Consider the following 230,686-nt stretch of genomic DNA (forward strand, 5'->3'; position numbering starts at 1 on the left):
ACATCGAGATGTTTTATAACCCCAAACGCCGGCACAGCAGCGCTATGCAGCTATCGCCAGTGGAGTTTGAAAAGCGCTATTTCCAAAGCTTGGAGAGTGTCTAGGAAAGCCGGGGCGATTCAGATCAGAGCGCCTGAAGGCGCTCTGCGATCCGGTTGCTGCTGACCAGCTCCAAGAACTCGTCGCCCAGCCGGCGACTTTCCTGCATTGCCTTGCGCCAGTACTGTTCGCGGCCGACATCGTCGCCCAAGAATCGCTTGAAGTCACTGCGGTCCGGCAGTTTGCCGTGCGGCAGCTGGGCGAGATACTCGCGGGAGGGCGCCAGCAAGAGCACGTCTTGCAGGCGGGTGGCGTCACCTCGCCGCCAGGGCATGCCTTTATCGAACCAGCCCGGAATGACCTTATCGGTGAAGTGCGGGTACAGCACCACATCCTCGCCGCTATAGGGCAGGTCGAGGTGATAGTCGAGCAAGCCGCCGTCCCGGTAGGTGCCGGGTCCGGCCCCCGGAATATCACGCACGCCTTCCATGACCATCGGGATAGACCCTGATGCCAGCAGGGCATGCCGCAAATTGCCGGTATCCAGCGGCAGGTAACGTGAGGGGAAATCACTCAGCTGAGCTAACGGTGGCGCGCGGCGAGTGTCATGCAGAATCACCCGCTCAAAATGTTTGGCCAGGCGCGGCCGGCCAAAGAGGTTGCTCGCGATCACCGAGGACAAACCGAGGCCGAGCTTGTCGCGCCGGTCGTGCGCGAGCAGGCCGTGGCTTTTGACCACCACCACGTTCAGGCGGTAGTCCGGGTTGTTCAGAATCCGTGCGTCTTGGCCGTCCAGTAGCGCGTCGAGCATGTGGCGACAGCTGCGCGAGATTTCCGCAATGGTTGCGCGCTTGGCAAAGCGCTGCTGCGTATACAGCTCGCCCAAGCGGCGAATGCCCGCCGTTGCGTCGGGCAGACAGGCGCTGGCGAACCGCCAGGAGCCGATCGACGAGCCGATCAATGAGCGCTCGCGAGGCGCGCTTGGTAGCCATTCGCCGAAGAGCGCCAGATCCAAACCCTGAATGCCCAAAGCTTTCGGACCGCCCGCGGCGCCCGGCAGAGTGCCGACATCCGCAGCCGCGAGACCTCGCTCGCGAATGCGCTGCAGGGTCCTGGCACCCGCCTTGAGGGTGAGGGCGGGAAATTTGATATGAATGGCGCTCATGCCGTTCTCCATCAGTCGATGGCGGCGATTATAGAGACACCGGCGCGCAGACCAAACCTACCGGCAGTCTCAGCGCGATTCAGGTTGAGTTAAGTCGCGCGGGTTACTGTGGTCCGCGTAGACAGCACGCACGAGTCGACCTCCCATGAAAACCCTGAGCATCCTCTTGGTCACTGCGGCCATCATCGCCACCACGACCGCCCACGCGCGCGATTTGGGGCCCGACGAAGCCCTGCGCTTGCGCGATGCGGGTACCATTCAGTCGTTCGAGAAACTCAACGCTGCGGCCATCGCCAAGCATCCGGGCGCGACGGTCAGTGAAACCGAGCTTGAAGAGGAATATGGACGTTATATCTATCAGCTGGAGCTGCGTGACCCGCAGGGCGTGCGTTGGGATCTGGAACTCGATGCCGCCAGCGGTCAGATCCTCAAGGATCACCAGGACGACTGATGAAATTCATCGCCCGCTATAGCGGTATCTGCGCGCTTGTGGCTCTCGTGCTGTTCCTCAGCATGGGCGTGCAAGCGCGCGATCTCGACCAGGACGAGGCGCTCCGGTTGCGCGAGTCGGGTGTCATCCAGCCGCTGGACAATGTCATGGCGCAGGCCCTGTCACGCTATCCCGGTGCGCGTTTGCTGGAAGTCGAGCTGGAAGAGGAAGACGACATCTATGTTTATGAGGTGGAGTTGCTCATCACGGGTGGGGTAGTGCGGGAGTTGGAAGTGGATGCCAGTGACGGACGGATTCTGAAGGACGAGGAAGATTAGATGCGACTGCTGCTGGTAGAGGACCATGTGCCGCTGGCCGACGAGCTGCTGGCCGGCCTGACCCGCCAAGGCTATGCGGTGGACTGGTTGGCGGACGGCCGAGATGCGGCGCACCAAGGTGCGATTGAACCCTATGACCTGATCATCCTCGACCTGGGCTTGCCGGGAAAACCCGGATTGGAAGTGCTCAGCGAGTGGCGCAGCGGCGGCTTGGCGACGCCCGTGTTGATCCTCACCGCGCGTGGCTCCTGGGCCGAGCGCATCGAGGGATTGAAGGCTGGGGCCGACGACTACCTGACCAAACCCTTTCATCCCGAAGAGCTGCAGCTGCGCATCCAGGCGCTGCTGCGGCGTGCGCACGGTGTCGCCAATCAGCCACAGCTGGAGGCGGCGGGCCTGCAACTCGACGAGAGCCGTCAGAGCGTGGCGCTGGACGGCGCGGAGATCACGTTGACCGCGGCGGAGTTCCGCTTGCTGCGCTACTTCATGCTGCACGCCGGGCAAATACTCTCCAAGTCGCACCTGGCGGAACACCTGTACGACGGCGAGACCGAGCGCGACTCCAATGTCATCGAGGTGCACGTCAATCATCTGCGCCGCAAACTCGGGCGCGACGTGATCGAAACGCGGCGGGGGCAGGGTTATCGCTTTGCCGGGGCCGCGCAGTGAGATCGATCCAGCGGCGCTTGAGCCTGGGTCTGTTCGGTGTGTTACTGGTGGTCGGGCTTGGCTTGGCGCAGACCAGCGTCTGGCTGGTGGATCTCGGCCTGCGCCGCTACCTGGAAAACACCCTGCGCGATGATGCGGAAACTCTGTTGGCCGCCATGGTCCGCGGCCCGCAGGGTATCCAGCTGGACGAGCGGCGGGTGACCGCCGGCTATCAGCGACCGTTCTCCGGTCAGTATTTTCGCGTGGATTTCGCTGACGAGCCGTGGCGCTCGCGCTCGCTGTGGGACCGCACGCTGGAGCGTCCTGACTCCGTCGGGCTGCAAGCAGGGCTTGGCGCCGGACCGAATCAGCAGCAACTGCTGGTGTATCGCGCCGATTACAAACGTTATGGCCAGCCACTGTCGATTACCGTGGCGCTCGACTACAGCCCGGTGCTGGAAGGGCTGCGGCGCTTCCAGTGGATTGCCGCGGCACTCGGCGGTGCGGCATTGCTGTTGATCCTGTTGCTGCAGCGCTGGATCGTCCGGCGCGCCCTGCAGCCGCTGGAGGAGACGCGGCAGCAGATTGCGCAACTCCAGCAGGGGCAGCGCAGCGACCTGGACAGTGCCGTGCCGGCAGAGCTCGAGCCGCTGGTCCGGCAGATCAACCACCTGCTGCTGCAGACCGAAGACACCCTCAAGCGCTCACGCAACGCCCTGGGCAACCTGGGCCATGCGCTGAAAACCCCGCTGGCGGTGTTGCTGAGTCTGGCCAACCGTGAAGAGCTGCGGGCCCACCCCGAATTGCAGGACAGCCTGTTGCAGCAATTGCAGTTGATCGAGCAGCGCCTGGCGCGCGAGCTCGGTCGTGCCAAGCTGGCCGGCGAGGTGCTGCCGGGCGCGCACTTCGATTGCGCAGAAGAGTTGCCGGCACTGTTCGAGACCCTGGCCATGATTCACCGTCGAGGGCTCGATCTGGACTGGCAGGCAGCGCCCGGGCTGCGTTTGCCCAAGGATCGCGAGGACGTCCTAGAGTTGCTGGGCAACCTGCTGGACAACGCCTGCAAATGGGCGAGTCAGCGCGTGCGCCTGACTATCGAGGCGACTGGCGAGGGCTTCCGTCTATTGGTCGATGATGACGGTGCGGGGATTGAGCAGGAGCGCCGCGAGGGCGTGCTCGGACGCGGTGTACGGCTGGACGAGCAGGTCGCTGGCCATGGCCTCGGGCTCGGCATCGTGCGTGATATCGTCGACAGCTGGGAGGGCTGTCTGCAGCTGCAGGACAGCCCCCTGGGCGGTTTGCGCGTGAACATCGAGCTGCCGCAACGGCCAGCGCGTCAGCTCGGCAAGCCGTGACGCTTACATGCCGTTGGCGAACGCCGGGTTGGCCATGTCGATCGACTCGCGGACCGGCTTCAGTGCCTGTCCGTACTTGACCAGGATCTCCAGGTCATAGTCGATGCGCGCGCGCAGGCGGCTGTCGTCTTCGCTGCTCGCCTCGGCGTCGTTGAGCACCTTTTCCGCATGACGGACGATCAGGTGCTCAGGGATGTAGCACAGCCGGCAGTTCTTGTAGCCCGAGGCGCGCAGCTCACTGATCGGATAGGCGCCACCGACCCCGGAGGACACGCCGACCAGCAGGGCCGGCTTGTGCGCCAGCTCGGCCTTGCTCGCATAGATGAAGAAGTTCTTCACTGCCGGGCTGGCCATACCGTGCCATTCCGGCGCGATGATGATCACCGCGTCGGCGGCCTGCAGCACTTCGGCGTACTGGCTCCACGGGCCGCTGTGTTCGGCTGGCCAGAGGGGCAGGGGATTCTGGCCGAGGTCGATGACCTGACTCAGTTCGTCGCGGGTGTGGCCGAGCTCGATCAGGCGCTGACGCAGGAAACGGGCGATCTTCCCCGACTGGCTGGCGGCGCGGCTGGAGCCGGCGACGATGGCGAAATTCAACATGCTTGAGGTTCCTTCACAAAGAGGTGCGCAGGCTAACCGTGCGCGGAAGCGTCGACAAAGGTTGAAGCGTCAGGCCGGTGGTCGAATGACGCCAGCACTGTTGAGAGGGAGTCGGCGACGCCGGCTCCGGCGAACCGGGCGGCAGCCGCCCGGTTGCAGGATGGCGACTATACGCGGAACTGGTCCATCAGGCCTTGCTGGTGGTTGGCCAGGTTGTTCAGCGACTGGCTGACGCGCGCCGATTCATCGGCCTGACCGGCCAGCGATTCGGTGACGTCACGGATGGTCGCCACGTTGCGATTGATCTCTTCCGCCACCGCGCTCTGTTCTTCCGCGGCACTGGCGATCTGCAGGTTCATGTCGGAAATCACGGTGACCGCGTCGCCGATGCGCCGCAACGCGGCGACCGCCTGTTCGACCTGGGTCACGCCGCTCTGCGCCTGCTCGTGGCTGTTGTGCATGGCGCTGACCACGTCACGAGTGCCGCCTTGCAGGCCTTCGATGACCTGGCGGATTTCCTCCACCGAGTCCTGGGTGCGCTTGGCCAGGTTGCGCACTTCATCGGCGACCACCGCGAAGCCGCGACCGGCCTCACCGGCGCGCGCAGCCTCGATCGCTGCGTTGAGCGCCAGCAGGTTGGTCTGCTCGGCAATGCCGCGAATCACCTCGAGCACCGAGCCGATCTGCTCGCTGCTGCTCGCCAGGCCTTCGACCTGCGCCATGGCGGTGGTCATGTCGCGGGCCAGGCTGTCGATGGCCGCGGTGGTCTTGTCGATGACGCTGAGGCCCTCGCGAGTGGCCTGGTCGGCGCCCTTGGCGGCCTGCGCGGCTTGCGCAGCGCTGCGCGCCACGTCGTGGGCGGTGGCGCTCATCTCGTTGGAGGCGGTGGCGACCTGGTCGACTTCACGGAACTGCTGCTGCATCCCGGCGCTGGTCTGGTTGGCGATGACTGCAGACTGATCGGCGGTGCCGCGCGCATCCTGCACCGAGCGTTTTACGTCGGCGATGATCGGCTGCAGCTTGTCGAGGAAGCGGTTGAACCAGCCGGCTAACTCACCAAGCTCGTCCTGTTTGTTGTAGTCGAGGCGCCGGGTCAGATCGCCTTCGCCGCTAGCGATGTTCTTCAGCATGCTGGCCACGCCGAGAATCGGTCGGGTCACGCCGCGGGCGGTCAGCCACATCAGCAGCAGACCGGCGAGCACCGCGGCGAGGCCGACGGCGAGCGCCACCAGGCTGTCGCTGAGGCGCCGGCTATCCAGTTGCGACTCGAGCTGCTGGGCCGGGCCGAGCAGCTGTTGGCGCGGCACTTCGAGCAGCACGCTCCACGGCTTGGCATCGGGAATCGGTTGCAGCGGCTCGAGCACACGCAGCAGGGCGTCGTGGTGCAGCACCTTGGCCTGGCCCTGGGCGGCGAGCTGCAGCAGCTCCGCACTCTGTTCGCCAAAGGCGTTGCTGGTGGATTTGCCGAGCAGCTTGGCATCGCGGCTGTTGCCGGCCAGCAGGCCCTTGGCGCTGAGGATGCTGACGTGCCCCTCGCCGCCATAGAGTTCCTGGTTCGCCTGCACGCTGAGCTGCTGCAGGCTGGCGAGGCTGATGTCGACGCCCATGACGCCGATGACCTTGCCGTTCAATTCGAGCGGGAAGGCGATGCTGGTCATCAGGGTCGGCGTGTCGTTGACGTTGTCGATGTAGGGGTCGATCAGGCAGGGTTTGCCGGTGTCGCGCGGGCAGGTGTACCAGCTGTTGTAGGGCAGGCCGTTGGTGACGGGGCTGGTATCGCCGAGCAGTTCCTCGCTCATCGATTCCGACTTGAGCTGGCCGGGGGTGGTTTGCGCCCAGTACAGCGAGAAGCGCCCCTTGTCGTTGCTGCCGATGGCCTCCTGATCGACGAACAGCTCATCCTTGCCGTCCAGCGCGTTGGGTTCGAACACCACGTACAGACCGAGCAGCGACGGGTTGGCGTCCAGTGCGGTGCGCACCTGGCTGGTCAGGTCTTCGCGCAGGTCGTAGGCATCCAGGAAGCGTTTCTCCGCCTGTTCGCGGAGGAACAGGATCTGCCGCGAGAAGCCCTTGCCGTACTGGTAGGCGTCCATGAAGTAGCGCTGGATGCGCAGCGACTGGGTTTCCCCGCGCGCCTGCATGCGCGATACCGCCGCTTCTTCGAGCATCTGCGAACTGGCGCTTTTCACCAGCGCGGCGCTGCGTTGCGACTGGTACAGCGAGGCCCCCACCAGCAGGGTCACGATGGCCAGCAGGCAAAGGCCGGCCAGCAGGCTGATCTTCCATTGAATGGATAGCCGGTTGGAAAACATGCGGAACACCTTCCTGTAATCGGACTACAAGCCTTATCGGCACCAGGTGGCTATTTCTTGACCCGGGCCGGCAGGCCACTCGAGCTGATCGAAATCAGCGGACGAAATACAGCAAGAAGCGTGCTTGACTGGCTGATGGGACCTGCCGGCGACGCCTTCTAACAGGCCGATGTCGCTTGGTTGAACGTGCGCCGCATGGCCTTTGACCTAGTGCGGGGTGTCGGGCACAGTCCGCCATTTTTTCGCCGGACCGACGGCAGGGAGCGAAGGGAATGAACGCTGTGGTGATGGCGGTTGGCATCATGTTGGTGCTTAGCCTGTGCCGCGTGCACGTGGTGATTGCACTGATTGTGGGCGCGCTGGCCGGCGGCCTGCTGGGCGGGCTCGGCATTGAGGGAACACTCAAGGCGTTCAATGCAGGCCTCGGGGGTGGCGCGACGGTGGCGTTGTCCTACGCGATGCTCGGGGCCTTTGCCGTGGCGATCGCCAAGTCCGGCCTGGCCCACGCGGTGGCGGGCAAGGTGCTGGCGCTGGTGGGGCGACAGGACAGCCGGGGCGCCGGGACGATCAAGGCGCTGCTGGTCAGCCTGATCCTGGTGGTGGCGCTGTCCTCGCAGAACCTGCTGCCGATTCATATCGCGTTTATCCCGCTGCTGATTCCACCGCTGCTCTATGTGTTCGCCCGCTTGCAGATCGATCGGCGCCTGATCGCCTGCGTCATCACCTTCGGGCTGATCACCCCCTACATGTTTCTGCCGATCGGCTTCGGCAACATCTTCCTCAACGAGATTCTGCTGGCCAACGTGGCGCGCAGCGGCGTTGATGTGGCCGGTATCAACGTGACCCGCGCCATGGCCATACCTGCACTGGGCATGCTTTGCGGTCTGCTGATTGCCGTGTTCGTCAGCTACCGGGGTAGGCGCACATACGACTTGCAGCGCATCGAGCAGGTCGAGCAGGTCGCGGTCAGCTACAACCCGCGGACGCTGGGCGTGGCGTTGGCGGCGGTGGTGGTGGCGTTCGTCGTGCAGCTGCTGCTCGATTCGATGATCGTCGGTGCGCTGGCGGGCTTCGTGCTGTTCTCGCTGTCTGGCGTGGTGCGCTGGAAGGAGTCCGACGAGCTGTTCACCGAAGGCATGAAGATGATGGCGATGATTGGCTTCATCATGATCGCCGCCGCCGGCTTCGCCGAGGTAATGAAGGCCACCGGGCAGGTGGCCACACTGGTCGATGCCGCCGCGGCGTGGATCGGCAACAACAAGGCGGTCGGCGCGTTGCTGATGTTGCTGGTCGGCCTGCTGGTGACCATGGGCATCGGTTCGTCGTTCTCCACGGTGCCGATCATCGCAGCGATCTTCGTCCCGCTGTGCGTACAACTGGGCTTCAGCCCGCTGGCGATCGTCAGCATCGTCGGTACGGCCGGCGCCCTCGGCGATGCCGGTTCGCCGGCCTCGGACTCGACGCTCGGGCCCACCGCTGGCCTCAATGTCGACGGCCAGCACAATCACATCTGGGACACCGTGGTACCGACCTTCCTGCACTACAACTTGCCGCTGCTGGCGTTCGGCTGGGTGGCCGCGATGGTCCTGTAACGCCGCTGAATGGCTGGGCACGCAACAGATTGTCGCGTCCATGCAACAACCAATCTGTTGCTAAATGCTGCCTACGCAGGGAAACTGCAATGACATCCCTGCCTAGGCAGCTATTAGCAGCGTATGAACCACTACAACCCCGACAGTTTTCCGTTCCCCGAGTCCATCGGCCATTTCCTTGGCAAGGCCGCAGTCCTCAAGGACCGGGTTCTCGACACACAGCTGGCCGCCCTGGAGATCAGTGCCGCGCAGTTTCGCGTGCTGGTCTACATCGGCCTTGAACGCGCCAACACGCCGGCCGACCTGTGCCGCGAGCTGGCCGTCGATAGTGGCTCGATGACGCGCATGCTGGATCGACTGGAGCGCAAGGGCTTGCTGCTGCGTGCCCCGTGCGCGGATGACCGGCGCTGTGTGCGCCTGGCGCTGAGCGAGGCCGGTCAGTCGATCTATCAGCAGAGCCCGCAGCTCGGTGCGGCCGCCATGAACGAACTGGCCCGGGGGCTCGATGCGCAAGAGCTGCAGAGCCTTATCTCGCTACTCAGAAAATTGCTGCTGGCGCATGAAGTGCCGGCGGCTGCGGCGGAGCATTGCTGATGTTCAGTTCCAATCGTGTGGCTTCGGCAGTGCGGGCGTCCGCGCTGCTCGGTTCGCTGCTGTTGCTCGGCGCCTGTGTCAGCTCCAAAGGTCTGGAAACCCAGGGTAAGGCGCTGGATGCGGCGGCGCTGCAGGCCGGCCAGAGCCTCGGCGGCGTGCCGCTGTCGGCGGCCGCCTGGCCGCAGCAGGACTGGTGGCGTGCGCTGAATGACGCGCAACTCAACGGGCTGATCGATGAAGCCTTGCGCGGCTCGCCGGACCTGCAGATCAGCGATGCGCGCGCGCGCCAGGCCGGTGCGTTTGCCATGGCCCAGAACGCGGCGCGCATGCCGAAGGTCAGCGGCACCGCCAGCTACTCCGGTCTGCGCATTCCTGAGAGCGTCGCCCCGGAGCCGTTGGGCGGCACTTATGCGGCAATCAGCTACCTGTCGCTGGGCTTCAGCTACGACTTCGACCTGTGGGGCGGCCAGCGTGCGGCGTGGGAGGCGGCCCTCGGACAGGCCCGCGCCGCGCAAGTCGACCAGCAGGCCGCGCGCCTGACATTGTCCGCCGACGTCACCCGCACCTACAGCGACCTCGAACACGCCTATGTGGTGCGTGATCTGGCGCGCGACGAGCTGGCGCGCGCCGAGCATCTGGTGCGCCTCAGCCAGCAGCGCATGGATGCCGGGCTGGATAGCAAGGTGCAGCTGCAGCAGAGCCAGACCCTGCAGGCCAGCGCCCGCCAGCAACTGGCGGCGACGGAGCAGCAGATCGAGGCGCAACGCATTGCCCTGGGCGTGCTGCTCGGTCAGGGTCCGGACCGCGGCCTGCGTATCGAGCGTCCGCAAGCCTTGCCGGTTGCCCCGCTGGCATTGCCGTCGAATCTGCCGGCGGAACTGCTCGGCCGGCGGCCGGATGTGATTGCCGCGCGCTGGCGGGTCGAAGCGGCGAGCAAGAGCATCGACGCGGCGAAGACCGAGTTCTATCCGAACCTCAACCTCGGCGCCATGATCGGCCTGGCCGCTCTGGGCGGCGCCGACATGCTCAAGGCTTCCAGCCGCTTCTATCAGGTGGCTCCGGCGCTGTCCCTGCCGATCTTCGATGGCGGACGCCTGCGCGCCAACCTCGAAGAACACGACGCCGACTACGACCTGGCCGTGGCGCAGTACAACAAGACCCTGGTCCGCGCGCTTGGCGATGTCAGCGAGAACCTCAGCGTGCTGCGTTCGCTGCGCGAACAGATCGACGCGCAGCAGCAGGCCCGCGACATCGCCCAGACCAACTACCAGCTGGCCCTGCGGCGTTACGGGGAAGGGGTGGGCAATTACCTCGACGTGCTGACGGTGGAGCAGCAGCTGCTGCTCAACGAGCGTCAGCTGGCCAACCTCAATGCCGAACAGTTCGATGCCTCCGTGCGCCTGGTGCAGGCGCTGGGTGGCGGCTACCAACCTGATCAATCTCCGCTCGCCCAGTTGGCGCAGCCGAACGACGAATAATCGAGAGCCTTGCCATGACTACCGAAGCGAATTCTCTTCCGCAAAACCCCCAGCGCAAACGCATGTTGCTGCTGTTATTGCTGGTGGTGGTTGTCGCCGGTGCCGCCACCTTCGGCTGGGAGCTGCTGGTCGGCCGCTGGTTCGAGGCCACCGAAGACGCCTATATCGGCGGCAACGTGGTGCAGATCACCCCGCAGGTCACCGGCACCGTGGTCAGCATCGGCGCCGATGATGGCGACCTGGTCAAGGCCGGTCAGGTGCTGGTCAAGTTCGATTCCAGCGACGCCGACGTCGGCGTGCAGCAGGCCGAAGCCAACCTGGCGCGCACCGTGCGCCAGGTACGCGGGCTGTTCAGCAACGTCGACGGCTACAAGGCCGAGGTGGCGACCAAGAAGGTCGCGCTGGACAAGGCCAAGGCGGACTACGCGCGGCGCCGCAACCTGGCCAAGGACGGGGCGATTTCCCAGGAAGAACTGGCCCACGCACTCGACGCCCTGAACAGTGCGCAGAGCGCGCTAACCACAGCCGAGCAGCAGCTCAACACCAACCGCGCGCTGATCGACGACACTGTGATCAGCTCGCACCCGGACGTGCAGGCCGCCGCCGCCAAGCTGCGCCAGGCCTACCTGGATGACGCGCGTACCACCATCGTCGCGCCGGTCACCGGCTACGTGGCCAAGCGCACCGTGCAGCTCGGCCAGCGCGTGCAGCCGGGGGCGCCGCTGATGGCGGTGATTCCGCTCGACCAGGTGTGGATCGATGCCAACTTCAAGGAAACTCAGCTGAACAAGATGCGCATCGGCCAGCCGGTGGAGATCGAGTCCGACCTGTACGGTAGCAGCGTGAAGTTCAGCGGCAGCATCGACAGCCTCGGCGTCGGCACCGGCAGCGCCTTCTCGCTGTTGCCTGCGCAGAACGCCAGCGGCAACTGGATCAAGATCGTCCAGCGGGTGCCGGTGCGCATTCGCCTCAACCCGCGCGAGCTGGATGAGCATCCGCTGCGCATCGGCCTGTCGATGAAGGTCAAGGTCGACCTGCATGACCAGAGCGGCCCGGTGCTCGCCCAGCAGCCGCCGAAGACGCCGCTGTTCTCCACGGACGTCTACCAGGAGCAGCTCGCCGCCGCGGACGCGCTGATCGAGCAGCTGATTCATGCCAACGGTCCCGAGCGTAGCAAGCACAACACTGCGCAGCGCTGACGGAGCCGTTCATGAGCCATTCCGACAAGGCCAGCTTCACGCCGCCGAACCTGGTCCTGGCGACCATCGGGCTGTCGCTGGCCACCTTCATGCAAGTGCTCGACACCACCATCGCCAACGTCTCGCTGCCGACCATCGCCGGCAACCTCGGCGCGAGCGCGGAGCAGGGCACCTGGGTGATCACCTCGTTCGCGGTGAGCAATGCCATCGCGCTGCCGCTGACGGGCTGGATGGGCCGGCGCTTCGGCGAGGTGCGCCTGTTCATCGGCGCCACGCTGCTCTTCATGCTGGCGTCGTTTCTCTGCGGCATCGCCCAGTCGATGAACAGCCTGGTGGCGTTCCGCGCCCTGCAGGGCTTCGTCGCCGGGCCGCTGTACCCGATCACCCAGGCGCTGCTGCTGTCGATCTATCCGCCGTCGAGACGGGGCATGGCCTTGTCATTACTGGCGATGGTCACGGTGGTTGCGCCAATTGCCGGTCCGCTGCTCGGCGGCTGGATTACCGACAGCTACAGCTGGCCGTGGATCTTCTTCATCAACCTGCCGATCGGCCTGTTCGCAGCCTTCGTGGTTTACCAGCAGCTCGGCAAGCGCCCGGAGACGCTGAAGAAGGAACCGATGGATTATGTCGGCCTGGTCAGCATGATCATCGGTGTCGGCGCGCTGCAGATCGTCCTCGACAAGGGCAACGACCTGGACTGGTTCGAATCGAACTTCATCATCGGCGGCACGGTGATTGCGGTGATCGCCCTGGCGTTCTTCATCATCTGGGAGTTCACCGAGCGGCATCCGGTGGTCAACCTGCGGCTGTTCCGCTACCGCAACTACAGCGCCGGCACGCTGGCACTGGTCGGCGGCTATGCGGCGTTCATGGGCATCAGCCTGCTGCTGCCGCAGTGGCTGCAGACGCAGATGGGCTATACCGCGACCTGGGCGGGCATGGCCGCTGCGCCGATCGGCATCGTGCCGGTGCTGCTGGCGCCGTTCATGGGCCGCTACGCGCACAAGTTCGACCTGCGCGTGCTATCGACCCTGGCCTTCGCCGCGATGGGCGCCAGTTGCTTCATGCGCGCCAGCTTCACCACCGATGTGGACTTCATCCATGTCGCGCTGGTGCAGCTGTTCATGGGTATCGGTGTAGCGATGTTCTTCATGCCGATCCTCAGCATCCTGCTGTCGCAGCTACCGCAGGATCAGATCGCCGACGGCTCGGGCCTTGCCACCTTCCTGCGCACGGTGGCCGGCAGCTTCGCGGCTTCGCTGTCGACCTGGCTGTGGTTCCGTCGCGCCGACGAGCATCATGCGCGTCTGACCGAGCACATCAGCGTGTATGACCCGAGCACCCGCGAGGTGCTTGAGCAGATGGGCGGGATGAGCCAGCAGAACGCCGCAAGCCTGGATCACATGATCAATGGCCAGGCGTTCATGCTGTCGACCATCGACTATTTCACCCTGGCCGGTTGGGTGTGCCTGGGCCTGATCGTGCTGATCTGGCTGGCCAAGCCACCGTTCGGTGCGCAATCGGCAGACGCTTCCGGCGGGCACTGAGTCGTCGAACGAGCGGCAGTAAAAAACCCGGCCTAGGCCGGGTTTTTTATGTCCGCCGGAGTTACCCGGCGACGGCCAGACCGGCCTGTTGCACCAGCTCCAGCAGCGGTTGCGGGTACACGCCGAGGAAGAATGCCAGCAGGGCAACGAACAGCAGCATGATGCCGCCGGCGCGCTGGGCCCAATGCAGCGGGGCATCGTGGCGGCGCAGGTTAGGTTCGACCAGGAACAGCGAGATCATCACCCGCAGGTAGTAGAAGACCCCGATGGCGCTACCGACCACCAGCGCGGCGAGCAGCCACCATTGCTGCGACTCGACGCCGACCGCAATCACGTAGAACTTGCCGATGAAGCCAGCGGTCAGCGGGATACCGGCCAGCGACAGCATCATCACGGTGAGCACGGCAGTCAGGTACGGACGGCGCCAGAACAGGCCACGGTACTCGTACAGCGCATCGGCGTCGCGGCCGCTGTACGGCGTGGACATCAGGGTGATCACACCGAACGCGCCGAGGCTGGTCAGCACGTAGGTCGCCAGGTACACACCGATGGCTTCCACGGCCAGGCCCTTGCTGGCGATGACGGCGATCAGCAGGTAGCCGAAGTGGGCGATCGACGAGTAACCAAGCAGGCGCTTGAGGTTGCTCTGCACCAGCGCCAGCAGGTTGCCGACCAGGATCGAGGCGACCGCGATGGCCGACAGCACCAGGTTCAGCAGCCCTTCGTTGGCCACCGGGGAGAGCTGGAACAGGCGCAGCAGCACGGCGAACACTGCCACCTTGCTGGCCGTGGCGAGGAACGCGGCGACTGGCGCCGGGGCACCTTCGTAGACGTCCGGCGTCCACAGGTGGAACGGCACCAGCGACAGCTTGAACGCCAGGCCGACCAGCATCATGCCGAGACCGAGTTGCGCGACCAGGCTGGGCATGCCGGTGGCGGCCAGCTTGGCGCCGATGCCGCTGAAGCTCAGGCTGCCGGCGTCGGCGTAGAGCAGGGCCATGCCGAACAGCAGGAACGCCGAACCCGCGGCGGACAGCACCATGTACTTGATGCCGGCTTCCAGCGAGCGCTTGTTGAAGAACGCGTAGGCGACCATGCCGTAGACCGGCACCGAGAGCAGCTCGAGGCCGATGAACAGGCCGGCCAGGTGCTGCGCGCTGACCAGCACGATGCCGCCGGCAGCCGCCAGCAGGATCAGCAGGTACAGCTCTTCACGGTTGCCCGGATAGCCCTTGTCGGCCTGGCGTTCGCCCAGGTAGGCGTGTGCCAGGGTGACGCAGGCGAGGGTCGCGACCAGAATCAGCGCGATGTAGAAGTTGGCGAAGTTGTCGATCAGCAGCAGCGAGGTGACCGCCAGCGGCTGCACCTTGAGGGCCGGGAGGATAGCCAACAGGGCCAGGTTGAGGCCGCCCACCGACAGTACGAAGGTCATCGAGTGGTGGCGTTTCCAGGCGATGCCGAGCATCACCACGACGATGGTCGCGCAGGTGACCAGCAGTGGCAGAAGCGCGATGAGGTGTTGAGTCGTGAATTCCATAGCGCTGCTTACCGAGCCGAGGCGAGTTGAGTGAAGGCGGTGCTGATCCAGCTCTGTACGCCATGCATGCTGGCGGCCGAGGTATCAAGCACCGGCTGCGGGTAGACACCGAGCAGAATCAGCAGGACCGCCAGGCCGAGGATCATGCCCATCTCGCGCGCCTGCAGGCCGAGCAGCGGACCTTCGCTTTTGGCTGGGCCGAAGTACGCGCGGTGGATCATGATCAGGGCATAGACCGAGCCGAACACCAGGCCGGTGGAGGCGAGCACGGTGATCAGCGGCGAGCCCGGGAAGTTGCCAACCAGGATCAGGAACTCACCGACGAAGTTGCCGGTGCCCGGCAGGCCGAGCGCGGCGGCGGCGAAGAACAGGCTGAGCGCCGGCAGATACGGCATGCGTCCCCAGATACCGCCCATTTCGCGCATGTCACGGGTGTGTACGCGCTCGTAGAGCTGGCCGCACAGGATGAACAGCGCGGCGGCGGAAAGACCGTGTGCCATCATCTGCACCACTGCGCCTTGCAGGGCTATCTGACTGCCGGAGTAGATGGCAATCAGCACGAAGCCCATGTGCGAGACGCTGGAGTAGGCCACCAGGCGCTTGATGTCAGTCTGCGCGAAGGACAGCAGGGCGCCGTACACGATAGCGAACACGCCGAGCCACTGGGCGATCGGCGCGAACTCGGCCGAGGCATTGGGGAACAGCGGCAGGGCGAAGCGCATCAGGCCATAGGCGGCGGTCTTCAGCAGGATGCCAGCGAGGTCGACGGAACCGGCGGTCGGCGCCTGGGCGTGGGCGTCCGGCAGCCAGGAGTGCACCGGAACCACTGGGAACTTCACCGCGAAGGCGGCGAAGAAGCCGAGCATCAGCAGGTACTCGGTGCCGGGGGCCATTTCTGTCTTCAGCAGGTCGGCGTAGTTGAAGCTGAGCACGCCGGTCTGGCTGTAGTTGACGAACACCAGGGCGAGGATCGCCACCAGCATGATCAGGCCGCTGGCCTGGGTGTAGATGAAGAACTTGGTGGCCGCGTTGATGCGGGTGTTGTTCTTGCTACCGCTGTGACCCCAGAGCGCGATGAGGAAGTACATCGGCACCAGCATCATTTCCCAGAAGAAGAAGAACAGGAACAGGTCGATGGCGAGGAATACTCCCACCACACCGCCGAGAATCCACAGCAGGTTGAGGTGGAAGAAGCCGACGCGGTTCTGGATCTCGTTCCATGAGCAGAGCACAGACAGTACGCCGAGCAGACCGGTGAGGCTGATCATCAGTACCGACAGGCCGTCGAGCGCGAGGTGGATGGTGATACCGAAACGCTCGATCCACTGCACCTTGAACTCGGCCGCCCACTGCGGCGCGGCGCCAGGAGCGGGAGCCAGGCTGAAGTCGCCGCTCGCCCACAGCCACAGGCCGAGGCCGAACAGCAGCGCCATGCTGAGCAATGCGATCCAGCGCGGCAGGGTGTTGCCGAAGCGTTCCCCTTGCCAGCAGAGCAGGCCGCCGATGAAGGGAATCAGGATTAGCCAAGGCAGAATCATGACGGGCTGTGTTCCTTAATTCAGAATCAGAAGAGTGGCGAGCAGCAGCACGGAACCGCCGACGATGGAGGCCGCGTACCAGCGCAGGTTGCCGGTCTCGGTGCGGCTCATCGCCTGGTTGCCGCCACGCGCCAGGCGCGGCAGGACGCCAATGGTCTTGTCGATTGGGTCGCGACCGAGCAGGCGGCAGACCAGCAGATAGGGTTTGACGAACAGCACGTCATACAGCCAGTCGAAGCCCCAGGCGGCGAACCACCAGGCCGACAGGAAGCGACCGGGCGCGCTGTTGGCGATCGCGCTGACCAGGCTGCGCTTGCCGAGGAACAGCAGGGCGGCGAGCAGGATGCCGGCGATGGCGATGGCGCCCGAGGCGATTTCCAGGCTGTGCTGGGCTTCGCCACCGGCATGGCCGACGCTCTGCGGCAGCACGCCGTGCAGCGGCGGGGTGATCAGCGCGCCCACGAAGGTCGACAGCACGATCAGCACCGACAGCGGCAGCCAGTGGCTGATGCCGTGGCCGGCGTGCGCTTCGGTCTTCGCTTCGCCGTGGAAGGCGATGAAGATCAGGCGGAAGGTGTACAGCGAGGTCATGAAGGCACCGACCAGACCGGCGTACAGCAGCGCCTGGTGGCCACTGGCGAAGGCTTCCCAGAGGATCTCGTCCTTCGAGTAGAAGCCCGCGGTGACCAGCGGCAGGGCGGCCAGCGCGGCGCCACCGACGATGAAGCTGGCGTAGGCCAGCGGCAGCTTCTTCCACAGCCCGCCCATCTTGAAGATGTTCTGCTCGTGGTGGCAGGCGACGATCACCGCACCGGAGGCGAGGAACAGCAGGGCCTTGAAGAAGGCGTGGGTCATCAGATGGAAGATCGCGCCTTCCCAGGCGCCGACGCCCAGAGCGAGGAACATGTAGCCGATCTGGCTCATGGTCGAGTAGGCGAGGATGCGCTTGATGTCGGTCTGTACCAATGCGGCGAAGCCGGCCAGCACCAGGGTCACACCACCGACGATGCCGACCAGTTCGAGCACGTCCGGCGCCAGCAGGAACAGACCGTGGGTACGGGCGATCAGGTAGACACCGGCGGTCACCATGGTCGCCGCGTGAATCAGCGCCGAGACCGGGGTCGGACCGGCCATCGCATCGGCCAGCCAGGTCTGCAGTGGCAGCTGGGCGGATTTACCAACCGCACCGCCGAGCAGCATCAGCGCGGCCAGCTCGATCCAGAAGTCGCCGGTGGCGAACTTCTGCGGGGCGAGGACCAGCAATTCGCTGATGTTCAGCGTGCCGAGCTGGGCGAACAGGATGAACAGGCCGATGGCCATGAACACGTCGCCGATGCGGGTAACGATGAAGGCCTTCAGCGCCGCGTTGCCGTTCGGCACGTGCTTGAAGTAGAAGCCGATCAGCAGGTAGGAGCAGAGGCCCACGCCTTCCCAGCCGAAATAGAGGAACAGCAGGTTATCGCCGAGTACTAGGAACAGCATGCTGGCGATGAACAGGTTGGTGTAGGCGAAGAAGCGCGAGTAACCCTCTTCACCACGCATGTACCAGGAGGCGAACAGGTGGATCAGGAAGCCGACGCCGGTAACCACACCGAGCATGGTCAGCGACAGGCCGTCCAGATGCAGGGTGAAGCTTGGGCGGAAGCCTTCCACGCTCATCCACTGCCAGAGCACCTGGGTGAACACGCCACCTTCCGGCGGGCTGACGTGGAATTGCCAGCCGATCCAGGCGGCGACCAGGGCGGACAGGCCGACCGAGCCTACGCCGATCACGGCAGCGGTGTTTTCCGAGAAGCGGCCGCGGGAGAAGGCCAGGATCAGCCAGCCGAGCAGCGGGAACAGGCAAGTGAGGTATAGAAGATTCATCCGCGCATCTCGCTGGCAGCGTCGACATCGAGGGTGTGGAAGCGGCGATACAGCTGCAGCAGGATCGCCAGGCCGATACTGGCCTCGGCGGCTGCGAGGGTGATCACCAGAATGAACATCACCTGGCCGTCGGCCTGGGCCCAGCGGCTACCGGCGACCACGAAGGCCAGTGCGGCGGCGTTCATCATGATTTCCAGGCTCATCAGCACGAACAGAATGTTGCGCCGCACCATCAGGCCGACCAGGCCGAGGCAGAACAGCACGCCGGCGACAGCCAGGCCGTGCTCGAGGGGGATCGAGTTCATCATTGTTCCTTGGCCTCGTGGCGTCCGAGGTGGAAGGCGGCGACCAGGGCTGCCAGCAGCAGCATGGAGGCGAGCTCAACGACCAGCAGGTAAGGGCCGAACAGGCTGATGCCGACGGCCTTGGCATCCACGGTCTGCAAGCCGAGGGCGCCGCCGCTCGGTTGCGCGAACAGCACATAGAGCAGCTCGCCGAGCAGCACCAGGGCGAGCAGGCCGGGACCGGTCCACACGCCGGGCTTCAGCCACTTGCGTTCCTGCTCGACGATGGCCGGGCCGAGGTTGAGCATCATCACCACGAAGACGAACAGCACCATAATGGCGCCGGCGTAGACGATGATTTCCAGGGCACCGGCGAACGGTGCGCCAAGGCTGAAGAAGCACATGGCCACCGACAGCAGGGAAATGATGAGGTAAAGCAGGGCATGAACCGGGTTGCTGTTGGTGATCACCCGCAGCGTGGACACCACGGCGACGCCGGCAGCGAAATAGAAAGCGAATTCCATCTTTCGTCCTTAGGGCAGCAGGCTCTTCACGTTGATCGGCTCGGCTTCGTTCTGCGCGGCGCCTTTCGGCTTGCCGGCAATGGCCATACCGGCAACGCGGTAGAAGTTGTAGTCCGGATTCTTACCGGGGCCGGAAATCAGCAGGTCTTCCTTCTCGTAGACCAGGTCCTGACGCTTGAACTCGGCCATCTCGAAATCCGGGGTGAGCTGGATCGCGGTGGTCGGGCAGGCCTCTTCGCAGAGACCGCAGAAGATGCAGCGCGAGAAGTTGATGCGGAAGAATTCCGGGTACCAGCGACCGTCGTCGGTCTCGGCTTTCTGCAGCGAGATGCAGCCGACCGGGCAGGCCACGGCGCACAGGTTGCACGCCACGCAGCGCTCTTCGCCGTCGGGATCGCGGGTCAACACGATGCGGCCGCGATAGCGCGGCGGCAGGTAAACCGGCTCTTCCGGGTACTGCAGGGTGTCGCGCTTGCGGAAGGCGTGACCGAAGATCATCACCACGCTGCGCAGTTGGGTCCAGGTGCCGTGCAGCACGTCCCAGATGTACTTGAACATTGTGTCTTACTCCTTACTGGGCCGCGGCCAGCACGACTGCGCCGGTCACCAGCAGGTTGATCAGGGTCAGCGGCAAGCAGAACTTCCAGCTGAAGCTCATCACCTGGTCATAGCGCGGGCGCGGAATGGACGCGCGCAGCAGGATGAACAGCATGATGAAGAAGGCGGTTTTCAGGGCGAACCAGATGAACGGGATCTGCGGCAGGATGCCGAACGGGCCGTGCCAGCCACCGAAGAACAGGGTCACCAGCAGTGCCGAGATGAACACGATGCCGATGTATTCGCCGACGAAGAACATGCCCCATTTCATCCCGGCATACTCGATGTGGTAACCGTCGGCGAGTTCCTGCTCCGCTTCCGGCTGGTCGAACGGGTGACGGTGGGTCACCGCGATGCCGGCGATGAAGAAGGTACAGAAGCCGAAGAACTGCGGAATGATGAACCACAGGTGCTGAGCCTGGTAATCCACGATGTCGCGCATGTTGAACGAGCCGACCTGAATCACGATGCCCATCAGCGCCAGGCCCATGAACACTTCATAGGACACGGTCTGTGCCGAGGCGCGCAGGCTGCCGAGCAACGCGTACTTGTTGGCGCTGGACCAGCCAGCGAACAGCACGGCGTACACCGAAAGGCCGGCCATGGCGAAGAAGAACAGCAGGCCGATGTTGAGGTCCGCGACGCCCCAGGTCGGAGTGATCGGGATGATCACGAAGGCGATCAGCAGGGCGCTCATCGCCACTACCGGGGCCAGGGTGAAGATCGGCTTGTCAGCGAACGGTGGGGTCCAGTCTTCCTTGAAGAACATCTTGATCATGTCGGCGCCGAGCTGGAAGGCGCCGAAAGGACCGACCCGGTTCGGACCGTGACGGTCCTGCCAGAGGCCCAGCAGGCGACGTTCGACCCAGCTCAGCAGCGCGCCGCAGACCACCACGGCGAGCAGGATGACGATGGCCTTGAGGACCGCGATGATCACGTCGACGAGTTCGGGAGTCAGCCAGCTCATTGCGCGACCTCCTGCAGACCACTGGCCGCTTGGCCGGCAGCCCGTGGCGGAATGCCGTCGAGGCCGACGGGCAGGGCGACCAGACCGGCTGCCAGCTCGTCGTCGATACGCACCGGCAGACGCAGGGTCTGGCCGGCCACGCGGAGACTGATGAAGGTGCCGTCGTTGACCGCCAGGCGCGCCGCTTCGGCTTTACCCAGCGCGGCGTAAGCCTGCGGAATGCGTTCCTGAACCGGCGCAGCGCGCGAGCTGTTCTCGTCGCTGCCGAACAGGTGATGGACCGGCACGACCTGCCAGGTGCCTTGGGCCGGGTTGAACGGCGCAGGGATGGCGCTGAACCAGGACAGGCGATCGCCTTGGGCCTCAATCAGACGCACACCCGGATCGCCGGCGCGCAGGTGGCCGCCGACTTCGTCCTGGAACTTGTTCCAGGCTTGCGGCGAGTTCCAGCCCGGCGACCAGGCGAACGGAATCTGCTGACGGTCTTCCTTGCTGCCCGAATAGCCTTCCATGGAGAAGGCGAAGGCGGAGTCTTGATCCTGCGGCTGGCGCGGCTCGTGCACGCTGATGTTGGCGCGCATGGCGGTGCGACCGCTGTAGCGCAGCGGTTCGCGGGCCAGCTTGAGGCCCTTGATACGGAACGACGCGGAAGGCGCGGCGTTGCGGATACCGGCCAGTTTGGCGTTGCCGGCGGCGCAGGCTTCGGTGACTTGGTCCAGTTGGGTCCAGTCCACGGTCTTGCCTTGCAGGGTGCTGTGCAGGGCGTGCAGCCAGCGCCAGCCCTCGCGCACCAGGATGCTGGAGTCGTAGTAGGACGGCTCGTAGACCTGGAAGAAACGCTGGGCACGACCTTCCTGGCTGACCAGGGTGCCGTCGCCTTCGGCGAAGCTGGCGGCCGGCAGGACCAGATGGGCGCGTTCGACGGTGGCGGTCTGCTGGTGGTCGGCGACGATCACCACCTGGGCGGCGGCCAGCGCGGCGTCGACCTTGGCGGCGTCGGCGCGGCGGTACAGATCGTTCTCCAGTACCACCACGGCATCGGCTTGGCCGGCGGTCAGGGCATCCAGCGCGGCATCAACGGAGTCGCCGCCGAACAGGGCCAGGCCAAGGCTGTTGGCCTCCGGCACGACCAGGCTCAGCGAGCCGTTCTTCTCGCGGGTCTTCAGCGCCTTGGCGATGTTCGCCGCAGCTTCGATCAGTGCCGGGTTACCCAGCGAGGTGCCGGAAATCACCAGCGGGCGCTTGGCAGCGAGCAGCGCATCGGCGATGCGCTGGGCCAGTTCGCCGGCTTCGGCGTCCAGGCCGGCAACCGCCGGGGCGCTCGGATCGATGGCGTGGGCCACGGCGAAGCCGAGGCGAGCCAGATCATCCGGCGCGGCGTGGGCGCACTCGGCCGCGACGTCGTCGAGCTTGGTGGCGCTCAGGCTGGCGATGAACAGCGGGTTCAGTTCGTGCTGGGCGATGGTCTTCACCGCGGCATCGAGCCACGGCTGGATCTTCATCGCGGCGGCCATGTCCTCACCCTTGCCCTTGACCGACTGGCGCAGCGCCAGGGCGATGCGGGCGGCGGTCTGGGTCAGGTCTTCGCCGAGGACGAACACCGCGTCGTGGTCTTCGATCTCGCGCATCGACGGGATCGGCAGCGGGCTGTCCTGCAGCACCTGCAGCACCAGGCGCAGGTTGTCCAGCTCGCCGGCGGCGATGCCGGAGTAGAAGTTGCCTTCGCCGACCAGCTCACGCAGGGCGTAGTTGCCTTCCAGGCTGGCGCGCGGCGAACCGATACCGATCACGTGCTTGCCTTTCAGCAGCTCGGCGGCCTTGTCCAGGGCGCCGTCCAGGCTCAGCTTCTGCGCGCCGAATCGCGGCTGACGCGGACGGTCTTCGCGGTTGACGTAGCCGTAGCCGAAACGGCCACGGTCGCAGAGGAAGTAGTGGTTCACCGAACCGTTGTAGCGGTTCTCGATGCGGCGGATCTCGCCGTAGCGCTCGCCGGGGCTGATGTTGCAACCGCTCGAGCAGCCGTGGCAGATGCTCGGGGCAAACTGCATGTCCCACTTGCGGTTGTAGCGCTCGGAGTGGGTTTTGTCGGTGAACACACCAGTCGGGCAGACCTCGGTGAGGTTGCCGGAGAACTCGCTTTCCAGCACGCCGTCTTCGATACGACCGAAGTAGACGTTGTCGTGTGCGCCGTAGACGCCGAGGTCGGTGCCACCGGCGTAGTCCTTGTAGAAACGCACGCAGCGGTAGCAGGCGATGCAGCGGTTCATCTCGTGGGAGATGAACGGGCCGAGGTCCTGGTTCTGGTGGGTGCGCTTGGTGAAGCGATAACGGCGCTCGTTGTGGCCGGTCATCACCGTCATGTCTTGCAGGTGGCAGTGACCGCCTTCCTCGCACACCGGGCAGTCGTGCGGGTGGTTGGTCATCAGCCATTCGACGACGCTGGCGCGGAACTGCTTCGCCTCTTCGTCGTCGATGGAGATCCAGGTGTTGTCGGTGGCGGGCGTCATGCAGGACATGACGAGGCGACCGCGTTTGTCGTTCTCATCGGTGTACTGCTTGACCGCGCACTGGCGACAGGCGCCGACGCTACCGAGCGCCGGGTGCCAGCAGAAGTACGGGATGTCGAGGCCGAGGGAGAGACAGGCCTGTAACAGGTTGTCCGCACCGTCGACTTCAAGCGCTTTGCCGTCTACGTGGATAGTGGCCATGGTTCAGTCTTCATCTACCCGCCGAAACGGGTTTGGCTAATGGAATTCTTGTCTTGCTCGCCGCCCGCTGCGCGGTGGGGAAGGGGAATGGCCACAGCCAACATCCTTCCTCACCCGCCGACGGGTGCGCAGCTAATCGCTACACGCCAACCGCTTGCGGCTTGGCCTCGAACGGATTCGTCGTCTGGGCCACGCCCGCTTCGAACTCCGGTCGGAAGTACTTGATCGCGCTGCCCAACGGTTCCACGGCACCGGGTGCGTGCGCGCAGAAGGTCTTGCCGGGGCCGAGGAAGTTGACCAGCTGCAGCAGGGTGTCGATGTCTTCCTTGGTGCCCTGGCCGCGCTCCAGCGCGCGGAGCATCTTCACGCTCCACGGCAGGCCGTCACGGCACGGGGTGCAGAAGCCGCAGGATTCGCGGGCGAAGAACTCTTCCATGTTGCGCAGCAGCGAGACCATGTTGACGCTCTCGTCGACCGCCATGGCCAGGCCGGTGCCCATACGGGTGCCGACCTTGGCGATGCCAGCGGCGAACATCGGCGCATCGAGGTGCTCGGGCAGCAGGAAGCCGGTACCGGCGCCGCCGGGCTGCCAGCATTTCAGCTTGAAGCCATCGCGCATGCCGCCGGCGTAGTCCTCGAACAGTTCGCGCGCCGGAAGGCCGAACGGCAGCTCCCAGACACCGGGGTTCTTCACCTTGCCGGAGAAGCCCATGAGCTTGGTGCCCATGTCTTCGCTGCCCGGACGGGCCAGGGTCTTGTACCAGTCGACGCCGTTGCCGACGATCGCTGGCACGTTGCACAGGGTCTCGACGTTGTTGACGCAGGTCGGCTTGCCCCACACGCCGACAGCGGCGGGGAAGGGCGGCTTGGAACGCGGGTTGGCGCGGCGGCCTTCCAGCGAGTTGATCAGTGCGGTCTCTTCGCCGCAGATGTAGCGACCGGCACCGGTGTGGACGAACAGCTCGAAGTCGAAGCCGCTGCCGAGGATGTTCTTGCCGAGCAGGCCAGCGGCCTTGGCTTCTTCGACGGCGCGGTTGAGGTTACGCGCCGCGTCGACGTATTCGCCGCGCAGGAAGATGTAGCCACGGTAGGCCTTGAGCGCGCGCGCACTGATCAGCATGCCTTCGATCAGCAGGTGCGGCAGCTGCTCCATGAGCATGCGGTCTTTCCAGGTGTTCGGCTCCATCTCGTCCGCGTTGCACAGCAGGTAGCGGATATTGAGGGATTCGTCCTTGGGCATCAGACCCCACTTCACCCCGGTGGGGAAGCCAGCACCGCCGCGGCCCTTGAGGCCGGAGTCTTTGACGGTCTGCACGATGTCGTCGGCGGCCATGTCGGCCAGTGCCTTGCGCGCTGCGCTGTAGCCGTCTTTCGCCTGGTATTCGTCGAGCCAGACAGTTTCGCCGTCGTCGCGCAGACGCCAGGTCAGCGGATGGGTTTCCGGGCTGCGGGCGATCAGGTTGGCCGGACCGAAGGAGGTCAGCTTTTTCATTGATAGGCCTCCAGCAGTTTGGCCACACCGTCGGCTTGCACGTCACCGAAGGTGTCGTCGTCGATCATCAGCGCCGGCGCCTTGTCGCAATTGCCCAGGCAGCACACCGGCAGCAAGGTGAAACGGTCATCGGTGGTGGTCTGGCCGAGGCCGATGCCGAGCTGCTGCTGGATGGCGCTGACCACCGACTCATGACCACCGATGTAACAGACCATGCTGTCGCAGACGCGAATGATGTGGCGGCCAACCGGCTGACGGAAAATTTGACTATAGAAGGTGGCCACACCTTCGACATCACTGGCCGGGATGCCGAGGATTTCGCCGATCGCCGGAATGGCGCCGTCCGGCACCCAGCCACGGTGTTTCTGCACGATCTTCAGCGCTTCGATGGACGCCGCGCGCGGGTCCTCGTAGTGGTGCATTTCGTGCTCGATCGCCGAACGCTCGCTGTCGCTGAGAAGGAAACGGTCGGTCTGGATAAGATTTGCCTGGCTCATGCTTAGCGGTCCACGTCGGCCATAACGAAGTCGATGCTGCCCAGGTACGCGATCAGGTCGGCCACCATGCTGCCGCGGATCACCGAGGGGATCTGCTGCAGGTGCGGGTAGCTGGGCGTACGGATGCGGGTGCGGTAGCTCATGGTGCCGCCATCGCTCGTCAGGTAGTAACTGTTGATCCCCTTGGTCGCCTCGATCATCTGGAAGGCTTCGTTGGCCGGCATGACCGGGCCCCAGGAAACCTGCAGGAAGTGGGTGATCAGGGTTTCGATGTGTTGCAGCGTGCGCTCTTTCGGCGGCGGCGTAGTCAGCGGGTGGTCCGCCTTGTACGGGCCTTCCGGCATGTTCTTCAGGCACTGCTCGATGATGCGGATGCTCTGGCGCATTTCTTCGACGCGCACGATGCAGCGGTCGTAGGCATCGCCGTTATGCGCCAGCGGCACTTCGAACTCGAAGTTCTCGTAACCGGAGTAGGGGCGCGCCTTGCGCAGGTCGAAATCGAGACCGGTGGAACGCAGGCCGGCGCCGGTGACACCCCATTCCAGCGCTTCCTTGGTGTTGTACTGCGCCACGCCGATGGTCCGGCCCTTGAGAATGCTGTTCTTCAGGGCGGCCTTCTCGTACTCGTCGAGGCGCTTGGGCAGCCAATCGACGAAGTCCTTGACCAGCTTGTCCCAGCCGCGCGGCAGGTCGTGGGCGACGCCGCCGATGCGGTACCAGGCCGGGTGCAGACGGAAGCCGGTGATCGCCTCGATCACCGTGTACGCGCGCTGGCGGTCGGTGAAGGTGAAGAACACCGGAGTCATCGCCCCGACGTCCTGGATGTAGGTGCCGAGGAACAGCAGGTGGCTGGTGATCCGGAAGAACTCGGCGAGCATTACGCGGATGAAATCGACTCGGTCCGGCACCTTGATCCCGGCCAGTTTCTCGACCGCCAGCACGTAGGGCAGGTTGTTCATCACCCCACCGAGGTAGTCGATGCGGTCGGTATAGGGAATGAAGCTGTGCCAGGACTGACGCTCGGCCATCTTCTCGGCGCCACGGTGGTGGTAACCGATGTCCGGTACGCAGTCGACGATCTCTTCACCGTCGAGCTGCAGGATGATGCGGAACGCGCCGTGGGCGGACGGGTGGTTCGGGCCGAGGTTGAGGAACATGTAGTCCTCGTTCTCGCCATGGCGTTTCATGCCCCAGGCTTCCGGGTTGAAGCGCGCGGCTTCTTCTTCCAGTTCCTGCTTGGCCAGGGTCAGGCTGAACGGGTCGAACTCGGTGGCACGCGCCGGATAGTCCTTTCGCAGCGGGTGACCTTCCCAGGTCGGCGGCATCATGATGCGCGTCAGGTGAGGGTGGCCGGCAAAGGTGATGCCGTACATGTCCCAGACTTCGCGCTCGTACCAGTTGGCGTTGGGCCAGATACCGGTCACGGTCGGCAGGTTGAGATCGCCTTCGGACAACGCGACCTTGATCATCACGTCGCTGTTTCGCTCGATCGACAGCAGGTGATAGAACACGCTGAAATCGGCGCCCGGCAGCCCGCGGCGTTGCGTACGCAGGCGCTCGTCGACGCCGTGCAGGTCATAGAGCATCACGTAGGGTTTGGGCAGCTGACGCAGGAAAGTCAGCACTTCCACCAGCTTCTCGCGCGCGACCCAGAGCACCGGCATGCCGGTGCGCGTGGATTGCACCGTGAAGGTCTCGGCGCCAAAGCGGGAATTCAGTTCAACGACGACGTCTTGGTCGTCTGCCTTGTAAGGCGGGATGTACAGAGCGCTGTCTGCAGTCATGGTCTCGGTCGCTTTCAGTCAACAACGTAAAGGGTGAGGGGGCTTTTCCGCGGAAAGGCCGGGATCACACTTCGTCGGGGCTGCGCAGGTTGGTTACCTGGATACGCTGTTCACGGCGTTCTTCCCGCTGTGACGGCATGTCGGCACGGTAGATACCTTGATCGCCAACAACCCAGGAAAGCGGGCGCCGCTCCTTGCCGATCGAGTCTTGCAGCAGCATCAGTGCTTGCAGGAATGCTTCGGGGCGCGGGGGGCAACCAGGCACGTAAACGTCCACAGGAAGGAACTTGTCCACTCCCTGAACGACCGAGTAAATGTCGTACATTCCGCCCGAGTTGGCGCACGAACCCATGGAAATGACCCACTTGGGCTCGAGCATTTGCTCGTAGAGGCGCTGGATGATCGGAGCCATCTTGATGAAGCAGGTACCGGCGATCACCATGAAGTCGGCCTGGCGCGGTGATGCACGGATAACTTCGGCGCCGAAACGGGCGATGTCGTGGGGAGCGGTGAACGCGGTGGTCATCTCCACGTAGCAGCAGGACAGGCCGAAGTTGTACGGCCACAGCGAGTTCTTGCGTCCCCAGTTGACCGCGTTGGTCAGGACGTCCTGAAGCTTGCCCATGTAGATGTTGCGGTGGACTTGACCCTCGAGCGGATCTTCTACGGTCTCCCGCTCGCCGATCGGATACTGCTCGTTAGGCGCATCCGGGTCGATCCTGGTGAGTTTGTATTGCATCGCCAAAGCCTCATTGTTTTAGCTTCGCCTGCCGCTTGCGACGACCTTCGGGAGCCCAATCGAGCGCCCCGATGCGCCAAAGGTAGACAAGACCTGCCAACAGAATTGCTATGAAAATGGTAGCTTCGATGAAGCCGGCCCATCCGCTTTCGCGAACAGATACCGACCAGGCGAAGAGAAAGAGGGCTTCAACGTCGAAGATCACGAAGAGCATCGCGACCAAATAGAATTTTGCCGAGAGGCGCAGGCGGGCGGTGCCGACCGGGAGCATCCCGGACTCGAAGGGGTCGTTCTTGCTGCGTCCCCAGGCTTTGCTTCCGAGGAGGCTGGATACGCCGAGCATAAAGGCGCAGAGGCCGATGACACCCAGGAGGAAAATGGCAAGGCCCCAGTTGTGGGACATGGTGGCGACAGCTTCAGCGGGCATGCCGTGGCTCCTTAGACAGAGGCGGCGGAAACAAATTAGTTGATGTCGCGGGTCTAATGATTAGCCAGCGATCTAATTCGCTAATTCTATGCGGGTCTGCGTCGCCAAGTAAATTTTTCCTTATAAAAAATTAACTTAGCGGTCGAATTGGATGCGCGAAGGCAGGCAGGGCGCGCGTTGCAGCGGACCTATTCTTTGGTCGCATGGTTTGGCGGCAATTAGCGATTTTATTTAAATGAGAGGTATTAGCATTTGCTGGTCGTGATGTTTTCTAGCACTCAACAGCTAATAACAATCCGCTTAATCCAATTGAAAAGACTATCTCCAATCGATATTTGCCGCGAATCTCCCTGAACTAGCGTACTAACAGTGTCTTCGGGCGCCGTCGCTCTGTTTCCCGGTCGTACTCAGGCGCCATGTGGGGGGCGGAGTGCCTTGACCGTAGGTCAGCCGCTTCGACCTCGTCCAGAACAAGAAGATGAGGAACGCAGCAATGCCCAAGCGCTTACTACGTTTTCCCCACGCGCTCGCCTGCGCGATACTGCCCATGGTGAGTTCCGTCGCCCATGCGGAATTGGGCGACTACAGCTTCTGGCAATCGACAATCAACCTGGTTGCCCCGCCGCGAGCCGACAACAAGGTCACGTCGTCCCAGCGTCTGGGGATTTATCCGCTCCTTGCCAATCCCGCCGGTTTCGACAGCGGCTTCAAGCCGGCCAGGTACTATGCGTGGCAAACGGTGAAGCTGGCGCCGCAGACCGGCGCCGTATGCGGCAACGGTTCGCCTTACAAGTTCTTCGTCAATCGCGTGCCGAATACCAGCAACACCATCATCTATCTGGAGGGCGGTGGTGCCTGCTGGGACAGTGCGAGCTGTAGCGGCCAGGCAGGCATCCGCGGTGCGCGCAATGCCGATGGCATTCCCGATGACTACATGTCACTGCTGAATCCTGGTGCCAGCCTGGTCAGTCCGCTGGTGGTGCGCCTGCACCCCTGGACGCGGGTGAAAACCCAGAACTGGAACATGGTCTATGTACCGTACTGCACGGGTGACATCTACTCGGGCGACAAGGTTGCCATCTACTCGGCGGCCGACCCGCAGCAAGCGCCGCTGGTCTGGCAGCACAACGGCTTGCGCAACATGCGTGCGGTGGTCAGTTGGCTGAAGGACAACCTGCAGCGCCCGGCGCAACTGCTGACCACCGGCTGCAGCGCCGGTGGTGCCGGTAGCCTGACCAACTATGCGTCGATACGGCCAGACATGGCGCCGACCCGAGGCTTCCTTTTCGATGACTCCGGCCCGGTCTTTTCGGCACCCGCAGGAAGCAATCCGTTGCAGTATCCGTCGTTGCCGCTGCAGACCTTCATCCGCAGCGCCTGGGGGCTGGACGCTGCAAATGGCCCGCTGGCGTATATGCAGAGCCGACTTCCCGGTTTCAATCGCGCGGACCTCGGTTCCCTGTATCCCGCGCTATCTAGTACCTGGAGTGCGGACCGCATGGGGCAGGCGCACTTCTGGAAGGATCTGAATTACTCGTCCTACTCCTATGAGCGCTTCTATGCGGACATCATCAACGCACCGGATCAAGCTACCAAGGAGGCGTTGATTCATGCGCGGTGGGATGTGGACTCTGGGCGTCTGCGTGCCAGCTTGGCTGGGCTGAACAATTTCGGCGGCTACTTCCCGCAGTTTCGTGCGGTCAACGAGAGCCATTGCACGAGCATCATCGAGTTCGCCAATGCGGATATTCAGGAGCAGGGGCTAGAGCTCGATCATTTTGTCAGCAGCATCCTCGATGGTAGCGGCAAGGTGCTGGATGCTTCCGAGTCCAGCGATGCGGCGGATCGGCAGAAGCCCTTCAACCTGCTCTACTACGTGCTCGACCAGCTGCTGTAGCGCTGGCGGCTACTGATAGGCCCGCTCGCGGGCCTCCTGAAGTTGCTGGCGCAGGTACTCATCGCGCGGCAGGCCGCCCGGGACGCTGTCCATTGCCATGACCTCGTCGACGATGCGCTTCTCTTCGAGCTTGTACTGGGAGAATTGCGCGTCTTGCTGTTCGATCGTGCGCTGTTCACGCGCAGCGCTGAGTGCCTTGTAGCGGGCTACTAGCACCGAGGCGCGAGCTTTCTGCTCTTGTTCATCGCCGCTGGTCGCGCGAATCAGGGCGACTTGCAGCAACAAGGCTTCGCTGAGGGCGAGTTCACCACGCTGCTCATAATCATCGATTTGCTGGGCCAGTGCCTGTGCTTCGCTGTTGCGCTGCGCAGGCGAGAGATCGGCGGTGCGGGAAAAGAAGTTGCGATAAGTGTTATGAAAGGCCAGTCGGCGCTCTTCCTCCTTCACGGCCGGTGTGTCCAGCAAATGCTGAAGATCTGCGGTATGCGTGGGGGTGGGCGGTGGTGGCGATGTGGCGAGGTCGCGGGCAGGGGCGGGCGCCGCGTCGGTGCGGCCCTGCGGTGTGTGGGAGAGGCTGAGCAGCGTCAGTCCAGCGGCGCTGATGCCCAGTGTCACACCTAGAAGCCAAGTGTTTGCGCGTGGCATATCCGCTCCCCAGGTACTAGATGGTGGGATTCCAGTGTAGACAGCGGGGGAGTCAGAAATGACAAACCCCGGCAAATGCCGGGGTTTGTCGGGTAACACCGCGATCCGGGCAGGGCCTAGATCGGGAGCCGGTTCCTATTAGTGGAACTGGTTCATGGTGTTGTCTTTACCGCCAGCTTTCAGGGCAGCATCACCAGCGAAGTACTCTTTGTGAGCGTCACCGATGTCGGAGCCGGACATGTTCTGGTGCTTAACGCAGGCGATACCTTGACGGATCTCCTGACGCTGAACGCCTTTCACGTAAGCCAGCATGCCTTGGTCTGCGAAGTAACCTTTGGCCAGGTTGTCGGTCGACAGCGCAGCGGTGTGGTAGGTCGGCAGAGTGATCAGGTGGTGGAAGATGCCAGCCTGAGCCGAACCGTCGCGCTGGAAGGTACGGATCTTCTCGTCGGCAACCTGGGCCAGTTCGGTTTCGTCGTACTCGACGCTCATCAGCTTGGCGCGGTCGTAGGCGGAAACGTCTTTGCCTTCGGCAGCGAAAGCGTCGAACACTTGCTGGCGGAAGTTCAGGGTCCAGTTGAAGGACGGGCTGTTGTTGTAAACCAGCTTGGCGTTCGGGATGACCTTGCGGATCTCGTCAACCATGCCTTTGATCTGGCCAACGTGCGGCTTCTCGGTTTCGATCCACAGCATATCAGCGCCGTTCTGCAGCGAGGTAATGCTGTCCAGTACGCAACGAGCTTCGCCGGTGCCAGCGCGGAACTGGAACAGGTTGGAAGCCAGGCGCTTCGGACGCAGCAGCTTGCCGCCACGGTTGATCACGACGTCGCCGTTGCCCAGGTCGGCAGCGGAAACTTCTTCGCAATCCAGGAACGAGTTGTACTGGTCGCCCAGGTCGCCCGGCTCGTTGGTAACGGCGATCTGCTTGGTCAGGCCGGCACCCAGGGAGTCGGTACGAGCAACGATCACGCCGTTGTCGATGCCCAGCTCGAGGAACGCGTAGCGAACGGCGTTGATCTTGGCCAGGAAGTCAACGTGCGGAACGGTAACTTTACCGTCTTGGTGGCCGCACTGCTTCTCGTCGGAAACCTGGTTTTCGATCTGGATGCAGCAAGCACCCGCTTCGATCATTTTCTTGGCCAACAGGTAGGTGGCTTCGGCGTTACCGAAACCAGCGTCGATGTCGGCGATGATCGGGACTACGTGAGTTTCGTGGTTGTCGATCTGAGCCTGGATGTCGGCGGCTTTGGCGTTGTCGCCAGCAGCGCGAGCGGCGTCCAGAGCAGTGAACAGTTGGTCCAGTTCGCGGGCGTCAGCTTGACGCAGGAAGGTGTACAGCTCTTCGATCAGGCCGGAAACCGAGGTTTTCTCGTGCATGGACTGGTCCGGCAGCGGACCGAAGTCCGAACGCAGAGCAGCAACCATCCAGCCGGACAGGTAGAGGTAGCGCTTGTTGGTGGTCTTCAGGTGTTTCTTGATCGAGATCAGCTTCTGCTGACCGATGAAGCCATGCCAGCAACCCAGCGATTGGGTGTAGACGGAAGAGTCAGCATCGTACTCGGCCATGTCTTTGCGCATGATGTCGGCGGTGTACTGGGCGATTTCCAGACCGGTTTTGAAGCGGTTCTGGGCGCGCATACGGGCCACGTATTCCGGGTTGATAGCGCTCCAGCTGTTGCCAGCTGCTTCTTTCAGCGCGGCAACGGCCTTGATGTCGTTTTGATATGCGGACATGGTCAATCCTTCAAAGTATGTGGTTGAGCACCGACTTTCCCAATCAACCCGTGCGGCAGACGGATCGTTGCGAGCTTGGAGCGGAATGATGGAATGGCGACCTAGACGAGTGGTGCCGAACGGCGGGGGAGGATACGAACAGTTGGATGACCCATCTTTCACATCGAACTGCTTCACCGGTGGGCTCGTGGATGCCGCTGGGTGATTCAGGCGCTGGAGCTGGTCGATCTGGCTGATACGTTGAACACGCTTCCCCGTCCCTCAGGACAACTTCGTGCCAGTCGCAATCTCATCAAGCTGCCTTTTGGGCTGCGCAACACGGACCGGCTCGGTGGTGGCCTGGCTCGATCCGGAGGCTCTTTCCAGAGCCCCTGATTAGCGGGAGCGGGGCAATCATGCCTTTTCAAACGGATGTTCGTCAAACGTTTTGTAGTGATTTTTTATCACTACTACAAAATTTCTTAGAGGCGACCGTTTGGTCACTTGCGGCGGCATCAGTCGAGCGCGTCGACCTTCAGGCGAATGGTCGTATCGTCGCTGCCGCGGGTTGAGTACTGCTGCAGGAAACCGCCCTGGCTGGACTGATTGCTCTGGCTCGCGCCGCCGATCGTCAACCACTCGCCGAGGCGGCCGCTGACACGGGTGCTGGTGCCCTGCACGTCGACCGCGCCGGACTGGGAACGGCTGAGTCGGTCATTGTTGGTGTCGATGGTGACCTGTACGTTCTCGCCGCTCACCCGGGCCGTCACGTAGAAGCCGCGAGTGACGTCACGATACTGGGTGTCGTTGTAGACGCCGCCGTACGGGCCGACGCTGGTGGTGGTCAACGGCACGCTCTGGCCCACCTGAATCAAGGCAGGGTAGCCCTCGGTGGCTTGGACCTGCTGGGTGCCACCATCGCGGCTGGAGGTGCTGCGGCGAATCACGCGCACCTGGTCGCGGCCGTTGACTTCGCCGCGCCCGGAATGGATTTCGATATTGCCGGCACTGGCGCTGCCGTCGACCCGGTAGCCCTGTTCATTCATGTGGTTGGAATCGCTGGTATCCACACTGATGAGCAGGCGTCGCGGCTGGGTATCGAGCTGCTGGAGCAGCTCGCGCAGTTCCTGAATTTTCTCCGGCGACGCGTTGACGACGAGCTGGTTGCCATAGGCGCTGACGCGGCCGTCGTAGCCCAGCATGGACTGAGCGACCGGCAGGATGTCGTCGGCGGTTCGGTAGTTGAGTTGAATGACTTCCGTGGCGGCCAGCAGGGATTGGCTCAGCAGCAAGAGCGCTGCGGTGATCAAAGCGCGAAGGGTCATAGCAGGAAGCTCCGCAGATCAGGGTCGGTGATGCTGGTATCCCAGGCCTGATCGAACTGCGCCTGGCGCAGCCGTACCCGGCCTGGGTCGTTGTAGAGCGCGTAGCCGACGGGTTGTTCAGGGCTTGGCCGCAGCAGCAGGCCGCGATCGTCGGCGAGGAGGAACGCTGCGTCCTCGATGGGGTAGTCGGGATGCAGCTTGCGAATGTGCAGGTTGCTCGGCAGGCGGCGCGAGAGAGTGATCAGCCTGTGTCCCTCGCGCACGGCGCGACTGACGTCGCGAACGAGGATGCGCAGGCGATTTTTCGGGCTGGCCAGCAGGAAGTGCGTGGCGGCGTCCTGAATGCTGCTGTGGTGGTAGAGCCAGCTTTCCAGATCCTGGCTGTACAGGCACAGACTACGCTGCGCCTGCCCGAATAGCGCCAGGGCATGCGCGCGCGCGGCTTCCGGCTGGTGGAAGTGTTCCACGGACAGATGGGCGCCCAACTGGAAGGGCGCCGGCTCAAGTTGTTCAGTGGTGGGCGGCTGAGTGGCTGGGTTGTGTACGGCGAACCGCCCCGGTGATTGAAACTCGATCGCCGGCAGCTCCACTGGCTCGGCAACTTGTTCAATGGGGGCGGTATCGTCGCTCATCGTTGCCTCAGCTGCTGACTCGCACCATATCGACATGGGGAATGCCGGCGTCGAGAAACTCGTCGCTGACAATGGAAAAGCCTAGTCGCTCATAGAACGGCGCGGCTTGCACCTGGGCGCTGAGCATCTGGCGGGTGAGGCCGAGCTTCTCGGCTTCCTGGATAACTGCGGTCATCAACGCTTCACCGACTTTCAGGCCGCGCCAGTCCTTGATGACCGACACCCGGCCGATGCTGCCGTCACGCAGCAGGCGTGCTGTGCCGATCGCGTAACCATTGTCCAGGGCCAGGAAATGAATGGCTTCGGCGTCTTCGCCGTCCCATTCCAGCTCGGGCGGTACCGCTTGTTCGGCGACGAAAACGGTATCGCGGATGCGGCGCAGGTCGGCGTTGTCCTTTTGCCAATCGGCGACGCGCACGTGCAGATCATTCATCAGCAAACTCCAAACTACCTTGCTTGATCAGCTCGACGAGCAGCTTACGCCCCTCATCGTCGGTCAGCCATTGGCCGATGTTGTCGAGATGCAACGCGTCGGCCGAGCAGATCAGCTTGAGCAGCTCGCGCAGATTGCCCGGGAGCAGACGGCTCTGCCCGCTGGCGAACAGCAGCAGGTTGTCGTCCACTTCGGACCAGGCCAGGCGCGCGCTGGGGTTGCGCACTAGCACCGCGCCGTCTTTCAGGCCGGCGAGCAGGTCGGTTTCGGCAACTTCGCTGCCGGCAACCAATTCGGGATAGCGCGGCTCGGTCATGAACTGGCCGAACCAGGTCAGCAGTAGGCGTTCGTCGCCCATGTGCTCGTTGAGCAGGGCTTTCAGGCGATCGAGGGCGTCGTGCTGGATCTGGCTCGGATCGTTGCTCGGCTCGAGACCGGCATCACTGTAGCGCTCCTCGTCAGGCAGGAACTGACTGAGGAAGTCGGTGAAGTGGGTCAGGACCTCGGCGGCGCTCGGCGCGCGGAAGCCTACCGAGTAGGTCATGCAGGCGTCCTCAGCGATGCCGAAATGGGCGAGGCGCGGCGGCAGATAGAGCATGTCGCCGGGCTCCAGAACCCATTCGTCGCCCTGCTGGAAGTCGGCGAGGATGCGCAGGTCGGCATGTTCGAGCAACTGGCTGTCGGAGTCGCACATCTGGCCGATCTTCCAGCGACGCCGCCCCTCGGCTTGCAGTAGGAATACGTCGTAGTTGTCGAAATGCGGGCCGACGCCGCCGCCCGGAACCGCGAAGCTGATCATCACGTCGTCGATACGCCAGTTCGGCAGGAAGCGGAAGTGCTGTAGCAGTTCGGCAACCTCGGGCACGAATTGGTCGACCGCTTGCACCAGCAAGGTCCAATCGCGTTCCGGCAGCTTCTGGAAATCATCCTCGCCGAAGGGGCCGCGGCGCAGCTCCCAGGGCCGCTCGCCGTGCTCGATCACCAGGCGCGATTCGACTTCCTCCTCCAGGGCCAGGCCTGCCAGCTCGTCGGCGGAAATCGGGCTTTCAAATTCCGGCATTGCCTGGCGAATCAGCAGGGGCTTCTTCTGCCAGTAGTCGCGGAGAAATTCACGTGCACTGAGGCCGCCCAGGAGTTGAAGAGGAATATCTGGATTCATGGGTAACCCCTTGAAATAAAAAAGCCCGGCACAGCCGGGCGTGCAAAATAGGGTGGGTTCAGATGCGCTTGGCTTGAGCGACAGCGTTACCGATATAGCTGGCTGGAGTCAGTTGCTTGAGCTCAGCCTTGGCTTCCGCTGGCAGATCCAGGCCTTCGATGAACGCTTGCAGACCCTCGGGGCTGATGCCTTTGCCGCGAGTCAGCTCCTTGAGCTTCTCGTAGGGGTTTTCGATGCCGTAACGGCGCATGACCGTCTGTACTGGCTCGGCGAGGACTTCCCAGCAGGCGTCCAGATCTTCAGCAATACGTTGAGCATTCAGCTCCAACTTGCTGATTCCTTTGAGGCTTGCCTCGTAGGCGATCACGCTATGAGCGAAACCGACGCCCAGGTTGCGCAGCACGGTGGAGTCGGTCAGGTCACGCTGCCAGCGGGAGATCGGCAGCTTGCTGGCCAGGTGCTGGAACAGTGCGTTGGCGATGCCCAGGTTGCCTTCCGAGTTTTCGAAATCGATCGGGTTGACCTTGTGCGGCATGGTCGACGAGCCGATTTCGCCGGCGATGGTCTTCTGCTTGAAGTAGCCGAGGGAAATGTAGCCCCAAACGTCGCGATCGAAGTCGATCAGGATGGTATTGAAGCGGGCGATGGCATCGAACAGCTCGGCGATATAGTCGTGCGGCTCGATCTGCGTGGTGTAGGGGTTCCAGCTCAGGCCCAGATCGCCTTCGATGAACTCACGGGCGTTGGCTTCCCAGTCGACCTGCGGGTAGGCAGACAAGTGGGCGTTGTAGTTGCCCACTGCGCCGTTGATCTTGCCCAGCATCTCGATGCTGGCGACTTGCTTGATCTGCCGCTCCAGGCGGTAGACCACGTTGGCCAGTTCCTTGCCGAGGGTGGTCGGCGAGGCAGGCTGACCGTGGGTGCGCGACAGCATCGGCACGTCGGCGAATTGCACGGCCAGTTGGCGGATGGCGTCGGCAGTCTGGCGCATCAGCGGCAGCAGCACTTCGTCGCGACCGGCGCGCAGCATCAGTGCATGGGAGAGGTTGTTGATGTCTTCGCTGGTGCAGGCGAAGTGAATGAACTCGCTGACCTTGGCCAGTTCGGGCAGTCCGGCGACTTGCTCCTTGAGCAGGTATTCCACGGCCTTGACGTCGTGGTTGGTGGTCCGCTCGATGTCCTTGACGCGCTGTGCATGCTCGACCTGGAAGTCGTCCACCAGGCGATTGAGCAGGGCGTTGGCCTCTGCCGACAGCGGCGCCACTTCCGGAACGCCCGCGTGGGCAGCCAAGCGTTGCAGCCAGCGCACTTCAACCATGACGCGGAAACGGATCAGGCCGTATTCGCTGAAGATGGGGCGCAGGGCGCTGGTTTTACCGGCATAGCGGCCGTCAACAGGGGAAACCGCGGTGAGCGAGGAGAGCTGCATAAGGGCGTTCTCGGACAGTCGGCTGACAGAAAAATGGGGCGCGTATCATACATGAAAAATGCGCTCACGCCCGGTTTGGCCGATCAGCGCGCGGGAGCGCTGTGGCGGGGCGGGATCAGCTGCGCATCATCGGGTACAGCTCGCGCAAGAGTTTTTTGCGGCTGAAGACCATCTGCCAGCGGTGGCCGCCGAGCTGGCGCCACAGGCGCGCCGAGCGGATTCCGGCAAGCAGCAGGGCGCGAATTTTCGCGGCGTTGCTGGGTTGTTGCAGGTTGCGCATGTCGCCATGCACCTGGATGCGCTGGCGGAAGGTGCTCAGGGTGTCCTGATAGAGCCCGGCGCAGGACGCGATGACGTTGTCGTGGGTCAGGCCAAAATGCTGGACCTGCTGCTGGATCTGGTCGAGGCGATTGCCGATCACTTGCAGCATGTCGTCACGCTTGGCCAGTTGTCGCTCCAGGCCGATCATCGCCAGCGCATAGCGCAGCGGCTCGCGCTGCAGGCTGGACGGTTCGCGCTCCAATGCCCCGATCAGTGCGCGATAACCGTCGCGCAGGTTGAGGTCGTCGCCGCCGTACACCTCGAGCGTGCTCTGCGGATCGCGAATTAGCAGGCTACCCAGCATGCAGCCGAGTGGCGCTTCGCTGGATTGACCGGTGCGCGCGATCTTGTCCACCAGCGCGGCGGCCTCGAACACCGCGCCAAGCGCCACGAGCTGTTCTTGCATTGGCGTCATGCCGACGCCTCCGTATCAAACCACTGCTCGGCGACCTCGATCACGCCACCGCCCAGGCAGATGTCGCCGTCGTAGAACACCACCGACTGACCCGGTGTCACCGCGCGTTGCGGCTTGTCGAACAGTGCCCGGTAGCCGTTGGCAGTGCGCTCCAGCGTGCAGGCTTGGTCGCCTTGGCGATAGCGCACTTTAGCGGTCAGTCGCCGCGGTTGGTTCAGGTCGATCGGATTGACCCAGTAGATCTCCGAAGCAAGTAGGGCCCGGGAGAACAGCCAGGGGTGCTCATTACCCTGGCCGACAATCAGGACGTTGCGCTCCAGGTCCTTGCGCAGCACGTACCACGGCTCATCACCGGCTTCCTTGAGGCCGCCGATGCCGAGTCCCTGGCGCTGCCCGATGGTGTGGTACATCAGGCCGTGATGGCGGCCGATCACCACGCCTTCGGTGGTCTCGATGTTGCCCGGCTGGGCGGGCAAGTACTGCTTGAGGAAATCGCTGAAGCGGCGCTCACCGATGAAGCAGATGCCGGTCGAGTCCTTCTTCTTGGCGGTCGCCAGCTGATACTGCTCGGCAATTGCGCGAACTTCCGGCTTCTCCAGTTCGCCGACTGGGAATAGCGTCTTGGCGATCTGGTCACCACCGACGGCGTGCAGGAAATAGCTTTGGTCCTTGTTCGGGTCCAGTCCCTTGAGTAGCTCGGTGCGCCCGTCGGTGTCGCGGCGGCGCACGTAGTGGCCGGTGGCGATCAGGTCGGCGCCGAGCGTCAGGGCGTAGTCGAGGAACGCCTTAAACTTGATCTCGCGGTTGCACAGGATGTCCGGATTCGGCGTGCGGCCTGCCTTGTACTCGGCGAGGAAGTGCTCGAACACGTTGTCCCAGTACTCGGCTGCGAAGTTGGCCGTGTGCAGCTTGATACCGATCCGATCGCATACCGCTTGCGCGTCCGCCAGGTCATCCATGGCCGTGCAGTACTCGGTGCCGTCGTCCTCTTCCCAGTTCTTCATGAACAGGCCTTCGACCTGGTAGCCCTGCTGGATCAGCAGGAGCGCGGACACAGACGAATCGACACCGCCGGACATGCCGACGATTACGCGTTTGGGGGCGGCGGAAGAGTGGACATCGGACATGGCGGGGCGGACTTCATGCAAGCAAAGGACGAAATTCTATCAGGTAGCCTCGGAGGCGGCGAATCAGCTCGGCGCCCGGATCAGGCTGAGTGGGAAGCGCTCGCCAGCCAGGTAATCGTCGATGCAGCGCAGCACCAGCTCGCTGCGCCAGCGCTCGGGCTGGGCGGCCAGCTCCTCGCGCGTCAGCCAGCGCGGGCCGATGATGCCGTCATCCAGCGGCAGCTCTTGCTGATGGCGGAGTGGCTTGCCGGCAAAACAAACTCGCTGGTAGGTCACGCCGTTGCTCGGTGCGGTATATAGGTAAATGCCCGTCACCGCGGTCAGCTCGATATGCCAGCCGGTTTCTTCAAGCGTTTCGCGCAGCGCAGCCTGCGTCAGACTTTCGTCGGCTTCCAAATGGCCGGCCGGCTGATTAAATACGGCGCGGCCATCGGCCAGTTCTTCGACCAGCAGGAAGCGGCCTTCATCTTCAACCACGGTGGCGACGGTGACGTGCGGGGTAAATCGCATCTTGCAATGTTCTCCAAAGTGCCTTTGAGCGGGACGCCGCGGGCGGTCGGCGCAATGCGGAAATGAGCTGCTAGGATAATGGCTGCCCTTGAAGATGGCGGTCTTGTAGCGGCCTTGTAGTCGTACTACATGGTTTTTCAGGTTGATAGGGCTGGAGTGCGCCAAAAGCGCCAGTTCATTGTGCGGTCCAGCGGAAAAATGCGTGACATCCTGTAGAAAAACTACAAGAATATGTCGCCTTTCCGAGACCCAAAGATCTATCTGTCACGCTATACGCGTGGCGGGACGTCAGACCACGAGAGCAACGGAGTCCAGCATGGGATACCAAAAGATCCAGGTGCCAGCAACCGGTGACAAAATCACCGTCAATGCCGATATGTCCCTGAACGTACCGAACAACCCGATCATCCCGTTCATCGAGGGTGACGGCATCGGCGCTGATATCAGCCCGGTAATGATCAAAGTCGTCGATGCGGCCGTGCAAAAGGCCTACGGCGGCGAGCGCAAAATCGCCTGGATGGAAGTCTACGCCGGTGAGAAAGCCACCAAGGTGTACGACCAGGACACCTGGCTGCCGAAGGAGACCCTGGAGGCTGTGCGCGATTACGTTGTTTCCATCAAAGGCCCGCTGACCACTCCGGTCGGTGGCGGCATCCGCTCCCTGAACGTGGCGCTGCGCCAAGAGCTGGATCTGTACGTCTGCCTGCGCCCGGTGCGTTGGTTCGAAGGCGTGCCGAGCCCGGTCAAGAAGCCCGGCGACGTTGACATGACTATCTTCCGTGAAAACTCCGAAGATATTTATGCCGGTATCGAGTGGAAGGCCGGTTCGCCTGAAGCGAACAAGGTCATCAAGTTCCTGAAAGAAGAGATGGGTGTCACCAAGATCCGTTTCGATCAGGACTGCGGTATCGGTGTGAAGCCGGTTTCCAAAGAAGGCACCAAGCGCCTGGTGCGCAAGGCTCTGCAGTACGTGGTTGATAACAACCGCGACTCGCTGACCATCGTGCACAAAGGCAACATCATGAAGTTCACCGAGGGTGCCTTCAAGGATTGGGGCTACGAAGTCGCACGCGACGAGTTCGGCGCAGAACTGCTGGATGGCGGCCCTTGGATGCAATTCAAGAACCCGAACACCGGCAAGAACGTTGTAATCAAAGACGCCATCGCCGACGCCATGCTGCAGCAGATCCTGCTGCGTCCGGCCGAGTATGACGTGATCGCGACCCTGAACCTGAACGGTGACTACCTGTCGGACGCCCTGGCGGCAGAAGTGGGTGGTATCGGTATCGCTCCGGGCGCCAACCTGTCCGACAACGTGGCAATGTTCGAAGCTACTCACGGCACCGCGCCGAAGTACGCTGGCCAGGACAAGGTTAACCCGGGTTCGGTCATCCTCTCGGCCGAGATGATGCTGCGCCACATGGGCTGGATCGAGGCTGCTGACTTGATCATCAAAGGCACCAACGGTGCTATCGCTGCGAAGACTGTGACCTACGACTTCGAGCGTTTGATGGATGGTGCGAAGCTGCTGTCGTGCTCCGAGTTCGGCGATGCCATGATCGCCCACATGTAAGCGATCAGCGGTAATAAAAAAGGCCGGTCAAATGACCGGCCTTTTTTTGCCCAGGTTTTTATTTCAGACTTCGATGGCAGAGCTCTGCTTCTGCGGGGCAACGGTTAGGGCGTCAGTTGTTACAGGGGCTGTGCTGATGTTCACCGCGTGCAATCCTTTGGGGCCTTGGACGATATCGAAGCTTACCGGCTGGCCAGCTTTAAGCGTCTTGTAGCCTTCCATCTGAATGGCCGAGTAATGGGCGAACAGGTCCTCATCTCGGCCATCTGCCAGGATAAATCCATAGCCCTTGGCGTTGTTGAACCACTTGACCTTACCGCTAAGCATGCTGATATCCCTCTGCAAAGGACTCCATCGCTGGAGTATCATCCACTACGATTCCGCGCAGAATGATCGCCTTGGATGAGACGCGGAACTCCTGGTACCCAATGTGGGTATCTCTGTTTGTAACACCCTTTTGCTGATAGTCAAGGCTAGACGACGACCGCCTGCGAAGTAGGTCAAAATCCGTCTGGCTCCATGCATACCCACTCAATGACCTTTCCAGTCCTTATGCGTTCAAACAGCCAGACTCGACTAACATTCAATCAGGATCATCCCGCGCCGCATGAGGGTGATTCTTCCGATTTGGCTGTGCAGGAGGCCAAGCCGAAGCTGCAGGTACCGCCAATGTACAAGGTGGTGCTGCTGAACGATGACTACACCCCTATGGATTTTGTGGTTGAAGTGCTCGAAGTGTTTTTCAGCATGAACAGGGAGTTGGCAACCAAAATCATGTTGGCTGTTCATACGCAAGGGCGTGCTGTCTGTGGTGTCTTTACTCGCGATGTCGCTGAAACGAAGGCGATGCAGGTCAATCAGTACGCGAAAGAGAGCCAGCATCCGCTACTTTGTGAGATAGAAAAGGACGGTTGATTCCGGCCGTTTTGGGTAAGAGGTGAAGCCATGTTAAACCGCGAGCTCGAAGTCACACTCAATCTGGCCTTCAAAGAGGCGCGCACCAAGCGTCATGAGTTCATGACGGTCGAGCACCTGCTTCTGGCGCTCTTGGATAATGATGCGGCGGCCAGTGTATTGCGGGCATGTGGCGCCAATCTGGATAAGCTGCGGCATGACCTGCAGGAGTTCATCGACTCCACCACTCCCCTGATTCCGCAGCACGACGAAGATCGGGAAACCCAGCCGACACTGGGCTTCCAGCGCGTATTGCAGCGCGCAGTGTTCCATGTGCAGAGCTCTGGCAAGCGCGAGGTCACGGGCGCCAACGTCTTGGTTGCCATCTTCAGTGAGCAGGAAAGCCAGGCTGTGTTCTTGCTCAAGCAACAGAACATCGCCCGTATCGATGTCGTTAATTTCATTGCGCATGGCATTTCCAAGGTCCCGGGCCACAACGATCATCCCGAGCACGATCAGGACATGCAGGATGAGGATGGCGGTGAAGCGCCGGCGTCCGGCAATCCTCTCGACGCCTATGCCAGCAATCTGAATGACCTGGCGCGCCAGGGGCGCATTGATCCCTTGGTCGGTCGCGAGCATGAAGTCGAGCGCGTTGCGCAGATTCTGGCGCGGCGCCGCAAGAACAACCCGCTGCTGGTAGGCGAGGCAGGAGTGGGCAAGACCGCGATCGCGGAAGGGCTCGCCAAGCGCATCGTTGACGGACAGATTCCCGACTTGCTGGCTGAAAGCGTGGTGTATTCACTGGATCTGGGCGCGCTGCTGGCTGGCACCAAGTACCGTGGCGACTTCGAGAAGCGCTTCAAGGCGCTGCTCAACGAGTTGCGCAAGCGTCCGCATGCGGTGCTGTTTATCGATGAGATTCACACCATCATCGGGGCTGGTGCTGCCTCGGGCGGGGTTATGGATGCTTCCAACCTGCTCAAGCCCATGCTGTCGTCTGGTGAAATCCGCTGCATCGGGTCTACGACTTTCCAGGAATTCCGCGGCATCTTCGAGAAGGACCGGGCGCTCGCGCGGCGCTTCCAGAAGGTGGATGTCACCGAGCCCTCCGTCGAGGATACCATCGGCATCCTCCGTGGCCTGAAGGCGCGCTTTGAGCAGCACCACAGCATCGAGTACAGCGATGAGGCGTTGCGTGCGGCAGCCGAGTTGGCTGCGCGCTACATCAACGATCGGCATATGCCGGACAAGGCCATCGATGTCATCGATGAGGCGGGCGCCTACCAGCGTCTACAGCCGCTGGAAACGCGAGCTAAGCGAATCGATGTGATCCAGGTGGAAGATATCGTGGCGAAGATCGCCCGGATTCCGCCGAAGAATGTCACCAGTTCTGACAAGGAGCTGCTGCGCAATCTTGAGCGCGACCTCAAACTGACGGTCTTCGGTCAGGACGCAGCTATCGACTCACTGTCCACCGCCATCAAGCTTTCGCGAGCGGGGCTCAAGTCGCCGGACAAGCCGGTGGGCTCATTCCTGTTTGCCGGGCCGACCGGGGTCGGGAAAACAGAGGCGGCGCGGCAGTTGGCCAAGGCCATGGGTATCGAGTTGGTTCGCTTCGATATGTCCGAGTACATGGAGCGACATACGGTCTCGCGCCTGATCGGGGCGCCGCCGGGTTATGTCGGGTTTGATCAGGGTGGATTGCTTACCGAGGCGATTACCAAGACGCCGCATTGCGTGCTCTTGCTCGATGAAATCGAGAAGGCGCATCCTGAAGTCTTCAACCTGCTCCTGCAGGTGATGGATCACGGCACGCTTACCGATAACAACGGGCGCAAGGCGGACTTCCGCAATGTGATCCTGATCATGACCACCAACGCCGGCGCCGAGACCGCAGCGCGAGCTTCGATCGGCTTTACCTATCAGGATCACTCCAGCGACGCGATGGAAGTGATCAAGAAGAGCTTCACGCCGGAGTTCCGCAATCGTCTGGATACCATCATCCAGTTCGGCCGCTTGAGTCATGAAGTCATCAAGAGCATCGTCGACAAGTTCCTCACCGAACTGCAGGCGCAGCTCGAGGATAAGCATGTCACTCTGGAGGTCAGTGATGCCGCACGAGGCTGGCTGGCTAGCTCCGGATACGACGTGCAGATGGGCGCCAGGCCGATGGCGCGCTTGATTCAAGAGAAGATCAAGCGTCCGTTGGCAGAGCAAATCCTCTTTGGCGAGCTGGCGGAGCACGGCGGAGTGGTACACATCGACCTGAAGGACGATGGTGAGCTGAGCTTCGAGTACGAGATCGCTGCCGAATTGGCCTAACAGCCCGCGACAGCTGTAACGAAAACGCCCGGCATTAGCCGGGCGTTTTCGTTGGGACTGGGTTTAGCGAGCGCGATAGGTGATGCGCCCCTTGCTCAGGTCGTACGGCGTCAGTTCAACGCGTACTTTGTCGCCAGTCAGAATTCGGATGTAGTTCTTGCGCATTTTTCCGGAGATATGCGCGGTTACGACGTGCCCGTTTTCCAACTCCACACGAAACATGGTGTTGGGCAGGGTGTCGACGACAGTGCCTTCCATTTCGAAGCTGTCTTCTTTCGACATGCAGTAGTGCCCTCGGTATTCAGTGAGTGGCCTGGAGCTAACTGCCAGGCAAAATCGGCGTGCATTGTGCCCGAAACAGGCTTGGCCGCCAAGGGGCTCAGGTCAGCGGGACCCAGCGTTGATTGACAAAGAGCTCAATCGGGCGGTACTGGGTTTTGTAGTTCATCTTCCGGCAGTTCTTGATCCAATAGCCAAGATAGACCGCTTGCAGGCCCATGCGCGCGGTTTCGGCGATCTGCCAGAGGATCGCATAACGCCCCAGGCTGCGACGTTCTTCGGAGGGGTCATAAAAGGTGTAAACCGCCGACATTCCGTTGGAAAGCACGTCGGTGACGGCGATTGCCAGCAGGCGGCCGCTCTCGCGGAACTCGTAAAAGCGGGAGAACGTCAGGTCGCGGACCAGGAAAGTGGAGAACTGATCACGGCTCGGAGGATACATGTCGCCGTCGGCGTGGCGCTGTTCGATGTAGCGCACATAGAGGGCGTAGTACTCCTCGGTAAAGGTTGGCCGAACGGCGCGCACGTCAAGGTCGGCGTTGCGCTTGAGGATGCGACGCTGCTGGCGATTGGGGATGAAGCTCGCGGCGGGAATGCGCGCGGGAATGCAGGCGGTGCAGCGCTGGCAGTGCGGGCGGTACAGGTGATCGCCACTGCGACGAAAGCCCATCTCCGAGAGTTCGGCGTACAGCTCCACGTCCATCGGCTGGCTGGGGTCGAGGAACAGCGTCGTAGCTTGCTCCTCGGCCAAATAGCTGCACGGATGAGGCTGGGTGGCATAGAACTTCAAGCGGGCCAGCTCGGTCATGGTCGTGTCTCAAAATTGACCTTGCGATAAGTGTAAGCCACGCTGCGGGGCTCGCCTAGGCAGGCCAGGTTGCCGTCGACGGCTGATCGAGATGGCGGGCCAGGTACGTCACGAAGTCATCGCGCGGAATCGCTCGAGCGCCCAGGCTGTGCAGGTGTTGTGTCGGCATTTGGCAGTCGATCATCACGAATCCCCAGTCGCGCAGCTGTTTAACCAAGGTGACAAAACCGACTTTGGAGGCATTGTCCGTTCGGCTGAACATCGATTCGCCGAAGAACAATCTACCGATCGCCAGGCCATACAGGCCGCCGACCAGTTCACCAGCACGCCACACTTCGACCGAGTGAGCGATTCCCTTCGAGTGCAGCGCCGCGTATGCAGCCTGCATCGGCTCGGTAATCCAGGTGCCGTCCGTATAGCTCCTCGGGCCCGCGCAGGCATGAATCACTGCGGCAAAATCCTGATCGAAAGTGACCTCGAACAGGCCCTGGCGCAGCACTTTGCGCAAGCTGCGTGAGACGTGCAACTCGTCCGGGAACAACACCGTGCGCGGGTCGGGTGACCACCAGAGCAGTGGCTGACCGTCCTGGTACCAGGGGAAGCAGCCGTGGCGATACGCCTGGACCAGCCGTTCGGGGCTTAGGTCGCCGCCAGCAGCCAGAAGCCCATTAGGCTCGCGCAGCGCCTTGCTCACTGGAGGGAAGTCCAGTGAGTTGCGCTTGAGCCAGGTCAGCATCGGCGATCCGGATGGAGGGGAGGGTAGAGGCGGGCACTCGATGCCCGCTCATGCCTCACAGGTCGTCGAGGTACTTTTCGGCGTCCAGGGCTGCCATGCAGCCCGCGCCGGCGGATGTGATCGCTTGGCGATAGACGTGGTCGGCGACGTCGCCGGCCGCAAAAACGCCCTCAACCGCCGTGGCGGTGGCGTTGCCCTCGCTGCCGCCTTTGATCAGTAGGTAGCCTTCACGCATTTCCAGCTGCCCTTTGAACAGGTCGGTGTTCGGTTTGTGCCCGATGGCGATGAACACGCCGGCCAGAGCTAGTTCCTGCGTTTCGCCACTCTGTGCATGCTTCAGGCGCACGCCGGTGACGCCGCTCGCGTCGCCCAGCACTTCGTCTAGGGTCTGGTTCCAGTGCAGGCGGATGTTGCCATTCTCGGCTTTCTCGAACAGCTTGTCCTGCAGGATTTTCTCCGAGCGCAGCTTGTCGCGGCGGTGGATCAGGTGGACTTCCTTGGCGATGTTCGACAGGTACAGCGCCTCTTCCACGGCGGTGTTGCCGCCGCCAATCACGCATACCACTTGATTGCGGTAGAAGAAGCCGTCACAGGTCGCGCAGGCCGAGACGCCCTTGCCGGCAAAGCTCTCTTCGGACGGCAGGCCGAGGTATTGAGCGGAGGCGCCGGTGGCGATGATCAGCGCGTCGCAGGTGTAGGTGCCGCTATCGCCTTTGAGCGTGAACGGTTTGGATTGCAACTCGGCGGTATGGATGTGGTCGTAGATGATCTCGGTGTCGAAGCGTTCGGCGTGCTTCTGCATGCGCTCCATCAGCGCTGGGCCGGTCAGGCCCTCGACGTCGCCGGGCCAGTTGTCGACTTCGGTGGTGGTGGTCAGCTGACCGCCGGGCTGGATTCCGGTGATGACCACAGGCTTGAGATTGGCGCGCGCGGCATAGACGGCGGCGCTGTAGCCTGCCGGGCCGGAGCCCAGGATGATCAGGCGCGAATGCTTGACTTCACTCATAAAAACACCTCATAAGCCTTTGTCACAAAAGAGTTTGCATGCTCAAATTGAGTCGCGTGTACGCTGCTGGCGACTATGCTACACCGAAGCACCCATGGAGCGAGAGCTTCCGGATTCGGCATGGCATGTCGTAGCCAGGGCCGTACAATAGGCCGCGTTTCAGGCACTTCGTCGACCGTTGGGTGCGCAGAGCGCGCAGGGTAAAAAGCGTTTTGAAGAAATCGAACACAAACGTTCAAGCTCCGGTCTGGCGACAGCAGTTGCCGTACCGACTCAAGGAAGGGGCGCTGATCGCCCTGGGCGCGCTGTGCCTCTATCTGTGGATGGCGCTGCTGACCTATGACCAGAGCGATCCGGGCTGGAGCCATACCAGCAATGTCGAACAGGTGCAGAACTCTGCTGGTCGGGCGGGGGCCTGGTTCGCCGATATCCTGTTCATGGCCTTGGGCTATTTCGCCTACCTCTTTCCGTTGCTGCTTGCCGTCAAAACCTGGCAGGTCTTCCGCGCCCGCCATCAGCCCTGGCAGTGGAGCGGCTGGCTGTTCTCCTGGCGTCTGATCGGCCTGGTGTTCCTGGTCCTTTCGGGCGCGGCCCTGGCTTACATCCACTTCCATTCCGGTACCAGCCTGCCGGCGTCGGCGGGTGGTGCGCTCGGTGAAAGCCTGGGCCAGCTGGCGGTAGCGGCGCTGAACGTGCAGGGCAGCACCTTGCTGTTCATCGCACTGTTCCTGTTTGGTCTGACGGTGTTCACCGATTTGTCGTGGTTCCAGGTCATGGACCTGACCGGCAAGATCACTCTGGACCTGTTCGAGCTGGTGCAGAGCCTGATCAACCGCTGGTGGAGTGCCCGGGTTGAGCGTAAGCAGCTGGTTGCTCAGCTTCGTGAAGTCGATGATCGGGTCAACGAGGTCGCAGCTCCGGTCGTTCCGGATCGCCGCGAGCAGGCCAAGGTCAAGGAGCGCCTGATCGAGCGCGAAGAGTCGCTCACCAAGCATATGAGCGAGCGCGAGAAGCGCCCGACGGTGCAGATCACTCCGCCGGAGGCACCGAAGGCCGCCGAGCCGAGCAAGCGCGTTTTGAAGGAAAAACAGGCGCCGCTGTTTGTCGACAGCGCAGTCGAAGGTACCTTGCCACCTATTTCCATCCTCGACCCCGCTGAGAAGAAGCAGAAGAGCTTCTCGCCCGAGTCGCTGGAAGCCATGTCGCGCCTGTTGGAGATCAAGCTCAAGGAGTTCGGCGTCGAGGTGATTGTCGAATCCGTGCATCCAGGCCCGGTAATCACCCGTTTCGAGATCCAACCGGCTGCTGGCGTGAAAGTCAGCCGCATTTCCAACCTGGCCAAGGACCTCGCCCGTTCGCTGGCAGTGATCAGCGTGCGTGTGGTTGAGGTAATCCCGGGCAAGACAACCGTCGGTATCGAGATTCCCAACGAAGACCGCCAGATCGTGCGTTTCTCCGAGGTGCTCGAGTCGAGCCAGTACGATGATGCTAAGTCGCCAGTCACCCTGGCGCTGGGCCATGACATCGGCGGTCGACCGGTGATTGCCGACCTGGCGAAGATGCCGCACCTGCTGGTTGCCGGTACCACGGGCTCCGGTAAGTCGGTCGGGGTCAACGCAATGATTCTGTCGGTCCTGTTCAAATCCACGCCAGAAGAGGCGCGGATGATCATGATCGACCCGAAAATGCTCGAACTCTCGATCTACGAGGGCATTCCGCACTTGTTGTGTCCGGTTGTCACCGACATGAAAGAGGCGGCCAATGCGCTGCGCTGGAGCGTCGCCGAGATGGAGCGGCGCTACAAGCTGATGGCAGCGATGGGCGTGCGTAACCTGGCCGGCTTCAACCGCAAGGTGAAAGACGCCGAGGAGGCGGGCACACCGCTGAGTGACCCGCTGTATCGCCGCGAAAGCATGGAAGATGAGGCGCCGCTGCTGAAGACCCTGCCGACCATCGTGGTGGTGGTCGACGAATTTGCCGACATGATGATGATCGTCGGCAAGAAGGTCGAAGAGCTGATCGCGCGTATCGCGCAGAAGGCGCGTGCCGCCGGCATTCACCTGATCCTCGCGACCCAGCGGCCGTCGGTGGACGTGATCACCGGCCTGATCAAGGCCAACATCCCGACCCGTATGGCCTTCCAGGTGTCGAGCAAGATCGATTCGCGCACCATTCTCGATCAGGGCGGCGCCGAGCAGTTGCTCGGCCACGGCGACATGCTGTACCTGCCTCCGGGTACCGGCCTACCGATTCGTGTCCACGGCGCCTTCGTCTCCGACGATGAAGTGCACCGCGTGGTCGAGGCGTGGAAGCTGCGTGGCGCTCCGGACTACATCGAAGACATCCTCGCCGGTGCCGAAGAGGGTGGCGCCGGTGGTGGCTTCGATGGCGGCTCGGGCGAGGGCAGCGAGGGCAGCGAGGACGACCCGCTGTATGACGAGGCGGTGCGCTTTGTCACCGAATCGCGGCGTGCCTCGATCTCCGCAGTGCAGCGCAAGCTGAAGATCGGCTACAACCGCGCGGCACGCATGATCGAAGCCATGGAAATGGCCGGGGTGGTCACCTCGATGAACACCAACGGTTCGCGCGAAGTGATCGCGCCGTCGCCGGTACGCGACTAGCTCACTGCATTGCCCGCACAGTGCCTGGCGGCGCGGTGCGGGCAATGCGCGGCGACTCCCGGTAAACTTCTCCCCTTCATGCCCGCGGGTGCCGACTTGGCCTCCGCTCTGCAGACCTACCGAGTAAGAGGATTTTCATGCGTCTGATCCGTCTGTTGTTGATCGCCGCACTGGGCATTGCCGCGCTGCCGGCCATGGCCGACGACAAGGCGTCCGTGCAGCGCCTGACTCAAATGCTGGACCAGGCGCAAACCATCACCGGGCGCTTTTCCCAGCTGACCCTGGACGGTTCCGGCACGCAGCTGCAGGAAACCTCCGGCGACATGATCCTCAAGCGCCCCGGGCTGTTCCGCTGGAGCACCGACGCGCCGATGGAGCAGCTGCTGGTGTCCAATGGCAGCAAGGTCTGGCTGTATGACCCAGACCTGCAGCAGGTGACTATCCAGACCCTCGATCAACGCCTGACCCACACTCCGGCGCTGCTGCTGTCCGGCGATGTGTCGAAGATCAGCTCGAACTTCGAGATCAGCCACAAAGAGGCGGGTGACGTGGTCGACTTCACCCTCAAGCCGAAGGCCAAGGACACCTTGTTCGACAGCCTGCGCCTGTCGTTCCGCAAGGGCGTGATCAACGACATGCAGTTGATCGACAGCGTTGGCCAACGCACCAACATCCTGTTCTTCGGCGTGAAAATGAATCAGTCGGTAGACGCCGGGCAGTTCGACTTCAAGATCCCCGAAGGCGCCGACGTCATCCAAGAGTAACGAGGCCCATGGACCTGTTCCGCTCCGAACCCCTTGCTCAGCCCCTGGCGGCACGCCTGCGTGCCACCAGCCTGGATGAGTACGTCGGCCAGGAGCATGTGCTGGCGGCGGGCAAGCCGTTGCGTGAGGCCCTGGAGCAGGGCGCGCTGCACTCGATGATCTTCTGGGGACCGCCCGGGGTGGGCAAGACCACCCTGGCCAAGCTGCTCGCCAAAGTGTCCTCGGCGCATTTCGAAACCATTTCCGCGGTGCTGTCGGGCGTCAAGGAAATCCGCCAGGCCGTGGACATGGCCAAGCAGCAGGCCGCGCAGTATGGCCGCCGCACCATCCTGTTCGTCGATGAAGTGCACCGCTTCAACAAGTCGCAACAGGACGCCTTCCTGCCTTACGTCGAGGACGGCACGCTGATCTTTATCGGTGCCACCACCGAGAACCCCTCGTTCGAGCTGAATAATGCGCTGCTGTCGCGGGCACGCGTCTATGTGCTGAAGAGCCTGGACGCGGCGGCCATGCGCAAGCTGGTGCGCCGCGCGCTGGAGGAGGACAAGGGGCTGGGGCGGCGGCAGTTGAGCCTGCCTGAAGAGAGCTTCCAGATACTCTGCGCCGCCGCCGATGGCGACGGTCGCCGCCTGCTCAACCTGCTGGAAAATGCCGCCGACCTGGTCGAGGACGGCCAGGTGATCGACAGCGAGCTGCTGCAGAACCTGCTCAGCGACAGCCGCCGGCGCTTCGACAAGGGCGGCGAAGCGTTCTACGACCAGATTTCTGCGCTGCACAAATCGGTACGCGGTTCCAATCCCGATGCGGCGCTGTACTGGTATGCGCGCATGCTCGATGGCGGTTGCGATCCGCTGTACTTGGCTCGCCGCGTCGTGCGTATGGCCAGTGAAGACATCGGCAACGCCGACCCACGGGCGCTGACACTCTGCCTGAATGCCTGGGATGTGCAGGAGCGCCTGGGCAGCCCTGAGGGCGAGTTGGCGGTGGCCCAGGCCATCGTCTATCTGGCCTGCGCGCCGAAGAGCAATGCGGTGTATATGGGCTTCAAGGCGGCCATGCGCGATGCCGCCGAACACGGCTCGCTGGAAGTGCCGTTGCACCTGCGCAACGCACCGACCAAGCTGATGAAGGAACTGGGCTACGGGGACGAGTACCGCTACGCCCACGACGAGCCGGATGCCTACGCGGCGGGGGAAGACTACTTCCCCGAGCAGCTGGAACCGCGCCGCTACTACGCGCCGGTGCCGCGCGGCTTGGAGCTGAAGATTCGCGAGAAGCTCGAGCGCCTCGCCGGGCAGGATCGGCAGAGCCTGCGCAAACGCCGCCCCTGATTAGACGTTGGCGCTCAGCGCGCCAGCCACTGCCAGCTAAACAGGCCCGCCAAGGTCATAAGCAGCGAGCCGCTGACATGCAGTGCGATCGCCCCGGCCGCAATGGCAATGCGGCCCTGCTGGAGCAGCGAGACGATCTCCGCGGAAAAGGTCGAGAAGGTGGTCAGGCCGCCGCAGAATCCCGTGATGATCAGCAATCGCCACTCCGGCGACAGGTTCGGCGCGCTGGCGAAATAGGCGATCGCCAGGCCGATGATGTAGCCGCCGATGAGGTTGGCCGCCAGCGTCCCCGGTGGTACTGCCGGCATCAGGTTGTTCAGCTTCAGGCCGAGGAACCAGCGCAGCAGCGCACCGGTTGCGGAGCCGACGGAGATGGCGACAATGGCTTTGAGCACGGGCACGTCCGTTTGCGAAGATCGAATGTTCGGGCTAGGAAAAAGGCTTATGCCGATAAATGCAAGGGTGACTTGGATTTCATCGCAAAAGGACTCGGCTTGGCGGCGCTAAGACCGTAAACTTCGCAGCTCTGCAGCCGGCGCGATCCGCCGCAACTCCGATCTTCTGGGACCATCACCATGCTCGACTCCAAACTCGTTCGCACTCAGCTTGAAGACGTGGCCGCACGCCTGGCCACGCGCGGCTTTCAACTGGATGTCGCGCGCTTCGAGACCCTCGAGGCGCAGCGCAAGGCGGTACAGACCCGTACCGAACAGCTGCAGGCAGAACGCAACGCGCGCTCCAAATCCATCGGTCAGGCCAAGGCCCGCGGCGAAGACATCGCCCCGCTGATGGCCGACGTCGAGCGCATGGGCAGCGAGCTGAGTGAAGGCAAGCAGGAGCTGGACAGCATTCAGGCGGAGCTTGATGCGCTGCTGCTGGGCCTGCCTAACCTGCCAGACGAATCGGTACCGGTCGGCGCGGATGAGGACGCCAACGTCGAAGTGCGTCGCTGGGGGACGCCGACGGCGTTCGACTTCGAGATCAAGGATCACGTGGCGCTGGGCGAACAGCACGGCTGGCTCGACTTCGAGACCGCGGCCAAGCTGTCGGGCGCGCGCTTCGCCCTGTTACGCGGACCAATTGCGCGCCTGCACCGCGCCCTGGCGCAGTTCATGATCAACCTGCACGTGGCCGAACATGGCTACGAAGAGGCGTACACGCCCTACCTGGTGCAGGCGCCGGCGCTGCTCGGCACCGGCCAGCTGCCGAAGTTTGAGGGCGACCTGTTCAAGATCAGCCGCGAAGGCGAGGCGGATTTCTACCTGATCCCGACCGCCGAGGTATCGCTGACCAATATCGTCTCTGGCGAGATTCTCGACTCCAAGCAGCTACCGCTGAAACTTGTCGCTCACACCCCGTGCTTCCGCAGCGAAGCCGGTGCCTCCGGGCGCGATACCCGCGGCATGATCCGCCAGCATCAGTTCGACAAGGTCGAGATGGTGCAGATCGTCGAGCCGTCGAAGTCCGCCGAGGCGCTGGAAAGCCTCACCGGCAACGCCGAGCGTGTGCTGCAGTTGCTCGAGCTGCCGTATCGAGTGCTGGCGCTATGTACCGGTGACATGGGTTTCGGTGCCACCAAGACCTATGATCTGGAAGTCTGGGTGCCGAGTCAGGACAAGTACCGTGAAATCTCCTCCTGCTCGAACTGCGGCGATTTCCAGGCGCGGCGCATGCAAGCGCGCTGGCGCAATCCGGAAACCGGCAAACCGGAGCTGGTGCACACCCTGAACGGTTCGGGGCTGGCAGTCGGTCGCACCCTGGTTGCGGTGCTGGAGAACTACCAGCAAGCCGACGGCAGCATTCGTGTGCCGGAAGTGCTCAAGCCCTACATGGGCGACATAGAAGTGATCGGCTAAGCGACCCGGTCGGCACACTTGGCGGGGCGGCACGGGCCGCCCCGTTTCATTTTCTTCGCGAGAACGTCCTATGGATTTCCTCCCTCTGTTCCACAACCTCAAGGGTCGCTCGGTATTGGTGGTGGGCGGTGGTGAGGTCGGGCTGCGCAAGGCGCGCCTACTGGCTGACGCTGGCGCCTACTTGCGCGTGGTCGCTCCGGAGGTGCTCCCCGAGCTGCAGCAACTGGTCGCCGCGCAGCACGGTGAAACGCACCGGCGCGGCTACTTCGCCGCCGACCTCTCCGGCGTGGTGCTGGTGATCGCCGCGACGGACGACGAGGTGTTGAACGCGCAGATTTCCGCCGAGGCCCAGGCGCTGGGGATTCCGGTCAACGTGGTGGACGCGCCGAAGCTGTGCAGCGTGATCTTTCCGGCGATCGTCGACCGTTCGCCGTTGATCGTCGCCGTGACCAGCGGTGGTGATGCGCCGGTCCTGGCGCGGTTGATCCGAGCCAAGATCGAGACCTGGATTCCCGCCACCTATGGCCAGTTGGCCGGCTTGGCCAAGCGCTTTCGGGCCCGGGTGAAGGCGCTGTTTCCTGACGTGCAGCAGCGTCGCGTGTTCTGGGAAGACGTGTTTCAGGGGCAGGTTGCCGAAAGCGTGTTCGCCGGCAAGCTGGGCGAGGGCGAGCGCCTACTCGAAGCCAAGCTGGCCGGCGCCGCTCCGCGGTCGCTGGGCGAGGTATATCTGGTCGGGGCCGGGCCGGGTGATCCGGATCTGCTCACTTTCCGCGCCCTGCGCCTAATGCAGCAGGCCGACGTGGTGCTCTACGACCGCCTGGTGGCCCCGGCGATCATTGAACTGTGCCGTCGCGACGCCGAGCGCATCTACGTTGGCAAGCAGCGCGCCGAGCACGCCTTGCCGCAGGAGCAGATCAACAGCCGCTTGGTCGAGCTGGCCAAGCAGGGCAAGCGCGTGCTGCGCTTGAAAGGCGGGGATCCGTTCATCTTCGGGCGCGGCGGCGAAGAGATCGAAGAGCTGGCGGCTCACGGCATTCCCTTCCAGGTCGTGCCAGGTATCACCGCGGCCAGCGGTTGCGCGGCCTACGCCGGTATCCCATTGACCCACCGCGACCACGCGCAATCGGTGCGCTTCGTCACCGGCCATCTGAAGGACGGCAGCTGCGATCTGCCGTGGGCCGATCTGGTCGCGCCTGGGCAGACGTTGGTGTTCTACATGGGCCTGGTCGGCTTGCCGGTGATCTGTGCGGAGCTGATCCGCCACGGCCGCGCGGCGAACACGCCGGCGGCGCTGGTGCAGCAGGGCACCACGCGCAATCAGCGGGTGTTCACCGGCACTCTCAGCGACCTGCCGAGCCTGGTCGCCGAGCATGAAGTGCATGCGCCGACGCTGGTGATTGTCGGCGAGGTGGTGCAGTTGCGCGACAAGCTGGCGTGGTTCGAAGGCGCTCAGTAAGCCTTTAGCCGTTGCGCGCGATGCCGCGTCCCGGCAAGCGGGCGCGATCGTGCGACGCATCGAAGTCCAACTGCGGTCCGAGCGGCACCACGCCGGTCGGGTTGATGGTGCGATGGCTGGCGTAGTAGTGATGCTTGATGTGCTCGAAGTCCACGGTCTGCGCCACGTCCGGCCATTGATACAGCTCGCGCAGCCAGTTCGACAGATTGGGGTAGTCGGCGATGCGCTGGCGGTTGCACTTGAAGTGGCCGTGGTACACCGCGTCGAAGCGAATCAGCGTGGTGAACAGCCGCCAGTCGGCCTCGGTGAGTAGCTCGCCTGTGAGATAGCGCCGCTCGCCTAGGCGAGCTTCCAGCCACTCGAGCTCATCGAACAGGGTGATGAACGCCTCTTCATAGGCTTCCTGCGTGGTGGCAAAGCCCGCCCGGTACACGCCGTTGTTGATTGCCGGGTAAATGCGCGCGTTGAGCGCGTCGATCTCTTCGCGTAGTTCGCGCGGGTAGAGGTCCAGGCGATTGCCGGTCAGCCCGTCGAACGCGCTGTTGAACATGCGGATGATTTCCGCCGACTCGTTGCTGACGATGCACCGCCGCTGTTTGTCCCAGAGCAGCGGCACGGTGACGCGTCCGCTGTAATGCGGGTCGTCGAGGGTGTAGCGCTGGTGCAGGTAGGTCAGCGCGTCGAGGCCGTCGCCGCTGGAGCCATGGTCGACGTCGAAGGTCCAGCCCTGTTCACCCATCAGCCAGCTGACCACGGAGACGTCGATCAGCCCCTCGAGGCCTTTGAGCTGTCGGAAGATCAGCGTGCGGTGCGCCCAGGGGCAGGCAAGCGACACGAACAGGTGATGGCGGCCGGCTTCGGCCGGAAAGCCAGCTTCGCCACTAGGGCCAGCGCTGCCGTCGGCGGTGATCCAGTTGCGCCGCTGCGCGTCCTCGCGGCGGAAGCGTCCATCGCGCTTGGTGTCGTACCACTGGTCACGCCATTGTCCGTCGATCAGCAGGCCCATGGAGGTGCCCTCGCGTTCGTGTAAGTGACTTGAGTCTAAGTCAGCTTGCTCGAACTAATCGCGAAAAAAGCGGCGCATTTCAATCGATTAAATCGATCTGTCGCGCGCGCTCCAGTACTCAGCGGCCCGCGCGAACGCCTCTTCCTGAGAGACCCCCAAGCCACGCAGCGCCAGGGCCATGGTCGCCTGAACGGCCAGCAGACCGTAGGCGTCATCCACATCGCCACGCCAGACGACTTGCAGTTGGGCGGGGTCCAGTTGTTCGGGTTTGACATGCCGCAGCGGCGACAGCGGCGCCCATTCCTCGTCCCAGCTGACACCAGCGGTGGCCCCGAACAGATGGCTGCGCGCGTCCGGGTTGATCTCGATCTCGCCGCCTTCGCCCTTGATCACCAGCGCGGTATCGCCGAGCAGGCGACTGGCCTCGCGGTGCTGCTCCTGGTAACCGGGGTGGAAGATGCTCTGCAGACCGCAGCGCGCCTGCAGCGGGTTGAGGATGCGTGCCAGCGAGTGGATCGGCGAGCGTAGGCCGAGGGTGTTGCGCAGGTCGATCATGCGTTGCAGGCGCGGCATCCAGTCGACCAGCGGGTGGAAGGCCAGGTGCTGCTGGTCGAGGGCGTGCGCTACCGCGGCCCAGTCGCGGCACAGCGGAATGTTCAGTGCCTCGAGCAGCTGCTCGCTGTACAGGCGCCCGGCGGTATGGGCGCCGCCGCCGTGCAGGTAGATGCGCAGTCCCTGGCCGGCCAGGCACTTGGCGGCCAGCAGGTACCAGGGCAGGTGCCGCTTCTTGCCGGCGTAGGTGGGCCAATCGAGGTCGACCGCAATCGCCGGGGCATCCAGGCGCTCACGCACGGCCTCGGTGAAGCCGGCCAGCTCCTCGGCGTTCTCCTCCTTGTGGCGCAGCAGCATCAGGAAGGCGCCAAGCTGGGTCTCTTCGACGCTGCCGTCGAGCAACATGCCCATCGCTGCGCGGGCCTCGTCGCGCGTCAGGTCGCGCGCGCCGCGCTTGCCCTTGCCAAGAATGCGGACGAACTGGGCGAAGGGGTGTTCCTCTGGCGTGACCAAGGTGAGCGGCGCGGCGGTCATAGGCAATTCGTCGGTTTCGGTAGGCCCGCCAGCTTGGCGGCCAGTTTGGCTGGAGTGCCCTTGAACAGGCCGTTGAGGTGCAGGCTATTGCCTTTCTCGGGGCCGAGCTTGAGGGCGATGTATTTGATCAGCGGCCGGGTTGCCGGCGAGAGCTGGAACTCGGCATAGAAGCCGCGCAGCAGCTCGAGAATCTCCCAGTGCGCGGCAGTCAGCACGATCTCCTCCTGCTCGGCAAGCGCACTCGCCACCTCAGGAGCCCAGTCCTGCAGGTCGACCAGGTAGCCGTCCTTGTCCAGCGCAATGCGGCGCCCCGCGACAGTCAGTGCACTCATAGCCAACTGTTGACCTTGTCGTAACGGGTGCAGAGCTCGACGAAGGCGGGATAGTCGAGCGCCTCGAGACGGGGTGGAGCAGACAAGCCACGGGCCTGCAGATCCTCGTCGAGGGCGTACAGCTTCACTCTCTCGGAGATCAGCGTCAGCGCCTGTAGCTGCACGGTGCCGGGTTGCACGGCATAGGCGGCGTCCCCGGTGAGGAGTAGACCGTCGTGCGCGCCCAGCAGGTGCAGGCAGCTGGTCAACCGGCTGTCGCTGAATGGCGAATGGGAAAGGATGTGCAGGGTAGCCATCAGAGGGTAATCACCTGGTCGTAACGATCGATCAGTGCGGTCAGCGCAACGTCATCCAGCACCTGGACCGCCAGGCTCAAGGCCGACGCATTCAGGCCTCGCTCGCCAAGGCTGCGCGCGGCGGCGAAGAGCGACTCCACGCCGAACAGCGGCAGCGCCTGCAGATTGGCGCTGAGGTCCTTCTGCTGTAGCTGGCCGGGCTGCTGGGCAGGGGCCAGCTGAAAGACGCCATCATCGAGGAACAGCATGCCGATCGGCAGGTCATAGGCGCCGCCGGCCAGCGCGATGTCCAGCGCTTCGCGTGCCGCCGGGCCGGCCCAGGGTGCCTGGCGGCTGATGATCAACAGCGACTTGGCCATCTCAGTTGCCTCCGAAGCAGATCAGGCGATCGGCCAGTTGCGCGGCTTCGTGAAGCTGGCCGAGACCGGACAATTCCCACGGCCGCTCGAGGTTGGCGGCATTGCGTTCGTAGCGGCGCGCCTCTTCATCATTCAGCACGCCACGGCGCAGGGCCGCGGCAATGCATACGACCCCGTCGAGCTGGCGGCCGCTGACGAAGCTCCGCCACTCGGCGGCGGCATCCAGCTCATCCTGGGGCGCGACAATGCTCGCCGACGCGCTGTGCACACCGTCCTGATAGAAGAACAAACGCACGATCTCGTGACCTCCGTCCACCACCGCCTGGGCGAAGCGCAAGGCGCGTCGGGAGGAGGGGGCATGGGGCGGGGAGAACAGGGCAATGGCGAATTTCATGATGTTCCCAGGCGCAGCGAATCTGCCGGAATGATACCGAAGATGCGCGGCGCAGGCATGAAAAAGCCCGCCGGAGCGGGCTTTGTCGGTGGGGCATGGATCAGTCGTCGCTGCCCATGATGCCGAACAGCTGCAGCAGGCTGACGAACAGGTTATAGATCGACACGTACAGGCTGATCGTCGCCATGATGTAGTTGCGCTCGCCGCCGTGGATGATCGCGCTGGTCTGGAACAGGATGCAGGCCGACGAGAACAGCACGAAGCCGGCGCTGATCGCCAGTTGCAGGCCGCTGATCTGGAAGAACAGGCTGACCAGCACTGCACCGAGCAGGACGAAGAAGCCGGCGGTGATGAAGCCGCTGAGGAAGCTCATGTCCTTGCGGGTAGTCAGCACATAGGCGGACAGGCCGCAGAAGACCAGAGCGGTCATGGCGAAGGCAGCGGTCACCACTTCGGCGCCACCGCTCATACCGAGGTAGCGGTTGAGGATCGGGCCGAGGGTGAAGCCCATGAAGCCGGTCAGAGCGAAGGTGCTGACTAGACCCCACGCCGAGTTACGCAGCTTGGTGGTAAGGAAGAACAGGCCGTAGAAGCCGATCAGCAGCACGAAGACGTTCATGTGGCGAACGTTCATCTGCTGGGCGACGTAAGCCATTACCCCGCTGAAGGCCAAGGTGAGGGCGAGGAGGCCGTAGGTATTGCGCAGAACGCGGCTGACCTCGCCCTGCGCGGCTTGCGTCTGGTTGAGGACGTAATCTTGTTCGTGCATGGCATGCTCTCCTGGGCGTGAAGTCCAAATCCGTAGTTGCCTGGCATCATAGCAAAGCCCCGCGCCAGGCCAACGGCGAGAGTTTGACAGTGTGTTTCCTTTCGGTAAGATGGCGGCCCCGCGTTACCTGCGGAAGTGTGGCCGAGTGGTTTAAGGCAGCGGTCTTGAAAACCGCCGGGTGTAACAGCCCCCAGAGTTCGAATCTCTGCGCTTCCGCCATTTCTCTCCTCGCATATCCCCTTCCTTGTTTGGTTTCTGGCGCTTGTCTTTTGACTACTGTGCGCCAAACTAGGTCCAGCCTGCAGATTTTGATAAGGTTGCCGACACACAAGAATTACCGCTGCAGGGAGCGGCCCCTGACGTGCATGAGGTGTCGTTTGATTAAGGTCTTAGTGGTCGATGACCACGATCTGGTGCGTACCGGCATTACGCGTATGCTGGCCGATATCGACGGGCTACAAGTGGTAGGGCAGGCCGACTCCGGCGAGGCATCGCTGCTGAAGGCGCGTGAGCTCAAACCCGACGTGGTGCTGATGGACATCAAGATGCCCGGCATCGGTGGCCTGGAAGCAACCCGCAAACTCCTGCGCAGTCATCCTGACCTGAAGGTCATCGCAGTCACCGCCTGCGAAGACGACCCGTTTCCGACGCGCCTGCTGCAGGCCGGTGCCGCCGGCTATCTGACCAAGGGCGCGGCCCTCGAAGAGATGGTGCAAGCCATCCGTCTGGTGTTCGCCGGACAGCGCTTCATCAGCCCGCAGATCGCTCAGCAGCTTGCGCTGAAGCCGTTCCAGCCGCAGCAGAACGGTTCGCCGTTCGATCTGCTGTCGGAGCGCGAAATCCAGATTGCGCTGATGATCGCCGACTGCCAGAAGGTGCAGAGCATCTCTGACAAGCTGTGCCTGTCGCCGAAAACGGTGAACACCTACCGTTACCGCATCTTCGAAAAACTGGCGATCACCAGCGACGTGGAGCTGGCGCTGTTGGCCGTGCGCCACGGCATGGTCGACGCCACGAGCTGAGATGAGCGCACCTTTCGACGCCTCGGCCTTCCTCAATACCTGTACCGGCCGCCCCGGCGTTTACCGGATGTTCGATGAGGGCGGCAAGCTCCTCTATGTCGGTAAAGCCAAGAACCTCAAGAAGCGCTTGGCGAGCTACTTCCGCAAGACCGGCTTGGCGCCGAAGACGGCGGCGCTGGTCGGCAAGATCGTCCAGGTCGAAACCACCATCACCGCCAACGAAACCGAGGCGCTGCTGCTTGAGCAGACGCTGATCAAGGAATGGCGGCCGCCGTATAACATCCTGCTGCGCGACGATAAGTCGTATCCCTACGTCTTCCTCTCTGATGGCGACTTTCCGCGCCTCGGCATCCATCGTGGGGCGAAAAAGCAGAAGGGCCGCTACTTCGGTCCTTATCCAAGCGCCGGTGCGATCCGCGAGAGTCTGGCCCTGCTGCAGAAGGCCTTTCAGGTCCGCCAGTGCGAGGACAGCTACTTCAAGAACCGTACCCGGCCCTGCCTTCAGTACCAGATCAAGCGCTGCAAGGGGCCCTGTGTCGATTTGATCGAGCCGGGCGAGTACGCCGAAGACGTGCGCCATTCGGTGATGTTCCTCGAGGGGCGCAGCAATGCGCTGAGCGAAGAACTGTCGAGTTCGATGGAGCAGGCCGCAGCGGTGCTGGATTTTGAGCGCGCTGCCGAGTTGCGCGATCAGATCGGCGTACTGCGTCGGGTGCAGGATCAGCAGAGCATGGAAGGTGGCACCGGCGACGTTGATGTCGTGGCCGCCACGGTCAACCCCGGTGGCGCCTGCGTACACCTGATCAGCGTGCGCGGTGGCCGCGTGCTGGGGAGCAAGAATTTCTTCCCTCAGGTGGCGATCGAGGAGGGCGTCGACGAAGTGATGTCTGCCTTCCTGGCGCAGTACTACCTGGGCAGCCAGGAGCGCGAGCTGCCCAGCGAGCTGATCGTCAACGTGGTGCATGACGACTTCGCGGCGCTGATCGAGGCCATTCACGCACTGCGTGACGTCGAGCTGAGCATCAGCCACCGCGTTCGCGGCACGCGCGCGCGCTGGCAACAACTAGCGGTAACCAATGCCGAGCAGGCGCTGAGTGCGCGCCTGGCTAACCGGCAGCACCTGGCCGCACGTTTCGACGCCCTTGCCGAAGCCTTGGATCTGGATGAGTCGCCGCAGCGCCTGGAGTGCTTCGATATCAGCCACTCCAGCGGCGAGGCGACGGTGGCCTCGTGCGTGGTGTTCGGCCCTGAGGGGCCGCTGAAGTCCGACTATCGCCGCTACAACATCGAAGGGGTGACGGCGGGCGATGACTATGCCGCCATGCGCCAGGCGCTGACGCGTCGCTTCAGCAAGGTCAAGGATGGCGAGGGTAAGTTGCCGGATATCCTGCTGGTCGACGGCGGCAAGGGCCAGCTGGCGATGGCGCAGGAAGTGCTGCAGGAACTGGCGGTGCCCGAACTGATTCTGCTCGGCGTAGCCAAGGGCGTGACGCGCAAACCCGGCCTGGAAACTCTCTACCTGAATGATGCGGCCCATGAGTTCACTCTGCCGGGCACATCGCCGGCGCTGCACCTGATTCAGCAGATCCGTGACGAGTCGCACCGCTTCGCGATCACCGGTCACCGCGCCCGCCGCGGCAAGGCGCGTCGCACTTCGAGCCTGGAGGAGGTGGCCGGTGTCGGGCCGAAACGGCGTCGTGAACTGCTCAACCATTTTGGTGGCCTGCAGGAACTCAACCGCGCCAGTGTCGAAGAAATCGCCAAGGCGCCCGGCATCAGCAAAAAGCTCGCCGAGTCGATTTATGCCGCCTTGCACAGCGAGTAGAATGCCCGCTCACCTCGCAGCCCAGATGTGCCGATGAATATCCCCAATCTGATTACCGTTCTGCGCGTTCTCCTGATACCGATCTTTATTCTGCTGTTCTACCTCCCGTTTACCTGGAGCCATCTCGCGGCCAGCGGCGTCTTTGCGCTCGCGGCGGCGACCGATTGGCTGGATGGTTACCTGGCCCGGCGCCTGGAGCAAAGCACGCCCTTCGGCGCGTTCCTTGATCCAGTGGCGGACAAGCTGATGGTGGCTGTCGCGCTGGTACTGCTGGTGGAGGAGCACGCGAACATCTGGCTGACCCTGCCCGCAGCGATCATCATCGGTCGCGAGATCGTGATTTCCGCGCTGCGTGAATGGATGGCTGAGCTGGGCGCGCGCGCGCATGTCGCGGTATCCAGCTTGGGCAAGTGGAAGACGGCCGCGCAGATGTCGGCGCTGGTCATTCTGCTGGCCAATCCGGCGCTGCTGAATTTCTGGGTGATTGTCGGCTTCACGCTACTGATCATCGCTGCAGCACTGACCCTGTGGTCGATGTTCAATTACCTGCTTGCTGCCTGGCCGCATCTCCGGACCACCACCGAGAAGAAATAAAACTTTTTTGAATCAAAGGGTTGACGGGGCGTTCCGATCCTATAGAATGGCGCCCGTCACCAAGACAAGCGGGAATAGCTCAGTTGGTAGAGCACGACCTTGCCAAGGTCGGGGTCGCGAGTTCGAGTCTCGTTTCCCGCTCCAGTTAGTTGACGAAGACGCCGCCTAAAGCGGCGTCTTCGTTTGAGGCCGGGTGGCAGAGTGGTCATGCAGCGGATTGCAAATCCGTGTACGCCGGTTCGATTCCGACCTCGGCCTCCACTATAAAAAAGCCCCGTAGATATTTGATCTACGGGGCTTTTTTGTTTGTTTCGAGCGGTGTTCAGGCACGCCTGAACGCTTGCGTCGAGGGGAAGGGGCTGTATATAGTCCTGCCCTCGTTCAGGGAGGCAACCTCCCGTCGACGCGATTGATCGCGCTACCGCCCGAATGGCGAAATCGGTAGACGCAGGAGACTTAAAATCTCTCGTCCGCAAGGGCATGCCGGTTCGAGTCCGGCTTCGGGCACCATTAAAATCAAATACCTGCGGCACATTGCTAAGGTATTTTCGATAAAAGCAGCACCCTGCGTATCCCTTCTTCTCCTGCTGCAGATTGCTCTGAACGTGGCCAAGAGCCAGCTGAGTCTGCTGCACACAGGAACTATCCTTTCCGAGTTTCCTCTAACCACGCAGCCTGCCAGTTGGCGGGCATTGTAAGGCGACTGCCGCCTGATTAGACTGCGCGGCACTTACGCACCCTCCTTATTGCAAGGACCCCCATGATCAAGAAATGCCTGTTTCCCGCAGCTGGTTACGGAACCCGTTTTCTGCCTGCTACCAAAGCGATGCCGAAGGAAATGCTGCCAGTGGTCAACAAGCCACTGATCCAGTACGGCGTCGAAGAAGCGCTGGATGCCGGTTTGAATGAAATCTCCATCGTGACCGGCCGCGGCAAGCGCGCGCTGGAGGACCATTTCGACATCAGCTACGAGCTGGAACATCAGATCAAGGGCACCGACAAGGAGAAGTACCTGGTTGGTATCCGTCGCCTGATCGACGAATGCAGCTTCTCCTACACCCGCCAGGTGGAAATGAAGGGTCTCGGCCACGCGATCCTCAGCGGCCGTCCGCTGATCGGCGATGAGCCGTTCGCCGTGGTGCTGGCGGACGACCTGTGCCTGAACCTCGAAGGCGATGGCGTGCTGACCCAGATGGTCAAGCTGTACAACCAGTTCCGCTGCTCGATCGTGGCGATCCAGGAAGTGCCGCCGGAAGAGACGTCCAAGTACGGCGTGATCTCCGGCGAGATGATCCGTGACGACATCTTCCGCGTGAACACCATGGTCGAGAAACCCAAGCCTGAAGATGCGCCGTCCAACCTGGCAATCATCGGCCGCTACATCCTGACCCCGGATATCTTCGACCTGATCGAGAAAACCGAGCCGGGCAAAGGCGGCGAGATCCAGATCACCGACGCCCTGATGAAGCAGGCGCAGGACGGTTGCGTGCTGGCGTACAAGTTCAAGGGTAAGCGTTTCGACTGCGGCGGCGCCGAGGGTTACATCGACGCCACCAACTTCTGCTTCGAGAACTACTACAAGACCGGCAAGGCCTACTAAGGCGTTCGCGGTTTCGACAAAAGCCACCTTCGGGTGGCTTTTGTGCTTTCAGGGGATAGGCATCGCCTCGGAGCCCGGCCCGAGTGGCTGGCCGTAGCTGAACTCGACGTAGTTGCCGGCGGGATCGCGCACCCCGCAGTAATAGCCGACCGGATACGGCTCGTCGCGCGGCGCCCAGATCAGGCAGCCCTCCTGACGGGCCAGCTCGGCAATCGCGTCCACCTGCTCGCGGTTTTCCAGGGCGAAGCCGAAGTGGCTGTAGTCATCGGCAGCGAGCTGGCGATCGGCACCGCCGGGCATGATCACGAAGATGAACTGGTGTTCCTTACCCGGCTCGGCCATCCAGACTATCCGCGAGCCTTTGCCGGCGCGCTCGTGGATCACGCGCATGCCACAGAAACGGCTGTAGAAGCTCACGCAGGGCTCAAGGTCAGGGACGTGCAAGGCGAGGTGGGTGAGGGTTGGGCGCATCGGCGTTCTCCTTCTCCTGTGCTTGCAGTTTAGGCGGCGCCACCAGCGGGGTATGCTTGGCAGCACTTGAGGAGAGAGCAGATGACCTACGACTTCGACCTATTCGTGATTGGCGCGGGCTCCGGCGGTGTACGTGCGGCGCGCTTCGCCGCCGGCTTTGGTGCCCGCGTGGGTGTGGCCGAGAGCCGCTACCTGGGCGGTACCTGCGTCAACGTCGGTTGCGTGCCGAAGAAGATGCTGGTCTACGGCGCACACTTTGCCGATGACTTCGAACAGGCCAAGGGCTACGGCTGGTCGTTCGGCGAGGCGGGTTTCGACTGGCCGACGCTGATCGCCAACAAGAACCGCGAAATCCTTCGCCTCAACGGCATCTACCGCAACCTGCTGGTCAACTCCGGCGTCACCGTGCTGGAAAGCCACGCCAAGCTGCTCGATGCGCAGCACGTGGAAGTCGATGGTCAACGCTTCAGCGCCAAGCACATCCTCATCGCCACCGGCGGCTGGCCGCAGATTCCCGATATTCCTGGGCGCGAGCACGCGATCAGTTCCAACGAGGCGTTCTACCTCAAGGCGCTGCCCAAGCGCGTACTGGTTGTTGGCGGTGGCTACATCGCCGTTGAGTTCGCCTCGATCTTCCACGGTATGGGCGCGCAGACCACGCTGCTCTATCGCCGTGAACTGTTCCTGCGTGGCTTCGATGGCGCGGTCCGTCGGCACCTGAAGGAAGAACTAGAACGCAAGGGCATGGACCTGCAGTTCAATGCCGACATCGCGCGTATCGACAAGCAGGCGGACGGCAGTCTGGCGGCGACCCTCAAGGATGGCCGCGTGCTGACTGCCGATTGTGTGTTCTACGCCACCGGGCGGCGGCCGATGCTGGATAACCTGGGCCTGGATAACACCGGTGTGAAGCTCGACGAGCGCGGCTTCATCCAGGTCGACGAACGCTACCAGACCAGCGAGCCGTCGATCTTCGCCATTGGCGACGTAATCGGCCGCGTACAACTGACCCCGGTGGCGCTGGCCGAAGGCATGGCCGTCGCGCGCCAGCTGTTCAAGCCGGAGGAATACCGCCCGGTCGATTATGACCACATCCCGACGGCGGTATTTAGCCTGCCGAACATCGGCACCGTGGGCTTGAGCGAGGAGGATGCGCGCGCCAGGGGGCACAAGGTGAAGCTCTTCGAGAGCCGCTTCCGCGCCCTCAAGCTGACCCTCACTGAGGATCAGGAGCGCACGCTGATGAAGCTGGTGGTGGATGCCGACAGCGACCGCGTGCTGGGCTGCCACATGGTCGGTCCGGAGGCCGGGGAAATCGTCCAGGGCCTGGCCGTCGCGCTGAAGGCTGGGGCAACCAAACAGGTGTTCGACGAAACCCTGGGCGTCCACCCGACTGCCGCGGAGGAGTTTGTTACCATGCGCGCCCCCGTAACCGGCTGAAGGGCATCATGGAGCAACTTTTCTACCTGTCGGATGTGTTTGGTGTTGCCGTTTTCGCGATCACCGGTGCGTTGATGGCGGGGCGCAAGTCGATGGATCTGTTCGGCGTGCTGGTCATCGCCATTACCACCGCGCTGGGTGGCGGTACGCTGCGTGACGTGATCCTCGACAACCATCCGGTCAGCTGGATTCGCAACGACACCTACATCCTGGTCGCCGTGCTCGCGGCGATCGGCACCGTGCTGTGGGTGCGCCTGACCCGGCCGATCCATGAGAACGGCCTGCTGATCGCCGACGCCTTCGGCCTCGCGGTGTTCACCGTGATCGGCACCGAGGTGGCGCTGCAACACGGCACGCCAGTCAGCACCGCGGTGATCATGGGGGTCATGACCGGTGTCGCCGGCGGGGTGATGCGCGACGTGTTGTGCAACGAGATTCCGATGATCTTCCAGAAGGAAATCTATGCCACCGCCTGCATCGCCGGCTCGCTGGCATTCATCGGCCTGCTGCACCTTGGTGTCACGCACTGGCTGGCGACCGGCCTGGCGATGCTGGTGGTGTTGCTCACCCGGCTCGCGGCGATTCGCTGGCACCTCTCGTTACCGAGATTCCATCTGCTCGACCGGGTTTGAACTAAACGAAAACGGCCACCCAAGGGTGGCCGTTTTCGTTCCTGGCTATGGCCTTTAGGCGGCCTCTACCGCGGGCATCTGCCACTGGCCGGTCTTGGCTGCCTCGCTCGGCCCGTACAGGCGCAAGGCGAGGAAGAACGGACCCTTGGCCGGTGTCGGCAACCAGTTGCTCTGATCTGCCGGCGCCTCGCGCTGAAGGAGCAAGGTGAGGCCGCCGTCCGCATCGCGCTTGAGGGCGTCGCGGCTGCTCAGACAGTAGCGATTGATCGGGTTGTCCACCAGCTGCCGGTCGGGCAGGTCATACAGGGTCAGCGACCAGAACTGGCTGGCCGGCGGCAGTTGATCGGCACGGAAGTGCAAGCGGTACTGGCGGCCAGCCACCAGCGGTTCGCCGCGCTGGTCCAGCCTGCTGCCGGTGTAGACGGCCTCGTCGATGCTGTTGCCGTAGATGCCCAGCGCGGCGCCCATGGCGCGCTTCAGGTAGTCATTGGCCAGCGCCTGGCGGTCGCCGAACATGCTGATCGGCCGTGGCAGTTTCTCTGACGCGGCCTTGAGCTCGGCCTGCGCCTGCTGGATACCGGCGATCAGCGCCTGGCGTTGCTGCGGGTTGAGGGCGGCGACGTCGAACGGCTGGCCGGGGACGATACCAATGCGGCTGAAGCGGTCGCGCAGCGCGCGTTCCGATTCGACCACCGGGCACAGCGTGAGCAGCTGGTTGAGGTGGGTGATGAAACCGGCACCCAGACCGTTCTGGATCTCCCAGGGCAGCCAGTTCACCGCAGCGGCCGGAGCCGGAGCAGCGCTGCCGGTGTAGTCGTGCAGCGCGCGCAGGCGGTACTGCTGCTGGAGGGCGCGCACCGCTGGCAGATCGTCCGCATGGTTGAGCCCGGTGCGGCCGAGGATCATCGCGATCTCGGTTTCACTGCGCAGCACCTGCTTGATGCCGGCCGGGGCCTGACCTTGCCAGCCAGGTCCGGCGATCAGGTAGTCGCCGGCTTCGCGACCGGTGCTCAGCACGCCGACATAGGCGAAGTTCTGCGTGTACATATCGACCAGTTGGTGCACGTAGTAACGCTGCGCATCTACGGCCGGCACGCTGAGCACCCAGGGCTCGGCGCGCAAGTCGAGCCAGGCCCAGGAGTAGGGGGTGTCGTTGTTCGGTGTGACGATGTCGCGATTCTTCGGGGTGAACAGGTCGCTGTAGTGACGGAACCGCCCGAAGCCGCCGACATACTCGCTGGCGCTGGGATTCAGCGCCTGCTTTTGCATGGTCTGGTAGTGCATCAGCATCGGATAGGCGTAGATCCAGGCCTCGCGGGTGATCGCCTGGAACTCGGCCGGGTCCTGGCTGAGCGGCTGCGCGGCGGCGAGCAACCAGGCCGGACAGGCCAACCCGGCCCCGAGGGCGGTAATCCCACCGAGGAAGTGGCGGCGACTGAAGGGGACAGTCCGCATCGCTTACTCCTTGACCGGCTGGATGGCCGGAGGCGCGTAGCTGCCGGTGCGCGCGGCTTCCGTGGGCAGGTACAGGCGCAGGATCACATCGAAATGCCCGGCCGGTGCCGGCAGCCAGTTGCCCTGCTGTTCGGGGGCAGGTGCATCGTGTTGCAGGTACAGGGTCAGGCCGCCATCGGCGTCATGCCGCAGGTCCTTGCTGCGATCGCCCAGCGAGTAACGGTTGATCGGGTTGGCGACCAGCAACTGGCTGTTGGCGTCGTACATGGTCAGCGACCAGAACGCGCCGGCCGGCGGCAGCTGATCGGCCGGAAAATGCAGGCGATAGCGTTTGGCACCGGTCAGCAGTTGCCCTTCGGCGTCCTTGAGGGCGATCGGGTAGAACGCCTCGTCGGCGTCGTTGACGTAGATGTAGCGCCAGGCCGCCGCCGCGCGGGTCAGGTCGTCCTCACCAAAATGGCCGGCGGTCAGTGGCGAGTTGGCCCAGCCATTGCGCTCGCTGGAGATGCTGAGAGATGCCGCCTTGACCTTGTTGCGCCCGGCCTCGGCGCCTTCGCCGATGGCCTGGGCGAGTGCGCCGGCCGGAGCGAATGTCAGCCCCGGGCCAACGCCGATCTCGGCGAAGCGCTGGAGCTTGGCCTGTTCCGCTGGGTTCCAGCGGTGCAGCGGGGCGAGTGCATTGAAGGTGCTGAACAGGTCGGTGGCAGTGCCTTCTTTGGTCGGCCGATAGGTTGGCACGACCAGTTTCGTTAGCGCAGCGGGTGCCGGGCTGCCCTGCACCTTGGACAGTGGGCTCAGCCGGTATTGCTTGAGCAGTTCGGCGGCGCCGTGATCGTCGGCGCCGCGCACTTCGGTACGGCCAATCAGAAACACCAGCTGGCTCGGCGAACGGATCAGCCCGCTGAATCCCTCCGGCAGGCTGCCTTGCCAGTCCGGACCGGCAACCAGATAGCGACCAGCACCACTGCCAGTGGCGCGCGTGCCGATGTAGTCGAGGTTGTCGGTGCGCAGGTCGATCAACTGGAAGCTGTAGTAGCGCTTCTCAACCGCCGGAACCTCAAGCACCTGTGGCTCGGCGCGCAGGTCGAGTACCGCGCGCGAGTAGAAGGTGTCGTTGTTCGGCGACACCACATTGCGGTCGTCGGGGCCAAGCAGCCGCGGTTCACTGTAGAGCACGTTGAGCGGCAACTTGGCGGTGACCGCAGTGAGCACTTTGTCGTGCTCGGCGGTGGCGTAGGCGAACACATAGGCCTCCTCGGCGAGCTGGCGCGCCTGCTCGGGGGAGGGCGCGGCTACCGCAACCGCGGTGGGCAAGGCAAAACTGAGCGACAGGCCGGCCAACGCCGTACGCAACCGCGAGGTGCGCGAATTCAATGAGGTCATTGCGGACTCCATGCAGGGTGGGAGGAGGACAACCCGGCGCGAGCGCCAGGCGGGAGGTGCTTAGGCGCCGCGCTGGCGGAACTGCCTGGGCGTCATGCCGTAGTGCGAACGAAAGGCACGTATGAAGTTGCTGGAAGAACTGTAGCCGGCACGCTGGGCGATGCTTTCGAGCGGCTGATCGGTATTGCGCAACCAATGGCGTGCCTGATGCAGTCGCTCGGCTGCCGGGGTGTCGTGACTCGTCGCCTGCGGCGGCTGCCAGGTACGCCGCAGCTCCTGGTGCAGCAGCTCATTGGCGCCGGGATGCGGCCAGCTCAGCACTTCGCGGGGCAACAGCACTGCGAGGTGTTCACCTCGGCTGCAGGGAATCCCCAGGCTTTCCAGCTGCGCGCCGCAGCTTTGCTCAGCGGTGATCTGCGCTGCGGCAAACAACTCGGCGGGACGGCGGCCGGCGCGGCGCGCCATGTTGTGGACCAGCGCCAGCGCACCCGAGTCGAGTCCGAACGGGTGCGGGGTCAGGGAGCTGTGCACAGTGAATCGATAGAACACGCCTTCGGCGTGCAGAGTCGGTTGCGCGTGGCCAATCCAGCGCGGCAGGAATTCCACCAGGCAGTGCAGGCTGGCACCCACCGTTGCAGCGGAATCGAGCAGCACATTCAGGCCTTGCAGGCAGGTGGTGGACAGTTGCACGCGCATCTCACAACCGAATTGGGCGTCGGCGCCGCTGACCAGGCACTCGTCGAACAGCTGCAGCGCCAGGCGGGCCGGCACCTGCTGACTCGGGTCACGCAGCGTCTGCGGCGACAGACCGACGCGCGCACACAGGTCATCGATCGGCAGTGCCTGGCGCGCGGCATGACTGAGGATGGTGCTGGGCCAGGCGGTGGTGACTAACGGCTCGTGCTGCATGCCGTGCCTCGATTGTTGTTCTGAAGGTCCGGCGTTTACTTAACCAGCTCGCACTGGTATTTATCAATTGCATTTAATACATATACGGCATGCGTGAGGTGCATATTGGATTTGCGTCAGCTCCGCCATTTTGCCGCCCTTGCGGAGAACGGCAGCTTCGTCGCCGCCGCTGACGTGGTGGGCCTCAGTCAACCGGCGTTCAGCCGCAGCATCCAGGCGCTGGAACATTCTCTGGACTGCCAGCTGGTGGATCGCAGCAGCCGCGAACTGCGCCTGACCGCGCAGGGGTTGCTGGTGCTGGAACACGCCCAGCGCCTGCTGCTCGGGGCGCACAAGCTGCGCAACGAGCTGGTGCAGTTCAATGGCTTGAGCGCCGGCGAGCTGCGCTTCGGCTGTGGACCGACGCCGGCGCAGGCGCTGATTCCCGAGGCGCTGGCCGATTTCGTGCGCGCGTATCCGGGTATCCAGATCGATTGGGAGATCAACCATTGGGATGCCCTGTCCAAGCGCTTGCTGGAGGAGCAGCTGGAATTCTTCGTCGCTGACGCCCGCGACTTCCTCGGTGATCCGCTGTATCAGGTCCAGGTGCTGAGCCCGAGCATCGGCTGCTTCTTCTGCAACTCCGGGCACCCGCTGCTTGCGCGTGCTTCGCTGACCCTGAGCGATGTCATGCAGTTTCCGCTGGTCGCGCCGCGACTCTCACCGTCGAGCCGCAGGGCCATGGCCCGGGTTTCCGGGCGTGGTGATTTTCGTGCCACGGTCGAGTGCGGTCAGTTCGATGCCATCCTGCGCATCGTCGAACGTTCACAGGCGATTGGCGTGGCCACCCGCCAGGCCTTGCAGGCACCGAACGAGCGCGGCGCGTTGGTGGAGCTGCGCCTCGATGATCTGCCCGAGTTGCGCTTCAGCTACGGGATCATCCGGCGTGCCGGCAAGCTGGTATCACCGGCAGCGCAGGCGATGATCGCGGCAATCGTCGAAGCCGATCAGCGCCAAGGCGCGTCAGCTTCAGGCGCGTCGCAGTAGTTCGCTGCTGGTGCTAGGCGCCAGCAGCTCGACGATCCGCGCGACCTGCTGCTCGCGGCCGCGCATGCGCCGATAACGGCCATCCACATAGACACAGAAACTCAGCGCGATCGGCTGTGGCAGCGGCAGGGCTGCCTGCTTGAGGCCGAGGACCTCGGCGATGCGACTCGGCAGGGTCATGCCCACCGCCCGCTGGTCGGCGATCAGCCGTGCCGCCAGGCTGCTTTGCACGGTGGCGGCGATGTTGCGCTTGCGGCCGCGCAGACCGAGTTCGAGGTCCACCGGGCTCAACCCGTCCCGGCGACTGGAGACCTGCAGCTGCGGGGTGCTCAGGTAGTCTTCGAGGGTGGTGGGCGCAGCGCTCAGGCCATGGCCGTAAGCGAACACATAGTGATCGTCGAACAGCGCAAGCTTGCGCAGACCATCGAGCTGCGAGAGTGGCTGATCGATATCGATGAGCACGTCGAGCTTGCCGGAGAGCAACTCGCTATACGCATCGCGACGGCGCGGCTGGTAGAAGCGCACCTGCCAGGCGTCGTCGTCCGGCTGCAGGGCCGCGAGCAGCAGCGGCTGCAGGCAGTCCAGGCAGCTGACACGCAGCGGAGTGGCGCCGTCGAGTTGCTCCTGGGAAAGCTGGCCGAGCCCCTCGCGCAGGCTGCTCAAAGCCTGGCGCACGTGCTCGGACAGGCGGTGGGCGGTCACGGTCGGTGTCACGCCCTGTTGGGTCTTGATGAACAGGGGATCGTTGCACAGCGTGCGCAGGCGGCGCAGGGCATTGCTCATCGCCGGTTGCGACAGGCCCATGACTTCCGCGGCGCGGGTGATGCTGCACTGGGTGTAGATGGCGTCGAAGGCCAGCAGGACGTTCAGGTCGATATCGCGCAAATCGAGCATCGGGGGTCTCGGCGTCATTCAAAGGAGACGTCGAGGCTACTGTTGCGCTGTGCCAGGCCACGCAGCTTCAGCAGACAAAAAGCATTCACGCCATGGATAACCGAACGCGGCGCCTTACCCAGCGCGCCGCGTCGTCGTCACTGCGCTTGCCGCAGCGCCGGATCGTCCGGGTTCAGCTGTTCCAACTCGGCCTGCAGGACCTGCACCTTCTGGATCTGTCCGGTCTCACGCCAGTACTCGATCAGGGTCAGGCGCGCCTGCCGATCATTGGGCTGGCGCTCGAGCATCTGCTCCAGCTGCTTGATCGCCGCCGGGGCATCGCCGCTGTCGTGCAGTGCAATGGCGTAGACGAAGCCGTACTGGGCGTTGGCCGGTTCCAGGCGCGCCGCTTCGGCGAGCTCCTTGATTCCGGCCGGGCGCTCGCCGCGGCGGATCAGCGCCAGGCCGTTGGCGTGGTGCAGCAGCGCCGATTGCGGGTGCTGCTGCATCGCGCTGTCGAGCAGGGCGCGCGCCTCGTTGGTGCGGTAGTTGCTGTCGAGCAACTGCATCAGGCTGACCTGCGCCGGCAGGAAGTCCGGGTCGCGCTTCAGCGCATCGCGCAGCGCCGGCTCGACCAGCGCCGAGCGGCCCTGGGCCTGGTAGAGCATGGCCAGGTTGAGGTTGGCTTCAGCGCGGTCGACCAGGCTCAGCTGCACTTGCTCGTACTCGGCGATTGCCTTGTTCCAGGCCGGCAGGTAGCGCCCGAGGGTCTGCTCCGGTACGCCCAGCAGGCTTTGCGCGACGTCGATGCGCACCGCGCGTACCGGGTCGTTGAGCAGCCGGCCAATCAGGCCGCTGCGCTGCTCGGCGGGCATCAGCGCGCTGACGGCTTGGGCCGCGGCCAGGCGAACCTGCGGGTCGTTGCTGTCCAGATCGCGGTTGGCGACGCGCAGGGCACGCTGGCTGGGGAAGTCCGGCAGTTCGGCGAGCAGCGTGGCGCGGCGGATCGCCGGCAGGTCCTTCTGTTCGAGCATGGCGTACAGCGCGCGCGAGGCGCCTGGCTTGCCATTGCGGATCAGCCACAGGCTTTCGTCGTAGCGTGGCTCGGTCTGCGTAGGAGTGCCGTACCACAGGCCGAACTGCTCGGCGACCTTGCTGGCGGCGGTGTCCTTGTGACAGGTCAGACACGCATCCGGGGTGCCGAGCTTCTGCGCGCGCGCGGGATTGGGAATGCTGAAGCCATGGTCATGGCGGAAGTCGTTGACCATGTAGAACTTGCCCGGCATGTGGCAATCCACGCACTGCGAGCCAGGTTGGCCGGGCTGGTGCTTGTGGTGCTCCGGCGAATCGTAGTTCTTCGCTTGCAGACCGGCGCCGTCGATGCCCGGCAGCGCGGTCTTGCCCGCGGGGTTGTGGCACTGCAGGCACACCGTGTTGCCCGGCGCCCTCAGCTGGGTGCTATGCGGGTTGTGGCAGTTACTGCAGCGCACTCCCTTGGCGAACATCTTGCTCTGGGTGAACGAGCCGTACTCGAACACCTCTTCCTTGATCTTGCCATCCAGTTCGTACAGCGCGGCGGTCAGCGGGCTGGGTAGGTAGTCGTCCATGAAGCGCTTGTGGGCGCTGAAGCCATCACCGAGCGGCGCACGACGGGCGTGGCAGCGGCCGCAGGTTTCCACCTGGGTGGTGGCGTCGGCCTTGCTCAGCGAGCTGGCGAAACCGCGCTTGTCATCGCCGTCCGGTTTGGCCGCCCAGGTCAGGTGCTGCGAAGCCGGGCCGTGACAGGACTGGCAGCCGACTCCCAGCGCCTGCCAGTGGCTGGCGTAGGTGCCGGTCTTGGCGTCGAAATTGCGCTTGAAGCCGGTGGTATGGCACTCGACGCACATGAAGTTGGCGTTCTGCTGCGGCTTGCTCCAGTGCAGTTCGTCCTTGAAGTCGACGCCCTGGCCCGGATACAGGTGGAACCAGCGGTGCTTCTCGACGTCCCAGGCCACTCCGAGGGCCTGCAGGCGGCCGCCGGACAGCTCGATCAGGTATTGCTGCAGCGGCGCGATGCCGAAGGTGTAGGCCACCCGAAAATCGGCCGTCTGGCCATCGGGCCCCGGGGTGTTGACCCAGAAACTGCCGTCCTTCTGGAAGAACCGCGTGGTTTCGTGGCCCTCGGTGAAGCTGCGGTTGTTGAAGTCGCCCAGCACCGTGTCGCTGCGCGCTTCTTCCATCGCCAGTTGGTGGTGCGAGCCCTGCCAGTCCTTGACCTGCTCGCTGTGGCAGCCCTGGCACTGCGCTTCGTCGACCAGCGTGGCGCTATTGGCGGCTGGCTCCGGAGCGGGTGGCGTCGCTGCCGGTGCCGGTGCCGCGACGGGCGCTGGCGTCGGCGGCGCAACGCTGGTGGTCGTAGGCGCGCTGCGGTCTAGCAGGAACCAGATCACCACGGTCGCCACCAGTAGCAGTCCGGCGAGGAGGGGATAGAGGAAGCTGAAAGACCGCTTGGCAGGCTGATCGACGGCGGGAAGGGCTTTGTTTTTCTTTTTAGGCATGGTCTACAACAGGTCTTTACGGTTAGGCGCAGCTTCGGGGACGCGGGGAGGGCTGTCAAACAGCCCGTTGCCCGGGCTTATGGGGTGCCGCCGATGAACCAGCGGTAATAGGGGTTGCCGCCGTCCTCGGCGAGGACCTGGCGGACCGCGCTACTCCAGGCCGCGCGCTGCTTGGTGTAGGCGAACAGGCCGACGGCGTAGAAGCGCATCAGGCGGGCCTGCTGATCGGCCAGCGCAGCGCGGAAGCTGTCGTCGGCGTTGACCAGCGGCGGCGGGCTGCGCAGCGCGAGCAGTTTCGGCAGGACGCGGGCGAACTCGTTGGGTCGCACCCAAGGCGCGTACTCGATGCCTGGCTGGTCATCGGTGACCGCTTGAGCGTCGCCGGCGTAACGCTCCAGGCCGGCGCGATCGGTCACCCAGGTGGCGAGCAGTGCGGCGGGCGAGATGATGCCCACCGGGCGCAGCGCCGCGCTCACCTCGGCTTGTTCGAAGCGCTGGCGAATGCGCGTGACGTCCAGCTCGAGCGGCTCGAAGGAGCCGATCAGCAACATCTCATGCAGTTCGGTGGTCCACAGCGAAGCGTGCGGGAACACGTCGAGGAAGCTGCGCACCAGCGCGCGGGTGTCGGCGTCGTTCTGGGTTGGCAGCGGCAGCCACTGGGCGACCTGGCCGCCGGCGTTCAGGCGCTGCGCGGTGAGCTGGTAGAAGTCGCGCGAGTACAGGTTGACCACGCCGGCGGCGGAGGGTGGTGGCGGCTCCAGGGTGATCAGGTCATAGCGCTGCGGATTGCGCAGCAGCTCGCGACGTCCGTCGCGCAGACGCACTTCCAGGCGTGGATCGCTGCCGGCGGCGAAGTTGCCCTGGAACTGCGGCGCGGCGCGCACCACTGCCGGCAGCAGTTCGGCCACGACGCGCTGGTCGAGCCCCGGATAGCGCAGCAGCGCGCCGGCGGTGATGCCGGTGCCGAAGCCGATCACCAGCGCCGAGCGCGGCTCTTCGCGCTGGATCAGCAGCGGCAGCAGGGCCTGCAGACGCATGTAGCGCAGCGACGGCATGGCGTCGCCGGAGTTCGACACACCCTGGATGTACAAGCGCTTGAAGTGCGTGTTGCCGCGCTGGGTATCGACCACCGCTACCGTGGCGCCGCGACCTTCCTCGTAGAAACTCAGCTGGCCGTTGCGCGCGGCCGGGAGCAGCTGGGCCAGGCGATCGCTGGGAGTGAACACCGCTGCCAGCACGGTCACCAGACCCAGGGCGATGGCGCCCTGGCGTGCCTCTTGGCTCACCTGCTGGCCGCGCAGCACCGCGCACAGGGCAATCGCCGCGGCGGCCAGGGCCAGCGCGGCCAGGCTGTGAACCAGGCCGAGCCAGGGCACCAGAAGGAATCCGGTCAGCAGGGTACCGACGATGCCGCCCAGAGTATTCAGCGCCACCACGCTGCCGACATCGCGGCCGACCCGCCCGGCGTCCACCGCCAGGCGCAGCATCACCGGAAAGGCAGCACCGAGCAGCACGGTGGGAATGAACACCACGCTCAGCGCGGCCACGGCGAAGCGTGCGCACATGCCGGCCAGGTCGTTGCCGGTGAGGCCGAGCACCAATGCCTCGGCCTGGGTCTGCGCGATGATCAGCCAGCGGCCGAGCAGGGTGATTTCCAGCAAGGCCACCAGCCCCGCGCCGGCGATCAGCAGGGCGAACACGCCCCAGGGATCACGGATGCGGTCGGCGCGCCGCGCGTACAGGGCGCTGCCCAGCACCAGTCCGGTCAGGTAGGTGGCCAGCACCACGGAGAAGGCAAAGGCGCGGGTGCTCATGAACTGCACGATGGACTGCGACCAGATCACTTCGTAACCGAGCGCGATGCCGCCGGCCAGCGCATACAGGGTGATCGCCAGGCGGGCCTGGGCGCTGCGCGGTGGAGTTGCCTCGGCGACCGGACGCGGCTCGGCGCGCCGATCGACAGCGAAGGCAGCGAGGGCGGCGAGCATATTGAGCGCTGCTGCCACATAGGCGCTGCCCTGGATGCCCAGCGCGGGAATCAGCAGGAAGCTGGTCAGCAGCGCGCCGATGATGGCCCCAGCCGTATTCGCGGCGTACAAGCGGCCGCCGGCGGCGCCGAGTTGGCCGGCCAGTGGGGTGAGGGCGCGGATCAGTACCGGCAGGGTGCCGCCCATCAGGAACGCGGGAATTCCCACCAGGGCGAATGGCAGCACCCAGGCGAGCAGCCCGGAGCTGAGTTCCAGGCGGGCGAACGGGCCGGCGGCGTGCGCCAGGCCGAGGGTTGCACCGATGCCCAGAACTGCGACGGCCAGTTCCAGAAAGGAATACAGCCGCACCGGGCGGCTCAAGCGATCGGCCCAACGGCCGAACAGGAACCCGCCGAGGGCGAGTCCGGCGAAGAAGGCGCTGATTCCGGTGGTGATGGCGTAGACCTCGACGCCAACAACCAGGGACAGCTGCTTGATCCAGAGGATCTGGTAGATCAGGGCGGCAATGCCCGAGGTGAACAACAGCAGCGCAGGGATCGCCACACCAACAAGGGGCTGTGTCGACTGCACAGCAGGGCGCGAGTCGCGGATGGTGCGACGGGTCGGGGAAGTGGCGAGCGTCATGCGAAGGGGCCTTGTATGGACACTGGGTACCCTTCCGGGCAGCACGGCCAGTGCTGCCCGGAAGGTACTTCACGCCATCACGCCAGAAGCGTGGCGACTACACCAGTACTTATTGTTTCTGGGTTTTCATTTTTTCCGCGATTTTCTCGTCCACCGCCTTGCGAATCTGGTCGATGCTGAAGCTGGCGGGACGTTGACTCGGCGGGTACTCGACGAAGGTCTGGAGGAATGCCGCTGCCTTTTGAGTTCCTTCAAATAGCAGGTAGTCATTCTTGGTTAGCCAGTCGTAGTACTGGTCTGACACTACGTCGGCACGCTCGTAAGGGTCCATGCGCAGGTTGAACAGCTTCGGCACCCGCAGGCAGACGAAGGGTTCGCTCCATACTTGCAGGCCGCCGGGGGCACGTTGCTCGCAGAACACGATCTTCCAATTGTCGAAGCGCATCGAGACGAGATCACCGTCATCGCTGAAGTAGAAAAACTCATTGCGCGCGCTCTTGTCGCTCTTGCCTGTCAGGTAGTCCAGTTGGTTGTAACCGTCGAGGTGCACCTTGAAGCTCTTGCCACCGACATCGGAGCCCTTGAGCAGGCGATCCTTGATGTCGGTGTCGCCGGCAGCGGCTAGCAGGGTGGGGAACCAGTCGAGACCGGAGAACATCTGGTTGGACACGGTGTCCGGCTTGACCTTACCCGGCCAACGGATGATCGCCGGAACCCGGAAGGCACCTTCCCAGTTGGAGTTCTTCTCGTTGCGGAACGGCGTGGTTGCAGCATCCGGCCAGGACCATTGGTTTGGCCCGTTGTCGGTGCTGTAGATCAGGATGGTGTTGTCGGCGATCTTCAGGTCGTCAAGGGCTTTCAGCAGTTTGCCGACGTCGCCGTCATGCTCGATCATACCATCGGCATAATCGTTGCCCGGCATCCCGCTTTGGCCTTGCATTGATTGGCGCACATGGGTGAAGGCGTGCATGCGGGTGGTGTTCATCCACACGAAGAACGGTTTGTCCGCCTTTACCTGTTTCTCCATGAAGTTGATGGCGGCCTGAGTGGTCTCGTCGTCGATGGTCTCCATGCGCTTGCTGTTCAGCGCGCCGGTATCTTCGACTTTGCCGTCGGCAAAGCTGTGGATTACGCCGCGGGGCGTAGCAGCCTTTAGGAAGGCTTGGTTGTCTTTCGGCCAGTAGGGACGTTCCGGTTCTTCTTCGGCGTTCAGGTGGTAGAGGTTGCCGAAGAACTCGTCGAAACCGTGGTTGGTTGGCAGGTATTCGTCCCGATCACCAAGGTGATTTTTGCCGAATTGCCCGGTGGCGTAGCCGTGTGCCTTGAGCGCTTGGGCAATAGTGACGTCGCGGGCTTGCAGGCCCACCGGGACGCCGGGCATGCCGACCTTGGACAGGCCGGTGCGCAGTGGCGACTGGCCGGTAATGAAGGTCGAACGACCCGCGGTACAGCTGTTCTCCGCGTAGTAGTCGGTGAACATCATGCCTTCCTTGGCGATGCGGTCGATGTTCGGCGTGTGGTAGCCGAGCACCCCGAAGGAATAGGCGCTGATATTGGTCTGGCCGATGTCATCGCCGAATATCACCAGGATATTCGGCTTGTCTGCCGCGCCGGCCCCGACTGCGCTGAACACGGCCGCCGCCGTGAGCGCCAGCCTGGGTAGCCATTTCGTTGTACGGGTCATCGTTCGATCTCCATTTCACATTCCAAGGTCGCTATCCGCGACGTGGTCGAACCAGAGGCGTCACTGACACCCCCAGCATTCTTTGTAAACGGACCTCACTGCATATTTGTGGCAGAGGCGAACGGGAATACCTGCGCCCACTCCGTTGCCATATCTACTACCGTCCAACCCTTGGCGTTGGCTTCGTCCAGCGCCTTGTCCAGCTTGCCGATCTTGGAGTCACGGTCGTACGCCCACTCGCGCTTGGCGTCGGTGTGATGGACCAAGCCCATGAACCGCTTGCCGCTGCCGGCGGCGGTCCATTGCAGCATTTGCAGATCGCCATCGGAGTTGCCGAAGGCGAAGATTGGTCGGCGGCCAATGATCGCGTCGATGCTCTCCGGTTTGCCCGGGCCGTCGTCGTTGTGAGCCAACTTGGGCATGCGCAGGATCGACAGCTTGCCGTCCTGATTCTGGAACTGGCTGACAAAAGTGGTGCCAATCACCTGCTCGGGCGGAATGCCGTAGACCTCTTCGGCGAAGGCGCGCATGAACGCCACTTCGCCGCCGGAGACGATGTAAGTCTTGAAGCCGTTGGCGCGCAGGTAGGCGAGCAGCTCCAGCATCGGTTGGTAGACCATTTCGGTGAACGGCTTCTGGCTCTTCGGGTGCACGGCCTTGGCCAGCCAGGCTTCGGCATTGGCGGTAAAGGCCTCGGTGCTGATGCCGGTGTGGGTGGCTCCGACGATCTTCATCAGGCCGTCCATGCCCGCGGCGGCGAGCGCCTCATGGTCACCCTCGAGAACGGCCTTGAACGGCTGCTGCTCTTTCCATTCCGGATGCTGCGGCGCCAGCCGGTGGACCTCGGCGTAGGAGAACAGCACCTGGAAGTACATGGGCTGTTCGCTCCACAAGGTGCCGTCGTTGTCGAACACCGCAATGCGCTCGGCCGGTGGCACGTAATCCTTGGTGCCCTCGGTGGTCACCGCGCTGACGAAACTCTCGATAGCCTTCTTCGACGGGCCGTCCTTCCAGTTCGGCAGCGGCTCGGCGGCCGCGGCCAGGAGCGGCACGGCCAACAGCAGCGAGAAGATCCAGCGCCAAGCAGATGGGGAGGGCGACAAAAGCTTCATTGGGCGTCCTTATCGAGCGGGTTGATCCATACCTTGCCGGGGATTCAATGGCGCTAGCCCGTGCCGGGGCAGGGACGGCGACTGCTGTTGGCGAACTGCTTCCTTGAGCTCGGGGAGCGCATGCTGCAGGTCATTCAGCGCAGTGGGTGAGCGATCATTGAAGCCGTATTGAGTTCTGAGGAAGACTAGCAGCCGATTGCCGAGCGACAAGGGCAGTTTCGCCACCAAGCCCTCTAGCGTCTGGCTTCCTAGGCTGCGCCGGGTCCACAGGTAGAACGCGCCGAGCTGCGCAGGCTGATCGTTGAGTTGGGTGGCAATTTGCCGCCAGGCGTACTCGGCTGATTGCAGGTACGCCTGCTGCCGTTCGGCGCGACGTCGCTGCAACGCCTGCCGGGCGCGCCGCCACCAGGGGGCGCCCCAGTACCAGGCGAGTCCGCCGATCAGCACGAGCGCCGCCAGCAGCAGCCAATGCTGCGCGATGCGCACCCGCGCGTGCTGGCCGAGCTTCTGCAAGTCCTCGGCTATCGAGAAGGGTGCCTGGTACGCGGTGTTGGCCACCGCGTCGAACTCCACAGCGGGCACGCTGCTGGTGCGCTGGCGATTACTGGCGGTATCCCACCAGTGCAGCTCGATGGCGGGCAGTTCGTGATGGCCGGCCTGGTCGATCACATAGCTGACTTCGTCCACACGCCGGCCGCCGGTGATGCCGCCGCGGCCGTCGCTGAGCGGCAGCACCTGCGGAGTTTTCACATAGCGCTTGAGGCCATCGACCTCGGCGAACGCCGGCGCCGGGATCAGCATGGCCTGGGCACCGTCGGCGTCGATAGTCAGGCGGCGCACCAGGTTGTCGCCGACGCGCAAGGCATCCTGCGAACGGACAAGCTGCTGGGTGAACTTGAGGTTCTGCGCGACCAGCAACTGCTGCCCCGGCGCCACGCCCTCGGGCAAGCGGGCCAGCAGGCTCAACGGCGCACTGCGGACGGTCACCGGGCCGCTGCCCTGGCCGGGATTGACCTGGATGGTCAGCGCCGGAATCTGGAACTCCTGGGCCTGGTTCGGGGTGATCAGGTAGCTGAAGCGCAGGCCAAACAGCGTTTCGCCATCGCGCTGCACGGTCAGGTGCGTGGCCTCGCTGCTCGGTGGCATGACCAGCGCGCCGGGCAGGTTCAAGATCGGCAGCTGCGGTTCGGCGGTGAACCAGGTGTCGACCAGCAGATCGACTTCGAGGCGCACCGTGCTGCCCACCATCGCCGTACCGGTGGGATTCAGCCGGCCCTCCACCAGCACTTTCGGCTCGGCCAAGGCCAGCAGCGGCAGCACGCCGAGCAGGATCAGCAGCAACCGTTTCATGGCGTAGCTCCACTATTGTTCTGCTGCTGCGCGGCCTGCAGGCGGAACTTCTGCTTGAGGAATTGCGCCGGCGAAGTGTTCAGGTTGCGCAGCCACAGCTCATCCGAAGTGGGCTTGACGCCTTCCATCTTCACCGACTTGCCTTTGCCGCTCGGCTTATCGAACTCGACCTTGTCGGATTTGATGTCCGGCGCGACTTCCTGCTGCTCCTCGTAGTCCTTCTGCAACGCGGTGACCAGCGCCAGGTTGGCGGTGGCCTCGGGGAACTGCGGCTGCAGCTTGAGTGCCTGTTGGTAGGCGGCAATCGCGGCGGGGAACTTGAAGAGCTTGGCGTAGCTGTTGCCCAGGTAGAAGTACGCCGGGGCGCTGTCGAGGCGCGCGAAGTCGGCCAGCGCGGCGTCGTAGTCGGCGGCGTTGTAGGCCGCCAGCGCTTTCCAGTAGGGATCGTGGAAGTGCGTCGCGGCCTGCGCATAGTGGCCGTGCTCGAAGGCCCAGCGGCCTTGCTGATCCGGAGTGAAGAAGGCGTCGGTCAGGGCGCCAGCGTGCGCGGGGGCGCTGGGCAGGGCGAGTCCGCAGGCGAGCAACAGTCCAGCCAGCCAGTTGACGCTCCAGCCACGCCGTACGCACAACAGCGCCAACACCAGCAACGGCCAGCACAGCCAGTAGCCGGCATCCTTCCAGTGCATCTGCTGATCGTCGCCACTGGCGGCCTGCAGATGCTGCGCGGCGTGCAGCTCGATCCAGTCCAGATCGTCGTCGTTGAGCGTCAGGCTGCCGAGCGGCGCGTCGGCGGCGTCGGCGAGCTGCTTGAGGCCCTTGGCGTCGAAGCTGCCGAGCAGCGGCCGGCCATTGGTATCCACGCGCAGTTGCCCCTTGGCGTCACGCAGGATGCCGCCGTCCTGGCTGCCCACTGCGAGCACGAGTAGCTGCAGCTCCGAAGGTTCGAGCGCCTTGCCGATGGCTTCCAGCTGGCTGACGTCGGCACCGTCGGTGACCAGCACCAGGGTACCGGCCGACTGCTCGGCGGCCAGCAATCGCTTGGCCTCTTCGATGACGGCGAGAACGTTCTTGCCCGGACTGGCCAGCAGATCGGTGGACAGCGCCTGCAGGAAGCTGTCGAGCAGCTGCGGGTCTTCGGTGGCCGGCAGCACCAGGTGCGCGGTGCCGGCATAGGCGATCAAGCCGGTGCGTGCGCCCGGGCGGCGCTGAATCAGGTCATGCAACTTGTGCTTGGCGGCTTCCAGTCGCGACGGCGGCACGTCGTTGGCGTCCATTGACGGCGACAGGTCGAGCGCGAGGATCAGCGGCGCGCGGTTCTCCAGAAAGTCCGGGCGGTCCTGTTCCCAGGTCGGTCCGGCAGCGGCCAGGCCGCCGAGGATCAGCAGCGCGCCCAGCAGGTGGATCGGCCGCAGGTGGTGGGCGTCGGTGGGAGTGACCACCAGATGCTTGAGCAACTGCGGGGCGATGTTGCTGCTCAGCCGCGCCGGATCGCGGCTGCGATTCCACAGGATCGGCACCACGATGCCGGGCACCAGCAGCAACAGCCAGAACGGGCGCAGGAAGTGGAAGGCATTGAGGTCGATGTCCATTCAGCCCTCCTGCGCCGTGCGCGTGGTGCCGGCCGTGGCCCACTTGCCGCTCAGCGCGGCCAGCACCTGATACAAGGTGAGCAGCAGCAGCGCGGCGCCCAAGGGCCACCAGAACAGGTCACGTTTGGGTTGGTGGCTGAGCTTCTTCACCTGATGCGGGGTAATGCGGTCGAGCGTGGCGTAGACCTGATCGAGCGCGCTGCGGTCGTCCGCGCGGAAGAACTGCCCACCGGTGGTCTGCGCGATGCCCTGGAGCACTTGCAAGTCGACCTTGGCGTCGCCGGTAGCCTCGGGATCACCAATGCCGATGGTGTGCACCACGATGCCTTTGGAGGCGGCGATCTGTGCAGCATGGTCGGGCGGAATGGCGCTGCCGGTGTCGTTGCCGTCGGTGAGCAGGATCAGCACCTTGTCCTGTTCCTTGGCGCTGTCGAGCAGCTTGATGGTCAGGCCGATGGCGTCACCGATCGCGGTGTTGGGGCCGGCCATGCCGATGCCCACCTCGTCGAGCAACACGCGCAGGCTGGCGTGATCAAGGGTCAAGGGCGCCTGCGGGAAGGCCCCGGTGCCGAAGACGATCAGGCCGATACGGTCATCCTTGCGCTTGGCGATGAAGTCCTGCACGACCTCTTTGACCGCGGTCAGGCGATCGACGCGCTGCCCGTCGGCATTGGTGTAGTCGGTTGTCTCCATGGACTGCGAGATGTCGATGGCCAGCATCAGGTCGCGCACCGGCTGCTGGTGCTCAATGGGTTTCTCCACCAGCACCGGCCGCGCGCAGGCAACCACCAGCAGGGTCCAGACCAACAGATTGAGTGCCAGCTGCCGGGCATTCCCGCGGGCGCCGGCCACTGCGGGCGTCTGGCCGACGGCACGGCTCATGGCGGTGAAGAACGGCACGCGCACCGCGCTGCGGGCCTCGCGGTACGGCGCCAGGTAGCGATAGGCGAGCCAGGCGAGCGGGAGCAACAGCAGCGCCCAGGGGTAATCAAACTGCCACATGATGGGTCTCGATCCAGTGCCGGCTGCTGGCCAGCAGGCCTTGTAGTTCATCGGCTGGGAGTGCCTTTACGCGCTCGACGGGGGCATAGGCCAGCGTCGCCAGCTGGCGGCCGAAACCTTCCGGCAGTGGTGCCGAACTGGTTTTCGTCAGGAACGCCTGCCAGTCGGCGCCACCGAGGGTGGCCACCTGCGGGCGTTGCGGCATCGACAGGGCGACGCGCTTGAGCAGTTCCGGCAGCTCGCGCAGCGCCGGCAGGCGGGTATGTTCGTCGGCCAGCGCGGCTTCCAGCGCATCCAGACGGGCGAGGGCATCGCGGCGGTAACGGTCGCGGCGCCACTGCCAGTAGCGCCAGCCGGCCCAGGCGGCGAGCGCCAGCAGGACAACCAGCAGCAGGACCAGCCAGCCCCAGGTTTGCGGGAAGTAGCTGACCACCGGTGGCGGTACCGGCAGCTCCTTGAGCTGGTCGAGGTTCGGCAACTTGGCGTCGCTCATCGGCCGGCTCCTGTCAGGCGGCCCAGTTCGCGGCGCAACTGCTCAAGCGGGTCTTCCCCGGTGTTGATCATCATCACCGGCACCTGGCTGCGGCGGAGCAGGGCAGCCACCTCCTTGAGTCGACCGGTGAGGAAATCGCCCAGCGGCTGGTGCACCTGGCGGCGCTCCACCTCCAGCTCCACCTGCAACTCGCCCTGGGTGACCATCACCCGGCCGCGGGCCGGCAGATTGAGGGCGAGGGGGTCGTAGACCTGCATGGCGATCACGTCGTTGTGTGCCGACAGCTCGCGCAGCAGTTGCAAGGTGCGTGGGCCAGCGCCGGCGAAATCGCTGATCAGACAGATCAGGTGATCGTGGCCGGCCATGGCCAGGCAGGTTTGCAGCACGCGGTCGAGTTGCGGCTCGTTCTCCGCGTCGGGGAGGCTCGCCGACAGCGCCTGATTCTGTCGGGTGACGGCGGCGCACAGCGCTTCGACCCGGCTGCGGCTGCGAATCGGACTGATGCGTTCGATGCGGCTGTCGTTGAACACCAGGCCGCCGACCCGGTCACCGGCATGGAACGCCATCCAGGCGGAGAGGGCGGCCAGCTCGGCGGCGGTGGAGGATTTGAAGCTGCGCTGCGAGCCGAAGAACATACTCATGCGTTGGTCGACCAGGATCAGCGCCGGGCGGTCGCGCTCCTCGGTGTAGCTGCGCACGAAGGGCTTGCCATAGCGCATCGAGGCGCGCCAATCGAGGTGGCGCAGGTCGTCGCCTGGGTTGTAGTGGCGCAGCTCGTCGAAGTTCAGGCCGCGCCCACGCAGCCGCGAGGCATGGTTGCCGGAGAGAATGCTCGACAGTGGCTGGCGCCCCTGGAAGCTCAGCCCGCGCACGCGATGCTCCAGCTGCATCAGCTGAGTCAGCGAGACGTAGACGAAGCCATCCGGGGCCGGTGATTGCTGCTGCATGAAGTGCTCCTTGCTGCGGGCACTCAGGCCGGAATCGCCACCTTGTCGAGCAGACGGTCGAGTACCTGGTCGGCGCTGACGCCATCGGCCACCGCGTCGTAGGACAGCATCAGGCGGTGACGCAGCACCGGATGGACCACTGCGCGCACGTCGTCGGGCGATACAAAGTCGTTACCGGCCAGCCAGGCATGCGCCCGCGACACGCGATCCAGGCTGATGCCACCGCGTGGGCTGGCGCCGACATGGATCCAGCGGCCGAGATCGGCGTCGTAGTCCGCCGGTTGACGGGTGGCGTTGATCAGGTCGATCAGGTAGCGGTCGATGCTCTCGGACACATGCACGGCGCTGACCTCCTGGCGCGCGGCGAAGATCGCGTCCTGGGCCAGGCGCGCGGTCTCCGCCGCCTTGGCGCCGTGGGCGGCCTTTTCCTCTTCGCGCAGCAGACGCAACACCTGGGTTTCATCGGCAGGTTTGGGGTAGCTCAGCAGCACCTTCATCAGGAAACGGTCCATCTGCGCTTCCGGCAGCGGGTAGGTGCCTTCCTGCTCGATGGGGTTCTGCGTGGCCAACACAATGAACAGCTCGGTCATCGGGTGGCTGGTGCCGGCGACGGTGATCTGCCGCTCCTCCATGGCCTCAAGCAGCGCCGCCTGCACCTTGGCTGGCGCGCGGTTGATCTCGTCGGCGAGGATCACGTTGCCGAACAACGGGCCGGGCTGGAACTTGATCTGATTGTGGCCGTCGACCTGCTGGAGGATCTCGGCGCCGGTGATGTCCGAAGGCAGCAGGTCGGGCGTGAACTGGATACGGCTCATCTGCGCGTCGAGGTGACTGGCCAGGGCCTTGACCGTGCGCGTTTTGGCCAGGCCGGGCAGGCTTTCCAGCAGCAGATGACCATTGGCGAGCAGCCCCAATAGCACTTGGCGAATGACGTCGTCCTGCCCGAGCACCGATTGGCTGATGCTGGACTGCAAAGCAAGAATGGTATCGCGGGCACTCATGGCGGTTCCTTGTTCCAAACACAGGGCAACGGGTTAGAGGATAGTGGAAGAAGTCGACTTGGTTGCGGGTGATCACTGGGGAGAATATCGATCGCGGAGCAGGCCGATGGGTTTGCTCCGGGCATTGCGGGACATTGGGTTTACTGGCCGAGCGGGATCGCCAGGGTCAACCAGGCGTTCCAGCCCTCCGCGCGGTTCTTCGCGTCGAACTCGTAGTAGCCCTTGACGTTGGTGTACCAGAGCTCCCTGCCGACCGGGAAGAAATGCCCGATCTGCGGGCCGACCGCGCGCACGCGCGATTTGAAATCGCCAAGCACAGCGCCATCGCCCTCGTCGCCGGTGACCTGCTCATAGAAGTAGCCGACCAGGCCCAGATGGGTCTGATCGGTGACGAAGTGCGAGGCGCTCCAGTCGAGGTGGGCGTCGATGCCGTTCTGGTAGTCGGTGTCGGAGTTTTCCCAGTTATAGGTCAACCCGGCAACCGCCGAGAACTCGTTCTTCTTGTCGAAATAGGTGTAGCCGCCGCCGGCATCCATCGCGGCGTGACCGAGCCCGACGTTGGCCAGCCGGTCCGGGTCATAAGCACCAATCGGCAGGTTGCCCATGAGGTAAGCCATAAAGTTGTGCACGCCGTGATTCCACTTCAGGGTGCCCATCCCGTAGAGATCGCTGGCGCCTTTCAGGCTGTCACTGACGTTGGCGGAAACGGTGCGCCCGCGTGGGCCGGTGAGGGTGGCGTCGGCTTCCACTTCGTAGCGAGCAACCGCAGCGAGCACACCCACCGCGGCCTGTGCGCCCAGCACCGGCTGCTCGAAGGTATAGGTCGGTCCGGCGAACAGCAGGTCGGCCTTGGCATCCACGCCTGCAGACACTCGTCCACGCCCGCCGAGTGGCAATGGCTCGTCCGCGCCCATGTCGGCGCTGGCGTGGTAATAAATGAGGGGCAGGCTCCACCCCGGTGCAGTGGGTACGGCTGCCAATGCGCCGAACTGTCCGGGCAGCCAGAAGCTCACGCCGCCTTCGTCGGCCATTGCTGAGCACAGTGGAACGGCGGCCAACCAGGCCAGATGCATCGCTATGCGTTTCATAGATTCTCCCTTGCGCCGAGGAAGTGCTTTTACTCGATTTCGCAACTGCCTGCATTGGCAGAACGGCCGCTCAGCGAGACGTCTAGCCGTCTGCGTGATGGATCGCCATCGAGGCGTGTGGGACTGAAGGCTAAGCATAGGTCGACGCTGGTTGGGCGGGACCATGAAGGCTCCGCGGTCCTACACGAGCTGCTTGTTCGGTTATTGCAAATTGCACGAACAAATCTCCACCAGTCATGCAGCTTGCCCGAAGCGCAGCGGCGAAATTGCAAGTAAGTCATTGATTTGCAAATGAATAACAAATCTGTCCTAACTGGCACGACAGCTGCTCTGTATTAGCGTTTCCATGCCATCAAGGAGCGAGCACCATGCCACTCAACATCCAGGAAATCATTGCGGCTTTTCCCGAGTTCGACACCACCTGCGAGAAGCGACCGGATGGCTCGCACCTGCTGGTGCTGCGCAAGGACGGTGCGCAAATCAAGCGCGTGCTGCCGTCGCTGTTGATGAGTGCGCCGCTGCGTACCGAATGGGTGGTCAGCGCGATCCGTCGCGACATTCAGCAGGACGCGGGCGTAACGCCGCTGGTGGCCGGATTGCAAAGTCAGTCGCATGGTGCGCTGCCTAGCTACGCGCATTGGTAGGGGTGCCGTATCGCCGGCCCCGTCCACAGAGGAGGGGGCTGAGCGAGAGCTGCAAGGTTTCGCCCTCGAGGTTTCCGGCTCCGTCAAACAAAAGCGCCGGCGGGCTGTCTATCGACTATTCCCTCTATCGAGTTCGCTGACATGAGTGCTCATCGCTTTCCGTATGGCAGCGGGCTCATGAGCGAACAGATTCGCCGCCATGACTGGGCCAGCACACCGCTCGGCCCGCTGGACAGCTGGCCGGCGGCGCTGCGTACCGCCACGCAATTGGTGATCGCCTCGAAGTTCCCCATGTGCCTGGCGTGGGGGCCGCAGTTGGTGACGATCTATAACGACGCCTTCGCGCCGATCCTAGGCAGCAAGCAACACGTTCTCGGACGGTCATTCAATAGCGTCTGGAGCGAGGTGTGGGAGCAAATCGGACCAATCGCGGAAGAGGCGCTGAAGGGCCAGGCGACGTTCATTGAAGACTTGCCATTGCTGATCAATCGCAACGGTCATGTGGAGGAGACGACCTTCACCTTCTGCTACAGCCCGGTGCGCGACGAGGCCGGCCAGGTCGTCGGCATGCTCGACACCGTGGTTGAGACCACCGACAAGCACCGCGTCGAGCGGGAGCTGCGTGATCTGGCCAACTCGCTGGAGCGCCAGGTCGCCGAGCGCACCGCGGATCGCAATCGGCTGTGGCAACTGTCCACCGACATCATGCTGGTCACGCGTCTGGATCACCACATCGTGGCGGCCAACCCGGCCTGGCACGAGGTGCTGGGCTGGTGGCCGTCCGAACTCGGTGAGTTGGATCTGCGCAACCTGATCCATCCCGACGACTTGCCCGCGGTGCTGGAGTCCAGCGTGTCGCTCGAACGTGGCGATCCGCGGCAGGACATCGACTGCCGGATTCGTCACAAGGACGGCAGCTATCGCTGGATCAGCTGGGCGGCGGTGCCCGCCGAAGGCTTCATCTATTCGGTGGGCCGCGATTTCACTGTGGAGAGAGAGCGTTCCGAAGCGTTGCGGCAAGCCGAAGAACTGCTGCGCCACAGCCAGAAAATGGAAGCGGTCGGCCAGCTCACCGGTGGATTGGCGCACGACTTCAACAACCTGCTGAGTGGCATTAGTGGCAGTCTGGAGCTGCTGCGCCTGCGCATCGCCCAAGGGCGTTTCGACGAGCTGGAGCGCTACATCGGCGCGGCGTACGGCGCCGCCTCGCGCGCAGCGATGCTGACCCATCGACTGCTGGCCTTTTCCCGCCGGCAAACCCTGGCGCCCAAACCCACCAACGTTAACCGCCTGATCGAGGGCATGGTCGAGCTAATCCGCCGCACCATGGGGCCGATGATCCAGATCGACATCGACGCTGAACCAGCGTTGTGGACCGCGTTGGTTGACCCCAACCAGCTCGAAAGTGCGCTGCTCAATCTGTGCATCAACGCGCGCGACGCGATGCCCGACGGCGGGCGCTTCACCATCAAGACCAGCAACGACTGGTTTGATGAGCACCTGGCCAGCGAGCGCGGCATGGAGCCCGGCCCGTATCTCACCCTGTGCATCATCGATACCGGCTCGGGGATGTCGCTGGAAACCATTGCCCGCGCCTTCGACCCGTTCTTCACCACCAAGCCGGCCGGGCAGGGTACCGGCCTGGGCCTCTCCATGGTGTACGGCTTTGCCCGCCAATCCGGCGGCCAGGTGCATATCGCGTCCGAGCCGGGTGAGGGCACCACGGTGTGCATTTATCTGCCTCGGCATCTCGGTGAGGAAGAGGCAACGCGCGGCAGCCCTGACCAGGGCAAGGCGCCGAATGCCGAAAACGGCGAGACCATCCTGGTGATCGACGACGAGGAAACCTTGCGCTTGCTGATGGCCGAGGTGCTCGGTGAGCTGGGGTACCGGGTCATGGAAGCGGCGGACGGCGTCGCAGGCTTGGCGATACTGCAGTCGGCAGCCAAGATCGACCTGCTGATCACTGACGTCGGCTTGCCCGGCGGACTCAATGGCCGCCAGGTAGCCGATGCCGCGCGCCAGCAACGCCCAGGCCTGCGCGTGCTTTTCGTGACTGGCTATGCGGAGAGCGTGGTGTTTGGCAACGAACGCCAGGTGGAAGGCATGGAAGTACTCACCAAACCGTTCACCATCGAGGTCCTCGCGGAGCGCGTGCGCCGTCTGCTCAAATCGACGGCAGACTGAAGCTACTTCTTTATTGGTAGGCGAGCGGGGCGGCAGACAGCTGGCCGGCCCCGCCGCTTCGCCAATCAGCCGCGCTGCAGGGGCGGGGTGCGCGGAGGAACCACGCGTTTGCTGCCGGTCGACTCATACGCCGCAGCCAGGCGCAGCAGGGCCGAGTCGTCATAGGCACGGCCGGCGAACGTCAGTCCCACCGGCATGCCGATGTCTGCCATCAGACCCATCGGTACGGTCACCGTGGGCACACCCAGGTGGCGGATCGCGAGATTGCCGTTGGCGACCCACACGCCGTTGCTCCAGGCGATGTCCGCAGACTGCGGATTGACGTCGGCGTCAGCGGGACCGACGTCGGCCACCGTCGGGAAAAGCACCGCGTCGAGGCCCAGTCGATCCATCCACTCTTCGAGGTCGATGCGCCGCGTCTGCTCCAGGCCGCGCAGCCCGTCGGGCAGCGTGGTGATCTGGTCCCATGGAGTAATGCCGCGCTCGGCCATGCGCACGTACTCATCCATGCCAGCGGCCAGATCGCCTTCGCGATTGGGCAGGGTGCCTGGGTCGTGCGGGAAGATCTTCGGCCCGTCGACATCGACCAGACGGTGCAGCTTGGGATCACCGTTGGCCTGCAGGAAATCGTCGAAGGCCCAGGCCGACAAGTCCCACAGTTCGTGATGCAGGAACTCCTTCGACACCAGGCCGCGGGTGAACACCGTGGGCGCACCCGGGCGATCACCCTCGCAGTTCGAGACCAGCGGGAAATCCACCTCGAGCACTTCGGCGCCGGCGGCTTCCAGTGCCTGGCGAGCCGCTTCCCACAGCTTGATCACCGAGGGGCGGGTGTTGATGCGTTGTCCGGTCGGGCCACCTATTCCCGGCAGCTCGCTGGTGCCCGCTTCCGGGTCGGCATTGATGAACATGCGTGGAACGCCGAAACGCTTGCCGGCCAGCGCATTACTTTGCGCGGCAAGCTGCAGATAGGAGGAGGGGCGTACCGCCGCGACACTGGGGATCGGCACCCAAGGCTGCAGCCGCCACAGATCGCCGCGCTTGTCAGGGTCTTCCGCGACCACCACGTCGAGTACTTCGAGGAGATCGGACATGGTTCTGGCATAAGGCACGACCACGTCCATGGTCGGCGTCAGCGGCCAGTTGCCGCGCACCGAAATCACCCCACGCGACGGCGTATAGGCGCACAGACCGTTGTTGGATGCCGGCCCGCGGCCGCTCGACCAGGTCTCCTCGGCCAGGCCGAATGCCGCGAAACTCGCCGCGGTGGCCGTACCTGCACCGTTCGAGGAGCCAGAAGCGAAGGGCGCGGTGAGGTAAGCGGCGTTGTAGGGACTTTCCGCGCGGCCATACACGCCGCGCTGCATGCCACCGTTGGCCATGGGCGGCATATTGGTCTTGCCCAGGCAGATCGCACCCGCGGCGCGCAGGCGTTCGATGGTGAAGGCATCCCGATAGGCAACCAGGTTCGCAAAGGCAGGACTGCCGGAAGCGGCCGTCAGGCCTTTGACCAGGTAGCTGTCCTTGGCCGTGTAGGGAATCCCATCCAGCGGCCCAAGTGTCTCGCCATGCGCGCGGCGGGCGTCGGAAGCCTGGGCTTCCTGGAGCGCATCAGGATTGCGAACGACAACCGCGTTCAGTGCGGTCGGCGTGCCCGGTGGGTCGTAGGCGTCGATCCTGGCGAGATAAGCCTGAACCAACTCAACCGCAGTCGTCCGCCCGGACTCAAGCGCGCTGCGCAGTTCGCTGATGGAAACCTCGGTGACCTCGATCATGGGGAAATCTCAATATGGGTTTGCAAGTCGGTGTTCGTTGCACTGGAGCAGATGGCCGTATTCCTTAGCGTTCCATTTTGCCTCAGGCAGGAAGCAAAGGAATGCAGGTGACGATCCGGCAAACGTTGTCGGCATCGAGTTGAAAGGAGGAGTGAAGAAAGTCGCTTGCAGCCTGAGGCAATTTTAGTCTGGCGAAAGCCGAGGGCTGAATTACGGAGGGCGAACCAAATATACGATTTAACATAATATACATTATGCGAACTTATTGACTGTAGCGTCTGCGGCGAGTATCCCGAGATTAAGCCAGCAATCAGCTCTCTTGCGCGACTGTCGTCACTTGGGAAACAGAAAGACCACAACCATCCGCGCGCCCCAGCCTTCAGGTCCGTTATCCGCATGTTCGGCCCAGTAGCGAACGCCACCACCCACGCTGACCGGTTGCTTACCGAACTTGAGCAATTTGGTGATCTGCGCATTGAGCGGCACGGCCCATTGTTCGGCCTCCCAGTCATAGGTCGCTTCGCTGTTCAGCGTGTAGGTCCAGGCAGTTGGCGTGGTATAGGCCACGAACGGCTGGATGAAGGTCGCGTCGACCGGAGCGCGGTTGCCGTCACCGGCATAGTCCCAGAGGTGATTGGCCAGCGCGCCCAGCGTCCATTCACCTTGCTGCTTGAGCACCACGGCCGTGGGACCGGCAGCCCATTTCTCGGTGCCCAGGCTGTCATCGCTGGCGGTCGGCAACAGAAACGCCGGGCCGACGCCCCAGATGTAGCCGGATTCGCTGGGTGCCTTGGGCGAGAAAAACAGGCTCTGGGTGATGTCGCCGGTGCCGCTGCGATTGCCCTGATTCGGCACCACCTCGTCCTGATGGATCAGCGGAAGAATGGTTCGGCTGATCAGGTTCCAATCCTCGTTCAGGCTGATCGGCACGACCGGCTGGAAGTTCAACTGATAGCGCTTGCCGTGGCCTTGCGGGCCGAGTTTTTCGTCGTAATTCAGCTGAAACGGCACGCTGATCAGCGACGCAACTGGATTGCTGAGCTTCTTTGCCAGTTCGGCGTCATCGGCCATCGCGAGATTGCCGTGGAGGCCAACCGCAAGCAGCAAGCTGCAGGAAAGTGAAATGTTGGGCCTGGGCATGCTGGGCTACCGATGTGAGGATCCCTGCAAGTATCACATCGCTCGTTTTTGCCCTTAGTCGAGTTCGGAGTAAGCCGCTCTGGTGGCCGCGACGAAATACCTAAAACTGTTCGCCCATTTCGAAGCTCTTACCTGCAAGGCATCTCGTCCTTGAGGTAGCAGCCATGAGTCATCTGTCGCACTACGACGTACCACCACCCTACTCTGCCGATTTGTTCGCCAGCGAGCCGGGGCTTCTGCCCGGCGAACCCGCCGAGGACGAAGTTGTGGAGAATTGCGAAGCTACTGAGGAACTGCGCGCCAAACTGGCCATTCGCGACTTGTTCGACTGATACGCCGAAACACCGCTCACTCGATAGTCGAGAGCGGCGTGATGTATACGTGGAGTAACGCCCCGGCGCTGGCCGGGGCGTTGTGTGGCTCAGAAGTTGACCTTCAGGCCGAGGGTGAAGGCTTGGTCGCGGTAGCCGCTGTCGCCGTGCTGGCGGGACACCTCGCCCCACACGTTGAAGCGGCTGTTGACCTTGCTGGTGGCACCGAGTTTGACCTCGATGATGTCCTCGGCACCGTCCATTGCGAAGCGCATGTCACCCATCTGCGTGCCGAAGTCCTTGGAGTTGTGAATCCAGTTGGTCTCCAGGTACGGCTCGACGCCATAGGTGTGGGCGAAGCCTTGCTCGTTGTTGCTGCGCAGCGCGGCGCGCGCACCGAGCCGAGTCATGACGTTGCCGTCACCGTCGCCGGTGACACGCGTGCCGTTGGCTTCGCGGTGGCTATCGGCTTTTACGCCCATGTAGACCACCTGCGCCTGCGGCTGGACGTAGAGGCTGGCGCTTTCACCCTTGCTGGCGAGGAAGGTCTTGCCCGCTTCGACCGACGCGGTGATACCGCGGGAATCGTAGCGCTCCTTGGCCAGCTGCTCGCCGCGCACCTCGTTGTTGAAGTCGTTGTACAGCAGCCAGGTATCGACGTAGGCGCCGTTCTCGTCGTCGCGGTCTTCGTACCAGGTGCCATACAGGCCAAGGCTGTAGCCATCGACCTCGCCTTTGGCGCTGTAGCCGGTGACCCGCGATTGGGTTGTCGAGTTGCCGTTGGCGAAGCCGCCCATCACCCCGAGTACCCAGTCGCCCAGGTCGTTGCTGAAGCGCATCAGGTCGCTGCCAAGTTGCAGCACGTAGCGATTGCTCTCGGTCTTCAGCTGGCCACTGCTGTCATTCCAGCGGCTTTTGCCGTCGACGTGGCGCATCCACAGCATCGAAGTGCTCGCCTCACCCGTGTCCGGATCGACATAGGTCAGGTTGCCGGTGCGGTCATGCAGGCGGTGCAGGAACAGCGTGTTGGCCGCCGCGAGGTTGGCGCTGTAGGCGCCGCCTTCGGGCTGGCGAATGCGTTCTCTGGAACTCGGCGGGGTCGCTGGCGCTGGCGGCAGCGGTTCCGGCTCCGGCGACGGCTCAGGTGTCGAGCCCGGCTCCGGCTTTGGCTCTGGCTCTGGTTCTGGCTCTGGTTCTGGCTCGGGCTCCGGGGGCGTAATCGGCATGTAGGACGTCAGGAACCAGTCCTTGTCCGAGCCGGTGGAGGTGGCGAACGAGCCGCCGCGACGGAGGATGTATTCGTAGCCGCCGGAAGTCACCCGGTCGGACTTGAACTCGCCCTGCGAGACGCCCGCCACCTCGATCAGGCGAATGCCTTCGAAGGTTTCTGCGCCGCTGCCGGTGGTGTTGTTGACCGTAACTCGGGTTTCGCCGCTGGTGTCGCCGCTCACCAGTAGCTTGTCGGTCGCCGAGCTGTCGTCGCCGAGCTGCGTGTTCATGATCAAGCGGCCACCGCCACTGAAGTCGCCGTCGACGGTCAGCGTCTTGTACTGGTAGTCGCCGGGCTCACCCTGACGCTGGAAGGCCAGTACAGCACCGTTGCTCAGGCCGAGGCTGGTCAGGTTGGAGTCGGCGGTCAGGTCCCAGCGGCTGCTGCCGTCGAGGGCCAGGTGGATCTCGCCGGCCGAGGCGGTCTTGGTGGTGCCGTTGAAGTAGGAACCGGCAGCCATCTGCAGGTCGATGACCCCGGCGTTGTCGGCGAGCAGCGCCGCACCCAGGCGCCCGGTTTGGTCGCTGGCGGCGCTGCTGTCGATGTTGTAGACCGAGGCTTGGGTACTGCTGATCCGCGAGTCCGCGCCACTGGCATACAGGGCGCGGTTGCCGTCGGTAACCCTGAGTCGCGTATCGCCGCCCAGATTGACTTGGCTGCCACGCGGGCCGTTGGCGTCGCTCAGGGTCTGCGCATAGATGCCGTAGGCATTGCTCTTCTCGGTGGTGATGCTGGTGTCGCCGAGGTTGATCACCCCGCCACGGTTGGCATACACCGCATGCGCCGAGTTGCCCTTGGTGAGGATGATGCTGCCGTCACCGAGGGTGACTTCGGCGTCGCCCTTGTAGGTGGTGTTGCTGAGGTCGCGGTTACCGGCGTACACCGCATAGCCGGTGCCGTCGAGCCAGTTGCCACCGGAACCGGCGGTGGTGATCTGCGCACGTTCGCCGATCACGATCTCGTTCTTGCCGCCATTTTTCGAGGTGTTGGCACGCACGCCCATTCCACCCGCTTCGGCGCTGATGACCGCGTCGTCACCGACGGTGACCTTGGAGTTGTAGGCGTTCTCGGTGACGTTGATGCCGTCCGCCGAGGAGCCTTTGGTGACGATGGTCAGCGACTCGATGTGGATCTTGCTGGTGCCGTTGTTGGCCTGAATGGCGTCGGCCTTGCTGCCGCTGGTAGTGATCAGCACATTGTTCAGGTTGTAAGTCGAACTGTTGCCGTAGATACCGAAGCCATCCAGCATCGGCGAGGTCGCGCCGGTGGCCGTGGTGTTGATGACGATGTTGTCGTAACCATTGGGGTTGCCGTAATACAGCGGCCCGTCACAGGTCAGGGTGCTGGTGGCGGCGTCGCCCGTGCAGCTGGCGGCTGTGGCCATTTGCGTGGACAACGACAGAGCCGTGGCCAAGGCGACATGAAGCGCCAGGTCGGTCTTCTGGAAACGCATGTTTCACCTCCTTGCGCCGCCGCTTCGCTGAAGGGCGGAGCTGAGCCAACGGGCGTGACGGCACGAGGAGATGAAGCGCGGCAGACGCGGGCTGCCGATGCCGATCCGCAGTCGTTGGACGATGGGGCCTGGGTATGCCAGGCGCGATGAATGCGCAGCTGGGCCGCGCCGCTCCGGAGCCTTCGAGAGGCGACGGGGTGCGGGGCGGATTCTGGGAGGTGACTGCGGGATGGCGCTTGATATAGGTCAGGTGCGGTCTGCGCCGCTCGGCTTAGAACCGAAAATTCCTTCCCTTCTTGATTGAAGGCAGGTGGCGGGGCTTAAGCGCCCCGCCGCTGCTGAGTGGTCGCTAGTTGGTCCGCGCATTCATGCATGCGGAGAATGCCAATCAGGTCAGGACGAGCTGCCTCGCTCGCCCTCTCGGGTCTCAGCCGCGCTCCCGCGGTGGCTGGCTGTAGCAGCCCTCACGCTCGAACAGCTCACGCAGCTCGTCCAGCACCGTCGCGTCCTCGATGGTCGCCGGAATCGGCACCTGCGGAGTCAGTGCCAGCGCACGAATGGTCTTGCGCAGGATCTTGCCCGAGCGGGTCTTCGGCAGGCGTTTGAGCACATGCACGCGGCGCAACGACGCCACCGCACCGACCGCTTCGCGCACGCTCTGCACCAGTTCGGCCTGCAGCGTTTGCGGGTCGATGGCCGCGCCCTGCTTGAGTACCACGAAGCCGACCGGCATCTCGCCCTTGAGCGCATCGTCGAGTCCCACCACAGCACATTCGGCCACCGCCGGATGGGTGCCGAGCACTTCTTCCAGCGCGCCGCTGGACAGCCGATGGCCAGCGACGTTGATGACGTCATCGATGCGGCCCATGACGAACACATAGCCGTCCTGATCGCGGTAACCGCCATCGCCGGACAGGTAGTAGCCCGGAAAGGTCGACAGGTAGCTGTCGACGTAGCGCGCGTCGTCCTGCCACAGGGTCAGCAGCGTGCCCGGCGGCAGCGGCAGCTTGATGACGATGTTGCCGGCTTGCTCGGTGGCGCAGGGCTGGCCCTGGTCGTCGAGGACCTCCAGCTGGAAACCGGGCACCGGCAGCGTGGCCGAGCCGGACCTGGTCGGATAAGCCGTCAGCCCGAGTGGGTTGGCGACGATCGGCCAGCCGGTTTCGGTCTGCCACCAGTGGTCGACAACCGGGCATGGCAGGAAGCTGTGCAGCCATTGATAGGTCGAGGGATCGAGCCGCTCGCCGGCGACGTAAACCGCCTTCAGGCAGGACAGATCATGGGCCGCGGCCAGCTTCAGGTCGGGGTCTTCGCGGCGAATCGCGCGGAACGCGGTGGGGGCGGTGAAGAACACCTTGACCCGGTGCTCGCCGATCACCCGCCAGAACGCGCCGGCGTCCGGCGTGTTGACCGGTTTGCCCTCGTACAGCAGCGTGGTGCAGCCGCGCAGCAACGGTGCGTAGACGATGTAGGAGTGGCCAACCACCCAGCCGATATCGGATGCGGCCCAGAACACCTCCCCCGGCTGCGCGTCGAACACCGCGCTCATGCTGAAGTTCAGCGCCACCGCATGACCGCCGTTGTCACGCACCACACCCTTGGGTTTGCCGGTGGTGCCCGAGGTGTAGAGGATGTACAGCGGATCGGTCGCCGCCACAGCCACCGGCGCCACGCTGGGCGCGGCTTGCATCAGGCTGTCCCAGTCGTGGTCGCGACCGACTTGAAGGTCGGCTTCACACTGCGCGCGCGCCACCAGCACCACCTGTTGTGGCGGTGTCTTGGCCAGGCTCAGCGCCTTGTCCACCAGTGGCTTGTACGGCAGCACGCGGCCGACCTCGATGCCGCAGCTGGCGGTCACCAGCAGCTTGGGCTTGGCATCGTCGATGCGCACGGCCAGCTCGGCGGCGGAGAAACCGCCGAACACCACCGAATGAATGACGCCGAGCCGCGCGCAGGCCAGCATCGCGGTCAGCGCCTGGGGGATCATCGGCATGTAGATGATCACCCGGTCGCCCTGCCCCACGCCCAGCTCGCGCAACATGCCGGCGCAGCGCGCGACCTGCTCCTGCAGTTCGGCGTAACTGATCTTCTGCTGCACGCCGGTCACCGGCGAGTCGTAGATGATGGCGGTCTGTGCGCCACGTCCCTGTTCGACATGCGCGTCGACCGCCAGGTAGCAGGTGTTCAGCTGGCCGTTGGCGAACCAGCGCTGGTGGCCCTGCGCATCGCGCTGGAGGATCGCGGTTGGCGTGCGGTACCAGATCAGTTGCGCGGCCTGCTCGGCCCAGAAACTTTCAGGATCGTTGCAGGCAGCGGCGTAAGCCTGCTCGTAGGGATTCATGCGGATCACTCCTCATCGGAACTGACACAGTCCTGTCGATGAGTTGAGCGTAGCGCTCGGCCGCAGCGCGCACCGCCCGCCGCGTCGCCGGACAGCTGACGCGGATGGGCGGTTAGCGGGCGCCTGGATCAATCGCGCCAGACGGCGCCGTTACCTTCCAGGCCCGCCATCACCTGCTCGGTGTGCGCGCCACGGCTCGGCACCTCGCCCGGAGTGACGCGCTGACCGTCGAAACGCGGTGCGGGAGAAGCCTGCAGCATGCCATCGCGCTCGAAGTACACGCCGCGCTCGACCAGATGCGGGTGCTGCGCCGCTTCACGCTGGCTGAGCACCGGTGCGAAGCACACATCGGTACCTTCCAGCAGTGCGCACCACTCGGAGCGGGTGCGGCTGGCGAACACCTCGGCGAACGCCGCGCGCAGCTCGGGCCAGCGCTTCATGTCCCACTGTTTGGCGAAACGCGGATCGTCCTGCAGCTCGAGTTTCTGCAGCAGCAGTGCGTAGAACTGCGGCTCCATCGAACCCAGCGAGATGTAGTGGTCGTCCGCGCAGCGATAGGTGGCATAGAAATGCGAACCGTCGTGGACGCTTTTGCCGCGTTGCTCGCTGAGCAGACCGCGGCTGGCCAGGGTCAGCATCAGGCCCATGGAGTGCGCCGAGCCGTCGACAATTGCCGCATCAACCACCGTGCCTTTGCCGGTGCTGCGCGCATTGAGAATGCCAGATAGCAGGCCAATGGTCAGGTACAGCGCGCCACCGGCGATGTCGCCGAGCAGGGTGATCGGCGCGGACGGCGCTTCACCGGCGGTGCCGCTGTGGTACATCGCGCCGGACAGCGAGGCGTAGTTGTTGTCGTGGCCGGCGGCGTTGGCCATCGGGCCGTGCTGGCCCCAGCCGGTCATACGGCCGAACACCAGCTTCGGGTTGCGGGCCAGCAGCACGTCCGGGCCCAGGCCGAGGCGCTCCATTACGCCCGGACGCATGCCTTCGATGAGCGCGTCGGCATTCTCGATCAGCTTGAGCACGGTTTCGCGGCCTTCGGGGGTCTTCAGGTCGGCCACCACCGAACGCTTGCCCCGGTTCATCGGGTTCTTCGCCGCATTCGCCGCGCCGGTGATCGAGGTGGATTCGCCACGTTCGACGGCGATGACATCGGCGCCCAGGTCAGCCAGATGCATGGCGCAGAACGGACCGGGGCCGATGCCGCAAATTTCGACGATCTTGATACCAGAAAGCATGGGAGTTCCTTGTTCTTCGTCGGGCCCACTGGGAGACCCGTAGAGCGAGGCCCGCGGGGCGAACGGTCGCCCACGGCAGATTGGCCGCCGACCGGAATCGGCGGCGGGAAAATTGCTGGCAAGCTAGCAGGGCCGCCGCCCGGCAAACTTCCACCCAAATCGGGTGGCGACCGGTGCGACAGCGAAATGGGGGCGCGAAGCTCGGCGCGCCGGCATCCAATCGGCGCGCCTGGTTGGGGCGATCGGCAGCCTAGTTCTGCCCCGCCCCGCTTCCGGCGGCTGCCGACGCCTGCTGACTGGCAGCGCGTTGGCGGTTCTTTTCCTCGGTCAGCTTGTAGGCCACGTAGTACTTGTAGATGTTGCCCACGTAGTCGACCGTCTCGCGCCCGACGATGCGTGCGGCGGAATGCTCGACGTTGTCGAACCAGACGTTCGGGTCCAGCCCGGACTTCTCCGCCAAACGGCGGAATTTGCGCAGATTGCCCGGCCCGGCGTTGTAGGCAGCGAAGGTCATCAGCGTCTTGTTGAGCGGGGTCAGTTCCGGGTCGTTGAGGTACTTGTCGGCGAGCAGGCGCATGTACTTGGTGCCGGCTTCGATGTTGCGGTCGGCGCTCTTGTCGATGCCCTGGATTGCGACGGACTTGTCGGCTGCGGTGCTCGGCAGCAGCTGCATCACCCCGACCGCGCCCCGATGGCTGCGCGCACTCTGATTGAGCTGCGACTCCTGGAAGCCCTGGGCCATGAGCATCAGATGGTCGAAGTTGTAGGTGCCGGCGTGCCGCTCGAACAGCCCGACCATTTCGCGAAACTTCTTCATTTCCGCTTCCGAGGTGGCGTTGAGCACGCGCTTGCTGTTCTTCACGTACTTGTTGCGCAGCGAGTTGCCGAACACCGTGCCGGTCCTGTGCGTCTTGACGAAGGCAGCCAGCTCGGACTTCAGCAGCGGGCTGCTCTTGCGGATCGCCCAGGCGAACTGGGCGCCCTGATGGAGGTAGAACTCGTCATGGATCTTCAGGTCGGTGTACAGCTTGCTCCACGCCTCGGCGATGTAGCGATCGACCACCGTGGTCTCGAGCAACCCGGCGTTGACCATTTCCAGCAGGTCCTCCGACTCGAGGTTCTCGTCCGCCGGTTTCACGTCGATGGGCGCCAGGCCCTTCTCCTTGAAGGTCTTGTTCAGGTTGATCAGATGCTCGAAGTAGCTGCTTGACGCGCGCACCGTGACCTCGCGCCCGGACAGGTCCTCGAGCTTGCTCAGCGGCTTGCTGTGCTTGCCGGTAATCACCGATTCCCTAACGTCATCGGCGAACGGCGCGGCGAAATCCACGGTCTGCTGGCGCCCCTCGGTGACGGTCAGGCCGCCGGCCGCGATGTCGCCCATGCCCTCCAGCAGTTTGGGCAGCAGCTCGTTGCGCGCGACCGGAATGAACATCACCCGCCACTGGAACGACTTGCGTTCGTAGGGATGGTTTTTGTTGAGCCACGCCTCCAGCGCCTTGCCCAGCTCGTAGCTGATGCCCTGCTGACGGCCTTGGTTGACCACGAAGAAGGTGCGGCTGTACGGCACCAGCACGCGTACCAGACGGCGCTCCTTCATGCCGTCGAAATCGCCGATCCAGGCCGGCGGAACAGGCAACACCATGGCGTCGACTTCCGCTTCCTCCTGAGCCGTCAGTTCCGCAGCCGGCAGCGCGGGGTCATCCGCCCAGGCCATGCCGCACAGCGACCACAGCAATACCGCGCACACTCCGGCCACGCTTTTCATACGCTCCATAAGTTTCCCCATACGCCCTAGCCGCAATACCGACGAATACGTCGGCCTCAGAAACTCATCGCCAAGCCCAGCGACATCCCCGACACGTGGTCGCCGACCACATGCCGCAGTACCAGCCGGGTGCGCGTGATAAACACGTCGTAGGCGCTGGAATCGAGCTCGAAGCCCACTCCGAAGGTCGCCAGACGGTCAAAACCGAGCACTCCGCGTTGATCGCCGAGGTACTCCGAAAGAGAAAATTCCAGCACGTAGCGCAACGGCCGCTGCAGCATTACCACCCCGGTCGGCGCCCGCCAGCGCGACCACAGGCTGAGGGTTTCCGCGTCCGCCTGGCCGTCGACGATCTCGTCGCCGCCGACGCTCTGCAGGTGGATGTAGCTGTAGCGCAGTTCAACGTCGATCTCGTGCTCGGGCCGCACCTGTTCCCAATCGAGCATCAGCGAGCCGCCCAGCCCTGCCGCGGTCATGTGGCCGTTGTCGAGAAACTCGATGTCGCGGTCGAGCAAGCGGCTGACCAGGAAGCGCGCCGCGTTGGCATCGCTGGTGATGTAGCCGAGCGCCACGTTGCCGATCGGCCGCAGTACCACCTCGTCGCTCAGCGGGAAGTCCCAACCGACCCCGCCGGTGGCCGACACCGAGGTCCATTTCACCGGTAGCCGGCGCGTCTCGGTGCCTTCGGTGACCACGAAGCGCGGGTCGTAGCGGCTGTAGGCCGCGGCGCCTTCGAGGTACAGGGGAAAGTCCTTGCTCATCGTCGCCCCGCCGCCGAACTGGGTCATCACGATGCTCGGGTTGTCGAGCTCGCTGGCGCTGATCTGCAGCGAACTGGAGGCCAGGTCGGGGAGGATCGAGTAGGACATCAGGGCCAGTACACCATTGGCCTTTTCCTGGATTTTCAGCGGATCGGCGGCCAGGGCCGCATCCGACAGCAAGCTGAGCACCAGCGGTAACGCATAGGTGGTTTTGCGCATGGCCCGCGTACCGGTTGAGGAGTTGATGAGCCCTTATCGGACTACCTGTGCGCTCTCTGGAGGAATGCGGCAGCGAGCGCCAATAGCTTGATTGAAGCGCAGTTTCTAGTTCGTGCACGGCACTGGGCGGCAGTCTTGAATGGCCAAAGGCCGCGCTGCTGCGCCGGAGTAGCGCCTTTGGCGCTGCCAGTAGCCAGCCGCCCAGCGGCAATGTGCGGCGAAGTTCCTTAACTAAGCTGAATTTTTCGGGATGCCCTGCGCATCGCCTCGCTTCTGGCGGAGGAACAGAGAATGGCCCACTTGGAATGCACGACTCGCAACAGGGTTCAGCGCTTGTCGGCTGTAATCGGCTTCATGGGATTGCTCGGCGGGTTCGGTGCGGTGAGCAGTGCAAGCGCCGAGGATTGGCCCGACCGGCGCCATCTGCCGATCGAGCCTTACCAGCAGGTGGGCAAGCTCTCTTCCTCAGTCGGCGCTTCGGACAAGATCGACTGGCCCAAGGAAATCCAGGCGCCCGACGGTGCACCCAACGTCCTGGTGGTGCTGATGGATGACGTCGGCTTCGGCGCCACGGAGTCCTTTGGCGGAGCGATTCCGACGCCCGCCCTGGACCGCATCGCCAAGGCCGGGGTGCGCTTCAACAGCTTCCACACGGCGGCAGTCTGCTCCCCTTCACGTGCAGCGCTGATTACCGGGCGCAATCACCATGTGGCGTCCACCGGCATCATCATGGAGTTCTCCACGCCCTTCCCCGGTTACCACAGCCTGGTATCGCGGAGCGTCGGCACCATTGGCGAGATTCTCACCGACAACGGCTACGGGACGTCCTGGTTCGGCAAGAACCACAACGTGCCCGATTGGCAGAACTCGCCCGCCGGGCCGTACAACCTGTGGCCGACCGGCCTGGGCTTCCAGTACTTCTATGGTTTCCTCGGCGCTGACGCCCACCAGTTCCGCCCCGCGGTGTACGAGAACATCACCCCGATTGATCCTTACCTGGGCCACGAAGACACCTACCACTTCGATGCGGACATGGCCGACCACGCCATCCGCTGGATGCATACACAGAAGTCGGTTTGGCCGAGCAAGCCGTTCTTCGCCTATTACTCGCCGGGTACAGCGCACGCTCCGCACCATGCGCCGAAGGAATGGGTCGACAAGTTCAAGGGCAAGTTCGACATGGGCTGGGACAAGCTGCGCGAAGCGACCTTCGAGCGGCAAAAGCAGCTAGGCATCATTCCCAAGGACGCCGTGCTCAACCCGACGCCTGAGGGATACAAACGCTGGGCTGACCTGACGCCGGAAATGCAGCGCGTCACCGCCCGCGAGATGGAGGTGTATGCCGGGGCGCTGGCGCATGCCGACTATCAAGTCGGCCGGGTGCTGGACGCCATCGAGCAGATGGGCGAAGCCAACAACACCCTGGTGATCTACATCATGGGCGACAACGGTTCCAGCGCCGAGGACCCGAGTGGTATCGGCATGACCAGCGAGTTGGCGACCCTTGGCAATGGCATCCAGGATCGTCCCGAATACATGCTCGAGAACATCGATAAGTTCGGCACCATGTGGTTCCAGAACCACTATTCGCATGGCTGGGCGCATGCCATGAACACGCCGTTCCAGTGGGACAAGAAGATCGCTTCGCACTTGGGCGGCAGCCGCACCGGCATGGCCGTTTCCTGGCCCGGCCACGTCAAGGACCCTGGCAGCATCCGCAGCCAGTTCACCCATATCACCGACATCGTGCCGACCATCCTCGAGGCCACCAACATCCCAGCGCCGGAAACCATCAACGGCTTCAAACAGGTACCGATGAATGGCGTGAGTCTGCTCTATGCGCTGAACGATCCAAACGCCAAGGAGCGGCATGACACGCAGTACTTCGAGGTCATCGCCAACCAGGCCATCTACCACGACGGCTGGATCGCCAACACTACGCCCAAGCGGCTGCCGTGGCAGGGCCGCGGCGAGAGCAACCCCGATCCGTTCAACGACTACCAATGGGAGTTGTACAACCTGCGGGAAGACTTCACCCAGTCGAAGAACCTGGCCGCCGAGAATCCGCAGAAACTCGCCGAAATGCGCAAGCTGTTTGCTTCGGAAGCCGAGAAGAACAAGGTCTTCCCGTTGGATGACCGCTACATCGAGCGTGTCGACCCGCAGAATCGCCCACAGCCCAACAAGGGGCGTACCCAGTTCGTCTATTTCGACCACACCACGCGCATCACCGAGTCGATGGCCGCGGACATGAAGAATAAATCCTTCAGCATTACCGCAGACGTGAGCGTGCCCCAGGGTGGCGGCAACGGGATCATCATGACCCAGGGCGGCTGGTTTGGTGGCAATGCGCTGATGCTGCTGGATGGCAAGCTCACCTATGCCTACGCGTTGTCGCACTACCCGGAACACAAGTACCGCGTGCAGGCGCCGGACAAGCTGGCGGCCGGCAAGCACAAGATCGTCCTCGACTTCGCCTATGACGGTGGCGGCGTTGGTAAGGGCGGTGTAGCGACCCTGACCGTGGATGGCAAGAAGGCGGCCGAAGGCCGCATCGAACGCACCATTCCGACTCGCGTCTCGCTGGACGAGACGCTGGACATCGGTGAGGACTCCGGCACTCCGATCGTGCAGGACTACACGGTGCCGTTCCGCTTCACTGGCGAAATCGAAAAGGTAGTCATCGATCTCAAGGAGGCACCCGCTGCGGTCGCCGCCTTGCAAGAAATCGACTGATGCGCGAAAGCGCGCGAGGCCGCTGACGGAAAGCTCCGCCCTGCCCTCGCGCGCTGTCGAGGCGCTTACTTGTTGCGCTTGGCCTGGGTGTAGGTCGGGATCGGCGTATGGATGTAGCGCACGTCCTGGGCCCCTTCCTGCTTGTCGATGGCTTCATCGACCCAGCTCTTGATCAGCGAGGCATCCATCATGTTGAGGTACTCGCCCTCGGCGCTGAAGTTCACGTTGGCGCCGGAGACGATCATGAAGGTGTCGGTGTCTTCGGTGTTGTCCGCCGGGGTGTTCAGCTGGTGCACCGAGCCGCCTGGCTCGTACAGGTAGCAACCGGCGGTCTGCTTCTGGTCCGGGTACTCGCTGTAGTACCAGCAGCCGGACATTGTGTAGAAGTGCACGGTGCCGGTGTGGAAGTGCAGCGGCAGGGTCACGCCCGGAGCGAACTTGACGCGCAGCACCCAGACGCCGTTGTAGGGGTCGAGAAACAGCGGCGCGACGTTGATGCCGGGGTGCAGCAAACCCTTGAGGAAGGGGTTCGCGTTGGTGCTGATGGTCAGCAGTTCGTCCTGGTGGGTGAAAGCATCAGGCAGGGCCATTTCGGTTTCCTCGTGAGTGTCTGAACGACAGGCGCAGCGTCGGCTGCTGTTGTTGTAGGGCGAAGCGAATTCGGGATCGATTCTCGGAGTAAATCCGCCGGGAAAATTGGCATTAGCTGACAGCGATTTGTCATTTCCTTCCACGGCGCCCTGCCCGCCCTCTCCAAGGCGCGCAGGGTGTTGTGCGGCTCAGGCGCCGGGGCGAATCAGGATCTTGATCTGGTCCTGCGGCTTGGCCAGTTGCTCGAAGGCCTCGCCGATCTGCGCCAACGGCAGGTTGGCGGTGATCATCGCGCCGACGTCGAGCTCGCCTTCGGCCAGGTGGCGCAGCGTCTGGGCGAACTCCTGCGGGCTGTAGAAGCTCGCGAAGCCGACGTTGAGCTCCTTGAGGATCGGCGACGCCGGCTCGATGCGGTCCGGCTCCATGCACAGGCCGACCACCATGATGCGTGCGCCGTAGGGCGCGCCGGTCATCACTTCCTGGATCATGCCGGGCACGCCGACGCACTCGAAGATCACCGAGGGGCGGCGACCGGCGCCGCCGAGCAGCGGCGAGATGGCGCCGAACAGCGTGCTGTCGTCGGTGCGCGCGGCCTCCTCCCAGGTTTGGTACGGCGACTGCTCGCGCGGGTCGACGACCAGGTCGGCACCCAGCTGGCGTGCCTGTTCGCGGCGTGCGGCGGAGAAGTCGGCGGCGACGATCGGCTGCAGGCCACGCATCTTCAATACCGCGATGATCGCCAGGCCGATTGGCCCGCAACCGATAACCAGCGGCACGTCGCGCACCGACACATTGGCCTGGTTGACGGCGTGCAGGGCCACCGCCATCGGCTCGGTCAGAGCGGCCAGCTCGTTGCTCAGGCCGTTGGGCACCACGAAGGACAGGCGGTTGTCCACGGTCAGGCGCTCGGCGAAGCCGCCCGGTACGTGCGCCGGGCCGGTGCCGACGAAGGCCAGGCCGCTGTCGCGCAGCAGAAACGGCAGCGCCACGATGCGATCGCCGGTCTTGAAGCTGGGGTCGCCTTTCACCGGCTCCAGCACTTCGGCGCAGAACTCGTGGCCGAGGGAGATGGGCTGCTGCGGATCGAGCAGCGCCATGCCCACGGCGCGCTGCGCGGTGTCGGCCATTTCCTGGGCGAAATGTGCGCAGTGCAGGTCGCTGCCGCAGATGCCGCACACCAGCGAGCGCACCAGCAGTTCGTTGGCGGCCGGAACCGGCTCGGGGATATCGGCGACGCTGACTTTCTTGTCGATGACCATTGCAGCTTTCATGGGATTCCTCAGGCGGGGTGGCTCGGACGGTCGCTGCCGGCGGCTCAGGCGACGGCGTGCTGGCGATAGTGAGCCGCCGCGCGCACACGGAATTGGCTTTTGCGCCCACCGCTTTGGCATTTGCTGACAAACCGCCCCGCGCCCGGAGCTGGCAGCGAATGACAAAAAAACGGTCGCAAATGCCAAGCACGCCGCTGGCGGCAGTTGCAGGATTCGTCGGGACATCAGCCGTCGCCTAACGCACGGCAATCCAGGAGAGCGAAACAATGCGTCTGCAGAACAAGATCGCGCTGGTCACCGGTGGTGCTTCCGGCATGGGCCTGGCCTTCACCCGCCGCCTCGCGGTGGAAGGCGCCAAGGTCTACTTCACCGACATCAACGAAGCAGGCGGCCGGCAAGCCGAGACCGAGCTGCGCGGCCACAACCTCGACGTCGAGTTCGCGGTGCACGACGTGACCCGCGAAGCGGACTGGCAGCGGGTAATCGAGCTCGTGCGCAGCCGCGAAGGCCGCCTGGACATCCTGGTCAACAACGCCGGCATCGTGCTGCCTGGCGACATCGAGCAATGCTCGCTGGCCAGCTTCGACCGCACCCTGGACGTCAACCTGCGCAGCGTGTTCCTCGGCTGCCAGACCGCGCTGCCGCTGATGAAGGCCAACGGCGGCTCGATCATCAACATGTCGTCGATCACCGCCCTGTGCGGCGAGCCCATGGCCCTGGCCTACAGCGCCTCGAAAGCCGGCGTGCGCTTCCTGTCCAAGTCGGTGGCCCTGCACTGTGCGGCCAAGGGCTACCCGATCCGCGTCAACAGCCTGCATCCGGGCTACATCGAAACGCCGCTGGTGGCTGGCGCCATGCAGCACGTTGGTGAAGCTGATGCGCTGGAGTTCCAGAGCCGCCTGATGCAGGAAATCCCCTTCAAACGCCTGGGCACGGCTGATGAAGTGGCGGGTGCGGTGGTGTACCTGGCCAGCGACGATGCGCGCTACGTGACCGGCACCGAACTGGTGGTGGACGGCGGCTACGCCTGTCACTGAAGCCCTTCAGCCACCCTCCTTCGCCAACTGCTTGCGCCGCGCCCGTGGCGACACCGCGTGCCAGCGCTTGCAGGCGCGATTGAACGAGCTCTGCTCGCCATAACCCAACAACCCGGCGACCTGCGCCATCGGCATCTTGGCCTCGACCAGATAACGATCGGCCAGTTCGCGCCGGGTGTTGTCGACCAGGTCCTCGAACAGCAGGCCCTGCTCGCCCAGGCGCCGCTGCAGCGCGCGTTCGTGAACGCCGAGGCGCTCGGCAATCAGCGGCAGCGTGCAGCGCTGGGTCGGCAGCAGACGCATGATCAGTTGCTCGACCTGGTTGCAGAAATCCAGCGGATTGCCGGCACTGGCGCTGCTGACGAAGTCCACCAGCGCGTCATGCAGTTGCACGTTCTGCTGGTCGATGAGTTTGCTCAGGTGCTCAGGGCGCAAGACCAGCGCGTTGCAGGCCTGGCCGAAATGCGCCGGCGCGCCGAAGAAGCGCTGATAGCGTGTCTGCGCCAGTGGCGAAGTGTTGCGAAATAGCACGGCGTCGGGGCGGAAACCGCTGCCGTAGAGCATCTGCAGAGTCTTGTGGGTGACCCCCAGGGACAGCTCCATGATCTGCCGCTGGCGGTGTACCGCCGGCAGACGAATCTCCAGGCGCAGGTGCGGATGCGCCGGATCGCTCTGGCTGTCCAGTTCCAGAAGGATTCCCGGACTGTAGACGTGCAGGTACTTGGCGGTCTCCTGCAGGGCGTCGCCGACGCTGCGCGAGTTCTGCGCGATCACCGCCAGCGGGCCGAGGATCATCATGTTCTGCCGCGCCGCCAGCTGCAGGCCGAAATCCGCGCAATTGAGCTGTTCGGCGGAACTCTCCAGCAGACTGATCAGCGCCCGGTAGGGAATCACCGCCGAGTGGCTATCCACCGAACGCGGATCGATGTTGAAGCGGCGCAGCAGTTCATCCGGATCGCCGCCCAGCTCGCGAACCAGTTGCGCATAGCCGGTGAGCGAGGTGGCTTTGATCAGGGCAGTCATCGGCTTCCCAGGCGAAAGGGGGTGAAGGCGCATCCGCTAGCCAGAATAGCCGGCGGCCGTGTCGCGTCGCTCAGCGCCCCGGGTGTTGGCGGAACCAGTCGATGGCCAGCTCGGCCAGGCGCTGCGGTTGCTCCAGCTGCACCCAATGACCGCACGCCTCGATGCGCTGGTAGGCCCAGGGCGCATCGACATAGCGCTGCGAATCGCGCATCTGGCCTTCGGCCAAGTAGGCGTCCTCGCTGCTCCAGATACCCAAGGTCGGCCGCTGGCAGCGCGGCCAGCGGCGGAATAGGATCGGCAGCAGGTTGGCGCGGTACCAGTTCAATGCGGCGGTTAGCCGCCCCGGGCGCTGCATCTGCGCGACCACTTCCTGCGCGTCGCGGCCACCGCCCAGCCAGCGTTGCATCCCGCCGGCGCGCAGCAAGTAGCTCTCAGCCACCCTGCGCAGCTGAAACCACAGCACATACAGCCCCTTGCCCAGCTTCTGCTCCAGCCCTGCGCGCCCGTAACTCTGCGGGTGGCCGACGGAGATCGTCACCAGCGCCCGGACCCGTGCAGGATGGGCCAGGGCTACGCCCCAGGCGACCATCGAGCCCCAGTCGTGGCCCATGACATGCACCGGCTCGTGGATACCCAGGGCATCGAGCAGCGCCGGCACGTCGTCGACGAGTTCCTGCATTCGGTAGCTGGCGGTGCCCGCCGGCGCATCGCTGCCGGCAAAACCGCGCTGGTCGAAGGCGACCACTCGGTAGCCGGCGTCACGCAGGACGGGCGCCACCTGGGCCCAGGTTTCCAGCGAATCCGGGAAGCCGTGGAGCAGGAGCACCGGCGTGCCCTGCCCTTGCTCGAAGACCCGAAACCGCAGGCCGCGAGCCTGAACGTGGCGCACGGCCGATACGTCTAGCGCTGCAGTCATCGCAATCAACTCCTGTCAGTCGATACCCGCTGCAGCCGGCAGGCCGCAGCGGACATTCCGGTGTTTACAGATCGGTGGTCGGGTACATCTGCTGCTGCTTGTAGGCGTCGAACAGACCCAGCAACTGCGCGCTGTTGCCGCTGCTGGTGGCCTTGGCCAGCAGCTCGCTGGCGGACAGTTCACCGCGGAAATAGGCGGTGAAAGTATCGCTGTCGACCTTGATCGTCGCATCGCTGGCGCGGTAGTGCGTGGCCGGCTCCGCGACGAACTCCGCCACCGAATTGCGAATGTGCAGGGCCGAAACCTGGCCGTCGATATCCAGGCTCAGTACACCTTCCAGGCCCTTGGCCTGCTCCGGGTTGATGCGGGTACGCAGGGCGCTGACCGCACGCTTGAGGTCATGCTTGACCCAGGTGGCCGGCTGCACGATGCCCAGGCTGAACTCCTGATTGCCTTCCAGGCTCATCGCAGCCGCGGTGTAGAAGTTGCGCACGATCGAGCCCGGGCTGTACTGGCCGAGCTTGCGGAACACGGTGGCGAGGTTCTCGCGGTACTGCGCGTTGTCGCGGGCGCTGTAGTACAGCTCGCTGGCGAGGTCCTTGGCCCACAGGTATTCGCCCTTGCCCATTGCCTCGTTGTAGGCCTGCTGCACCTTGTCGGCGCCGCCGGCGAGCTTGATGAAGTTCTCCGCGTAGACCTTGCGCGGCAGGTTGTGGATGTCTTCCGCGTAGCCGGAGAACCAGCCATGGCTGCGCTGCGCGACCGCTTCCGGCCAGGTCTCGAATTGGCCATACAGCTCGTTGACATAGGGATGCTTGAGCAGCGAGTCCGGCATGTGGATGCGGTTGCCCAGCTCGTCCGCCGGCACGCCCTGGTTGGTCAGGCGAATCGACTGGTCATAGATGAAGGCCACCGAATCGAGCAGTGCGTTGCTCGCTTCGAGAATCTTGTCCTGGCCGACCAGCGCCAGCGAACCGCCGCCCACGCAGATTTCCACTTCCGGCTTGAGGTCGCGAATCTTGCGCAGCGCCTTCATCCAGTCCTGCGGATCGCGGTAGCGGTCGCCACGCAGGGTGTAGAGGTTGGGCACGATCGGCCAAAGCACGTTGTCGATCACCAGCTTGCGATCCGGCAGCCAGAAGGTCAGCGAATCCTCGGTATCGGTGATGGCATGGAAGGCCTGGATGGTCACGCCGCCGACGCTCATGGTCTCGCCATCGGCGAGGGTCTTGGTCGCCGGCATCCAGCCGCTCTGGCGGCCGAGCTGCAGCGAGGCGCCGGCCATTTTCGCGTCTGGGCCACTGGCCGGGTGATGACTGCCGAAGTGGATCGCGGCGCGCCCGTCGAGGGTCGGCAGCAGCTCCGGGATATAGGGGTTAGCCAGCGAGCCGGAGTCCGCCAGGATGCGGTTGGAGTTCGGGTGCGCGACGATCATTGCCTTGTCGCCATCGAGCAGTGTGGTGGCGCCCTTGGCGTAGTGGGCGTGGTCGTAGAACAGCGCAATGATCGGCTTCTTGCTGATCTGCTCGCGGATGATCTGGCGGAACTTGGTGCCGTCGTCGGTGTTTTCCCCCGAGGAGAACACCAGCAGGCCGCTGTCGGTCTCGACGATCACCGGGCCGTAGAAGTAGCCGGTGATCACCCAGGTGTTCTTGGTCACCGGCACGGCCTTGGCCTCGACGCCTTCGCCGACACGCAGGTGCGAATGGACCTTCTGCCAGGCGCTGATGTTGCTGACCGCGCCGTTAGGCAAGGTGGCCGGCTTGAAGCCTGGGTCACGGTCGTAATGGGTCCAGTCCTGGGCGCAGAGACTGGCGCTGCTCAGCGCAAGCAGCGCGCACAGCAGGCTGCGGGCCTTGGAGACGATCATCGGGAATCCTCATTGTTGTTTTTGACATTGGCCGGCACAAGGCAGGCAATAGCCGGCTGAAGGCGCCACTGCAGAAGGGAAAGGCAGTGAGCTGACGGTGCAGATGCTGCCCGAGGTCTTGGTCAAAAATTTGATAATTGGTGCCGCAAACGTTCCAATAGACGACAGCGCCGCCCTCGCCTCGGGCGGCTTGGTCTCCCTTAACGCGAGAGTGCGCCATGGCTGTTTTCGCCCGTGCCTCGATCCTGTCCGACTTCTCCGCCTTCGCCACCAGCCAGGGCCTGCAGCCGCAGGCGTTGCTGGCACAGGCCGGTCTGCCGCGCGATGTGGAAGCGCATGCCGACAGCCTGATCCCGTTTCGGAAGCTGCTCGCCTTGCTGGACCTCTGCGAGGCGCAGAGCGGCAATCGGCTGTTCGCCCTGCAGTACGGTCTGTTCCAGAGCGTTAGCGTGTTCGGCCCGCTGTTCTACCTGGTGCGCAACACCAAGGATGTGCGCGCCGCGTTGATCGAGCTGACCCGCTACTTCCATCTGCACTCCGGCGCGGCAGCGATTGCCCTCGAAGAACAGGGTCGCCACGCCATCCTCTCCTACACCGTCACCGACCCCGCCGCGTTTGGCGTCCGGCATGCCGTGGAGCGCGCTGTTGGGGTTGGCGCGCAGCTGATGCGCACCCTGCTCGGCCATCGCTGGCGACCCGAGGCCCTGCTGTTCCAGCATGCCCCGTGCGTCGATCTGGCCCAGTACCGGCGGCTCACCGGCCTGCTGCCGAGCTTCAATGCGACCTGCAACGGCTGGCTGTTCGATGCGGCGTTGCTCGATACCCCCCTGCAAGCGGCCGATCCGGCGCTGCACCGCCTGATTCAGGGGCACCTGGACAACCTCGAGCACATTTCCGCCCAGGAGTTGCCTGCACGGGTGCAGCAGCTGATTCGCAGCTTCATGCCCGATGCGCGTGCGACCCTCGAACAGGTGGCCGATTACCTGCTGCTCAGCACGCGCAAACTGCAACGCCTGCTGGCAGACGAAGGCACCACCTTCCAGGCGCTGTTGACCGAGACCCGCCAAGCCATGGCTTGTCACTATCTGCAGGACTCCACGATCAGCATCGGGCAGATGGCCGACCTGCTCGGCTACGGCAGCCAGGCTGCATTCAGCCGCGCGTTCCAGCAGTGGTATGGGCAGAGCCCGCGGCAGTGGCGCAAGGCCAATCGACACCCGGAGTGACCGGCACCCCACTCTGACTTCCGACCGAAGGTTGCCCCATGATCGCGAAATCCTTGTCTAGGCTCAGTCCTAACGCGTGCAAGCGCGTGCCAGCCTCCGGTCGGCACAGCGTCTAGCGCGGACCATGGAGACGGTTGTCTTGCCGCTTGCGGCGTCTCCGCAGAGCATCAGGCCGAGGGAATCGCCGCGCCGCTGACGGCCGACAATCACCCGGAGCCATCTTGGTTGGGGGCTTTCGCTATGCCGGCACACCGCGTCCGTTGTTTCGTACCATCCCGCCTGGCTTCCGTGGTTCGCCTGGCTGGCGTCGCAGGATTTTTGGGCGCCGCATCGTCCGCCTGGGCCGGCGGCATCCTCATCTACGAGACCGGCCATGAAGGCAACGGCCTGGCCAATGCCGGCGCCGCGGCGCTGGCGACCGACCCCAGCGTGCTGATGAACAACCCGGCGGGGATCAGCCAACTGGCCGGCACCCAGGTCAACATGAACGCCCAAGTGATTCTCGGCGATATGGGCTTTTCCCGGGACAGCGACAACAATTTCGGCGGTAACGAAGGTGGCAACCCGCTCACCTACATTCCCGGCAGCAGCTTCTTCGTCAGTCACGAGGTCAACGAGCAGGCCAGCATCGGCTTCGGCATGTACGGCAACTTTGGTCTGGCCCTGGACTACGACGATGACTGGGCCGGGCGCTACTTCACTCAGGAAGCGGCGATCATGGGCGTGTCGTTCCAGCCGACCTACGCCTACAAGATCGACGACGACCTCTCCATTGGCTTCGGCCCGCGCTTCATGTACGGCTTCTACCGCACCGAAGTAGCGGTCAACAACAGCGTGTTGGGCCTGGTGGAGCGCGAAGACGGGCAGCTGCGCTACAAGGACACCGACTGGGGCGTCGGCTTCAACATCGGCCTGCTCTACAACCTCAACGAGCGCACCAAGCTCGGCCTGGCCTACACCAGCAAGGTCGACCTGGAGTTCGAGGACCACGCCGAGTTGAAGAAAATCACCAACCCGCTGCTCAATCTGGCGCTGAGCCGTGTCAATCCCAGCGGCCTGGAGCTCGACATGAGCGTGCCGCAGACCGTGCTGGCCAGCGTGACCTATCAGCTCGACAGCCAGTGGTCGCTGCTCGGCAGCCTGGGCTGGCAGGACTGGAGCGAGTTCGGACAGATCGGCGTGGAGGTCGATACCGACGCCACTACCACCACGACCACCGTTGACCGCCAGTACAAGGACACCTGGCACGCTTCGATCGGCGCGCAGAACCAGATCGACAAGCGGTGGCGCTGGAGCGTCGGCCTGGCCTACGACTCCTCGGCCGTCGACGATGAGGACCGCACCGTCGACAACCCGATGAACGAGGCCTGGCGATTCGCCACCGGGATCAACTATGCGCTGGACGAAGGCGTCGACGTACACCTCAACTACGCGCTGGTGTGGCTCGGCGACATGGACGTGCAGCAGACCAAGCGCCGCTCCGGCGGCACGCTGTCCGGCGAGTACGCCAACACCGCCTTGCATGTGCTCGGCGGCGGCGTGGTCTGGCGTTTCTGAGGCGCGCGGCCTGTTTCAGCAGGCCTACTTGACCAGGCCAAGCTCCTTGGCGCGCACGATGGCCTGGGTGCGCCGCGACACGCCGAGTTTGATGTTGATCCGCTGCGCGTGGCTTTTCACCGTGTGCAGCGAGATGAACAGGTTTTCGGCGATTTCCTGGTTGGATTGTCCCCGGGCGATCATTTCCAGCACGGTCAACTCACGCTGGCTGAGCAGCAGCGCGGCGGCACTGCTGCCCGCCTCGCTCAGCGCCTCGCGGCCCCAGCGCATCAACCCGGGATTGCGCTGACTGCAGCAGCGTTCCACATCGGCCAAACCGATCTGCCGGGCCAGCGCCAGGCCGTCGAGCAGCGCGCGCTGCGCCAGGCCTTGCTGGCTGCGCGCGTACTGCGCCTCCGCCAGACCCAGCCACAGTTCGCAGGCCAGCACCCGGCGCCCTTCGGCGAGCGCCTGCTGCAGCATCGCTTCGATCTGCGCGGTGACATCGCGGCCGCAGGCCGTCTGTGCCAGCGCGAGCAGCAGCTCCATGCGCTGGATCAGCTCCGCGCTGCCATACGGCGGCTTGCGGCCGTCTGGCCCACGGTACTGCTGCAGGCATTTTTCCAGAGCATCCGCCGCGCGCTCGTAGCGACCTTCGCGCAGCCACAGCTTGCCGTAGGCAACGACCAGCAGGTCCTGGTAGACCGGCTCGGTGATCCGCCGGTACTGCATCAAGCGCTCGGCCTCGGCCAGGCGTGCGAACGCCTGGGTGAGGTCATGCTCGGCGGCCTCCAGCTCGGCCAGCCCGAGGTAACCCCAGACCGCCGCCGGGTCTTCGCAATCCAGACACTCCTGCAGGCCCGCCTGATAGCAGACCGCCGCCTCGGGATAGCGACCCAGCTGCAGCAGCACGCTGCCGCGACACAACTGCGCGCGGCCGCGAAGTGGATTGGGTTCGCCGTCCCAGGCGTTGCTCAGTTCGGTATGCAGGCGTTTCAGCAGGCTCTCGGCGCGCACCAGTTCACCGCGAATCTTGAGTAGCTGCACGTGCTGGAGGACCAGCATGGCCTCCATCACCAGGCTGCCATGCTCGCGAGCCAGCTTGACGGCGTTGCGATTGAGCTCCTGGAAGGCCTCCATGCGCCCTTCGACCAGGGCCATTTCGATGTTCATGGTCTCCAGCATCAGGCGCTGCGCCCAGGCGCCCTCCGCCAGATGGTCAAGCGCCGCATCGAGGTCGCCACCGGGCACCGGCGCCTGGCCGCGGTGATAGGCGGTCTTCGCCGCGAGCGCCTGGCATTGCGCCAACATTTCGCGCTGGCGGCGCGCCGTCGCCTGCGGCAGGAAGCGCTGCAACTGCTCGGCGCACTCCTCCGCGTCGTCGAGCCGGCCGCTTAGTGCCAACGCCCAGGCGTTGAGAATCAGCAGGCGCGGCGTGCTGGCCAGCAGGCTTTCCGGCAGCTCGTTGCGCCAGTGCAGCACGCGCGCCATGCCGCGGCCGTGCAGCAGGCGGTCCTGGGTGATGTGCTGCAGCAGGCTGGCGACCACTTCCGGCAGGTCAGCCAGCAGTGCGTATTCGATGGCCTGGCGCACTTCCTCGCGGCCGGAGAACCACTGGCAGGCACGCCGGTACAGGGCCTTCTTAGGCCCTTCGGCGACGCGCGTGGCAAGCACCGCGGCGACCACCGGCTGCACGCGGAACTGCCGATCATTGCTGTCCAGCGCCTCGATGAACGCCCCGCACTCGTACAGTTGGCGGAACAGCTGGGTGCCTTCGCCCATGCCCAGCAGGTGCTCGCAGAGCGGCGCATCGAAGCTGCTCAGGCAGGCCAGCGCGCACAACGCCTGGCGCCAGTGCTCGGGCAACTCGTCGAGCAGCTCGCGCTCCAGGTAGTTCTTGACCAGTGCATTGCCAGCTTCTTCGGCGAGCAGTTGGCCGTGCTCGACGCTGTGCAGGCGCAGGCGGATACCGGCGTACCAGCCGCCCGTCTGGGCCAGCAGATTGTCGATTTCCGGCAGCAGCGCGGTCTGTCGCTGGCGCTTCAGCACCTCGGCCAGCTCGGTGAAGTTCAACGCCAATTCGGCGGTGCCCAGCTCGAACAGTTCGCCCTCCAGCAGCAGGCGCGCCAGCTGGCAGGTCGGCCGCCGCCGGCTGGCGATCCACCAGAACACCTGGCGCGACGAGCTCTGCAGCAGGCGATTGAGGCAACTGTCGAGGTGCGCGTCATAGAAGTGCGGGAAGTCGTCGAACATCAGCCAGATCGGCGTCTGCTGCTGTTCCAAGTGCACCTGCACGGCAGCGAGGTCGGCGCGGGCCAGCCCCAGCGCGTCGGCGAGCAGTTGCAGAAAACCGGCCTCGCCGAGCTCACGGTCCTTCAGGTCGAACCAGTGCAGGCGCGCCTCCGGCGGACAGTGCTGCGCGCACTCGCGGAGCAGGAAGCTCTTGCCGCTGCCTGCCGGTGCCCACAGCAGACGAAGCCGACATTCCGCATGCAGCAATGCCTCGCCGAGACGCGGGCGCGGAATATGGCCGGCCCGAAGGGACGGAACGAGATTCGGGCGGTTCTCGATTCTCGGCTGATACGGCAGTAACTGACTCATGGCTGGACCTGCGGGTGCTGCGCAAATAAAAAACCGGCGGCGCAGGCTTCCCGGATGGGGAAACTCACGCCAGGCGGTGTGCCCGAACCCTCAAAGGGCACGCCGCAACCGGCGGAACATCAAAAAAAACGGGCGACCGAAACGGCCGCCCCCAAGCATGGAGTCACGCTCAAACGTGGCGGATCAACGTACGCCGGACTGGCGCAGCGCGGCCGGTGTGTACTCCGAGGCGGCAGCCTTGATCCCGAACTCGTAGCTCCGCTTCTCTTCGTTTTTCAGGCCCATTACTGAGTAGCGCCCAGAGATCAGGTCGTACAACCCTTCGGCGGTGTAACCCGGCACTTTGTGGTCGTAGTACTGCTGGGCATGACCTTCGGCGACACGCCACAGCTGGCCGCGGCCGTCGTAGTGGTCGACCTCGGCGAGCTGCCAGGTGTCCTCGTCGAAGTACATGTGGCGCTTGGCGTAGATGTGCCGCTCACCCGACTTCAGCGTGGCCTCGACCTCCCACACACGGTGCAGTTCGTAACGGGTCAGGTCCTGGTTGATGTGCCCGGCCTTGATGATCTCGTCGTACTTCAGCTGCGGCGAATCGAGTTTGTAGCTGTTGTAGGGAATGTACAGCTCTTTCTTGCCGATCAGCTTCCAGTCGTAGCGATCCGGCGAGCCGTTGTACATGTCGTAGTTGTCGGAGGTGGCCAGGCCGTCGGCGGCAGTCGCCGGACCGTCGTAGGCGACCTGCGGAGCGCGGCGCACGCGACGCTGGCCGGCGTTGTAGATCCACGCCATGCGCGGCTCCGACACCTGGTCGATGGTCTCGTGGACCAGCAGCACGTTACCGGCCAGTCGCGCCGGCGCGTTCACCCGCTGGATGAAGAAGAACAGACTGTTCTCCGCCTTGTTCTTGTCCAGGTCCGGCAGGTTGGCCGGGTAAGCGATTTCGTCCTCGAAGCTCACCATGGTGAACGAGCCGTTGGTCTGCGGCTGTACCCTGGTGATGTAGCGGTGAGTGTTACCGCCACGGTAACGAGTGGTGTGGTTCCACACCACTTCGACGCCGCTCTGCGGAATCGGGAAGGCGTAGTAACGGCTGTCACCGAAGTTTTTCAGTGCATTGCCACCAGCCATCGGCTCGGTTTTTGCTGCGCTGGTCTTGATCACCGAATAGATGTCATCCGGCAGCGCCGCGGTGCGGTGGGTGGTGTACACCGGAATCTTGTAGGTGTCCGGGTAGCGCGACAGCATGGCCAGCTGGCCGGGGGTCAGCTTGTCCTTGTACTGCGCCGCGTTAGCTGCGGTGATGGTGAACAGCGGCTTCTCGTTGGCGAACGGGTCGGCGAGGAAGCCTTTGGCGTCCACGGCACCGGCGTTGGTCGGCAGGCCACCGGTCCACTCCGGAATCGAACCGTCGGCGTTGGCGCCCTTCTCCGAGCCCATCGGGGTCAGCGTGGTGCCGAGTTTGGCGACTTGATCGGCCGGCACGGCTGCCATGACGCTCGTGGCCAGCAGCGACAGCGCCAGGGCGCCGGTTTGCAGCAGGGTTTTGCTTGTTTTCATAGTCATCAGTCTTCCTGAAGCGGGTCGATTAGAAGTTCACGCCGAGGCTGACGGCGAGGAAATCGCGATCGACCGAGGTGTTGTACTCGCCATCGAAAAAATTCGTGTAACTCATGCTGGCGGTGTAGGTGTTCTGGTATTCGGCATCCAGGCCCAGGCTCACGGCTTTGGCGCCTTCAGTGAACTGGCCGTTCGGGCCATAGCCGTTGACGTCATGCGACCAGGCCACGTTTGGCTTGAGGTTCACCCCGGCGAACACGTCGTTGTAGTCCCAGATGGCTCGAATGCGGTATCCCCAGGACGTTGCGGTGGCGAAACCGTCGTCTTCGCAGTACTTGCTGACGTTCTCGCCCGTAGCGCCGCTGCCCGAGGCCGCCGCGTTGTTCAGGTTGCCCTTGTTCAGGCCTACGCACGTGGCGTTGGTCGCGCTGGCGGGGAACAGCGGACCAGCCGAATTACCCAGATTGCCCGGCAGCGGGCCCGGACCGAAGAGCGGATCACGGCCATAACGAGCCTCGGAAGTGTCCTCCAGGCCACCGATATGGGTCACGCCGACCTCACCCACCAAGATCACGCGCTCGGCGCCCATGACCTGATCGAAGAACTGCGTGAAGGTGGTCTGGAACTGAGTGATTTCCTTGCGGCGGTAGCCGGTGCTTTCCTGGCCGGCAGCCGCATCCAGCAGGGAAACGTTGCCCATGCCGGGCAGAAGGGTCAGGCCGGAGTAGAGAACGTCCGTGGTATTCAGCTGCACCGGGGCGTTGGGCCGGTAGCTGATTTCACCCTGCCAGGCGGTCCCGGTGGGCAGCGTAGTGGAGAAGCTCAGGCCGTACAGCTGGATATCCTCCGGATACTCCATGAAGTAGTTGGCCCGCGCCGCGCCTGCCACCGGCCGCAAGGCTGCCGGAACGAGTGGATCGTTGAGGATAGTGTTGAAGTCCGCCTGCGTGGGCACCGACTCGCTGAGGAACGGTGTACGACTGTGGTAGTTGATGAAGTAGCCACCGAACTCGGTATCCAGCGGCTCGAAGACGTAACGCAGCGCAGCGCCCCACTGGCCATCGTCGCTCGCATCGCGGTCAGGGCCGCGCGGCACCAGCACGCCTTCCTGGGTAACGTTGGCACCATAGGCGTTCTGCAGGTTTGCCAGAACCGCGCCACCGGCGGGAGCTGCCAGCACCGAGCGAGGCGCCAGTACGCGCAGGTTGTCATCGCAGCCATCGGAGACTACATCCGCTGGAGAGAAGAAGGTGCCGCAGTTGTCGATAACTGTCTGGTCCCACTCGATCTGATAGAACGCTTCGGCCGACAGGTTTTCGGTCAGGCTCTGCTGGACGAAGAACATGTTGACCGGGATCAGGCCTTCCTTGATCTCCGCGCCAGGACGGCGAAATGCCGCGGCGTCGACCGGGTTGATCGCATTGATGCCGTTCTGGATGAAGGTGCTTTCACCCCAGCTCACCACCTGCTTGCCGAGGCGTACGGAGCCCGGCTTGTCGGCAAGGGTGTAGTTGTAATAGGCAAAGGCGTCGAGCAGTTGCGCGCCGGAAGACTGAGCGCCTTCCTTGCGGTTGTGGTCATCGATGTCTTTGAACAGCCGGCTCTCGTCCTTCAGCTCGAAGTCGTACCAGTACTTGCCACGGGTGAACACACCGAAGTCGCCGTATTTCAGCTCGAGGTCGTGGATGCCCTTGAAGATTTTCGAGAAGGTTTCGCCCTTCTTGAAGTTCAGTCGGCCATCGTCAGTGGTCTGTGCCAGGCCATCACCACCGTTGTTGGCGCCAATCAAGTCACGCTCAGGATCGGTGGTCGACCAGCTCGCGCCCACCGAAAGTGAGGAGTCGAGCTGACCTTCAATCTCGCCAATGTTGAAGCTGACAGCCTGGGCTTCGGCCATGCAGCCGAGGGTGATGGCGACAGCTAGCGCTTTCAGCTTGAACTCTGCGCGCGTTGTTATTTTTTTCATGCGGCTCCCCGTTGGGTTGGTATTGGCGATCAAAGCTAATCAGTCATCCCTGCGCGGCGTAAGCGACGAAGTAGTGATTCATAAACTCACTACTAGGGATGAGTCGGTAGTCGGATTTGTCTCTTTCTGCCGGCAAGCGTTTCGGTTTCTGCTCAGGCGCGGGCAATCCACTCCGCGGCGCGCTCGGCGATCATGATTGAGGGCGCATTGGTGTTACCGCCGACCAGCGTCGGCATTACCGAGGCGTCGACCACGCGCAGGCTCTCGATGCCGTGGACGCGCAGCTGGCTGTCGACCACCGCCTGCTCGTCGTTACCCATCTTGCAGGTGCCGACCGGGTGGTAGATGGAGTCGGTGCGCTGGCGCAGCAGCTCGATCAGCTGCTCGTCGCGGTACAGCCCTTCGCTGTACAGGTCCTTGAGGCCGAAGCGCGCCATCGGCGCCTGCTGGACGATCTCCTGGGCCATGCGGTAGCCCTTGAGCAGGGTCTGCACGTCATCGTCATGACCGAGGAAGTTCGGGTCGAGGCGCGGCGGAGCGCTGGGGTCGTTGGACTGCAGGCCGACGCTGCCGATGCTTTTCGGCCGAAGCACGCAGACGTGGCAGCTGAATCCGTGGCCCCAGTGCAGCTTGCGGTTGTGGTCGTCGACGATGCCGACCACCGAGTGCAGCTGGATGTCCGGGCGCGCCAGGCTTGGGTCGGTCTTCAGGAAGCCGCCGCCTTCGGCGAAGTTGCTCACGAACGGGCCGCGCTTGTGGCGCGCGTAGTCGACCAAGGCCTTGCCCATCTTCAGGCTGCCGCGCACCGACATGCCGAGCAGCGAGGTGTCGTGGCTCTTGTAGCAGAGCACCACGTCCGGGTGATCGCGCAGGTTCTGCCCGACGCCCGGCAGTTCATGTTGCACGGCGATGCCCTGTGGCTTCAGCTCGGCTTCCGGGCCGATGCCCGAGAGCATCAGCAGGTGCGGGCTGCCGAAGGCGCCCGCGCTGAGCAGCACTTCCTTGCGCGCCTTGATCAGCTGGCGCCGGCCCTTGACCCGTACGGATACGCCGACCGCCTTCTTGCCTTCCAGGACGATGCGTTCGGCATTCGCCGCAGTGAGCACGGTGAGGTTCTTGCGTGCCTGGCGGATCGGCTTGAGGAAGGCGGTCGCGGTGCTCCACCGGCGGCCGTCGCGGATCGTCACGTCGTAGTGGCCGACGCCTTCCTGCTCGCTGCCGTTGAAGTCCGGGTTGTGTGCGTGGCCAGCCAGCTTGCCCGCCTCGATGAATGCTTCGGTCGCCGCATGCGCCGGGTTGCGGCCGACATAGAGTTCGCCGCGATCGCCGTGGAAGTCATCGGCGCCGCGGTGGTTCATCTCGCTCTTGCGGAAGTACGGCAGCACGTCGGCGAACGACCAGCCGTCGTTGCCCAGCGCCTGCCAGTCGTCGAAATCGCTCTGATGACCACGGATGTAGATCATCCCGTTGATCGAGCTGCTGCCGCCGAGCACCTTGCCGCGCGGCTGATAGCCGAGGCGCCCGTTGAGGCCCTTCTGCGGTACGGTGTGGAACGCCCAGTTGACGTGGCGGGTCGGCAGGATGGCGGCGACCCCGACCGGCGCGTGGATCAGCGGCGAGCGATCTTCCGGCCCGGCCTCCAACAGACAGACGCTGACCGCCGGGTCGGCGCTCAAACGGTTGGCCAACACGCAGCCGGCAGAACCGGCACCGATAATGACGTAATCGAATTCCATCAGAGTGCTCTCGTTGTTATTGGAGGGGGCGCGAGATGCTGAGGTGGAATTCTTCGCAGTCAGGGCGTTTATTTATTGATCTACGCCGACTTTTATTTGATCTTTCACGACATGACTGCCCTGATCAGAACCTCCTCTTTCACCGGCTTCCGCGAAGTGGCGAGCCAACTCGGCGGCGACGCGGATGCGTTGCTCGAGCGCTTTCGCATCCGGCCAGGGCTGCTGCTGGAGGAGGACGCGCGGGTGCCGCTACGCTCGCTGGTCGGTCTGCTGGAGTGTGCAGCGCGCGAGCTGGACTGTGCGGATTTCGGTCTGCGCATGTCGGAATATCAGGACCTGCATGTGCTCGGCCCGGTGGCGGTGATCGCCCGTACCTCGGCGACCGCGGGCGAGGCGCTGGCGCAGATCGTGCGATTCATCGGCTATCACAGCCCCGGCATCCGCCTCGATCTCGACCTCAGCGAGCCGCAGACCCCGCGCTTGCTGGTGGGCATGGGTATCGCCGGCCTGCAACAGCAGCGGCAGATGGTCGAGCTGGCGATGGGTGTCGCCCACAACACCATGAAACTGCTCTACGGCAGCCATTTTGCCGCCCATGCGGTGCAACTCTGCGGTATCAGCCCATTGCCGCTGGCGCGTTACCGCCGCCACTTCAATACCGTGGTGTATACCGGCCAGCCGCACAACGCGCTGGTGCTGCGCGCGGAACAGTTCAACCAGCCGATCGCCCAGCAGGACCCCGCCCTGCACCGTGCGCTGGTGCAGTACTTCAGCCAGGTTCACCAGCAGGGGGCGACGGACGTGGTGGCGCAGGTCGAGCGTCTGGTGCTGCGCATGCTGCCGATCCAGCGCTGCCGCCTGCCGCTGATCGCCGAGCAACTCGGTCTCCACGAGCGGGTGCTGCAGCGCCGTCTCGCCGAGCAGGGACGACGCTTCGAAGAGCTCGTCGAGGCGATCCGCCGCGAACGCACCGAGCACTACCTGGCGGAACCGCACATGCCGATGGCGCAGATTGCCGGGCTGCTCGGCTACAGCGAACAGAGCGTGTTCAACCGCGCCTGCCAACGCTGGTTCGCCATGGCGCCGCGCGCCAAGCGCCGGCAACTGCTCGAACAGTCGACACTTGACTAGCGACACCCTCCTCCCTGCCTCGCGCGCGCTTCTGCCAAGTCACGACTTCTGGCATATGGCCAGTATTTTTCGTGGGTTTTCAGGGCTTTAATTAGCGCGGAAAGCCTTGCGCTAGAGCCACCGAGTGCCACTTGTCAGCTACCCGGCAGGGTTAAAAACCCGCCACTAGACTCCAGAGTGGTTGCCGCCACGGACGGCCAGAACACTTCGATGTCCTGGTGTGCCAACACCTCGGGAGCATGGATATGCAGAACAAGCTTCGCTCGCCGGTGCCCAACCGTTTTCGCCCGCAAAGCCAGGCGATCGCGTTGGAACCGCGCATCCTCTTTGATGGCGCCGCAGCGGCTGCCGTTGACCAACAGCACAGCGACCCCGCCCAGCCCAGCGACAATCCGACCGAGCACGCCACGCCCACCGAGGCGCACGACACCCCTGCCCCGGCGCCCAACGCCGCGCGCCACTTGCTGGTCCTCGACAGCCGCGTCGAGAACCGCGAGCAGCTGGTCGCCCAGCTGCCCAGCGATGTCACCGCGCTGGTGGTCAATAGCAGCGAGGATGGCCTGGCGGCGATTTCCGCCGCCTTGGCCGAACTCGGCCAGGTCGACTCGATCCAGATTCTTTCCCACGGCGAAGCCGGGCAGTTCACCCTCGGCAACCGCACGGTCAGCGCCGACAACATTGGTCAGCTTGGGCAGACCCTGCAGCAGTGGCGCGACCACCTCAGCGCGGATGCCGACATCCAGTTGTACGGTTGCGATGTTGGCGCCGGCAGCGCCGGCCAGACCCTGGTCAACGAACTGGCGCGCTGGACTGGTACCGACGTGGCCGCTTCCGACGACGATACCGGTGGTCAGGCCGCCGGTGGCGATTGGGACCTGGAGGTCCGCAACGGCACCATCGATAAGCCCATCGCGCTGAGCGCCGAGGCCCTCGCAGGCTATGTGCAACTGCTCGCGGCCGGGCCCAACACCGACCTTTCCGGCGGCGCGGACGTGCTGTTGGGCGGCACCTTCACCTTCACGGTGAACTTCTCCAACATTTCGGCGGACGCCGGCTACGCACCGTTCATTGACCTGTTCCTGCCCACCACCGGCCGCGATGGTGCCGGCGCCGAGATCGACGACGGCATCAGCTTCGTCTCCGCCAGCTACCTGGGCCAGACCCTGGTATCCCACGTGCTGACCTTCGACGCTAACGGCCAGGCCAGTCACCCGCTGGCGGTGGGCACCGACGGTTTGCCACTGATCATCAACGCCGCCGATTTCGGCATGCGCGCCGGCGACCAGATGGTGGTGCTCGAGTTGCCGTTCTCCAGCGTCAGCCTCGGCCAGCCGCCAATCGTCATTCAGGTGACGGCGTCCCTCAGTGACCTGGCCGATACCGATTTTTCCTTCTCCGGCGCCACACCGGATCTGACCATCCGCGCGCGCAGCGGCTTCCAGTACGGCAATGATTCGCTGAATAACCCGAGCACCGACCCGAGCATCCTCGAGCCGGCCGCCAACGCCGACAGCTATGTGGTGCATCCGACGGTGATCAGTTTCACCGAAACCGTTACCACTCCCGAGGGTGAAACGGCCACCGGCCCCAACTATGGCCGCGAGCTGAATCTCACCGTGACCCCGGCCAACTCGCAGCCGTTCACCAATGTGGTGATCACCCAGCCGGTGCCCGACAACGTCATTGTCACCGCCATTACCCCCGGCGCCGGCGGCGTGATTACCTCGATCACGCTCTACGACGGGCGGACCACCACCGATCCGACGATCATCCAGGCCGCCCTGGCGCTGAACAACGACGCCGACCTGAGCAACGACCTGTACATCCGCGAGTTCACCGTCCTGTACGCGAACCTCAGCGGGCCGACCACCACCAATGTGCAGTTCTTCGTTCCGGATGACGACGCCGACGGCGTGCCGGTGCTCAACCCGATCACCGGCGACGACGTGACCATCACCTTTGGTGCGCCGACCGCCACCGGTCTGTGGCGGCCACTCGACCCGCGTGACGAGCCGACTCCCGGCGGCAGCATCATCTTCAGCGGCACCGGCAATGACACCAGCTTCATTGCCAAGTCGATCACCCTGCTCAAGCAGGTCACCGTGCAGACCGACGTCGGCGCAACCGGGCTGAGCCCGGGCGACGTGTTGAGCTACCAGCTGAACATTGCCATTTCCGACTACTTCGCCTTCGGCAAGAACTTCTTCGGCACGGGCAGCCTGATCATTCGCGACAGTCTCAGCGATGGCCAGACACTGGTGGCCGGCAGCGGCACCCTGACCATCACCGTCGACGGCACTACGCAGAGCATCGCGTTGGTGACCACGGTCGTGACCAACGCCGACGGCACCACCTCACTGGCCCTCGATATCGGCCAATCGTTGATCGACGCTTTTGCCTTTCGCGGCTGGTTGAACGGCGACCTGTCGTTTGATGACGTTTTGCAGGGCGCCACCAGTGCGGTGATCAGCTACCAGGCCACGGTCGGCCAGAGCTACGCCCGCCCGATCGGCACACCGCATCTGGAAATCAACGAGGGCGACAGCCTGGGCAACAACGCCACGGTGACCGGGACCATTCTCGAGGACCCACTCAACCCGACCGGAGGCGACGAATCGGACGGTTCGACAACCACCAGCACAGTGCCGGTCAGCCACGTCGACATCGAACTGGCCGATCTCAACGGTGGTGGCGCACCGGCGCCCGGCACCGAGTTGCGTCCGGGCGACGTGGTCACCTTCCGCCTCAGCTACGACCTGATCACCGGCGACTACGAGAACTTCACGCTGACCGCGTACCTGCCGTTGCCGTTGTTCGACTTGTCTGGCCTTGACCTGAGCACCATCTGGAGCCTCGGGCTTAACGACACCAACGGCGAGCTCCCAACTTCGGTCACGCTCGGCGCCGGCAACTCGCTGGTCTTCACCTTCGCCGACAAGGTCAACCCTGGGATTGACGGTGCGCGCGTCGAGATCGACTTCACCCTCACGGTCAGCGACCAGCCGTTCGCCGACCAGCGGGCTTTCAACGTGCTGGGTGAGTCACGACAGACCACCACCCTGGACAAGAGCGACATCCTTTCGTCCGACGACATCACCCTGATCGCCTCGGTCGCCGAACCGGTGCTGAACATCAGCCATGGCGTGGTCTCCACCAGCCACGGCACCGTGACCGGCACCATCGGCAGCTGGAATGCGCCCGGCAGCGGTGGCGTGCCGTTCACCGGCAGCGTTACTGACACCACCGCGGTGGACGGCAGCGTCACGGGTATCGACGGTGGCGATACGCTGCGCCTGGCCACCGCCATCGAGAACAGCGGCGGTGGCGGCGCATTTGATGTCAGTACGCGCATCACCCTGCCCGGCGGCCTGGCTTTCGTGGGCGGCAACCTGGGTAGCGCCAACCTGCTGGTCTATCGCGGCGACGGCACCCTGCTGACCGCAGGCACCCACTACACGGTGGACAATGCCACCAACACCATCACCTTCATCGACGGTCCCGGCACCGGCGGCCTGCTGGCAGGCCGCCCCGGCACCGCGGCGGACCTCAGCGGCGCCAACCTGGTGGTGATCACCTACGACGTGCTGGTCTCGGCCACCATCGACGCCAGCGCCACCCTGCAGAGCAACGCCGAGCTGCTCAGCTACGCCAGCGTCGAGGGCGGGCAGAACTTCCTCTCCACCCCGCTCAGCGACCTCGGCGACCAGCAGGTGGCGGCACCGGAGATCACCAAGGTATTCGCCGGCGGCAGCCTGGACGCCAGTGATTCGAGCGCCGCGCACACCCTCGGCGCCGATCTGGTGGTCGGCGAAAGCATGCTCTACGACATCGTCGTCACCCTGCCCGAAGGCACCACCCAGCTGCTGCGCATCGATGACCTGATTCCGGCCGGCCTGCGCCTGGACACCACCTTCAACGGCACCGGCTACCAGCTGATCACCACAGCCGGCGGTGCGCTCGGCGCCAACTTCGCCGGCACCATCACCGTGGCCAGCCTGACCGCGCCCAGCGGCACCCTTGGCGGCGACGACGTCGATGCGCGTTTCACCTTCAGCGTGTCGAGCGCCGCGGCGGACAACAACACCGGCAACAACAGCTTCGTGATTCGCGTGCGCCTGGTGGCCAGCAACGTGCCGAGCAACCAGGCCGGCGCCGTACGGCAGAACGACGCCCGGCTGAGCTACAGCGACAGCGATGGTGATACGCCGAACGGCGCCACCCCAGTGAACCGCGACGTGAACATGACCGGTGCCAAGCCGGCGATCACTATCCAGGAACCGACGCTGCAGCTCACCCAGCAGCTGCTCACCGATCCCGGCCTGGGCTTCGACGAAGGCGATCCGGTCGCCTTCAGCATCACGATTGGCAACGGCAATGCCGGGAGCGACTTCGACGCCTTCGATATCGCTTTCTCGGGCGTATTGCCCACCGAGCTGGACCAGCTGACGTTGGTCAGCGTGATCTACACGGTCGGCGGGGTCAGCACCGACATCAGCACCAGCTTCAGCCTCGACCCGACCGGCCGCACGCTGGTCAACACCGGCAACGTCGACATCGCCAAGGGCGGCAGCATCGTCATCACGGTCAACGGCGTGGTGAACGCCTCGGGGGCCTCGGTACCGCTGTTCGACAACCTTGCGGAAGTGCGGTGGACCAGCCTTAACGGCACCGCCAGTGGGGTTGCCGACCCTGCCGGCGAACGTACCGGCGAAGATGGCCTGCTGAACCAGGGCTCGTTGAACGACTACCGCCGCGACAGCACGCTGATCATTCCAGTCGCCCAGGGCATCAAGATTTCCCGGGTCGGGGGTTTACCCGATACCGCGGCGCCCAACCCGACCAACGCCCTCAACGAGAACGTCAGCATCGGCGAAGTCATCCGCTACCGCGCCGCCGTGCTGGTCCCCGAGGGCAACAACCCCAACTACGAGTTGCGCATCACCCTGGACAACGGCCTGACCCTCGATGACCTCTCCACCATGCGCATTGCCTTCATCTCCGATGGCGGGCTGGTCACCGATCTCAATGACCTGATCACCGGCGGTACGCTGTTCATCATCGGCAACGAGACCAGTCCGGAAGCGCAGTTCATTACCCCGGACCTGTCCGGCGCGGCTCCTACCGGCGTGCTCAATCCGATCTACGTGGACCTGACCGGCGTCGACGGCAACGGCAACCAGGTGGTGACCATCACCCTGGGCAATATTGTCAACGGCGCGTTCGGCGGCGGCGACGACGGCAATGACGATGACCTGGAAGGCATCGTCATCGAGTTCAACGCAAGGGTCGCCAACAGCGTCGGCAACCAGGCAGGCGACATACTCGGCGTGCGCGTCCAGGACGTGGTCAACGGCACGCTGCGCGCCACCAGCGCAACGCTGTTCGAGAACGTCGTCGAGCCGGGCTTCACCGGCCTGAACAAGCAGGTCACCGACTTCATCCCCAACCCGGCGGGCACCATCGGGACTGCCACGGTTACCGTGAGCTTCACCTCGAATGGCGGCCTGGCGGCCTACGACACTCGCCTGGTCGACAGCTTCGCCACCGGCAGCAATTACAACCTGCTCAGCGTCACCATCGGCGGTACCACGTTCGGCCCGGGCAACCTGCCGGCCGGGGTGAGCTTCAGCACCACCGGCGGACTGACCGTCGATTTCACCCGCGTCGAGGTCGACACGCAGATCAGCGTGGTTTACACCGTCGACGTACCCAACGGCGCGACCATCGCCAACAGCGACGCGGTGCTGACCTGGAGCAGCCTGCCGGAAACCTTCACCAGCTGGGGCGGCACCCCGGTCGGCGTCGACGGCACGGCCAGCGGCGAGCGCACCGGCGCCGACGGCGTCGGGCCGGACGCCAGCACCCTGAACAACTACATGCTCCGCGAGGGCGCCGGGCTCGGCATCATCACCGGCACGCTGTGGAACGACACCGCCACCGCTGCCGCGGCACCCAATGACGCGATACCGGATGCCGATCCGGTTCCGGGCGACCCGTACGACCTGGCGATCTCCAACCAGGCGATCAGCCTGATCTGGGCCGGGGTCGACGGGGTGTTCGGCAACGGCGACGACCGCACCTTCGGCACCACCACCGACGCCAACGGCCGCTTCATCTTCGGCGTGCTGCCGTCCGGGCTGTACCGCATCGACGCGCCAACCAGCGTCAACAGCATCGCCCAGTTCGGCGAGCTGCGGATGCGCATCGACACCGACGGCAGTACGCTCGGGCAGATCAACGTCACCCTTGGCGAAGGCGTCAGCCAGCAGGCCAACTCCGGCTACGTCGAGCTCAACGATGCGCCGGTCAACAGCCTGCCCGGCGAACAGCAGGCGCTCGAAGACGTACCTCGGCTGATCAGCACCAACGGCAGCGGCATCACGGTCAGTGACATCGACGTCGACCGCGACCCGGACCCGGCCAACCGGCAGATCCAGATCACCCTCAGCGTGTTGCACGGAATCCTGTCGTTCGCGGGTGACACCTCGGGCGTGGATATCACCATAGGCACCACCCCCAATACGCCGGGTGCGCTACCGGGCAGCACCCTGGTACTGGTCGGCACCATCGCCGACCTCAACGATGCCTTGGCCTCCCTCACCTACACGGGAAATCTGAACTTCAACGGCCTCGATTTCCTCAACGTGCAGACCAACGACCTCGGCAATTACGGCGATTTCGATGGCAATGGCATTCCCGGCCAGCTGACCGATGCGCGCACCGACGAAGATTTCCTGGTGATTCGCGTCAACCCGGTCAACGATCCACCAACTGCGGTGAATGACGCCGCCGACGCGGTCGAAGCAGGTGGCACCTTCAACAGCCTGCCGGGCATCGATCCACGCGGCAATCTGCTGGACAACGACACCGACGTGGACATCGACACTAATGGCGATCGGCTCGACGTGATCTCCGTGACGTCGCCGACAGGTGACGTGGTTGCGGTGCCAACGATTGGCCCAGTGGTCGTGCAGGGGCAGTACGGCGCACTGGTCATCCAGGCCGACGGCGCATACCAATACATTGTCGACAACACCAACGCCGCCGTTCAGGCCCTGCGTCTGAACACCGACGTCCTCAGCGAGAGCTTCGGCTATACCATCTCCGACCTCGGCATTGGCGGCGCCGCGCTGCAGTCCAGTGCCATCCTGACCGTGACCATCCATGGCGCCAACGACACCCCAGTGGCCAACGGCGACGAAGGCGTGGCCATCGAGAAAGGTGGCGTCGGCAACACCGATACAGGGAAGCCTAACGACACCCCGCCGCAGGGTTTTCCGGTGGCCGGCGCTGACGCCAGCGGCAACGTGTTGGACAACGACAACGACGTCGACGGCGGCGAGGTGCCGCCCAACCCCAACCTCGATCCAGACCCCGATGCCATCGACTATGGCGAATCCAAGTCGGTCACCGGTTTGCGTGCCACCCCGCTGCTTTCGCCTGAGCCGCTGACCCCGCTTATTGCCGGCACCGCGATCGCCACTGGCACCTACGGCACCCTCACCATTTTTGCCGACGGCAGATACAGCTATGTGATCGATGACACCAACACTGACGTGCAGCGTCTCGGGCCCAACGACAGCCTGGTCGACGTCTTCAGCTACCAGGTCAGCGACGAGCTGGGCCTCAACGACCTCGCCGAACTGCGGATCACCATCGTTGGCAACTACGACAACCCGGTCGCCAGCGACGACCAGGCGAGCGCGCAGGCCGCGCAGGACAACACCCTGCCGGAGAGCAATCCCACCGGCAACGTCATCCTCTTCCCCAGTCGTCCGGGTGGCATCAACGATCCAGGCGGCAACGGCATCGATCTGGACGTCGACGCCGCCGATCGGCCGAGCACCCTGCTGCAGGTCAACGGCATCCGCAGCGGCCGCGAAGCCGCTGGCGGCATCGAGCCCGACGCTAGTGGCCTCACCAGCGTGACCACCGGCCCCGTGACTATCTTTGCCACCTATGCCGAAACCGGTGACGGCACCAACACGCAGGTTGGCAGCATCGAGGATTTCGGTACGCTGACCATCAACCCGGACGGCTCCTACAGCTTCGACGTCAACAGCGACAACGACGCGATCATCGCCCTGGCTGAAGGCGTCTCGATCAACGTCATCTTCACCTACCAGATCGTCGACTCGGTCGGCCTGACCGACACCGCACAACTGGTGATCGTCGTGACCGGTGCTAACAACCCGCCGAGCGCCCAGGCCGAGTTCGCCCTGGCCACTGAGGCCGGCGGCATTGGCAACGGCACGCCGGGCGTCGACCCGGGCGTGCCGCCCGCACCGGCCGAAAGCGTGTCGTTCACCGATCCGGATGGCGACCCGGTCAGCGTCACTGCGGTCAGTCATACCAACCCCGACGACGGCACCGTCACGGTCGGCACCGTCGGCCAGCCGCTGGTCGGCCAGTACGGTTCGCTGACCCTCAACAGCGATGGCAGCTACAGCTACGTGGTCGACAACTCGCTGACCGCAGTACAGGCGCTGCGCCTGGCCAGCGATCTGCTGGTCGAGCGTTTCACCTACCGGGTCACCGACAACCGAGGCGAGTTCGACGAGGCGCAGATCGTCGTGGTGATCCGCGGTCAGAACGACAATCCGGACGCCGTGGACGACAGTGCCACAGCGGTGGAAGCCGGCGGAGTGAACAACGGCACGCCAGGCCTCGACCCGACGGGCAACGTGCTGAACAACGACAATGACGTCGACGGCGGCGAAGTGCCGCCGAACCCCAACCTCGACCCGGACCCCGATGCCATCGACTACGGCGAGACCAAGGCCGTCGACTCGGTGCGCACTGGTGCCGTCGAGGGTTCCGGCACGGCCGGCACCCTGGGCAGCGAACTGCGCGGCACCTATGGCTGGCTGACCCTGAACGCCGACGGCAGCTACAGCTATCGCCTGGACAACGCCATGGCCGAGGTACAAGCGCTGCGCGCCGGCAATACCCTGGTGGACAGCTTCAACTACACCGTCATCGATACCGCGCGCACCACTGACATCGCAGTGCTCAACGTCACCATTCAGGGCGCCAATGACAACCCGGTGGCCGCGAATGACAACGCCGTCGCCGTCGAAGCCGGCGGCGTGAACAACAACCTCGCCGGCATCGATCCGAGCGGCAATGTGCTGCTCAACGACAGCGACGTCGACCAGTTCGGCGAAGCCCTCAGCGTCATCGGCGTGCGCCAGGGCGCGGTGAACGGAAGCGTGGGCAGCGGCTTCGTCGGCACCTACGGCACCCTGACCCTGGGTGCCGACGGCGCCTACACCTATGTCGTCGACAACAACAACCCGCTGGTGAACGCCCTGCGCATCGCCGGGCAAACCCTGAGCGAAACCTTCACCTACACCATCCGCGACCTGGCCGGCGCCACGAGTAGCGCCACTCTGACCGTGACCATCCAGGGGCAAAACGACAACCCGCGCGCTATCCGGGTCGACGTTGTGGCCGTCGAAGCCGGTGGCACCAATAACGGCACCCTCGGGATCAATCCCAGCGACAATGTGCTGGACAATGACCAGGACGTGGATGCTGGCGACACCAAGACCCTGGTCGGCATCCGCCTCGGCGATGAGTTGGGCGGCGGAGATTTCACTACAGTCACTGCCAGCCAGGGTATCGCTGGCCTCTACGGTACGCTGACCGTCGCCCCCAATGGTCAATCGCAGTACGTGCTGAACAACGACCTGGCGGCGGTGCAGGCGCTCAAGCCCGGTGACACGCTCGAGGAAGTTTTCTCCTACCGCATGCGCGACACGCTCGGCGCGCTGAGCATCGCGCGCATCCACATCACCATCCAGGGCGCCTGGGATGCGCCGGTGGCCACCAACAACGTTGGCATCGCCGTCGCCGACAATGGCGACGGCCGAGTGATAAACCCCAGCGGCAACGTGCTGCCCAACGACACCGACGTCGACCAGGGCGACCGCCTTTCCGTCACCGCGATCCGCACCGGCCAGGAAGCTGGCACTGGCACTGCTGGCACTGTCGGCACCGTGCTGGTCGGCCAGTACGGCACCCTGGTGCTCAACACCGACGGCAGTTACCAGTACACCCTGGACATCTCCAACCCGGACGTCCTCGCCCTGGACTTCCTGCAGACCCTGGTGGATCGCTTCACCTACCAGGCGACCGACCTCGGCGGGCTCACTGACCTGGCGCAGCTGGACATCATCGTCATCGGCCGCAACGACGCACCGGATGGTTTCGACGACGAGGCGCAGGCCATCGAAGCCGGCGGCTTGAACAATGGCACGCTCGGTCTTGACCCGAGCGGCAATGTGCTCGACAACGACACCGACCTCGAAGGCGGCCCGCTCGCGGTCACGGCCATTCGCGTCGGCCCGGAAACCGGCAGCGGTGCCAGCGGCACCTTGGGCACGGCCCTGCGCGGCCTGTACGGCGACCTGACGATCAACGCCGACGGCAGCTGGACCTATGTGGTCGACAACAGCCTGGCGGCGGTACAGGCGCTGCGCGTCAGCGGCCAGACCCTGCTTGAAACCTTCACTTACACCGTGGCTGACCCCAACCAGGCGGACGACACCGCCGAGCTGCGCATCACCATCGATGGGCGCAACGACACGCCGATTGCCGTCGATGACGATGGTGTCGCCGTCGAGGCCGGTGGCGTGGGCAATGCCACGCCGGGTACCGATCCCATCGGCAACGTGCTGGGCAACGACACTGACGTCGATGCCGTCGCCCTCGGCGAGACCCGCCAGGTAGTCGGCTTCGCCAGTGAGTTGGGCGCCACGGCGCTGGCCGGGCAGACGCTGCAGGGCCGCTACGGCAGCCTGACGCTGAATGCCGACGGCAGTTACAGCTATGTGGTGGACAACGCCAACCCGACCGTTCAGGCGCTGCGCACCGCCGGGGAAACCCTGCGCGAGGCGTTCACCTATCGGATGCGCGACACCGAAGGCGCGGAATCCACCGCACGCCTGAACCTGCTGATCCAGGGCGCCAACGACGCACCGGTGGCGGTCAACGACAGCGCGGTGGCCAGCGACCAGGTCGTGGCTCCGCACACCAGCGGCAATGTGCTGCCCAACGATGGCGACGTGGACAACGCCGACCAGCTGCAGGTGGTCGGCATCCGCACCGGCGCCGAAGCCGGCAGCGGTACCGCCGGCACGGTCGGCCAGCCGCTGGTCGGTCGCTACGGCACGCTGACCCTCAACGCCGATGGCAGCTACACCTACACCATCGACTTGACCAACCCCGAAGTGCTGGCCGCAGCCGGCCTCGGCCAGGTCCTGCAGGACGTGTTCACCTACACCATCAACGACCTCGCCGGCGCCAGTGACCTGGCCGAACTGGTGATCAACCTGGACATTTCCGCGCCGTTCATCCCGCCGAGCAGCGATCCAATCATCAACCCCGGCCGTGACAACGGCAGCGAAGGTCTCGCCCTGAATGACGTGCAGCCAGCCATTTTCATTGCCCCGGTGGTCGAGCGCGTAGCACGGGTGCTGGAGCTGTCGAGCTGGGGCGCCGGCGGCAGCCTGATCGACCTGAGCAATTTTGATGAGTTGCGTGCCGAATCGCTGGGCGCCGGGCTGGGCCTGGTCCCCGGCCAGTACGTCGGCCGCGCGGTGGACCGTAGCCGCATCGAGAGCGATCTCGATCTCGCCTGGCTGCTCGGCCGCCACGGGCGCACCAGCCTCAGCGCTGACGGCCTATTGAGTGATCCGTCGATCTTCGCCACCAGCGCCGAAGACATGATCAAAGGCCAGGCGCAACAGGCACCACGCGAGCAGCCCGCCAACGCGCAGACCGCCCGTGGTTTCGGCGCGCAGTTGCAGGCTGCCGCTCAGCGGCTATACCCGTTTGGAACACCTTCGCGCACGAATACGCCCGAATAGGACAGGAATGCCTATGCACCGATACGCCATGAAGCACCTCAACGTAGCCATCGCCGCCTCCGTGCTGCTGGTTGGCTGCTCCTCGCTCGAGCCGCAGCCGTACAGCGAACAGGAGAACCGCCAGCGCATCGTCGACGACCAGGCGCGCATGTACGCCGACCAGGAACCGGTGACCGCACCGATCACCTTCTACGAGGCGGCCGCGCGGGCGCTGAAGTACAACCTCGATTACCGCCTCAAGCTGATGGAAAGCGCGCTGGCGTCCGATCTGCGTGATGTGTCCAGCCATGAAATGCTGCCGCGCGTGGTCGCCTCGGCCGGTTACGCCGGGCGCAACAACGACTCCGGCGGCACCTCGATCGGCATCGAGGACCGCGAAGAAAGCCTGCGTGCATCCACCTCCGAAGAACGCTATCGCGACCTCGCCGGTCTCGGCCTGAGCTGGAGCCTGCTCGACTTCGGCGTGGCCTACTACCGCACCCAGCAGAAGGCCGATCAGATGCTGATGGCCGACGAGCGCCGCCGTCGCGTCGCGCAGAACGTCATGCAGGACGTGCGCAACGCCTATTGGCGCGCGTTGGGCGCGCAACGCCTGATGCCGGAGGTCGATCGCCTGCTCGAGCGCACCAATCGTGCGCTCGGCTCGGCACGCGAGGCGGAACAGAAAGGCCTGCTGCCGCGCCAGGAAATCCTTGCCTACCAACGCGCCCTGCTCGACTCCATCTACCTGCTCACCGTGCGCCGTCAGGACCTGGAGTTCGCCCAGGCCGAGCTGTCGGCGCTGATGTCGCTGCCAGCCGGTTCGCGCATGCGCCTCGCCGATCAGGCCGAACCGGCGCTGCCGGTGCTCAAGGACGACATCACCGCGCTCGAACAGCTGTCGATGGAGAACCGCCCGGAGATCATGGAAGAGTGGTACCGCAAGCGGGTCAACGCGAACGACCTGAAGATCGCCAAGGCGCAGCTGTGGCCCAACGTCGCGGTTGATTTCGGCTACCGCTACGACTCCAACAAGCTGCTCTACAACAGCCACTGGACGGAAACCGGCGTGCAGGTGTCGCTCAACCTGCTCAAGCTGCTGCAACTGCCGTCCCTCAACGCCGCCGAAGAATCGCAAAGCGCCACCGACGACACCCGGCGCATCGCCCTGTCGATGGCGATCCTCACCCAGGTGCGGGTCGGCAGCCTGCGCTACCAGCTGGCGCGCCAGGAGGTCGAGTTCACCGACGAAAGCCTGCGCGTCGACCGCAGCCTGCTCGATTACGCGAACGCGGCGAAGACCACCTCGTTCGGTTCGGAACTGGAAGTGATCCGTGCCGAAGGCCGCTACCTGCTGTCGCGCTACCAGCGCGAAGCGGCGTATTCCAGCGCCCAGGCTGCCTGGGGCCGGCTGTACAACTCGGTGGGCCTCGACATCCTGCCAGAGTCAATTGAGAAACAGGACGTGAAGACCCTGGCCCGCGAGATTGAACGCACCACGGTCGCCCGAGAGCGCAACGGCCTGCTCGCGGCCTCCACACAGGGGGGCGGCAATGCGTCCATTCCGCAGTAAGCACGCGTTCCCCACCCTGTTGCTCGCCGCTGTTCTCACGCCATCCCTGGCCGCCGAATCACCCTCCACCCCCGATGCGCTCGATGACCCGAGCGCAATTCGGGTGCTGCTGACCGCCGACGTGGAGACCACGTTGTCCAGCCAGATGGGCGGCACGCTCGGCGAACTGCGCGCGGCGCTCGGCCAGAAAGTCGCCAAGGATGCCCTGCTCGCCCAATTCAACTGCAGCGAGGCCGACGCGCGCAGCAAGGTGGCCGCCGCCGAGCTGACCATGGCGCGGCAGAACCTCGAGGCCAAACGCAACCTGCGCAAACTCGACGCGGTCGGCGACCTGGAAGTGGCGATGGCCTCGACCGAGGTGCAGAAGGCCGAAGGCGCACGTTCGCTGGCCCAGGCACAGAGCGGCTACTGCAAGGTGCTCGCACCGTTCAACGGGCGGGTCGCCAAGGTGCACGCCAAGCCCTACCAGACGGTCAGTGCCGGTACGCCGCTGTTCGATCTGGTCAGCGACGGCCCGCTCAAGGTGCGTCTCAACGTGCCGTCCAACCTGCTGCAGGGGCTGACCACCGGCAAGGCGCTGCAGATCAGCATCCACGAAACCGGCAAGAGCTACCCGGCGCACATCAGCGCGGTCAACTCGCGGGTCGATGCGGTGGCGCAGACTGTCGAGCTGGAGGCGCGCCTCGACGCCGAATACCCGGAACTGATCGCCGGCATGAGCGGCACCGCGCGGTTCGCCGATGACCATGAATGAACGGATCGTCCAGCCGCAGGCGTTGCTGAGCCTTATCGCCCTGCGTGACCGCGCGCTGCAGGCCGAGTCGCTGAACGCCCTGGCGTTCAGCATGGCCAACGACCTCTACCCGGTGCTGCATTTCCACCAGGCGCTGGTGTTCGCCCAGCGTGGCGAGGCGTTGGAACTGCTCTGCGTGTCCGGCTTGTCCAAGCCCAGCGAGGACTCGCCGTATCTGGTCTGGCTGCGCCGCGCCAGTCGCTGGGTGGCCAGCCAACTGCCGGACCAGCAGCCGCACTGGCTGGCACGTGACGCGGTAGAGCCACCCGCCGAAATCGCCGAAGGCTGGGCCGAATGGTGGCCAGCTGGACTCTGGTGCGTCCCCCTGCAGCGCCACGACGGGCAGCGCCTGGGCCTGCTGCTGTTCCTCCTCGAACAACCGCCGGCCGAAGGGCTGCAACAGGCATTGAGCGGGCTCTGGCAGACCTGGGCCTATTGCTGGGCCGCGCTGACCCGCCAGCGCCGTTTGCGCCGCTGGTGGCCGAGCAGACGCCAGGCACTGCTGGCCCTGGCAGTCGCCGGTGCCTTGCTGCTGATTCCGGTGCGACAAACCGCCCTGGCCCCGGCGGAGATCGTCTCGCACCAGGCGCAGATCATCAGTTCGCCGATCGACGGCGTGGTCGAACGCATGCAGGTGCGCCCCAACCAACCGGTGGAAGCTGGCACGCCGCTGTTCTCGCTCAACGAAACCACCCTGCGCAGCCGCGCCGAGGTGCTGAGCAAGGAAGTCGCGGTGGCCGACGCCGAGCTGATGGCCGCCAGCCAGCGTGCCTTCGACAACCCGCAGAGCAAGGGCGAACTGACCCTGCTCAATGGCCGCGCCCTGCAACGCCGCGCCGAGCTGGCGGCGGTCGAGGCGCAGCTGAAACGCACCCAGGTGCTCTCGCCGCGCGCCGGCGTGGCGGTGTTCAGCGACCCCAACGACTGGCTGGGCAAGCCGGTGGTCACCGGTGAGCGCATCCTGCTGGTCGCCGACCCGGCGCAGCCGGTGATGCTCATCCAGCTGCCGGTGGCCGATGCCATCGCCCTGGAGCCCGGAGCGGCAGTCACCCTGTTCCTCACCGCCTACCCACTGCAGCCGCTCAAGGGCGAGATTCTCGAAACCAGCTACCAGGCCAAGGCCAGCGACGACGGAGTGGTCGCCTACCGCCTGCTGGCGAGCGTCGAGGGCAAGCCGGAGCACGCGCGCCTCGGCCTGCACGGCACGGCCAAGTTGTACGGCGAACGCGTGCTGCTCGGTTACTACCTGCTGCGCCGGCCGCTGGCCGCGCTGCGTGCCTGGACGGGCTGGTGATGGACAGCCCCGACGATCTGCCGCTGCCGCCGCTGCGTGAAGACCTGCGCCTCAGCGAGGTTGCCGAGGGCGCCAACGGCGAGCCGGCGTGGGTGATCCAGGACACGGTGGTCAATCGCTTCTACCGCATCGGCTGGCTGGAGTTCGAGTGCCTGCTGCGCTGGGGCCAGACGCCCCGGCAGATCAGCACGCAGATTGCCGAGCAGACCGCGCTCAACCCCGAGCCGAGCCAGGTCCTCGCCTTCCGCCAGTTCCTCGACCAGCACCAACTGCTGCAACCCGGCGCCGAGGCGGTCGCCCGCCTGCAGGCGCGCAGCGAGGGCATGCAGTTCCTCAGCTGGCGCTGGTGGCTGCACCACTACCTGTTCTTCCGCATTCCGCTGCTGCACCCGCAGCGCCACCTGCAACAACTGGCGCGCAGCCTGGACTGGCTGTTCCGCCCGCTCACCGGGCTGCTGGTGGTACTGCTCAGCGTGCTCGGCATCGTTCTGGTTCTGCACCAGTGGGACACCTTCCGCAATGCGGTGGTCGAGTCCTTCTCCCTCGAAGGCCTGTTCAGCTTTGCCCTGGCGCTGATCGTCGCCAAGACCCTGCACGAGCTCGGCCACGCCCTGGTCGCCACCCGCCTCGGCCTCAAGGTCGGGCACATGGGTGTGGCCTTCGTGGTGCTCTGGCCGATGCTCTACACCGACACCGGCGAGAGCTGGAAACTGCGCAGCGCACGGCAGCGCCTGGCGATCGCCTCCGCCGGCATCCTTACCGAGCTGTCGATCGCCGGCCTGGCGACCCTCGGCTGGGCGCTCTGCGATCCCGGCTCGCTGCGCAACGCCCTGCTCTACCTGGCGACCACCAGTTGGGTGCTGTCGCTGGCTCTCAACGCGAGCCCGTTCATGCGCTTCGACGGCTATTTCATCCTCTCCGACCTGCTCGACTTCCCCAACCTGCACGAGCGCTCCTCGGCACTCGCACGGGTCAGCCTGCGCCGCCTGCTGCTCGGCCTCGACGAGGACTGGCCGGAGCCGTTCAGCCCACCGCAGCGACGCCTGCTGGTGGCGTTCGCGATTGCCACCTGGCTGTATCGCCTGGTGCTGTTCTTCGGGATCGCCATCGCCGTGTACCTGCTGTTCTTCAAACTGCTCGGCATCATGCTGTTCGCCGTGGAAATCGCCTGGTTCATCGTCATGCCCATCGCCCGTGAGCTGAAACACTGGTGGCAGCAGCGCGGGCAGATCCGCGCCAACCGCCGCACGCTGTTCTGGTGCGGCCTCGCCGCGTTGCTGCTGCTCCTCGCCCTGCCCTGGCGGGTGCAGATTCATGCCGTTGGCGTGGCCCGCGCCGAGCAACAGCTGCGGGTCTACGCGCCCTTCCCCGCGCAGCTGCAATCGATCCGCCCGGCCGGCCGGGTGACCGCCGGCGACACCCTGATCGTGCTGGACGAGCCGGATATCGCCTCGCGGCTGCGCAGCAGCGAGGCCAGCGTGCGCAGTTACGAGGCGCGCCTGGCCGGGCTGATTGCAGACCCTGCCGGCCTAGGCGAACAGGCCGCGACCCGCAGCCGGCTTGGCGTGCAGTTCGAGGAAGCCCGCGCGGCACGCTCAGAGATCGCCCGACTGAAACTGCAGGCGCCGTTCGCCGGGCGCTGGTCGGACGTCAACCCGGACTGGCGCAACGGCCAGTGGGTGCGCAATCGCGAGCTGCTCGGCGTGCTGATCGAGCCCAGCCGCTGGCAGGTCGACGCCTATGTCGATCAGGATCAGGTTCACCGCCTGCAGACGGGAAACCACGTGCGCTTCTACCCGGAAGGCGATCCGCAGCCGATTGACGGCCGGGTGCTCGATATCGGCAGCACCCGGGTCAACCAACTCGAGCACCCGATGCTGTCCTCGCGCCTCGGCGGGCCGCTGGCGGTTTCGGCAAAGAGTGAGGCGCTGATCCCGACCAACGCGGTGTTCCATGTGCTAGTCCAACTCGACGCGCCGACGCCGGCGCTGCGCGAAACCCGCGGACGGCTGCAGATCGATGGCGCGCGGCGCAGCCTGCTTGCCGATGGCGCGACGCAGCTGCTCGCCGTGCTGCTGCGCGAAAGCGGCTTCTGATCTGCATTTCCTGTGCACAAAAAGAAGCCGGGCGCTCGGGCCCGGCTTCTTTGCTGCTGCGACGCCTGCGCTTAGTTGGCAGGCGGCGACAGTTTCTGCAGCTTCATCATCGCCTGCTTCACTGCCAGGCTCTGGTAGCTGATGTTGGCCGGATTCAGGTTGACGCCTTCCTGGAACGGATAGCCCGGGATGGTCGCCAAGAACTTCTGCACCTGCGCCTGTACCGGGACGAACAGCCACAGCTGGTCGGCTGCCCAGCGGGTGGACATCGACGAATCCTTGCGCGCGGTCTCGAACGGATCGGCCTTGAGGTTGGTGACGGTCGGGAAGTTGGTGACGTTGCGGGTCGCCGAGGCGATCGAGCCGTCGATGGTGGCGAAGTTCACCTTCCAGTCCTTCCAGCGCAGGGCATTCAGCTCACCGCCCATACCGAAGTAGAAGTACTCCTCGCGCGGGCTGTCCTTGGCTTCACCCTTGAAGAACGGCATGAAGTTGTATCCGTCCAGGTGCACCTTGAACTGCTTGCCATTCAACTGACTGCCCTTGGCCATGTCGGCCACCAGGGTGCTGTCGCCGGCGGCAGCCGCCAGGGTCGGCATCCAGTCGTTGTGGGCGATCATGTTGTTGAAGCGGCTGCCCGGCTTGATCACCTTCGGCCATTTGACCAGCAGCGGCACGCGGTGACCGCCTTCATAGCTGCCACCCTTCTCGCCGTGGAACGGCGTGCTGCCGGCGTCCGGCCAACTGGCCTTCTGCGCGCCGTTGTCGGTGGTGTAGATGACGATGGTGTTGTCGGCGATGCCCAGCTCATCGAGCTTGTTGAGTAGCTGACCGATCTGCCCGTCGTGCTCGACCATCCCATCCGGGTACAGGCCGATACCGGTCTTGCCGTCGGACTCTTTTTTCAGGTGGGTCCAGACGTGCATGCGCGTGCTGTTGAACCAGATGAAGAAGGGTTTGTCGGCCTTGTGCGCCTTGTCGATGAAATTCTCGGTGGCCTGGACGAACTCGTCGTCGATGGTTTCCATGCGCTTGCGGGTCAGCGGGCCGGTGTCCTCGATCTTGCCGTCGGCGTAGGAGTGGATCACCCCACGCGGGCCGTACTTTTTGCGGAATTCCGGGTCTTTCGGGTAGTAGTAGGTCTCCGGCTCTTCCTCGGCGTTCATGTGGTAGAGGTTGCCGAAGAACTCGTCGAAACCATGCTTGGTTGGCAGGTGCTTGTCGCGGTCGCCGAGGTGGTTCTTGCCGAACTGGCCGGTGGTGTAACCCTGCTGCTTCATCACATCGCCGATGGTCGGCGCCCACTCGGGGATGCCGTGTTCGGAGCCGGGCATGCCGATGGTCAGCAGGCCGGTGCGGAACGGGTGTTCGCCGAGGATGAACGCCGAGCGACCGGCGGTGCAGGACTGCTCGCCGTAAGCGTGGGTGAACAGCGCACCTTCGTTGGCGATGCGGTCGATGTTCGGCGTTTCGTAGCCCATCATCCCCTGGTTGTAGGCGCTCAGGTTGTAGTAGCCCACGTCGTCGCCAAAGATCACCAGGATGTTCGGCTGGTCCGCCGCGCTGGCGGCAAAGCTGCCGGTCAGCAAGGCCGCGGCCAGGGCCAGTCCCGGCAGGCGTTTCCCTAAACGAGTCATAGTGCGCGCTCCGTTATTGTTTTCACGCTGATTGAAAAAGTATCCGCCCAGCTTGGCTGCCGGCAGTGGCGGAAGCGGGTGTAGCGGAAAAAAGCCGGGCCCGAGGGCCCGGCGAGGACAACAGGAATTGCCGTGGCGATCAGGCCACGTTCATCAGGCGACCGTAGGCGCGCAGGTGATGGTCGTCGTCGCCGAACTGGCGGGCGACCATCAGCAGGTGCTTGGCGTGGTGCGACAGCACGTATTCCCAGGTCAGGCCGATACCGCCGTGCAACTGGATGCCCTGGTCGGCGATGAAGCGTGCCGCGCGGCTGACGATGAACTTGGCGGCAGCCAGGGTACGGCTGCGCTCGTCGCTGTCCGGCGCGTCGGCCACGCAGGCAGCCAGGATGGTCATCGAGGTGGCTTGATCCAGTTCGATGCGCATGTCGACCATGCGGTGCTGCAGGGCCTGGAAGCGACCGATCACCTGACCGAACTGCTTACGGGTTTTCAGGTAGTCGAGAGTCAGCTGGCACGCCGCTTCCATGCTGCCGAGCGCTTCGGCGCACTGTGCGGCGATGGCGCGGCCCTGCTGGTAGCGCAGCGCGGCCAGCGCCTGGCCCGCTTCGCCGAGCAGCGTGGCGCTGGCGTTGTCGAGGTACAACTCACAAGCCTTGCGGGCGTCGATGGTCGGATACGCGCGACGCTCGACACCGGCGCTGCGCGGGTCGACCAGGAACAGGCTGACGCCCGCCTCGTCACGCGACTCGCCGCTGCTGCGTGCCGAAACCAGCAGCAGCCCGGCGCTGTGGCCACCGACCACGGCGGTCTTGCGGCCGCTCAACTGCCAGCCGCCATTGGCCGCCACCGCGCGGGTCTGCACGTCGTGCAGCTGGTAGTGGCTCTGCGGCTCGTCGAGGGCCACGGCCAGTTGCAGCTCGGCGCTGGCCACCTGCGGCAGCAGCTCACTTTTCTGCGCAGCGCTGCCGAGCTGGTTGATCAGCCCGCCGGCGAAGATCACCGAGTACAGGTAGGGTTCCAGGCACAGGCCGCGGCCCAGTTCGGTGGTGATCAGCATGCTGTCCACACCGTTGCCGCCGAAACCGCCGAACTCCTCGGCGAACGGCACCGAGGTCAGGCCCAGCTCGCCGAGCTGCGCCCAGAATTCGGCGCTGAAACCGGCTTCGCTCTTGAGTAGCGCCTCGCGTTGCTCGAAGCCGTAGGCGTCACGCACCAGGCGCGCCGCGGTGTCCTGCAGCATCTGCTGCTCTTCTGTCAGTTTGAAGTCCATGATCCGCCCCTTACAGCTCGAGAATCATCTTGGCGATGATGTTCTTCTGGATTTCGTTGGAACCGCCGTAGACCGAGGCCTTGCGCGAGTCGAGGTACTGGGACGCCGCGGAGGCGCTGCAGTCGCTGTGCAGCGGCGCGACGTCGGCGCCGAACTCCAACTCGTCTTCGAGCAACGGCATCGAATAGCTGCCGACCGCCTTGCTGATCAGGTAGGCGATCTGCTGACGCAGTTCGGTGCCGCGGATCTTCAGGATCGAGCTTTCCGCGCCCGGCACGCCGCCTTCGCGGGCCGCGGCGAGGATGCGCAGGTTGCTGGTTTCCAGCGCCATCATCTGGATGTCCAGTTCGGCGAGTTGCGCGCGGAACAGCGGGTCTTCGGCCAGTGGCTGGCCGTTGTACTGCTCTTCGCGGGCGACTTTCTTCAGGCGGGTCAGCCAGGCCTTGGTCTGGCCGATGCCGGCGATGCTGGTGCGTTCGTGGGTCAGCAGGTACTTGGCGCAGGTCCAGCCCTGGTTCTCCTCGCCGACCAGGTTCTCCACCGGTACGCGCACGTTGTCGAGGAACACCTCGTTGACGTCGTGCTCGCCGTCCAGGGTGATGATCGGTCGTACGGTGATGCCCGGGGTCTTCATGTCGATCAGCAGGAAGCTGATGCCGCGCTGCTGCTGCGCCTCGGGATCGGTGCGCACCAGGCAGAACATCCAGTCGGCCCAGTGGGCGGTGGTGGTCCAGGTCTTCTGGCCATTGACCACGTAATGGTCGCCGTCACGCACCGCACGGGTCTTCAGCGAGGCTAGGTCGGAACCGGCGCCCGGCTCGGAATAGCCCTGGCACCACCAGTCGTCACTGTTGAGAATCCCAGGCAGGAAGCGCGCTTTCTGCGCCTCGGTGCCGAATTTGATGATCACCGGGGCGACCATCTTGGCGCCGAATGGCACCACGCGCGGCGCGCCGGCAGCGAAGCACTCCTCGTCGAAAATATGCTTCTGCACCACGCTCCAGTCGGTGCCGCCGTACTCGGCCGGCCAGCCCGGAGCCAGCCAGCCACGCGCGCTCAGGGCACGCATCCACTGGACGCTCTGCTCTTTGCTGAAACGTTTGCCTTGCAGCCCGCGCTGGGCGGTTTCGGCCGGCAGCTGGTCGCGCAGGAAGGCCCGGACTTCGTCGCGGAAGGCGAGCTCTTCAGGCGTGAATTGGATGTCCATCGAGGAGTTCCTCACTCGTTGTTGTTGGGGCGCCGCGGGCGCCGACTTCGATGTGGGCCAGGCGACAATGGCCTGAGCACAAGATGCGAGCGGATCGAAGTATCCGATCCGCCGCCGGTGATGGCTCTAGTCCGTTTAGAGCAATTTGCCGACTCACCCCTGGCTGGTCCCTTCAGCGGGCAGCCAGGGGCGATCCTCAGAGCGCGGCGGCGCTGCCGAGGAAGGCGGTGACCTGGCTGGACAGCGTGCCGCCGTTGCCATGCAGCAGGGCGATATCGCAGCTGTCGAGCTGACGGTCGCCGGCCTGGCCACGAATCTGCGTCGCCGCCTCGAGGATCAGGAACATCCCGTACATGCCCGGGTGCACGCAGGACAGGCCGCCACCGTTGGTGTTCACCGCTAGCTTGCCGCCGGGGGCGATGTGCCCGCCTTCGACGAAGCGACCGCCCTCGCCCTTCGGACAGAAGCCGAGGTCTTCGAGGAACAGGATGGTGTTGATGGTGAAGGCGTCGTAGAGCATCACCAGGTCGACGTCGGCGTGCGTCACCCCGGCCATTTGCATGGCCCGTGGGCAGCTTTCCGAGGCGGCGGTGACGGTCAGATCGGGCATCGCCTGAATCGAGCGGTGCCACTGCGCGCCGGCCGCGCCGAGGAAGTACACCGGCTTGTTCGGCAAGTCGCGGGCCCGGTCGGCGCGCACCAGGACGCAGGCGCCGGCGCCGTCGGTGACCAGGCAGCAGTCCGCCGAGCTGAGCGGATCGCTGACCATGCGGCTGGCCAGCACGTCATCGATGCTCAGCGGGCCGCGGGCGAACGCCTCAGGGTTGAGGTTGGCCCAGCCGCGCGCGGCCACCGCCACTTCGGCGAGCTGTTCGCGCGTGGTGCCGTATTGGTGCATATGCCGGCTCGCGGCGAGGCCATAGGCGGTGATCGGATGGCGCGGGTTGTAGAAGGTTTCATGCCATTGCGGCTCGCTCATCGACACCAGGCGACCACCGCCGGCGGTGCGCTGGTTGGAGCCGTAGCAGATCAACGCCGCGCTGCACAGGCCTGATTCCAGCGCCATGGTGGCCTGCAGCAGGTGCATCTCGAAGCTCGAACCGCCGACGTTGGGACCGCCGACGAACTTCGGCTTGATGCCCAGGTACTCGCAGGCCGACAGGGTCGGGAAGGCATGCGAGCTGGTGGCGCAGAACACCCCGTCGATATCCGAGAGCTGCAGGCCGGCGTCGGCGATGGCCTTCAGTGACGCCTGGCCGAGCAGATCGAGGGCGCTGAAGCCGTGCGCTTCACCGATGCCGGCGCTACCGATGCCGACGATGGCGGACTTGCCGCGGTAAGCCTGACTCATGCCTGGTTTCCTTCGATCAGATCAAACACCACGCCGGCCACCCCGTCCTGCTCGATGATCCGCGCCTTGACGCGGCTGCCGATTGGCGCCGTCTCCAGGCCTTCGATGCGCGACATCATGCGTACGCCCTCGTCGAGATCGATCAGCGCGACGTTCTTGCTGCCGGTACGCGCACGGTTGACGGTGATCGCGTAAATGCTGCCGGTACCTTTGGCCGGCACCCATTCCAGGTCGGTCTCGCCGGTGCCGGGAATCGCCACGCGCGGATAGAACACGTAGCGCCCGGTGGACTGGCTGCGCTGCAGCATGAAGCGGCCTTCTTGCAGGAAACGTTGGTACTGCGCCTCGGGCCCGACCGGGCTGGCGGCTGGCTGCTCATTCGCTGCCATGGGGTACTCCTGATTGATTCACGATTTACGCTCCGCCAGCGTCTTCGCGTGCATGGCGGTATTGGCGATGAAGGTGCCCTTGGCGCGCGCTACCAGGCGCTCGCCATCGAACAGACTGAGGCTGGCGTTGCACAGGGTGCGGCCGAGCTTGTGCAGCTCGACGTGCGCCTCGATCCACTGCCCCGGCCGCGCCGGGCTGATGTAATCGATGCTCAGCTCGACGGTCGCCGGCGGCAACTCGAGCTTGCCGTTGATGCGGATGTAGGCGCCGAAGGCGGTGTCGGCCAGGGTGGCGAGAAAGCCGCCGTGGGCGATGTTCAGCGGATTAAGGTGCTCGGGCAGGATGCGCGCGGCGACCATACCGGTGGCGAGGTTGATGTAGACGCCCTGGCAGTTCTGCACGAAGCCGGCAGTACCACTGTTGGGCCGGCGCAACGGCTCGAAGCCGGCCGGCACCTCGGCGCTGATCTCTGGGCTAGCAATATCCATGGCACTCATGGCGAAACTCCTGCAGTACGCGGTGCCGGCCTACAGGCCGAGCACCTGCTTGGCGATGATGTTGCGCTGCACTTCGCTGGTGCCGCCGTAGATCGAAGTCTTGCGGTAGTTGAAGTAGCGCGGCAGCACCGGCGCCGCGTAGTCCGGGCCCGCACGTGGCGCATGCGGGCGGTCGTAGACCTCGGCCCAGGTGTCGCGAATGAATGGCCAGCCCTGCGGGCCGATGGCCTCGACGGCCAGCTCGCTGATCGCCTGCAGGGTTTCCGTGCCGGCCAGCTTGAGCATGCTCGAGGCCGCGCCAATCGAAGTGCCGGCGCTGACCGCGGAGAACAGGCGCAGCTCGGTGGCATCCACCGCCTCGACCTGGATTTCCAGTTCGAGCAGGCGGCGCCGGAAGTCCGCATCGTCGAGCAGCCGGCCGCCGCTGTCGGACGGTTGCGCGGCGGCGACCTGACGCACCTTGTCGAGCTGATAGCGCAGTGTCGAACCGAACGTGCCGCCGCGCTCGAACTCCAGCAGGTACTTGGCGCAGGTCCAGCCCTGGCCTTCCTCGCCGACCAGGTTGGCCACCGGCACCCGCACGTTGTCGAAGAAGACCTGATTGACCTCCTGTTCGCCAGGCATCGGCCCGTCGAGCAGCGGCAACGGGTCGACGCTGATGCCCGGGCTGGTCATGTCGATCAGCAGGAAGGAGATGCCCGCCTGCTTGCTGGCTTCGCGGCTGGTGCGCACCAGGCAGAACATCCAGTCGGCCCATTGCGCCTGGGTGGTCCAGATCTTCGAGCCGTTGATCACGTAGTGGTCGCCGTCACGGTCGGCGCGGGTCTGCAGCGAGGACAGGTCGGAGCCGGAGTTGGGCTCGGAATAGCCCTGGCACCAGAAGATGTCCGAGGCCAGCGTGGCGGGCAGGAAGCGCGCCTTCTGCGCCTCGGTGCCAAAGCGCATGATCACCGGGGCGACCATCTTCACGCCCATCGGCGAGACCTTCGGGCAGCCGGCCATGCCGGTCTCGGCCTGGAACAGGTAGCGCTGGGTCGGCGTCCAGCCCGGTCCGCCGTATTCGGCCGGCCAGTCCGGCGCCATCCAGCCGCGCGCATGCAGTTTCTTCTGCCAGCGACGCTGGCCTTCCTTGTCCAGGTAACCGGTCTTCGATTGCGCCATCAGTGCGCGCAGCTGGTCGTCGTACGCCTCGGCGATCCACGCCCGCACTTCCTCGCGGAACGCCTGTTCGTCAGCGGAATATTCAAGATTCATGCTTCAGCTCCCGGCCAGCTCGCCGTAACGGCGCAGGTGATGGTCAACCGAGCCGAACTGCTGCTCGATCACGGTGGCGCGCTTGAAGTAGTGCCCGACCGCCAGTTCCTCGGTGATGCCCATGCCGCCGTGCACCTGCACCGCGCCCTGGCCGACCGCCTTGAGCGCCTTGCCCACCCGCACCTTGGCGGCGCTGGCCGCGCGGGCGCGTTCGACCGGCGACTCGCTGAGCTTGAGGTTGGCCAGGTAGGTCAGCGCGCTGGCCTGCTCGATATGGATGTACATGTCGACCATGCGGTGCTGCAGGGCCTGGAAGGTGCCGATCGGCACGCCGAACTGCTTGCGCTCCTTGGCGTAGGCCACGGTGTCGGCCAGCATCCGCTGCATGATCCCCACGCCCTCGGCGCACAGCGCCACCAGCGCCTCGTCGAACACCACCTCAAGCAGTTCCAGGCCCTGATCCTGTGCGCCGAGCAGCGCACTGGCCGGCACCCGCACGTTGTCGAAGAACAGCTCCGCGGCACGCCCGCCGTCGACGGTCGGATAATCCTGACGACGCAGGCCATCAGCGCCCTGCTCCACCAGCAGCAAGCTGATGCCGTTGCGCTCGCGTCGCTCGCCGGCCGTGCGCACGCTGACCAGCAGGTGCGTGGCGTACGGCGCATCGAGCACCACCGTCTTGTTGCCGTTCAGCACGTAGCTGTCGCCATCGCGACGCGCGCTGAGCTGCACGTCATGCAGGCAATAGCGGCTCTGCGCCTCGTACTGCGCCCAGGCGATGCGCACCTCGCCGGCGCCGATCTGTGCGATCAGGTGCGCCGCGGACTCGCCGCCGACGCGCTTGAGCACCCCGCCACCGAGCACCACCGTGCTCAGGTACGGCTCGAGCACCAGGGCGCGGCCGAACGCCTCCATGACGATGAGGTTTTCCGTGCTGCCGCCACCCAGGCCACCCAGTTCCTCCGGAAAACCTGCCGCGAGAATGCCCAGCTCATGGGCAAAGGCCTGCCAGCAGGCCGGTCGCCAGCCCTCGGCGGAGTTGACCGCCGCCATGCGTTTGTCGAAGCCGTACTGTTCATCCAGATAGCGCGCGAGCAGGTCGCGCAGCATCTGTTGCTCGTCACTGAAGGTGAAATCCATGGCGCGGTGCTCCGGTCAGGGCGCTGCGGCGCCACCTCGCGGTGGCGCCGGCAGGCGGCGGATCAGTTGGCCCAGCGTTGGGCGGTCTGCAGGTGCGTGCGGCACTCGGCGACCATGCGCTCGAGCAACTCGGCACAACTCGGAATGTCGTCGATCAGGCCGACGCACTGGCCGGCGGTGACGATGCCGTCGTCCGGCTGGCCGGCCTCCAGCGCCGCGCGACCGCGGGCCCCGGCGACCAGGTGGCGGATGTCCTCGAACTGCGCGCCGCCCTTGCGCTCGATGCTCACCACCTCGTCGGAGATGGCGTTCTTCAGCACCCGCGCGGTGTTGTGCAGGGTGCGGAAGATCAGGTTGGTGTCGCGCTCGCTGGAATTGACCAGCGCCTGCTTGATGTTGACGTGAATCGGCGCCTCAAGCGTGGCGCAGAAGCGCGTGCCCATGTTCACCCCTTCCGCGCCGAGCGCCAGGGCGGCGGCCAGGCCACGGCCGTCGGCGATGCCGCCGGAGGCGATCACCGGAATCTTCAGCTTGCGCACCGCCTGCGGGATCAGCACCAGACCCGGTACGTCGTCTTCGCCGGGGTGGCCGGCGCACTCGAAGCCGTCGATCGACACCGCGTCGACGCCGAGGCTCTGCGCCTTCAGCGCGTGCCGGATGGCCACGCACTTGTGGATTACCTTGAGACCGGCGGCCTTGGCCCGGGCGATGTGCTCACCCGGGTTGTTGCCGGCGGTTTCCAGAATCTTCACGCCGGATTCGATGATCACGTCGAGATACCTGGCGTACGGCGGCGGATTGATCGACGGCAGCAGGGTCAGGTTGACCCCGAACGGCTGGTCGGTCAGCTGCCGGCAGCGCTCGATCTCGCGCGCCAGGTCTTCCGGGGTCGGCTGGGTCAAGGCGGTGAGAATGCCCAGACCGCCAGCGTTGGAAACCGCCGCGGCCATTTCGGCGCGACCGACCCACATCATGCCGCCCTGGATGATCGGGTAGCGGATGCCCAGCATTTCTGTAATGCGCGTTTTCATTGGCTGGCTCTCATCGAATGCAGAGGAAGAAAAGCCCGACCGGAAACAGGGGACGCCAACCGGCCGGGAACAAAGGGTTACTGGTCGAAGACGATCACCGAGCGCGCCAGTTCGCCGCGCTTGAGTTCGTCGAAGGCGCTGTTGATCTGCTCCAGCTTGATGCGCTGGGAAATCATCTCGTCGAGCTTCAGGCGACCTTGCATGTAGAAGTCGACCAGGCGCGGCAGGTCCACCGGGAAACGGTTGGAACCCATGTACGAGCCCTGAATCTTCTTCTCGCTGAGGAAGTCGAGGCCGTGCAGCTCGAGCTTGACGCCCGGTTTGATCATGCCGATCACCGTGGCGGTGCCACCGCGGCGCAACATGCCGAAGGCCTGCTCGGCGGTCTGCTTGAGGCCGATGCACTCGAACGAGTAGTGCACGCCGCCGCGAGTCAGCTCCAGCACCTGTTTGACCGCGTCGCCGTCGCGGCCGTTGACCACGTCGGTGGCGCCGAACTGCTTGGCCAGTTCGAGCTTGGAATCCAGCATGTCGATGGCAATGATCCGCGCCGCGCCGGCCAGCGCCGCACCGTTGATGGTGGCGAGGCCAATGCCGCCGCAACCGATCACCGCGACGGTTTCACCCGGACGCACCTGGGCGGTGTTGAACACCGCACCGGTGCCGGTGATCACCGCGCAACCGAGCAGCGCCGCGCGGTCCAGTGGCATGTCCTTGCGAATCGCCACGCAGGCGTTTTCGTGGACCAGCATCTGCTCGGCGAAACCGCCGAGGTTCATGAACTGTGGAATCGGCTTCTGTACGTAGCTCAGGCGCGGTTCTTCGTCGGCGCCACGCTTGGTGCTTGGCGACTGGCAGCGGTTCATATGGCCGGTGACGCAGTCGCTGCAGCAACCGCAGAACGCCGACAGGCAGGTGACCACGTGGTCGCCGGGCTTGACGCTGCGCACATCGGCGCCGACCGCCTCGACGATGCCCGCCGACTCATGACCGAGCAGCAGCGGCACTGGGTAGGGATAGGAACCATCGACCACGTGCAGGTCCGAATGGCAGACCCCGCTGGCCACGGTGCGGATCAGCACTTCGCGTGGACCGGGCTTGCTGATGCTGACTTCTTCGATGGTCAGTGGCGAACCGGGTTGATGGAATACAGCAGCTTTCATAAAAAACCTCGTGTGGGTGCGGGACGCGGCAACTCAGCCACGTCCCTGCGTGCTTAACGGCTGATCAGCGAGCTGACGATCTGGCGGACCTGCTCGACGTACGGCGGACGCATGAGGTCCGGGCCGTCGATCGGGCGGTACACCGCCTTGGCGTGGCTGAAGGTCTTGAAACCGTCCTTGCCGTGATAGGCGCCCATGCCACTGGGGCCGACGCCGCCGAATGGCAGGCTCTCGACGGTGACGTGCTTGATCACTTCGTTGATGGTCACACCGCCCGAGGTGGTGCGGGTCAGCACGAACTGCTCTTCGGCGGCATCGTTGCCGAAGTAGTAGAGCCCCAGCGGACGCGGGTGGGCGTTGATGTAGGCCACCACCTGCTGGATGGTGTGGTACGGCTTGATCGGCAGCAGCGGGCCGAAGATTTCGTCCTGCATCACCTTCAGCTCGTCGCCCGGATTGCGCAGCAGGGTCGGCGCGATCTTGTGGTGGGCCTGGTCGCTGAAATCCTCGCCGGCCGGGTTCAGCTCGATCAGCTCGACGCCCGCCTCGCGCGCTTCGCTCAGGTAACCCTGCAGGCGCTGGAAGTGACGGGCATTGATCACCGAGGTGAAGTCCGGGTTGTCCTTGAGGGTCGGGAAATAGCTGCCCAGCACCGTCTTGGCGGTGGCGATGAACTCTTCCAGCAGTTCCTCGGGGACGAACACATAGTCCGGGGCCAGGCAGATCTGCCCGGCGTTGTGCATCTTGCCGGTGATGATCTTGGTCACCGCGGCCTTGAGATCGGCCGAGCGGGAAATGATGGTTGGCGACTTGCCGCCCAGCTCCAGGGTCACTGGTACCAGATTCTCGGCCGCCGCACGCATGACGTGCTTGCCGATGCTGGTCGCGCCGGTGAACAGCAGGTGATCGAACGGCTGGCTGCAGAACGCCTGGCCGACTTCCGGGCCACCGGTGACCACCGCCACTTCGTCCTCGCTGAACACCGAACGGATCATCCGCGCCATCAGCTCGGAGGTCTGCGGGGTGAACTCCGACGGTTTGATCATCACCCGGTTACCGGCCGCCAGCGCGCCGGCGAGGCCGCCGAAGGCCAGGTTGACCGGGAAGTTCCACGGGCTGAGGATGCCGATCACGCCGAGCGGCTGGTACTGCAGCCAGGCTTCGCCGCGCTCGGTGTGGCGCTGTTCGGGCTGCATCCACTCGGTGAGCTGCGCCTTGGTCTGCTTCAGCGTGTTCAGCGGCGACAGTACTTCGGTGACGCGGGTGAAATCCTTGCTGCGATGGCCGAAATCGGCAGCCACCGCGTCGACGATTTCGTCGGCATGATCGACCAGCAGGCCGATGGCGCGGTCGATCAGCTCGATGCGTTGTGCGGCGCTGTAGGGTTCAACGGCCAGAAAGGCGGCGCGTTGCTTGTCGAGAATCGCGCGGATGTCCGCCGCACTCGAATTGGCTTGGGTGCTCATGGCAAATCTCCGTTATTTGTTGGTCGTGGCCGCTGGGGCCTTCAGCCCCTGATAGAGGGCCGGCTGCTTGCGCAGGAAGCGCCCCGCAGCCTCTTGCATGTAGGGCGAGGTCATCGCCACGGCCTGTGCGCTGGCTTCGCCGTCGAGTTGCGCCGCGAGATCACACTCGAAGGTGCGCGCCAGCAGGCGCTTGGTCATGCCGAAGCTGACCCCGGACATGTTGGCCATCGAGCGGGCCAGCTGCTCGGCGCGACCGAGGAAACTCTCGACCGGATGGACTTCCAGGGCGATCCCCAGCTGCAGCGCCTCCTGTGCGGAGACCTCGCGCGCCGAGTAGATGATTTCCTTGGCCTTCTGCAGGCCGACGATACGCGGCAGCGTGTAGGACGCGCCGATGTCCGGGCACAGGCCGAGACGGGCGAACGCCATGCAGAAGCGGGCACGCTCGGAAGCGATGACGAAGTCCGAAGCCAGCGCGATGCTGAAGCCGGCGCCGAAGGCCACGCCGTCCACCGCGGAGATCAACGGCTTGGTGAAGTCGGCTATCGCCAGCAGCAGACGGTTGTTCTCCTCCATGCGCGCTCGCACCCCAGCGGCATCGGCGGTGCCGCCCGTGCCCATGTTGCTGACGTCGCCGCCGGAGCAGAAATCGCTGCCCGCGCCGGTCAGCAGCAAGGCTTTGACCTCGGGGTTGCGGCGCACGAGGTTCAGCGTGTCGAGCAGCTCGGCGAACATCTGCACGTTGAGCGCGTTCTTACGCTCGGGGCGGGCCATGACCAGGGTGGCCAGGCCGTCATCGATGGAGAGTTCAACGGTCGACGCAGTCATCGCGATGGTGCTCCAGGCAGGGTCTGACGCCACGGCATCAGACGAACATTGGGTCGCGGCCCGCTCCAGCGGAACGGGCCGCGCGGCGCGCTTACAGGGTGCGCGCGATGATCTCTTTCATGATTTCGTTGGAACCGCCGAAGATCCGGCTGACCCGCACGTTGGCGTACTGACGGGCGATCGGGTACTCGACCATGTAACCGTAGCCGCCGTGCAGCTGCAGGCACTCGTCGACGATCACGCCGGCGTTGTGGGTGGTCCACCACTTGGCCATCGCGGCCACTTCGCCGGACAGCTCGCCCTTGAGCACCTTGACCATGCAGTCGTCGATGAAGCTGCGCGCGATGGTCGCGGTGGTCTTCAGTTCGGCCAGCTTGAAGCGGGTGTTCTGCAGCTCCAGGGACGGCTTGCCGAACAGCTTGCGGTTGCGGGTGTACTCGATGGTGTCTTCGAGCGCGCGCTCCATGGTGCCGAGGCCGCCGAGGGCGATGATCATGCGTTCCTGCGGCAGTTGCTGCATCAGCTGGTAGAAGCCCTTGCCCTCCTCCGGGCCGAGCAGGTTGCCGACCGGCACGCGCACGTCGTCGAAGAACAGCTCGGTGGTGTCCTGGCCCTTGCAGCCGATCTTTTCCAGGATGCGGCCACGGCGGAAGCCCGGCAGGTCCTTGGTCTCGACCACCACGATGGATACGCCGCGCGCGCCGAGGCTCGGATCGGTCTTGCACACCACCAGGATCACGTCGGCGTGGTAGCCGTTGGTGATGAAGGTCTTCGAGCCGTTGATCACGTAGTGATCGCCGTCGCGAATCGCCTTGGTCTTGACGTTCTGCAGGTCGGAACCGGTACCCGGCTCGGACATGGCGATGGCGCCGACGAACTCGCCGGTGGCCATCTTCGGCAGCCAGCGGTGCTTCTGCTCTTCACTGGCGTAGGCCAGGATGTAGTGGGCGACGATGCCGCTGTGCACGCCCGTTCCCAGCGCGGTGCTGATGGCGCGCGACTGCTCGTAGGCCATGATCGCGTCGTGGGCGAAGCTGCCACCGCCACCGCCGTATTCCTCAGGGATGCTGAGCAGCAACATGCCCTGCTCGCCGGCGCGGTTCCACGCCGAGCGGTCGATGTACTGCTGCTTGGCCCAGTGCTCGTCGTTAGGCACCAGTTCTTCGGCGATGAAACGTCGCACGGACTCTTGGAAGATCACCAGGTCGTCGATGATCCACGGGGATTGGTAGGCGCTCATGGGCGTTCCTCTGGGCATTCGTTGGCAGTACAAGAAAATTCGTTAGTCCGTGCGGCGCCGGCGTGGCGCCGCACGGTCACGCATCAACCGTTATGGCTTAGAAGTTGGCGCCTGGGCCGCCACCGCAGTAGATGGTCTGGCCGGAGCAGTAGTCGGACTCCGGCAGGCAGAACAGCACCACGGCACCGGCGGCTTCGGTGGCCTTGCCCGGACGACCGAGCGGGATGGTCACGCTGGCGGCGTCGAGGCGTGCCTGCTGCACACCGACCTTGATTTCGCGGCCTTCGATGTTGACGGTCTTGCTGTCGTCGCCGGCCAGCGCCTGGGTCAGGCGGGTGTCGATCAGGCCGAAGGCAACGGCGTTGACGTTGACCTTGTAGCGGCCCCACTCCTTGGCCAGCGCCTTGGTCATGCCGAGGATGCCGGCCTTGGCCGACGAGTAGTTGGCCTGACCGGCGTTGCCACCGGCGGCGCCGGAGGAGATGTTGACCACTTTGCGCAGCACTTCGCGGCCTTCGGCGGCGTCTTTCTTGGCCAGGGCGCTGAAGATCGGCTGGGCGGCACGCAGGATGCGGAACGGTGCGGTCAGGTGGCAGCCGATGATGGCGTCCCACTGCTCGTCGGTCATCTTCTGGATCACGTTGTCCCAGGTGAAGCCGGCGTTGTTGACGATGATGTCGACGCTGCCGAAGGAGTCCATGGCGGTCTTCAGCAGGCGATCGGCGAAATCATCCGCGGTCACGCTGCCGATGCAGGCAACGGCTTCGCCACCGGCGGCACGGATGTCGGCGACGGTCTGCTCGGCCGGCTCCTGATCGAGGTCGTTGATGACGATCTTGGCGCCCAGGGCAGCCAGTTGCAGGGCCACTTCACGGCCGATGCCACGGCCGGAACCGGTGATCAGGGCAACTTTGCCTTCGAGTTTCTTGCTCATGATGTTCTCCTCTGGATTCAAGCGTTGAGCGCGACGATGGCTTCGCCGCTGAGTTTGATTTCGCCCGCCTGGTTGCGAGTGGTGATCTCCAGGCGCACGGTGCCGGCCGCTTCATCCTTCTCGACGACCTTGCCGGAACAGGTGATCTGGTCCTGCAGGTGGGTGATGGCGACGAAGCGCACCGAGTAGTGGCGCAGCTGTTCCTGCGCCACCCAGTTGGTCAGCAGGCGAGCCAGGTAGGCCATCGACAACATGCCGTGGGCGAACACGTCGGGCATGCCGGCTTTCTTGGCGAAGTCGATGTCGACGTGGATCGGGTTGTGGTCGCCCGAGGCGCCGCAATACAGCGCCAGGGTCGTGCGGTTGATCGGTTCGGTGGTGAACGCCGGCAGCTCGTAGCCGACTTCGATTTGGGCAAGGTTCATGCTCGGCTCCTCAATTACGCACGACGAGGCTGTTACGCAGCTCCGCCACCAGATCGCCCGCGGCGTTGGTCACGCGGGTTTCGCGGACCACGAACTCGAGGGCGCCGCCCTTCTTGTCGTAGATGTCGACGATCTTGCTTTCGAAGGTCAGGCGATCACCGACGTAGGCCATCTGGTGGTAGGTGAAGCTCTGCTCACCGTGGAGGATCTTGCCGAGGTCGATCTTCAGGCGGCTGAGCATCGAGCTCGAACCACCGGCTTCCATGTCCAAGCAGAACAGGAAGGTCGGCGGCACCGGCAGGTGCTTGTAACCGGCGGCACGCGCCGCCTCGGCGTCGCTGTAGCGCGGGTCATGCTGGCCGGTGGCCTTGGCGAAGAAACGCAGGCGGCCGGCTTCGACCTCCTGGGTGTGGTTGGAAACCACGGCGCCGATATGGCTCTTGTCGATCATGCGAAGTGCTCCAGGGATTACTGACGCTGGTACAGGGTGACGACGCAGGCGCCGCCCAGACCGAGGTTGTGTTGCAGGGCGAAGCGCGCGCCTTCGACCTGGGTGGCGTCGGCGGTGCCGCGCAGCTGACGGGTCAGCTCGAAGCACTGGGCGAGGCCGGTGGCGCCCAGCGGGTGGCCCTTGGAGAGCAGGCCGCCGGACGGGTTGGTGACCACGCGGCCGCCGTAGGTGTTGTCGCCGTCGGCGATGAACTTCTCGGCAGTGCCTTCCGGGGTCAGCATCAGGCCTTCGTAGGTGATCAGTTCGTTGGCGGTGAAGCAGTCGTGCAGCTCGACGACCTGGATGTCCTGCGGGCCGACACCGGCCTGCTCGAACACGCTCAGCGCGGCGTTGCGGGTCATGTCGTAGCCGACCACTTTGCGCATGTCGGCTTCGTCGAAGGTGCTGTTGCGGTCGGTGGTCATCGACTGGCCGGCGATCACCACGTCGGTGTTCAGGCCGTGCTTCTTGGCGAAGGCTTCCGAGCAGACGATCGCGGCAGCCGCGCCACAGGTCGGCGGGCAGCACTGCAGACGGGTCAGTGGATCGAAGATCATCGGCGAGGCCATGACTTCCTCGACGCTCACCACGTTGCGGAACACCGCCAGCGGGTTGCGTGCGGCGTGCTGGCTGGCCTTGGCGCGAATCTTGGCGAAGACTTCGCGGCTGATGCCGTATTCCTGCATGTAGGCACGCCCGGCGCCGCCGAAGAACTGCGCGGCACGCGGCGCCTGCTCGTCGAAGCCCTGGATCTGGCTCATGGTCTTGGCGAAGCGGTCCATCGGGCCGGTGCGGTCGGTGTAGGCGCCTTTCAGCGCGCCCGGCACCATCTGCTCGAAGCCGAGGGCGATGGCGCAGTCGATGGCACCGCTGGCCACGGCCTGGCGGGCCAGGTACAGCGCGGTGGAGCCGGTCGAGCAGTTGTTGTTGACGTTGATCACCGGGATGCCGGTCAGGCCGACGCCGTACACCGCGGCCTGGCCGCAGGTGGAGTCGCCATAGACGTAACCGACGTAGGCCTGCTGGACCAGCGCGTAGTCGATGCCGGCATCGGCCAGCGCGGCCTTGGCGGCATTGGCGCCCATGACGTGGTATTCGTCACTCTGGCCCGGTTTGGTGAACTGGATCATGCCGACGCCGGCGACCACTACTTTGTTGCTCATAGCTCTTTCTCCGAGTGATGGATGGTCACCGTGCAGTCAGTTGACGGCGCGGGCCTTGCCTTTCCAAAAGGGTTCGCGCAGGTCGCGCTTGAGGATCTTTCCGGCTCCGGACAGCGGCAGCGTGTCGCGGAACTCCACGGATTTCGGGCACTTGTAGCCGGCGATGAATTCGCGGCAGTGCGCGCGCAGTTCGTCTGCGCCCAGCGTGGCGCCCGGCTTCAGGGTGACCACCGCGTGGACCGCCTCGCCCCAGGTGTCGTGGGGAATGCCGATCACCGCGCAGAGCGCCACCGCTGGGTGCTTGGCCAGCACGTTCTCCACCTCGGCGGAGTACACGTTCTCGCCGCCGGAGACGATCATGTCCTTGACCCGGTCGACGACGAATACATAGCCTTGCGCGTCCATATAGGCGGCGTCTCCGCTACTGAACCAGCCGTTCTGCAGCGCCTTGGCAGTCTCTTCCGGCTTGCCCCAGTAGCCCTGCATCAGCGACGGGCCCTTGAGGAGGATCTCGCCGACGCTGCCACGTGGCAGCTCCTGGCCCTGCTCGTCGGCAATCTTCAGCTGCAGGCCGGCGATTGCCCGCCCTGCCGAGCGGTAAAGACCGCTGGCACGCCCTTCCGGGCCATGGTTCTCATGCAGATTGAGTGTCACCGGCCCACAATTTTCGGTCATGCCATAGGCGTGGGTGAACTCGACGCCGGCCGGCAACAGCTCCAGCGCCCGCTCAAGCACGGCGGCGTTGATCGGTGCGGCGCCGTAGCTGATCCGCTTGAGGCTGCTCAGGTCGGTTTCGGCAAACTTGGGATGCGCCAGCAGGGCCTGGAGCATCGTCGGCACCAGCATGGCTTCAGTGATTCGCTCGCGCTGAATGGTTTCCAGCACCTCGACCACTTCGTAGAAGGGAAGATAGGCATTCGGCGCACCGGCGATCAGCCGCTGGGCAACCAACCCCATACCGGCGACATGGAACATTGGCGAGGTGATCAGCACCAACGAGTCGCGGTCCACCGGACATGTCGTCATACGCATCAGGGCGCAGGACCACAGGCAGCGGTGGGTCAGCATCACGCCTTTGGGGAGACCGGTGGTGCCGCCGGTGTACATGATCACCGCCAGGTCTTCGCCACCGCGCCAGCTGTCTTCCATCGGCGCGGATTCGGCGATCAGTTGCTCGAAGGAGTGCATGCCGGCTGGCGTCTCGCCGTCACCGGCGTGGATCAGGACCGGCTGGTGTTTGGCGGTGGCGAGGATGCCCTCGATCAGCGGCAGGTGCTGGTCATCGACGATCAGGAAGCGGGTGTCGCAGTCGTCAAGCGAATAGACGATTTCCGGCACGCTCCAACGGTAGTTCACCGGGTTGAGCACTGCCCCGGCCCACCAGCCGGCCAGCATGTACTCCTGGTAACGGTCGGAGTTCAGCGCCAGCATGCCGATCCGTTCACCCTCGCCAAGGCCCAGGCCGCGAAGCCCGGCCGCCAGGCGCGCCACGCGATCGCCCAACTCGCGATAGGTACGACGGCGACCACGGTAAATGCTCGCTACCGCATCGGGGGTCATCTGGATGGAAGTGTGCAGACCTTGGGTCAAATGCATGGTGAAGCCTCGATTCGGTGGAAGAAGTGACCGAGCGGCGCAACTGCGCCGGCGGCTGCGGTCAGTTCACGCCGTGCTTGCGATCCTTCCAGTAGGGCTCGCGCAGTTCGCGCTTGAGCACCTTGCCGGCGCCGGAGATGGGCAGCGCGTTGACGAAGTCCACCGACTTCGGGCACTTGTAGCCGGCGATGCGCTGGCGGCAGTGGGCGATGACTTCTTCGCTACTCACTTCCAGGCCGGGCTTGAGCACCACCACCGCATGCACCGCCTCGCCCCACTGCTCGCTGGGCACGCCGATCACCGCGCAGGCGGCCACCGCCGGATGACCGGCCACGGCGCTTTCGACTTCCGCGGAATAGACGTTCTCGCCGCCGGTCACGATCATGTCCTTGAGGCGATCGACGATGAACAGGTAGCCATCCTCGTCCATATAGGCGCCATCACCGGTGTGCATCCAACCATCGCGGAGTGCTTCGGCGGTTTCTTCCGGGCGGTTCCAGTAACCGAGCATGACGTTCGGGCCGCGCGCGATGAGTTCACCCACGGTGCCGCGCGGCACTTCGATGCCGGCTTCATCGACTACCCGCACGGTGACGCACAGTGCTGGGCGACCCGCCGAGCGCACCCGACCGTTGGCGATACCTGCAGCGCTATGGTTCTCCGAGCCACTGATGGAGATCACCGGAGAGGTTTCGGTCATCCCGTAACCTTGCTGGAACTCGATGCCGGGCATCAGCTCCAGGGCGCGTTCGAGCACCGGCGCGGCAATCGGCGAGGCGCCGTAGGTCAGGCGCTTGAGGCTGCTGATGTCGTATTTGCCGAAGTCCGGGTGGGCGATCATCGCCTGCAGCATGGTCGGCACCAGGAGGATGTCGAAGACCTTCTCGCTTTCGATGGTGCGCAGCACGTCGAGGGCGTCGAAGGTCGGCACGAACACGTGCGGCTGGCCGACGATCACCTGGGTGACGACCCGCGCCATGCAGGCCGTGTGGAACATCGGCGCCACATGCAGCACGCTGGTGTTCGGCGTGATGTTGTGCTCGGCCATGCGGCCGACCGCCGAGGACCAGAGGTTCAGGTGCGACTGCATCACGCCCTTCGGTCGGCCGGTGGTGCCGCCGGTGTACATGATGCTGGCCAGGTCATTGCCGCCGCGCGCCATGTCGTCGATTGGCGCGCTGTCGTGGATCAGCTGCTCCAGCGAGAGCATGCCGGCCGGCGCCGGACCGTCGCCGGCATGGATCAGTACCGGACGCACCTTGGCCATCGAAGCGATGCCTTCGGCCATGTGCAGGAAGTTGTCGTCGACCAGCAGGATGCGGGTGTCGCAGTCGTCCAGCGAATAGACGATCTCCGGCACGCTCCAACGGATGTTCACCGGATTGAGCACGCCGCCGCCCCACCAGGTGCCGAGCATGTACTCGAGGAAATGATCGGAGTTCAGGCCGAGCATGCCGACCCGGTCGCCCACCTGCATGCCCAGGCCTTGCAGGCCGCTGGCCAGGCGTGCGACTCGCGCTGCGAGTTCGCCATAGCTGCGACGGCGGCCACGGAACACGGTGGCCAGCGCTGCGGGATTCATCTGCAGCATGCGGTGCAGGCCCTGAGTCAGGTACATAAAGCTCTCCTGGATCATTTGTTGTTGTGCTATCGATGCTACGCACTGCGTCATGCGGTCGCGTCGGTCGAATGAGTGAACTAGAAAGGGATTAGAAACTGATTCGAATGGAGTAGACCGGGCGCGGCGCAGGGCCGCCGCCCGGCCCTCGACTCAGCTCAGCGCCGCCTCGGCCTGCGGCTCGGCAACGGCCTGCACGCGCCAGTCGGCGAGGATCAGGTCGGCGGCTTTCTCGCCGATCATGATCACCGGCGCGTTGGTGTTGCCGCCGACCTGGGCCGGCATGATCGAGGCATCGACTACCCGCAGGCCTTCGACACCGCGCACACGCAGGCGCACGTCGACCACCGACTCGCTGTCGCTGCCCATCCGGCAGGTGCCGACCGGGTGGTACACGTTGTCGGCGTGCTGGCGAATCATCTGCTTGACCGCCTCGTCGTCGCGGCCGTCGAACGCCAGGTGGCCATGGAACAGCGGCTTGCCGCCGAAACGGGTCAGCGCCGGTTGCTCGAGGATGCGGTGGACGAGCTTCGCGCCCCTGAGCATGGTCGCCATGTCGCGCTCGTCCTTGAGCAGGTTGAGCTCGATCAACGGGTCGTCACGCATGTCGCGCGAGCGCAGGCGCACCTCGCCACGGCTGTGCGGGCGCAGCACGCAGACGTGCACCGAGTAACCGCTGCCGTAGTGGAAGGTGCGCCCGTGGTTGTCGCCGGAAGACATCACGAAGTGTAGTTGCACGTCCGGCTCGGCCAGGCTCGGATCGGTCTTCAGGAAGGCCCCTGCCTCAGTGAAGGTGCGGGTGAACAGACCGCCGCGCTCGCGCCGGTACTTCAGCAGTTGCCAGGCGTAGCTGAGCAGGCCGCGTAGCGTGACGCCGAACAGGTCGGTGCTGAACTTGCGCTTGTGCAGGATCAGGTCCGGGTGTTCCTGCAGGTTCTTGCCCACTTGCGGCGAGTCCTGCACAACCTCGATGCCGTGCGCCTGCAGCTCGGCTGCCGGGCCAACGCCGGAAACCAGCAGCAGCTGCGGCGACACCAGGGCACCGGCACTGAGGATCACTTCGCGACGGGCGCGCAGCAGCACTTCGGCGCCATCAAGCTCGACCAGCACGCCAACCGCACGCTTGCCCTCGAAGACCACGCGCAGCGCCCGCGTCCCGGTCAGCACCTGCAGGTTGCGGCGGCCGCCGTTGAACGCGCTGTCGTTGCGATCGCCCTGGTGCAGGTAGGCACGCGCGGCGTTCCAGCGCTCACCGTTGCGCTGGGTGACCTGGAAGTAGCCGACACCTTCCTGGCGCGGGCCGTTGAAGTCGTGGTTGTAGGGGTAGCCGGCGCTGGCCGCCGCCTCGATGAAGTGGCGCGCGTAGGAGCACGGCGAGCGCGGATCGGTGACGTGCAGCGGGCCGCTGCCGCCATGCAGGGCATCGTCGTCGCGCCCGGCAACCCGTTCGTTGTTCTCGGCGCGCTTGAAGTAAGGCAGCACGTCCTGCCAGCTCCAGCCGTCGCAGCCCTGCTGCGCCCAGCCGTCGTAGTCCGAGGGCGTGCCACGCAGGTAGAGCATGCCGTTGATCGACGAGCTGCCACCCAGGCCGCGACCGCGCGGCAGGTAGCTGGCACGGCCGGCAATGCTCGGCTGCGGCTGGCTCTCGTAGGCGTAGTTGAATTCACCTTTGCGCGGAATGACCAGCGCGATGCCTACGGGCGTAGTGACCAGCGGGCTGTGATCCTGGCCGCCGGTTTCCAGCAATGCCACCGTGGCGCCACCGGCTTCAGCCAGGCGCGCGGCGACGGCACAGCCGGCGGAACCGGCGGAACCGGCGCCGACGACGATAAAGTCAAAAGTCTGATCCATGGGGGCTGCCTCTCTTGTAATAGGGCGCCGCCGGCTGCTCGGGGTGGGCCGACGGAAACAGCCGGTGAGTATCCGCAGCGCGTCGCCAGCAACCATCGGTCGTTCGGAGCATTCAACCGAGTAGTCCGCGGCGCGAGCCGCAAGTCCTTAGGCGCCACCGCAGGGCGCGCGCAACGCCCCTGCTGCGCCAGGCAGAGCACGCCGGCGCGGTCTGGCGCATCACCCGTTCGTGCGGTTGGCCGCGCGTATACTCCAAACGAACTACGGGCGTGATCAGCAGCACGTGGCAGAATCTGCGCTCTTCAGTACGCCGTTTTGTTCCAGATGGAAGGGGCTCACCCCCGTCTGCACGCGTTGGAAGTGGAGTTTTCATGTCTAGTCATTCGACCCTCCCCCCAGGCGCCGCCCGCGCGGACCATCGCGCCGCGCGCAGCCGCCAGCACGCTCCCCGTATCCAGACCACCAAGCTGGCGCCGCCGGCAGCCATGAGCAGCCGCCTGCTGCGCGAAGACCTGCTCGCTCAGATGGACGATACCGACGGCAAGCGCCTGATCCTCATCCGCGCCGCCGCCGGCTTCGGCAAGACCACGCTGATGCAGCAGTACCACGAGCGCTGCCTGGCCAGCGGCCGCAAGACCCTGTGGCTGAACATCGATGCGGCCGACAACGACCTGGAGCGCTTTCTCGCCCATCTGGACATCGGTCTGCGCGCCCTCGAACCGGCAGATGCGGAAGAGCACGACAGCACTGAGCTGAGCCAGGATCTGCTGGAGCGACTGAATGCCATCGACGAGCCGTTCGCGATCTTCCTCGACGAGCTCGAGACCCTGCAGAACCCGCCGCTGCTGGACTTCATCCAGCAGATGCTCGAACACATGCCGCCGTGCGGCGTGCTGCTGATCACCTCGCGCTCGACCCCGGACATCGGCCTCGGCCGCCTGCGGGCGCGGGGCCAGCTGCTGGAGATCAACCCCAGCGCGCTACGCTTCTCGCTCGACGAAGCGACCCGTTTCATCCGCGACAAGCACGCGCTGCCACTGGCCGATGCGGAGATCGCCACGCTGTATCGCTGCACCGAGGGCTGGGTGACCGCCCTTTATCTGGCCAGCCTGTCGTTGCAGGGGCGCCAGGAGCACGCCGCCTTCGTCGCCTCGTTCTCCGGCTCCAACCTGGAGCTCGCCGAGTACCTCACCGAGGACATCCTGGCGCGCCAGAGCGAGGACTGCCGGCAGTTCCTGCTCGATAGCAGCATCCTCAACCAGTTCAATGCGGCGCTGTGCGACGCGGTGACCGGCTGCGCGGACAGCGCCGGGATGCTCGAGCAGCTGGAACGCAACAACCTGTTCATCTTCTCGCTCGACAACGAACACCAGTGGTTCCGCTACCACAGTCTGTTCGCCAGCTTTCTGCGCGACGCCCTGGAGCGCCGCCAGCCCGGTCGGGCCAAGACCCTGCACCGCAACGCCGCCGCCTGGTACCTGGCGGAGCAGCGACCGGTGCCCGCCATCGACCACCTGCTGCAGGCCGGCGCCACCCTGGAAGCCGCCACGCAGTTCGACCTGCACGTCCATGAGCTGACCGACGCCGGGCGCTCGCGCCTGCTATTGCGCTGGGCCGACCAGCTGCCGGTGGAAGTCCTCGAACAGTACCCGCGCGTGGGCCTGGCCTACGCCTGGACCCTGGCCGTGCACCGTCGTTACCGCGAGGCGATGAACTGGGTCGAACGCCTCGAGCGCATGCAGGAACGCGAAGGTCTGCCGTCCTTTGCGCTGGAGGCGGAAACCATTCGCTGTCTGGTGCTGGTCCTCACCGACCGCATGGAGGATTGCTACGCAGCCGGGGTTCAGCACATCGAGCGGTTGCCGGTGGGCGAGGTATTCCAGTACACCACGGTGGCCAACGTACTCGCCTACAGCATGGTAAGCACCGGCCGCTACGACGAGGCACGCCGCCTGCTCTCCCGCGCCACTCTGCGCGATGCGCAGCGCAGCTCGACGCTGATGCGCACCGTCGCCGGCTCCATCGAGTGCCACATCGACTTGCTGCAGGGCCGCCTGGGCACCGCGCTGGCGCGCACGCAGATCGCCTTCGAGCGCGCGAGTGATCGCAACACCGGCAAAGTCCTGGCCGCCAACCCGGTCCCGGACGTCATGCTATCGATGATGCTCTACGAGTCGGACCAGCTCGAGGAAGCCGAACAGCGGCTGACCAGCGCCCTGCCGCATGTCAAAGACACCTGCCCGCCGGACTCGATGATCACCAGCCACGTGGTGTTAGCGCGGATCGCCTACCTGCGCGGCGAGCGCAACACCCACCAGCGCTACCTCGCCGACCTCGAACAGATCGGTCAGCAAGCCGGTTCGTCGCGCATGGTCTGCTCGGCCTGGCTGGAGCGCGCGCGCGTCGCGCTACTGGAAAACCGCGCGGACAGCGCCGAGTACCTGCTGAAGATGGCCGAACTCGATGGCGACTGGGAAAGCCCGGAAATCATGTTCTACGCCAACGACGTGGACACCCCGCTGCTGCTGCGCCAGCGCCTGCACATCGTGCAGGGCAAGTACGCCGAAGCGGCTGCCGTGCTGCGCGGCGAGATCGACTTCTATCAGCAACGCCAGCGCTTGCGCCGCGTGCTGAAGACCCGCCTGTTGCTGGCCCTGGCGCTGGATGGCCTGGATCAGCAGACGGAAGCCTTCGAGGAGCTGACCCAGGCACTGCGCTTTGCCAGCCAGGAAGGCTTCATGCGCACATTCCTCGACGAAGGCCAACCGCTCGCCGAGTTGCTGCAGCGCTGGGCCGTATCCTTCCAGAGTGCCAGCAGCAGCCTGGGCATCGAGCCGCAATTCCTCGGCCGCCTGCTGCAGCGCAGTGGCGGCAACACCGATGCCGGTGGTCATCACAAGGGCGGTATCCCGCAGGAAGCGCTGACCACTCGCGAGCTGGAGGTGGTGCGCCTGCTTGCCGCCGGCAATCGCAACAAGGTGATCGCCGAGAAGATGTTCCTCTCGGAATTCACCGTGAAGACCCACCTGCGCAACATCAATGCCAAGCTCGGTGCCCAGGGGCGTACCGAAGCGGTGGCCATCGCCCGCGCGCGCGGCCTGCTCGACTGAGCCGGCGCGCCGCGACGCGGCGCTGTTAGGCGAGGATGCCCAGTGCCTTGGCCTGCATGATGGCCTGAGTACGGCGTTGGACGCCGAGCTTGGTGTTGATCTTCTTGGTGTGGGTTTTCACGGTGTTCAGCGAAATGAATAGGCGCGTGCCGACCTCGTCATTGGACAGGCCCTGCGCCAGCAGCTTGAGCACTTCCAGTTCACGCGCAGACAGCGGGCAACCGGTCGCGTCGCTCTTCTCGGCTCGCGTGCCGGGCAAGCTGCGCTCGATGGCCACCGGGGTTTGCGCCAGCCAGCTTTGCAGGCCCTGGGCGAGATCGGCGTTCAAGGCCGGCTGCTCCTGCGCCGAGCTATTGCGCAGCTCGATGGCCACCTTCTCCACCCAGGCGAGTGCCTTCTGTGCTTCGCGGGCGAGGCGCAGAAAGCGCATCTGCTCGCAACTGCGGCGCAGCGCCTTGAGGCGCAGGCGACCTTCGCTAACCTGTCCCGTGGCGCACTCGGCCAGGGCCAGGTGGAATTCGTTGCGCTGCAGCAAGGACGGCGCATGCAGCGGTGCCAGACGCGCCGTCGCACCGCTCGATTGCTCGCCATTCCGACGCGCGATGTCGAGCACCTGCTGCCATTCGTTGTGCCGCGCGAGCAGACGCATGACGTGCAGGCGAAACGCACCCTGGTAGCACGCCTCCTCCACATTGGCGCAGTGCATCTGCCGTTCGGCCTCGGCGAGATAGGCCCGCGCGCGCACCAGATCGCCACGCGCGGACGCGACCTCCACCAGGCCGAGGTAGCCGTGCAGGGCAAACGGATCGGCCGCCTCTCGTGCATGGCAGAGGCCGGCGAGCATCGCGCTTTCCCCGGCGACCAGCGCGCCGCGCAGAAACTCGAGTTCGCCCTGCAGCAGGTTCAAACGACCGAGTTGCAGGCTGTCGCGGCGCCCACCGTTTTCGACCAGGCTGCGCGACTCGTCGATCAACTCCGCAGCCGCCCCGAACTCGCCGGCCAGCAGCGCCTGGCGGATGCGGTCGCAATTGAGCAGCACCTCGCTGGCCATGCAGCCCTGGCGGCGCGCCAGCTCGATGCCGGTCTCGAGCAACCGCCGCGCTTCATCGGCCTGGCCGGTGGCCATGGCGATACGTCCGAGCGTCGAGCAACACAGCAGGGTTGCCCGCCAGTCACTGTCGCGCAGCGTAGCCAGCGCCCCATGACAGTGCTCGCGTGCGACCCGCGCATTACCGCGCATGCCTTCCACCGCGCCATACAGCGCCTGCCAGTGGGCGAGCAGACGACGATTGAGCTCCGCTGACGGTTGCGGCAGAAAATTACCCAGGCGTGCGAGGCAGGCCTGCGCCTCGTCCAGTCGCCAGCCCAGCAGCAAGGCGCGGGCGTTCTGGCAGATCAGCCGCGGGGTGCTTTCCAGCAAATCGGTCGGCAGTTTTTCGCGCCATTCGAGGAGCAGCTTGAGGTGATTGTCGGTCAGCAGCCAGTCGAGGCCGAGGCTGCGCATGTAGGCTGCCGCCACTTCCGGCTGGCCGGCGCGCAAGGCCAGTTCGATGGCCTCATCGACCTGGCCGTGGGCATTGAGTGCCCGACAGGCGCGCAGACGCAGTCGATTCAGCTCCGCGCCGCTCAAGCGACTCTGCAACGCCTGCGCAACCATCGGCAATGCGCGGTACCAGCCGGCTTGGCCGAGCGGTATGAACAGGCTTTGGCCATGCAGCAGGCGCAGGAACAGTGCAGCACCCCCACCCTCCCACATCGCCTCGCAAACTTCGGCGGAGAACTTCGGCACATGCGCCAAGCTGAACAGCAAGGCAGCCTCCTCCTCGCCCAGGCGCGGCAACAGTTCGAACTCCAGGTACTCACGCAGCCACACTTCGGCCTCGTCGGGCTGCTGCTGGGCCAGCAACAGCCGGCTGCCGGCGCACCAGCCGAGACTGTGTTGCCAGTATTCATCACGCAGGGCAACGGGCAGGTGCGGGCTCAGCGCGTCGGCCAGGGCGTCGAATTCGTCACGGGTGAAGGCCAGTTGGCTGGTGCCGAGTTGCAGCAACTGGTCATCGAGCAACAGTCGCGGCAAGTTCCAATCCGGCCGCTGGCGGCTGCTGACCACCACTTGCAGCTGCGTGCCCGGCTTCATCAGCAGACGCTCGAGCCAATCGTCGAGATCGCTGCGCGCCTGCACGGGATAGTCGTCGAGGATCAGCCACAGCGGTTGGGCCTGGTGTTCCAGCACGCGCAGCGCCTGGCTGCGTTCGACACCCAGCTCCTCGGCGATCCGCACCGTGAACTCGGCGAGGTTCAATGGCTTGCCGTTCAAGCGCAGCCACAGGTGCCGCGGTGATGCCGCACAGTGCAGTGCTTCGGTAATCAGCAGGGTTTTGCCGAAGCCGGCCGGCCCGCAGAGCAGGCGCAGGCGTCGGGGGCTGTGCAGAAACAGTTCGACCAGGCGGCTACGTGGCAGGTGCGTGGAAGGCAGTTCGGGCAAACGCTGGAAGCCTTCGCCAGGAAGGACGAGGCTGGTGCTGAAACTGGACATGGGGCACCCGCTGACCGGATTGTTGTAGGCCGAGAGAAGAACATCTGCGGCGTCAACTGGACAATCGGTCGTAGGGAGTAGCGGAGGGACTACCTCCTGTGAGGGCGTCCCACCAAGCACGCCACCGCCCTGGGCTGGGCGGTGGCGTGGTGCAGCTTAGCGAATCCCTGCGTTGCGCAGGGCCGCCGGGGTGAAGTCCGAAGCGTTGGGGGTCATCCCGTACTGGATGCCGCGCTTGGCCTCGTTGTTCATGCCCCAGACCAGGTAACGGCCGGCGATCAGGTCATACAGGCCAATCGCCGCGTACTGCGAGATACCCTGCTCGTATTCGTTGATCGAATAGCCTTCGCCGACCCGCCACAGCTGGCCACGACCGTCGTAGTGGTCAACTTCGCTGAGCTGCCAGCTGTCTTCGTCGAAGTACATGTCACGCTTGGCGTAGATGTGTCGCTCGCCGCTCTTCAGCGTGCCGACCACGTGCCAGACGCGGTGCAACTCGTAGCGCGCCAGGTCCTGGTTGATGTGCCCCGGCTTGATGATGTCGGCGTACTTCACCGACGGCGAGCCCAGCTTGTAGTTGTTGTAGGGGATGTACAGCTCCTGCTTGCCGACCAGCTTCCAGTCGTAGCGGTCCGGCGAACCGTTGTACATGTCGGCGTTGTCGGCGGTACGCATACCGTCTGCGGCGGTGCCCGGACCGTCGTAGGCTACCTGCGGGGCGCGGCGCACGCGGCGCTGACCGGCGTTGTAAACCCAGGCCATGCGCGGGTCCTTGAGCTGGTCGATGGTCTCGTGGACCAGCAGCACGTTACCGGCCATGCGCGCCGGCGCGGTGACCCGCTGCTTGTAGTAGAACAGCACGTTGTCGCCCTTGGCCTTGTCGACGCCCTGCATCAGCTGCGGGTAGGCGACTTCATCCTCGGTCTCGACGATGGTGAACGAGCCGCCGGTCTGCGGCGCCGCCTGGGCGGTCAGACGGCTCTGGTTCTTGCCGCGATAGCGGGTCATGTGGTTCCACACCACTTCGACGCCGGTTTTCGGGAACGGGAACGGGTAGTAGCGCGAGGCGGCGAAGTTACCCAGGCCGTTGCCGTCGTTGATCAGCTCGGCGGTCACCGCGCTTTTCTTGGCTGCCTCGTAGATTTCCTGCGGTGCAGCGGCGGTGCGCTGGGTCTTGTACACCGGGATCTTGTAGCTGCTGGCGTAGCGCTTGAACATCGCCAGCTGGCCGGGGGTGAGCTTGTCCTTGTACTGCTCGGCGTTGGCCGCGGTGATCACGAACAGCGGCTTCTCGCCAGCGAACGGATCGCCCAGGAAACCATTGCTGACCGGTGCCGCACCCGGCTCCAGACCACCGGTCCAGGCCGGGATGCTGCCGTCGGCGTTGCCGTCTTTCTGGCCACCCAATGGCGTCAGGCTGGTGCCGAGCTGGGCGGCTTCCTGCGGAGAGACCGCCGCCATCACGCTGCTGGCCAACAGAGACAGCGCCAGGGCGCCGATATGCATCATTGTTGTTGTTTTCATGCTGTAGTTCCTTGCCTGTTTGCCGTCAGAAGTTCACGCCAAAGCTGAGTGCCACGAAGTCACGATCGGTGTTGACGGCGAAGTCGCCGCCAAAGAAGTCGGTGTAACTGAGGCTGGCGGTGTAGGTGTTGGCGTATTCGGCATCCAGGCCAATGCTGATGGCCTTGCTGCCTTCTTCGAAGTTCGGGCCACGGCCGTCGACGTCATGCGACCAGGCCAGGCTGGGCGACAGGTTGATACCGGCGATCACGTTGCTGTAGTTGAGGATGGCGCGACCGCGGTAACCCCACGAACTGCTGGTGTAGTAGCCCTTGTCGTTGCACTCCTGCGCCGGGTTGCTGGCATTCGGCAGGCCGACGCTGGTGCCCACGCAAGCGTTCGAGTTGACGGTAGCGCCACCAGGACCGGAATCGATCATCTGGCCACCACCGAAGATCGGGCTACGGCCGAAACGGATGTCCGTGCCATTGGTATCGCCCAAGCCACTGATGCGGTTGTAACCCACCTCGCCCACCAGGGTCAGGCGGCTGGCACCCATAATCTGGTCGATGAACTTGGTCGCGCTCAGCTGCGTCTGGAAGACCGGCATGCGCTTGTAGCCTGCCACGTAGTTGCCCGCACCCGGCGTAGCGCCGCCACCTGCGAAGACGGGCGAGATGAACGCGGCTCCGCCGTTTACCCGCCCAGGCTGAGTAATGGCAGCGAAGTTCAGGTCGGCGGTGTTGATCTGCAGCGGCATGTTCGGCCGGTAGCTCATCTCGCCACCCAGTGCGACGCCTTCCAGGTTGGTGGCGAAGCTCAGACCGTAGAGGCGAACGTCTTCCGGATATTCCCAGAAGTAGCGCGCGGTGGTGACCCGGGTGAGCTGGTTCGCGGCGGCCGCGACAGCGTTACCGCCACCGTTGGAGAAGGCGGTCGTGGTCTGGTTGAAGCTGAGGTTCGGGTTGCGGCTGTGGTAGTTCAATGCGTAGGCGCCGAACTCGGTGTCGTTCAGCTCCGGCACGAACCAGCGCAGGGCCACGCCGAACTGGCCGCCATCGCGGGCATCCTTGTCCTTGAGGCGCGGCATATAGACGCTGCTTGTCCCGGCCAGCGCCCCGGCGACGCTGTTTGTGGACTCACCAGGCGCCAGGTCCGGACCGGCGAACACCAGGCGATCGTTGCAGCCTTGCTGCAGCGGATCAGCCCCGGCGAAGAACGTGCCGCAGTTGTCAGTGACGGTGGCTTCCCACTCGATTTGATAGAAGGCTTCGGCACTGACGTTTTCGCTGAAGTTCTGCGACATGTAGAACATGTTGACCGGGATCAGGCCTTCTTTGACCTCCGAACCCGGGCGGCGCAGGGCCGCGACGTCCAACGGGTTGATCGAGTTGATGCTGTTCTGGATGAAGGTGCTTTCACCCCAGCTCACCACCTGCTTACCGACGCGCACGCTGCCTGGCAGCTCGCCGATGCTGTAGTTGTGATAGACGAAGGCATCGAGCAACTGGGTGCCCGAAGACTTGGCGGCGCGATCGCGACCGCTGTCGTCGATGTCGTAGAACAGGCGATGTTCGTCCTTCAGTTCGAAGTCGTACCAGTACTTGCCGCGCATGAATGCACCGCTGTCGCCGTACTTCAGTTCGAGGTCATGGATGCCCTTGAAGATCTTCGAGAAGGTTTCACCTTTCTTGAAGTTCACGCGACCGTCGTCGGCGGTGCGGGAGGCTGCCTTGCCCTTGCCGTTCGCCGTGGTCCCGGTGGCGCTCGGCCCGGAGCCATTGCCAAATGCCGGGTTGAAGTTGGACACGAAGTCAGGATCAGCTGCGCGGGTCGACCAGCTGGCGCCCACCGACAGCGATGAGTCGAACTGCCCTTCTATCTCCCCGATGTTGAACGAAACGGCCTGTGCCTGAGAGGCCACCACCAGGGTGACGGCCATCGCCAGAGCATGCGGTCGAAATTGCCCGCGCATTGTTGTTGTTGGCATGCGGTACTTACTCCATCAGATGTTCGATTGGAGAGCGCATGCTATTCAGCTGGTCCGGCGCCAAATAGCGCCTTCTCGTGTGATTTGCAGCATCACCTCATAGGGTGACTACCACGCTACGGCATTGAATTTAATACGATTTTTACAGTAAGTCGCCTCTGCGATGGCGATCACCTGGGTGAGTAGTGCCGCGCTATCCGGCCTCGAGTCAGCCCGTCACGACGCTCACAGGCCCTCGCCGAGCAGTTTGAGGTACTGCGGGCTCTCGGAAATGCTGTTGTGCCCCACGTCGGGGATCACCCGCAGCGTCGCCACGCCCGTCGCGAAGTGCCGATATAGACGCTCGGTGCTGGCACGCGGGATCACCTCGTCGTGCTCCGCGGCAATCAGTAACGTCGGTACGCGGATGTGTGTGGCGTAACGCCACGACTCGAATCGGTCGCGCAGCAGCCAACGCACCGGGAAATAGGGGAACTGCTGCTGAGCCAGTTCCAGCACGCTGCTGTAGGGCGTCACCAGGACCAGCCGCGCCGCCGGCCGCTCGCTGGCCAGATGCACCGCAACGCCCGAGCCCAGGCTGCGCCCGACCAGCGTGACCTCCCGGTGGCTGGCGTACACCTGGTCGAACAGTGCCTGTGCATCGCGCTGAATCGCCGCTTCCGACGGCGCACCGGCGCTGCCACCAAAGCCCCGATAGTGCAGCAGGTAGATGGCGTGATCCGGAAAGGCCAGGGCGAACGACGGCAGGTTGTAGGTCGCGTCTTCGGCATTACCACCGAAGTAGATCAGCGCCTTCGGCCCCGCATGCGGCCGGCTGGAGACCAGCACCTCCACGCCGTCCACCGAGAGTTTGAGCAGCGTGGCGGGCACCGTTTCCGCGCGCGGCTGGGGGAAATAAATCAGCGAGCGCTGGAATACGAACAGCACGAGGCAGGCGGCCAGGTACAGGGCGGCCATGACAACGAGGAAATACACCCAGGTGCGCAACATTCGGCGAGCTGCCCTGCAGCGATCGATGCACTAGTGACCCGCAAAACGCTAGTGAAGTGTCGCTCACCTGTCCACGCCCCGCGTCTCGCCGATCAATTGCCTGCAACTGCTGCGCCTTTCACGTAGTTTTCACAAACGAGCGCGCAAGCTGAAGGCCATTGCTCCAAGTCAGTGATGTGCTCCCTTTTGCCCTGCCCCTCGCAGGGCATTTTGTTTTCTGAACTAATCTTTCCATTCGACCTGCTACCGGGGAGAGGCCATGTGCGGTCGCTACGTAAGCCCAGACGAAGCAGCCATGGAACGCTACTGGCACATCGGCGCGCGGCATTCGGGGCGCTGGATTCGGCAGTGTTTCAACGTGGCACCGACCACCACGGTGCCAATCGTGCGCAACCTGGCTGGTGAGATCGAGGTGGTGCCCGCGCGCTGGGGCTTGATCCCCGGCTGGTGGAAAGATCCGCGCCCACCGGGCATGAGTTTCGTCGCACGCAGCGAAGATGCCGCCAACAAACCACTGTGGCGCCAGAGCTATCGCACCCAACGCTGCCTGCTGCCCGCGCAGGGCTGGTACGAATGGTGTGCGCATGAGCAGACCGTGACCTCCAGCGGCCGCAAGACCAACCAGCCTTATTACCTGCATGCCGCCAACGACGCGCTGATTGCCATCGCCGGACTGTGGGCGAGCTGGCGCGATCCGGACGGCCAGGAAGTCGTGTCCTGCGCCCTGCTCACCCGGGAAGCCGTGCCGTCGATCCACGCGATTCACCCGCGCATGCCGGTGGTGCTCGCCCCGCATCAGTTCGAGCGGTGGCTGGCGGACGACCAGCCGCCCGCCACCCTGGACGCCCTGCTGCACGACACGCGCGAGGATTTTGTCGGCCATGCGGTGAGCACGCGGGTGAACAACACCCACAACGACGGTCCTGAGTTGCTGGACGAGTAAGCGCTCGTATCACGCCCACCCTGCGAGATGCGCTATAACCCCGACCTCAATCATTTCGGGCAAGGACGTGGAAATGGCTTTCGACTGGCACTGCGACCCGATCACCCGCGGCACCCCGGTGCTGCCGAGCTACAAGAACACCCAGAACGTGCGGCGCTTCCTGACCGCGGAGTGCGGCGCCGATTTCCGTTTCGATCGGGACTTCATGGCCTGGATACGCAACGACGTGGCCAAGACCATGGGTGACGTGGCGGATGAGTGGATTCGCCGCAAGCGCTAATGCGCATCCCCGCCACGCGGCTTGTAGAAACGGAATTTTCCGGTCTCGGCGGTCTTGATGTACTCCGCCGCCCAGCTGGGGGAGACTTTGCGGTCGTGGAAATACAGCGCACCGCGGCTGCGGTCCTTGAGCTGCTGATTTAGCGCCTTGCGGGCGATTTCCTTGGCCGCCACGTACTGCTCATCTTCCACCACCTGGTCCGAACGGCCGTCACACCACCAAGAGAACTGGCAGGCGCCCTGCTCCGAGCCCTGTTTGACTACCCCACACACCGTATCGGGAAAGCCTTCGTGGCCCAGGCGGTTCATCACCACGCTGGCGACCGCTTCCATATCGGCCGTTGAACTGCCTTTAGCTTCCCAATAGATGCTGCGCGCCAGGCAGGTGATGGCATCGTCGAGCGCGGCGGCGCCGGCCGGGTCGACTTTCTGCACTTCGGTTTTGGTAATGGCTTCGGCTGTCGGCAACGGTGCCTCGCTGCCCTTCTCCGCGGCTTTGTCTTCGAGCACTTCGGCTTTCTCTTCTACGGCGGCGGCGGTGGCAGCTGGCTCCGCGCCAAGGGCCGGCGCGCCGAGCAGCACGATGGCCAGGCTGGTTGCTATCGCGAGGAGGCGCATGGTCGAACCCTCTGACGTAAGCCAATCGGACTCCACCTCCGCACTACGCCCACCACCTCGCGAAGGTGGCTTCAAGCGTAGCTGCTTTGCGCCATCAACTCCTCCCAGCCGCTGCGGCTGTCGTGCGGCGCCGCCTTAGCCTTCGCGCAGCCGTTCGTAGTAGTACGGCAATTGCAGCAGCGCATGATGCGCCGCGGCAACTCGCACCTCGTTGCGTTCGCCGCTGAAGTGCACGGTTTCGCTGACGACTCCCCGATGATCGGCGATGTTCATTGCACAGGCGAAACACAGCACGCCATCCAGGTCATCGTCGGATTCGGCGATCCCGGTGTTGGCCAGGACGATATCGGCGCCGCTCGACTCCAGGGCGCCAAGCGCCATCTCCCGCGCCACCTCCTCGCTGGTCAGGCCGTACAGCTCGATGGTCTTCTCGCGCACGCCCAGGCAGCCCTGCTTGGCCTCCGGCGAATAGACGATGTAGCCGCGATCAAGCACCTCGCCACTTCCGGAGATCCCCGCCACCAGCGCCGCCATCAGGCCTGCCGTGCAGGATTCCGCAGTGGCCAACCGCAGCTGGTACTTCTTCAGGAAGCTCACCACCTCTTCGATGCTCTGCATGCAAACCTCCAGACGTAATGAACTTGCGCTCTCCCTGCTGTGGAAGGGCCGTGCTGGGCAAAGTTCAAGTTTCCGGCGCCGGCAAGCCGCGGATGAAAAAAGTCGAAACTTTCTCCGCGACCGACCGGTCAGCAAGACATATGGGGTTCCAACGTTCTTCCCGAACGTCCTCACGGTGGTGCCGCGCAGGCGTATGCGCTTGCGCGTGGGAAATGTCAGTGGGCTATGCGTGGGCCTGGCAGCGGGTGCCGACCCAGGGAATGGAAATGATGGTGGAGGATGACATGGGAACAGCTATAGCCACTCGGCTGGATGCGCTGGCCGCGCTGTCGATTCATACGCGCGCGCCGGTCCTGGAACTGGACGGCCACAGCCCGAAAAAGAAGATTCTCTTCGTCACGTCCGAGTTTGCCGACCTGGTCAAGGTGGGCGGCCTCGGTGACGTCTCGGCGGCGCTGCCGCGCGCACTGTTATCGCGTCACGACATCCGCGTGCTGATCCCCGGTTACCAGCAGATTCTCGACAGCGGCGTACCGATTCGCGTGATCGGCCAACTGCCTGGGCACGCCGCGCTGCCGTCCTGCCGGATCGGCCGAATGGACCTCGAAGACGGGCTGATCATCTACCTGGTGCTGTGCCCGGAGCTCTACGAGCGCAACGGCACGCCGTACGCCGACGAGCAGGGCCGCGACTGGCCCGACAATCACATCCGCTTCGCCCGCCTCGGTCTGGCAGCTGCCGACATTGCCGCCGACAGCGCCGAGATGCATTGGCGTCCGGAGCTGGTCCACGCCAACGACTGGCCGGCCGCGTTGGCACCCGCCTACATGGCCTGGCGTGGGCAGACCACGCCGACCCTGTTCACCATCCACAACCTCGCCTATCACGGCCTGTGCCCGCTGGAGTGCACCCCGGAGCTGGACATCCCCCCGGAAGCCTGCGCGCTGGAAACCATGGAGTTCTACGGCAAGCTGTCGTTCCTCAAGGCCGGGATCGCCTACGCCGACCACATCACCACGGTCAGCGAAACCTACGCCCAGGAAATCACCACGCCGGACTATGGTTGCGGGCTGGACGGCATCCTCAAGTGCAAGGTCGATGAAGGTCACCTCACCGGCTTCGTCAACGGCATCGACGAGAGCTGGGAACCGCGTACCGACCCGCACTTGGTGCAGGGCTTCTCGATCCAGGACTGGGACGGCAAGCAGGCCAACGCCGAGCACGTCGAGCGCCTGTTCGGCCTGGACGCCGACGCCGGCCCGCTGTTCGCCGTGGTCTCCCGGCTGGTCCACCAGAAAGGCATTGATCTGACCTGCCAGGTCGCCGAGCGCATCGTCCAGGCCGGCGGGCGTATCGCGGTGATCGGCCGCGGCGAACCGGAGCTGGAAGCCGCGATGGTCGAGGTGGGCCAGTGCCACCCGGGGCGCATCGGCGTGCACATCGGTTTCAACGAGACCGACGCGCGACGCATGTTCGCCGGAAGCGACTTCCTGCTCATGCCCTCGCGCTACGAGCCCTGCGGGCTCAGCCAGATGTATGCGCAGCGCTTCGGCTCGCTGCCGATCGCGCGGCGCACCGGCGGCCTGGCCGACACCATCGAGGACGGCGTGACCGGCTTCCTGTTCCGCGAAGCCACGGTGGAGAGCTACATGGACGCCGTGGAGCGGGCCATGAACGTCTATCGCCACCCTGAACTGCTGCACGCCATGCGCTGCAAGGCGATGTCCTCGCCACCGTTCTGGGAGGAAGCGGTGGAACCGTACAACCAGCTCTACCACGAGCTGCTCGGTACGGTGCACAACGCCGCACTGCCGGGAGCACGCCTGCGATGACGCCACCGTCCACCCGCAGCCATGGCGCGCTTCTGCAGGAGGACGGCACCACCCGCTTTGCCCTCTGGGCACCGGATGCCGCCGAGGTCGCCGTGGTGTTCGACGACGGCGCGCGGCATGCCCTGCGCGGCACGGCGGACGGCTGGTTCCAGGCCACGTTGAACTGCGCGGTCGGCCTGCCCTACCGCTACCTGATCGACGGCCAGCTCGAGGTCCCCGATCCGGCCTCGCGCGCCCAAGCCGGTGACGTGCATGGCGCCAGTCTGGTGGTCGATCCGCAGGCCTATGCCTGGCGCCATCCCGAGTGGCGCGGGCGGCCCTGGCACGAGACCGTGCTGTACGAAGTGCATGTCGGCCTGCTCGGCGGCTTTGCCGAGGTCGAGGCACGCCTGCCGGCATGGGCCGAACTGGGCATTACTGCCATCGAACTGATGCCGCTCGGCGAATTTCCCGGCACGCGCAACTGGGGCTATGACGGGGTGCTGCCATTCGCCCCGGAATCCTCCTACGGCCCGCCGGAAGCCCTGAAAAGCCTGATCGACAGCGCCCATGGCCTGGGCCTGATGGTGTTCATCGACGTGGTCTACAACCACTTCGGCCCGGACGGCAATTACCTCGGCCACTACGCCAGGGCGTTCTTCCGCGAGGACCGCCACACCCCCTGGGGCCCGGCGGTGGATTTCCGCCGCCGCGAGGTGCGCGACTTCTTCTGCGAAAACGCACTGATGTGGCTGCGCGACTACCGCGTCGACGGCCTGCGCCTGGATGCGGTGCACGCGATCGGCGAGCGCGGCTTCCTCGTCGAACTGGCCCAGCGCGCACGCGCCGCCGCCCTGCCCGGCCGGCATGTGCACCTGGTGCTGGAGAACGAGGACAACGACGCGCGCCTGCTCGAACAGGGTTACGACGCGCAATGGAACGACGACGCGCACAACGCCCTGCACGTGCTGCTGACTGGCGAAACCGAAGGCTACTACGCCGACTTCGCCGAGCGACCGATCGACCAACTGGCGCGCTGCCTCGCGGAAGGCTTCGCCTTCCAGGGCGAGATCGACCGGCGCGGCCATTGCCGCGGACGGCCCAGCACACATTTGCCGCCGAGTAGTTTCGTGCTGTTCCTGCAGAACCACGACCAGATCGGCAACCGGGCGCTCGGCGAGCGCCTGACTCAGCTCAGCCACCCGCGCGCGCTGCGCGCCGCAACCTTGCTGCTGTTGCTGGCGCCGATGGTGCCGTTGCTGTTCATGGGCGACGAGTACGGCGCGCGACAACCCTTCCTGTACTTCACCGAGCACCACGACGACCTGGCCGAGGCGGTGCGCGACGGCCGGCGTGCCGAGTTCGCCGAATTCGCGCAGTTCCAGCACGCCGAACAGCGCGCGGCGATCCCCGATCCCAACGCGCCGGCGACCTTCGAGGCCTCACGGCCCAGCGCCGAGGGCCCAAGCGGCGAGCTGTGGCTGGGCTACTACCGCCAGCTGCTGCGTCTGCGCCACGACTGGATCGTGCCGCGCCTGCTCGGCTGCCAGGCGCTCGGCGTCGAGGTACTCAGCGCCCAGGCACTGTCGGCGAGCTGGCGCCTGGGCGATGGCTGCCGCCTGCGCATCGACCTCAACCTCGGCGCGCTCGCCGTCGACCGCCCGCCGCAGCGCCGCGAAGCGCAGCCGTTGTTCGCCTCCGCGGAAGTCTCCATCGCCATGCTGCCGCCGCTGAGCGCCGCCGCCACGCTGGAGGAGCCGTCATGAGCGACGCCCAACTGGCCAGTCTGGCCGAACGCGCCGGGCTCAGCGTGCACTGGACCGACGCCCACGGCCGGCCGCAGCAGCTGACGCCGGAGGTGCAACGCAGCGTGCTGGAGGCGCTCGGTTATCCCGCGCAGAGCCCGCAGCAGATCGACGCCAGCCTCGCCGCGCTCAGCGAACGCCAGCGCCAGGCGCCCCCCGGACCGCTGATCACCCTGGACGCTGGCGACGCGGCCAGCCTCACTGGCCACGTCGCCGCCCACGCTCCCTTCCAGCTGCACTACGAGGACGGCGAGCGCCTCGACGGCCACCTCGACCACGATGGCGCACTGCCGCCGCTGCAGCGCCACGGCTACCACCGCCTGCTGGTCGGCGACCTCGACCTGACCCTGGCAGTGGCCCCCGCAGCCTGCCCGAGCGTCGCCGAGCTGAGCGGCCGGCCACGCATTTGGGGCCTTGCCGCACAGCTCTACGGCCTGCGCCGCCCCGGTGACGGCGGCCTTGGCGACACGCAGGCGCTGGAAAATCTGCTGCACAGTGCCGCGACCAAGGGCGCCGACGCCCTGGCGATCAGCCCGATCCACGCCATGTTCGCCGCCAATCCGCGCAACTACAGCCCCTACTCGCCGAGCAGCCGGCTGTTCTTCAATGCGCTGCACGCCGCCCCGGCCCAGGTGCTCGGCGATGCCGGGCTGCGTCAGGCCATTGACGATTGCGACCTGGCCGGCGAGCTGGCGCGCCTGGAAGCACTCGATCTGGTCGATTGGCCCGCCGTGACCCGCGCCCGTCAGCGCCTGCTGCGCCAGCTATTTCAGCGCTTCTGCGCCCACCCCGGCCCCCTCGCTGCCGACTTCGCGCGCTTTCGCGAGGATGGCGGCGATGCGCTGCTGCAGCATTGCCGCTTCGAGGCGCTGCACGCCCACCTGCTGGCCCGCCAGCAGCTCTACGACTGGCGCAACTGGCCGGAGCCGTACCGCGACCCGGCCCATGCGGCGGTGGTGCAGTTCGCCCATGAGCACGCCGCCGAGGTGGTCTACCACGCCTTCTGCCAGTGGCTGATCGCCCGCTGCCTCGCCCACGCGCAGCGCAGCGCGCGGAATGCCGGGATGCGCGTCGGACTGATCGCCGACCTCGCCGTCGGTGCCGATGGCGCCGGCAGCCAGGCCTGGTCGCGGCAGGCCGAACTGCTGCCGGAGCTGAGCGTCGGCGCGCCGCCCGATGTGCTCAATCGCAGCGGACAGAACTGGGGCGTCACCGCGTTCTCTCCGGAGGGGCTGGCCCGCCACGGCTTCCGCGCTTATATCGAGATGCTGCGCGCCAACCTGGCGCATGCCGGCGGCATCCGCATCGATCACATCATGGGCCTCAAGCGCCTGTGGGTGATCCCGCGCGGCGTGCCGGCCGACGCCGGCGCCTACCTGAACTACCCGCTCACCGACCTGCTGCGCCTGCTTGCCCTGGAATCCACCCGGCACCAGGCGCTGGTGATTGGCGAAGACCTCGGCACGGTACCCGACGGCCTGCGCGGGGAGCTGGCGCGGCGCAACATCCTCGGTATGCGCGTGCTGCTGTTCGAGCAGCAACACGGCCGTTTCGTCGCCGCGCGAGACTGGCCCCACGACGCCCTGGCGACCACCACCACCCACGATCTGCCGAGCCTGCGCGGCTGGTTCGCCGAGCGCGACATCCACTGGCGCGAGCAGGCCGGCCACGGTAGCGCCGAGCACCATCACGCCGATCGCCACGAGCGCGCGCGTGAGATCGACGCCCTGCAGATCGCCCTGCGCGAGCACGGCCAGCCGCTGGAGACGCACCCCTCGCACGAAGCGCGCATCGACGCCTGCATCGGTTTCGTCGCCGACACCCCGGCGCCGCTGGTGCTGCTGCCCCTGGAAGACGCCCTGGGCCTCGGCGAACAGCCCAACCTGCCCGGCCCCGGCGACCTGCACCCGAACTGGCGGCGGCGCATGCCGCACCCCAGCGCCCAACTGCTCGAACAACCGCCGGCGGCGCGCCGCACCGCGCTGCTCGACGCCGCCTGCCGTGCCGAGGGCCGCGAGCATGACTGAGCTGCGTGCCACCCTGCGCTTGCAGTTCCACCGCGACTTCACCCTGGATGATGCGGTGCCCCTGGTCGGCTATTTCGCGCGCCTGGGCATCAGCCATGTCTACGCCTCGCCGCTACTCACCGCGCGCACCGGCTCGCGGCACGGCTACGACGTGGTCGATCCGACGCAGATCAACCCCGAGCTGGGCGGCGAGACCGGCCTGCGGCGCCTGGTCGAAGCGCTGCGCGAGCACGGCATGGGGCTGATCCTCGACATCGTCTCCAACCACATGGCGGTCGGCGGCGGTGACAACCCCTGGTGGCTCGACGTGCTCGAATGGGGCGCGGCCAGCCCCTACGCGGCGTTCTTCGATATCCAGTGGCAGTCGCAGGACCCGCTGATGGACGCGCAGTTGCTGGTGCCGTTCCTGCGCAGCGACTACGGCGACGTGCTCGATGCCGGCGAGATTCTCTTGCACTTCGACGGCCACAGCGGCGGCCTCTACGCGCAGCACTTTGACCACCGCTTTCCGCTGACCCCGCCGAGCTATGCCGACGTGCTGGCCTGCGCCGACACGCCGGCACTGCACAGCCTCGGCGAGCGTTTCGACGCCCTCGGCGGCGACCCGGACGCCGTGACCAAGGGGCGCGAGCTGCGCGCCGAACTGGCCCGCCGCGCCTCCGACCCGCAGTTCTGCGACGCGGTGCACCATGCCGTGGCGAACCTCCTCGGCGAAGGTCACCTCGCCCTGCACCGCCTGCTCGAACGCCAGCACTACCGGCTGGCCAGCTGGCGCACCGCCGCCGACGACATCAACTGGCGGCGCTTCTTCGACATCAACGAGCTGGGTGGCCTGCGCGTCGAGCGCGCCGCGGTGTTCGACGCCCTGCACGCCAAGGTCTTCGCGCTGATCGAGGAAGGACTGATCGATGGCCTGCGCATCGACCACGTCGACGGCCTGGCCAACCCGCGCGCCTACTGCCGCAAGCTGCGGCGCAGCGTCGAGCGCGTGCTGGCCAAGCGCCCGACGGAGCTGCACGCTGCGCACTTCCCGATCTACGTGGAAAAGATCCTCGGCGAACAGGAGCAGCTGGCGAGCGACTGGGGCGTGGACGGCACCACCGGCTACGAGTTCATGAACCAGGTGTCACTGCTGCAGCACGACCCGCTCGGCGAGCTGCACTTGCACGGCTTGTGGAACGCAGTCAGCGGGCGCCCGGCGAATTTCCGCGAGGAAGTGCTGGAAGCGCGCCAGCTGGTGCTCACCGGCAGCCTGGCCGGCGATCTGGAGAACGTCGCCCAGGGCCTGTTGCTGCTGGCACGCACCGACCTGGCGACCCGCGACTTCACCCTCGGCGCGCTGCGCCGCGCGCTGCTCGCCCTGATCGTGCACTTTCCGGTGTACCGCACCTACGCCACGGCCAGCGGCCGTGCGCCGGACGACCAGGCGGTGTTCCGCCAGGCGCTGGCCGGCGCCAGCGACAGCCTCGCCGAATCCGATCGACTGGTGCTGCCGCGCCTCGACCGCTGGCTCGGCGGCCAACCGCTGCGCGACGTGCCGCTCGGGCCCACGCGCCATCTGCAGCGCAAAGTGCTGGTGCGCTTCCAACAACTGACCTCGCCCGCCGCCGCCAAGGCCGTCGAAGACACCGCCTGCTACCGCGCGGGTGTTCTGCTGTCGCGCTACGACGTCGGCTTCGACCCGCAGCGTTTCAGTGCGCCGGCGGAGGCCTTCCATCGCGCCTGCCGCGCCCGCGCGCAGCGCTTTCCACACAACCTGCTGGCCACTGCGACCCACGATCACAAGCGTGGCGAGGACACCCGCGCGCGCCTGGCAGTGCTCAGCGAGCGCTCGCACTGGTATGCCGAGCGCCTGGAACACTGGCGGCGCCTGGCCGCGCCGCTGCGCAGCCAGGTCGACGAGCAAGCGGCGCCCAGCCCCGGCGATGAGGCGCTGCTCTACCAGACGCTGCTGGCCAGCTGGCCGCTGGGCCTCAGCAGTGACGACCGCGACGCACTACACAGCTACCGCGAACGCCTGCAGCGCTGGCAGGAGAAGGCCCTGCGCGAAGCCAAACTGCACAGCACCTGGAACGCGCCGAACGGCCCGTACGAGGACGCCTGCCGGCGCTTCCTCGAAGCCCTGCTGGAAGGCGATGCAGGCCAGCCACTGCGCGACGACCTCGCCGCCGCCGCCGCACAGATCAGCCCGGCCGGGGCCCTCAATGGTCTGGCGCAGTGCCTGCTGAAGCTGACCAGCCCCGGCGTGCCGGACTTCTACCAGGGCTGCGAATTCTGGGACTTCAGCCTGGTCGACCCGGACAACCGCCGGCCAGTGGACTTCGCCGCCCGCCAGGCGACGCGCAACACCCTGGCGATGCCCGCCGCGCTGCTGCGCCACTGGACGGACGGGCACATCAAGCAGTGGCTGATCATCCGCCTGCTGGCCCTGCGCGCCGAGCAGCCGGCGCTGTTCGCCACCGGCGACTTCCGCGCGCTCGCCGTGGAAGGTGCTCAGGCCGAGCGGGTACTGGCGTTCGCCAGGCGCCTCGGCGAGCAGTGCCTGATCGTCGTGGTGCCGCGCCTCAGCGTGCCGCTGCTCGGCGACACCCCGCTGCCGCACATACCGCCGGCGCAGTGGGGCGACACCCGCATCGTGCTGCCCACCGGCCTCGACCCGGCACGCCTGCGCGGCCTGTGCCGCGCCACCTTCACGCCGCCCGCCGCCGGACGCCTGGCGGTGGCCGAGCTGCTCGCCGACTGCCCGGTCAACGCCCTGCTCACCACCCCCGCTGCCGAGGAACCGCGCCATGACCAGCCTTGAACATCGTACCCGGGAGCTCGCCTACCAGATCTGGGAGTCCGAGGGCCGCCCCGACGGCCAGTCGGAACGCCACTGGGCCATGGCCCGCAAGCTCGCCGAGGCGGAAGCCGCCGCCGCAGGCGTTGCGCCAGACGAGCCGGCGGCCACGCCACGGCCGAAACGGGTCAGCAAACCCCGCGCAGTGCCGCCCCCGGAGGCCGCCGGCGAGGAGACCAAGCCGCGTGCCGTGCGCACCACCAGCAAGAAGCCCAAGGCGTAAGCCAGTCCAGCGAGGGTCACCATGAGCAGGCCGGCAAGCAAACCGTCAGCGCCCGAGTTGCTGCGCAAATCGCGCATCGCCGAAGGCCACCCCTTCCCCCTGGGCGCGACCTGGGACGGCCTCGGCGTCAACTTCGCGCTGTTCTCCGCCCACGCCAGCAAGGTCGAGCTGTGCCTGTTCGACGCCAAGGGCGAGACCGAGATCGAGCGCATCGAGCTGCCGGAGTACACCGACGAGATCTGGCACGGCTATCTGCCCGACGCGCACCCCGGGCAGATCTACGGCTACCGCGTACACGGCCCCTACGAGCCGGACGCCGGCCACCGCTTCAATCCCAACAAGCTGCTCATCGACCCCTACGCCAAGCAGCTGATCGGCAAGCTCAAGTGGTCGAAATCGCTGTTCGGCTACACCATCGGCCACAAGGACGCCGACCGCAGCTTCGACGAGCGCGACAGCGCCGCCTACGTGCCCAAGTCCAAGGTCATCGACCCGGCGTTCACCTGGGGCGAGCGTCCGCCGGTGCGCGTGCCGTGGGACAGCACGGTGATCTACGAAGCGCACCTGCGCGGCCTGAGCATGCGCCACCCCTCGGTCGCTGAGCACCTGCGCGGCAGTTTCGCCGGGCTGATGAACCCCGAGCTGCTGCAGCACATTCGCTCGCTGGGGGTGTCGAGCATCGAACTGCTGCCGATCCATGCCTTCGTCAACGACCAGCACCTGCTCGACAGCGGCATGAACAACTACTGGGGCTACAACAGCATCGCCTTCTTCGCCCCGCACCCGGCCTACCTGGCCAGCGGGCACATCGCCGAGTTCAAGGAGATGGTCGCGCACCTGCACGACGCCGGCCTCGAGCTGATCCTCGACGTGGTCTACAACCACACCGCCGAGGGCAACGAGCTGGGCCCCACGCTGTCCATGCGCGGCATCGATAACGTCAGCTACTACCGCCTGCAGGCCGACAACAAGCGCTACTACATCAACGATTCCGGCACCGGCAACACCCTCGACCTCAGCCACCCCTGCGTGCTGCAGATGGTCACCGACTCGCTGCGCTACTGGGCCAGCGAGATGCGCGTGGACGGCTTCCGCTTCGACCTGGCGACCATTCTCGGCCGCTACGCCGACGGCTATGACGAGCGCCACAGCTTCCTCGTCGCCTGCCGCCAGGACCCGGTGCTGAGCAAGGTCAAGCTGATCGCCGAGCCCTGGGACTGCGGACCCGGCGGCTATCAGGTAGGCAACTTCGCGCCGGGCTGGGCCGAGTGGAACGACAAATTCCGCGACAACGCGCGTGCATTCTGGCGTGGCGACGAGGGCCAGGTGGCGGAGCTGGCCAGCCGCCTGACCGCCTCCGGTGACCTGTTCAACCAGCGCGGTCGGCGGCCGTTCGCCTCGGTCAACTTCATCACCGCGCACGACGGCTTCACCCTGCGCGACGTGGTGTCCTACGACCACAAGCACAACGAGGCCAACGGCGAGGACAACCGCGACGGCAGCGACAACAACTACTCGTGGAACCATGGCGTCGAAGGTCCCAGCGACGACCCGGAAATCCGCGCGCTGCGCCTGCGCCAGATGCGCAACCTGATGGCCACCCTGCTGTTCGCCCAGGGCACGCCGATGCTGGTTGCCGGCGACGAGTTCAGCCGCACCCAGCAGGGCAACAACAACGTTTACTGCCAGGACAACGAGCTGGGCTGGGTCGACTGGCAGCTCGACGACGAAGGCCAGGAGCTGCTCGAGTTCACCCGGCGCCTGATCAGCCTGCGCCGTGCTTACCCGATCATGCGCCGCAACCGCTTCCTGGTCGGCCACTACAACGAGGAGCTGGGCGTCAAGGACGTCACCTGGCTGTCGCCGTGCGGCAACGAGATGACCGACGAGCAGTGGCAGGACAGCCACGCGCGCTGCCTGGGCATGCTCATGGACGGCCGCGCGCAGCCGACCGGCATCCGCCGCAGCGGCGCCGACGCCACGCTGCTGCTGGTCCTCAACGCGCACCACGACATGGTCAATTTCCGCTTGCCGGAAGTTGCTCAGGGCAGCGCCTGGAGCTGCCTGGTCGACACCAACCGCCCACAACTGCGCGCCCTGGAGCGCTTCGCCTTCGGTGACGACTTCGCCGTCACCGGACGCTCGCTGTTGCTCTTCGAGCTGCAACGGGAGGCCGACGCATGAGCGGCTGACGAACTGCGCGACAGGCAGGCTGAACGCGCCGCGCCGACCAGGGTCAATTGCAGCAGGACAGGACTCAGGGAGCTGGACGCCATGAAAATCGACCGCAACCTCCAGGGAAATGGCACTCCGCTCCGCGCCTGGCACGCCTCTCGACGGTTGGATAGCGTTGCCCCCATCAGCGCCGCAGAGCTGGTCGGCGAACACCAGCGGGCGGTGATCGTTGCCCCGCATCCGGATGACGAAGTGCTTGGCTGCGGCGGCCTGCTGCAGCGGCTGGTCGGCCTCAAGCGCCGCCTGATGCTGATCTCGGTGACCGACGGCAGCGCCGCCTACCCGGGCTCGCTGCGCTGGTCGGCGGAGCGCTTGAGCATCATCCGCCCGCAGGAAAGCACCGAAGCACTGCGCCGTCTCGGCGTGCCGTTGAACGAAACCCAGTGGATTCACGGCGGCTTCCCGGATTCCGCGGTGGCGGCGCACGAGGCGCGTCTGGTGCAGTTTCTCGGCACCTACCTGCAGCCCAGCGATGTGCTGTTCACCCCCTGGCGCGGCGATGGCCACACCGATCATGAGGCAGTGGCGCGCGCCTGCGTGGCGGCGGCACGGGCCGTCGGCGCGTCGGTGCACGAGGTGCCGATCTGGGCCTGGCACTGGGCGCAGCCGGAGGACCAGCGCCTGCCCTGGGAGCGTGCACGCAAACTCGAACTGGATCTGTGGACCCAGGCGCGCAAGCGCCACGCCATCCAGGCGTTCGCCAGCCAGACCCAGGGTGACCCGGAGCGCGGCATCGAGCCGATTCTCAGCCCCATCGTCCTCGAACGTCTGCAGCAGTCGTTCGAGGTGATCTTTCTGTGAGCCGCCTGGGATAGTCGTCAGCACGCTCGCAAGGGCCGCCACGGCGGCAAAAAAAGCCTGAACCGCGTCCCGCCGCCTCAGTCGGACCTAATAGGTGCCTGAGCTTCAGGCCTGCCTTTTCCGTACGCCCGGAGGCCCCATGAAAATTTCCGACATCATGACCCGCAACGTCCACACCGCCGCGCCCGAGCAGAGCATTCGCGAGGCCGCCGCGATCATGGCGCGCATCGATACCGGCGCGCTGCTGGTCAACGACAAGGATCGCCTGATCGGCATGGTCACCGACCGCGACATCGCTATCCGCGCGGTCGCCGAAGGCCTTGACGGCAACACGCCGATTCGCCAGGTGATGAGCGGCAACATCCGCTACTGCTTCGAGGACGAAGAGGTGCAGCACGTCGCCGAGAACATGGCGGACATCCAGTTGCGCCGCCTGCCGGTGCTCAATCGCGAGAAGCGCCTGGTCGGCGTGGTGTCGCTCGGCAACATCAGCAGCGCACGCAGCCCGCAGGCCAGCGCCACGGTGCTGCAGGGCGTCGCCAAGGCGCATTGAAGCCCGCAGCGGGGCAGCCCCCCGAGGATGTGCCCATGAAAGCCGTGGTATTCCATGACGTCGGCGATATCCGCCTCGAGGACGTCGCCGAACCGACCCTGCAGGCGCCCACCGACGCGATCATCCGCCTGACCGCCTCGGCGATCTGCGGCACCGACCTGCACTTCGTGCGCGGTACGGTCAGCGGCATGCAGAAAGGCACCATCCTCGGCCACGAAGGCGTGGGGATCATCGAGGAACTCGGCGCCGACGTGCGCAACCTGCAGGTTGGCGACCGCGTGGTGGTGCCCTCGACCATCGCCTGCGGCAACTGCTCGTACTGCCGCGCCGGCTACTACGCGCAGTGCGACGTGGCCAACCCCAACGGCAAGCAGGCCGGCACCGCGTTCTTCGGTGGGCCGTCGGCCAGCGGGCCGTTCCACGGCCTGCAGGCCGAGCGGGCGCGTATTCCGCACGCCAACATCGGCCTGGTCAAACTGCCCAGCCAGATCAGCGACGACCAGGCGATCCTGCTGTCCGACATCTTTCCCACCGGCTACTTCGGCGCGGAAATGGCCGAGATCACCCCCGGCGACACCGTGGCGGTGTTCGGCTGCGGCCCGGTTGGCCAGTTCGCCATCGCCAGCGCGCTGCTGATGGGCGCGGCGCGGGTGTTCGCCATCGACCACCACGAAGACCGCCTGCGCATGGCCCGCCAGCAAGGCGCGGAAATCATCGATTTCGACCAGGAGGACCCCATCGAAACGCTGCGCCGGCTGACCGGCGGGATCGGCGTGGACCGCGCCATCGACGCGGTGGGCATCGACGCCGAGCACCCGCACGACTGCGATAGCCGCCAGGCCGCGCTGTTCCGCGAGGAACTGGCGGTGGTCACCCCGCACACCCACCCGGACGGCGCCAACTGGCAGCCCGGCGATGCGCCGAGCCAGGCCCTGCAGTGGGCGGTCGAGGGGCTGGCCAAGGCCGGCACGCTGTCGATCATCGGCGTCTACCCGCAGCAGGCGCGGACCTTCCCGATCGGCCTGGCGATGAACAAGAACCTGACCATCAACATGGGTAACTGCCACCACCGGCGCTACATCCCGCACCTGATCGAGCTGACCCTGGCCGGGCGCATCGATCCGGCGAAGATCCTCACCCAGATCAAGCCGATGACCGACGCCATCGAAGCGTTCAAGGCATTCGACCGCCGCGACCCCGGCTGGATCAAGGTCGAGCTGCACCCGCAGCGCCAGCAGGCGCGTGAGGGTGACGAGGAAACCCTCGGCAAACGCCTCGACGCGACCCTCGACGCTGCCGGCGCACCGCCCGCGCCCGGCAAGTCCTGAACGAGCGCAGCGCAGATGAGCGAGATCCGTATCGGCATTTCCGGCTGGCGCTACGAGCCCTGGCGTGGCGACTTCTACCCCGACGGGCTGGCGCAGCGCCGCGAGCTGGAGTTCGCCTCGCGGGCGGTCACCAGCATCGAGATCAACGGCTCGTTCTACGCTCTGCAAACCCCGGAGCGCTATGCCGGCTGGTATGCCGACACGCCCAAGGATTTCGTCTTCAGCGTCAAGGCGCCGCGCTACATCACCCATGTGCGCCGGCTGCGCGACATCGAGACGCCGCTGGCGAACTTCTTCGCCTCGGGAATATTCCAACTTAAAGAGAAGCTGGGACCGATCCTCTGGCAGTTTCCACCCAGCTTCAGCTTCGATGCGGCGCAGTTCGAGCACTTCCTCGGCCTGCTGCCGCACACCACGAGCGAAGGCCAGCAATGCGCGCGGCACTGCGATCCACGGCGCCGGCATCCTGGCTACCTGGCCGCGGCAGACCAGCGAGCGCTGCGGCATGCGGTGGAGATTCGCCACCCAAGCTTCGTCTGTGCGGAATTCGTCGCCTTGTTGCGGCGCCATAACGTAGCCCTGGTGGTCGCCGACACCGCCGGCAAATGGCCCTATGTGGAGGATGTCACCAGCGATTTTGTCTACCTGCGCCTGCATGGCGACAAGCAGCTCTACGCCAGTGGCTATTCCCCGGCGGCGCTGCGCCGCTGGCAGCAGCGCATCGAAAGCTGGAGTCACGGCGGGCAACCGGAGGATGCCCAGCTGATCGTCGACCAGGCACCGCGCAAGCGCGCCTCGCGCGACGTGTATTGCTACTTCGACAACGACATCAAGGTGCGCGCCCCTTACGACGCCCGCGCCCTGCTGGAGCGCCTCGGCCTGGCCGCAGCCTTGGAGACTGCCCCCGGAGAACAGCTAGGAGCTGCTTGATGACGACCTTCGCCAAAGCCGCAGCGCCGACCGCCCTGGCGCCCGCCGTGCACACCCTGCATGTGCTCACGGTGAACACCCACAAGGGTTTCACCGCGCTGAATCGGCGCTTCATCCTCCCCGAGTTGCGCGAAGCGGTGCGCAGCGTGAGCGCCGACGTGGTGTTCCTCCAGGAAGTGCTCGGCGCCCATGAGCGACATGCGCGGCGCGTGCATAACTGGCCGGAAGTGCCGCACTACGAATTCCTCGCCGACAGCATGTGGCCGCAGTTTGCCTACGGCCGCAACGCCGTGTACCCGGACGGCGAGCATGGCAACGCACTGCTGTCGAAGTACCCGATCCGCGAATACGCCAACTACGACGTGTCGCTCAACGACACCGAGAAGCGCGGCCTGCTGCATGCAGTGCTGGACGTACCGGGGCAGCAGGCGGTGCATGCGATCTGCGTGCACCTGGGCCTGCTCGAAGGTCATCGCCTGCGCCAGTTGCACCTGCTCTGCGAGCTGCTCGAACGGATTCCCGCCAGCGCGCCGGTGATCGTCGCCGGTGACTTCAACGACTGGCGCCTGCGCGCCGACGCCGAGCTGGCCCGCCAGGGCATGGCCGAGGTGTTCGTCGGCGCCTATGGCGCGCCGGCGCGCAGCTTCCCGGCGCGCTGGCCGGTGCTGCGCCTGGACCGCATCTACCTGCGCAACGCCACGGCGCATGCGCCGTGCGTGCTGTCCAAGCGGCCCTGGTCGCACCTCTCCGACCATGCGCCGCTGGCCGTGGAGGTGCAGCTATGAGCTACGCGTGGCGGGATGGCAATGAGGTGCGCCTGCTGATCAACGGCGAGGAGTACTACCCCCGTGCGTTCGAGGCGATCCGCGCGGCGCGCGAAGAGGTGCTGGTGGAGACCTTCATCATCTTCGAGGACAAGGTCGGCCGGGCCTTCAAGAACGCGCTGATCGCCGCCGCCCAGCGTGGGGTGCGGGTCGAGCTGACCGTGGACGGCTACGGCACCTCGGAACTGAGCGCCGAGTATGTCGGTGCGCTGACCGAGGCCGGAGTGAAGATTCACGTGTTCGACCCGGCGCGTCGGGTGTTCGGCCTGCGCACCAACCTGTTCCGTCGCATGCACCGCAAGATCCTGGTGGTCGACGGCGAGCGCGCGTTCATCGGCGGCATCAACTATTCCGCCGACCACCTCGGTGATTTCGGCCCGATGGCCAAGCAGGACTACGCCATCGAAGTGCGTGGCCCGGTGGTCGCCGACATCCACCGTGACACCCTGCGCATGATCAAACCGGCGAGCAGCGAGCCGAGCCGCGTGCGTCCGGTGACCCGCCACGCCGGCAACGCGCGGCTGCTGCTGTCGGTGCGCGACAACCAGCGCCACGGCACCGATATCGAGGAGCAGTACCTGCGCGCGATCCGCACTGCCGACCACCGCCTGGTGATCGCCAACGCCTACTTCTTCCCCGGCTACCGCCTGCTGCGCGAGTTGCGCAATGCGGCGCGGCGCGGGGTGAAAGTCACCCTGATCCTCCAGGGCCAGCCGGACATGCCGTGGGTCACCGCGCTGTCGCGGCTGCTGTACAACTACCTGCTGCGCGACGGCGTGACCATCTACGAGTACTGCCAGCGCCCGCTGCACGGCAAGGTGGCGCTGGTCGATCGCGAGTGGTCGACGGTCGGTTCGAGCAACCTCGACCCGCTGAGCCTGGCGCTGAACCTCGAGGCCAACCTGTTCATCCGCGATGCGGCGTTCAACCAGCAGCTTTATGACCACCTGCTCGGCCTGGCCAGCGAGCACTGCAAGAGCATCAGCCTGGCGCGGGCGATCCGCGGCTACTGGTGGCGGGCGCCGCTGATCTTCGTCGGCTTCCACCTGACCCGCCGTTTCCCGGCCATCGTCGGCCTGCTGCCGGCGCACGCGCCGCGCCTGAAATCGCTGCACACCCGCGACGACGGCGAACTGACCTACGCCAGCGAACCACCGGAATCGCCACTGCCGCAGGGTGACTCGCATGGCTGAGCGCGCCCTGGCCAGCGCGCCGAGCGCCCCGGCGGCGCATCACCACGCCCCACGCAAAGCCTGGCAGGTGTGGGGCAAGCGCTTGCTGACGGCGTTCTTCTTCATCCTCGTGCCAGTGCTTCTGTACATGCTGGTAAAGAACCTCGACTGGCAGGAGGTCAAGCACGCCCTGCAGTCCTACCGGCTGAGCACCCTGCTGCTCGGCGGCGCGATCGCCTTGGCCAGCTACTTGGTGTACACGGGCTTCGACCTGCTCGGCCGCTACTACACCCGGCACGGCTTGCCGGTGCTGCAGGTCATTCCGGTGGCCTTCGTCTGTTACGCCTTCAACCTCAACCTGAGTTCCTGGGTCGGCGGTATCGCCCTACGCTTTCGCCTGTATTCGCGCCTCGGGCTGAACACCGCGACCATCGCCAAGGTGCTCAGTCTGAGCCTGATCACCAACTGGCTGGGCTACCTGCTGCTGGCCGGCACGGTATTCTCGCTGCGCCTGGTGCGCCTGCCGAGCTCCTGGCAACTGGGTACCACCGGGCTGCAGTGGATCGGTTTCCTGCTGCTGGCTGTCGCCCTCGCCTACCTGCTCGCCTGCCGCTTCGCCACGCGACGTGAGTGGAGCTGGCGCAAGCTGGAGGTCAGTCTGCCGACCCTGCGCCTGGCGCTGTTGCAGGCCGGGCTCGGCGCGCTGAACTGGTCGCTGATGGCTGCGCTGATCTACCTGCTGCTGCCCGACAAGGCCTTCTACCCGACCATTCTCGGCATCCTGCTGATCAGCAGCATCGCCGGGGTGATCACCCATATCCCCGCCGGTCTGGGCGTGCTCGAGGCGGTGTTCATCGCCCTGCTCCAGCATGAATTCTCCCAGGGCACGCTGATGGCCGCGCTGATCGGCTACCGGGCCCTCTACTTTCTGCTGCCGCTGCTGATCGCCTGCGTGGTCTATCTGGTCCTGGAGAAGCGCGCCAAGGCACTGCGGCAGAAGAACCAGTAGATGAACCGCCCCAAAAAAGGGACGCACCTCGCGCCGCGCACATTTCTGGCTCAGCCGTAGGCGGCCGATGCTCCGCCCGCGCCATTCGCGAAAACCGCTCAAGCGCCCACAGCACGGGCGTTCCGCCGGCCTTCGGCAAGACTGGCATGCAACCTGCTAATGCCCCACTACCGCGTGCCGGAGCTTCCGGCAGCGCGTCCCGCGTGGTCACCGCCGACCACTGGCCTGTTCAGGCACGGGATGAGTGAACCGGGCAACGGGGCTCAGGTCATCACTCCTCAAATCATGAATACCAGGCAAAGGCGCCTGGAGCTGATCGCCAGCTCCAGGCGCTTTTTTTTGTGTCTTTTTTAACCGCGTTGCCCCGGCAGCGGCTGGTACTGAGGAACGGCTATGAACTCCATCGTCACTCCGATCAAGAGCGAAACCCTGATCGTCATCGGCAACGGCATGGTCGGCCACCACTGTGTCGAGCAGTTGATTGAACGCGGCGCCCTGGGCCACTACCAGGTGCACGTGTACGGCGAAGAACGCCAACGCGCCTACGACCGCGTGCACCTCTCCGAATACTTCGGCGGCAAGGATGCCGAAGCGCTGGCCCTCGGTGACGCCGAGCTGTACGCCCGCCACGGCGTGCACCTGCACCTCGACGAAGCGGTGCTGGAGATCGACCGCGAGCGCAAGCAAGTGGTCACCCGCAGCGGCCGGCGCAGCTACGACCGTCTGGTGCTTGCCACTGGCTCCTACCCCTTCGTGCCGCCGATTCCCGGTGCCGAGGGCAATTCGCGACTGGTCTACCGCACCCTCGACGATCTCGACGCGATTCGTAACGCCGCCGCCAATGCGCGCCGTGGCGTGGTGGTCGGTGGCGGCTTGCTCGGCCTGGAAGCGGCCAACGCATTGAAGTCGCTCGGCCTGGAAGCCCACGTGGTGGAGTTCGCCCCACGACTGATGCCGATGCAACTGGATGCCGATGGCGGCGCCGCGCTGCGCGCGCGGATTGAAGCCCTCGGTGTTGGCGTACACCTGTCGCGTGCCACTCAGGACATCGTGATTGGCGAGGACTACGCCTACCGGATGAACTTCAACGACGGCGAATACCTCGAGACTGACCTGATCGTGTTCTCCGCCGGCATTCGTCCGCAGGATGCCCTGGGTCGCAGCGCCGGCCTGGAGATCGCCGCGCGCGGCGGCGTGGTGATCGACAACGACTGCCGCACCAGTGACCCGGCGATCTACGCCATCGGCGAATGCGCCTCGTGGAACGGCAGCATCTTCGGCCTGGTCGCCCCCGGCTACACCATGGCGCGCAACCTCGCTGCGCAGCTGGTTGGCCAGGCGCACGAGCCGTTCACTGGCGCCGACATGTCGACCAAGCTCAAGCTGCTCGGCGTCGACGTCGGCTCTATCGGCGATGCCCACGCTGCCACGCCGGGCGCCAAGAGTTACCGCTACATCGACGAAGCCAACGCCAGCTACCGCCGCCTGGTCGTCTCGCCGGACGGCAAGCACGTGATCGGCGCAGTGCTGGTCGGTGACAACAGCTACTACGACACCCTGCTGCAGTACGCGCAGAACGGCATCAAGCTGCCGCAGGACCCATCCAGCCTGATCCTGCCGCTCTCCGATGGCGCGCCGACCCTCGGCGCCGACGCGCTGCCGGACACCGCGACCATCTGCTCCTGCCACAACGTCAGCAAGGGCGCGGTGTGCTGCCAGGTCGACGCGGGCATCACTGACCTCGGCGAACTCAAGGCGGTGACCAAGGCCGGCACCGGCTGCGGCGGTTGCAGCGCGCTGCTCAAGCAGGTCTTCGAGCACGAACTGAGTGCCCGTGGCGTGGCCGTCGACAAGAGCCTCTGCGAACACTTCGCCCACACCCGCCAGGAGCTGTACGCCATCGTGCGCGTGGAAGGCGTGCTGAGCTTCGAGGAGCTGCTCGCCAAGCACGGCCGCGGCCACACTGGTTGCGACATCTGCAAACCGGCGGTCGGTTCGATTCTCGCCTCGTGCTGGAACCAGTCGATCACCGACCCGGCGCTGGTGCCGTTGCAGGACACCAACGACACCTTCATGGCCAACATGCAGAAGAACGGCACCTACTCGGTGGTGCCGCGCATTCCCGGCGGCGAAATCACCCCGGACGGGTTGATCGCCATCGGCGCGGTGGCGAAGAAATACGACCTGTACACCAAGATCACCGGCGGCCAGCGCATCGACCTGTTCGGCGCGCAGCTGCACGAGCTGCCGGACATCTGGGCCGAGCTGATCGCCGCCGGCTTCGAGACCGGCCACGCCTACGGCAAGTCGCTGCGCACGGTGAAATCCTGCGTCGGCAGCACCTGGTGCCGCTACGGCGTGCAGGACAGCGTGGGCATGGCGCTGCTGCTGGAGAATCGCTACAAGGGCCTGCGCTCGCCGCACAAGATCAAGTTCGCCGTCTCCGGCTGCACCCGCGAATGCGCCGAAGCGCAGAGCAAGGACGTCGGCGTGATCGCCACCGAGAAAGGCTGGAACCTGTATGTCTGCGGCAACGGCGGCATGCGCCCGCGGCACGCCGAACTGTTCGCCACCGACCTGGATGACGCCGGGCTGGTCCGCGCCATCGACCGCTTCCTGATGTTCTACGTGCGCACCGCCGACAAGCTGCAACGCACGTCAGTGTGGCGCGAAAGCCTGGAAGGCGGCCTCGACTACCTCAAGGCAGTGATCCTCGACGACAGCCTCGGCCTCGGCGCCGAACTCGAGGCGCAGATGCAGCTGGTGGTCGACCGCTACGAGTGCGAATGGGCCAACGCCATCCAGGACCCGGAGAAGCTCAAGCGCTTCCGCACTTTCGTCAACGACCGGCGCGGCGATCCGGACATCCACTTCGTCAAGGAACGCGGCCAGCGGCGCCCGCTGCTGGCCTCCGAACTCCACCTGATCCCCGTCACCGAGGAGGTGCTCTGATGAGCCAGTCCAATGTCGTGCGTATCGCGTCTTCCGCGCTGTCCTGGCAACCGCTGTGCCGCAGCCAGGACCTGGTGGCCAACTCCGGCGTGGTGGCCTGGCTGGATGGCGCGCAGATCGCCCTGTTCCACCTGCCACATACCGTGGACGGCGAGCAGCTGTTCGCCATCGACAACCGCGACCCGAAATCCGGCGCCAACGTGATCGGCCGCGGCATCGTCGGCCAGCTCAAGGGCGATCTGGTGATCGCCTCGCCGCTGTACAAGCAGCACTACCGCCTGGCGGACGGCAGCTGCCTGGAATACCCGGAACAGCGCCTGCGCGTCTGGCCGGTGCGACTGAACGGCGATGCCGTGGAAATCGGCGTGGCCAGCCAGGCCTGACGACGCGGGACGCAGGAACCGCCCTTCGAGCCTCGTAGGATGGGTTGAGACGCGTAGCGCCGATACCCATCATCGCCGTGATGGGTATCGCTCCGCTCAACCTAGGCCCCACCCATCCTACGGGCTGGGTCCCCGCCTACGCGGGGACGACGGGGTGGATGGGCGATCACGAGCTCTCGGGACGCAGGATCAAGGTGCCGAGCGGCGGCAGATCGAGAACCAGCGAATAGGCCTCACCATGGCTGACCGCCTCTTCGGCCGTCAGCTCGCCCTGGCTGCCAGCCGCGGAGCCGGCGTAGCGCTCGGCGTCGCTATTCAGTGCCACGGCCCAGTTGCCGGCCAGCGGCACACCGATGCGGTAGCCCAGGCGCGGCGTCGGGGTGAAGTTATGCACCACCAGCAGCGGCATGCCGTCCTCGCCCTTGCGTAGCCAGGCGTACACGCTGTTGGCCTTGTCGTCGCCGATCAGCCACTGGAAGCCCTCTGCCTGCCCGTCCAGCTGATGCAGCGCACACTGGTGGCGGTACAGGTAGTTGAGGTCGCCGACCAGGTTCTGCACGCCCTGATGCTCGCCGTACATCAACAGGTACCAGTCCAGCGGGTGGTCATGGCTCCATTCGCGCCACTGGCCGAACTCGCAGCCCATGAACAGCAGCTTCTTGCCCGGATGGCTCCACATGAAGCTCAGGTACAGGCGCAGGTTGGCGAATTTCTGCCAGCGGTCGCCGGGCATCTTGTCCAGCAACGAACGCTTGCCGTGCACCACCTCGTCGTGGGAGATCGGCAGGATGAAGTGCTCGGAAAACGCGTAGAGCAGGCCGAAGGTCAGCTGGTGATGGTGATGCCCGCGGTACAGCGGGTCCTCGCTGGCGTACTTGAGGCTGTCGTGCATCCAGCCCATGTTCCACTTGTAGGCGAAGCCCAGGCCGCCCTCGCGGGTCGGTCGGCTGACGCCTGGCCAGGCCGTGGACTCCTCGGCGATCACCAGCGCGCCGGGCACCTCGGTGGCGACCACGTCATTGAGGTGGCGCAGGAAGTCGATCGCCTCGAGGTTCTCGCGGCCGCCGTGGCGGTTGGGAATCCACTCGCCGTCCTTGCGCGAGTAGTCGCGGTAGAGCATCGAGGCCACCGCGTCCACGCGCAGCCCGTCGATGTGGTAGACGCGCAGCCAGTGCAGCGCCGAGGCCAGCATGAAGCCGTGCACCTCGGTACGCCCGAGGTTGTAGATGTAGGTGTCCCAGTCCTGGTGGAAGCCCTCGTAGGGGTGCTGGTACTCGTACAGCGCGGTGCCGTCGAAGCGCCCCAGACCGTGCGAATCGGTGGGGAAATGCGCCGGCACCCAGTCGAGGATCACCCCGATGCCGGCCTGGTGGCAGGCATCGACGAAGGCGGCGAACTCCTGCGGCGTGCCGTAGCGCGCGGTCGGCGCAAACTGCGACAGCGGCTGATAGCCCCACGAGCCACCGAACGGGTGTTCCATCACCGGCAGCAGCTCGATATGGGTGAAGCCGAGCTGAGTGACGTAGGGAATCAGCTGCTCGCCCAGCTCGCGCCAACCCAGCAGCTGGCCTTCGCCCTCGCCTTCGCGGCGCCAGGAACCGGCATGCACCTCGTAGATCGACAGCGGCTGGTTGTGCGCCTGGTGTGCCTGGCGCGCGTCCATCCAGGCCTGGTCGTGCCAGTCGAAGTGCAGCGGCGGCGCGACCACCGAGCCGGTCGCCGGCGGCAGCTCGGTGGCCAGCGCCAGTGGGTCGGCCTTCAGCGGCAGCAGGCCGTTCTGGCCGAGAATCTCGAATTTGTACGCTTCGCCAGCCTGCAGGCGCGGCACGAACAGCTCCCAGATGCCCGCCGGATGGCGCAGGCGCATGGGGTGGCGGCGGCCATCCCAGACGTTGAAGGCGCCCACCACCGAGACGCGCCGGGCGTTCGGCGCCCACACCGAGAAGCGCACGCCGGAGATGCCGTCGTGGCTGGCCAACTGCGCGCCGAACACCTGGCCCATGGTGCGGTGATTGCCCTCGTTGAACAGGTACAGGTCCATGTCGCCGAGCAGTGCGCCGAAGGCATAGGGGTCTTCGGTCTCCTGCTCGCCGATCGCCCAGTGGATGCGCAAGCGGTACGGGCGCTGCGGCGCCTGGGTGAAACGGAACAGCCCCGGCGTCTGGTCCTGCTGCATGTCGCCCAGGGTTGCGCCGCTTTCGCCGTCCAGTAGCTCGACGCGCAATGCGGTCGGCAGGTAGGTGCGAATCACTCGCCCATCCGACTCATCGTGCGGGCCGAGGTAAGCGAACGGATCACCGTGCTCGGCGCGCACCAGGGCCTGGATGTGCTGGCGCTCGTCGTACGCCGCGTTATCGCTCATGGCGTCCACTCTCCCAGCAGATGTTCGACCAGCTCCACCAGGCCCTGTACGGGGACGGGCAGCCAGTCCGGGCGATAGCGCGCCTCGTAGAGGATTTCGTAGGCGGCCTTCTCGATGCAGAACAGCGCCAGTGCGGCGCCCTCGCCCTCGCGCTCGAACCAGGCGTGCGGCAGGTCGGCGGCAGCGATCCGGTAGGCGTCGTAGAACGCGGTGCGCGCCTGGCGGCGGTAGATCGCGGCGATCGCATGGCGCGCCCGCTCGGCCTCGGCCGAGGCATCGGCGCTCTGCGCGTTGCGCATCGCCATGGCCGCGGCATAGTCGAACGAGCGCAACATGCCGGCGACGTCCTTGAGCGGGCTGTGGCTGGCGCGGCGCTCGTCGAGGCTGCGCGCCGGTTCGCCTTCGAAGTCGATCAGGTAGGCATCGCCCTGCACCACGAGCACCTGGCCGAGATGCAGATCACCGTGCACGCGCAGGCGGATGCCGCCCATGCCGCGCCGGGCGAGTTTGCCGACCAGGGCGACCAGCGCGTCGGCGCGGCCGATCAGCCAGTCGGCGTTGGCTCGGTCCTGGCCGCTCAGCCGCTCGCGCTGCAGTTCCAGTTCGCGCAGGGCATAGCGCACCTGCTCGCCGATGCTCAGCGTCCAGTCCTCGGCATCTGCCTCCGCGGTACCGCTCACCGCGAAGTCGCTTTCATCCTCGTCCGGGTTGGCCAGCACCAGGTGCATCTCGCCGAGGCGCTGGCCGAGCATGCGGGCGAAGGTTTCCAGCTCCGCCATCGCGGCGAACTGGTTTTCCTGCGCCGACAAGCCACCGGACAGCTCATCGCGAATCGCCCGCTCCAGGTTGTTCTGCGTCCAGGCCCAGGCGTCGCCCTGATTGCGCAGGTTGCCCTGCAGGATCATCAGGGTGTGCGGCACGCCGTCGGCGTCGACGCGGCGCACCTCGCCCAGCAGCGGCGCGATGTTGGCGAAGCCGTGGCGGGTCAGGTAGCCGCCCATCTCGGCTTCCGGGTGGATGCCGGGGAACACTCGGCGCACCAGCTTGAGCATCAGGTGCTCGCCGATCAGCGCCGAACTGTTCGACTGCTCGGCCGACAGCAGGCGCACTTCCGGCTCGTCGCTGCGCGGCACGGCGGCCAGCTGCTCGCTGGCGAGGAAGTGGATCTCGCCGCCGGCATGCGCCAGCACGCGGTTGTCGTAGAAGCCCTGCAGCACATCGCGGACGAAGTGCGGCAAGGTGAAGGCATCGGTCAGCAGGCCGACGTTCGGCCCGCGACGCACCCGCGCCAGGGCCAGTTGCTGGGGTAGCGGGCTGCCGCTGTCGTGTTCGCCGATGTAGCCGACCGGCAACTGGTAGTGCTCGATGCCCGCCTCGCGCATCACCGCCACCTCGGCGAGCATGCACAGGCGACTGAACGGGACGCCGTAGAGGATGCTCACGCCGCCCGCCGCCTCACCGGAGAACCAGCGGCGCTTGGGCAGGTAGGCCGGCAGCGATTCCTGCTCGAGGGTGTGGCGATTGGCGTTCTCCAGCAGCTCCTGCGGGTCGCGCTTGATCACCAGAGTAGGCATTTCCGGCAGGCGCTCAGGCGGCGCCACGTGCCAGCTGGGCATCTGCGCGGCGTCGGCGAGGAAGAACCAGTAGAAGCCATACGGCGGCAGGGTCAGCAGGTAGTTGAGCTCGCCAATCGGCGGGAACGAACTGCCGCCGGTCATTTCCACCGGCACCTTGCCGTTGTAGGCGGACAGTTCCAGCTCCACCGCCTGGGCGGCGCGCGACACATTGGCGACGCAGAGGATGATCTCGTGGCGGCCATCACCGTCGCTGAACTCGCGCAGATAGGCGAGCACCCGGCGATTGCTCGGTGAGAGCATCTTCAGGCTGCCGCGGCCGAAGGCCTTCTGCTGCTTGCGCACCGCGAGCATGCGTCGCGTCCAGTTCAGCAACGAGTGCGGATCGCGCTGCTGCGCCTCGACGTTGATCGCCTGGAAACCGTACAGCGGGTCCATGATCGGCGGCAGCACCAGGCTGGCCGGATCGGCGCGAGAGAAGCCGCCGTTGCGGTCCACCGACCACTGCATGGGCGTGCGCACGCCGTCGCGGTCGCCGAGGAAGATGTTGTCGCCCATGCCGATCTCGTCGCCGTAATACAGCGTCGGCGTGCCCGGCATCGACAGCAGCAGGCTGTGCAGCAGCTCGATGCGCCGCCGGTCACGCTCGACCAGGGGCGCCAGACGGCGGCGAATGCCCAGGTTGATACGCGCCCGGCGGTCGGCGGCGTAGTAGTTCCACAGGTAGTCGCGCTCGTGGTCGGTGACCATCTCCAGGGTCAGTTCATCGTGGTTGCGCAGGAAGATCGCCCACTGGCAGTTGGCCGGAATCTCCGGGGTCTGGCGCAGGATGTCGGTGATCGGGAAGCGGTCTTCCTGGGCTATGGCCATGTACATGCGCGGCATCAGCGGGAAGTGGAAGGCCATGTGGCACTCGTCGCCCGGCCCGCCGTGTTCGCCGCCGAAATACAGCTGGGTGTCCTCGGGCCACTGGTTGGCCTCGGCGAGCAGCATGCGGTCGGGGTAATGCGCGTCGATCTCGGCGCGGATGCGCTTGAGCACCGTGTGAGTCTCGGGCAGGTTCTCGTTGTTGGTGCCGTCGCGTTCGATCAGGTAGGGAATCGCGTCGAGGCGCAGGCCGTCGACGCCGAGGTCGAGCCAGAAGCGCATCACGCTGAGCACTTCCTTCATAACCTGCGGATTGTCGAAGTTGAGGTCCGGCTGGTGCGAGTAGAAGCGGTGCCAGAAGTACTGGCCGGCCACCGGGTCCCAGGTCCAGTTGGACTTCTCGGTGTCGAGGAAAATGATCCGCGTGCCAAGGTAATGCTGATCGGTATCCGACCACACGTAGTAGTCGCGCGCCTTGGAGCCCTTCTTCGCCTCGCGGGCGCGCTTGAACCAGGGGTGCTGGTCCGAGGTGTGGTTGATGACCAGTTCGGTGATCACCCGCAGCCCGCGCTTGTGCGCCTCGGCGATGAAACGCTTGGCGTCGGCCATGCCGCCGTAGTCCGGGTGCACCGCGCGGTACTCGGCGATGTCGTAGCCGTCGTCGCGGCGCGGCGAGGGGTAGAACGGCAGCAGCCAGATGGTGTTCACGCCAAGCTCGGCAATGTAGTCGAGCTTGGCGATCAGGCCGGGAAAGTCGCCAATCCCGTCGCCATTGGAGTCGAAGTAAGACTTCACATGGACCTGATAGATGACCGCGTCCTTGTACCACAGGGGGTCATTGATGAAGGCCGCAGGCCGGGGTTTCTTCGCCATCGGGGGTCCTCTATTTGGCGGCCGGCGCCGCGGGCGCTGCCACGTCGCCGGGCACGCGGATGCGCCAGATGCCGAACGGCAGCACCCAGGGCTCGATGCGCATCCACTGCACTTTGCCGTACCAGGTCCAGGTGTGGCCGTTCATCAGGTCTTCGCCCTCGGTCGCCGCATCATCGGCCAGGCCCAGTTCCCACAGCGGCAGCTCGAAATGCGCCTCCTGGGCGTTGTGCGGGTCGAGGCTGATGGCGACCAGGATGAAGTTGCTTCGGTCCGCGCTGCGCTTGCCGAAGTACAGGATGTGCTCGTTCCAGGCCGTGTAGGCCTGGAAGCCGAGGTGCGTCTGCAACGCCGGGTTCTGCCGGCGGATGCGGTTGAGCTGGGCGATCTCCGCGACGATGTTGCCCGGCGCCCGGTAATCGCGAATGCGTAGCTGGTACTTCTCCGAGTCGAGGTATTCCTCCTTGCCCGGCACCGGTGCCGCCTCGCAGATCTCGAAGCCCGAGTACATACCCCACAGCCCCGAGCCCATGGTGGCCAGCGCAGCGCGGATCAGGAAGCCGGCGCGCCCGGAGGTCTGCAGGAAATACGGGTTGATGTCCGGCGTGTTGACGAAGAAGTTCGGCCGGTAACACTCGCTGAGTGGCGCCTCGTTGAGCTCTTCCAGGTATTCCTGCAACTCGGCCTTGCTGTTGCGCCAGGTGAAGTAGGTGTAGCTCTGGCTGAAACCGACCTTGCCGAGGCGCGCCATCATCGCCGGGCGGGTGAATGCCTCGGCGAGGAAGATGGTCTGCGGGTAGCGTCCGCGCACGTCCGCGATCAGCCACTCCCAGAACGGCAGCGGCTTGGTGTGCGGGTTGTCGACGCGAAACAGGCTGACGCCCTGCTCCACCCAGCCGACCACCACGTCGCGCAGTGCCAGCCACAGCTCCGGCATGGCGTCCGCCGCATAGAAGTCGACGTTGACGATGTCCTCGTACTTCTTCGGCGGGTTCTCCGCGTGGCGGATGCTGCCGTCCGGCCGCCAGCTGAACCAGCCGGGATGCTGCTTGAGCCAGGGATGGTCTGGCGAACATTGGATGGCGAAGTCCAGGGCGATCTCCAGGCCCTGCTCGCGGGCGGCGGCGACCAGTGCGCGGAAGTCCTCGAAGCTGCCCAACTCGGCATGCAGCGCCTCATGACCGCCCTCCTCGCTGCCGATCGCATACGGGCTGCCGGGATCGCCCTCGACGGTGGTCAGCGCGTTATTGCGGCCCTTTCGATGGGTGCGGCCGATCGGGTGGATCGGCGGGAAATACAGCACGTCGAAGCCCATCTCGGCGATTTCCGGCAGGCGTTCGATCACGTCGCGGAAGGTGCCGTGGCGCTGCTCGTCGTTGCTCGCCGAGCGCGGGAACAGCTCGTACCAGCTGGCGAACTCGGCGAGCCGCCGCTCGACCTCCAGCGGATACAGCGCGCTGCGCACCCGGTGCGGATGCGCTTCGACCTGGGCCATCGCGCGCGCGGTCTCCGGTGCCAACAGCACACCGACGCGCCGATCCAGCGACTCGGTGTCGCGCAGCCGCGTCAGCACGCCCTGCAGCGCGGCGGCATGCTCACCGTGGGCGACCTTGGCCGATTTCTCCAGCAGCAACTCGCCCTCGTGCACTTCCAGGCTGATCGGCACGCCGGCGGCGTACTTCTTCTTCAATTCGTCGGCATAGGAGGCATACACGTCCCACCAGGCCTCCACGGCGAAAGCCAGCCGGCAGGCGCGCGGCGGGACGAAATGCGCCTCCCAGCGGTCATTACCGAGCGGCTTGAGCGGCACATGCTGCCAGTCGCCGGCCGGCAGCTCGCGCCACACCACGCGGGCGCCGAGCTTGTCGTGGCCGTCGGCGATCAGCACTGCACGTACCGTCAGCGTCCGCCCGGCGATGGCCTTGGCAGCGAAGCGACCGCCCTCCACCGTGGGGCTCACCGCCTCGATGGCGATGCGCGGCAGGTCGATGGCTTCCTCGATACGCAGGCTGCCTGAAAGGGTGTCGACGGGCTTGCGGTAGCTTTCCAGAGACATCGTCCGGCTCCTTGGCAACGCGACACGGCCCGGCTGCGGACAGCCGACCGCTGAAGTCGAAGGGATGTATGCGCCTAGCGCGACGCCTGTAAGTTCCGAACCCCGGGGCGCGGCAAAAGTTCAGGCCGATTGGCCGGCACGGCGCGCTCAGCCGTTGATCACGGTGCCGCCATTGATGTGAATCACCTGGCCGGTGACATAGCTGGAGTCCTCGCAGGCCAGGTAGACGTAGGCCGGCGCCACTTCCGCTGGCTGGCCGGGGCGCTTCATCGGCGTGTTGCCACCGAAGTGGGCGACCTTGTCGGCGTCGAAGGTCGAAGGGATCAACGGCGTCCAGATCGGCCCCGGCGCCACCGCATTGACCCGGATGCCACGCTCCGCCAGGTTCAGCGCCAACGAGCGGGTGTACGAGATGATCGCGCCCTTGCTCGACGAGTAATCGAGCAGCGTGGCGTTGCCCTTGTAGGCGGTGATCGAGCCGGTATTGATGATCGCCGCGCCTTCCTTCAGGTGCGGCAGTACCGCCTTGGTCAGCTGGAGCATCGCGAAGATGTTGGTGCGGAAGGTCTTCTCCCACTGCGCCTCGCTGATGTCTTCGAGGCGTTCCTGTGGGTGCTGTTCACCGGCATTGTTGACCAGCACGTCGATACGTCCCCACTTGGCCAGGGTGTCTTCCACCACTTCGCGGCAGAAGGCTTCCCTAGCGACATCCCCGGCGTGCAGCGCTACCTGGCGCCCGCGCTTCTCGATCTCCGTTTTGGTCTGCTCGGCGTCGGCGTGTTCGTCGAAGTACAGCAGCACGATATCCGCGCCCTCCTCGGCAAAATGCACCGCCACCGCCCGACCAATCCCGCTATCGGCCCCGGTAATCACCGCCACCTTGCCCGCCAACTTGCCGGCCCCACGGTAGGTCGCGCGGATGTACAGCGGCTCGGGGTGCATGACCTTCTCTGAGCCGGGCTGGCGTTGCTGGTGTTGCGGCGGAAGGGTCTGTTTGCTGTCGGCCATCTCGGTCTCCGGGGGCTGGAGGGGATACAGGGATGACCTGAGGCAGAGGGATGGGGTTCATGAAGAATCGGCCATAGCACGCAGCTCGTCGCACCCAGAGGCGGCGCAATGGCGCAGCGCAGAGCGGCCACTACACTTCCACCCGATCCATGACGTACTCCCGGGCACCGAGCAGTCTGCCCGCGTGGGCTGGATGTCCCCCACCGGATAGACGGTGGCAATTTTCGATAGCGACGTGGGATAGGTGTCGGTCACGCCGCCCACAAGTCCCAGTCCTAAAGGGGTACAACCATGAGTGGTTACAACGCAGTACTGGCAAGAAATACGGACAACGCGCCGAAAGGCGTCGGTCCCTACTCACAAACTGTTGCCTTCTCCCACTACAACAATCTTTCCGCTCAATTACCCATCGATCCAAAGTCCGGAAAGCTGGTAGCCGGCGGTATAAAAGAGCAAACCGAGCAGTGCCTCAACAACATTAAGGCAGTTGTGGAAAGCATCGATCACGTACTGGATGACGTAGTTAGAACCACTATTTTTCTTAAGAATGTCTCAGACACCGATTCTATAAACGAGATCTATGCAAAGTTTTTCCCAGACTATGCCCCCGTACTGACGATAGTTGCGGTGGCAGCGCTACCACTGGGCGCCCTGGTGCAAATTGAGGCGCTTATTTCAAACGGTGAAGGGACCATTCCAAACGCGCCACAGGCCGGCGACCTGGTAAAAGTTGCAAAGAACATGGAAAACGCCCCCACAAATCCGCTATCGACGCAAACCGTAGCCTTCTCTCACTACAACAACCTTTCCGCTCAACTGCCCATCGACCCGAAAACTGGAAAACTGGTGGCTGGCGGCGCAAAAGAGCAGGCAGCGCAGTGTTTGAAGAACATCAAGGCCATTCTCGAAAGCATCGACGTTCCGTTTGATGACATTGTCAAAATAACGCTGTTCCTGAAGAACCTTGCAGACACTGATTCGGTAAATGAAATCTACACAACCTTCTTTCCGGATTCGGCTATCGCCCGGACTGTAGGCTATGTGCCTGCACGCACCGTAGTTGAGGTTTCCGCCTTGCCTCTGGGGGCTTTGGTACAAGTCGAAGCCGTGGTGTCGCACGGCGACGGCACGCCGCCTCAGCTAGTCGAAGACCGGCACGGCATCGTTATAAAGGCCAACAATACGGCTGACGCCCCCAGAAGCCCGCTATCCACACAAACCGTGGCCTTTTCCCATTACAACCACCTCTCCGCACAACTGCCTCTGGATGCAAAGACCGGCCAGGTGGTGGGTAGCAGTGCCAAGGAGCAAGCCGCGCAGTGCCTGAAGAACATCAAGAGCATTGTGGAGAGCATCAACCACGCGCTGGACGACGTGGTTAAGGTCAATATCTACCTTAAAAACATCGACGATATTGCGGCGGTAGATGAGGCTTACACGCAGTTCTTCCCAGGCGGTGTTCCCGCACGCAGGACCGTAGGCGTATCCGCTCTGCCCAACGGTGCCTTGGTGCAAATTGAAGCCGTTGTCGCCAACGCTGAAGGCACGCCGCCCAGCGCCTGACCGGCATGTCCTTGTAGGCACTCCACGTAGGGTGGATGTCGATGTTTACTTCCACCCTGCCCCTCACGGCGCCTTGGTCCCCAACCGTTTCCACATCGCCGCGGTAATGCGCTGCCGATTGGCGTAGCCCTGCCAGGGATCGCCCTGCAAGCCGTCCAGTCGCTCCTGCAGGTTGTCCACCGTCCATTGCGCGGCGCTGCGCAGGCTCGGTAGTTCGTCACGGGCAATGGGCACCGAGACCGGCAAGCCGGGCCGGGCGCGCACCGAGTAGGCGGCCACAGTGCTGGCGCCACGACTGTTGCGCAGGTAGTCGATAAAGATCTTGCCAATCCGGTTCTTCGGCCCCATGGTCGCGGTGAAGCGCTCCGGCAGTTGTTGCTGCATGAACTGGCTGAGCGCCTTGGCGAAAGCCTTCACCGTGTCCCAGTCAGCATGCCGGGCGAGCGGCACGATGATGTGCATACCCTTGCCGCCGCTGGTCTTCAGGTAGGCCGCCAGCCCCAGTTCGTCGAGCACCGTCAGGCACAGCTGGGTGGCTTCGAGCATGCTCTTCCACGGCAGCTTGGGGTCCGGGTCAAGGTCGAGGATGAAGCGGTCCGGCTTCTCGATGCTGTCTGTGGTGGCGTTCCAGGTATGCAGCTCGATGGTGCCCATCTGCACCGCGCCGACCAGTGCCTTGAGCGTGTCGATCTCCATCAAGCGCGCGTGGCCGGGATCGAGCTTGGCGTCGAGGTGCTTGATGTTGGGAATCGCCAGGCGCTCGGCGTGCTTCTGGAAGAACTGCTCGCCGCCGACGCCATCCGGCACGCGGACGATCGACACCGGGCGATTGTCCAGTTGCGGCAGCAGCCAGTCGGCGATGCCCTGGTAGAAGCGCGCCAGGTCTTCCTTGCGGTAACCGCTGCCGGCGTCGATGACTCGCTCGGGATGGCTGATCGGCACGCCGGCGACCACCACTTTGCCGCCTTTGCTCGCGCCGCGCGCGACCTTCGGTTTGGCGGCCGGGCGCGGCGATTCGCGGACGATCTCGCTGGCCGGCTTGTCGCTGCGCAGGCCGACAAACGCCGCCTGGCGCACGATGCCTTCGCGGGTCCACTCGGCGAACTCCACCTCGCCAACCAGCAGCGGCTCGACCCAGTTCACCCCGCGTGCGGCCTGGCCGCCGAGCTTCTCGGCGAGCGGCGAGTCGTCGCGTGCCAGGCGCTGCAACTGGCCGTGCAGCTGCTTCAGGCTGGTCTCGCTGAACCCCGTGCCGACCCGCCCCGCGTAGCGCAGGCCGTCACCGTCGTTGACCGCCAGCAGCAGTGCGCCGAATCCGCTGCGGCTGCCCTGCGGTTGGCTGTAGCCGACGATCACGAACTCCTGGCGCAGGCGGCACTTGAGCTTGATCCAGTCCGCGCTGCGCCGTGACACATAGGTGCTGCCGGCGCGTTTGCCGATCACCCCCTCCAGGGCCATGGCGCAAGCGCTCTCGATGATGTCGCGATGCTTGGCGGTGAACGCGTCGGAGTAGCGCAGCAGCGGGTGCTTCTTGCCGCCGAGGGCCTTCTTCAGTGCGGCGCGGCGCTCTTCCACCGGCTGCTCGCGCAGGTCCTCGCCGTTGAGGAACGGCGCGTCGAACAGGTAGTAGAGGATGTCCAGGCTGCGGCCCAGCTCGAAGGCATTCTGCAGCGCCTGGAAGTCCGGCAGCCCTTCGTCGTTGAGTACCACCACTTCGCCGTCCAGCCAGCTGTCCGCGAGCCGCAATGCCGCCAGCTCCTTGGCCTGGCGCGGCAGACGCGCGGTCCAGTCGTGGCCGTTGCGAGTGAACAGCCGCACCTCGCCATCGGCAATACGCGCGAGGATGCGGTAGCCGTCGAACTTGATCTCGTACAGCCAGTCGCCACCGGGCGGCTGGTCGACCAGCGTGGCCAGTTGTGGGGCGAGCTGGCTGGGCAATGTGGTGCGGCGGACTTTGCCCGGTTGCTTGCGCGCAGATGACTGCGGCGCCGGCCTGGCGGCGCTCGGCTGACCCACCTCTGCGCCGCTGAGCACGCTGGCAGGCTGCGCCTGAACGATGTCGTACTCGTCGGCCGGGCGGGCTACCTCGTCGCGTTCCTTGATCAGCAACCACTGCTCCTTGTCGCCGCTGCCCTTGAGGTTGGTGCGCACCAGCGTCCAGTCGCCAGAAAGCTTCTCGCCGATCAGGCTGAACTTGAGCTTGCCGTCCCGGTAGGCGGCTGCCGGATCACCGTGCGGCTGCCAGATGCCCTGGTCCCAGACGATCACGTCGCCGGCGCCGTACTGGCCCTCGGGAATCTGCCCCTCGAAGCTGGCGTAGCTCAGCGGATGGTCCTCGACGTGCACCGCCAGGCGCTTGTCCTGCGGATCGAGGCTCGGGCCCTTGGGCACCGCCCAGCTCTTCAGGGTGCCGCCCAGCTCCAGGCGGAAGTCGTAGTGCAGGCGCCGCGCATCGTGTTTCTGGATAACGAAGCGCAACGCGCCGGCCTTGCCCTTGGCGCGGCGTGGCTCGTCGCGGGGCTCGGCGGTGATGTCGAAGTTGCGTTTGCGGTTGTACTCGCTGACGGGCTTGGCCTTGGCCATGGTCGGTCACTCCTGGCGAGCTACTTGCGGGCGGTCTTGCGCGGCTTGCTCGCCGGCGCGTCGTCGCTGGGCGGCGCGGCCTTGGCTTTGGCCGCCGGCTTGCGCGATTTGCTGGGCGGTGCGCTCTTGCCACCGAGGCTGCGCTTGAGCAGTTCGGTGAGGTCGATGACGTCCGCGCTGCGGCGCTCCTCGCCCTCCTCCACGGCTTCGACTTCCTCGATCTTGCCGGCGCGCGCCTTCTGCTCGACCAGCCCCATGATCTTGTCCTGGAAGCTGTCGAGGTACTCGTCGGGTTGCCAGTCGGCGCTCATGTCTTCGACCAGCCGCTTGGCCATGTCCAGCTCGCGCTTGGCCAGTTCGGGCTTGGTCGCCGTGCTGGGCAACTCCAGTTGCGCCGGGCTGCGCACGTCCGCCGGCCACCGCAGCATCACCAGCACCAGTGCGGCGTCCTGGGTCATCAGCGCCGCCAGGTACTGCTTGGTGCGCAGCACCACGTGCGCCAGGGCCACCTTGTCGGTGTCTTCCAGGGTCTTGCGCAGCAGCGCGTAGACCTTCTCGCCGCGCCGGTCGGGGCTGAGGAAGTACGGCGTGTCGATATGGGTGAAGGGGATCGCCTCGCGCTCGACGAAGGCAAAGATATCGATGGTCTGCGTGGAGTCCGGGTGGGCGGCGCGGATTTCCTCCTCGCTGAGCACCACGTAGCGGCCCTTCTCGTACTGCACACCTTTGACGATGTGTTCCTTCGGCACTTCCTTGCCGGTGACCTTGTTGACTCGCTTGTAGCCGACCGGCTCCATGCTGCGGTCGTCGAGCCAGTCGAAATCGACACCGTGGGCCGCCGTGGCGGACACCAGGTTCACCGGGATATGCACCAGGCCGAAGCTGATCGCGCCCTTCCAGATAGATCGTGCCATCGCCGCGGTTCCAATTCAGTGGATTACCTTCGGCGGACCCACCCGGCGCGGCAAAAGTTTCAGCTATCGAGCGCCACGCCGTCGCTGTAGATCACCTGGCCGTCGCGGGTGATGTCGCGGATCTCGCGCAGCATGTCGTCGGCGGCGGTTTCCGCCTCCGCTTCGCAGGCGCAGTCGGGCAGTACCACCCACAGCACGTTGACCCGGCTGCCGGGGCGCTTGGGCTGGTATTCGATGAGGCCGATGTAACGCGGGCCGTCGCGCATGGCGTCGGTCCAAGCCACATGGTGCGGGAAGTCTTTGAACATGCCGGAATCCTTGCTGATCGGGCCGTCTCTCACTTCAGAACCCAGAGGGTCACGGAGAGTTTCCGCCGCCTTCATGACGGTTTTCCAATCGTTCGAGAATCTTGCGCAGCACGCTGAGGATGATCAGCGCCATCACCGTTGCGAGAATCGCCACGGTCTCGTTGCCCAGCCCCACCGCCACGCCAATCGCGGTGGTCAGCCAGATGCCGGCCGCGGTGGTCAGGCCCTTGATCTGCCCGGAATCGTCGCTTTTCAGGATGGTCCCCGCGCAGAGGAAACCGACCCCGGCGGCGATACCCTGGATCACTCGGCTCAGCGCATCGGTGTGCGCCTCTTCGAACTGCATGATCATCACGAAGATCGCCGCACCCAGCGCCACCAGCATGTGGGTGCGCACCCCGGCGGCCTTGCCCTGCTGTTCGCGCTCGAAGCCCAGTACGCCGCCGAGCAGCGCGGCGAGCAGGATGCGCAGTCCGGCGCGGGTCAGCTGCTCGACGTCGGCGGCGTCGGAGAATTCGTCGACCAGGGTCGCCTGCACCGTTGTCCAGGCGCTCACCGGCCCAACCCCGCAATGCTTGGCGCGCGTCTCATGGCAGTTTCCCGCAGTGATCCGTATAGCCGTTCGACTCGTCGCGGCGCCGAAGGTTTGCCAGCGAAGAGCTGAACCATTTGGCCACTAGCCGAGGTCTTATCCAGTAAGAACGACGGAATCACCCGCTGGAGGTCGCAACCATGGCGTCACCGCACAAGTTTCTCGTCAGCTACACCATCAAGGATCAGGCGCACTCCACCGAAGTGCTGAGCGAGGCCGAGTCGCTGACGCCGGATCAGGCGCTGTTTCACTTGCAGGGACTGCACGGCGATTGCCTGCCGGGGGACATCACTGTTGTCGAGGTGAAGCCCATCAGCCATCCCGGCAAGCCCGAGCCGTTGGCCGAGCCCAACGTGCAGCTATGACGACGCCATGAAGAATCTCGAAACCCCGAAGACCAAGCTCGCCCTGTTCGGCGTGCAAGGCAGTGTCGGCAATGCGCTGCTGGTTGAATCGCTGGGTCGCCAGTTCGAAACCTCGGTGATCCTCAGCGACCTCAACGCGGTGACCGCGCGGCCAGGTATCCGCGCCAAACAGGGTGATCTGTTCGACCCGATCGGCGTGAGCCGCAGCGTGGCGGGCATGGACGGGGTGATCTGCATCCTCAGCAACCCGCACCTGGCCGCCGGCGCCGACGATCGCCAACTGCGCAGCTTCGACGACCAGTTCGTGGCCATCGGCGCGCTGCTCGATGGGCTGGTGATCGCCGGCGTGCGCCGCCTGCTGCTGGTCGGCGACTTCAGCTGGCTGGACTACGACGAACAGCTGCCCTCGCCGACCCTCGACCTCCTGGAGCAACGCCTGCTGGACAGCAGCCTGGCGTGGACGCTGGTCGACGCGCCGGCGGTGGCCGAACAACTGCTCGAGTTCGACGACTTTGCCCATCCCCATGAAGGGTCGGAGACCAGCGAACTGGAGCCTCTGCGCCGCTTCGCCGCCGGCGTGCTCGACGAGTTCGAGCTTGCCAATCACATCCACGAACGCATTCGTTTGACCGACCATCGCGAGGTATCGCCATGACCATCGGCAGCTTCATCCTACTGATCTTCTCCGGCTGGCTGCTGCTCTGCGCCGCCACCCTGTGGGCCATGCTGCGTTTGGCGCGGCATCACTACATCCCGGTCACCACCGCGGTGCGTGTCACCCAGCGCCCGAGTCGCCCGCACGCCAACAAACGCACCATAGCCGCCTGAAAGGCTCGGCATCCCTGCCGAGCCGGCCGTTTGAGGCGGTGAGTTAGGCCGGCACCTGCTTGGCCTTGGGCTCCCGCGCCCATACCCGGTGCTCACCGATCGCCTTGCGGAATCCCGCCAGCAGCGCCTTGCCATCCTTGCCAGCCAGCAAACCGGCGTCCGCCTCCAGGCGCAGCTGCTTGGCCAACTCGCCGGCCTCACCACACAGCGCAATTGCCTTGAGGTGCTTGTAGGCCTCGAGCAGGTAGTGCAGCGCCGCGCCGTTGCCGGCCAGGGCCTTGGCGGCCGCAGCGCCACCCGGCACGAACACCGCGTCGAAGGCGATCGACGGCAGCCCCTCGTAGCTACCGTGCGGCACCAGTGGTTTGCCGTCGCTGCCAGTCACCGGCGCGGCCGTCGGCCCGATCAGCTTGGCGCTGGCGCCCTCCTTCTTCAGCGCGGCCAGCAGCGCCGCGATGTCGGCGGCCGCCGCACCGTCGGCAATCAGCACCGCGACCTTGCGCGACTTGATGTTGCCCGGCAGCAGGTTGGCCTGGCTCAGCGCCGGCGAGGCCCTGAGCTTGCGCGCGGCCAATTCGACAGTCGGTCCCTTGGGCGCCGGCAGGCCGAGGTTTGCGGCAACCCGCTTGGCCAACGTCATGTCGATGTTGGCCAGCACTTCGTTGACCTGCCGGGCGCGAATCTCCACGCGCTCGACCTTGCTCAGCTCGAAGCTGTAGGCGCTGATGATGTGCTCCTGTTCGTGCGGGCTCATGCTGTTGAAGAACAGCGTGGCCTGCGAGAAATGGTCGCTGAACGAGTCGCTGCGCTTGCGCAGCTTGATGCCGGTCATCGGCTCGGGATAGCTCTCGAAGCCCCCACCCTGCGCCGCCGGCGGCGTTTCCTTCGGCCAGCCTGCGTCGATCGAGTTCGGTTCGTAGGCCGCGCGGCCCTTGTTGACCGTCTGCCGGTGGATGGCGTCGCGCTGGTTGTTGTGGAACGGACAAACCGGCCGGTTGATCGGCAGCTCATTGAAGTTCGGCCCGCCGAGGCGCGACAGCTGGGTGTCGGTGTAGGAGAACAGCCGGCCCTGCATCAGCGGGTCGTTGCTGAAATCGATACCAGGGACGATATGGCCGACGTGGAAGGCCACCTGCTCGGTCTCGGCGAAGAAGTTGTCCGGGTTGCGGTTGAGGGTCAGCTTGCCGACCTTGCGCACTGGAACCAGCTCCTCAGGCACCAGTTTGGTGGGATCGAGCAGGTCGAAGTCGAACTTGTCTTCGTCGGCCTGGGGAATCACCTGCAAACCGAGCTCCCACTCCGGGTAGTCACCGCTCTCGATGTCCTCCCACAGCGCGCGGCGGTGGAAGTCGGGGTCCTTGCCGGCGAGCTTCTGCGCCTCGTCCCAGATCAGCGAGCAGACCCCAGACAGCGGCCGCCAGTGGAACTTGACGAACACGCTCTTGCCCGCCGCATTGATCAGCCGGAAGGTGTGTACGCCAAAGCCCTGCATGGCGCGAAAGCTGGTGGGGATGGCGCGGTCGGACATGGTCCACAGCACCATGTGCGCGGATTCCGGCTGCAGCGAGACGAAGTCCCAGAACGTATCGTGAGCAGAGCCGCCGGTGGGCATCTCGTTATGCGCCTCAGGCTTCACCGCGTGGACGAAGTCGGGAAACTTGATCGCGTCCTGGATGAAGAACACCGGCATGTTGTTGCCGACCAGGTCGAAGTTGCCCTCGCTGGTGTAGAACTTGGTGGCGAAGCCGCGCACGTCGCGCACCGTATCGGCCGAGCCGCGCGGCCCCTGCACGGTGGAGAAACGCACGAACACCGGGGTATCCGCCTGGGTGTCGTTGAGGAAAGCCGCCTTGGTCAGCTCGGCCAGCGGCTCGTAGAGCTTGAACACCCCATGCGCCGCCGCACCACGCGCATGCACCACGCGCTCGGGAATCCGCTCGTGGTCGAAGTGGGTGATCTTCTCGCGCATGATGAAGTCTTCGAGCAGCGATGGTCCCCGCTCGCCGGCTTTCAGGCTGTTCTTGTTGTCTGCGATGCGCACCCCGGTATTGGTGGTCAGCGCTTCGCCGCTGGCGTCTTCGCGGAAGGCGTCCAGTTGTTCGTGTTTTCGGCTGTTGTTGCGACGGTCGAGGGTGTCGGTTCCGGCCAGCTGGCTGGATGGGGCTTTCTTTTTCTGCGGCATCGGGGCTCTCCTCAGGCGACGGGTGGCGCGCGCTCGCCTAATCGCGGCGCGCCGCCACCTCTGGTTGAGAGACCGCTGCAGGTTGGGAGGTTCGAGGAATATTTTCCGCACCAAGCCGAGGGGACGAGCGCCAGGAAATCGCCGCAACCCACACGAAAAATATCTGTCGAAGCCAGTACGTTGTTTTTTCTCGCCGCGCCCGACTGGCGTGCGGCGCGACGACGAATTGCGGTGGCGGACCGTCCTGCAGCCGCAATACTGATGACTCTTCCTCGTACGTGACCTCGGGTGCCTGGAATCATGAGCAAACAACCCCTTTCCCTGCATGAGATTGAAACGCTGCTCATCCTTCGGCAGTTCGATCGCTGCCAATGCACGCTGGATGTCGATGGTGCGCTGGGTGTCCAGTTGGAATTGGGGGAAAAGGTGCTGACGGTGGCCGGCATCAACCGCCAGGAGCTGTGTGACGAGCAGGCGGTCTACGAGTTAGGCGATGCGCTGCTCGAAGAGATGAACCTGCTCGAATTCCAACCGCCGCTGCCGGGCGAAGACCTCAAGCCGGCGCGTTGGATTCGTCATGCCTGACCAGCCGGACAGCGCCGCCGAACGGTTGGCCAGCTGCGTCGTGCCGCTGCTGCAGGAGGCCTGCGACTACGCGCAGCGGCATGGCATCGCCGTCGAGCTGAGCGTCAGCCCCGGCGAAGCCTGCCTGACCCTGACCACCCCGGGTGGCAGCCACCTCGAATCGCTGCGCGTGGCACTCGGCCCCGACGCCGAGCACGCGCTGATCGAGAAAAGCTATGAGGATGGCGAACTACTTAGCCAGACCGTCAGCGTGCACGGCCTGAGCCCGACAGTGATCGAGACCGAGCTGGCCGGTTTCTTCCAGCGCGCTGCCGCCCTGCCCCTCGGCTACCTCAAGCCGCGTCACCCCGCCGGCTTCTGAGCCGGGCGCGGCAAGGTGAAGGGCACGTGCCAGATGTCGGAGGCGTATTCGCTGATGGTGCGATCCGAAGAGAACCAGCCCATCCGCGCGGTGTTCAGCACCGCGGTGCGCCACCACTGGGTCGGTTTGTGCCAGAGCGCGTCGACCCGGCGCTGGGCCTTCCAGTAGGCATCGAAGTCGGCGCAGACCATATAGCGGTCGTAGCCGAGCAGGCCATCGATCAGGTTGGCGTAGCGCTGCGGGTCGTCCGGCGAGAACACCCCGGCGCGAATCGCTTCGATGGCGCCAGCCAGGCGCTCCGAGCCTTCAACCACGCTAGTCATCTCCAGCTCGCCAGCGCGCCGGCGGCTTTCCACTTCGTCGGCGGTCATGCCGAAGATGAACATGTTGTCGCTGCCGATCAGCTGGCTCATCTCGACGTTGGCGCCGTCCAGGGTGCCGATGGTCAGCGCGCCGTTCAGGGCGAACTTCATGTTGCTGGTCCCCGAGGCTTCCAGCCCCGCGGTGGAAATCTGCTCGGACAAGTCGGCCGCTGGAATGATGGTCTCCGCCAGGCTGACGTTGTAGTTGGGCAGGAACACCACCTTGAGCAGGCCGCGCACGGTCGGGTCGCTGTTGATGGTGCGGCTGATGTCGTTGGCCAGTTTGATGATCAGCTTGGCCTGGTGGTAACTGGCCGCCGCCTTGCCGGCGAAGATCTTCACCCGCGGCGCCCAGTTGGTAGCCGGGTCGTTACGCATCGCCTGATAGAGCGCCACGGTGTGCAGCAGATTGAGCAACTGGCGCTTGTACTCGTGGATGCGTTTGACCTGCACATCGAAGATCGCCTGGCTGTCCAGGCTGATGCTCAGGCGCTCCTGCACCAGGCGCACCAGAGCGACCTTGTTGCGCTGCCGGCACTCGGCGAACTGCTTGCGAAAGCCTGCCTGCTCGGCGAGCGGTTCCAGCCCCTGCAGGGTGGTTTCCGGGGCGACCTGCCAGTCCTCGCCGAGGCTTTGCGTCAGCAGCCCGGTCAGCGCCGGGTTCACCTGATACAGCCAGCGGCGGAAGGTAATGCCATTGGTCTTGCTGTTGATCCGTTCCGGGTACAGGCGGTGCAGGTCGCGGAATACCGTGTGGCGCATCAACTCGGTGTGCAGCGCGGAGACCCCGTTGATGCTGTTCGACCCGAGGAACGCCAGGTTGCCCATGCGCACACGACGGCCGTGGTCTTCTTCGATCAGCGACACCGAACGCAGCAAGGCGAAGTCGTGGATGTCCTGGGCGCGCAGCGAATCGATGTGGAAGGCGTTGATCAGGTAGATGATCTGCATGTGGCGCGGCAGCAGGCGCTCCATCAGCGACACCGGCCACGACTCCAGCGCCTCAGGCAGCAGCGTGTGGTTGGTATAGGACAACGTGCCGACGGTCAGTCGCCAGGCGATGAACCACTCGATCTGGTGCACGTCGACCAACAGGCGCATCAGCTCGGCCACGGCGATCGACGGGTGGGTGTCGTTGAGCTGGATGGCGGCCTTCTCCGGCAGGTTGAGCAGGTCGCCGTACTCGTCGAGGTGGCGCTTGAGCAAGTCCTGCAACGAAGCGGAGACGAAGAAATACTCCTGCCGTAGGCGCAGTTCCTGGCCGGCTTCGGTGCTGTCGGCCGGGTACAGCACGCGGGAAATGCTCTCCGCCTTGACCACGTCGGCCACCGCGCCGAAGTGGTCGCCGGCGTTGAAGCGGTCCAGCTGCAGGTCTTCCTCGGCGCGCGACCGCCACAGCCGCAGCGTGTTGACGCTGGCGCGGCGCCAGCCGATCACCGGGGTGTCGTAGGCGATCGAGCGGAATGTCTCGCCGGGCGTCCACACCTGGCGCGGCGGGCCTTCGGAGCTTTCCTGGGTGCTCACGCTGCCGCCGAAACCGATCCGGTAGCTGACTTCCGGGCGCTCGAATTCCCATGGATTGCCGAAGTCCAGCCAGGTCTCGGTGTGTTCCTGCTGCCAGCCGTCGGCGATCACCTGACGGAACAGCCCGTGCTCGTAGCGGATGCCGTAGCCGTGGGCGACCACATCGAGGGTCGCCATGCTTTCCATGAAGCACGCCGCGAGGCGGCCCAGACCACCGTTGCCGAGCGCCGCATCCGGCTCGACCTGACGGATGTCGTCGAGGTCCACGCCCAGCTCGCGCAGCGCCTGGCGCGCGATGTCGAGCACGCCGAGGTTGCACAGGTTGTCGATCAGCAGGCGGCCCATGAGGAATTCCAGCGACAGGTAGTAAACCCGCTTGGCCTGGCTGCGATCGACGGTTTCGCTGGATTCCTCCCAACGATCGGCAATCTGATCGCGAGCCGCCAGCGCTACCGCTTCGAACCAGTCGTGGCCGAAGGCGTTGCCCGGCGACTTGCCGACCGCGTACTTGAGCTTGAGGAGGATGTTTTCCTTGAAGGCCTGGACGGCGGCGTCTGGATCGGCGCTGGCTTCGCGGGACATGGCGGGTCCTTGGAGTTGATGGCTCGTGCGGATGGCGCGCTGTGCAAAACGCGCCCCATGAGTCTGAGTCCCTCCCTGGCGCCGAGAGTTCCGGCCGCGCCACGCCTGACCGCTCGTCCGAATGGCTGAACCCTGGCAGTGGCGCCGATTCACACGGTAAGAGCCCGTCTGAATGGGAGTACTGGTCATGCCTCGCGGAAGCAAAGCCAAATACACCGACAAACAGAAGCGCAAGGCCGAGCACATCGAAGCGTCCTACGAAGCCAAGGGCGTATCGAAGGGAGAAGCGGAAGCGCGGGCCTGGGCCACAGTCAACAAGCAGTCCGGTGGTGGTGAACACGCCGGCGGCTCGGGGCAGCAGAAATCTGCCGCGGCAAAAGCCAGTTCGCGGCGCAGTTCGGCGCGGCGTGCCGTCGCCACCAAGGAAGGCCTTCCGCGCTCGTCGCGCGCCTCGCTCGGCGTCGAGACCAAAGCCGATCTGCTCAAGCAGGCACAGGCCAAGAACATTCCGGGCCGCTCGACCATGCGCAAGCAGGAGCTTATCGATGCCCTGCGTAAAGCATCCTGAGCCCAAGGAGTCGCTATGAACGCTCGCGCTTTGTGGGTCTTGCTGGGTTGCCTGATCACCGGTTCCGCCCTTGCTGACGCCTGCCAGGTGACCAGCCGCAGTTCCAGCGCGGCGGTGCAGCCGGTGGAGCTGGAAAGCTGCTTCGAGTACCAGGGCATGCCGGCCGACGCGCTGGACTGGTCGTGTCGCAACGAAAGCAAGCAGATGGTCAACACCACCCAGCACAAGCTGCCCAAGTGCGCCGCGGGCTACTTCGCCAGCTGCACCGCGGCGCTGACCCAGGAAACCCTGGCCAATCCGCGCGCGACCCGCAACGACCCGTCCGCCGGCGCCATCGCGATTCCCGATGACGCGCGGATCGTCACCTATTACTACGCGGCCACCGACCGCACCCAGCTGCAGAAGGACTGCGAACAGGGCGGCGGCCAGTGGCGAGAGGAGGCACGTTAGGTAGGCAAAACACCCACCGCAGAGCCGGAATGCGCTGCGCCGCGCGATCACCTCTGGCTCAAGGAGCCCGCTCATGTCGAGCAAAAATGGAGTTGTGCTGCTACCCGCCACCCCGCCACCGCCCACTCACGAACAGGCGAGTCATGCAGCGATGGCCAATCTGCTAGCCGAACTGCTGGACACCCCATTCCTCGGGGACTATCAGGACCACGCCGCCCCCAACCTATACGTCATCCCCACCGACACGCTGATCGGGACTCAGGCGCACGACCTGGACATTCACGGGCCGGACGATCTGTTCGGTGGCTCGGTCGCGCATCCGTTCATGGCCACCAAGGCAATCACCCACGGCCTGCCCGCCGCCGGCGCCCATGCGCCAGACGGCTGGGCCTACGACTTCGCCGGACTGGCCAGCAGCGCGATCCTGGTCGGCTTCACCGTGTTCAATGCAACGGACGCCGGCGTCGCCGGGCAGATCCTGCTGGCCGCCGGCAGCCTGCGGGTCAAGCCGGTGCGCGGCAAGGCCGGGCGCGGCCAGGAAGTCATGCGCAGCGCGGACGAGCTGCAGCGTTACCTCGACGGCCTGGACGCCGAGGAACTGGCGACGTGGGGGCTGGTGCTGGAGGAGAACCTCGAACGGGTGGTCACCTACAGCGTCGGCCAGGTGCGCGTCGCCGGCCTGGTGCTCAGCTACCACGGCACCCAGCGGCTGACCCGCGACAACCAGGGCGAGGAAGTCTACGGCGGTTCGGAGCTGACCCTGGTGCGCGGCGGCTACGACACCCTGGCGCGCCTGTCCTTGCCCGACCGCACGCGCCTGGCGGTGGATCAGGCGCGGGTCTACGAAGCCGCCGCGCGCGCCTGCTATCCCTCGTTGATCGCCTCGCGCCTCAACTACGACATCGCCCAAGGCAGCAACGCCAAGGGCGACTTCCGCTCCGGCGTGCTCGAACAATCCTGGCGCATCGGCGGTGCCAGCGGCGCCGAGGTGCTTGCCCTGCAAGCCTTCGCCGCCGACCCGGCGCTGCAGTCACTACGCGCCAGCACCACGGAAACCTATGGCGACAGCCAGCCACCCGAGGGGGCGACCATCCTGTTCCGAGGGCAGGACGAAGAGGTTGGTTTCATCACCAAATCCGCGAGAATCGAGGCCTATGACAGCTCGAAGCGAAGTGATTGATATCCAGGTCAACGAAGAACTGCTGGCCGGCACCCTGCTCACCCCCGGCGCGAAGATGCCGGGGATTCTTTTCGTGCACGGCTGGGGCGGCAGCCAGCATCGAGATCTGGCGCGCGCCAAAGGCATCGCCGGGATGGGCTGCGTGTGCCTGACCTTCGACCTGCGCGGCCATGAGAAGACCCTCGCGCAACGCACCCACGTCAGCCGCGCGCAGAACCTCGAAGACATCATCGCCGCCTATGACCAACTGGCCCGCCATCCGGCCACCGACGCCGACGCCATCGCGGTGATCGGCAGCAGCTACGGCGGCTACCTGGCGACCATCCTCACCCAGATGCGCGCGGTGCGCTGGCTGGCGCTGCGCGTGCCGGCGCTGTACTGGGACCAGGACTGGGACCTGCCCAAGCAGACCCTGGATCGCGACCGCCTGGCGCTATACCGCCGCGAGCTGCAGAGTCCGCAGGGCAACCGCGCCCTCGCCGCCTGCAGCACGTTCAGCGGCGACGTGCTGATCGTCGAATCGGAACACGACAGCTATGTGCCGCACACCACGATCATGAGTTACCGGCATGCGTTCATACGCTCGCACTCGCTGACTCACCGCATCATCGATGGTGCCGACCATGCGCTGTCGACCGACAGCGATCAGAAGGCCTATACCGCGATGCTCACGGCGTGGATCACGGAAATGATCATCGGCGCGCGGATTGGCGACTACCCGCACCACTCCGCCACCTATTCCTGAGAATCAGGATGCTTCGCTGCTCGGCGCCGGGTGCAGCGTGCCGAGCATGCGCGCCAGATCCTGCTGGCCATAGGGCTTGCGCAGCACCGGCAGACCGGTCTCGTCTGGATTGGCCGGCTCCAGCTGATCGACGAAACCGGTCGCCAGCACCACCGGCAGTGTCGGCCACTCGACCCCGATAGCGCGCGCCAGTTCGCTGCCGGTCATGCCGGGCATGGCATGATCGGTGATTACCACGTCCACCGACCCGGCGTGCAGCAACGCCAACGCCTCGCGCCCGCTTTCGGCAAGCTGCACCGAACAGCCGAGGTCCTCGAGCATCGCCTGGGTGCTGTGCAAGACCAGGCTGTCGTCATCGACCACCAGCACTTTCAAGGCATACCCCAGCGGGTGGGTGGCGCGCGGCGCGGCGCTAATCACGGGGCGCTCATCTGCGCCACAGGGCGCCACTGGCAACCAGATTTCCACCGTGGTCCCGACACCGAGACGGCTCAGCACCCGCAGCTTGCCGCCCAACTGCTCGGCAAGGCCATGCACGATGGACAGGCCGAGACCGGTGCCCTTGCCCACCCCCTTGGTGGTGTAGAACGGCTCCACCGCGCGGGCCAGCGTGGCTTCGTCCATACCCTCGCCGTTGTCCTGCACCGAGAGGCAGACGTAGCTGCCCGAGGCCATGCCGCGCGGGTCGCCGGCGGCAATCGTGGCATTGCACGCGGCGATGACGATGCGGCCGCCGTGGGGCATGGCATCGCGGGCATTGGTCGCCAGGTTGATCAGCGCCAGCTCCAGCTGGTTGACGTCGGCCTTGACCGGGGTCAGCGCCGGCGGAAACGAGGTTTCGACCTGCACGTTGGGGCCCAGCGAGCGCAGCAGCAGGTCGGTCATGCCCTCGACCAGCTCCGGCACGTGCACGGTCTCGGTGTCGAGCTGCTGCCGACGCGAGAACGCCAGCAGGCGTTGGGTCAAGGTCGCGCCGCGCTGCGCGCCGACCAGCGCGTTGTCCAGCAGGCGGTTGACCTTCGGCTCGTCGGGCAGGCGTTTGCGCAGCAGTTCAAGGCTGCCGAGGATGGCCATCAGCAGGTTGTTGAAGTCGTGGGCAATACCGCCGGTCAACTGGCCGAGTGCTTCCATCTTCTGCGACTGGAACAACGCCGCGCGCGTTTGCTCGAGCGCTTCCTGGGCTTGCTTGGCCTCGGTGATGTCGCGGGTGATCTTGGCGAAACCGATGAGATTGCCGTAAGGATCACGAATCGGGTCCACCACCACGTTGGCCCAGAACCGCGTGCCGTCCTTGCGCACGCGCCAACCCTCCTTCTCGAAACGGCCGTCGGCCAGGGCGGTCGCCAGGCCGCGCTGCGGTTCGCCCTTGGCGCGATCCTCTTCGGTGTAGAAGCGCGAGAAATGCTCGCCGATGATTTCTTCCGGCAAATAGCCCTTGATGCGCTGCGCGCCGGCGTTCCAGTTGGTGATGATGCCGTTGGGGTCGAGCATATAGATCGCGTAGTCGGTCACCCCTTGCACCAGCAGGCGGAACTGCTGCTCGCTGCGCTGCAGCGCTTCCTGTGCGATCTTTTTCTCGGTGAGGTCACGGGTGATCTTGGCAAAGCCGACGTGGCGACCGGACGGGTCGATCACCGGGTCGATCACCACATGCGCCCAGAAGCGTTCCCCGTCCTTGCGCACCCGCCAGCCTTCGCTCTCGAAGCGGCCATCCTCCATAGCGATGCGCAGCGAGCGCGCCGGCATGCCGGCGGCGCGGTCTTCTTCGGTATAGAAGCGGGAGAAATGCTCGCCGAGGATTTCCGCCTGGGTGTAGCCCTTGAAGCGCTGCGCGCCGGGGTTCCAGCTGATGATCCGGCCGGTCGGGTCAAGCATGTACAGGGCGTAATCGGTGACCGCATCCACCAGCTGGCGGTACAGACCATCGTCGTTGCTTGTCACGTCAGCTGCCATTTGACCGTTCCATTGCGCCCGCCGGCAAAGGCCCGCGGTGCCGACCTTTGCATGTTTGACCTTGCAGACTGAATCCTAGCTCACCGGCCTGGCCAATCGTGCAGCGGACTTCGGCGAATACTGCCTATTTGCCGGCCTCATCGCGCAAGTAGCGCTGGCTGCCGCAGCGCTTGCACACGCAGGACAGCAGCAGCTCGTTTCCCAACCGGCACATATGCATCCCCACAGCAGGCAACTGACGGTCATGATCCCATCCTCTTCACCGATCGTTCACTACGGCAGGAGCAGCTTTCGGGCCACCCTGCGTCGGCGAAAAAGACACAAGAAAACAACAGGTTGGGAAACTGGCCAAGCGGTGGCGCGGTCATTCTGCACGGCAGCGGCAAACGGGCCGTGCAAAATGCAGCCGGCTAGGCGAGCACGCGGTTCAGCAGCCAGCCGAGCAGCACGCCGAGCGGAATCACCAGCAGCAGGTTGACCAACGGGGCGAACAGCAGCGCCAGCGCAGCCGTGGAGCTGGTCGGCGCGACGAAGACCTGAAAGTAGGCGAACCCATCGACCAGCAGGATCAGGCATGCCGCCAGCAGCGGCATCAGCGGGTTCTTCAGCGCGGCCTTCAGCCACAGGCAGACCGCATAGGGCACCCAGGCCCAGAACATCAACGCGACGCTGAACGTGTTCAGCCCGCTCGATGACTTGAACGCCGCGATGTAGAAATGCAGCGCCGCGCCGAGGGCCACCACCAGCAGGATGGCGGGTTTGATCCATCGCCCCATGTTTCGCCTCCCTTCTCCGTTCGGTCGTCTAGTCCAGGCGAGACGGTTAGCGACGCCGCGCCTCGAAGTCTGTGGAGCATATACCGAGCGACCGCGCGGCCGCGCCAGATTCAGCCAGACTGTTGAAGTCTGACCCACCTCGCCAGCGGGTTGCCCGCATTCGGCGGCGTGCGGATCGCTTCAGGCCGACAAGGAGTTTTCGATGGCTGAATCAAGCAAGAAGATGAGCCTCACCGGGCTGACCACCCTGGTGGCGGTGAACATGATGGGCTCGGGCATCATCATGCTGCCGACCAGCATGGCCCAGCTCGGCGCGGTGTCGCTGCTGTCCTGGGTGGTCACTGCAATCGGCTCGATGGCGATCGCCTACAGCTTCGCCCAGTGCGGCATCTACTGCCCACGCTCGGGTGGCCTGTCGGCCTACACCGAAGAAGCGCATGCGAAATCGGGCTTCTTCCTCTGCTCGTACCTGTACTTCCTGTCGTTGGCCATCGCCAACGTCGCCGTGGCGATATCCGCGGTGGGTTACATGACCGCCTTCATCCCCTGGTTGGGCACTGGCGCGATCCCGCTGTTCGTCGGCACGGTGAGCCTGATCTGGCTGACCATCGTCGCCAACTTCGGTGGCCCGAGCATCACCGGCAAGATCGGCGCGATCAGCGTCTGGGGAGTGATCATCCCGGTGGCCGGGCTCAGCCTGATCGGCTGGTTCTGGTTCAAGCCCGAGGTGTTCGTCGCAGCGTGGAACCCCAATCAGCTGCCCATCGCCGAAGCCGTCGGCCAGACCATTCCGCTGACGCTGTGGGCGTTCCTCGGCATGGAATCGGCGGCGCAAGCCTCCGATGCGGTGGAGAATCCCAAGCGCAACGTGCCGCTCGCCTGCCTGTTCGGCACCCTCGGCGCGGCAGTGGTCTACGTGCTGTCGACCACCGTGATCCAGGGCATCATTCCCAACCCCGAGCTGGCCAACTCCTCGGCGCCGTTCGCGCTGGTCTATGCGCAGATGTTCAACCCCACGGTCGGCAACATCATCATGGTGCTGGCGGTGATCGCCTGCGTCGGCTCGCTGCTCGGTTGGCAGTTCACCCTGGCGCAGACTGCCAAGATGACCGCCGACGAGGGCATGTTCCCGAAAATCTTCGGCCGCCTCACCGCCCTGCAGGCGCCGGTGCTGGGCATGATCGTCTGCGGCGTGCTGCAGACCGTGATGGCGCTGTCGACCATCTCGCCGAACGCCAGCGCGCAGTTCGGCAAGTTGGTCAGCCTGGCCGCGGTGACCAACCTGATCCCCTACGTGACCGCCCTCACCGGCCTGCTGGTGATCATGTACAAGGTCGGCGTCGGCCCGACGATCTACATCCGCAACAGCCTGATCCTGATGGTGGCGCTGGCCTACTCGTTCTACGCCCTGTACTCCTGCGGCAAGGAGGCGGTGTTCGGCGGCACCCTGGTACTGGCCATCGGGTACCTGTTCTACGGGTCGATCGCCAAGTTCTTCGTCAACAAATCACCACCCAGGCTGGCGGACGCCGGGGGGAGCAGCCTATGAACCGGGTCTCCCGCAGTCTGCTACTCGCCTGTGTGCTCGCCGTCCCGGCCTTGGCCGGCGCCAACACATTGGAGCGCGTGCGCAGCAGCAACACCTTCACCCTCGGCTATCTGCCCGGCTTCGCACCATTCAGCAGCGCGACGGGCGAGCAAGTGAGCGGCTACGCCATCGACCTATGCCTGAAGATCGCCGAGCGTCTCAAGACCGAACTGGCGCAGCCCGATCTGCAGGTGCGTTACCAGCCGCTCACCGCCAGCGAGCAGATCAGCGCCGTCAGCTCGGGGCGAGTCGACATCCTCTGCACGCCGACCCCGGAAACCCTCGAGCGGCGCAAGTCGGTGAGCTTCTCCGTGCCGGTGTACACCGCCGGCCTCTCGGCGCTGCTGCGCAAGGATGCGCCCGAGGCCCTGCGCCGCGCACTGAACGGCGAGGAGGCGCACGTCGGCCCGACCTGGCGCGCGACGGTCAATCGCGGCCTGTCCAACCAGACCTACGCCGCCGTCGCCGGCAGCATCACGGTGGACTGGATTCGCCAGCAGATGAATCGCCTCGGTGTGGTGGCCACCCTGGTCACCGTGGAAAACAACCAGCAAGGCGTGCAACAGGTGGCCGACGGCAAGGCCGATGCGTTCTTCGCCGAACGCATGCTGCTCAACAACCTGCTGCAGACCGAAGACCCGGGCGGCCAGCTGATGGTGCTCGATCGCACCTTCACCTCGGCGCCGGCCTCCTTGGCGCTTGAGCGCGGAGATGAAGACTTTCGCCTGCTGGTGGATAGCGTCCTGAGCGAGCTGTACCGCTCGGGCGCCATCGAGCAGGCCTACGCGCGCTACCTGGGCGGTGCCGGCGACGCCGCCAAGCAGCAGTTCAAGCTCTACGCCCTGCCCTAGTCTGGCTCGGCCCGGTCCGGATCGTCGGGCCGAGCCGGGCGGGTAGCTGCTGCAGCGGTGCTGGGAATTTGTTTTTTCGCGCCAAGTTATGGCCAAATCCCGCCACACCCAGCCCACTGATCAGCCGCTCACTCGCCGGAGCGCCAAGGTATCCCGATGATTTTCCTCACCCGTGCGGCGTCCCTGCACGGCTATCAGGAGTTCGCCATCAGCCAGCAGCTCGAGCCTGCCCGGATGCTGCGGGAGGTCGGACTGCCTGAAGATGTGCTTGAGCACCCCGACAGCCTGATCGCCTACCACCGCTTCACCGCGCTGATCAATCTCAGCGCCAAGGCCAGCGGCAACCCGGCGTTCGGTCTGCAGTTCGGTTTGCATCAGGGCGTCGGCGTGTTCGGCTCGCTGCTCTACCTGGCGCGCAACACCCAGAACGTCGGCGAGGCGCTGCACGACCTGAGTCGCTACTACCACGTGCACAGCACCAGCGCGGAAGTCGCCCTGCAGCGCCAGGGCGAGTACGCCCTGCTCGGCTACAGCACCGACGAAGAGAACCTGCGCGGCAACAGCCAGATCAGCGAGTTGGCGATGGGCGTGGGCCTGCAACTCATGCGCACCTTGCTGGGCACCCGCTGGCAACCGGAAGCCGTGCTGTTTCAGCACGCGCCGCTGTCCGCTCCCGCGGTCTACCAGCGCCTGTTGGGCGTCAAGCCGCGCTTCAACTGCGACGTCGATGCCTGGATGTTCGACGCCAAGCTGCTGGATATCCCGCTGGACAGCGCCGACCGCGAACTGCACCGGCTCATCCAGCAGCACCTCGACATCATCAGCCACATGGACAGCCGCGAACTGCCGGGTTACGTGCAGCAGCTGATGCGCAAGCTGCTGCCCAGCGGCCGGGTGACGATCGAGTACATCGCCGACGTCATGCGACTCAGCCCGCGCACCCTGCAGCGCCACCTGGCAGCGGAAGGCACCTCGTTCCAGCAACTCCTGGAGCAGACGCGCCAGGCGATGACCGTGCGGTACATGAAGGAATCGGACATCAGCCTGATCCAGCTCACCGAAATCCTCGGCTACACCGATCAGAGCACCTTCACCCGCGCCTTTCAGCGCTGGTTTGGCGCCAGCCCGCGGGAATGGATGAAGCAGCAGGATCTGCGTCGCCCGCGACGCATCAACCCGCGACGCTGAGCCGACCAGTGTCAGCTCAGCGTGGGCTGGCTCAGCGTGCCTGATAACGCATGAACTTCTCGACCATCTGGTCGACGGTGAAGGTCGCCGGACGCTGCCGCGGCGGGTACTTCTCGAAGGTATTGAGGAACTGCTGGACGCGGATCATCGCCGGGAAGCCGACGACCGCGACCTTCTTGTCCCACCAGACGTTGTAGCCGTTGGAGTCGGTGTCGGCGCGTTCGAACGGGTCGCGGCGCAGGTTGAACACCTTGGGAATGCGCAGCTCGACGAACGGGTCGCGCCAGACATCGAAACGCTGCGAGCGCTGCTCGGCGAACACTACTTTCCAGTCGCCGTCGCGGATGCCGAGCAGTTTGCCGTCGTCACTGAAGTAGTAGAAATCGGTGCGCGGGCCCTTCTGCTCCTTGCCTTCCAGGTACGGCAGGAAGTTGTAGCCGTCGAGGTGCACGTTGAAGTTCTTGCTGCCGGCCTGGTAGCCCTTGAGCAGCTGTTCTTTCACATCCGGCACGCCGGCGGCGGACATCAGCGTCGGCACCCAGTCCTGCGCCGACATCACTTCATTCGAAACGCTGTTGGCCTTGATGTGCGTCGGCCAGCGCACCAGTGCTGGAACGCGGAAGCCGCCTTCCCAGTTAGTGTTCTTCTCGCCGCGGAACGGCGTGATGCCGGCGTCGGGCCACTGGTTGAAATGCACGCCGTTGTCGGTGGTGTAGACCACGATGGTGTTGTCGGCGATACCCAAGTCATCGAGCTTCTTCAGCAGCTGGCCGACATGCCCGTCGTGCTCGACCATGCCGTCGTTGTAGAAGCCCTGTCCAGACTTGCCCGCCACCTTGTTGCTGATGTGCGTGTAGTAGTGCATGCGCGACGAGTTGAACCAGACGAAGAACGGCTTATCGGCCTTCGCCGCCTTGTCGATGAAGTTCAGCGAGGCGCCGAGGAATTCGTCGTCGATGCTCTCCATGCGCTTGCTGGTCAGCGGGCCGAGGTCTTCGACCTTGCCGTCGGCGAGGCTGTGGATCACCCCGCGCGGGCGAATCATCTTGTCGATGGCCGGATTCTTGGTCCAATCCGGATCTTCCGGCCCCTCTTCGGCATTGAGGTGATACAGGTTGCCGAAGAACTCGTCGAACCCATGATTGGTCGGCAGGAACTCGTCGCGGTCGCCCAGGTGGTTCTTGCCGAACTGGCCGGTGGCGTAACCGAGCGGCTTGAGCAGTTCTGCCAGAGTGGGGTCTTCCTTCTGAATACCCACCGGCGCGCCGGGCACACCGACCTTGGTCAGTCCGGTGCGCACCGGGTGCTGGCCGGTGATGAACGCCGAGCGGCCAGCGGTGCAGCTCTGCTCGCCGTAATAATCGGTGAACAGCATGCCTTCATTGGCGATGCGATCGATGTTCGGGGTGGGATAGCCCATCATCCCGTAGCTGTATTTGCTGATGTTGGTGATGCCAATGTCGTCACCGAAGATCACCAGGATGTTCGGCTTCTCCGCGGCATGGGCTAGCGGCAGGCAGGCGGAGGCGACCAGGATTGCGCCCGCATGGGTGAGCGGAC

Annotated in this window: 179 protein-coding genes and 4 tRNA genes (1 of these 183 cut by a window edge); 73 read left to right on the plus strand and 110 right to left on the minus strand. The window is 65.0% G+C overall.

Annotation, left to right across the window (positions count from 1 at the left end; genetic code table 11):
* Positions 1–124: 124 nt before the first annotated feature.
* Positions 125–1,204, minus strand: coding sequence for a patatin-like phospholipase family protein (locus JQX08_RS13640; protein ID WP_205348947.1), 1,080 nt, complete (start codon positions 1,202–1,204; stop codon positions 125–127).
* A 145-nt stretch (positions 1,205–1,349) separates the two neighbouring features.
* Here JQX08_RS13640 and JQX08_RS13645 point away from each other — a divergent pair, with 145 nt between their 5' ends.
* Genes JQX08_RS13645 through JQX08_RS13660 form a run of 4 tightly spaced genes read left to right on the plus strand, consistent with a single transcriptional unit; the run spans position 1,350 to position 3,975 of the window.
* Positions 1,350–1,655: a PepSY domain-containing protein gene (locus JQX08_RS13645; RefSeq protein ID WP_205348948.1), complete on the plus strand. Its 306-nt coding sequence runs from the start codon at positions 1,350–1,352 to the stop codon at positions 1,653–1,655.
* A complete protein-coding gene (locus JQX08_RS13650; RefSeq protein ID WP_205348949.1) occupies positions 1,655–1,972 on the plus strand; it encodes a PepSY domain-containing protein in 318 nt (105 codons plus the stop codon). Before JQX08_RS13645 ends, JQX08_RS13650 begins: the two co-directional genes overlap by 1 nt.
* The gene (locus JQX08_RS13655; protein ID WP_205348950.1) at positions 1,973–2,641 is read left to right on the plus strand and encodes a response regulator transcription factor; all 669 of its coding nucleotides are present in this window, start codon (positions 1,973–1,975) and stop codon (positions 2,639–2,641) included.
* Positions 2,638–3,975: an ATP-binding protein gene (locus JQX08_RS13660; RefSeq protein ID WP_205348951.1), complete on the plus strand. Its 1,338-nt coding sequence runs from the start codon at positions 2,638–2,640 to the stop codon at positions 3,973–3,975. Before JQX08_RS13655 ends, JQX08_RS13660 begins: the two co-directional genes overlap by 4 nt.
* Before the next feature lie 3 nt (positions 3,976–3,978).
* Here JQX08_RS13660 and JQX08_RS13665 read toward each other — a convergent pair whose 3' ends face one another.
* The gene (locus JQX08_RS13665) at positions 3,979–4,575 is read right to left on the minus strand and encodes an NADPH-dependent FMN reductase (RefSeq protein WP_205348952.1); all 597 of its coding nucleotides are present in this window, start codon (positions 4,573–4,575) and stop codon (positions 3,979–3,981) included.
* 167 nt (positions 4,576–4,742) lie between these two features.
* Positions 4,743–6,887 (minus strand): methyl-accepting chemotaxis protein, encoded by a 2,145-nt coding sequence (locus JQX08_RS13670; RefSeq protein WP_205348953.1) that lies wholly within the window; start codon positions 6,885–6,887, stop codon positions 4,743–4,745.
* Between the two features lie 272 nt (positions 6,888–7,159).
* Here JQX08_RS13670 and JQX08_RS13675 point away from each other — a divergent pair, with 272 nt between their 5' ends.
* From JQX08_RS13675 to JQX08_RS13695, 5 genes are all read left to right on the plus strand, one after another.
* The gene (locus tag JQX08_RS13675) at positions 7,160–8,479 is read left to right on the plus strand and encodes a Na+/H+ antiporter family protein (protein WP_205348954.1); all 1,320 of its coding nucleotides are present in this window, start codon (positions 7,160–7,162) and stop codon (positions 8,477–8,479) included.
* 123 nt (positions 8,480–8,602) lie between these two features.
* On the plus strand, positions 8,603–9,073 hold the full coding sequence (locus tag JQX08_RS13680; RefSeq protein ID WP_205348955.1) for a MarR family winged helix-turn-helix transcriptional regulator: 471 nt from the start codon (positions 8,603–8,605) through the stop codon (positions 9,071–9,073).
* A complete protein-coding gene (locus JQX08_RS13685) occupies positions 9,073–10,551 on the plus strand; it encodes an efflux transporter outer membrane subunit (protein WP_205348956.1) in 1,479 nt (492 codons plus the stop codon). Before JQX08_RS13680 ends, JQX08_RS13685 begins: the two co-directional genes overlap by 1 nt.
* A 14-nt stretch (positions 10,552–10,565) precedes the next feature.
* Entirely contained in the window at positions 10,566–11,750 is a 1,185-nt protein-coding gene (locus JQX08_RS13690; protein WP_205348957.1) for an HlyD/EmrA/EmrK family protein, read from the plus strand.
* A gap of 11 nt (positions 11,751–11,761) precedes the next feature.
* On the plus strand, positions 11,762–13,297 hold the full coding sequence (locus JQX08_RS13695) for a DHA2 family efflux MFS transporter permease subunit (protein WP_205348958.1): 1,536 nt from the start codon (positions 11,762–11,764) through the stop codon (positions 13,295–13,297).
* A gap of 61 nt (positions 13,298–13,358) precedes the next feature.
* Here the strand turns inward: JQX08_RS13695 and nuoN are convergent, their stop codons facing one another.
* The 13 genes from nuoN to JQX08_RS13760 form a co-directional block, all read right to left on the minus strand.
* Entirely contained in the window at positions 13,359–14,834 is a 1,476-nt protein-coding gene (nuoN, locus tag JQX08_RS13700) for an NADH-quinone oxidoreductase subunit NuoN (RefSeq protein WP_205348959.1), read from the minus strand.
* An 8-nt stretch (positions 14,835–14,842) separates the two neighbouring features.
* Entirely contained in the window at positions 14,843–16,372 is a 1,530-nt protein-coding gene (gene nuoM, locus JQX08_RS13705; RefSeq protein ID WP_205348960.1) for an NADH-quinone oxidoreductase subunit M, read from the minus strand.
* A 15-nt stretch (positions 16,373–16,387) separates the two neighbouring features.
* Positions 16,388–18,238 (minus strand): NADH-quinone oxidoreductase subunit L, encoded by a 1,851-nt coding sequence (nuoL, locus tag JQX08_RS13710; protein WP_205348961.1) that lies wholly within the window; start codon positions 18,236–18,238, stop codon positions 16,388–16,390.
* On the minus strand, positions 18,235–18,543 hold the full coding sequence (nuoK, locus tag JQX08_RS13715; protein ID WP_205348962.1) for an NADH-quinone oxidoreductase subunit NuoK: 309 nt from the start codon (positions 18,541–18,543) through the stop codon (positions 18,235–18,237). Before nuoK ends, nuoL begins: the two co-directional genes overlap by 4 nt.
* On the minus strand, positions 18,543–19,046 hold the full coding sequence (gene nuoJ / locus JQX08_RS13720; protein ID WP_205348963.1) for an NADH-quinone oxidoreductase subunit J: 504 nt from the start codon (positions 19,044–19,046) through the stop codon (positions 18,543–18,545). Before nuoJ ends, nuoK begins: the two co-directional genes overlap by 1 nt.
* A 9-nt stretch (positions 19,047–19,055) precedes the next feature.
* Entirely contained in the window at positions 19,056–19,604 is a 549-nt protein-coding gene (nuoI, locus tag JQX08_RS13725; RefSeq protein WP_205348964.1) for an NADH-quinone oxidoreductase subunit NuoI, read from the minus strand.
* A 13-nt stretch (positions 19,605–19,617) separates the two neighbouring features.
* Positions 19,618–20,610, minus strand: coding sequence for an NADH-quinone oxidoreductase subunit NuoH (nuoH, locus tag JQX08_RS13730; RefSeq protein WP_205348965.1), 993 nt, complete (start codon positions 20,608–20,610; stop codon positions 19,618–19,620).
* On the minus strand, positions 20,607–23,318 hold the full coding sequence (gene nuoG, locus JQX08_RS13735; RefSeq protein WP_205348966.1) for an NADH-quinone oxidoreductase subunit NuoG: 2,712 nt from the start codon (positions 23,316–23,318) through the stop codon (positions 20,607–20,609). The genes nuoH and nuoG overlap by 4 nt, the downstream gene beginning before the upstream one ends.
* Before the next feature lie 139 nt (positions 23,319–23,457).
* Entirely contained in the window at positions 23,458–24,810 is a 1,353-nt protein-coding gene (gene nuoF, locus JQX08_RS13740; protein ID WP_205348967.1) for an NADH-quinone oxidoreductase subunit NuoF, read from the minus strand.
* A complete protein-coding gene (gene nuoE, locus JQX08_RS13745; RefSeq protein ID WP_205348968.1) occupies positions 24,807–25,307 on the minus strand; it encodes an NADH-quinone oxidoreductase subunit NuoE in 501 nt (166 codons plus the stop codon). The genes nuoF and nuoE overlap by 4 nt, the downstream gene beginning before the upstream one ends.
* A gap of 2 nt (positions 25,308–25,309) precedes the next feature.
* Positions 25,310–27,091, minus strand: a complete 1,782-nt coding sequence (nuoC, locus tag JQX08_RS13750; RefSeq protein WP_205348969.1) for an NADH-quinone oxidoreductase subunit C/D — start codon at positions 27,089–27,091, stop codon at positions 25,310–25,312.
* Between the two features lie 64 nt (positions 27,092–27,155).
* Positions 27,156–27,830 carry a NuoB/complex I 20 kDa subunit family protein gene (locus tag JQX08_RS13755; RefSeq protein ID WP_205348970.1) on the minus strand — a complete coding sequence of 225 codons (675 nt, stop codon included), beginning with the start codon at positions 27,828–27,830 and terminating at the stop codon, positions 27,156–27,158.
* Between the two features lie 10 nt (positions 27,831–27,840).
* Entirely contained in the window at positions 27,841–28,257 is a 417-nt protein-coding gene (locus JQX08_RS13760; RefSeq protein WP_205348971.1) for an NADH-quinone oxidoreductase subunit A, read from the minus strand.
* A gap of 547 nt (positions 28,258–28,804) precedes the next feature.
* Here JQX08_RS13760 and JQX08_RS13765 point away from each other — a divergent pair.
* Positions 28,805–30,154 (plus strand): pectin acetylesterase-family hydrolase, encoded by a 1,350-nt coding sequence (locus tag JQX08_RS13765; protein ID WP_430472539.1) that lies wholly within the window; start codon positions 28,805–28,807, stop codon positions 30,152–30,154.
* Between the two features lie 9 nt (positions 30,155–30,163).
* Here JQX08_RS13765 and JQX08_RS13770 read toward each other — a convergent pair whose 3' ends face one another.
* From JQX08_RS13770 to JQX08_RS13815, 10 genes are all read right to left on the minus strand, one after another.
* On the minus strand, positions 30,164–30,799 hold the full coding sequence (locus JQX08_RS13770; RefSeq protein ID WP_205348973.1) for a hypothetical protein: 636 nt from the start codon (positions 30,797–30,799) through the stop codon (positions 30,164–30,166).
* A 138-nt stretch (positions 30,800–30,937) separates the two neighbouring features.
* Positions 30,938–32,533 (minus strand): isocitrate lyase, encoded by a 1,596-nt coding sequence (locus JQX08_RS13775; protein ID WP_205348974.1) that lies wholly within the window; start codon positions 32,531–32,533, stop codon positions 30,938–30,940.
* A 494-nt stretch (positions 32,534–33,027) separates the two neighbouring features.
* Positions 33,028–33,837 carry a secretin N-terminal domain-containing protein gene (locus JQX08_RS13780; RefSeq protein WP_205348975.1) on the minus strand — a complete coding sequence of 270 codons (810 nt, stop codon included), beginning with the start codon at positions 33,835–33,837 and terminating at the stop codon, positions 33,028–33,030.
* Positions 33,834–34,469, minus strand: coding sequence for a DUF7931 domain-containing protein (locus JQX08_RS13785; RefSeq protein ID WP_205348976.1), 636 nt, complete (start codon positions 34,467–34,469; stop codon positions 33,834–33,836). The genes JQX08_RS13780 and JQX08_RS13785 overlap by 4 nt, the downstream gene beginning before the upstream one ends.
* Positions 34,470–34,476: 7 nt before the next feature.
* Complete coding sequence (locus tag JQX08_RS13790) at positions 34,477–34,902, minus strand: GNAT family N-acetyltransferase (protein WP_205348977.1); 426 nt, start codon at positions 34,900–34,902, stop codon at positions 34,477–34,479.
* Complete coding sequence (locus JQX08_RS13795; RefSeq protein WP_205348978.1) at positions 34,895–36,061, minus strand: ribosomal protein uL16 3-hydroxylase; 1,167 nt, start codon at positions 36,059–36,061, stop codon at positions 34,895–34,897. The genes JQX08_RS13790 and JQX08_RS13795 overlap by 8 nt, the downstream gene beginning before the upstream one ends.
* Before the next feature lie 58 nt (positions 36,062–36,119).
* Positions 36,120–37,490 (minus strand): adenylosuccinate lyase, encoded by a 1,371-nt coding sequence (purB, locus tag JQX08_RS13800; RefSeq protein ID WP_205348979.1) that lies wholly within the window; start codon positions 37,488–37,490, stop codon positions 36,120–36,122.
* 115 nt (positions 37,491–37,605) lie between these two features.
* The gene (gene hflD, locus JQX08_RS13805; RefSeq protein WP_205348980.1) at positions 37,606–38,226 is read right to left on the minus strand and encodes a high frequency lysogenization protein HflD; all 621 of its coding nucleotides are present in this window, start codon (positions 38,224–38,226) and stop codon (positions 37,606–37,608) included.
* Positions 38,223–39,353, minus strand: coding sequence for a tRNA 2-thiouridine(34) synthase MnmA (mnmA, locus tag JQX08_RS13810; protein ID WP_205348981.1), 1,131 nt, complete (start codon positions 39,351–39,353; stop codon positions 38,223–38,225). Before mnmA ends, hflD begins: the two co-directional genes overlap by 4 nt.
* A 63-nt stretch (positions 39,354–39,416) precedes the next feature.
* Entirely contained in the window at positions 39,417–39,863 is a 447-nt protein-coding gene (locus tag JQX08_RS13815; RefSeq protein ID WP_205348982.1) for an NUDIX hydrolase, read from the minus strand.
* 316 nt (positions 39,864–40,179) lie between these two features.
* Between JQX08_RS13815 and icd the strand changes: the two genes are divergently transcribed.
* Positions 40,180–41,436, plus strand: coding sequence for an NADP-dependent isocitrate dehydrogenase (gene icd, locus JQX08_RS13820; RefSeq protein WP_205348983.1), 1,257 nt, complete (start codon positions 40,180–40,182; stop codon positions 41,434–41,436).
* Between the two features lie 63 nt (positions 41,437–41,499).
* Here icd and cspD read toward each other — a convergent pair whose 3' ends face one another.
* On the minus strand, positions 41,500–41,763 hold the full coding sequence (gene cspD / locus JQX08_RS13825) for a cold shock domain-containing protein CspD (RefSeq protein WP_205348984.1): 264 nt from the start codon (positions 41,761–41,763) through the stop codon (positions 41,500–41,502).
* Positions 41,764–41,988: 225 nt separating this feature from the next.
* Between cspD and clpS the strand changes: the two genes are divergently transcribed.
* Positions 41,989–42,351, plus strand: coding sequence for an ATP-dependent Clp protease adapter ClpS (clpS, locus tag JQX08_RS13830; protein WP_205348985.1), 363 nt, complete (start codon positions 41,989–41,991; stop codon positions 42,349–42,351).
* Positions 42,352–42,381: 30 nt separating this feature from the next.
* A complete protein-coding gene (gene clpA / locus JQX08_RS13835; protein ID WP_205348986.1) occupies positions 42,382–44,655 on the plus strand; it encodes an ATP-dependent Clp protease ATP-binding subunit ClpA in 2,274 nt (757 codons plus the stop codon).
* A 63-nt stretch (positions 44,656–44,718) separates the two neighbouring features.
* On the opposite strand, the gene infA is transcribed toward clpA, so the two are convergent.
* From infA to trxB, 4 genes are all read right to left on the minus strand, one after another.
* Positions 44,719–44,937: a translation initiation factor IF-1 gene (infA, locus tag JQX08_RS13840; RefSeq protein WP_002553999.1), complete on the minus strand. Its 219-nt coding sequence runs from the start codon at positions 44,935–44,937 to the stop codon at positions 44,719–44,721.
* Positions 44,938–45,034: 97 nt separating this feature from the next.
* The gene (locus tag JQX08_RS13845) at positions 45,035–45,742 is read right to left on the minus strand and encodes an arginyltransferase (protein WP_205348987.1); all 708 of its coding nucleotides are present in this window, start codon (positions 45,740–45,742) and stop codon (positions 45,035–45,037) included.
* A gap of 55 nt (positions 45,743–45,797) precedes the next feature.
* Entirely contained in the window at positions 45,798–46,478 is a 681-nt protein-coding gene (gene aat, locus JQX08_RS13850; RefSeq protein ID WP_205348988.1) for a leucyl/phenylalanyl-tRNA--protein transferase, read from the minus strand.
* Between the two features lie 55 nt (positions 46,479–46,533).
* Positions 46,534–47,484 carry a thioredoxin-disulfide reductase gene (trxB, locus tag JQX08_RS13855; RefSeq protein ID WP_205348989.1) on the minus strand — a complete coding sequence of 317 codons (951 nt, stop codon included), beginning with the start codon at positions 47,482–47,484 and terminating at the stop codon, positions 46,534–46,536.
* 182 nt (positions 47,485–47,666) lie between these two features.
* Between trxB and ftsK the strand changes: the two genes are divergently transcribed.
* The 3 genes from ftsK (at position 47,667) to JQX08_RS13870 (ending at position 52,200) form a co-directional block, all read left to right on the plus strand.
* Positions 47,667–50,105: a DNA translocase FtsK gene (gene ftsK / locus JQX08_RS13860; protein ID WP_430472535.1), complete on the plus strand. Its 2,439-nt coding sequence runs from the start codon at positions 47,667–47,669 to the stop codon at positions 50,103–50,105.
* A gap of 137 nt (positions 50,106–50,242) precedes the next feature.
* Positions 50,243–50,869, plus strand: coding sequence for an outer membrane lipoprotein periplasmic chaperone LolA (gene lolA, locus JQX08_RS13865; RefSeq protein WP_205348991.1), 627 nt, complete (start codon positions 50,243–50,245; stop codon positions 50,867–50,869).
* Between the two features lie 8 nt (positions 50,870–50,877).
* Positions 50,878–52,200, plus strand: a complete 1,323-nt coding sequence (locus JQX08_RS13870) for a replication-associated recombination protein A (RefSeq protein WP_205348992.1) — start codon at positions 50,878–50,880, stop codon at positions 52,198–52,200.
* A gap of 14 nt (positions 52,201–52,214) precedes the next feature.
* Here JQX08_RS13870 and crcB read toward each other — a convergent pair whose 3' ends face one another.
* The gene (gene crcB, locus JQX08_RS13875; RefSeq protein WP_205349372.1) at positions 52,215–52,595 is read right to left on the minus strand and encodes a fluoride efflux transporter CrcB; all 381 of its coding nucleotides are present in this window, start codon (positions 52,593–52,595) and stop codon (positions 52,215–52,217) included.
* 180 nt (positions 52,596–52,775) lie between these two features.
* Here crcB and serS point away from each other — a divergent pair, with 180 nt between their 5' ends.
* Positions 52,776–54,056 (plus strand): serine--tRNA ligase, encoded by a 1,281-nt coding sequence (serS, locus tag JQX08_RS13880; protein WP_205348993.1) that lies wholly within the window; start codon positions 52,776–52,778, stop codon positions 54,054–54,056.
* A 70-nt stretch (positions 54,057–54,126) separates the two neighbouring features.
* Entirely contained in the window at positions 54,127–55,512 is a 1,386-nt protein-coding gene (cysG, locus tag JQX08_RS13885; protein WP_205348994.1) for a siroheme synthase CysG, read from the plus strand.
* Between the two features lie 4 nt (positions 55,513–55,516).
* Here the strand turns inward: cysG and JQX08_RS13890 are convergent, their stop codons facing one another.
* The 7 genes from JQX08_RS13890 to JQX08_RS13920 form a co-directional block, all read right to left on the minus strand.
* Positions 55,517–56,518 carry a glutathione S-transferase family protein gene (locus JQX08_RS13890; RefSeq protein ID WP_205348995.1) on the minus strand — a complete coding sequence of 334 codons (1,002 nt, stop codon included), beginning with the start codon at positions 56,516–56,518 and terminating at the stop codon, positions 55,517–55,519.
* Between the two features lie 87 nt (positions 56,519–56,605).
* Positions 56,606–57,604 (minus strand): glycosyl transferase family protein, encoded by a 999-nt coding sequence (locus JQX08_RS13895; RefSeq protein WP_205348996.1) that lies wholly within the window; start codon positions 57,602–57,604, stop codon positions 56,606–56,608.
* Positions 57,601–57,936, minus strand: coding sequence for a TusE/DsrC/DsvC family sulfur relay protein (locus JQX08_RS13900; RefSeq protein ID WP_205348997.1), 336 nt, complete (start codon positions 57,934–57,936; stop codon positions 57,601–57,603). The genes JQX08_RS13895 and JQX08_RS13900 overlap by 4 nt, the downstream gene beginning before the upstream one ends.
* The gene (gene tusB, locus JQX08_RS13905; protein ID WP_205348998.1) at positions 57,933–58,232 is read right to left on the minus strand and encodes a sulfurtransferase complex subunit TusB; all 300 of its coding nucleotides are present in this window, start codon (positions 58,230–58,232) and stop codon (positions 57,933–57,935) included. The genes JQX08_RS13900 and tusB overlap by 4 nt, the downstream gene beginning before the upstream one ends.
* Entirely contained in the window at positions 58,232–58,591 is a 360-nt protein-coding gene (tusC, locus tag JQX08_RS13910; protein ID WP_205348999.1) for a sulfurtransferase complex subunit TusC, read from the minus strand. Before tusC ends, tusB begins: the two co-directional genes overlap by 1 nt.
* 1 nt (position 58,592) lies before the next feature.
* Positions 58,593–58,985, minus strand: coding sequence for a sulfurtransferase complex subunit TusD (gene tusD / locus JQX08_RS13915; protein ID WP_205349000.1), 393 nt, complete (start codon positions 58,983–58,985; stop codon positions 58,593–58,595).
* 100 nt (positions 58,986–59,085) lie between these two features.
* Positions 59,086–59,754 carry a Bax inhibitor-1/YccA family protein gene (locus JQX08_RS13920; protein WP_205349001.1) on the minus strand — a complete coding sequence of 223 codons (669 nt, stop codon included), beginning with the start codon at positions 59,752–59,754 and terminating at the stop codon, positions 59,086–59,088.
* Between the two features lie 131 nt (positions 59,755–59,885).
* Here JQX08_RS13920 and JQX08_RS13925 point away from each other — a divergent pair.
* The 8 genes from JQX08_RS13925 (at position 59,886) to galU (ending at position 64,795) form a co-directional block, all read left to right on the plus strand.
* Positions 59,886–59,973 (plus strand) — tRNA-Ser (locus JQX08_RS13925).
* A 158-nt stretch (positions 59,974–60,131) separates the two neighbouring features.
* Positions 60,132–60,776 carry a response regulator transcription factor GacA gene (gene gacA, locus JQX08_RS13930; protein WP_205349002.1) on the plus strand — a complete coding sequence of 215 codons (645 nt, stop codon included), beginning with the start codon at positions 60,132–60,134 and terminating at the stop codon, positions 60,774–60,776.
* A gap of 1 nt (position 60,777) precedes the next feature.
* On the plus strand, positions 60,778–62,601 hold the full coding sequence (gene uvrC, locus JQX08_RS13935) for an excinuclease ABC subunit UvrC (RefSeq protein WP_205349003.1): 1,824 nt from the start codon (positions 60,778–60,780) through the stop codon (positions 62,599–62,601).
* 33 nt (positions 62,602–62,634) lie between these two features.
* The gene (gene pgsA / locus JQX08_RS13940) at positions 62,635–63,195 is read left to right on the plus strand and encodes a CDP-diacylglycerol--glycerol-3-phosphate 3-phosphatidyltransferase (RefSeq protein ID WP_205349004.1); all 561 of its coding nucleotides are present in this window, start codon (positions 62,635–62,637) and stop codon (positions 63,193–63,195) included.
* A gap of 68 nt (positions 63,196–63,263) precedes the next feature.
* A tRNA-Gly gene (locus tag JQX08_RS13945) sits at positions 63,264–63,339 on the plus strand.
* A 43-nt stretch (positions 63,340–63,382) separates the two neighbouring features.
* Positions 63,383–63,456, plus strand: a tRNA-Cys gene (locus JQX08_RS13950).
* Positions 63,457–63,618: 162 nt separating this feature from the next.
* Positions 63,619–63,705: transfer RNA gene (locus JQX08_RS13955), tRNA-Leu, on the plus strand.
* 250 nt (positions 63,706–63,955) lie between these two features.
* Entirely contained in the window at positions 63,956–64,795 is an 840-nt protein-coding gene (gene galU / locus JQX08_RS13960) for a UTP--glucose-1-phosphate uridylyltransferase GalU (protein WP_205349005.1), read from the plus strand.
* Positions 64,796–64,843: 48 nt separating this feature from the next.
* Here the strand turns inward: galU and JQX08_RS13965 are convergent, their stop codons facing one another.
* Entirely contained in the window at positions 64,844–65,266 is a 423-nt protein-coding gene (locus JQX08_RS13965; RefSeq protein WP_205349006.1) for a VOC family protein, read from the minus strand.
* Positions 65,267–65,347: 81 nt separating this feature from the next.
* Here JQX08_RS13965 and gorA point away from each other — a divergent pair, with 81 nt between their 5' ends.
* Positions 65,348–66,706 (plus strand): glutathione-disulfide reductase, encoded by a 1,359-nt coding sequence (gene gorA, locus JQX08_RS13970; protein WP_205349007.1) that lies wholly within the window; start codon positions 65,348–65,350, stop codon positions 66,704–66,706.
* 8 nt (positions 66,707–66,714) lie between these two features.
* Positions 66,715–67,338 carry a trimeric intracellular cation channel family protein gene (locus JQX08_RS13975; protein ID WP_205349008.1) on the plus strand — a complete coding sequence of 208 codons (624 nt, stop codon included), beginning with the start codon at positions 66,715–66,717 and terminating at the stop codon, positions 67,336–67,338.
* Positions 67,339–67,392: 54 nt separating this feature from the next.
* On the opposite strand, the gene JQX08_RS13980 is transcribed toward JQX08_RS13975, so the two are convergent.
* The 3 genes from JQX08_RS13980 to JQX08_RS13990 are packed head-to-tail and all read right to left on the minus strand — an operon-like array spanning position 67,393 to position 71,085.
* A complete protein-coding gene (locus JQX08_RS13980; RefSeq protein WP_205349009.1) occupies positions 67,393–68,793 on the minus strand; it encodes a DUF1254 domain-containing protein in 1,401 nt (466 codons plus the stop codon).
* Between the two features lie 3 nt (positions 68,794–68,796).
* Positions 68,797–70,176, minus strand: a complete 1,380-nt coding sequence (locus tag JQX08_RS13985; RefSeq protein WP_239482183.1) for a DUF1254 domain-containing protein — start codon at positions 70,174–70,176, stop codon at positions 68,797–68,799.
* Between the two features lie 60 nt (positions 70,177–70,236).
* Positions 70,237–71,085: an AraC family transcriptional regulator gene (locus JQX08_RS13990; RefSeq protein ID WP_205349010.1), complete on the minus strand. Its 849-nt coding sequence runs from the start codon at positions 71,083–71,085 to the stop codon at positions 70,237–70,239.
* A gap of 111 nt (positions 71,086–71,196) precedes the next feature.
* On the opposite strand from JQX08_RS13990, the gene JQX08_RS13995 reads away from it, so the two are divergent.
* Positions 71,197–72,111: a LysR family transcriptional regulator gene (locus JQX08_RS13995; protein ID WP_239482184.1), complete on the plus strand. Its 915-nt coding sequence runs from the start codon at positions 71,197–71,199 to the stop codon at positions 72,109–72,111.
* Here the strand turns inward: JQX08_RS13995 and JQX08_RS14000 are convergent.
* The 12 genes from JQX08_RS14000 to JQX08_RS14055 all read right to left on the minus strand — a co-directional run bounded on the left by JQX08_RS14000 (position 72,094) and on the right by JQX08_RS14055 (position 88,399).
* Positions 72,094–73,005: a LysR family transcriptional regulator gene (locus tag JQX08_RS14000; protein WP_205349012.1), complete on the minus strand. Its 912-nt coding sequence runs from the start codon at positions 73,003–73,005 to the stop codon at positions 72,094–72,096. The genes JQX08_RS13995 and JQX08_RS14000 overlap by 18 nt on opposite strands.
* Positions 73,006–73,142: 137 nt before the next feature.
* On the minus strand, positions 73,143–75,521 hold the full coding sequence (locus JQX08_RS14005; protein ID WP_205349013.1) for a cytochrome c3 family protein: 2,379 nt from the start codon (positions 75,519–75,521) through the stop codon (positions 73,143–73,145).
* A gap of 77 nt (positions 75,522–75,598) precedes the next feature.
* Positions 75,599–78,133: a fused MFS/spermidine synthase gene (locus JQX08_RS14010; RefSeq protein WP_205349014.1), complete on the minus strand. Its 2,535-nt coding sequence runs from the start codon at positions 78,131–78,133 to the stop codon at positions 75,599–75,601.
* 109 nt (positions 78,134–78,242) lie between these two features.
* Positions 78,243–79,817 (minus strand): arylsulfatase, encoded by a 1,575-nt coding sequence (locus JQX08_RS14015; RefSeq protein WP_205349015.1) that lies wholly within the window; start codon positions 79,815–79,817, stop codon positions 78,243–78,245.
* Positions 79,818–79,912: 95 nt separating this feature from the next.
* The gene (locus JQX08_RS14020; protein ID WP_205349016.1) at positions 79,913–80,929 is read right to left on the minus strand and encodes an HAD family hydrolase; all 1,017 of its coding nucleotides are present in this window, start codon (positions 80,927–80,929) and stop codon (positions 79,913–79,915) included.
* 9 nt (positions 80,930–80,938) lie between these two features.
* The gene (locus JQX08_RS14025) at positions 80,939–82,279 is read right to left on the minus strand and encodes a BatD family protein (protein ID WP_205349017.1); all 1,341 of its coding nucleotides are present in this window, start codon (positions 82,277–82,279) and stop codon (positions 80,939–80,941) included.
* A complete protein-coding gene (locus tag JQX08_RS14030) occupies positions 82,276–83,868 on the minus strand; it encodes a vWA domain-containing protein (RefSeq protein WP_205349018.1) in 1,593 nt (530 codons plus the stop codon). Before JQX08_RS14030 ends, JQX08_RS14025 begins: the two co-directional genes overlap by 4 nt.
* The gene (locus JQX08_RS14035; RefSeq protein ID WP_205349019.1) at positions 83,869–84,870 is read right to left on the minus strand and encodes a vWA domain-containing protein; all 1,002 of its coding nucleotides are present in this window, start codon (positions 84,868–84,870) and stop codon (positions 83,869–83,871) included.
* Positions 84,857–85,363: a DUF4381 domain-containing protein gene (locus JQX08_RS14040; RefSeq protein ID WP_205349020.1), complete on the minus strand. Its 507-nt coding sequence runs from the start codon at positions 85,361–85,363 to the stop codon at positions 84,857–84,859. The genes JQX08_RS14035 and JQX08_RS14040 overlap by 14 nt, the downstream gene beginning before the upstream one ends.
* Complete coding sequence (locus tag JQX08_RS14045) at positions 85,360–86,310, minus strand: DUF58 domain-containing protein (RefSeq protein WP_205349021.1); 951 nt, start codon at positions 86,308–86,310, stop codon at positions 85,360–85,362. The genes JQX08_RS14040 and JQX08_RS14045 overlap by 4 nt, the downstream gene beginning before the upstream one ends.
* 23 nt (positions 86,311–86,333) lie before the next feature.
* The gene (locus JQX08_RS14050; protein ID WP_205349022.1) at positions 86,334–87,311 is read right to left on the minus strand and encodes an AAA family ATPase; all 978 of its coding nucleotides are present in this window, start codon (positions 87,309–87,311) and stop codon (positions 86,334–86,336) included.
* Between the two features lie 140 nt (positions 87,312–87,451).
* Positions 87,452–88,399, minus strand: a complete 948-nt coding sequence (locus tag JQX08_RS14055) for a SphA family protein (RefSeq protein ID WP_239482185.1) — start codon at positions 88,397–88,399, stop codon at positions 87,452–87,454.
* Positions 88,400–88,767: 368 nt separating this feature from the next.
* Here JQX08_RS14055 and JQX08_RS14060 point away from each other — a divergent pair, with 368 nt between their 5' ends.
* Positions 88,768–89,043, plus strand: a complete 276-nt coding sequence (locus JQX08_RS14060; RefSeq protein ID WP_205349023.1) for a DUF3509 domain-containing protein — start codon at positions 88,768–88,770, stop codon at positions 89,041–89,043.
* A 177-nt stretch (positions 89,044–89,220) separates the two neighbouring features.
* Complete coding sequence (locus JQX08_RS14065; protein ID WP_205349024.1) at positions 89,221–91,230, plus strand: hybrid sensor histidine kinase/response regulator; 2,010 nt, start codon at positions 89,221–89,223, stop codon at positions 91,228–91,230.
* A gap of 65 nt (positions 91,231–91,295) precedes the next feature.
* Here JQX08_RS14065 and JQX08_RS14070 read toward each other — a convergent pair whose 3' ends face one another.
* Together JQX08_RS14070 and JQX08_RS14075 are read right to left on the minus strand one after the other, a co-directional pair.
* On the minus strand, positions 91,296–93,005 hold the full coding sequence (locus tag JQX08_RS14070) for an amidase (RefSeq protein WP_205349025.1): 1,710 nt from the start codon (positions 93,003–93,005) through the stop codon (positions 91,296–91,298).
* A 333-nt stretch (positions 93,006–93,338) separates the two neighbouring features.
* Positions 93,339–94,145: a transporter gene (locus JQX08_RS14075; protein WP_205349026.1), complete on the minus strand. Its 807-nt coding sequence runs from the start codon at positions 94,143–94,145 to the stop codon at positions 93,339–93,341.
* 164 nt (positions 94,146–94,309) lie between these two features.
* On the opposite strand from JQX08_RS14075, the gene JQX08_RS14080 reads away from it, so the two are divergent.
* Positions 94,310–94,477 (plus strand): hypothetical protein, encoded by a 168-nt coding sequence (locus tag JQX08_RS14080; protein WP_205349027.1) that lies wholly within the window; start codon positions 94,310–94,312, stop codon positions 94,475–94,477.
* An 89-nt stretch (positions 94,478–94,566) separates the two neighbouring features.
* Here JQX08_RS14080 and JQX08_RS14085 read toward each other — a convergent pair whose 3' ends face one another.
* From JQX08_RS14085 to JQX08_RS14105, 5 genes are all read right to left on the minus strand, one after another.
* Positions 94,567–97,179 carry an autotransporter outer membrane beta-barrel domain-containing protein gene (locus JQX08_RS14085; RefSeq protein WP_205349028.1) on the minus strand — a complete coding sequence of 871 codons (2,613 nt, stop codon included), beginning with the start codon at positions 97,177–97,179 and terminating at the stop codon, positions 94,567–94,569.
* 427 nt (positions 97,180–97,606) lie between these two features.
* Complete coding sequence (locus JQX08_RS14090; protein ID WP_205349029.1) at positions 97,607–99,520, minus strand: propionyl-CoA synthetase; 1,914 nt, start codon at positions 99,518–99,520, stop codon at positions 97,607–97,609.
* Positions 99,521–99,648: 128 nt separating this feature from the next.
* Positions 99,649–100,758 (minus strand): CaiB/BaiF CoA transferase family protein, encoded by a 1,110-nt coding sequence (locus JQX08_RS14095; protein WP_205349030.1) that lies wholly within the window; start codon positions 100,756–100,758, stop codon positions 99,649–99,651.
* Between the two features lie 250 nt (positions 100,759–101,008).
* Positions 101,009–102,532: an MltF family protein gene (locus JQX08_RS14100; protein WP_205349031.1), complete on the minus strand. Its 1,524-nt coding sequence runs from the start codon at positions 102,530–102,532 to the stop codon at positions 101,009–101,011.
* 47 nt (positions 102,533–102,579) lie between these two features.
* On the minus strand, positions 102,580–103,503 hold the full coding sequence (locus JQX08_RS14105; RefSeq protein ID WP_205349032.1) for an autotransporter domain-containing protein: 924 nt from the start codon (positions 103,501–103,503) through the stop codon (positions 102,580–102,582).
* 333 nt (positions 103,504–103,836) lie between these two features.
* Here JQX08_RS14105 and JQX08_RS14110 point away from each other — a divergent pair, with 333 nt between their 5' ends.
* Positions 103,837–106,239 carry an arylsulfatase gene (locus tag JQX08_RS14110; RefSeq protein WP_205349033.1) on the plus strand — a complete coding sequence of 801 codons (2,403 nt, stop codon included), beginning with the start codon at positions 103,837–103,839 and terminating at the stop codon, positions 106,237–106,239.
* Positions 106,240–106,304: 65 nt separating this feature from the next.
* Here JQX08_RS14110 and JQX08_RS14115 read toward each other — a convergent pair whose 3' ends face one another.
* Together JQX08_RS14115 and JQX08_RS14120 are read right to left on the minus strand one after the other, a co-directional pair.
* Positions 106,305–106,829 (minus strand): 2,4'-dihydroxyacetophenone dioxygenase family protein, encoded by a 525-nt coding sequence (locus JQX08_RS14115; protein WP_205349034.1) that lies wholly within the window; start codon positions 106,827–106,829, stop codon positions 106,305–106,307.
* 189 nt (positions 106,830–107,018) lie between these two features.
* Complete coding sequence (locus JQX08_RS14120; RefSeq protein ID WP_205349035.1) at positions 107,019–108,101, minus strand: zinc-binding dehydrogenase; 1,083 nt, start codon at positions 108,099–108,101, stop codon at positions 107,019–107,021.
* Between the two features lie 266 nt (positions 108,102–108,367).
* Between JQX08_RS14120 and JQX08_RS14125 the strand changes: the two genes are divergently transcribed.
* The gene (locus tag JQX08_RS14125; RefSeq protein WP_205349036.1) at positions 108,368–109,138 is read left to right on the plus strand and encodes a glucose 1-dehydrogenase; all 771 of its coding nucleotides are present in this window, start codon (positions 108,368–108,370) and stop codon (positions 109,136–109,138) included.
* 6 nt (positions 109,139–109,144) lie between these two features.
* Here JQX08_RS14125 and JQX08_RS14130 read toward each other — a convergent pair whose 3' ends face one another.
* The 3 genes from JQX08_RS14130 to JQX08_RS14140 all read right to left on the minus strand — a co-directional run bounded on the left by JQX08_RS14130 (position 109,145) and on the right by JQX08_RS14140 (position 112,947).
* Positions 109,145–110,161, minus strand: coding sequence for an AraC family transcriptional regulator (locus JQX08_RS14130; RefSeq protein WP_205349037.1), 1,017 nt, complete (start codon positions 110,159–110,161; stop codon positions 109,145–109,147).
* A gap of 70 nt (positions 110,162–110,231) precedes the next feature.
* A complete protein-coding gene (locus JQX08_RS14135; protein ID WP_205349038.1) occupies positions 110,232–111,077 on the minus strand; it encodes an alpha/beta fold hydrolase in 846 nt (281 codons plus the stop codon).
* A 64-nt stretch (positions 111,078–111,141) separates the two neighbouring features.
* Positions 111,142–112,947 carry an alkyl sulfatase dimerization domain-containing protein gene (locus JQX08_RS14140; RefSeq protein ID WP_205349039.1) on the minus strand — a complete coding sequence of 602 codons (1,806 nt, stop codon included), beginning with the start codon at positions 112,945–112,947 and terminating at the stop codon, positions 111,142–111,144.
* 218 nt (positions 112,948–113,165) lie between these two features.
* Here JQX08_RS14140 and JQX08_RS14145 point away from each other — a divergent pair, with 218 nt between their 5' ends.
* The gene (locus tag JQX08_RS14145; RefSeq protein ID WP_205349040.1) at positions 113,166–114,173 is read left to right on the plus strand and encodes an AraC family transcriptional regulator; all 1,008 of its coding nucleotides are present in this window, start codon (positions 113,166–113,168) and stop codon (positions 114,171–114,173) included.
* Between the two features lie 318 nt (positions 114,174–114,491).
* On the plus strand, positions 114,492–115,730 hold the full coding sequence (locus tag JQX08_RS14150) for an OmpP1/FadL family transporter (protein ID WP_488169044.1): 1,239 nt from the start codon (positions 114,492–114,494) through the stop codon (positions 115,728–115,730).
* Between the two features lie 24 nt (positions 115,731–115,754).
* On the opposite strand, the gene JQX08_RS14155 is transcribed toward JQX08_RS14150, so the two are convergent.
* From JQX08_RS14155 to JQX08_RS14170, 4 genes are all read right to left on the minus strand, one after another.
* Positions 115,755–118,310 carry a LuxR C-terminal-related transcriptional regulator gene (locus JQX08_RS14155; protein ID WP_205349042.1) on the minus strand — a complete coding sequence of 852 codons (2,556 nt, stop codon included), beginning with the start codon at positions 118,308–118,310 and terminating at the stop codon, positions 115,755–115,757.
* 183 nt (positions 118,311–118,493) lie between these two features.
* Positions 118,494–119,867, minus strand: coding sequence for a DUF1329 domain-containing protein (locus JQX08_RS14160; RefSeq protein WP_205349375.1), 1,374 nt, complete (start codon positions 119,865–119,867; stop codon positions 118,494–118,496).
* A gap of 28 nt (positions 119,868–119,895) precedes the next feature.
* Positions 119,896–121,833: a DUF1302 family protein gene (locus JQX08_RS14165; protein WP_205349043.1), complete on the minus strand. Its 1,938-nt coding sequence runs from the start codon at positions 121,831–121,833 to the stop codon at positions 119,896–119,898.
* Positions 121,834–121,985: 152 nt separating this feature from the next.
* Complete coding sequence (locus JQX08_RS14170) at positions 121,986–123,569, minus strand: GMC family oxidoreductase (protein WP_205349044.1); 1,584 nt, start codon at positions 123,567–123,569, stop codon at positions 121,986–121,988.
* A 111-nt stretch (positions 123,570–123,680) separates the two neighbouring features.
* On the opposite strand from JQX08_RS14170, the gene JQX08_RS14175 reads away from it, so the two are divergent.
* The 6 genes from JQX08_RS14175 (at position 123,681) to JQX08_RS14200 (ending at position 142,308) form a co-directional block, all read left to right on the plus strand.
* Positions 123,681–124,700, plus strand: coding sequence for an AraC family transcriptional regulator (locus tag JQX08_RS14175; RefSeq protein WP_205349045.1), 1,020 nt, complete (start codon positions 123,681–123,683; stop codon positions 124,698–124,700).
* Between the two features lie 239 nt (positions 124,701–124,939).
* Positions 124,940–136,573, plus strand: coding sequence for a VCBS domain-containing protein (locus JQX08_RS14180; protein WP_205349046.1), 11,634 nt, complete (start codon positions 124,940–124,942; stop codon positions 136,571–136,573).
* Between the two features lie 13 nt (positions 136,574–136,586).
* Complete coding sequence (locus tag JQX08_RS14185; protein ID WP_205349047.1) at positions 136,587–138,125, plus strand: TolC family protein; 1,539 nt, start codon at positions 136,587–136,589, stop codon at positions 138,123–138,125.
* Positions 138,106–138,879 carry an efflux RND transporter periplasmic adaptor subunit gene (locus tag JQX08_RS14190; RefSeq protein WP_205349048.1) on the plus strand — a complete coding sequence of 258 codons (774 nt, stop codon included), beginning with the start codon at positions 138,106–138,108 and terminating at the stop codon, positions 138,877–138,879. The genes JQX08_RS14185 and JQX08_RS14190 overlap by 20 nt, the downstream gene beginning before the upstream one ends.
* Positions 138,866–140,212 carry an efflux RND transporter periplasmic adaptor subunit gene (locus JQX08_RS14195; RefSeq protein ID WP_205349049.1) on the plus strand — a complete coding sequence of 449 codons (1,347 nt, stop codon included), beginning with the start codon at positions 138,866–138,868 and terminating at the stop codon, positions 140,210–140,212. The genes JQX08_RS14190 and JQX08_RS14195 overlap by 14 nt, the downstream gene beginning before the upstream one ends.
* Complete coding sequence (locus tag JQX08_RS14200; protein WP_205349050.1) at positions 140,212–142,308, plus strand: site-2 protease family protein; 2,097 nt, start codon at positions 140,212–140,214, stop codon at positions 142,306–142,308. The genes JQX08_RS14195 and JQX08_RS14200 overlap by 1 nt, the downstream gene beginning before the upstream one ends.
* Before the next feature lie 71 nt (positions 142,309–142,379).
* On the opposite strand, the gene JQX08_RS14205 is transcribed toward JQX08_RS14200, so the two are convergent.
* From JQX08_RS14205 to JQX08_RS14300, 20 genes are all read right to left on the minus strand, one after another.
* Entirely contained in the window at positions 142,380–143,945 is a 1,566-nt protein-coding gene (locus JQX08_RS14205) for an arylsulfatase (protein ID WP_205349051.1), read from the minus strand.
* A gap of 139 nt (positions 143,946–144,084) precedes the next feature.
* Positions 144,085–145,218, minus strand: coding sequence for an acyl-CoA dehydrogenase family protein (locus JQX08_RS14210; RefSeq protein WP_205349052.1), 1,134 nt, complete (start codon positions 145,216–145,218; stop codon positions 144,085–144,087).
* Between the two features lie 10 nt (positions 145,219–145,228).
* Positions 145,229–146,425, minus strand: a complete 1,197-nt coding sequence (locus JQX08_RS14215) for an acyl-CoA dehydrogenase family protein (protein ID WP_205349053.1) — start codon at positions 146,423–146,425, stop codon at positions 145,229–145,231.
* A gap of 196 nt (positions 146,426–146,621) precedes the next feature.
* Positions 146,622–147,776 (minus strand): thiolase, encoded by a 1,155-nt coding sequence (locus JQX08_RS14220; protein ID WP_205349054.1) that lies wholly within the window; start codon positions 147,774–147,776, stop codon positions 146,622–146,624.
* Positions 147,773–148,165, minus strand: a complete 393-nt coding sequence (locus tag JQX08_RS14225) for a Zn-ribbon domain-containing OB-fold protein (RefSeq protein ID WP_205349055.1) — start codon at positions 148,163–148,165, stop codon at positions 147,773–147,775. Before JQX08_RS14225 ends, JQX08_RS14220 begins: the two co-directional genes overlap by 4 nt.
* A gap of 18 nt (positions 148,166–148,183) precedes the next feature.
* Complete coding sequence (locus JQX08_RS14230) at positions 148,184–148,663, minus strand: PaaI family thioesterase (RefSeq protein ID WP_205349056.1); 480 nt, start codon at positions 148,661–148,663, stop codon at positions 148,184–148,186.
* A 30-nt stretch (positions 148,664–148,693) separates the two neighbouring features.
* Positions 148,694–149,917 carry an acyl-CoA dehydrogenase family protein gene (locus JQX08_RS14235; RefSeq protein ID WP_205349057.1) on the minus strand — a complete coding sequence of 408 codons (1,224 nt, stop codon included), beginning with the start codon at positions 149,915–149,917 and terminating at the stop codon, positions 148,694–148,696.
* Between the two features lie 3 nt (positions 149,918–149,920).
* Entirely contained in the window at positions 149,921–151,057 is a 1,137-nt protein-coding gene (locus JQX08_RS14240) for an acyl-CoA dehydrogenase family protein (protein ID WP_205349058.1), read from the minus strand.
* A gap of 62 nt (positions 151,058–151,119) precedes the next feature.
* Positions 151,120–152,088 (minus strand): NAD(P)H-dependent flavin oxidoreductase, encoded by a 969-nt coding sequence (locus tag JQX08_RS14245; protein ID WP_205349059.1) that lies wholly within the window; start codon positions 152,086–152,088, stop codon positions 151,120–151,122.
* A 77-nt stretch (positions 152,089–152,165) separates the two neighbouring features.
* Complete coding sequence (locus tag JQX08_RS14250; protein WP_205349060.1) at positions 152,166–153,251, minus strand: Zn-dependent alcohol dehydrogenase; 1,086 nt, start codon at positions 153,249–153,251, stop codon at positions 152,166–152,168.
* 53 nt (positions 153,252–153,304) lie between these two features.
* A complete protein-coding gene (locus JQX08_RS14255; RefSeq protein WP_205349061.1) occupies positions 153,305–154,717 on the minus strand; it encodes a coniferyl aldehyde dehydrogenase in 1,413 nt (470 codons plus the stop codon).
* A gap of 12 nt (positions 154,718–154,729) precedes the next feature.
* On the minus strand, positions 154,730–155,545 hold the full coding sequence (locus tag JQX08_RS14260) for an enoyl-CoA hydratase/isomerase family protein (protein WP_205349062.1): 816 nt from the start codon (positions 155,543–155,545) through the stop codon (positions 154,730–154,732).
* 91 nt (positions 155,546–155,636) lie between these two features.
* Positions 155,637–156,785 (minus strand): acyl-CoA dehydrogenase family protein, encoded by a 1,149-nt coding sequence (locus JQX08_RS14265; RefSeq protein ID WP_205349063.1) that lies wholly within the window; start codon positions 156,783–156,785, stop codon positions 155,637–155,639.
* A gap of 97 nt (positions 156,786–156,882) precedes the next feature.
* Positions 156,883–157,719, minus strand: coding sequence for an SDR family NAD(P)-dependent oxidoreductase (locus tag JQX08_RS14270; RefSeq protein WP_205349064.1), 837 nt, complete (start codon positions 157,717–157,719; stop codon positions 156,883–156,885).
* A 17-nt stretch (positions 157,720–157,736) separates the two neighbouring features.
* Positions 157,737–158,144 carry a MaoC family dehydratase gene (locus JQX08_RS14275; RefSeq protein WP_205349065.1) on the minus strand — a complete coding sequence of 136 codons (408 nt, stop codon included), beginning with the start codon at positions 158,142–158,144 and terminating at the stop codon, positions 157,737–157,739.
* A 10-nt stretch (positions 158,145–158,154) separates the two neighbouring features.
* Positions 158,155–158,595, minus strand: a complete 441-nt coding sequence (locus JQX08_RS14280; RefSeq protein WP_205349066.1) for a MaoC family dehydratase N-terminal domain-containing protein — start codon at positions 158,593–158,595, stop codon at positions 158,155–158,157.
* A gap of 17 nt (positions 158,596–158,612) precedes the next feature.
* Positions 158,613–159,797 (minus strand): lipid-transfer protein, encoded by a 1,185-nt coding sequence (locus JQX08_RS14285; protein ID WP_205349067.1) that lies wholly within the window; start codon positions 159,795–159,797, stop codon positions 158,613–158,615.
* A gap of 36 nt (positions 159,798–159,833) precedes the next feature.
* On the minus strand, positions 159,834–161,393 hold the full coding sequence (locus tag JQX08_RS14290) for a long-chain-fatty-acid--CoA ligase (RefSeq protein ID WP_205349068.1): 1,560 nt from the start codon (positions 161,391–161,393) through the stop codon (positions 159,834–159,836).
* Positions 161,394–161,454: 61 nt separating this feature from the next.
* The gene (locus JQX08_RS14295; RefSeq protein WP_205349069.1) at positions 161,455–163,011 is read right to left on the minus strand and encodes an acyl-CoA synthetase; all 1,557 of its coding nucleotides are present in this window, start codon (positions 163,009–163,011) and stop codon (positions 161,455–161,457) included.
* Between the two features lie 153 nt (positions 163,012–163,164).
* A complete protein-coding gene (locus JQX08_RS14300) occupies positions 163,165–164,862 on the minus strand; it encodes a GMC family oxidoreductase (RefSeq protein WP_205349070.1) in 1,698 nt (565 codons plus the stop codon).
* 371 nt (positions 164,863–165,233) lie between these two features.
* Here JQX08_RS14300 and JQX08_RS14305 point away from each other — a divergent pair, with 371 nt between their 5' ends.
* Positions 165,234–167,972, plus strand: a complete 2,739-nt coding sequence (locus tag JQX08_RS14305) for a winged helix-turn-helix domain-containing protein (protein WP_205349071.1) — start codon at positions 165,234–165,236, stop codon at positions 167,970–167,972.
* A gap of 25 nt (positions 167,973–167,997) precedes the next feature.
* On the opposite strand, the gene JQX08_RS14310 is transcribed toward JQX08_RS14305, so the two are convergent.
* The 4 genes from JQX08_RS14310 to JQX08_RS14325 all read right to left on the minus strand — a co-directional run bounded on the left by JQX08_RS14310 (position 167,998) and on the right by JQX08_RS14325 (position 174,991).
* Positions 167,998–170,508 carry a LuxR C-terminal-related transcriptional regulator gene (locus JQX08_RS14310; protein WP_205349072.1) on the minus strand — a complete coding sequence of 837 codons (2,511 nt, stop codon included), beginning with the start codon at positions 170,506–170,508 and terminating at the stop codon, positions 167,998–168,000.
* A gap of 156 nt (positions 170,509–170,664) precedes the next feature.
* Positions 170,665–172,032, minus strand: a complete 1,368-nt coding sequence (locus JQX08_RS14315; RefSeq protein WP_205349073.1) for a DUF1329 domain-containing protein — start codon at positions 172,030–172,032, stop codon at positions 170,665–170,667.
* 25 nt (positions 172,033–172,057) lie between these two features.
* Positions 172,058–174,001 (minus strand): DUF1302 domain-containing protein, encoded by a 1,944-nt coding sequence (locus tag JQX08_RS14320; protein WP_205349074.1) that lies wholly within the window; start codon positions 173,999–174,001, stop codon positions 172,058–172,060.
* Between the two features lie 225 nt (positions 174,002–174,226).
* Positions 174,227–174,991: an alpha/beta hydrolase gene (locus JQX08_RS14325; RefSeq protein WP_205349075.1), complete on the minus strand. Its 765-nt coding sequence runs from the start codon at positions 174,989–174,991 to the stop codon at positions 174,227–174,229.
* Between the two features lie 259 nt (positions 174,992–175,250).
* On the opposite strand from JQX08_RS14325, the gene JQX08_RS14330 reads away from it, so the two are divergent.
* A complete protein-coding gene (locus JQX08_RS14330; RefSeq protein WP_205349076.1) occupies positions 175,251–175,934 on the plus strand; it encodes an SOS response-associated peptidase in 684 nt (227 codons plus the stop codon).
* 73 nt (positions 175,935–176,007) lie between these two features.
* Complete coding sequence (locus tag JQX08_RS14335; RefSeq protein WP_205349077.1) at positions 176,008–176,214, plus strand: DUF6434 domain-containing protein; 207 nt, start codon at positions 176,008–176,010, stop codon at positions 176,212–176,214.
* On the opposite strand, the gene JQX08_RS14340 is transcribed toward JQX08_RS14335, so the two are convergent.
* The gene (locus JQX08_RS14340) at positions 176,211–176,831 is read right to left on the minus strand and encodes a cell wall hydrolase (RefSeq protein ID WP_205349078.1); all 621 of its coding nucleotides are present in this window, start codon (positions 176,829–176,831) and stop codon (positions 176,211–176,213) included. The genes JQX08_RS14335 and JQX08_RS14340 overlap by 4 nt on opposite strands.
* 135 nt (positions 176,832–176,966) lie before the next feature.
* Complete coding sequence (locus JQX08_RS14345; protein ID WP_205349079.1) at positions 176,967–177,449, minus strand: CinA family protein; 483 nt, start codon at positions 177,447–177,449, stop codon at positions 176,967–176,969.
* A 284-nt stretch (positions 177,450–177,733) separates the two neighbouring features.
* Here JQX08_RS14345 and glgA point away from each other — a divergent pair, with 284 nt between their 5' ends.
* The 15 genes from glgA to nirD all read left to right on the plus strand — a co-directional run bounded on the left by glgA (position 177,734) and on the right by nirD (position 198,341).
* Positions 177,734–179,281, plus strand: coding sequence for a glycogen synthase GlgA (gene glgA, locus JQX08_RS14350; protein ID WP_205349080.1), 1,548 nt, complete (start codon positions 177,734–177,736; stop codon positions 179,279–179,281).
* Complete coding sequence (gene treZ, locus JQX08_RS14355) at positions 179,278–181,026, plus strand: malto-oligosyltrehalose trehalohydrolase (protein WP_205349081.1); 1,749 nt, start codon at positions 179,278–179,280, stop codon at positions 181,024–181,026. The genes glgA and treZ overlap by 4 nt, the downstream gene beginning before the upstream one ends.
* Complete coding sequence (malQ, locus tag JQX08_RS14360; RefSeq protein ID WP_205349082.1) at positions 181,023–183,092, plus strand: 4-alpha-glucanotransferase; 2,070 nt, start codon at positions 181,023–181,025, stop codon at positions 183,090–183,092. The genes treZ and malQ overlap by 4 nt, the downstream gene beginning before the upstream one ends.
* Positions 183,085–185,895 (plus strand): malto-oligosyltrehalose synthase, encoded by a 2,811-nt coding sequence (locus JQX08_RS14365; RefSeq protein WP_205349083.1) that lies wholly within the window; start codon positions 183,085–183,087, stop codon positions 185,893–185,895. Before malQ ends, JQX08_RS14365 begins: the two co-directional genes overlap by 8 nt.
* The gene (locus JQX08_RS14370) at positions 185,882–186,154 is read left to right on the plus strand and encodes a DUF2934 domain-containing protein (protein WP_205349084.1); all 273 of its coding nucleotides are present in this window, start codon (positions 185,882–185,884) and stop codon (positions 186,152–186,154) included. Before JQX08_RS14365 ends, JQX08_RS14370 begins: the two co-directional genes overlap by 14 nt.
* 21 nt (positions 186,155–186,175) lie before the next feature.
* The gene (gene glgX, locus JQX08_RS14375) at positions 186,176–188,338 is read left to right on the plus strand and encodes a glycogen debranching protein GlgX (protein ID WP_205349085.1); all 2,163 of its coding nucleotides are present in this window, start codon (positions 186,176–186,178) and stop codon (positions 188,336–188,338) included.
* A gap of 90 nt (positions 188,339–188,428) precedes the next feature.
* A complete protein-coding gene (locus JQX08_RS14380; protein ID WP_205349086.1) occupies positions 188,429–189,190 on the plus strand; it encodes a PIG-L deacetylase family protein in 762 nt (253 codons plus the stop codon).
* Between the two features lie 139 nt (positions 189,191–189,329).
* Positions 189,330–189,743, plus strand: coding sequence for a CBS domain-containing protein (locus tag JQX08_RS14385; RefSeq protein WP_205349087.1), 414 nt, complete (start codon positions 189,330–189,332; stop codon positions 189,741–189,743).
* A 35-nt stretch (positions 189,744–189,778) separates the two neighbouring features.
* Positions 189,779–191,071 (plus strand): zinc-dependent alcohol dehydrogenase, encoded by a 1,293-nt coding sequence (locus JQX08_RS14390; protein ID WP_205349088.1) that lies wholly within the window; start codon positions 189,779–189,781, stop codon positions 191,069–191,071.
* Positions 191,072–191,086: 15 nt separating this feature from the next.
* Positions 191,087–192,001: a DUF72 domain-containing protein gene (locus JQX08_RS14395; protein WP_205349089.1), complete on the plus strand. Its 915-nt coding sequence runs from the start codon at positions 191,087–191,089 to the stop codon at positions 191,999–192,001.
* Positions 192,001–192,786 carry an endonuclease/exonuclease/phosphatase family protein gene (locus JQX08_RS14400; RefSeq protein ID WP_205349090.1) on the plus strand — a complete coding sequence of 262 codons (786 nt, stop codon included), beginning with the start codon at positions 192,001–192,003 and terminating at the stop codon, positions 192,784–192,786. The genes JQX08_RS14395 and JQX08_RS14400 overlap by 1 nt, the downstream gene beginning before the upstream one ends.
* Positions 192,783–194,018 (plus strand): cardiolipin synthase ClsB, encoded by a 1,236-nt coding sequence (gene clsB, locus JQX08_RS14405; RefSeq protein WP_205349091.1) that lies wholly within the window; start codon positions 192,783–192,785, stop codon positions 194,016–194,018. Before JQX08_RS14400 ends, clsB begins: the two co-directional genes overlap by 4 nt.
* A complete protein-coding gene (locus JQX08_RS14410; protein ID WP_205349092.1) occupies positions 194,011–195,006 on the plus strand; it encodes a lysylphosphatidylglycerol synthase domain-containing protein in 996 nt (331 codons plus the stop codon). The genes clsB and JQX08_RS14410 overlap by 8 nt, the downstream gene beginning before the upstream one ends.
* A 393-nt stretch (positions 195,007–195,399) precedes the next feature.
* Complete coding sequence (gene nirB, locus JQX08_RS14415) at positions 195,400–197,958, plus strand: nitrite reductase large subunit NirB (RefSeq protein ID WP_205349093.1); 2,559 nt, start codon at positions 195,400–195,402, stop codon at positions 197,956–197,958.
* Positions 197,958–198,341: a nitrite reductase small subunit NirD gene (gene nirD / locus JQX08_RS14420; RefSeq protein WP_205349094.1), complete on the plus strand. Its 384-nt coding sequence runs from the start codon at positions 197,958–197,960 to the stop codon at positions 198,339–198,341. Before nirB ends, nirD begins: the two co-directional genes overlap by 1 nt.
* Positions 198,342–198,507: 166 nt before the next feature.
* Here nirD and glgB read toward each other — a convergent pair whose 3' ends face one another.
* The 4 genes from glgB to JQX08_RS14440 form a co-directional block, all read right to left on the minus strand.
* Positions 198,508–200,703, minus strand: coding sequence for a 1,4-alpha-glucan branching protein GlgB (gene glgB / locus JQX08_RS14425; protein ID WP_205349095.1), 2,196 nt, complete (start codon positions 200,701–200,703; stop codon positions 198,508–198,510).
* Positions 200,700–204,017, minus strand: coding sequence for a maltose alpha-D-glucosyltransferase (treS, locus tag JQX08_RS14430; protein ID WP_205349096.1), 3,318 nt, complete (start codon positions 204,015–204,017; stop codon positions 200,700–200,702). The genes glgB and treS overlap by 4 nt, the downstream gene beginning before the upstream one ends.
* Positions 204,018–204,027: 10 nt before the next feature.
* Complete coding sequence (locus tag JQX08_RS14435; RefSeq protein WP_205349097.1) at positions 204,028–206,070, minus strand: alpha-1,4-glucan--maltose-1-phosphate maltosyltransferase; 2,043 nt, start codon at positions 206,068–206,070, stop codon at positions 204,028–204,030.
* Positions 206,071–206,217: 147 nt separating this feature from the next.
* The gene (locus JQX08_RS14440) at positions 206,218–207,078 is read right to left on the minus strand and encodes an SDR family oxidoreductase (protein WP_205349098.1); all 861 of its coding nucleotides are present in this window, start codon (positions 207,076–207,078) and stop codon (positions 206,218–206,220) included.
* Between the two features lie 291 nt (positions 207,079–207,369).
* Between JQX08_RS14440 and JQX08_RS14445 the strand changes: the two genes are divergently transcribed.
* Entirely contained in the window at positions 207,370–208,641 is a 1,272-nt protein-coding gene (locus JQX08_RS14445; RefSeq protein WP_205349099.1) for a RidA family protein, read from the plus strand.
* A 63-nt stretch (positions 208,642–208,704) separates the two neighbouring features.
* Here the strand turns inward: JQX08_RS14445 and ligD are convergent, their stop codons facing one another.
* From ligD to JQX08_RS14465, 4 genes are read right to left on the minus strand one after another with little or no spacing between them, the layout of a single operon-like run.
* A complete protein-coding gene (gene ligD / locus JQX08_RS14450) occupies positions 208,705–211,224 on the minus strand; it encodes a DNA ligase D (protein WP_205349100.1) in 2,520 nt (839 codons plus the stop codon).
* Positions 211,225–211,244: 20 nt separating this feature from the next.
* A complete protein-coding gene (gene ku, locus JQX08_RS14455) occupies positions 211,245–212,138 on the minus strand; it encodes a non-homologous end joining protein Ku (protein ID WP_205349101.1) in 894 nt (297 codons plus the stop codon).
* A gap of 59 nt (positions 212,139–212,197) precedes the next feature.
* The gene (locus tag JQX08_RS14460; RefSeq protein WP_205349102.1) at positions 212,198–212,446 is read right to left on the minus strand and encodes a hypothetical protein; all 249 of its coding nucleotides are present in this window, start codon (positions 212,444–212,446) and stop codon (positions 212,198–212,200) included.
* A gap of 49 nt (positions 212,447–212,495) precedes the next feature.
* Complete coding sequence (locus JQX08_RS14465; protein WP_205349103.1) at positions 212,496–213,002, minus strand: MgtC/SapB family protein; 507 nt, start codon at positions 213,000–213,002, stop codon at positions 212,496–212,498.
* Positions 213,003–213,178: 176 nt separating this feature from the next.
* On the opposite strand from JQX08_RS14465, the gene JQX08_RS14470 reads away from it, so the two are divergent.
* Genes JQX08_RS14470 through JQX08_RS14480 form a run of 3 tightly spaced genes read left to right on the plus strand, consistent with a single transcriptional unit; the run spans position 213,179 to position 214,231 of the window.
* Positions 213,179–213,403, plus strand: a complete 225-nt coding sequence (locus tag JQX08_RS14470; protein WP_205349104.1) for a hypothetical protein — start codon at positions 213,179–213,181, stop codon at positions 213,401–213,403.
* 7 nt (positions 213,404–213,410) lie between these two features.
* Positions 213,411–214,058 carry an NAD(P)H-binding protein gene (locus tag JQX08_RS14475; RefSeq protein WP_205349105.1) on the plus strand — a complete coding sequence of 216 codons (648 nt, stop codon included), beginning with the start codon at positions 213,411–213,413 and terminating at the stop codon, positions 214,056–214,058.
* The gene (locus JQX08_RS14480; RefSeq protein WP_205349106.1) at positions 214,055–214,231 is read left to right on the plus strand and encodes a hypothetical protein; all 177 of its coding nucleotides are present in this window, start codon (positions 214,055–214,057) and stop codon (positions 214,229–214,231) included. Before JQX08_RS14475 ends, JQX08_RS14480 begins: the two co-directional genes overlap by 4 nt.
* A 43-nt stretch (positions 214,232–214,274) precedes the next feature.
* On the opposite strand, the gene katE is transcribed toward JQX08_RS14480, so the two are convergent.
* The gene (gene katE / locus JQX08_RS14485; RefSeq protein ID WP_205349107.1) at positions 214,275–216,413 is read right to left on the minus strand and encodes a catalase HPII; all 2,139 of its coding nucleotides are present in this window, start codon (positions 216,411–216,413) and stop codon (positions 214,275–214,277) included.
* Positions 216,414–216,713: 300 nt separating this feature from the next.
* On the opposite strand from katE, the gene JQX08_RS14490 reads away from it, so the two are divergent.
* Both JQX08_RS14490 and JQX08_RS14495 read left to right on the plus strand, forming a co-directional pair.
* Positions 216,714–216,998 carry a DUF1652 domain-containing protein gene (locus JQX08_RS14490; protein ID WP_205349108.1) on the plus strand — a complete coding sequence of 95 codons (285 nt, stop codon included), beginning with the start codon at positions 216,714–216,716 and terminating at the stop codon, positions 216,996–216,998.
* The gene (locus tag JQX08_RS14495; RefSeq protein ID WP_205349109.1) at positions 216,991–217,359 is read left to right on the plus strand and encodes a hypothetical protein; all 369 of its coding nucleotides are present in this window, start codon (positions 216,991–216,993) and stop codon (positions 217,357–217,359) included. The genes JQX08_RS14490 and JQX08_RS14495 overlap by 8 nt, the downstream gene beginning before the upstream one ends.
* On the opposite strand, the gene JQX08_RS14500 is transcribed toward JQX08_RS14495, so the two are convergent.
* Complete coding sequence (locus tag JQX08_RS14500) at positions 217,341–219,827, minus strand: glycogen/starch/alpha-glucan phosphorylase (RefSeq protein WP_205349110.1); 2,487 nt, start codon at positions 219,825–219,827, stop codon at positions 217,341–217,343. The genes JQX08_RS14495 and JQX08_RS14500 overlap by 19 nt on opposite strands.
* A 187-nt stretch (positions 219,828–220,014) precedes the next feature.
* Here JQX08_RS14500 and JQX08_RS14505 point away from each other — a divergent pair, with 187 nt between their 5' ends.
* The 4 genes from JQX08_RS14505 (at position 220,015) to JQX08_RS14520 (ending at position 222,770) form a co-directional block, all read left to right on the plus strand.
* Complete coding sequence (locus JQX08_RS14505) at positions 220,015–220,395, plus strand: Rho termination factor N-terminal domain-containing protein (RefSeq protein ID WP_205349376.1); 381 nt, start codon at positions 220,015–220,017, stop codon at positions 220,393–220,395.
* Positions 220,396–220,410: 15 nt separating this feature from the next.
* Entirely contained in the window at positions 220,411–220,845 is a 435-nt protein-coding gene (locus JQX08_RS14510) for a hypothetical protein (RefSeq protein ID WP_205349111.1), read from the plus strand.
* Between the two features lie 73 nt (positions 220,846–220,918).
* Entirely contained in the window at positions 220,919–222,025 is a 1,107-nt protein-coding gene (locus tag JQX08_RS14515) for a DUF3182 family protein (RefSeq protein ID WP_205349112.1), read from the plus strand.
* Entirely contained in the window at positions 222,000–222,770 is a 771-nt protein-coding gene (locus JQX08_RS14520; RefSeq protein ID WP_205349113.1) for an alpha/beta hydrolase family protein, read from the plus strand. The genes JQX08_RS14515 and JQX08_RS14520 overlap by 26 nt, the downstream gene beginning before the upstream one ends.
* Positions 222,771–222,773: 3 nt before the next feature.
* Here JQX08_RS14520 and JQX08_RS14525 read toward each other — a convergent pair whose 3' ends face one another.
* Both JQX08_RS14525 and JQX08_RS14530 read right to left on the minus strand, forming a co-directional pair.
* The gene (locus tag JQX08_RS14525; RefSeq protein WP_205349114.1) at positions 222,774–224,723 is read right to left on the minus strand and encodes a hybrid sensor histidine kinase/response regulator; all 1,950 of its coding nucleotides are present in this window, start codon (positions 224,721–224,723) and stop codon (positions 222,774–222,776) included.
* A gap of 410 nt (positions 224,724–225,133) precedes the next feature.
* On the minus strand, positions 225,134–225,499 hold the full coding sequence (locus tag JQX08_RS14530) for a hypothetical protein (protein WP_205349115.1): 366 nt from the start codon (positions 225,497–225,499) through the stop codon (positions 225,134–225,136).
* 202 nt (positions 225,500–225,701) lie between these two features.
* On the opposite strand from JQX08_RS14530, the gene potE reads away from it, so the two are divergent.
* The 3 genes from potE to JQX08_RS14545 all read left to right on the plus strand — a co-directional run bounded on the left by potE (position 225,702) and on the right by JQX08_RS14545 (position 229,126).
* Positions 225,702–227,048 (plus strand): putrescine-ornithine antiporter, encoded by a 1,347-nt coding sequence (gene potE / locus JQX08_RS14535; RefSeq protein WP_205349116.1) that lies wholly within the window; start codon positions 225,702–225,704, stop codon positions 227,046–227,048.
* Positions 227,045–227,938, plus strand: a complete 894-nt coding sequence (locus JQX08_RS14540) for an amino acid ABC transporter substrate-binding protein (protein ID WP_205349117.1) — start codon at positions 227,045–227,047, stop codon at positions 227,936–227,938. The genes potE and JQX08_RS14540 overlap by 4 nt, the downstream gene beginning before the upstream one ends.
* Positions 227,939–228,094: 156 nt before the next feature.
* Positions 228,095–229,126: an AraC family transcriptional regulator gene (locus JQX08_RS14545; protein ID WP_205349118.1), complete on the plus strand. Its 1,032-nt coding sequence runs from the start codon at positions 228,095–228,097 to the stop codon at positions 229,124–229,126.
* Between the two features lie 31 nt (positions 229,127–229,157).
* On the opposite strand, the gene JQX08_RS14550 is transcribed toward JQX08_RS14545, so the two are convergent.
* Positions 229,158–230,686: the 3' portion of an arylsulfatase gene (locus JQX08_RS14550; RefSeq protein ID WP_205349119.1), read on the minus strand. It continues 25 nt past the right edge of the window; only the last 1,529 of its 1,554 coding nucleotides appear in the window; its start codon lies beyond the right edge, outside the window; it ends in the stop codon at positions 229,158–229,160.

This window comes from Zestomonas insulae (assembly GCF_016901015.1).
GTDB classification, from domain to species: domain Bacteria; phylum Pseudomonadota; class Gammaproteobacteria; order Pseudomonadales; family Pseudomonadaceae; genus Aquipseudomonas; species Aquipseudomonas insulae.

Excerpts from the sequence above, each read along its gene's own strand:
- JQX08_RS13640 (WP_205348947.1), bottom strand. The coding sequence starts at position 1,204 with ATGAGCGCCATTCATATCAAATTTCCCGCCCTCACCCTCAAGGCGGGT.
- JQX08_RS13645 (WP_205348948.1), top strand. The coding sequence starts at position 1,350 with ATGAAAACCCTGAGCATCCTCTTGGTCACTGCGGCCATCATCGCCACC.
- JQX08_RS13650 (WP_205348949.1), top strand. The coding sequence starts at position 1,655 with ATGAAATTCATCGCCCGCTATAGCGGTATCTGCGCGCTTGTGGCTCTC.
- JQX08_RS13655 (WP_205348950.1), top strand. The coding sequence starts at position 1,973 with ATGCGACTGCTGCTGGTAGAGGACCATGTGCCGCTGGCCGACGAGCTG.
- JQX08_RS13665 (WP_205348952.1), bottom strand. The coding sequence starts at position 4,575 with ATGTTGAATTTCGCCATCGTCGCCGGCTCCAGCCGCGCCGCCAGCCAG.
- JQX08_RS13670 (WP_205348953.1), bottom strand. The coding sequence starts at position 6,887 with ATGTTTTCCAACCGGCTATCCATTCAATGGAAGATCAGCCTGCTGGCC.
- JQX08_RS13675 (WP_205348954.1), top strand. The coding sequence starts at position 7,160 with ATGAACGCTGTGGTGATGGCGGTTGGCATCATGTTGGTGCTTAGCCTG.
- JQX08_RS13680 (WP_205348955.1), top strand. The coding sequence starts at position 8,603 with ATGAACCACTACAACCCCGACAGTTTTCCGTTCCCCGAGTCCATCGGC.
- JQX08_RS13685 (WP_205348956.1), top strand. The coding sequence starts at position 9,073 with ATGTTCAGTTCCAATCGTGTGGCTTCGGCAGTGCGGGCGTCCGCGCTG.
- JQX08_RS13690 (WP_205348957.1), top strand. The coding sequence starts at position 10,566 with ATGACTACCGAAGCGAATTCTCTTCCGCAAAACCCCCAGCGCAAACGC.
- JQX08_RS13695 (WP_205348958.1), top strand. The coding sequence starts at position 11,762 with ATGAGCCATTCCGACAAGGCCAGCTTCACGCCGCCGAACCTGGTCCTG.
- nuoN (WP_205348959.1), bottom strand. The coding sequence starts at position 14,834 with ATGGAATTCACGACTCAACACCTCATCGCGCTTCTGCCACTGCTGGTC.
- nuoM (WP_205348960.1), bottom strand. The coding sequence starts at position 16,372 with ATGATTCTGCCTTGGCTAATCCTGATTCCCTTCATCGGCGGCCTGCTC.
- nuoL (WP_205348961.1), bottom strand. The coding sequence starts at position 18,238 with ATGAATCTTCTATACCTCACTTGCCTGTTCCCGCTGCTCGGCTGGCTG.
- nuoK (WP_205348962.1), bottom strand. The coding sequence starts at position 18,543 with ATGAACTCGATCCCCCTCGAGCACGGCCTGGCTGTCGCCGGCGTGCTG.
- nuoJ (WP_205348963.1), bottom strand. The coding sequence starts at position 19,046 with ATGGAATTCGCTTTCTATTTCGCTGCCGGCGTCGCCGTGGTGTCCACG.
- nuoI (WP_205348964.1), bottom strand. The coding sequence starts at position 19,604 with ATGTTCAAGTACATCTGGGACGTGCTGCACGGCACCTGGACCCAACTG.
- nuoH (WP_205348965.1), bottom strand. The coding sequence starts at position 20,610 with ATGAGCTGGCTGACTCCCGAACTCGTCGACGTGATCATCGCGGTCCTC.
- nuoG (WP_205348966.1), bottom strand. The coding sequence starts at position 23,318 with ATGGCCACTATCCACGTAGACGGCAAAGCGCTTGAAGTCGACGGTGCG.
- nuoF (WP_205348967.1), bottom strand. The coding sequence starts at position 24,810 with ATGAAAAAGCTGACCTCCTTCGGTCCGGCCAACCTGATCGCCCGCAGC.
- nuoE (WP_205348968.1), bottom strand. The coding sequence starts at position 25,307 with ATGAGCCAGGCAAATCTTATCCAGACCGACCGTTTCCTTCTCAGCGAC.
- nuoC (WP_205348969.1), bottom strand. The coding sequence starts at position 27,091 with ATGACTGCAGACAGCGCTCTGTACATCCCGCCTTACAAGGCAGACGAC.
- JQX08_RS13755 (WP_205348970.1), bottom strand. The coding sequence starts at position 27,830 with ATGCAATACAAACTCACCAGGATCGACCCGGATGCGCCTAACGAGCAG.
- JQX08_RS13760 (WP_205348971.1), bottom strand. The coding sequence starts at position 28,257 with ATGCCCGCTGAAGCTGTCGCCACCATGTCCCACAACTGGGGCCTTGCC.
- JQX08_RS13765 (WP_430472539.1), top strand. The coding sequence starts at position 28,805 with ATGGTGAGTTCCGTCGCCCATGCGGAATTGGGCGACTACAGCTTCTGG.
- JQX08_RS13770 (WP_205348973.1), bottom strand. The coding sequence starts at position 30,799 with ATGCCACGCGCAAACACTTGGCTTCTAGGTGTGACACTGGGCATCAGC.
- JQX08_RS13775 (WP_205348974.1), bottom strand. The coding sequence starts at position 32,533 with ATGTCCGCATATCAAAACGACATCAAGGCCGTTGCCGCGCTGAAAGAA.
- JQX08_RS13780 (WP_205348975.1), bottom strand. The coding sequence starts at position 33,837 with ATGACCCTTCGCGCTTTGATCACCGCAGCGCTCTTGCTGCTGAGCCAA.
- JQX08_RS13785 (WP_205348976.1), bottom strand. The coding sequence starts at position 34,469 with ATGAGCGACGATACCGCCCCCATTGAACAAGTTGCCGAGCCAGTGGAG.
- JQX08_RS13790 (WP_205348977.1), bottom strand. The coding sequence starts at position 34,902 with ATGAATGATCTGCACGTGCGCGTCGCCGATTGGCAAAAGGACAACGCC.
- JQX08_RS13795 (WP_205348978.1), bottom strand. The coding sequence starts at position 36,061 with ATGAATCCAGATATTCCTCTTCAACTCCTGGGCGGCCTCAGTGCACGT.
- purB (WP_205348979.1), bottom strand. The coding sequence starts at position 37,490 with ATGCAGCTCTCCTCGCTCACCGCGGTTTCCCCTGTTGACGGCCGCTAT.
- hflD (WP_205348980.1), bottom strand. The coding sequence starts at position 38,226 with ATGACGCCAATGCAAGAACAGCTCGTGGCGCTTGGCGCGGTGTTCGAG.
- mnmA (WP_205348981.1), bottom strand. The coding sequence starts at position 39,353 with ATGTCCGATGTCCACTCTTCCGCCGCCCCCAAACGCGTAATCGTCGGC.
- JQX08_RS13815 (WP_205348982.1), bottom strand. The coding sequence starts at position 39,863 with ATGCGATTTACCCCGCACGTCACCGTCGCCACCGTGGTTGAAGATGAA.
- icd (WP_205348983.1), top strand. The coding sequence starts at position 40,180 with ATGGGATACCAAAAGATCCAGGTGCCAGCAACCGGTGACAAAATCACC.
- cspD (WP_205348984.1), bottom strand. The coding sequence starts at position 41,763 with ATGCTTAGCGGTAAGGTCAAGTGGTTCAACAACGCCAAGGGCTATGGA.
- clpS (WP_205348985.1), top strand. The coding sequence starts at position 41,989 with ATGCGTTCAAACAGCCAGACTCGACTAACATTCAATCAGGATCATCCC.
- clpA (WP_205348986.1), top strand. The coding sequence starts at position 42,382 with ATGTTAAACCGCGAGCTCGAAGTCACACTCAATCTGGCCTTCAAAGAG.
- infA (WP_002553999.1), bottom strand. The coding sequence starts at position 44,937 with ATGTCGAAAGAAGACAGCTTCGAAATGGAAGGCACTGTCGTCGACACC.
- JQX08_RS13845 (WP_205348987.1), bottom strand. The coding sequence starts at position 45,742 with ATGACCGAGCTGGCCCGCTTGAAGTTCTATGCCACCCAGCCTCATCCG.
- aat (WP_205348988.1), bottom strand. The coding sequence starts at position 46,478 with ATGCTGACCTGGCTCAAGCGCAACTCACTGGACTTCCCTCCAGTGAGC.
- trxB (WP_205348989.1), bottom strand. The coding sequence starts at position 47,484 with ATGAGTGAAGTCAAGCATTCGCGCCTGATCATCCTGGGCTCCGGCCCG.
- lolA (WP_205348991.1), top strand. The coding sequence starts at position 50,243 with ATGCGTCTGATCCGTCTGTTGTTGATCGCCGCACTGGGCATTGCCGCG.
- JQX08_RS13870 (WP_205348992.1), top strand. The coding sequence starts at position 50,878 with ATGGACCTGTTCCGCTCCGAACCCCTTGCTCAGCCCCTGGCGGCACGC.
- serS (WP_205348993.1), top strand. The coding sequence starts at position 52,776 with ATGCTCGACTCCAAACTCGTTCGCACTCAGCTTGAAGACGTGGCCGCA.
- cysG (WP_205348994.1), top strand. The coding sequence starts at position 54,127 with ATGGATTTCCTCCCTCTGTTCCACAACCTCAAGGGTCGCTCGGTATTG.
- JQX08_RS13890 (WP_205348995.1), bottom strand. The coding sequence starts at position 56,518 with ATGGGCCTGCTGATCGACGGACAATGGCGTGACCAGTGGTACGACACC.
- JQX08_RS13895 (WP_205348996.1), bottom strand. The coding sequence starts at position 57,604 with ATGACCGCCGCGCCGCTCACCTTGGTCACGCCAGAGGAACACCCCTTC.
- JQX08_RS13900 (WP_205348997.1), bottom strand. The coding sequence starts at position 57,936 with ATGAGTGCACTGACTGTCGCGGGGCGCCGCATTGCGCTGGACAAGGAC.
- tusB (WP_205348998.1), bottom strand. The coding sequence starts at position 58,232 with ATGGCTACCCTGCACATCCTTTCCCATTCGCCATTCAGCGACAGCCGG.
- tusC (WP_205348999.1), bottom strand. The coding sequence starts at position 58,591 with ATGGCCAAGTCGCTGTTGATCATCAGCCGCCAGGCACCCTGGGCCGGC.
- tusD (WP_205349000.1), bottom strand. The coding sequence starts at position 58,985 with ATGAAATTCGCCATTGCCCTGTTCTCCCCGCCCCATGCCCCCTCCTCC.
- JQX08_RS13920 (WP_205349001.1), bottom strand. The coding sequence starts at position 59,754 with ATGCACGAACAAGATTACGTCCTCAACCAGACGCAAGCCGCGCAGGGC.
- uvrC (WP_205349003.1), top strand. The coding sequence starts at position 60,778 with ATGAGCGCACCTTTCGACGCCTCGGCCTTCCTCAATACCTGTACCGGC.
- pgsA (WP_205349004.1), top strand. The coding sequence starts at position 62,635 with ATGAATATCCCCAATCTGATTACCGTTCTGCGCGTTCTCCTGATACCG.
- galU (WP_205349005.1), top strand. The coding sequence starts at position 63,956 with ATGATCAAGAAATGCCTGTTTCCCGCAGCTGGTTACGGAACCCGTTTT.
- JQX08_RS13965 (WP_205349006.1), bottom strand. The coding sequence starts at position 65,266 with ATGCGCCCAACCCTCACCCACCTCGCCTTGCACGTCCCTGACCTTGAG.
- gorA (WP_205349007.1), top strand. The coding sequence starts at position 65,348 with ATGACCTACGACTTCGACCTATTCGTGATTGGCGCGGGCTCCGGCGGT.
- JQX08_RS13975 (WP_205349008.1), top strand. The coding sequence starts at position 66,715 with ATGGAGCAACTTTTCTACCTGTCGGATGTGTTTGGTGTTGCCGTTTTC.
- JQX08_RS13980 (WP_205349009.1), bottom strand. The coding sequence starts at position 68,793 with ATGCGGACTGTCCCCTTCAGTCGCCGCCACTTCCTCGGTGGGATTACC.
- JQX08_RS13985 (WP_239482183.1), bottom strand. The coding sequence starts at position 70,176 with ATGACCTCATTGAATTCGCGCACCTCGCGGTTGCGTACGGCGTTGGCC.
- JQX08_RS13990 (WP_205349010.1), bottom strand. The coding sequence starts at position 71,085 with ATGCAGCACGAGCCGTTAGTCACCACCGCCTGGCCCAGCACCATCCTC.
- JQX08_RS14000 (WP_205349012.1), bottom strand. The coding sequence starts at position 73,005 with ATGCTCGATTTGCGCGATATCGACCTGAACGTCCTGCTGGCCTTCGAC.
- JQX08_RS14005 (WP_205349013.1), bottom strand. The coding sequence starts at position 75,521 with ATGCCTAAAAAGAAAAACAAAGCCCTTCCCGCCGTCGATCAGCCTGCC.
- JQX08_RS14010 (WP_205349014.1), bottom strand. The coding sequence starts at position 78,133 with ATGACGCTCGCCACTTCCCCGACCCGTCGCACCATCCGCGACTCGCGC.
- JQX08_RS14015 (WP_205349015.1), bottom strand. The coding sequence starts at position 79,817 with ATGACCCGTACAACGAAATGGCTACCCAGGCTGGCGCTCACGGCGGCG.
- JQX08_RS14020 (WP_205349016.1), bottom strand. The coding sequence starts at position 80,929 with ATGAAGCTTTTGTCGCCCTCCCCATCTGCTTGGCGCTGGATCTTCTCG.
- JQX08_RS14025 (WP_205349017.1), bottom strand. The coding sequence starts at position 82,279 with ATGAAACGGTTGCTGCTGATCCTGCTCGGCGTGCTGCCGCTGCTGGCC.
- JQX08_RS14030 (WP_205349018.1), bottom strand. The coding sequence starts at position 83,868 with ATGGACATCGACCTCAATGCCTTCCACTTCCTGCGCCCGTTCTGGCTG.
- JQX08_RS14035 (WP_205349019.1), bottom strand. The coding sequence starts at position 84,870 with ATGTGGCAGTTTGATTACCCCTGGGCGCTGCTGTTGCTCCCGCTCGCC.
- JQX08_RS14040 (WP_205349020.1), bottom strand. The coding sequence starts at position 85,363 with ATGAGCGACGCCAAGTTGCCGAACCTCGACCAGCTCAAGGAGCTGCCG.
- JQX08_RS14045 (WP_205349021.1), bottom strand. The coding sequence starts at position 86,310 with ATGCAGCAGCAATCACCGGCCCCGGATGGCTTCGTCTACGTCTCGCTG.
- JQX08_RS14050 (WP_205349022.1), bottom strand. The coding sequence starts at position 87,311 with ATGAGTGCCCGCGATACCATTCTTGCTTTGCAGTCCAGCATCAGCCAA.
- JQX08_RS14055 (WP_239482185.1), bottom strand. The coding sequence starts at position 88,399 with ATGAAACGCATAGCGATGCATCTGGCCTGGTTGGCCGCCGTTCCACTG.
- JQX08_RS14060 (WP_205349023.1), top strand. The coding sequence starts at position 88,768 with ATGCCACTCAACATCCAGGAAATCATTGCGGCTTTTCCCGAGTTCGAC.
- JQX08_RS14065 (WP_205349024.1), top strand. The coding sequence starts at position 89,221 with ATGAGCGAACAGATTCGCCGCCATGACTGGGCCAGCACACCGCTCGGC.
- JQX08_RS14070 (WP_205349025.1), bottom strand. The coding sequence starts at position 93,005 with ATGATCGAGGTCACCGAGGTTTCCATCAGCGAACTGCGCAGCGCGCTT.
- JQX08_RS14075 (WP_205349026.1), bottom strand. The coding sequence starts at position 94,145 with ATGCCCAGGCCCAACATTTCACTTTCCTGCAGCTTGCTGCTTGCGGTT.
- JQX08_RS14080 (WP_205349027.1), top strand. The coding sequence starts at position 94,310 with ATGAGTCATCTGTCGCACTACGACGTACCACCACCCTACTCTGCCGAT.
- JQX08_RS14085 (WP_205349028.1), bottom strand. The coding sequence starts at position 97,179 with ATGCGTTTCCAGAAGACCGACCTGGCGCTTCATGTCGCCTTGGCCACG.
- JQX08_RS14090 (WP_205349029.1), bottom strand. The coding sequence starts at position 99,520 with ATGAATCCCTACGAGCAGGCTTACGCCGCTGCCTGCAACGATCCTGAA.
- JQX08_RS14095 (WP_205349030.1), bottom strand. The coding sequence starts at position 100,758 with ATGCTTTCTGGTATCAAGATCGTCGAAATTTGCGGCATCGGCCCCGGT.
- JQX08_RS14100 (WP_205349031.1), bottom strand. The coding sequence starts at position 102,532 with ATGGAGCGTATGAAAAGCGTGGCCGGAGTGTGCGCGGTATTGCTGTGG.
- JQX08_RS14105 (WP_205349032.1), bottom strand. The coding sequence starts at position 103,503 with ATGCGCAAAACCACCTATGCGTTACCGCTGGTGCTCAGCTTGCTGTCG.
- JQX08_RS14115 (WP_205349034.1), bottom strand. The coding sequence starts at position 106,829 with ATGGCCCTGCCTGATGCTTTCACCCACCAGGACGAACTGCTGACCATC.
- JQX08_RS14120 (WP_205349035.1), bottom strand. The coding sequence starts at position 108,101 with ATGAAAGCTGCAATGGTCATCGACAAGAAAGTCAGCGTCGCCGATATC.
- JQX08_RS14125 (WP_205349036.1), top strand. The coding sequence starts at position 108,368 with ATGCGTCTGCAGAACAAGATCGCGCTGGTCACCGGTGGTGCTTCCGGC.
- JQX08_RS14130 (WP_205349037.1), bottom strand. The coding sequence starts at position 110,161 with ATGACTGCCCTGATCAAAGCCACCTCGCTCACCGGCTATGCGCAACTG.
- JQX08_RS14135 (WP_205349038.1), bottom strand. The coding sequence starts at position 111,077 with ATGACTGCAGCGCTAGACGTATCGGCCGTGCGCCACGTTCAGGCTCGC.
- JQX08_RS14140 (WP_205349039.1), bottom strand. The coding sequence starts at position 112,947 with ATGATCGTCTCCAAGGCCCGCAGCCTGCTGTGCGCGCTGCTTGCGCTG.
- JQX08_RS14145 (WP_205349040.1), top strand. The coding sequence starts at position 113,166 with ATGGCTGTTTTCGCCCGTGCCTCGATCCTGTCCGACTTCTCCGCCTTC.
- JQX08_RS14155 (WP_205349042.1), bottom strand. The coding sequence starts at position 118,310 with ATGAGTCAGTTACTGCCGTATCAGCCGAGAATCGAGAACCGCCCGAAT.
- JQX08_RS14160 (WP_205349375.1), bottom strand. The coding sequence starts at position 119,867 with ATGAAAACAAGCAAAACCCTGCTGCAAACCGGCGCCCTGGCGCTGTCG.
- JQX08_RS14165 (WP_205349043.1), bottom strand. The coding sequence starts at position 121,833 with ATGAAAAAAATAACAACGCGCGCAGAGTTCAAGCTGAAAGCGCTAGCT.
- JQX08_RS14170 (WP_205349044.1), bottom strand. The coding sequence starts at position 123,569 with ATGGAATTCGATTACGTCATTATCGGTGCCGGTTCTGCCGGCTGCGTG.
- JQX08_RS14175 (WP_205349045.1), top strand. The coding sequence starts at position 123,681 with ATGACTGCCCTGATCAGAACCTCCTCTTTCACCGGCTTCCGCGAAGTG.
- JQX08_RS14180 (WP_205349046.1), top strand. The coding sequence starts at position 124,940 with ATGGATATGCAGAACAAGCTTCGCTCGCCGGTGCCCAACCGTTTTCGC.
- JQX08_RS14185 (WP_205349047.1), top strand. The coding sequence starts at position 136,587 with ATGCACCGATACGCCATGAAGCACCTCAACGTAGCCATCGCCGCCTCC.
- JQX08_RS14190 (WP_205349048.1), top strand. The coding sequence starts at position 138,106 with ATGCGTCCATTCCGCAGTAAGCACGCGTTCCCCACCCTGTTGCTCGCC.
- JQX08_RS14195 (WP_205349049.1), top strand. The coding sequence starts at position 138,866 with ATGACCATGAATGAACGGATCGTCCAGCCGCAGGCGTTGCTGAGCCTT.
- JQX08_RS14200 (WP_205349050.1), top strand. The coding sequence starts at position 140,212 with ATGGACAGCCCCGACGATCTGCCGCTGCCGCCGCTGCGTGAAGACCTG.
- JQX08_RS14205 (WP_205349051.1), bottom strand. The coding sequence starts at position 143,945 with ATGACTCGTTTAGGGAAACGCCTGCCGGGACTGGCCCTGGCCGCGGCC.
- JQX08_RS14210 (WP_205349052.1), bottom strand. The coding sequence starts at position 145,218 with ATGGACTTCAAACTGACAGAAGAGCAGCAGATGCTGCAGGACACCGCG.
- JQX08_RS14215 (WP_205349053.1), bottom strand. The coding sequence starts at position 146,425 with ATGGACATCCAATTCACGCCTGAAGAGCTCGCCTTCCGCGACGAAGTC.
- JQX08_RS14220 (WP_205349054.1), bottom strand. The coding sequence starts at position 147,776 with ATGAGTCAGGCTTACCGCGGCAAGTCCGCCATCGTCGGCATCGGTAGC.
- JQX08_RS14225 (WP_205349055.1), bottom strand. The coding sequence starts at position 148,165 with ATGGCAGCGAATGAGCAGCCAGCCGCCAGCCCGGTCGGGCCCGAGGCG.
- JQX08_RS14230 (WP_205349056.1), bottom strand. The coding sequence starts at position 148,663 with ATGAGTGCCATGGATATTGCTAGCCCAGAGATCAGCGCCGAGGTGCCG.
- JQX08_RS14235 (WP_205349057.1), bottom strand. The coding sequence starts at position 149,917 with ATGAATCTTGAATATTCCGCTGACGAACAGGCGTTCCGCGAGGAAGTG.
- JQX08_RS14240 (WP_205349058.1), bottom strand. The coding sequence starts at position 151,057 with ATGGATTTCACCTTCAGTGACGAGCAACAGATGCTGCGCGACCTGCTC.
- JQX08_RS14245 (WP_205349059.1), bottom strand. The coding sequence starts at position 152,088 with ATGAAAACGCGCATTACAGAAATGCTGGGCATCCGCTACCCGATCATC.
- JQX08_RS14250 (WP_205349060.1), bottom strand. The coding sequence starts at position 153,251 with ATGAAAGCTGCTGTATTCCATCAACCCGGTTCGCCACTGACCATCGAA.
- JQX08_RS14255 (WP_205349061.1), bottom strand. The coding sequence starts at position 154,717 with ATGAGCACCCAAGCCAATTCGAGTGCGGCGGACATCCGCGCGATTCTC.
- JQX08_RS14260 (WP_205349062.1), bottom strand. The coding sequence starts at position 155,545 with ATGACTGCGTCGACCGTTGAACTCTCCATCGATGACGGCCTGGCCACC.
- JQX08_RS14265 (WP_205349063.1), bottom strand. The coding sequence starts at position 156,785 with ATGAGCGCCTACCAATCCCCGTGGATCATCGACGACCTGGTGATCTTC.
- JQX08_RS14270 (WP_205349064.1), bottom strand. The coding sequence starts at position 157,719 with ATGAGCAAGAAACTCGAAGGCAAAGTTGCCCTGATCACCGGTTCCGGC.
- JQX08_RS14275 (WP_205349065.1), bottom strand. The coding sequence starts at position 158,144 with ATGAACCTTGCCCAAATCGAAGTCGGCTACGAGCTGCCGGCGTTCACC.
- JQX08_RS14280 (WP_205349066.1), bottom strand. The coding sequence starts at position 158,595 with ATGATCGACAAGAGCCATATCGGCGCCGTGGTTTCCAACCACACCCAG.
- JQX08_RS14285 (WP_205349067.1), bottom strand. The coding sequence starts at position 159,797 with ATGAGCAACAAAGTAGTGGTCGCCGGCGTCGGCATGATCCAGTTCACC.
- JQX08_RS14290 (WP_205349068.1), bottom strand. The coding sequence starts at position 161,393 with ATGCATTTGACCCAAGGTCTGCACACTTCCATCCAGATGACCCCCGAT.
- JQX08_RS14295 (WP_205349069.1), bottom strand. The coding sequence starts at position 163,011 with ATGTACCTGACTCAGGGCCTGCACCGCATGCTGCAGATGAATCCCGCA.
- JQX08_RS14300 (WP_205349070.1), bottom strand. The coding sequence starts at position 164,862 with ATGGATCAGACTTTTGACTTTATCGTCGTCGGCGCCGGTTCCGCCGGT.
- JQX08_RS14305 (WP_205349071.1), top strand. The coding sequence starts at position 165,234 with ATGTCTAGTCATTCGACCCTCCCCCCAGGCGCCGCCCGCGCGGACCAT.
- JQX08_RS14310 (WP_205349072.1), bottom strand. The coding sequence starts at position 170,508 with ATGTCCAGTTTCAGCACCAGCCTCGTCCTTCCTGGCGAAGGCTTCCAG.
- JQX08_RS14315 (WP_205349073.1), bottom strand. The coding sequence starts at position 172,032 with ATGAAAACAACAACAATGATGCATATCGGCGCCCTGGCGCTGTCTCTG.
- JQX08_RS14320 (WP_205349074.1), bottom strand. The coding sequence starts at position 174,001 with ATGCCAACAACAACAATGCGCGGGCAATTTCGACCGCATGCTCTGGCG.
- JQX08_RS14325 (WP_205349075.1), bottom strand. The coding sequence starts at position 174,991 with ATGTTGCGCACCTGGGTGTATTTCCTCGTTGTCATGGCCGCCCTGTAC.
- JQX08_RS14330 (WP_205349076.1), top strand. The coding sequence starts at position 175,251 with ATGTGCGGTCGCTACGTAAGCCCAGACGAAGCAGCCATGGAACGCTAC.
- JQX08_RS14335 (WP_205349077.1), top strand. The coding sequence starts at position 176,008 with ATGGCTTTCGACTGGCACTGCGACCCGATCACCCGCGGCACCCCGGTG.
- JQX08_RS14340 (WP_205349078.1), bottom strand. The coding sequence starts at position 176,831 with ATGCGCCTCCTCGCGATAGCAACCAGCCTGGCCATCGTGCTGCTCGGC.
- JQX08_RS14345 (WP_205349079.1), bottom strand. The coding sequence starts at position 177,449 with ATGCAGAGCATCGAAGAGGTGGTGAGCTTCCTGAAGAAGTACCAGCTG.
- glgA (WP_205349080.1), top strand. The coding sequence starts at position 177,734 with ATGGGAACAGCTATAGCCACTCGGCTGGATGCGCTGGCCGCGCTGTCG.
- treZ (WP_205349081.1), top strand. The coding sequence starts at position 179,278 with ATGACGCCACCGTCCACCCGCAGCCATGGCGCGCTTCTGCAGGAGGAC.
- malQ (WP_205349082.1), top strand. The coding sequence starts at position 181,023 with ATGAGCGACGCCCAACTGGCCAGTCTGGCCGAACGCGCCGGGCTCAGC.
- JQX08_RS14365 (WP_205349083.1), top strand. The coding sequence starts at position 183,085 with ATGACTGAGCTGCGTGCCACCCTGCGCTTGCAGTTCCACCGCGACTTC.
- JQX08_RS14370 (WP_205349084.1), top strand. The coding sequence starts at position 185,882 with ATGACCAGCCTTGAACATCGTACCCGGGAGCTCGCCTACCAGATCTGG.
- glgX (WP_205349085.1), top strand. The coding sequence starts at position 186,176 with ATGAGCAGGCCGGCAAGCAAACCGTCAGCGCCCGAGTTGCTGCGCAAA.
- JQX08_RS14380 (WP_205349086.1), top strand. The coding sequence starts at position 188,429 with ATGAAAATCGACCGCAACCTCCAGGGAAATGGCACTCCGCTCCGCGCC.
- JQX08_RS14385 (WP_205349087.1), top strand. The coding sequence starts at position 189,330 with ATGAAAATTTCCGACATCATGACCCGCAACGTCCACACCGCCGCGCCC.
- JQX08_RS14390 (WP_205349088.1), top strand. The coding sequence starts at position 189,779 with ATGAAAGCCGTGGTATTCCATGACGTCGGCGATATCCGCCTCGAGGAC.
- JQX08_RS14395 (WP_205349089.1), top strand. The coding sequence starts at position 191,087 with ATGAGCGAGATCCGTATCGGCATTTCCGGCTGGCGCTACGAGCCCTGG.
- JQX08_RS14400 (WP_205349090.1), top strand. The coding sequence starts at position 192,001 with ATGACGACCTTCGCCAAAGCCGCAGCGCCGACCGCCCTGGCGCCCGCC.
- clsB (WP_205349091.1), top strand. The coding sequence starts at position 192,783 with ATGAGCTACGCGTGGCGGGATGGCAATGAGGTGCGCCTGCTGATCAAC.
- JQX08_RS14410 (WP_205349092.1), top strand. The coding sequence starts at position 194,011 with ATGGCTGAGCGCGCCCTGGCCAGCGCGCCGAGCGCCCCGGCGGCGCAT.
- nirB (WP_205349093.1), top strand. The coding sequence starts at position 195,400 with ATGAACTCCATCGTCACTCCGATCAAGAGCGAAACCCTGATCGTCATC.
- nirD (WP_205349094.1), top strand. The coding sequence starts at position 197,958 with ATGAGCCAGTCCAATGTCGTGCGTATCGCGTCTTCCGCGCTGTCCTGG.
- glgB (WP_205349095.1), bottom strand. The coding sequence starts at position 200,703 with ATGAGCGATAACGCGGCGTACGACGAGCGCCAGCACATCCAGGCCCTG.
- treS (WP_205349096.1), bottom strand. The coding sequence starts at position 204,017 with ATGGCGAAGAAACCCCGGCCTGCGGCCTTCATCAATGACCCCCTGTGG.
- JQX08_RS14435 (WP_205349097.1), bottom strand. The coding sequence starts at position 206,070 with ATGTCTCTGGAAAGCTACCGCAAGCCCGTCGACACCCTTTCAGGCAGC.
- JQX08_RS14440 (WP_205349098.1), bottom strand. The coding sequence starts at position 207,078 with ATGGCCGACAGCAAACAGACCCTTCCGCCGCAACACCAGCAACGCCAG.
- JQX08_RS14445 (WP_205349099.1), top strand. The coding sequence starts at position 207,370 with ATGAGTGGTTACAACGCAGTACTGGCAAGAAATACGGACAACGCGCCG.
- ligD (WP_205349100.1), bottom strand. The coding sequence starts at position 211,224 with ATGGCCAAGGCCAAGCCCGTCAGCGAGTACAACCGCAAACGCAACTTC.
- ku (WP_205349101.1), bottom strand. The coding sequence starts at position 212,138 with ATGGCACGATCTATCTGGAAGGGCGCGATCAGCTTCGGCCTGGTGCAT.
- JQX08_RS14460 (WP_205349102.1), bottom strand. The coding sequence starts at position 212,446 with ATGTTCAAAGACTTCCCGCACCATGTGGCTTGGACCGACGCCATGCGC.
- JQX08_RS14470 (WP_205349104.1), top strand. The coding sequence starts at position 213,179 with ATGGCGTCACCGCACAAGTTTCTCGTCAGCTACACCATCAAGGATCAG.
- JQX08_RS14475 (WP_205349105.1), top strand. The coding sequence starts at position 213,411 with ATGAAGAATCTCGAAACCCCGAAGACCAAGCTCGCCCTGTTCGGCGTG.
- JQX08_RS14480 (WP_205349106.1), top strand. The coding sequence starts at position 214,055 with ATGACCATCGGCAGCTTCATCCTACTGATCTTCTCCGGCTGGCTGCTG.
- katE (WP_205349107.1), bottom strand. The coding sequence starts at position 216,413 with ATGCCGCAGAAAAAGAAAGCCCCATCCAGCCAGCTGGCCGGAACCGAC.
- JQX08_RS14490 (WP_205349108.1), top strand. The coding sequence starts at position 216,714 with ATGAGCAAACAACCCCTTTCCCTGCATGAGATTGAAACGCTGCTCATC.
- JQX08_RS14495 (WP_205349109.1), top strand. The coding sequence starts at position 216,991 with ATGCCTGACCAGCCGGACAGCGCCGCCGAACGGTTGGCCAGCTGCGTC.
- JQX08_RS14500 (WP_205349110.1), bottom strand. The coding sequence starts at position 219,827 with ATGTCCCGCGAAGCCAGCGCCGATCCAGACGCCGCCGTCCAGGCCTTC.
- JQX08_RS14505 (WP_205349376.1), top strand. The coding sequence starts at position 220,015 with ATGCCTCGCGGAAGCAAAGCCAAATACACCGACAAACAGAAGCGCAAG.
- JQX08_RS14510 (WP_205349111.1), top strand. The coding sequence starts at position 220,411 with ATGAACGCTCGCGCTTTGTGGGTCTTGCTGGGTTGCCTGATCACCGGT.
- JQX08_RS14515 (WP_205349112.1), top strand. The coding sequence starts at position 220,919 with ATGTCGAGCAAAAATGGAGTTGTGCTGCTACCCGCCACCCCGCCACCG.
- JQX08_RS14520 (WP_205349113.1), top strand. The coding sequence starts at position 222,000 with ATGACAGCTCGAAGCGAAGTGATTGATATCCAGGTCAACGAAGAACTG.
- JQX08_RS14525 (WP_205349114.1), bottom strand. The coding sequence starts at position 224,723 with ATGGCAGCTGACGTGACAAGCAACGACGATGGTCTGTACCGCCAGCTG.
- JQX08_RS14530 (WP_205349115.1), bottom strand. The coding sequence starts at position 225,499 with ATGGGGCGATGGATCAAACCCGCCATCCTGCTGGTGGTGGCCCTCGGC.
- potE (WP_205349116.1), top strand. The coding sequence starts at position 225,702 with ATGGCTGAATCAAGCAAGAAGATGAGCCTCACCGGGCTGACCACCCTG.
- JQX08_RS14540 (WP_205349117.1), top strand. The coding sequence starts at position 227,045 with ATGAACCGGGTCTCCCGCAGTCTGCTACTCGCCTGTGTGCTCGCCGTC.
- JQX08_RS14545 (WP_205349118.1), top strand. The coding sequence starts at position 228,095 with ATGATTTTCCTCACCCGTGCGGCGTCCCTGCACGGCTATCAGGAGTTC.